Source organism: Aeromonas sp. ASNIH4 (assembly GCF_002934425.1).
Classification (GTDB): Bacteria; Pseudomonadota; Gammaproteobacteria; order Enterobacterales; family Aeromonadaceae; genus Aeromonas; species Aeromonas hydrophila.
On record NZ_CP026217.1, the window covers coordinates 2,491,672 to 2,721,584 of the forward strand.

The 229,913-nt window shown below is 60.8% G+C and carries 210 protein-coding genes, 5 tRNA genes, 1 other RNA gene, 1 pseudogene and 1 riboswitch (1 of these 218 running past the window's edge); of the genes and pseudogenes, 80 read left to right on the forward strand and 137 right to left on the reverse strand.

Features of this window, described 5'->3' with window-relative positions; genetic code table 11:
* From odhB to sdhC, 6 genes are all read right to left on the reverse strand, one after another.
* Positions 1-49: the start of a 2-oxoglutarate dehydrogenase complex dihydrolipoyllysine-residue succinyltransferase gene (gene odhB, locus C2U40_RS11395; RefSeq protein WP_011705800.1), read on the reverse strand. 1,139 nt of this gene lie to the left of the window's left edge; the window shows 49 of its 1,188 coding nt (coding positions 1-49); its start codon is at positions 47-49; the stop codon falls past the left edge of the window.
* 92 nt (positions 50-141) lie between these two features.
* Positions 142-2,952, reverse strand: coding sequence for a 2-oxoglutarate dehydrogenase E1 component (gene sucA / locus C2U40_RS11400; protein ID WP_181014687.1), 2,811 nt, complete (start codon positions 2,950-2,952; stop codon positions 142-144).
* A 122-nt stretch (positions 2,953-3,074) separates the two neighbouring features.
* Positions 3,075-3,791 (reverse strand): succinate dehydrogenase iron-sulfur subunit, encoded by a 717-nt coding sequence (locus C2U40_RS11405; RefSeq protein WP_011705798.1) that lies wholly within the window; start codon positions 3,789-3,791, stop codon positions 3,075-3,077.
* Positions 3,792-3,807: 16 nt separating this feature from the next.
* Positions 3,808-5,574: a succinate dehydrogenase flavoprotein subunit gene (gene sdhA, locus C2U40_RS11410; protein WP_011705797.1), complete on the reverse strand. Its 1,767-nt coding sequence runs from the start codon at positions 5,572-5,574 to the stop codon at positions 3,808-3,810.
* 1 nt (position 5,575) lies between these two features.
* Complete coding sequence (gene sdhD / locus C2U40_RS11415) at positions 5,576-5,920, reverse strand: succinate dehydrogenase, hydrophobic membrane anchor protein (RefSeq protein WP_011705796.1); 345 nt, start codon at positions 5,918-5,920, stop codon at positions 5,576-5,578.
* A complete protein-coding gene (sdhC, locus tag C2U40_RS11420) occupies positions 5,914-6,303 on the reverse strand; it encodes a succinate dehydrogenase cytochrome b556 subunit (RefSeq protein ID WP_011705795.1) in 390 nt (129 codons plus the stop codon). Before sdhC ends, sdhD begins: the two co-directional genes overlap by 7 nt.
* A gap of 424 nt (positions 6,304-6,727) precedes the next feature.
* Between sdhC and C2U40_RS11425 the strand changes: the two genes are divergently transcribed.
* From C2U40_RS11425 to C2U40_RS11435, 3 genes are all read left to right on the forward strand, one after another.
* Positions 6,728-8,014, forward strand: coding sequence for a citrate synthase (locus tag C2U40_RS11425; protein ID WP_005300205.1), 1,287 nt, complete (start codon positions 6,728-6,730; stop codon positions 8,012-8,014).
* Between the two features lie 94 nt (positions 8,015-8,108).
* Positions 8,109-8,435, forward strand: coding sequence for a DUF4377 domain-containing protein (locus C2U40_RS11430; RefSeq protein WP_103826762.1), 327 nt, complete (start codon positions 8,109-8,111; stop codon positions 8,433-8,435).
* A 112-nt stretch (positions 8,436-8,547) separates the two neighbouring features.
* A complete protein-coding gene (locus C2U40_RS11435) occupies positions 8,548-9,042 on the forward strand; it encodes a GNAT family N-acetyltransferase (RefSeq protein WP_103850974.1) in 495 nt (164 codons plus the stop codon).
* Positions 9,043-9,101: 59 nt separating this feature from the next.
* Here C2U40_RS11435 and fabB read toward each other — a convergent pair whose 3' ends face one another.
* Positions 9,102-10,313 carry a beta-ketoacyl-ACP synthase I gene (fabB, locus tag C2U40_RS11440; protein WP_016350500.1) on the reverse strand — a complete coding sequence of 404 codons (1,212 nt, stop codon included), beginning with the start codon at positions 10,311-10,313 and terminating at the stop codon, positions 9,102-9,104.
* A 90-nt stretch (positions 10,314-10,403) separates the two neighbouring features.
* Here fabB and mnmC point away from each other — a divergent pair, with 90 nt between their 5' ends.
* Positions 10,404-12,422, forward strand: a complete 2,019-nt coding sequence (mnmC, locus tag C2U40_RS11445; RefSeq protein ID WP_181014853.1) for a bifunctional tRNA (5-methylaminomethyl-2-thiouridine)(34)-methyltransferase MnmD/FAD-dependent 5-carboxymethylaminomethyl-2-thiouridine(34) oxidoreductase MnmC — start codon at positions 10,404-10,406, stop codon at positions 12,420-12,422.
* 82 nt (positions 12,423-12,504) lie between these two features.
* On the opposite strand, the gene C2U40_RS11450 is transcribed toward mnmC, so the two are convergent.
* Positions 12,505-13,104 carry a DUF922 domain-containing Zn-dependent protease gene (locus tag C2U40_RS11450; RefSeq protein ID WP_162275670.1) on the reverse strand — a complete coding sequence of 200 codons (600 nt, stop codon included), beginning with the start codon at positions 13,102-13,104 and terminating at the stop codon, positions 12,505-12,507.
* A 335-nt stretch (positions 13,105-13,439) separates the two neighbouring features.
* Here C2U40_RS11450 and dcuC point away from each other — a divergent pair, with 335 nt between their 5' ends.
* The 5 genes from dcuC to C2U40_RS11475 all read left to right on the forward strand — a co-directional run bounded on the left by dcuC (position 13,440) and on the right by C2U40_RS11475 (position 19,908).
* A complete protein-coding gene (gene dcuC, locus C2U40_RS11455) occupies positions 13,440-14,792 on the forward strand; it encodes an anaerobic C4-dicarboxylate transporter DcuC (protein ID WP_016350497.1) in 1,353 nt (450 codons plus the stop codon).
* Positions 14,793-14,922: 130 nt separating this feature from the next.
* Positions 14,923-16,581, forward strand: coding sequence for a bifunctional metallophosphatase/5'-nucleotidase (locus C2U40_RS11460; protein ID WP_103828247.1), 1,659 nt, complete (start codon positions 14,923-14,925; stop codon positions 16,579-16,581).
* Between the two features lie 195 nt (positions 16,582-16,776).
* On the forward strand, positions 16,777-18,420 hold the full coding sequence (locus C2U40_RS11465; RefSeq protein WP_181014854.1) for a hypothetical protein: 1,644 nt from the start codon (positions 16,777-16,779) through the stop codon (positions 18,418-18,420).
* Positions 18,421-18,558: 138 nt separating this feature from the next.
* Complete coding sequence (locus C2U40_RS11470) at positions 18,559-19,062, forward strand: M48 family metallopeptidase (protein WP_011705787.1); 504 nt, start codon at positions 18,559-18,561, stop codon at positions 19,060-19,062.
* 24 nt (positions 19,063-19,086) lie between these two features.
* The gene (locus C2U40_RS11475; RefSeq protein WP_103828249.1) at positions 19,087-19,908 is read left to right on the forward strand and encodes a DUF2927 domain-containing protein; all 822 of its coding nucleotides are present in this window, start codon (positions 19,087-19,089) and stop codon (positions 19,906-19,908) included.
* 135 nt (positions 19,909-20,043) lie between these two features.
* On the opposite strand, the gene C2U40_RS11480 is transcribed toward C2U40_RS11475, so the two are convergent.
* The gene (locus C2U40_RS11480; protein ID WP_011705785.1) at positions 20,044-20,292 is read right to left on the reverse strand and encodes a DinI family protein; all 249 of its coding nucleotides are present in this window, start codon (positions 20,290-20,292) and stop codon (positions 20,044-20,046) included.
* A gap of 256 nt (positions 20,293-20,548) precedes the next feature.
* On the opposite strand from C2U40_RS11480, the gene C2U40_RS11485 reads away from it, so the two are divergent.
* Positions 20,549-20,818: a type B 50S ribosomal protein L31 gene (locus C2U40_RS11485; RefSeq protein WP_010634187.1), complete on the forward strand. Its 270-nt coding sequence runs from the start codon at positions 20,549-20,551 to the stop codon at positions 20,816-20,818.
* Positions 20,815-20,940, forward strand: coding sequence for a type B 50S ribosomal protein L36 (gene ykgO / locus C2U40_RS11490; RefSeq protein WP_005300174.1), 126 nt, complete (start codon positions 20,815-20,817; stop codon positions 20,938-20,940). Before C2U40_RS11485 ends, ykgO begins: the two co-directional genes overlap by 4 nt.
* A gap of 50 nt (positions 20,941-20,990) precedes the next feature.
* Here the strand turns inward: ykgO and C2U40_RS11495 are convergent, their stop codons facing one another.
* Positions 20,991-21,857 (reverse strand): pirin family protein, encoded by an 867-nt coding sequence (locus C2U40_RS11495; RefSeq protein WP_103828250.1) that lies wholly within the window; start codon positions 21,855-21,857, stop codon positions 20,991-20,993.
* 123 nt (positions 21,858-21,980) lie between these two features.
* On the opposite strand from C2U40_RS11495, the gene C2U40_RS11500 reads away from it, so the two are divergent.
* Positions 21,981-22,886 (forward strand): LysR family transcriptional regulator, encoded by a 906-nt coding sequence (locus C2U40_RS11500; RefSeq protein ID WP_085735117.1) that lies wholly within the window; start codon positions 21,981-21,983, stop codon positions 22,884-22,886.
* A 94-nt stretch (positions 22,887-22,980) separates the two neighbouring features.
* Here C2U40_RS11500 and araC read toward each other — a convergent pair whose 3' ends face one another.
* From araC to C2U40_RS11520, 4 genes are all read right to left on the reverse strand, one after another.
* Positions 22,981-23,892, reverse strand: a complete 912-nt coding sequence (gene araC, locus C2U40_RS11505) for an arabinose operon transcriptional regulator AraC (RefSeq protein WP_045790020.1) — start codon at positions 23,890-23,892, stop codon at positions 22,981-22,983.
* Between the two features lie 144 nt (positions 23,893-24,036).
* Entirely contained in the window at positions 24,037-25,038 is a 1,002-nt protein-coding gene (araH, locus tag C2U40_RS11510; RefSeq protein ID WP_103828251.1) for an L-arabinose ABC transporter permease AraH, read from the reverse strand.
* Positions 25,039-25,086: 48 nt separating this feature from the next.
* Positions 25,087-26,586 (reverse strand): L-arabinose ABC transporter ATP-binding protein AraG, encoded by a 1,500-nt coding sequence (gene araG / locus C2U40_RS11515; RefSeq protein WP_103828252.1) that lies wholly within the window; start codon positions 26,584-26,586, stop codon positions 25,087-25,089.
* Between the two features lie 72 nt (positions 26,587-26,658).
* Entirely contained in the window at positions 26,659-27,642 is a 984-nt protein-coding gene (locus tag C2U40_RS11520; protein ID WP_029301096.1) for an arabinose ABC transporter substrate-binding protein, read from the reverse strand.
* 361 nt (positions 27,643-28,003) lie between these two features.
* Here C2U40_RS11520 and C2U40_RS11525 point away from each other — a divergent pair, with 361 nt between their 5' ends.
* From C2U40_RS11525 to C2U40_RS11545, 5 genes are all read left to right on the forward strand, one after another.
* On the forward strand, positions 28,004-29,695 hold the full coding sequence (locus tag C2U40_RS11525; RefSeq protein ID WP_103828253.1) for a ribulokinase: 1,692 nt from the start codon (positions 28,004-28,006) through the stop codon (positions 29,693-29,695).
* Entirely contained in the window at positions 29,692-30,390 is a 699-nt protein-coding gene (locus C2U40_RS11530) for an L-ribulose-5-phosphate 4-epimerase (protein ID WP_103828254.1), read from the forward strand. Before C2U40_RS11525 ends, C2U40_RS11530 begins: the two co-directional genes overlap by 4 nt.
* A gap of 15 nt (positions 30,391-30,405) precedes the next feature.
* Positions 30,406-31,905, forward strand: coding sequence for an L-arabinose isomerase (gene araA / locus C2U40_RS11535; protein ID WP_103828255.1), 1,500 nt, complete (start codon positions 30,406-30,408; stop codon positions 31,903-31,905).
* Between the two features lie 239 nt (positions 31,906-32,144).
* Entirely contained in the window at positions 32,145-33,572 is a 1,428-nt protein-coding gene (sbcB, locus tag C2U40_RS11540; RefSeq protein WP_181014855.1) for an exodeoxyribonuclease I, read from the forward strand.
* A gap of 154 nt (positions 33,573-33,726) precedes the next feature.
* Complete coding sequence (locus tag C2U40_RS11545) at positions 33,727-34,233, forward strand: hypothetical protein (RefSeq protein ID WP_039214596.1); 507 nt, start codon at positions 33,727-33,729, stop codon at positions 34,231-34,233.
* A gap of 72 nt (positions 34,234-34,305) precedes the next feature.
* Here C2U40_RS11545 and C2U40_RS11550 read toward each other — a convergent pair whose 3' ends face one another.
* Positions 34,306-36,015, reverse strand: coding sequence for a glycoside hydrolase family 36 protein (locus C2U40_RS11550; protein WP_103828257.1), 1,710 nt, complete (start codon positions 36,013-36,015; stop codon positions 34,306-34,308).
* 159 nt (positions 36,016-36,174) lie between these two features.
* Between C2U40_RS11550 and C2U40_RS11555 the strand changes: the two genes are divergently transcribed.
* The 3 genes from C2U40_RS11555 to cdd all read left to right on the forward strand — a co-directional run bounded on the left by C2U40_RS11555 (position 36,175) and on the right by cdd (position 38,283).
* Positions 36,175-36,531, forward strand: coding sequence for a CidA/LrgA family protein (locus tag C2U40_RS11555; protein WP_011705771.1), 357 nt, complete (start codon positions 36,175-36,177; stop codon positions 36,529-36,531).
* A complete protein-coding gene (locus C2U40_RS11560) occupies positions 36,528-37,214 on the forward strand; it encodes an LrgB family protein (protein ID WP_011705770.1) in 687 nt (228 codons plus the stop codon). The genes C2U40_RS11555 and C2U40_RS11560 overlap by 4 nt, the downstream gene beginning before the upstream one ends.
* A gap of 187 nt (positions 37,215-37,401) precedes the next feature.
* Positions 37,402-38,283, forward strand: coding sequence for a cytidine deaminase (gene cdd, locus C2U40_RS11565; protein ID WP_103828258.1), 882 nt, complete (start codon positions 37,402-37,404; stop codon positions 38,281-38,283).
* Positions 38,284-38,359: 76 nt separating this feature from the next.
* On the opposite strand, the gene C2U40_RS11570 is transcribed toward cdd, so the two are convergent.
* The 3 genes from C2U40_RS11570 to C2U40_RS11580 all read right to left on the reverse strand — a co-directional run bounded on the left by C2U40_RS11570 (position 38,360) and on the right by C2U40_RS11580 (position 41,626).
* On the reverse strand, positions 38,360-40,024 hold the full coding sequence (locus tag C2U40_RS11570) for an AMP-binding protein (RefSeq protein WP_103828259.1): 1,665 nt from the start codon (positions 40,022-40,024) through the stop codon (positions 38,360-38,362).
* A gap of 97 nt (positions 40,025-40,121) precedes the next feature.
* Positions 40,122-40,400, reverse strand: a complete 279-nt coding sequence (locus tag C2U40_RS11575) for a YfcL family protein (protein WP_011705767.1) — start codon at positions 40,398-40,400, stop codon at positions 40,122-40,124.
* A 110-nt stretch (positions 40,401-40,510) separates the two neighbouring features.
* Positions 40,511-41,626 (reverse strand): ATP-NAD kinase family protein, encoded by a 1,116-nt coding sequence (locus tag C2U40_RS11580; protein ID WP_041216318.1) that lies wholly within the window; start codon positions 41,624-41,626, stop codon positions 40,511-40,513.
* A 118-nt stretch (positions 41,627-41,744) separates the two neighbouring features.
* On the opposite strand from C2U40_RS11580, the gene C2U40_RS11585 reads away from it, so the two are divergent.
* On the forward strand, positions 41,745-42,479 hold the full coding sequence (locus tag C2U40_RS11585; RefSeq protein ID WP_016350476.1) for a TerC family protein: 735 nt from the start codon (positions 41,745-41,747) through the stop codon (positions 42,477-42,479).
* Between the two features lie 57 nt (positions 42,480-42,536).
* On the opposite strand, the gene C2U40_RS11590 is transcribed toward C2U40_RS11585, so the two are convergent.
* From C2U40_RS11590 to pspA, 12 genes are all read right to left on the reverse strand, one after another.
* Complete coding sequence (locus tag C2U40_RS11590) at positions 42,537-43,025, reverse strand: OmpA family protein (RefSeq protein WP_011705764.1); 489 nt, start codon at positions 43,023-43,025, stop codon at positions 42,537-42,539.
* Between the two features lie 2 nt (positions 43,026-43,027).
* Positions 43,028-44,296 (reverse strand): diguanylate cyclase domain-containing protein, encoded by a 1,269-nt coding sequence (locus tag C2U40_RS11595; RefSeq protein WP_017409648.1) that lies wholly within the window; start codon positions 44,294-44,296, stop codon positions 43,028-43,030.
* Positions 44,293-44,841: a YfiR family protein gene (locus C2U40_RS11600; protein WP_233768836.1), complete on the reverse strand. Its 549-nt coding sequence runs from the start codon at positions 44,839-44,841 to the stop codon at positions 44,293-44,295. Before C2U40_RS11600 ends, C2U40_RS11595 begins: the two co-directional genes overlap by 4 nt.
* Before the next feature lie 198 nt (positions 44,842-45,039).
* On the reverse strand, positions 45,040-46,587 hold the full coding sequence (tyrR, locus tag C2U40_RS11605; RefSeq protein WP_016350472.1) for a transcriptional regulator TyrR: 1,548 nt from the start codon (positions 46,585-46,587) through the stop codon (positions 45,040-45,042).
* A 134-nt stretch (positions 46,588-46,721) separates the two neighbouring features.
* Entirely contained in the window at positions 46,722-46,814 is a 93-nt protein-coding gene (locus C2U40_RS11610; RefSeq protein ID WP_373366258.1) for a 4a-hydroxytetrahydrobiopterin dehydratase, read from the reverse strand.
* A 28-nt stretch (positions 46,815-46,842) separates the two neighbouring features.
* Complete coding sequence (locus C2U40_RS11615) at positions 46,843-47,181, reverse strand: 4a-hydroxytetrahydrobiopterin dehydratase (RefSeq protein WP_005300093.1); 339 nt, start codon at positions 47,179-47,181, stop codon at positions 46,843-46,845.
* Between the two features lie 54 nt (positions 47,182-47,235).
* Positions 47,236-48,030 carry a phenylalanine 4-monooxygenase gene (gene phhA / locus C2U40_RS11620; RefSeq protein WP_016350470.1) on the reverse strand — a complete coding sequence of 265 codons (795 nt, stop codon included), beginning with the start codon at positions 48,028-48,030 and terminating at the stop codon, positions 47,236-47,238.
* 171 nt (positions 48,031-48,201) lie between these two features.
* On the reverse strand, positions 48,202-49,233 hold the full coding sequence (locus C2U40_RS11625; RefSeq protein ID WP_103828261.1) for a YcjF family protein: 1,032 nt from the start codon (positions 49,231-49,233) through the stop codon (positions 48,202-48,204).
* Positions 49,234-49,295: 62 nt separating this feature from the next.
* Positions 49,296-50,702 (reverse strand): YcjX family protein, encoded by a 1,407-nt coding sequence (locus C2U40_RS11630; RefSeq protein ID WP_181014856.1) that lies wholly within the window; start codon positions 50,700-50,702, stop codon positions 49,296-49,298.
* 131 nt (positions 50,703-50,833) lie between these two features.
* Positions 50,834-51,238, reverse strand: coding sequence for an envelope stress response membrane protein PspC (gene pspC, locus C2U40_RS11635; protein WP_017409654.1), 405 nt, complete (start codon positions 51,236-51,238; stop codon positions 50,834-50,836).
* Positions 51,235-51,471 (reverse strand): envelope stress response membrane protein PspB, encoded by a 237-nt coding sequence (gene pspB / locus C2U40_RS11640; protein WP_005300084.1) that lies wholly within the window; start codon positions 51,469-51,471, stop codon positions 51,235-51,237. Before pspB ends, pspC begins: the two co-directional genes overlap by 4 nt.
* A 3-nt stretch (positions 51,472-51,474) precedes the next feature.
* Complete coding sequence (pspA, locus tag C2U40_RS11645) at positions 51,475-52,155, reverse strand: phage shock protein PspA (protein WP_103828263.1); 681 nt, start codon at positions 52,153-52,155, stop codon at positions 51,475-51,477.
* 196 nt (positions 52,156-52,351) lie between these two features.
* Between pspA and pspF the strand changes: the two genes are divergently transcribed.
* From pspF to C2U40_RS11675, 6 genes are all read left to right on the forward strand, one after another.
* Positions 52,352-53,386, forward strand: coding sequence for a phage shock protein operon transcriptional activator (gene pspF / locus C2U40_RS11650; protein ID WP_103828264.1), 1,035 nt, complete (start codon positions 52,352-52,354; stop codon positions 53,384-53,386).
* A gap of 90 nt (positions 53,387-53,476) precedes the next feature.
* Positions 53,477-55,072 (forward strand): ABC transporter substrate-binding protein SapA, encoded by a 1,596-nt coding sequence (gene sapA / locus C2U40_RS11655; RefSeq protein ID WP_045524999.1) that lies wholly within the window; start codon positions 53,477-53,479, stop codon positions 55,070-55,072.
* A 2-nt stretch (positions 55,073-55,074) separates the two neighbouring features.
* A complete protein-coding gene (locus C2U40_RS11660; protein ID WP_011705751.1) occupies positions 55,075-56,034 on the forward strand; it encodes an ABC transporter permease in 960 nt (319 codons plus the stop codon).
* 35 nt (positions 56,035-56,069) lie between these two features.
* Positions 56,070-56,963 carry an ABC transporter permease subunit gene (locus C2U40_RS11665; protein ID WP_103828265.1) on the forward strand — a complete coding sequence of 298 codons (894 nt, stop codon included), beginning with the start codon at positions 56,070-56,072 and terminating at the stop codon, positions 56,961-56,963.
* A complete protein-coding gene (locus C2U40_RS11670; RefSeq protein ID WP_103828266.1) occupies positions 56,963-57,961 on the forward strand; it encodes a peptide ABC transporter ATP-binding protein in 999 nt (332 codons plus the stop codon). Before C2U40_RS11665 ends, C2U40_RS11670 begins: the two co-directional genes overlap by 1 nt.
* 55 nt (positions 57,962-58,016) lie before the next feature.
* Positions 58,017-58,802 (forward strand): peptide ABC transporter ATP-binding protein, encoded by a 786-nt coding sequence (locus C2U40_RS11675; RefSeq protein WP_103828267.1) that lies wholly within the window; start codon positions 58,017-58,019, stop codon positions 58,800-58,802.
* 143 nt (positions 58,803-58,945) lie between these two features.
* Here C2U40_RS11675 and miaE read toward each other — a convergent pair whose 3' ends face one another.
* The 8 genes from miaE to lrp all read right to left on the reverse strand — a co-directional run bounded on the left by miaE (position 58,946) and on the right by lrp (position 69,131).
* Positions 58,946-59,704 (reverse strand): tRNA isopentenyl-2-thiomethyl-A-37 hydroxylase MiaE, encoded by a 759-nt coding sequence (gene miaE / locus C2U40_RS11680; protein ID WP_103828268.1) that lies wholly within the window; start codon positions 59,702-59,704, stop codon positions 58,946-58,948.
* A 184-nt stretch (positions 59,705-59,888) separates the two neighbouring features.
* Positions 59,889-61,409: an amidophosphoribosyltransferase gene (purF, locus tag C2U40_RS11685; RefSeq protein WP_011705746.1), complete on the reverse strand. Its 1,521-nt coding sequence runs from the start codon at positions 61,407-61,409 to the stop codon at positions 59,889-59,891.
* Positions 61,410-61,430: 21 nt separating this feature from the next.
* The gene (locus tag C2U40_RS11690; RefSeq protein ID WP_103828269.1) at positions 61,431-61,919 is read right to left on the reverse strand and encodes a CvpA family protein; all 489 of its coding nucleotides are present in this window, start codon (positions 61,917-61,919) and stop codon (positions 61,431-61,433) included.
* 186 nt (positions 61,920-62,105) lie between these two features.
* The gene (gene serS / locus C2U40_RS11695) at positions 62,106-63,401 is read right to left on the reverse strand and encodes a serine--tRNA ligase (protein WP_039214580.1); all 1,296 of its coding nucleotides are present in this window, start codon (positions 63,399-63,401) and stop codon (positions 62,106-62,108) included.
* 339 nt (positions 63,402-63,740) lie between these two features.
* Entirely contained in the window at positions 63,741-65,078 is a 1,338-nt protein-coding gene (locus C2U40_RS11705) for a replication-associated recombination protein A (RefSeq protein WP_077095946.1), read from the reverse strand.
* Between the two features lie 151 nt (positions 65,079-65,229).
* A complete protein-coding gene (lolA, locus tag C2U40_RS11710; protein ID WP_011705742.1) occupies positions 65,230-65,838 on the reverse strand; it encodes an outer membrane lipoprotein chaperone LolA in 609 nt (202 codons plus the stop codon).
* Between the two features lie 77 nt (positions 65,839-65,915).
* Positions 65,916-68,438 (reverse strand): DNA translocase FtsK, encoded by a 2,523-nt coding sequence (locus C2U40_RS11715; protein WP_043163187.1) that lies wholly within the window; start codon positions 68,436-68,438, stop codon positions 65,916-65,918.
* 201 nt (positions 68,439-68,639) lie between these two features.
* The gene (gene lrp, locus C2U40_RS11720; protein ID WP_005300047.1) at positions 68,640-69,131 is read right to left on the reverse strand and encodes a leucine-responsive transcriptional regulator Lrp; all 492 of its coding nucleotides are present in this window, start codon (positions 69,129-69,131) and stop codon (positions 68,640-68,642) included.
* A gap of 149 nt (positions 69,132-69,280) precedes the next feature.
* Here lrp and C2U40_RS11725 point away from each other — a divergent pair, with 149 nt between their 5' ends.
* Together C2U40_RS11725 and trxB are read left to right on the forward strand one after the other, a co-directional pair.
* Complete coding sequence (locus C2U40_RS11725; RefSeq protein WP_103828270.1) at positions 69,281-69,511, forward strand: alanine dehydrogenase; 231 nt, start codon at positions 69,281-69,283, stop codon at positions 69,509-69,511.
* A 604-nt stretch (positions 69,512-70,115) separates the two neighbouring features.
* A complete protein-coding gene (gene trxB / locus C2U40_RS11730) occupies positions 70,116-71,066 on the forward strand; it encodes a thioredoxin-disulfide reductase (RefSeq protein ID WP_103828271.1) in 951 nt (316 codons plus the stop codon).
* A gap of 20 nt (positions 71,067-71,086) precedes the next feature.
* On the opposite strand, the gene C2U40_RS11735 is transcribed toward trxB, so the two are convergent.
* A complete protein-coding gene (locus C2U40_RS11735) occupies positions 71,087-72,289 on the reverse strand; it encodes an ISL3-like element ISAeme19 family transposase (protein WP_081000878.1) in 1,203 nt (400 codons plus the stop codon).
* A gap of 146 nt (positions 72,290-72,435) precedes the next feature.
* Between C2U40_RS11735 and C2U40_RS11740 the strand changes: the two genes are divergently transcribed.
* Positions 72,436-73,683 (forward strand): response regulator, encoded by a 1,248-nt coding sequence (locus tag C2U40_RS11740; protein ID WP_011705738.1) that lies wholly within the window; start codon positions 72,436-72,438, stop codon positions 73,681-73,683.
* Positions 73,684-73,793: 110 nt separating this feature from the next.
* Here the strand turns inward: C2U40_RS11740 and C2U40_RS11745 are convergent, their stop codons facing one another.
* Positions 73,794-74,264, reverse strand: coding sequence for a glycine zipper 2TM domain-containing protein (locus tag C2U40_RS11745; protein WP_016350454.1), 471 nt, complete (start codon positions 74,262-74,264; stop codon positions 73,794-73,796).
* Positions 74,265-74,283: 19 nt separating this feature from the next.
* Between C2U40_RS11745 and aat the strand changes: the two genes are divergently transcribed.
* The 3 genes from aat to infA all read left to right on the forward strand — a co-directional run bounded on the left by aat (position 74,284) and on the right by infA (position 75,992).
* Complete coding sequence (gene aat / locus C2U40_RS11750) at positions 74,284-74,991, forward strand: leucyl/phenylalanyl-tRNA--protein transferase (protein ID WP_029303253.1); 708 nt, start codon at positions 74,284-74,286, stop codon at positions 74,989-74,991.
* Positions 74,988-75,704 carry an arginyltransferase gene (locus C2U40_RS11755; RefSeq protein ID WP_065477845.1) on the forward strand — a complete coding sequence of 239 codons (717 nt, stop codon included), beginning with the start codon at positions 74,988-74,990 and terminating at the stop codon, positions 75,702-75,704. The genes aat and C2U40_RS11755 overlap by 4 nt, the downstream gene beginning before the upstream one ends.
* Positions 75,705-75,773: 69 nt before the next feature.
* A complete protein-coding gene (gene infA, locus C2U40_RS11760) occupies positions 75,774-75,992 on the forward strand; it encodes a translation initiation factor IF-1 (protein WP_005300033.1) in 219 nt (72 codons plus the stop codon).
* Positions 75,993-76,061: 69 nt separating this feature from the next.
* On the opposite strand, the gene clpA is transcribed toward infA, so the two are convergent.
* Both clpA and clpS read right to left on the reverse strand, forming a co-directional pair.
* The gene (clpA, locus tag C2U40_RS11765) at positions 76,062-78,314 is read right to left on the reverse strand and encodes an ATP-dependent Clp protease ATP-binding subunit ClpA (RefSeq protein WP_016350452.1); all 2,253 of its coding nucleotides are present in this window, start codon (positions 78,312-78,314) and stop codon (positions 76,062-76,064) included.
* A 59-nt stretch (positions 78,315-78,373) separates the two neighbouring features.
* A complete protein-coding gene (gene clpS, locus C2U40_RS11770; RefSeq protein WP_005300028.1) occupies positions 78,374-78,691 on the reverse strand; it encodes an ATP-dependent Clp protease adapter ClpS in 318 nt (105 codons plus the stop codon).
* 228 nt (positions 78,692-78,919) lie between these two features.
* On the opposite strand from clpS, the gene cspD reads away from it, so the two are divergent.
* The gene (cspD, locus tag C2U40_RS11775) at positions 78,920-79,138 is read left to right on the forward strand and encodes a cold shock-like protein CspD (protein ID WP_005300025.1); all 219 of its coding nucleotides are present in this window, start codon (positions 78,920-78,922) and stop codon (positions 79,136-79,138) included.
* Positions 79,139-79,245: 107 nt separating this feature from the next.
* Here cspD and folD read toward each other — a convergent pair whose 3' ends face one another.
* The gene (gene folD / locus C2U40_RS11780) at positions 79,246-80,109 is read right to left on the reverse strand and encodes a bifunctional methylenetetrahydrofolate dehydrogenase/methenyltetrahydrofolate cyclohydrolase FolD (protein ID WP_017411050.1); all 864 of its coding nucleotides are present in this window, start codon (positions 80,107-80,109) and stop codon (positions 79,246-79,248) included.
* A 203-nt stretch (positions 80,110-80,312) separates the two neighbouring features.
* Here folD and C2U40_RS11785 point away from each other — a divergent pair.
* From C2U40_RS11785 to C2U40_RS11795, 3 genes are all read left to right on the forward strand, one after another.
* Positions 80,313-80,389 (forward strand) — tRNA-Pro (locus tag C2U40_RS11785).
* A 36-nt stretch (positions 80,390-80,425) separates the two neighbouring features.
* A tRNA-Arg gene (locus C2U40_RS11790) sits at positions 80,426-80,502 on the forward strand.
* 49 nt (positions 80,503-80,551) lie between these two features.
* Positions 80,552-80,627, forward strand: a tRNA-His gene (locus C2U40_RS11795).
* A 433-nt stretch (positions 80,628-81,060) separates the two neighbouring features.
* On the opposite strand, the gene C2U40_RS26045 is transcribed toward C2U40_RS11795, so the two are convergent.
* The 30 genes from C2U40_RS26045 to C2U40_RS11935 all read right to left on the reverse strand — a co-directional run bounded on the left by C2U40_RS26045 (position 81,061) and on the right by C2U40_RS11935 (position 121,394).
* Positions 81,061-81,852 carry a hypothetical protein gene (locus C2U40_RS26045; RefSeq protein ID WP_158656438.1) on the reverse strand — a complete coding sequence of 264 codons (792 nt, stop codon included), beginning with the start codon at positions 81,850-81,852 and terminating at the stop codon, positions 81,061-81,063.
* A 417-nt stretch (positions 81,853-82,269) separates the two neighbouring features.
* Complete coding sequence (locus C2U40_RS26050) at positions 82,270-82,638, reverse strand: hypothetical protein (RefSeq protein WP_158656439.1); 369 nt, start codon at positions 82,636-82,638, stop codon at positions 82,270-82,272.
* A complete protein-coding gene (locus tag C2U40_RS11805; protein WP_103827142.1) occupies positions 82,635-85,223 on the reverse strand; it encodes a M23 family metallopeptidase in 2,589 nt (862 codons plus the stop codon). The genes C2U40_RS26050 and C2U40_RS11805 overlap by 4 nt, the downstream gene beginning before the upstream one ends.
* Before the next feature lie 13 nt (positions 85,224-85,236).
* On the reverse strand, positions 85,237-85,635 hold the full coding sequence (locus tag C2U40_RS26055; RefSeq protein WP_146054348.1) for a hypothetical protein: 399 nt from the start codon (positions 85,633-85,635) through the stop codon (positions 85,237-85,239).
* Between the two features lie 52 nt (positions 85,636-85,687).
* Positions 85,688-87,736: a type VI secretion system Vgr family protein gene (gene tssI / locus C2U40_RS11810; RefSeq protein WP_103827143.1), complete on the reverse strand. Its 2,049-nt coding sequence runs from the start codon at positions 87,734-87,736 to the stop codon at positions 85,688-85,690.
* A 10-nt stretch (positions 87,737-87,746) separates the two neighbouring features.
* Positions 87,747-88,034, reverse strand: coding sequence for a type VI secretion system PAAR protein (locus C2U40_RS11815; protein WP_017411057.1), 288 nt, complete (start codon positions 88,032-88,034; stop codon positions 87,747-87,749).
* Positions 88,035-88,291: 257 nt separating this feature from the next.
* A complete protein-coding gene (locus C2U40_RS11820; RefSeq protein WP_103827144.1) occupies positions 88,292-89,722 on the reverse strand; it encodes a VasL domain-containing protein in 1,431 nt (476 codons plus the stop codon).
* Between the two features lie 46 nt (positions 89,723-89,768).
* Positions 89,769-93,254: a type VI secretion system membrane subunit TssM gene (gene tssM / locus C2U40_RS11825; protein ID WP_103827145.1), complete on the reverse strand. Its 3,486-nt coding sequence runs from the start codon at positions 93,252-93,254 to the stop codon at positions 89,769-89,771.
* Between the two features lie 41 nt (positions 93,255-93,295).
* The gene (gene tssA / locus C2U40_RS11830; protein ID WP_103827146.1) at positions 93,296-94,741 is read right to left on the reverse strand and encodes a type VI secretion system protein TssA; all 1,446 of its coding nucleotides are present in this window, start codon (positions 94,739-94,741) and stop codon (positions 93,296-93,298) included.
* A gap of 8 nt (positions 94,742-94,749) precedes the next feature.
* Positions 94,750-95,355 (reverse strand): type VI secretion system-associated protein VasI, encoded by a 606-nt coding sequence (gene vasI, locus C2U40_RS11835; RefSeq protein WP_103827147.1) that lies wholly within the window; start codon positions 95,353-95,355, stop codon positions 94,750-94,752.
* Positions 95,355-96,893 (reverse strand): sigma-54-dependent transcriptional regulator VasH, encoded by a 1,539-nt coding sequence (gene vasH, locus C2U40_RS11840; protein ID WP_103827148.1) that lies wholly within the window; start codon positions 96,891-96,893, stop codon positions 95,355-95,357. Before vasH ends, vasI begins: the two co-directional genes overlap by 1 nt.
* A 2-nt stretch (positions 96,894-96,895) precedes the next feature.
* Entirely contained in the window at positions 96,896-99,538 is a 2,643-nt protein-coding gene (tssH, locus tag C2U40_RS11845; protein WP_103827149.1) for a type VI secretion system ATPase TssH, read from the reverse strand.
* Between the two features lie 20 nt (positions 99,539-99,558).
* Positions 99,559-100,338, reverse strand: coding sequence for a type IVB secretion system protein IcmH/DotU (gene icmH, locus C2U40_RS11850; RefSeq protein ID WP_010634228.1), 780 nt, complete (start codon positions 100,336-100,338; stop codon positions 99,559-99,561).
* A gap of 22 nt (positions 100,339-100,360) precedes the next feature.
* Complete coding sequence (tssK, locus tag C2U40_RS11855; RefSeq protein WP_103827150.1) at positions 100,361-101,695, reverse strand: type VI secretion system baseplate subunit TssK; 1,335 nt, start codon at positions 101,693-101,695, stop codon at positions 100,361-100,363.
* A gap of 2 nt (positions 101,696-101,697) precedes the next feature.
* Positions 101,698-102,213, reverse strand: a complete 516-nt coding sequence (gene tssJ / locus C2U40_RS11860; RefSeq protein ID WP_017411065.1) for a type VI secretion system lipoprotein TssJ — start codon at positions 102,211-102,213, stop codon at positions 101,698-101,700.
* Positions 102,213-103,463, reverse strand: a complete 1,251-nt coding sequence (tagH, locus tag C2U40_RS11865; RefSeq protein WP_103827151.1) for a type VI secretion system-associated FHA domain protein TagH — start codon at positions 103,461-103,463, stop codon at positions 102,213-102,215. Before tagH ends, tssJ begins: the two co-directional genes overlap by 1 nt.
* A gap of 56 nt (positions 103,464-103,519) precedes the next feature.
* Positions 103,520-104,518: a type VI secretion system baseplate subunit TssG gene (gene tssG / locus C2U40_RS11870; RefSeq protein ID WP_029301185.1), complete on the reverse strand. Its 999-nt coding sequence runs from the start codon at positions 104,516-104,518 to the stop codon at positions 103,520-103,522.
* Complete coding sequence (gene tssF / locus C2U40_RS11875; RefSeq protein WP_011705715.1) at positions 104,482-106,248, reverse strand: type VI secretion system baseplate subunit TssF; 1,767 nt, start codon at positions 106,246-106,248, stop codon at positions 104,482-104,484. Before tssF ends, tssG begins: the two co-directional genes overlap by 37 nt.
* A gap of 3 nt (positions 106,249-106,251) precedes the next feature.
* Positions 106,252-106,683 (reverse strand): type VI secretion system baseplate subunit TssE, encoded by a 432-nt coding sequence (tssE, locus tag C2U40_RS11880; RefSeq protein WP_005299981.1) that lies wholly within the window; start codon positions 106,681-106,683, stop codon positions 106,252-106,254.
* Positions 106,684-106,689: 6 nt separating this feature from the next.
* The gene (gene tssC, locus C2U40_RS11885; RefSeq protein ID WP_005299978.1) at positions 106,690-108,168 is read right to left on the reverse strand and encodes a type VI secretion system contractile sheath large subunit; all 1,479 of its coding nucleotides are present in this window, start codon (positions 108,166-108,168) and stop codon (positions 106,690-106,692) included.
* 38 nt (positions 108,169-108,206) lie between these two features.
* Positions 108,207-108,710 carry a type VI secretion system contractile sheath small subunit gene (gene tssB, locus C2U40_RS11890; RefSeq protein ID WP_005299975.1) on the reverse strand — a complete coding sequence of 168 codons (504 nt, stop codon included), beginning with the start codon at positions 108,708-108,710 and terminating at the stop codon, positions 108,207-108,209.
* 679 nt (positions 108,711-109,389) lie between these two features.
* Positions 109,390-110,772, reverse strand: coding sequence for a tetratricopeptide repeat protein (locus C2U40_RS11895; protein WP_103827152.1), 1,383 nt, complete (start codon positions 110,770-110,772; stop codon positions 109,390-109,392).
* Between the two features lie 340 nt (positions 110,773-111,112).
* Positions 111,113-111,577, reverse strand: coding sequence for a hypothetical protein (locus C2U40_RS11900; RefSeq protein WP_103827153.1), 465 nt, complete (start codon positions 111,575-111,577; stop codon positions 111,113-111,115).
* The gene (locus tag C2U40_RS11905; protein ID WP_103827154.1) at positions 111,574-116,211 is read right to left on the reverse strand and encodes an RHS repeat-associated core domain-containing protein; all 4,638 of its coding nucleotides are present in this window, start codon (positions 116,209-116,211) and stop codon (positions 111,574-111,576) included. Before C2U40_RS11905 ends, C2U40_RS11900 begins: the two co-directional genes overlap by 4 nt.
* Positions 116,208-116,936, reverse strand: a complete 729-nt coding sequence (locus C2U40_RS11910) for a DUF4123 domain-containing protein (RefSeq protein ID WP_103827155.1) — start codon at positions 116,934-116,936, stop codon at positions 116,208-116,210. Before C2U40_RS11910 ends, C2U40_RS11905 begins: the two co-directional genes overlap by 4 nt.
* The gene (locus C2U40_RS11915) at positions 116,926-118,971 is read right to left on the reverse strand and encodes a type VI secretion system Vgr family protein (protein WP_103827156.1); all 2,046 of its coding nucleotides are present in this window, start codon (positions 118,969-118,971) and stop codon (positions 116,926-116,928) included. Before C2U40_RS11915 ends, C2U40_RS11910 begins: the two co-directional genes overlap by 11 nt.
* Positions 118,972-119,248: 277 nt before the next feature.
* Entirely contained in the window at positions 119,249-119,767 is a 519-nt protein-coding gene (gene hcp1 / locus C2U40_RS11920) for a type VI secretion system effector Hcp1 (RefSeq protein WP_103827157.1), read from the reverse strand.
* A gap of 571 nt (positions 119,768-120,338) precedes the next feature.
* A non-coding RNA gene (locus tag C2U40_RS11925) (RtT sRNA) lies at positions 120,339-120,466 on the reverse strand.
* A 238-nt stretch (positions 120,467-120,704) separates the two neighbouring features.
* Positions 120,705-120,792, reverse strand: a tRNA-Ser gene (locus C2U40_RS11930).
* Positions 120,793-120,938: 146 nt separating this feature from the next.
* Positions 120,939-121,394 (reverse strand): YbjN domain-containing protein, encoded by a 456-nt coding sequence (locus C2U40_RS11935; protein ID WP_029301206.1) that lies wholly within the window; start codon positions 121,392-121,394, stop codon positions 120,939-120,941.
* A gap of 158 nt (positions 121,395-121,552) precedes the next feature.
* Between C2U40_RS11935 and C2U40_RS11940 the strand changes: the two genes are divergently transcribed.
* On the forward strand, positions 121,553-122,890 hold the full coding sequence (locus C2U40_RS11940; protein ID WP_103827158.1) for a flavohemoglobin expression-modulating QEGLA motif protein: 1,338 nt from the start codon (positions 121,553-121,555) through the stop codon (positions 122,888-122,890).
* Positions 122,891-122,958: 68 nt separating this feature from the next.
* Here C2U40_RS11940 and C2U40_RS11945 read toward each other — a convergent pair whose 3' ends face one another.
* Positions 122,959-123,540, reverse strand: coding sequence for a thymidine kinase (locus C2U40_RS11945; RefSeq protein WP_011705703.1), 582 nt, complete (start codon positions 123,538-123,540; stop codon positions 122,959-122,961).
* Between the two features lie 86 nt (positions 123,541-123,626).
* Positions 123,627-125,207: a Na+/H+ antiporter NhaC family protein gene (locus C2U40_RS11950; protein WP_011705702.1), complete on the reverse strand. Its 1,581-nt coding sequence runs from the start codon at positions 125,205-125,207 to the stop codon at positions 123,627-123,629.
* An 86-nt stretch (positions 125,208-125,293) separates the two neighbouring features.
* Positions 125,294-125,465: riboswitch (Lysine riboswitch) on the reverse strand.
* Between the two features lie 321 nt (positions 125,466-125,786).
* Between C2U40_RS11950 and C2U40_RS11955 the strand changes: the two genes are divergently transcribed.
* Positions 125,787-126,191 carry an H-NS family histone-like protein gene (locus C2U40_RS11955; protein WP_103827159.1) on the forward strand — a complete coding sequence of 135 codons (405 nt, stop codon included), beginning with the start codon at positions 125,787-125,789 and terminating at the stop codon, positions 126,189-126,191.
* Between the two features lie 66 nt (positions 126,192-126,257).
* On the opposite strand, the gene C2U40_RS11960 is transcribed toward C2U40_RS11955, so the two are convergent.
* The 5 genes from C2U40_RS11960 to C2U40_RS11980 form a co-directional block, all read right to left on the reverse strand.
* Positions 126,258-126,821, reverse strand: coding sequence for a cob(I)yrinic acid a,c-diamide adenosyltransferase (locus C2U40_RS11960; RefSeq protein WP_103827160.1), 564 nt, complete (start codon positions 126,819-126,821; stop codon positions 126,258-126,260).
* Entirely contained in the window at positions 126,818-127,048 is a 231-nt protein-coding gene (locus tag C2U40_RS11965; protein ID WP_103827161.1) for a DUF3820 family protein, read from the reverse strand. The genes C2U40_RS11960 and C2U40_RS11965 overlap by 4 nt, the downstream gene beginning before the upstream one ends.
* A gap of 1 nt (position 127,049) precedes the next feature.
* Complete coding sequence (gene queE / locus C2U40_RS11970) at positions 127,050-127,721, reverse strand: 7-carboxy-7-deazaguanine synthase QueE (RefSeq protein WP_181014728.1); 672 nt, start codon at positions 127,719-127,721, stop codon at positions 127,050-127,052.
* Between the two features lie 61 nt (positions 127,722-127,782).
* The gene (gene queC, locus C2U40_RS11975; RefSeq protein ID WP_011705697.1) at positions 127,783-128,490 is read right to left on the reverse strand and encodes a 7-cyano-7-deazaguanine synthase QueC; all 708 of its coding nucleotides are present in this window, start codon (positions 128,488-128,490) and stop codon (positions 127,783-127,785) included.
* A 22-nt stretch (positions 128,491-128,512) separates the two neighbouring features.
* Positions 128,513-129,199: a tRNA-uridine aminocarboxypropyltransferase gene (locus C2U40_RS11980; RefSeq protein WP_103827163.1), complete on the reverse strand. Its 687-nt coding sequence runs from the start codon at positions 129,197-129,199 to the stop codon at positions 128,513-128,515.
* Here C2U40_RS11980 and rrtA point away from each other — a divergent pair.
* Positions 129,129-129,707 (forward strand): rhombosortase, encoded by a 579-nt coding sequence (rrtA, locus tag C2U40_RS11985; protein ID WP_233768769.1) that lies wholly within the window; start codon positions 129,129-129,131, stop codon positions 129,705-129,707. The genes C2U40_RS11980 and rrtA overlap by 71 nt on opposite strands.
* Before the next feature lie 49 nt (positions 129,708-129,756).
* Here the strand turns inward: rrtA and pyrF are convergent, their stop codons facing one another.
* The 6 genes from pyrF to cmk form a co-directional block, all read right to left on the reverse strand.
* Positions 129,757-130,458 (reverse strand): orotidine-5'-phosphate decarboxylase, encoded by a 702-nt coding sequence (gene pyrF, locus C2U40_RS11990; protein WP_103827165.1) that lies wholly within the window; start codon positions 130,456-130,458, stop codon positions 129,757-129,759.
* Positions 130,459-130,559: 101 nt separating this feature from the next.
* Complete coding sequence (gene lapB / locus C2U40_RS11995; protein WP_016350438.1) at positions 130,560-131,726, reverse strand: lipopolysaccharide assembly protein LapB; 1,167 nt, start codon at positions 131,724-131,726, stop codon at positions 130,560-130,562.
* A 9-nt stretch (positions 131,727-131,735) separates the two neighbouring features.
* A complete protein-coding gene (locus C2U40_RS12000) occupies positions 131,736-132,020 on the reverse strand; it encodes a LapA family protein (protein WP_011705692.1) in 285 nt (94 codons plus the stop codon).
* Between the two features lie 156 nt (positions 132,021-132,176).
* Positions 132,177-132,461: an integration host factor subunit beta gene (gene ihfB, locus C2U40_RS12005; protein ID WP_011705691.1), complete on the reverse strand. Its 285-nt coding sequence runs from the start codon at positions 132,459-132,461 to the stop codon at positions 132,177-132,179.
* Between the two features lie 95 nt (positions 132,462-132,556).
* Positions 132,557-134,227: a 30S ribosomal protein S1 gene (gene rpsA / locus C2U40_RS12010; RefSeq protein ID WP_011705690.1), complete on the reverse strand. Its 1,671-nt coding sequence runs from the start codon at positions 134,225-134,227 to the stop codon at positions 132,557-132,559.
* 93 nt (positions 134,228-134,320) lie between these two features.
* Positions 134,321-135,013 (reverse strand): (d)CMP kinase, encoded by a 693-nt coding sequence (gene cmk, locus C2U40_RS12015; protein ID WP_103827166.1) that lies wholly within the window; start codon positions 135,011-135,013, stop codon positions 134,321-134,323.
* 249 nt (positions 135,014-135,262) lie between these two features.
* Here cmk and ribA point away from each other — a divergent pair, with 249 nt between their 5' ends.
* Complete coding sequence (ribA, locus tag C2U40_RS12020) at positions 135,263-135,856, forward strand: GTP cyclohydrolase II (RefSeq protein ID WP_060389106.1); 594 nt, start codon at positions 135,263-135,265, stop codon at positions 135,854-135,856.
* 78 nt (positions 135,857-135,934) lie between these two features.
* Here the strand turns inward: ribA and cysB are convergent, their stop codons facing one another.
* Together cysB and C2U40_RS12030 are read right to left on the reverse strand one after the other, a co-directional pair.
* Entirely contained in the window at positions 135,935-136,909 is a 975-nt protein-coding gene (cysB, locus tag C2U40_RS12025; RefSeq protein WP_010634254.1) for an HTH-type transcriptional regulator CysB, read from the reverse strand.
* Positions 136,910-136,982: 73 nt separating this feature from the next.
* Entirely contained in the window at positions 136,983-137,858 is an 876-nt protein-coding gene (locus tag C2U40_RS12030) for a LysR family transcriptional regulator (RefSeq protein WP_010634255.1), read from the reverse strand.
* A 93-nt stretch (positions 137,859-137,951) separates the two neighbouring features.
* Between C2U40_RS12030 and C2U40_RS12035 the strand changes: the two genes are divergently transcribed.
* A complete protein-coding gene (locus C2U40_RS12035) occupies positions 137,952-139,160 on the forward strand; it encodes an MFS transporter (RefSeq protein ID WP_103827167.1) in 1,209 nt (402 codons plus the stop codon).
* A gap of 46 nt (positions 139,161-139,206) precedes the next feature.
* On the opposite strand, the gene C2U40_RS12040 is transcribed toward C2U40_RS12035, so the two are convergent.
* The 4 genes from C2U40_RS12040 to C2U40_RS12055 form a co-directional block, all read right to left on the reverse strand.
* Positions 139,207-139,761 (reverse strand): VOC family protein, encoded by a 555-nt coding sequence (locus C2U40_RS12040; protein WP_181014729.1) that lies wholly within the window; start codon positions 139,759-139,761, stop codon positions 139,207-139,209.
* A complete protein-coding gene (locus C2U40_RS12045) occupies positions 139,755-140,519 on the reverse strand; it encodes a DNA repair ATPase (RefSeq protein ID WP_011705685.1) in 765 nt (254 codons plus the stop codon). The genes C2U40_RS12040 and C2U40_RS12045 overlap by 7 nt, the downstream gene beginning before the upstream one ends.
* Positions 140,520-140,707: 188 nt before the next feature.
* Positions 140,708-141,433, reverse strand: a complete 726-nt coding sequence (gene nfsA, locus C2U40_RS12050; RefSeq protein ID WP_043162912.1) for an oxygen-insensitive NADPH nitroreductase — start codon at positions 141,431-141,433, stop codon at positions 140,708-140,710.
* An 88-nt stretch (positions 141,434-141,521) separates the two neighbouring features.
* Complete coding sequence (locus C2U40_RS12055; protein ID WP_016350432.1) at positions 141,522-143,459, reverse strand: putative bifunctional diguanylate cyclase/phosphodiesterase; 1,938 nt, start codon at positions 143,457-143,459, stop codon at positions 141,522-141,524.
* 166 nt (positions 143,460-143,625) lie between these two features.
* Here C2U40_RS12055 and C2U40_RS12060 point away from each other — a divergent pair, with 166 nt between their 5' ends.
* From C2U40_RS12060 to C2U40_RS12075, 4 genes are all read left to right on the forward strand, one after another.
* Positions 143,626-144,327: a DUF2982 domain-containing protein gene (locus C2U40_RS12060; protein ID WP_103827169.1), complete on the forward strand. Its 702-nt coding sequence runs from the start codon at positions 143,626-143,628 to the stop codon at positions 144,325-144,327.
* 73 nt (positions 144,328-144,400) lie between these two features.
* The gene (locus C2U40_RS12065) at positions 144,401-145,339 is read left to right on the forward strand and encodes a LysR family transcriptional regulator (protein WP_011705681.1); all 939 of its coding nucleotides are present in this window, start codon (positions 144,401-144,403) and stop codon (positions 145,337-145,339) included.
* A 54-nt stretch (positions 145,340-145,393) separates the two neighbouring features.
* Positions 145,394-146,428, forward strand: a complete 1,035-nt coding sequence (locus tag C2U40_RS12070) for a response regulator (RefSeq protein ID WP_103827170.1) — start codon at positions 145,394-145,396, stop codon at positions 146,426-146,428.
* 8 nt (positions 146,429-146,436) lie between these two features.
* On the forward strand, positions 146,437-146,856 hold the full coding sequence (locus tag C2U40_RS12075; protein ID WP_181014730.1) for a PAS domain-containing protein: 420 nt from the start codon (positions 146,437-146,439) through the stop codon (positions 146,854-146,856).
* A gap of 73 nt (positions 146,857-146,929) precedes the next feature.
* On the opposite strand, the gene ltaE is transcribed toward C2U40_RS12075, so the two are convergent.
* The 3 genes from ltaE to C2U40_RS12090 all read right to left on the reverse strand — a co-directional run bounded on the left by ltaE (position 146,930) and on the right by C2U40_RS12090 (position 149,230).
* Complete coding sequence (ltaE, locus tag C2U40_RS12080) at positions 146,930-147,949, reverse strand: low-specificity L-threonine aldolase (protein ID WP_103827172.1); 1,020 nt, start codon at positions 147,947-147,949, stop codon at positions 146,930-146,932.
* A gap of 90 nt (positions 147,950-148,039) precedes the next feature.
* On the reverse strand, positions 148,040-148,741 hold the full coding sequence (locus C2U40_RS12085; RefSeq protein WP_103827173.1) for a short-chain dehydrogenase: 702 nt from the start codon (positions 148,739-148,741) through the stop codon (positions 148,040-148,042).
* A gap of 81 nt (positions 148,742-148,822) precedes the next feature.
* The gene (locus C2U40_RS12090; RefSeq protein WP_011705676.1) at positions 148,823-149,230 is read right to left on the reverse strand and encodes a helix-turn-helix domain-containing protein; all 408 of its coding nucleotides are present in this window, start codon (positions 149,228-149,230) and stop codon (positions 148,823-148,825) included.
* A 115-nt stretch (positions 149,231-149,345) separates the two neighbouring features.
* Here C2U40_RS12090 and C2U40_RS12095 point away from each other — a divergent pair, with 115 nt between their 5' ends.
* On the forward strand, positions 149,346-150,245 hold the full coding sequence (locus tag C2U40_RS12095) for an aldo/keto reductase (protein ID WP_103827174.1): 900 nt from the start codon (positions 149,346-149,348) through the stop codon (positions 150,243-150,245).
* Between the two features lie 71 nt (positions 150,246-150,316).
* On the opposite strand, the gene C2U40_RS12100 is transcribed toward C2U40_RS12095, so the two are convergent.
* Complete coding sequence (locus C2U40_RS12100; protein ID WP_016350425.1) at positions 150,317-150,562, reverse strand: RNA recognition motif domain-containing protein; 246 nt, start codon at positions 150,560-150,562, stop codon at positions 150,317-150,319.
* Positions 150,563-150,814: 252 nt separating this feature from the next.
* Positions 150,815-151,357: a hypothetical protein gene (locus tag C2U40_RS12105; RefSeq protein WP_024944064.1), complete on the reverse strand. Its 543-nt coding sequence runs from the start codon at positions 151,355-151,357 to the stop codon at positions 150,815-150,817.
* A gap of 175 nt (positions 151,358-151,532) precedes the next feature.
* On the opposite strand from C2U40_RS12105, the gene mepA reads away from it, so the two are divergent.
* From mepA to C2U40_RS12220, 23 genes are all read left to right on the forward strand, one after another.
* Positions 151,533-152,297, forward strand: coding sequence for a penicillin-insensitive murein endopeptidase (mepA, locus tag C2U40_RS12110; protein WP_181014731.1), 765 nt, complete (start codon positions 151,533-151,535; stop codon positions 152,295-152,297).
* Between the two features lie 42 nt (positions 152,298-152,339).
* Positions 152,340-152,945 carry a LemA family protein gene (locus C2U40_RS12115; RefSeq protein WP_016350422.1) on the forward strand — a complete coding sequence of 202 codons (606 nt, stop codon included), beginning with the start codon at positions 152,340-152,342 and terminating at the stop codon, positions 152,943-152,945.
* Positions 152,942-153,673, forward strand: a complete 732-nt coding sequence (locus C2U40_RS12120; RefSeq protein WP_103827176.1) for a TPM domain-containing protein — start codon at positions 152,942-152,944, stop codon at positions 153,671-153,673. Before C2U40_RS12115 ends, C2U40_RS12120 begins: the two co-directional genes overlap by 4 nt.
* 20 nt (positions 153,674-153,693) lie before the next feature.
* Positions 153,694-154,311 (forward strand): TPM domain-containing protein, encoded by a 618-nt coding sequence (locus C2U40_RS12125; protein WP_011705669.1) that lies wholly within the window; start codon positions 153,694-153,696, stop codon positions 154,309-154,311.
* A 145-nt stretch (positions 154,312-154,456) separates the two neighbouring features.
* Positions 154,457-154,544, forward strand: a tRNA-Ser gene (locus tag C2U40_RS12130).
* Positions 154,545-154,995: 451 nt separating this feature from the next.
* A complete protein-coding gene (locus C2U40_RS12135; RefSeq protein ID WP_011705668.1) occupies positions 154,996-155,754 on the forward strand; it encodes a flagellar motor protein in 759 nt (252 codons plus the stop codon).
* The gene (locus C2U40_RS12140; protein WP_011705667.1) at positions 155,732-156,607 is read left to right on the forward strand and encodes a flagellar motor protein MotB; all 876 of its coding nucleotides are present in this window, start codon (positions 155,732-155,734) and stop codon (positions 156,605-156,607) included. The genes C2U40_RS12135 and C2U40_RS12140 overlap by 23 nt, the downstream gene beginning before the upstream one ends.
* A gap of 258 nt (positions 156,608-156,865) precedes the next feature.
* Positions 156,866-157,270 (forward strand): NADH-quinone oxidoreductase subunit A, encoded by a 405-nt coding sequence (locus tag C2U40_RS12145; protein ID WP_016350419.1) that lies wholly within the window; start codon positions 156,866-156,868, stop codon positions 157,268-157,270.
* 29 nt (positions 157,271-157,299) lie between these two features.
* Entirely contained in the window at positions 157,300-157,974 is a 675-nt protein-coding gene (locus C2U40_RS12150; RefSeq protein WP_005299840.1) for a NuoB/complex I 20 kDa subunit family protein, read from the forward strand.
* A gap of 2 nt (positions 157,975-157,976) precedes the next feature.
* Positions 157,977-159,782 carry an NADH-quinone oxidoreductase subunit C/D gene (nuoC, locus tag C2U40_RS12155; protein ID WP_041218270.1) on the forward strand — a complete coding sequence of 602 codons (1,806 nt, stop codon included), beginning with the start codon at positions 157,977-157,979 and terminating at the stop codon, positions 159,780-159,782.
* Positions 159,783-159,843: 61 nt separating this feature from the next.
* Positions 159,844-160,386, forward strand: coding sequence for an NADH-quinone oxidoreductase subunit NuoE (nuoE, locus tag C2U40_RS12160; protein WP_016350417.1), 543 nt, complete (start codon positions 159,844-159,846; stop codon positions 160,384-160,386).
* Positions 160,383-161,750 carry an NADH-quinone oxidoreductase subunit NuoF gene (nuoF, locus tag C2U40_RS12165; RefSeq protein ID WP_011705663.1) on the forward strand — a complete coding sequence of 456 codons (1,368 nt, stop codon included), beginning with the start codon at positions 160,383-160,385 and terminating at the stop codon, positions 161,748-161,750. The genes nuoE and nuoF overlap by 4 nt, the downstream gene beginning before the upstream one ends.
* A gap of 79 nt (positions 161,751-161,829) precedes the next feature.
* On the forward strand, positions 161,830-164,559 hold the full coding sequence (nuoG, locus tag C2U40_RS12170) for an NADH-quinone oxidoreductase subunit NuoG (protein ID WP_103827177.1): 2,730 nt from the start codon (positions 161,830-161,832) through the stop codon (positions 164,557-164,559).
* A complete protein-coding gene (nuoH, locus tag C2U40_RS12175; protein WP_011705661.1) occupies positions 164,556-165,524 on the forward strand; it encodes an NADH-quinone oxidoreductase subunit NuoH in 969 nt (322 codons plus the stop codon). The genes nuoG and nuoH overlap by 4 nt, the downstream gene beginning before the upstream one ends.
* 128 nt (positions 165,525-165,652) lie before the next feature.
* The gene (nuoI, locus tag C2U40_RS12180) at positions 165,653-166,195 is read left to right on the forward strand and encodes an NADH-quinone oxidoreductase subunit NuoI (protein ID WP_011705660.1); all 543 of its coding nucleotides are present in this window, start codon (positions 165,653-165,655) and stop codon (positions 166,193-166,195) included.
* 10 nt (positions 166,196-166,205) lie between these two features.
* Positions 166,206-166,754, forward strand: coding sequence for an NADH-quinone oxidoreductase subunit J (gene nuoJ / locus C2U40_RS12185; RefSeq protein WP_011705659.1), 549 nt, complete (start codon positions 166,206-166,208; stop codon positions 166,752-166,754).
* Positions 166,754-167,062: an NADH-quinone oxidoreductase subunit NuoK gene (nuoK, locus tag C2U40_RS12190; RefSeq protein WP_005299823.1), complete on the forward strand. Its 309-nt coding sequence runs from the start codon at positions 166,754-166,756 to the stop codon at positions 167,060-167,062. Before nuoJ ends, nuoK begins: the two co-directional genes overlap by 1 nt.
* Positions 167,059-168,906 carry an NADH-quinone oxidoreductase subunit L gene (gene nuoL, locus C2U40_RS12195; protein ID WP_103827178.1) on the forward strand — a complete coding sequence of 616 codons (1,848 nt, stop codon included), beginning with the start codon at positions 167,059-167,061 and terminating at the stop codon, positions 168,904-168,906. Before nuoK ends, nuoL begins: the two co-directional genes overlap by 4 nt.
* Before the next feature lie 78 nt (positions 168,907-168,984).
* A complete protein-coding gene (gene nuoM, locus C2U40_RS12200) occupies positions 168,985-170,505 on the forward strand; it encodes an NADH-quinone oxidoreductase subunit M (protein ID WP_103827179.1) in 1,521 nt (506 codons plus the stop codon).
* Between the two features lie 61 nt (positions 170,506-170,566).
* On the forward strand, positions 170,567-172,030 hold the full coding sequence (nuoN, locus tag C2U40_RS12205; protein ID WP_017410206.1) for an NADH-quinone oxidoreductase subunit NuoN: 1,464 nt from the start codon (positions 170,567-170,569) through the stop codon (positions 172,028-172,030).
* A gap of 189 nt (positions 172,031-172,219) precedes the next feature.
* Complete coding sequence (locus C2U40_RS12210; protein ID WP_103827180.1) at positions 172,220-173,350, forward strand: FIST signal transduction protein; 1,131 nt, start codon at positions 172,220-172,222, stop codon at positions 173,348-173,350.
* The gene (locus C2U40_RS12215) at positions 173,347-174,780 is read left to right on the forward strand and encodes an HD domain-containing phosphohydrolase (protein ID WP_103827181.1); all 1,434 of its coding nucleotides are present in this window, start codon (positions 173,347-173,349) and stop codon (positions 174,778-174,780) included. The genes C2U40_RS12210 and C2U40_RS12215 overlap by 4 nt, the downstream gene beginning before the upstream one ends.
* 15 nt (positions 174,781-174,795) lie before the next feature.
* Entirely contained in the window at positions 174,796-176,322 is a 1,527-nt protein-coding gene (locus C2U40_RS12220) for an HD domain-containing phosphohydrolase (RefSeq protein ID WP_103827182.1), read from the forward strand.
* Between the two features lie 60 nt (positions 176,323-176,382).
* On the opposite strand, the gene purL is transcribed toward C2U40_RS12220, so the two are convergent.
* Positions 176,383-180,288, reverse strand: a complete 3,906-nt coding sequence (purL, locus tag C2U40_RS12225) for a phosphoribosylformylglycinamidine synthase (protein ID WP_181014732.1) — start codon at positions 180,286-180,288, stop codon at positions 176,383-176,385.
* A 149-nt stretch (positions 180,289-180,437) separates the two neighbouring features.
* Between purL and mltF the strand changes: the two genes are divergently transcribed.
* Complete coding sequence (gene mltF, locus C2U40_RS12230) at positions 180,438-181,928, forward strand: membrane-bound lytic murein transglycosylase MltF (protein ID WP_011705651.1); 1,491 nt, start codon at positions 180,438-180,440, stop codon at positions 181,926-181,928.
* A gap of 358 nt (positions 181,929-182,286) precedes the next feature.
* Here mltF and C2U40_RS12240 read toward each other — a convergent pair whose 3' ends face one another.
* Positions 182,287-182,520 carry a zinc ribbon domain-containing protein gene (locus C2U40_RS12240; RefSeq protein WP_016350409.1) on the reverse strand — a complete coding sequence of 78 codons (234 nt, stop codon included), beginning with the start codon at positions 182,518-182,520 and terminating at the stop codon, positions 182,287-182,289.
* 209 nt (positions 182,521-182,729) lie between these two features.
* Here C2U40_RS12240 and C2U40_RS12245 point away from each other — a divergent pair, with 209 nt between their 5' ends.
* Positions 182,730-183,932: an ISL3-like element ISAeme19 family transposase gene (locus C2U40_RS12245; RefSeq protein ID WP_081000878.1), complete on the forward strand. Its 1,203-nt coding sequence runs from the start codon at positions 182,730-182,732 to the stop codon at positions 183,930-183,932.
* A gap of 3 nt (positions 183,933-183,935) precedes the next feature.
* Here the strand turns inward: C2U40_RS12245 and der are convergent, their stop codons facing one another.
* The 19 genes and pseudogenes from der to trmJ form a co-directional block, all read right to left on the reverse strand.
* The gene (der, locus tag C2U40_RS12250) at positions 183,936-185,435 is read right to left on the reverse strand and encodes a ribosome biogenesis GTPase Der (protein WP_011705649.1); all 1,500 of its coding nucleotides are present in this window, start codon (positions 185,433-185,435) and stop codon (positions 183,936-183,938) included.
* 74 nt (positions 185,436-185,509) lie between these two features.
* Complete coding sequence (gene bamB, locus C2U40_RS12255; RefSeq protein WP_103827184.1) at positions 185,510-186,694, reverse strand: outer membrane protein assembly factor BamB; 1,185 nt, start codon at positions 186,692-186,694, stop codon at positions 185,510-185,512.
* Entirely contained in the window at positions 186,687-187,337 is a 651-nt protein-coding gene (locus C2U40_RS12260) for a YfgM family protein (RefSeq protein WP_029301239.1), read from the reverse strand. The genes bamB and C2U40_RS12260 overlap by 8 nt, the downstream gene beginning before the upstream one ends.
* Positions 187,338-187,340: 3 nt before the next feature.
* Positions 187,341-188,618, reverse strand: a complete 1,278-nt coding sequence (hisS, locus tag C2U40_RS12265; RefSeq protein ID WP_103827185.1) for a histidine--tRNA ligase — start codon at positions 188,616-188,618, stop codon at positions 187,341-187,343.
* Between the two features lie 138 nt (positions 188,619-188,756).
* Positions 188,757-189,872: a flavodoxin-dependent (E)-4-hydroxy-3-methylbut-2-enyl-diphosphate synthase gene (gene ispG, locus C2U40_RS12270; RefSeq protein WP_103827186.1), complete on the reverse strand. Its 1,116-nt coding sequence runs from the start codon at positions 189,870-189,872 to the stop codon at positions 188,757-188,759.
* A gap of 10 nt (positions 189,873-189,882) precedes the next feature.
* Complete coding sequence (locus C2U40_RS12275) at positions 189,883-190,821, reverse strand: RodZ domain-containing protein (protein WP_103827187.1); 939 nt, start codon at positions 190,819-190,821, stop codon at positions 189,883-189,885.
* Entirely contained in the window at positions 190,811-191,602 is a 792-nt protein-coding gene (tapF, locus tag C2U40_RS12280; RefSeq protein WP_011705643.1) for a PilW family type IVa pilus biogenesis/stability lipoprotein TapF, read from the reverse strand. Before tapF ends, C2U40_RS12275 begins: the two co-directional genes overlap by 11 nt.
* 12 nt (positions 191,603-191,614) lie before the next feature.
* Positions 191,615-192,718, reverse strand: a complete 1,104-nt coding sequence (locus tag C2U40_RS12285) for a bifunctional tRNA (adenosine(37)-C2)-methyltransferase TrmG/ribosomal RNA large subunit methyltransferase RlmN (protein ID WP_011705642.1) — start codon at positions 192,716-192,718, stop codon at positions 191,615-191,617.
* 168 nt (positions 192,719-192,886) lie between these two features.
* The gene (ndk, locus tag C2U40_RS12290; protein ID WP_011705641.1) at positions 192,887-193,315 is read right to left on the reverse strand and encodes a nucleoside-diphosphate kinase; all 429 of its coding nucleotides are present in this window, start codon (positions 193,313-193,315) and stop codon (positions 192,887-192,889) included.
* A 269-nt stretch (positions 193,316-193,584) separates the two neighbouring features.
* Positions 193,585-194,868 (reverse strand): annotated as a pseudogene (gene pepB / locus C2U40_RS12295) (aminopeptidase PepB).
* Positions 194,869-194,971: 103 nt separating this feature from the next.
* Complete coding sequence (gene pepB, locus C2U40_RS12300) at positions 194,972-196,273, reverse strand: aminopeptidase PepB (protein WP_103827188.1); 1,302 nt, start codon at positions 196,271-196,273, stop codon at positions 194,972-194,974.
* Between the two features lie 157 nt (positions 196,274-196,430).
* Positions 196,431-196,769 (reverse strand): ISC system 2Fe-2S type ferredoxin, encoded by a 339-nt coding sequence (gene fdx, locus C2U40_RS12305; RefSeq protein ID WP_005299781.1) that lies wholly within the window; start codon positions 196,767-196,769, stop codon positions 196,431-196,433.
* A 1-nt stretch (position 196,770) separates the two neighbouring features.
* Positions 196,771-198,618, reverse strand: a complete 1,848-nt coding sequence (gene hscA, locus C2U40_RS12310) for a Fe-S protein assembly chaperone HscA (protein WP_049049100.1) — start codon at positions 198,616-198,618, stop codon at positions 196,771-196,773.
* Between the two features lie 28 nt (positions 198,619-198,646).
* Complete coding sequence (gene hscB / locus C2U40_RS12315) at positions 198,647-199,165, reverse strand: co-chaperone HscB (RefSeq protein ID WP_016350399.1); 519 nt, start codon at positions 199,163-199,165, stop codon at positions 198,647-198,649.
* A 122-nt stretch (positions 199,166-199,287) separates the two neighbouring features.
* Entirely contained in the window at positions 199,288-199,611 is a 324-nt protein-coding gene (gene iscA, locus C2U40_RS12320) for an iron-sulfur cluster assembly protein IscA (protein ID WP_011705636.1), read from the reverse strand.
* 15 nt (positions 199,612-199,626) lie between these two features.
* Positions 199,627-200,010 carry a Fe-S cluster assembly scaffold IscU gene (gene iscU, locus C2U40_RS12325; RefSeq protein WP_005299770.1) on the reverse strand — a complete coding sequence of 128 codons (384 nt, stop codon included), beginning with the start codon at positions 200,008-200,010 and terminating at the stop codon, positions 199,627-199,629.
* A 41-nt stretch (positions 200,011-200,051) separates the two neighbouring features.
* Positions 200,052-201,266 (reverse strand): IscS subfamily cysteine desulfurase, encoded by a 1,215-nt coding sequence (locus C2U40_RS12330; RefSeq protein ID WP_005299763.1) that lies wholly within the window; start codon positions 201,264-201,266, stop codon positions 200,052-200,054.
* 57 nt (positions 201,267-201,323) lie between these two features.
* Complete coding sequence (gene iscR, locus C2U40_RS12335) at positions 201,324-201,827, reverse strand: Fe-S cluster assembly transcriptional regulator IscR (protein ID WP_011705634.1); 504 nt, start codon at positions 201,825-201,827, stop codon at positions 201,324-201,326.
* A 93-nt stretch (positions 201,828-201,920) separates the two neighbouring features.
* Positions 201,921-202,646, reverse strand: coding sequence for a tRNA (cytosine(32)/uridine(32)-2'-O)-methyltransferase TrmJ (trmJ, locus tag C2U40_RS12340; protein ID WP_103827189.1), 726 nt, complete (start codon positions 202,644-202,646; stop codon positions 201,921-201,923).
* 179 nt (positions 202,647-202,825) lie between these two features.
* Here trmJ and C2U40_RS12345 point away from each other — a divergent pair, with 179 nt between their 5' ends.
* Positions 202,826-203,242, forward strand: a complete 417-nt coding sequence (locus C2U40_RS12345) for a hypothetical protein (RefSeq protein ID WP_103827190.1) — start codon at positions 202,826-202,828, stop codon at positions 203,240-203,242.
* Here the strand turns inward: C2U40_RS12345 and ubiT are convergent.
* The gene (ubiT, locus tag C2U40_RS12350; RefSeq protein ID WP_103827222.1) at positions 203,189-203,728 is read right to left on the reverse strand and encodes a ubiquinone anaerobic biosynthesis accessory factor UbiT; all 540 of its coding nucleotides are present in this window, start codon (positions 203,726-203,728) and stop codon (positions 203,189-203,191) included. The two genes, C2U40_RS12345 and ubiT, sit on opposite strands and share 54 nt — an antisense overlap.
* A gap of 190 nt (positions 203,729-203,918) precedes the next feature.
* Here ubiT and ubiU point away from each other — a divergent pair, with 190 nt between their 5' ends.
* Positions 203,919-204,914 (forward strand): ubiquinone anaerobic biosynthesis protein UbiU, encoded by a 996-nt coding sequence (gene ubiU, locus C2U40_RS12355; protein WP_017410222.1) that lies wholly within the window; start codon positions 203,919-203,921, stop codon positions 204,912-204,914.
* A gap of 12 nt (positions 204,915-204,926) precedes the next feature.
* Entirely contained in the window at positions 204,927-205,799 is an 873-nt protein-coding gene (locus C2U40_RS12360) for a U32 family peptidase (protein WP_103827191.1), read from the forward strand.
* A 117-nt stretch (positions 205,800-205,916) separates the two neighbouring features.
* On the opposite strand, the gene nlpI is transcribed toward C2U40_RS12360, so the two are convergent.
* The 7 genes from nlpI to queA all read right to left on the reverse strand — a co-directional run bounded on the left by nlpI (position 205,917) and on the right by queA (position 212,912).
* Positions 205,917-206,864: a lipoprotein NlpI gene (nlpI, locus tag C2U40_RS12365; protein WP_280940144.1), complete on the reverse strand. Its 948-nt coding sequence runs from the start codon at positions 206,862-206,864 to the stop codon at positions 205,917-205,919.
* A gap of 90 nt (positions 206,865-206,954) precedes the next feature.
* Positions 206,955-207,323 (reverse strand): rhodanese-like domain-containing protein, encoded by a 369-nt coding sequence (locus C2U40_RS12370; protein WP_017410225.1) that lies wholly within the window; start codon positions 207,321-207,323, stop codon positions 206,955-206,957.
* Positions 207,324-207,422: 99 nt separating this feature from the next.
* The gene (secF, locus tag C2U40_RS12375; protein WP_016350392.1) at positions 207,423-208,370 is read right to left on the reverse strand and encodes a protein translocase subunit SecF; all 948 of its coding nucleotides are present in this window, start codon (positions 208,368-208,370) and stop codon (positions 207,423-207,425) included.
* 9 nt (positions 208,371-208,379) lie between these two features.
* On the reverse strand, positions 208,380-210,233 hold the full coding sequence (secD, locus tag C2U40_RS12380) for a protein translocase subunit SecD (protein ID WP_011705625.1): 1,854 nt from the start codon (positions 210,231-210,233) through the stop codon (positions 208,380-208,382).
* Between the two features lie 18 nt (positions 210,234-210,251).
* The gene (gene yajC, locus C2U40_RS12385) at positions 210,252-210,587 is read right to left on the reverse strand and encodes a preprotein translocase subunit YajC (protein ID WP_011705624.1); all 336 of its coding nucleotides are present in this window, start codon (positions 210,585-210,587) and stop codon (positions 210,252-210,254) included.
* A gap of 50 nt (positions 210,588-210,637) precedes the next feature.
* Complete coding sequence (gene tgt / locus C2U40_RS12390; protein ID WP_010634306.1) at positions 210,638-211,774, reverse strand: tRNA guanosine(34) transglycosylase Tgt; 1,137 nt, start codon at positions 211,772-211,774, stop codon at positions 210,638-210,640.
* A gap of 70 nt (positions 211,775-211,844) precedes the next feature.
* Positions 211,845-212,912, reverse strand: a complete 1,068-nt coding sequence (gene queA / locus C2U40_RS12395) for a tRNA preQ1(34) S-adenosylmethionine ribosyltransferase-isomerase QueA (protein WP_103827192.1) — start codon at positions 212,910-212,912, stop codon at positions 211,845-211,847.
* Between the two features lie 212 nt (positions 212,913-213,124).
* Here queA and C2U40_RS12400 point away from each other — a divergent pair, with 212 nt between their 5' ends.
* From C2U40_RS12400 to ahpF, 3 genes are all read left to right on the forward strand, one after another.
* Positions 213,125-213,571, forward strand: a complete 447-nt coding sequence (locus C2U40_RS12400) for a CBS domain-containing protein (protein ID WP_011705622.1) — start codon at positions 213,125-213,127, stop codon at positions 213,569-213,571.
* A 662-nt stretch (positions 213,572-214,233) separates the two neighbouring features.
* Positions 214,234-214,800 (forward strand): alkyl hydroperoxide reductase subunit C, encoded by a 567-nt coding sequence (gene ahpC, locus C2U40_RS12405; RefSeq protein ID WP_011705621.1) that lies wholly within the window; start codon positions 214,234-214,236, stop codon positions 214,798-214,800.
* Positions 214,801-214,893: 93 nt separating this feature from the next.
* Positions 214,894-216,474, forward strand: a complete 1,581-nt coding sequence (gene ahpF, locus C2U40_RS12410) for an alkyl hydroperoxide reductase subunit F (protein ID WP_103827193.1) — start codon at positions 214,894-214,896, stop codon at positions 216,472-216,474.
* 66 nt (positions 216,475-216,540) lie between these two features.
* On the opposite strand, the gene C2U40_RS12415 is transcribed toward ahpF, so the two are convergent.
* Positions 216,541-217,833, reverse strand: a complete 1,293-nt coding sequence (locus C2U40_RS12415; RefSeq protein ID WP_103827194.1) for an MFS transporter — start codon at positions 217,831-217,833, stop codon at positions 216,541-216,543.
* 165 nt (positions 217,834-217,998) lie between these two features.
* On the opposite strand from C2U40_RS12415, the gene C2U40_RS12420 reads away from it, so the two are divergent.
* Positions 217,999-218,244, forward strand: a complete 246-nt coding sequence (locus C2U40_RS12420) for a hypothetical protein (RefSeq protein WP_181014738.1) — start codon at positions 217,999-218,001, stop codon at positions 218,242-218,244.
* 110 nt (positions 218,245-218,354) lie between these two features.
* Here the strand turns inward: C2U40_RS12420 and C2U40_RS12425 are convergent, their stop codons facing one another.
* The 7 genes from C2U40_RS12425 to C2U40_RS12455 form a co-directional block, all read right to left on the reverse strand.
* Entirely contained in the window at positions 218,355-219,104 is a 750-nt protein-coding gene (locus tag C2U40_RS12425) for a class I SAM-dependent methyltransferase (RefSeq protein WP_103827196.1), read from the reverse strand.
* A 140-nt stretch (positions 219,105-219,244) separates the two neighbouring features.
* Positions 219,245-219,676 (reverse strand): glutaredoxin-dependent arsenate reductase, encoded by a 432-nt coding sequence (arsC, locus tag C2U40_RS12430; protein WP_103827197.1) that lies wholly within the window; start codon positions 219,674-219,676, stop codon positions 219,245-219,247.
* Entirely contained in the window at positions 219,673-220,749 is a 1,077-nt protein-coding gene (gene arsB, locus C2U40_RS12435; protein ID WP_181014733.1) for an ACR3 family arsenite efflux transporter, read from the reverse strand. The genes arsC and arsB overlap by 4 nt, the downstream gene beginning before the upstream one ends.
* 56 nt (positions 220,750-220,805) lie before the next feature.
* The gene (gene arsA / locus C2U40_RS12440) at positions 220,806-222,605 is read right to left on the reverse strand and encodes an arsenical pump-driving ATPase (RefSeq protein WP_103827198.1); all 1,800 of its coding nucleotides are present in this window, start codon (positions 222,603-222,605) and stop codon (positions 220,806-220,808) included.
* A 68-nt stretch (positions 222,606-222,673) separates the two neighbouring features.
* Positions 222,674-223,102: an arsenite efflux transporter metallochaperone ArsD gene (gene arsD, locus C2U40_RS12445; RefSeq protein WP_103827199.1), complete on the reverse strand. Its 429-nt coding sequence runs from the start codon at positions 223,100-223,102 to the stop codon at positions 222,674-222,676.
* Between the two features lie 3 nt (positions 223,103-223,105).
* Positions 223,106-223,474, reverse strand: a complete 369-nt coding sequence (locus C2U40_RS12450) for an ArsR/SmtB family transcription factor (protein WP_043165701.1) — start codon at positions 223,472-223,474, stop codon at positions 223,106-223,108.
* An 86-nt stretch (positions 223,475-223,560) separates the two neighbouring features.
* Positions 223,561-223,857, reverse strand: a complete 297-nt coding sequence (locus C2U40_RS12455) for an ArsR/SmtB family transcription factor (protein WP_011705611.1) — start codon at positions 223,855-223,857, stop codon at positions 223,561-223,563.
* A 106-nt stretch (positions 223,858-223,963) separates the two neighbouring features.
* Between C2U40_RS12455 and C2U40_RS12460 the strand changes: the two genes are divergently transcribed.
* On the forward strand, positions 223,964-225,037 hold the full coding sequence (locus C2U40_RS12460; RefSeq protein ID WP_103827224.1) for a permease: 1,074 nt from the start codon (positions 223,964-223,966) through the stop codon (positions 225,035-225,037).
* A 113-nt stretch (positions 225,038-225,150) separates the two neighbouring features.
* Here C2U40_RS12460 and gcvP read toward each other — a convergent pair whose 3' ends face one another.
* The 3 genes from gcvP to gcvT form a co-directional block, all read right to left on the reverse strand.
* Positions 225,151-228,027, reverse strand: coding sequence for an aminomethyl-transferring glycine dehydrogenase (gcvP, locus tag C2U40_RS12465; protein WP_103827200.1), 2,877 nt, complete (start codon positions 228,025-228,027; stop codon positions 225,151-225,153).
* Between the two features lie 252 nt (positions 228,028-228,279).
* Positions 228,280-228,669, reverse strand: a complete 390-nt coding sequence (gcvH, locus tag C2U40_RS12470; RefSeq protein ID WP_010634317.1) for a glycine cleavage system protein GcvH — start codon at positions 228,667-228,669, stop codon at positions 228,280-228,282.
* A 106-nt stretch (positions 228,670-228,775) separates the two neighbouring features.
* A complete protein-coding gene (gene gcvT, locus C2U40_RS12475) occupies positions 228,776-229,873 on the reverse strand; it encodes a glycine cleavage system aminomethyltransferase GcvT (protein ID WP_103827201.1) in 1,098 nt (365 codons plus the stop codon).
* Positions 229,874-229,913: the final 40 nt, after the last annotated feature.

Below are 229,913 nucleotides of genomic sequence, written 5' to 3' on the forward strand. Positions count from 1 at the left end.
CATCCGCCACTGATTCCGGCAGGTCCGGTACTTTGATCTCGATAGTCATCTAATCAGTTCCTTGTTACTTCTTGGCCAGCAGGCTTGTTCCAGAGTCGGAGAGGGTCGACGCAGCGGCGTGCCCTCTCCTTCGCAACGGGTTTATTCCAGGGTCAGCGCGTCTTCCACCAGGGCTTTTTGCTGCTTGGCGTGGACTGACATGTAACCGACGGCCGGTGAAGCCGACGCCGGGCGACCGGCATAACGCAGACGGGCATGGCTAGGCAGCACGCTGTCGTAATGATGACGGGTGCAGTACCAGGCGCCCTGGTTCTGCGGCTCTTCCTGACACCAGACGAAGTCGGTGACATGGCTGTAGTCGGCCAGGATGGCGCGCACTTCCTCTTCCGGGAAGGGGTAGAGCTGCTCAATTCGCACCAGCGCCACATCTTGCTGCTCGGCCTTGCGACGGGCATCGAGCAGGTCGTAGTAGACCTTGCCGGAGCAGAACACCACCCGCTTGACGCCCTTCGGATCCAGCGCATCGATCTCGCCGATGGCGTTCTGGAAGGTGCCTTCGGCCAGCTCTTCGAGCTTGCTCACCGCCAGCGGGTGGCGCAGCAGGGATTTGGGCGTCATCACGATGAGCGGACGGCGCATCGGGCGCACCACCTGGCGACGCAGCATGTGGAACACCTGCGCCGGGGTGGACGGGACGCACACCTGCATGTTGTGCTGGGCGCACATTTGCAGATAGCGCTCCAGACGGGCGGATGAGTGCTCCGGGCCCTGCCCCTCGTAACCGTGCGGCAGCAGCATGGTCAGGCCGCACATCCGGCCCCACTTCTGCTCGCCGGAGGAGAGGAACTGATCCACCACCACCTGGGCACAGTTGGCAAAGTCACCGAACTGGGCTTCCCAGATGGTGAGGCCGGCCGGCTCGGCGCTGGCGTAGCCATATTCGAAGGCCAGTACCGCGTTTTCGGTCAGCACGGAGTCGTACACCTCGAACGGGCCCTGCTCGTCGTGCAGGTTGCACAGCGGGGTGTAGGTGCTGGCATCGGTCTGGCTGTGCAGCACGGCGTGGCGGTGGAAGAAGGTGCCACGGCCGGAGTCTTCCCCGGTGAAACGGATGCGCGAGCCCTTGTCCACCAGGGTGGCGTAGGCCAGGGTTTCGGCAAAGCCCCAGTCCAGCAGCTTCTCGCCGGCGGCCATCAGGCGGCGGTCTTCGTAGATCTTCTCGACCTGGCGCTGCAGCACGTGAGTGGCCGGGTACTGGCTGATGCGCTCGCCGAGGGACTTCAGATGATCCATCGGCACTGTGCTGTCATAGGCCATGGCCCAGTCGTGGCCCAGATAAGGGGTCCAGTCGACGGAGTGCAGCTCCATCGGACGCCACTCCTTGCTCACCCGCTCACCGCGATCCAGGGTCTCGCGATATTCGTTGACCAAGGTAGTGGCCAGCTCCTGACTGATGCTGCCTTCCGCCACCAGCTGGTCGGCGTAGATCTTGCGCGGGGTCGGGTGCTGTTTGATCTTCTGGTACATCAGCGGCTGGGTCGCACTCGGCTCGTCGGCCTCGTTGTGACCGTGACGACGGTAGCAGACCAGCTCGATCACCACGTCGCGTTTGAAGGTGTTGCGGTAATCCAGTGCAATCTGGGTCACCAGCACCACGGCTTCCGGATCATCCCCGTTGACGTGCAGCACCGGCGCCTGTACCGCCTTGGCGATGTCGGTGCAATATTCGGTGGAGCGCAGATCACGATGGTAAGAGGTGGTGAAACCCACCTGGTTGTTGATGACGATGCGCACTGTCCCGCCCACGCCATAGGCACGGGTCTGGGACATGTTGAAGGTCTCGGCCACCACGCCCTGACCGGACATGGCCGAGTCACCGTGAATGGTGATGGGCAGTACGGTCGAGCCATCCTTGTCACCACGACGGTCCATGCGGGCACGGACCGAGCCGATGACCACCGGGTTGACGATCTCGAGGTGAGACGGGTTGAAGGCGAGCGCCAGGTGGACATTGCCGCCCGGGGTGGCGAAGTCGGACGAGAAGCCCATGTGGTACTTCACGTCACCCGTGCCCCAGGATTCGCCGTGTTTACCGGCAAATTCGTCGAACAGGTCCTGAGCGCGTTTGCCCAGCACGTTGATCAGCACGTTGAGACGGCCGCGGTGGGCCATGCCGATGACGGCCTCTTTGCAGCCCTGCTCACCGGCGCGACGGATAAGCTCTTTGAGCATGGGCACCATGGCATCGCCCCCTTCCAGGGAGAAACGCTTGGCTCCCGGGAACTTGGCGCCCAGGTATTTTTCCAGCCCTTCGGCGGCGGTCAGGCTCTCGAGGAAGCGGGTCTTCTCTTCCAGGGTGTAGCTGCCCGTCCCTTCGATGGATTCGAGACGCTGTTGCAGCCAGCGCTTCTCCTCGGTGGAGGTGAGGTGCATGTAGTCGGCGCCGATGCTGCCGCAGTAGGTTTTCTTCAGCGAGGCATACAGATCGGAGAGCACCATGGTCTCGCGACCGATGGCGTAGGAGCCCACGTTGAAGGTGGCCTCCATGTCTGCGCCCTGCAGGTTGTGAAACGCAGGATCCAGTTCGGCAACGGTTTCACGCGCCCAGAGGCCGAGCGGATCCAGATTGGCGTTTTGATGGCCACGGAAGCGGAAGGCGTTGATCAGCTGCAATACCCGCACCTGCTTGGCATCCACTTGCGGATCGGAGACGGGGGCACTGTAGCGGGAGGGATCCTTGGCCAGGCGACGGAAATAATCGCGGACTCGGGAGTGAGGTTGTTCTATCGCATGGCCATTGACCTGGGGCAGCGAGCTAAACAGGCTGCGCCACTCTTCGGCTACGGACTCGGGGTCTTCCAGAAAGGATTCGTACAAATCCTCAATATAGCTTGCATTCGCACCAGCCAGGTGAGATGACTCCAACCAGGCCTTCATCACGCCGTTATGCATTTCTATCCCTTGTACATCTTGTTCACTGCAGCGCAGCTTGTAGGGTTTAAATAGCCATCCAGCCATGGTGACGGATGGCTATCCAGAGGTCGGGCCTGGCGCGTGACGCCCTGGCCCTGATACTAAACAGCCCGATTGAGCAGCATCGACTTGATCTGACCGATGGCCTTGGTCGGGTTCAAGCCCTTGGGACAGACGTTCACGCAGTTCATGATGCCGTGGCAACGGAACACGCTGAAGGCGTCATCCAGATTACCCAGTCGATCGGTAGCCGCGGTATCGCGGCTGTCCGCCAGCCAGCGATAGGCGGCGAGCAGCCCGGCCGGGCCGATGAACTTGTCCGGGTTCCACCAGAAGGAGGGGCAAGAGGTGGAGCAGCAGGCACAGAGAATACACTCGTACAGGCCATCCAGCTTGGCGCGCTCTTCGGGGGATTGCAGGTGCTCACGCACGGGCGGCAATTTTTCGTCGTTGATGAGGAAGGGTTTGACCTTCTCCCACTGGGTGTAGAACTGGGTCATGTCGATCACCAGATCACGGATCACCGGCAGGCCTGGCAAGGGGCGGATAACGACGTTATTGCCCTTCTTCAGCAGATCGGAGAGCGGGGTGATGCAGGCAAGACCGTTCTTGCCATTCATGTTGAGACCATCAGATCCACAGACCCCTTCGCGGCAAGAGCGGCGGAAGGCGAGCGTGGGATCCAGCTCTTTGAGCTGGATCAGTGCGTCGAGCACCATCATGTCGGAACCTTCAGGAATATCAAGACGATATTCCTTCATATGGGGGACGTTATCAACATCCGGATTGTATCTGTAGACAGAGAATGTGACGTTCATAGGGCTAGCTCCGCAATCAGTAAGTCCGGACCTTGGGCGGGAACGCCTCACGGGTCTTGGGTGACATGTTGACAGCGCGACGGGTCATGGACTCGGTGTCCGGATGATAGAGGCTGTGGCACAGCCAGCTCTCATCGTCACGCTCCGGGAAATCGAAGCGACTGTGGGCGCCCCGGCTCTCGGTACGGAAGTTGGCAGCAACCGCGGTGGCATAGGCCGTCTCCATCAGGTTGTCCAGCTCCAGGCACTCGATGCGCTGGGTGTTGAACTCCTTGGAGGTGTCGTCCAGACGGGCGTTCTTGAGGCGCTCGCGGATGAGTTTCAGCTCGGCCAGCCCTTCAGCCATGGCATCGCCTTCCCGGAATACGGAGAAGTTGTTCTGCATGCAGCGCTGCAGGTCCTTGCGGATCTGCACCGGGTCTTCACCGTCACGGCAATTTTCCCAACGGTTGAAGCGGGACAGTGCGGCGTCGATATCGGCGTCGGAGGCGGCGCGGCCGTGCTCCATCTCGCTCAGGGTGTTGACCAGGTGCATGCCGGCGGCGCGGCCAAATACCACCAGATCCAGCAGCGAGTTGCCGCCCAGACGGTTGGCTCCGTGCACCGAGACGCAGGCGATTTCGCCCACCGCAAACAGACCGACCACCGGCACATCGTTGCCGTCCTTGTCCTGGGTCAGGCACTGGCCGTTCACGTTGGTCGGCACGCCGCCCATCATGTAGTGGCAGGTCGGAATGATGGGGATGGGCTCTTTGACCGGATCCACGTGGGCGAAGGTGCGAGAGAGCTCGCAGATGCCCGGCAGACGGGATTCCAGCACCTCTTTGCCGAGGTGATCCAGCTTGAGCTTGATGTGTGGGCCCCAGGGACCGTCGCAGCCACGACCTTCGCGGATCTCGATCATGATGGAACGGGCCACCACGTCGCGACCGGCCAGATCCTTGGCGTTCGGCGCATAACGCTCCATGAAGCGCTCGCCGTCTTTATTGAGCAGGTAGCCGCCTTCACCGCGGCACCCTTCGGTCACCAGCACCCCTGCCCCGGCGATGCCGGTCGGGTGGAACTGCCAGAACTCCATGTCCTGCACGCCGACCCCGGCGCGCAGCGCCATGCCGACGCCATCACCGGTGTTGATGTGGGCGTTGGTGGTGGACTGGTAGATGCGACCGGCGCCGCCGGTGGCCAGTACCGTGGCCTTGGCCTTGAAGTACACGACTTCCCCGCTCTCCATGTCGATGGCGGTACAGCCGACGATGTGGCCGTCCTGGTTCTTCACCAGATCCAGCGCATACCACTCGGAGAAGACGGTGGTCTTGTTCTTGACGTTCTGCTGATAGAGGGTGTGCAGCAGGGCGTGACCGGTACGGTCGGCTGCCGCCGCGGTACGGGCCGCCTGCTCGCCACCGAAATTCTTGGACTGGCCGCCAAACGGACGCTGATAGACGGTGCCGTTGTCGAAGCGGGAGAAGGGCAGGCCCATGTTCTCCAGTTCATAAACGGCCTCGGGGCCGGTCTTGCACATGTATTCAATGGCTTCCTGATCACCGATGTAATCGGAGCCCTTGACGGTGTCGTACATGTGCCACTGCCAGTTGTCGTCGTGGGCATTGCCCAGCGCAACCGTGATCCCGCCCTGGGCAGAAACCGTGTGAGAACGGGTCGGGAATACCTTGGATAACAGAGCGCAGCTCTTGCCGGATTGGGCAATCTGCAGCGCGGCGCGCATGCCGGCGCCACCGGCACCGATCACCACCGCATCAAATTCACGAGTTGGAATAGTCACCTTACACCCCCCACAGTACAACGAAGCCGGTCATCAGGTAGACGAACAGCACCACTACCAGGGCAAATTGCAGCGCACCGCGCAACCCCACCGGCTTGATATAGTCGGTCAGCACCTGCCACAGACCGATCCAGGCGTGGATCAGTACGCACAGCAGCGCCAACAGGGTGAACACCTTGGTGAAGGTTTTGGCGAAGAAGCCGGTCCACACCTCGTAGCTGATGTCGTTGAACGCGACAAAGCCCACCAGGTAGAGGACATAACAGGTCATGATGAGGGCGGTGGCGCGGATCAGGATGTAATCGTGAACGCCGCTGCGCCCGAAGGTTGCAGAATTGGTTACCATACCAGTACCCCCGCCAATACCGCCAAAACCGCGGTGATCACGAAGGCCACACGGGCACTCTGATTACCGGATTCCAGCTCTTCCCAATAGCCCATGTCCATGACCAGGTGACGCAGTCCGCCCACAATGTGGTAAGCCAGCGCAGTCAGGATCCCCCACAACACGAATTTGACCAGGAAGTTGTCCATGATGGACACCACGGTCTCAAATCCTTCGGGAGAGGCGAGTGAAGTACCAAGCATCCACAGCAAGATTGAGAGCGCCACAAAGGTGATGACCCCTGAGACACGATGCAAGATGGAAGCGATGGCGGTGACAGGAAAGCTGATCGTCTGTAGGTCGAGGTTTACAGGTCTCTGTTTATTTTTCACGGCTTTGCCCACTCAGCTCCATTGAGCACGTTAGTTATTGTTTTTACACGCTTATGAGGGCATGGAGTGGCATTTGTTAGGTTTTTGTTACCAAAACAACTCAGGAAAGCCAAAAATAACATTTTCAATATCACATCTAGCTTTGCGAAAGCGTTTCAAACACCGACAGCCATCACCCACGAGGCGCAGTATATCGGCGGGCTTAACCAATGACAATCAATTAGCTACAAAGAAAACCCAAAACCGTAAACCAGATCTCACAACTCATTTAACAAATCATTAATGATCATCCAGCAAAATTGACAACAGCCCTGAACTCTGTTTCAAATAAGGCGCTCCAGCCGCCCTGGTACGGGTCAGAACCTTTGCCAGCGTCATCAAACTCGTAATAAAGTAGAGCTGGAATCAAATTATAAAAGAGCAAAGGAGACGTGCTATGGCTGATAAGATAGCCACCCTACATCTACCCGGTAAAGACCCGGTAGAACTCCCGATCCTGTCAGGAACTGTCGGACCCGACGTGATCGATGTCAGAAAACTGGGCGCGCAAGGGTACTTCACCTTCGACCCCGGTTTTATGGCAACCGGTTCTTGCAAATCATCCATTACGTACATAGATGGCGATCAGGGTGTCTTGCTGCACCGTGGTTACCCCATCGCCCAGTTGGCCACCCAGGCCAGCTATCTGGAAGTCTGCTACATCCTGCTGTACGGCGAGGCGCCCACCAAGGCGCAGTACACGGAATTCGAACGTCTGGTCACCCGCCACACCATGGTGCACGAGCAGATTGCCTTCTTCTTCCGCGGCTTCCGTCGCGATGCCCACCCCATGGCCGTCATGTGCGGCGTGGTCAGTGCGCTCTCCGCCTTCTATCACGATGCCCTCGACATCAACAACGAAGAGCATCGCGAGATCTGCGCCTTCCGTCTGCTCTCCAAGATGCCGACCCTGGCCGCCATGTGCTACAAGTACTCCATCGGTCAGCCGTTCATGCAGCCGCGTAACGCCCTCTCCTATGCAGGCAACTTCCTGCACATGATGTTTGGCGTGCCGACCGAAGAGTACAAGGTCAACCCCATCGTCGAACGCGCCATGGACCGCATCTTCACCCTGCATGCGGACCACGAGCAGAACGCCTCCACCTCCACCGTGCGTCTGGCCGGCTCCTCCGGCGCCAACCCGTTTGCCTGTATCGCCGCGGGGATCGCCTCCCTGTGGGGACCGGCCCACGGCGGTGCCAACGAAGCCTGCCTCAAGATGCTCGAGGAGATCGGCTCGGTTGACCGCATTCCCGAGTACATCGCCAAGGCCAAGGACAAGAACGATCCGTTCCGTCTGATGGGATTCGGCCACCGGGTCTACAAGAACCACGACCCCCGTGCCACCGTGATGCGCGAAACCTGTCACGAGGTACTGACCGAGCTGCAGATCAAGGATCCGCTGCTGGACGTGGCCATGGAGCTGGAGCGCATCGCGCTCTCCGACCCCTACTTCATCGAGAAGAAGCTCTACCCGAACGTGGACTTCTACTCCGGCATCATCATGAAGGCCATCGGCATCCCCATGTCCATGTTCACCGTGATCTTCGCCATCTCCCGTACCATCGGCTGGATTGCCCACTGGAACGAAATGCACTCGGATCCGGATCAGAAGATCGGCCGTCCGCGTCAGCTCTATACCGGTCAGCCGCAACGCGAGTTCACCCCGCTCGACCAGCGTTGAGTCACGGGTCTCGGATTTTTTGTTACAAAGGCGGTCATTGACCGCCTTTTTATTTGCCGCTCTAATGCCCCCCTTTCCATCGAAGGAGTTCATCATGAGACCACTGTTCCTCAGCGCCAGTGCCGCCCTGCTGCTCAGCGCCTGTCAAAGCGCCCCCACGCCAACCGCAGGCGAGACCCTCTACGTCAACAGCCAGCTGGTACACTGCGTTGGCGTCGGCCCCATGCAGTGCATGCAGGTGCGCAGTGACGAGCAGCAGCCCTGGACCCTGTTCTATCAGCAGATTGAAGGCTTTCAGTTTGAACCCGGCTACCGCTATCAGCTGACCGTCAGCAAGCAGCAGCTCACCGATGTGCCGGCAGATGCCCCTTCCCTGCGCTACCAGCTCATCAAGGTCGTCAGCAAACAGGCGGCGCGCTGATCAAAAAAGGCATCGTTTGGAGATGATTGTTCAGTTCATGACCCGGTTCTGGTACGCTGGTTGACGAATCCATTGTTTAATCAGCGTTTTCGGGCAGCCATGCCCTACCACTATGATCAAGATCCGCACGACCCGGGCCAACGACTGGCCCGCCATCATGGCCATTCAGAACGAGTGTTATCACCAGCTGGATCCTGAACCCATCGAAGTCATGAGCAACAAGGCCGAACTGGCCCCCGCCTGCTGCTGGGTGGCCGAACATCAAGGCCAGGTGCTGGGCTATTTGCTCTGCCACCCCTGGCGTGCCCACCAGCCCCCGCCCCTCTCCGTCCCCATTCAGCGCCTGGCCGGCAACGACGAGTTCTATCTGCACGATCTCGCCGTCTCACGGCAGGCCCGCGGCAAGGGCATAGGGCAGCGGCTGCTCGCCACCGCCCTCGCGTTTGCCGCAGACGAAGGGTTTGAGCATGCCGGTCTGGTGGCGGTACAGGATGCGCCGGCCTTCTGGCGCAAGCAGGGCTTCCAGCCGGCCAGTACTCGCAAGTCCCTCACCGAATATGGCGAGGGCGCGACCTACATGCGGCTGCCACTCCCGCAACGGGGCTGACGATCACCCAATGAAAAAGGCGCCTTGCGGCGCCTTTTTTTCGACTCATGGTGGACTCATCAAGCCTTGAACTTGCTGAACACCAAGGAGGCGTTGGTCCCGCCAAAGCCGAAGCTGTTGGACATGACGGTATTGAGATCCGCCTCTTCGTACGCGCGCACGATGGGCAGGCCTTCGGCCTTCTCGTCCAGGGTTTCGATGTTGATGCTGGGGGCGATGAAGCCGTGTTCCATCATCAGCAGGGAGTAGACGGCCTCGTGCACGCCGGCAGCACCCAGGGCATGACCGGTCATGGCCTTGGTGGCGGAGAGCTTGGGCGCATTGCTGCCAAACAGGGTCTGGATGGCTTCCAGCTCCTTGGTATCACCGACCGGAGTGGAGGTACCGTGGGTGTTGATGTAATCCACCTTGCCGACACCCTGCATCGCCATCTTCATGCAACGCACCGCGCCTTCACCGCTCGGCGCGACCATGTCGTAGCCATCGGAGGTGGCACCGTAACCGGTGATCTCGGCATAGATGTGGGCACCACGGGCCAGGGCGTGTTCCAGCTCCTCGACCACCAGGATGCCGCCGCCACCGGAGATGACGAAACCGTCGCGATCCGCATCATAGGTACGGGAGGCTTTTTCCGGGGTGTCGTTGTACTTGGTGGACAGGGCGCCCATGGCATCGAACTGGATGGTGGAAGACCAGTCCAGCTCCTCGCCGCCGCCGGCGAAGACGATGTCCTGCTTGCCGAGCTGGATCAGTTCCAGAGCGTGACCGATGCAGTGGGCAGAGGTGGCGCAGGCGGAGCTGATGGTGTAGTTGACACCCTTGATCTTGAACGGGGTGGCCAGGCAGGCGGAGGTGGTGGAGGACATGGTGCGCGGCACCATGTAGGGGCCCACACGCTTGACGCCCTTCTCGCGGGCGATATCCGCAGACTCGGAGGTGTTCTTGCCGGAGGCGCCACCGGAGCCGGTCACGATACCGGAACGCTCGTTGGACACCATCTCTTCCGGCAAACCGGCGTCTTCGATGGCCTGTTGCATGGAGAGATAGGCATAAGCCGCTGCATCGCCCATGAAACGCATGACTTTACGGTCGATCAGTTCAGACGGGTCGAGTTTGATGTTACCCCAGACACGGCTGCGCAGGTTGTACTGTTCGAACTGCTCGGAATAGGTGATGCCAGATTTGCCTGCTTTCAGGGAGGCCAGCACTTCTTCCTTGTTGTTGCCGATACTGGAGATGACGCCGATACCGGTGATCACTGCTCTTCTCATTAATTCATCTCGTCTGGAAAAACTGGCGCCAAGTCTACCCGCTTTCGGCTGCCAAACTGGTCTGCTTTCACGTAGAATGCCCGCGATTTTGTGACGCGAGCAGAGGAAAACGTGAGTCAAACATCCTTACATCATGCCCGATTGGACTGGAATGAAGCGGGAACTCCAGTCTCCAGTGAGTTCGGGGATGTGTACTTTTCCAATGATAACGGTCTAAGTGAAACCCGCTACGTCTTTTTGCAGCAAAATCGGCTGCCAGCGCGATTTTCGCATCACGATAGTGACATTTTCGTGATAGGTGAGACAGGTTTCGGCACAGGTCTTAACTTTCTGGCGACAATGGCCGCCTTTCTGGAACAGGCGCCCCAATCCGGCAACGGTGCCCGCCTCCACTTCATCAGCTTCGAGAAATACCCGCTGACCCGAGAGGATCTGCGCAAGGCGCTGGCCGCCTGGCCAGAGCTCGCCACCTTCAGCCAGCCCCTCATCGAGCAGTGGCCGCTGCCCGTCGCAGGCTGTCATCGGCTGCTCTTTGCCGGCGGCCGCATCCGGCTCGACCTCTGGTTTGGCGACATCAAGGAGATGCTGCCCCAGGTGCCCCACCCGGCAGACGGGCTGGTGGACGCCTGGTATCTGGATGGCTTCTCCCCCGCCAAGAACCCGGAGATGTGGACGCAAGCGTTGTTCGACGGCCTGGCCCGCCTCGCGCGTCCCCACGCCACCATCGCCACCTTTACCTGTGCCGGCTTCGTGCGCCGCGGCCTGATTGCCGCCGGTTTTGCCATGCAGAAGGTGAAAGGACACGGCAGCAAGCGGGAGATGTTGGCCGGGGAGCGCGCAGAGAAACAACCACAGCAGACCATCGCCCCCTGGTATGCCAGACCTGCCAGCCGCGCGGGCGAGGTGCTGATCATCGGTGGCGGCATCGCCTCGGCCATGACGGCGCTCTCCTTGGTGGAGCGGGGCCGCAAGGTGACGCTCTTGTGCCAGGATGGCGAGCCCGCGACCGGCGCCTCCGGCAACCGGCAGGGAGCCCTCTACCCGCTGCTCAACGGCGAGCACGATGCGCTGTCGCGCTTCTATTCGCTGGCCTTCGGCTTTGCGCGCCAGCGGCTGCTGGCCCTGGCCGAGCGCCACCCCGTCGCCTTCTCGCTGTGCGGCGTCACCCAGCTCGGCTATGACGACAAGTCCGCCGCCAAGCTGGCCAAGATGGCGCAAGGCCCCTTCCCGCCCGAGCTGATGCAGGTACTTTCCGAGCCAGAGGTTGAGCAAGTGGTCGGCCTGCCCTGCGGTCACGGTGGTGTCAGCTATCCGCAGGGGGGCTGGCTCTGCCCGGCGGATCTCACCCGCGCCGCCATCAAGGAAGCACAAGCCAGCGGGCTACTTGAGGTGGTTTTCAATACCGAGGTGGTCGCCATGGCCGAACAGGCCGATGGCTGGCTGATCGAGAGCCGTGACGGGCGCCGCTGGCAAGCCCCCAATCTGGTGGTGGCCGCCGGCCATCAGTTGCCTGCGCTCATCCCCTTTGCCGAGCTGCCGCTCTATCCGGTGCGCGGCCAGGTGAGCCATGTGCCGACCTCGGTGAGCTTGAGCAAGCTCAACACCGTGCTCTGTTACGATGGCTACCTCACCCCGGCCCACCACGATCACCACTGCATCGGTGCCAGCTATGGCCGCAACCAGACCGACCTCGGGTTTCGCGCCGACGAGCAGGCCCAGAACCAGGCGCGGCTGCAAGCCTGCCTGCCGCAGCAGGCCTGGCCCGCCGAGGTGGATGTGAGCGGCAATCAGGCCCGGGTCGGCGTACGCAGTGCCAGCCGGGATCACCTGCCGGTGGCGGGGCCAGTCGCCAGCTTGGCCAACCTGGCGGATCACTACGCCGGACTGCAGGCCGATCAGCAGAACGCGGCGCCGTTGCCGCTGCATCCCGGCCTCTATGTGCTGGGGGCGCTCGGCTCGCGGGGGCTCTGCTCGGCCCCTCTTTGCGGCGAGCTGCTGGCCAGCGAGATCTGTGGCGATCCACTGCCGCTGGCAGCCGATCTGCTGGAGGCGCTCCACCCGGCCCGCTACTGGGTGCGCAAGCTGCTCAAGGGCAAGCCGCTCCAGTGAGCGCTAAGGTGTTCGGCCAGGCGCAACAACAAAAAGGGCTCCCCGACGGGAGCCCTTTTTGTTCGCTCAAATCCTGTCGGGCTCAGATGCCCTTTGGCCAGTTAAGCCCCAGCTTGCGACCGTGATCGGTCTGCTGCTGCAACTGGCTGAAACGTTGGCGCGAGCTGGCCAGCACCCCCTGCCCCCGCTGCCAGGCCTGATATTCCAGGGCGGCGCAGTCGCGCTCCACCGGCAGCTGTGCCAGCTGGATGCCGAGCTGGCTGACGCTCTCCAGCAAGATATCTTTGTGGCGGCTCTCGTAATCGAACATGGCGGCCACCAGCTTGTCCCACTTCTGGCGCTCGGCGGCGGAGGCCCTGGCCTTGTCCATCCAGTTCGGCACCATCACCTTGATCCGGGTGGTGACCCTGACCTGTTCCAGCTCGCAGCGCTGCGCCTCGGGACGGGTCTGCAACTGCCAGGAGAGTTGGTAACTGGCCATGCCGATGTGGCCGTTGGCCCGGGCTGTGCCCGCGCTGGTCATCTGGCGCGCCAGGCTCGCCACGTCCGGCCCGGAAACCCGATAAAACTGAAAGTCGACCTTGATGTCAGGCACCGCCTTGATACCGGTGTAATGGGAACTCTCGGCCCCGGCCGTGGCGGCGAACAACATCAATGCCACCATGAAAACTTTGCTGACCATTCCCATCTCTGCTGCCTTGACCTCGTTGCTGGCGGGGTTGTTATTTTAATTAATAATCAACGCATTAATACTCGAAGCAGGAGATTAACCGCGATCCCCGCGACTGTCACCTACTCCCGTCACAAAGCCTAAGTGTCAGGTTGACAAGTCGCAACCCCGCACCGCCATTGATTTGCAAGCAAGATCACAAGTGATGCGCAACATCATGGTGAGATACCCCTTATTGAATAATAATCGCCGAGTTTTATGTCGATACATTTCGGGATTGGCCAGATTAACCTCCAAGTTGACGCCAGGAATGCATCCACCTTCATTCGTACTCAGGAACTCACTCTATGATGGAACTCCTTATCGGCACCCTGGTCACCCTGGCTGTGGGCCGCTACATCTTCAAGGGCTACTCGGCCACCGGGGTGCTGCTCAGCGGCGGCTTGCTGCTGCTGGCGATCACAGCCCTGATGGGCAAGGCAGTGCTGCCCACCAGCGTCACCTCCACCGGCCACGTGGCCACCGACATCTTCGAATACGTGCGCTTCCTGCTGGTAGATCGGGGCGGTGGCCTCGGCATGCTGATCATGGTGCTGTGCGGCTTTGCCGGCTACATGAGCCACATCGGCGCCAACACCATTTTGGTGAAGCTCGCCAGCAAGCCGCTTGGCATCATCAAGTCCCCTTACATCCTGCTGGTTGCCGCCTATCTGGTGGCCTGTGCCATGTCGCTGGCGGTGAGCTCCGCCACCGGCCTTGGCGTGCTCTTGATGGCCACCCTGTTCCCGCTGATGGTCAACATGGGGATCTCCCGTGGCGCCGCGGCGGCGGTGTGCGCCTCGCCGGCCGCCATCATCCTGGCCCCCACTTCCGGGGACGTGGTGATGGCCGCCCAGGCCGCCAACATGGAGCTGCTCGATTTTGCCTTCAAGCTGACCCTGCCCATCTCGCTGGTGGCCATCGCCGCCATGGCGGTGACCCACTTCTTCTGGCAGCGCTATCTGGATCAGAAGGCCGGCGAGCACAACGAGGCGGTCGCCCCGAGCGATCTCATCACCGATGCCCCCGGCTTCTACGCCATCCTGCCGTTCACCCCCATCATCGGGGTGCTGCTGTTTGACGGCAAACTCGGGCCCAAGCTCGACATCGTTACCATCATCGTCATTTGCCTGGTGCTGGCCGCCCTGCTGGAGCTGGCCCGCAAACGCAATGGCAAAGAGCTGCTGGACGGGCTGCAGGTGTGCTGGCGCAGCATGGCCGACGCCTTCGCCGGCGTGGTGATGCTGCTGGTGGGAGCCGGGGTGTTTGCCCAGGGGCTGATGGGGCTCGGCTTCATCGCCAACCTCCTGGATCTGGCCCAGAGCTTTGGTACCGGCGGCATCGTCATCATGCTGGTGCTGGTGGTCATCACCACCCTGGCCGCCTTTACCACGGGGTCCGGCAACGCCCCCTTCTACGCCTTCGTGGAGCTTATTCCCCATCTGGCCACCAGCCTCGGCGTCAACCCCGCCTATCTGGTGATCCCCATGCTGCAGGCCTCCAACCTGGGCCGCACCATCTCGCCGGTCTCCGGGGTGGTGGTCGCCTGTGCGGGGATGGGCAACCTCTCTCCGTTCGAAGTGGTCAAGCGCACCTCGGTGCCGGTCGCGGTCGGCCTGCTGGTGGTGATCCTCGCCACCCAGATCATGGTGCCCGCCTAAATTGGCCGGGGCACCCTGAGCGGCTGCCCCGCCTCTATCTCGCGCTACCAGCCCGGCCTGCCGCCGGGCTGGTATCTCCCCCCGCCATTGGAGTAGACTCGGTGCTCTTTTTTCTCTAAGGAGGACCGAGATGAGTATTACGGTTCAACTTGCCCACTTCAGTGACTGCCACTCCCATTTCGATGGCGCCCCCATGCGCTTCGCCCCCGCAGGCAAGTCCGAGTGGCGCACCCAGTGTGGTGGCTACGCCCGCATCCTGACCCGGCTCAACGCCTTGCGCCGACAAGCCGATGCGGCGGGTCAGACCTGCCTGTTCCTGCACGGCGGTGACACCTTCCAGGGCTCGCTCTATTTCAACCGCTTCAAGGGACGCGCCAACGCTGACCTACTCAGCCTGCTGCAACCAGACGCCATGGTGATCGGCAATCACGAGTTCGATCTGGGCAACGGGCCGCTGGTGGAATTTTTGCGCCAGCTCGACTTTCCGGTGCTGGCCGCCAACCTCGACAGCAGCCAGGAGCCCGCCGACGCCCAGCTGCGGCTGCGCGGTCTGCCCCAGTTGTATGACGCCAGCCGTCCCTGGCACCAGCGCATCATCGACGGCGTGCCCTTCGCCCTGCTCGGCATCACGCTGCCGCAGATGGCCGCCATCGCTAGCCCCGATCCCCATACCCGCTTTCACGGCATCGAGCAGACCCTGAAGGCCGCGCTGGCAGAGATCAAGGCCGCCGGCATCCGCCACATCATCCTGCTGAGCCACCTGGGGCTGGAGCAGGACAAACAGCTGGCCGAGCATTTCCCCGAGCTCAGCCTCATCATCGGTGGCCACACCCACAGCCAGCTGGGGGATCTGGCGCCGCTCGGTCTGGCGAGCGAGGGCAACTATCCGCTGATGCGAAACGGCGTCGCCATCCTGCATGCCGCCCACAGCGCCCTCTGCCTCGGGGTGTGCGAACTGACGTTTGACCAGCACGGCCGGGTAGCGCGCAGCCGTGGCCAGCTGGAGTGGCTGCCCTGGCAGCCCTGGCCGTTTGCCTCGACACCGCCGGCCGGGCTGCACTTTTGCGAGCCGGCGCCCGCGCTCGAGCAACTGCTGGCCAAACGCTACCGGCCCGAGCTCGAGACCATGACCCAGCGCATCGTGACCCGCCTTGGTGGGCCGCTGCACCATCAGCGGCTGCCCGATGCCAGCCTGCCGGCCGGCAGCCAGGTGGCGCCCCTGGTGGCCAGCGCCATGCTGGCCGGGGCCCGCGAGCAGGTCGGTCAGGTGGACTTCGCCCTGCACAATGCCGGCGGGGTGCGCTGTTCCCTCGAGCCCGGGCCGCTCAGCGAAGCGGACATCGCCGGCCGTCTGCTGCCCTTCGCCATCCCGCTCATCCTCTATCGGGTGCACGGCCATGAGCTGGCCGAGGCGCTGGAGGGGGCCATCGACAATGCCACCAACAACGGCGTGACGGGCAATGGCAGCGGCAGCTTCCCCTATACCGCCGGAGTGCGCTTCTGTTATCAGGCGGACCAGCCCAAGGGGCGCCGGATCACCCGGCTGGAGTGGGAGCGCGCCCCCGGCCAGTGGCAGCCGGTCGAGGCCGATGCCATCTATCGGGGGGTTTCCAGCGCCTACACCGCCTCCGGCAAGGAGGGCTATACCGCGCTGGCCCGCACCCTGACCCAGCACAACCAGGAGCTCGGCATCACTCTGGCGGATGCCTTCATCCGCTGGGCCCGCTATCTGCCCGAGCTCGCCGCCACGCCGGCACTGGTGGAGTATCAGGGGCCGTCTACCCGATGATGACCTGGCGGACCACTTGGCGGTGGCCCGCCAGGTCGCTTTAGCCGGTTTTGTCAGAAAACGTGCCGCTTTCATGCCGTAAAGCGGCACTTTTACAAATTATTTCAAGCACATTCCCCTCGCCCATTGCATCGTGCTGTCAGGCTCGGCAAGATAGGCCCGCTTTCGAGACTTCCCAGCAGGAACAGGTCACCCATGAATCATGCCATCCGTTTTACCCCTCCTCGCGTCAATCCGGGCCTGCGGCCGCTGGTGATCCTGCTCACCGGCTTGCTGGCCTTGCTGTTCTGCCTGCGCAACCCGCTGTTCCACGGCATGGCGCCAGGCTTTGACGCCTCGCTGTTTGCGGTGATGGGCAAGATGTGGAGCGAAGGGGGCGTGCTGTACCAGGACATGATCGACATCAAGGGCCCCATGATCTTCGCCCTCGACGCCCTCGGCTACGGCCTCGGCGGCTTCTTCGGGATCTGGCTGCTGGAGTGGGCACTCTGCTGGCTGGGGCTGCTGGCCAGCTGGCAGGCGTTTGGTCAGCTCGGCCTCTCGCTGCGGGCCCGGCTCGGCAGCATGCTGGCGGTACTGGCGCTCTATGGCACCCGCTACTACTACGGCAACATGACCGAGGACTGGACGTTCCATCTGGCCCTCATCGCCCAGTGGGCCTTCATCACCATGCTGCTGGACAAGCGCTGCAGCTGGGGACCGGCGCTGGTGGCCGCGCTCACCTTTGCCATCGTGGCCTGGATGCGCACCAACAACGGCGCCTTCTGGGGTGCCTGGTATCTGGTGCTGTTCTGCCACTGGTGCCTGCGCGAACAGTGGCGCTGCGCCCTCTCCCTGCTCTGCTCCAGCCTGCTGGGGCTGGCGCTCGTCGGCGGCCCGCTGCTGGCCTACTTCCAGCATCACAACCTGCTGGCCGAATTCAAATACTACGCCTTCGACATCTTCTTCGAGGGGAGCTACGGCAACGGCTTCTCACCTGATGTGGGCAGCGTCGGCCTGCTGCGTACCGGCCTCATCATGCTGTTGCCCGCCTTCATCGTGCTGATGATGGGGCGCCGTCAGGAGTGGTATCTGCCGGCCCTGTGCGCCACCCTGTTTGGGGTCATCTTCACCCTCATCGCCAACTCGGTCTCCGGCCACGTGTTCGATCACTACGATGTGCTCTATCTGCCGCTGGCCCTGCTGCCGCTCGCCTGCCTGCTGGATCGCAGCGAACAGCAGGCCGATGGCCTCGGCCTGCTCTGCATCTCGCTGGTGGTGCTGACCGCCAGCTGGCTGCTGGCCCAGCAGCTGGGTTACGGCTGGAGCACCAAGGAGTGGTCGCTGGAGCGGGTGCGTGAAGTGCTCGGCAACAGCTTGTTGTGGGCCCTGCCGGTGCTCATCCTGGTGCCCCTGTGGCGCGCCTGGGATGTGCGCAGCGCCACCCCCTGGCTCGCTTCGCTCGCCATGCTGGCACTGCTGCTCAACAATGCCTGGGAAGGCACCCTGAAGGGCACGCCGTTCAACCCGCCGGCCCAGGTACGGGTCGATCGCATCAAGGCCGAAACCAGCCCCACCGACAAGATCTGGGTGGACGGCATCCAGCCGCAATATTACCTCTGGACCGATCGCCAGCCGGCCTCCGCCTACCTGTTCTTTGCCAACGTCAACCCGCCCTACGACGTGCGCGAGCGGGTACTGGCCGACCTCAAGCGCCAGAGTCCCAAGTTCATCATCGCCAAGCCGGATCGGGTGGCCGATGAGCTCAAGAAGCCCAGCTCCCCCTCCAGTCTCGCCTTCTATCAATATCTGGTGAGCCAGTATGAAGAGGTGGATCCGGGCCTCTATCGCAGGCGCTGAGCCCTCCTTGACCGAACAGAGCCGTCATCCCGCGATGACGGCCCTTTTCATTGCGCCAAAGGCAAGGCCTGAAACGGTAGGCAAGCGGCGACGCGCTGACTACAATGGCGCTCTTTTGATATGACGAGTAATGCAGACATGGCGGAACTGACCTACCTCGGTGGCTACCCGGAGCCCCTCAAGGCCCAGGTGCAACAGCTGATCGCGGCGGGCAAGCTGGGGGACGTGCTGGCCAAGCGTTATCCAGAGACCCACCTCATCCAGAGTGACAAGGCGCTGCTCGCCTACACCATGGAGCTGAAGAACCGCTACCTGAAAAGCTCGGCGCCGCTTTCCAAGGTGATCTTCGACGGCAAGATCAACGTGATCAAGGATGCCCTCGGCCTGCACACCTATGTGAGCCGGGTGCAGGGCAGCAAGCTCAAGGCCAAGAACGAGATCCGCATCGCCGCCCTGTTCAAGGAGGCCCACCCGGCCTTCCTGAAGATGATCGTGGTGCACGAGCTGGCCCACCTGAAGGAGAAGGATCACAACAAGGGCTTTTATCAGCTCTGTCAGCATATGGAGCCGGACTATCATCAACTGGAGTTTGATCTGCGGCTCTGGCTCACCTGGCGCGATCTCGAACGGGCCACGCGCTGATCCCGACTGTTTCAAGGAGGAGACATGACTTCATTGCGCCGTTACCTTGCCGTGCGCCACTCAGGCTGGCGCCGGCCGCTCGGCCGCTGGCTGGCGGCACTCCTGTTGCTGAGCCCCTGGCTGCAAGCCGCCGAGCGTTGGCAGAGCGATGCCTATCTCACCGAGAGTTTCTTCGAGGTCGCCATGAAGCGGGAGTACGGCCACGAACAGAACGTGCACTTCTCCCGCTGGGAACAGCCCATCCGGCTCAAGCTGGTCAACGAATTTGGCGACAAGGCGCTGCAAAGCGAGGTGGTCAGAATACAGAGCCAGCATCTGGCCGGCATCATAGGCCGCCCCATTGCCCTGGTCAGCGAGCGGCCCAACATCACCCTGATCATGACCGAACGCGCCAAGATGGCGAGCTGGGCCAAGCGCACCATGGGGCAGGATGCCTCCGTCAAGACCGCGCTCAAGGAAGGGCTCTGCATGGCCAACTTCACCACCAATACCCGCCGCGAGATGGCCCGTGCCACCATCATCATTCCGGTGGATTACAGCCGGGCCAAGGGGCGCTTTCTCGACTGCGTGGTGGAGGAGCTCACCCAGGTGATGGGACTGCCCAACGATTCGGACAAGGTGTTCCCCTCCATCTTCAACGACAACAGCATCGACAGCTTCCCGACCGGACTCGATTACGTGCTGCTCAAGCTTGCCTATCACCCGGCCCTGCAGGCCGGCATGACGGCCAGCGAAGTGCGGGCCGCCCTGCCCGTTGCCCTCAAGGCACTGCGCGCCAGCGGCGACATTGCCCAGGCCGATCAGCGGGTGCAGATCAACAGCCTCAAACGCTGGGCCGGGCTTTGACGGTTGAGGATTAAAGGCTGAGGGATGACGTACGAGCAGCTTGGGAGCTCATCCTACCAGCCACAAAAAACGCAGCCTTGGGCTGCGTTTTTTGTTCGGCAAGAGAGGCGCTAGATAAAATCCCGGCCACCGGGATCAGGAGGCAACACTCTCCGGCATCCAGCTGTCTGCATTCTCCCACACCTCCTGCACCATGGCTTCTGCCAGCTCCTTGTCCTCCTTGCTGGCGCGGCTGACCGTCAGTGCCATGGCGCTGCCGGGGGCGACTCGCACATGCAGGTCGGGGAACTTTTCGCCCAGTTGCTTGAGCAGCTCCTGACGCAGCGCCTCCATGGTCGAGGTGGGCACCTGATGTTTTTTGTCGATGATGATTTCCAGACGCATAGGATACTTCTCCATGATTTATAACTGTATTTTTATACAGTAAAAATCAAAAGTAAAGCCCGTCATCAACCTCTTGTTGCCAACCCTGCAGCGACATCACCAAACCCGGCCGGTTACCCCGCTTGCCGGGGAGGCAGAACCTCGCTCGGTGGTATTACCCCATCACCAAACAAGACAAAAAATTGTTGATATCTATTCTCAACAAAGGCATGATTTATTTGTTATGTTATAACAACCAAATCATGAGGCCAGCATCATGCGTCCCGACATTCACCCCGAGTACCGTCAGGTTCTGTTCCACGACCTGACCGCCAACACCTATTTTCTGGTGGGTTCCACCCTCAAGACCGATCGCACCAAGCTGTGGGAAGACGGCAACACCTACCCCTATGTGACGCTGGATGTCTCCAGTGCTTCACACCCCTTCTATACCGGCAAGCAGAAGCAGGTCAGCAAGGAAGGTCAGGTCGCCCGCTTCGGCCAGCGTTTCGGTCAGTTCTTCAACAAAGGAAAAGCGCAGTCATGAAAGTCCTCTCCTCCCTCAAATCAGCAAAGTCGCGCCACCCCGATTGCCAGATTGTCCGCCGCCGCGGCAAGCTGTTCGTGATCTGCAAGAGCAACCCCAGGTTCAAAGCCCGTCAGCGCTGATCCGCAGCCTCATAAAAACAAGGCCCTCATGGGAGGGCCTTGTCCATTTATCACTCCGGCATCACGCCGAATCTGCCGCTGTTGAAGTCATCGATGGCCTGCACTATCTCCTCATGGCTGTTCATCACGAAGGGCCCGTGACCCACGATGGGCTCCTCGATGGGATCACCGCTCAGCAGCAGCACAGAGGCGTCGCTGTATGCCTCGATCACCACCTGCCGACCTGCCCGGTCCAGCACCACCATCTGCGCTTCCCGGGCGATGGCACTGCCGTTGACCTGCACGGTCCCCTTGAGCACGATGAGCGCGCCGGTCCAGCCTTCGGGCAACTCGAGTGTGCTGACGCTGCCCTGCACCAGACGCAGATCCCAGACATGCAGCGGACTGAAGGTATGGGCCGGGCCACGGACCCCCTCAAACTCGCCGGCGATGACCCGCACCGACCCCGCGTCGCTGGCCAGTGCCACCGTCGGAATGTCGCCCGCCAGGATGGGTTGGTAACCGGGCGGCGTCATCTTGTGCCGGCTCGGCAGATTCACCCACAACTGCACCATCTCGAGCTCACCGCCCGACTCACTGAACGCCGGGGCGTGAAATTCCTCGTGCAGGATACCGGCGCCGGCGGTCATCCACTGCACGTCACCCGGGCCTATCACGCCGCCCCGACCGGTCGAATCCCGGTGCGCCACTTCGCCCTTGTAGACGATGGTCACCGTCTCGAAACCGCGATGGGGATGTTCACCCACCCCGCGCGGCTGGCTGGTCGGCGTAAAGTTGGCCGGGCCGGCATAGTCGAGCAGCAGGAAGGGGCTCAGCTGCTTGCCGTGGCTGCTGTAGGAGAAGAGAGAGCGGACGGGAAAGCCGTCGCCTACCCAGTGAGGACGGGGTGCGCTGTAAACGCCGAGGATCTTTTTCATCTGTCGCTCCTGACATATCCGGTGGAATTGAACACTGGAGACAGCATAGTTTCGAGACGAACGGGTGGGTAGACTGCTAAATTGGGCATCAGCGTCCTATTTTTGGAACGATGAGGACACCCTATGCAGGATCTGAATGATCTCTACTATTTCGTCCAGGTGGTGGATCACGGCGGCTTTGCCCCCGCTGGCCGCGCCATCGGCATGCCCAAATCCCGCCTCAGCCGCCGGATAGCGCAGCTCGAAGAGCGGCTCGGCGTGCGGCTGCTCCAGCGCTCGACCCGCCAGTTTGCGGTGACCGAGCTGGGCCGCACCTATTACGAGCACTGCAAGGCGATGCTGGTGGAGGCCGAGGCGGCGCAGGCCGCCATCGAGATGACCCGGGCCGAGCCCTGCGGGCTCATCCGCATGAGCTGCCCCATCGCCCTGCTGCACACCCATATCGGCCCCATGCTGGCGGATTTCATGGCCCGTCACCCGCAGATCAGGGTCGAGCTGGAAGGAACCAATCGGCGGGTCGACCCCATCGCCGAAGGGGTCGATGTGGCCATCCGGGTCAGGCCACCGCCGCTGCAGGATAGCGAGCTGGTGATCCGGATACTGGCGCAGCGTCGCCAGTGCCTGGTGGCCAGCCCGGCACTCGTCGCACAGCGGGGCTTGCCCGCCGCACCGGCGGATCTGCACGGCTGGCCCAGCATGGGGCTGGGGGCGCCGCGGCAGCACTACCTCTGGTCGCTGTTCGGGCCGCAGGGGGCGCATGCCGACCTCACCCACCAGCCCCGCTTCGTCACCACCGACATGGTGGCGCTGCGCAGTGCGGCGCTGGCCGGGGTCGGGGTGGTGCAACTGCCGCTGTTGATGGTGCAGGAGCAGCTGAGCGCCGCCACCCTAGTCAAGGTGGTGCCTGCCTGGGAGCCGAAGCCCGAGCTCATCCACGCCGTGTTCCCCTCCCGGCGCGGCCTGCTCCCCTCGGTGCGAGCACTGATCGACTATCTGGTGGAGCGCTTCGCCGCCATCGACGAGGAGTGATGACAAAAGCAGCGGCCCCCAGCCCCAGGCAGCCACCCCGTCATGGGGTGGACGCTGAAGGGACAAGATAGGCCGCCACCTCAGGCAAGTGGGGTCACAGCGGGGTGGCGCATTTGCGGTATTCGGTGGGGCTGACCCCCACCCGCTTTCGAAACACCCGCGAGAAGTAGAGCTGATCGTCATAGCCCACCTGCTGGCCGATAGTGGCCACCGACAGCGGCGTGGTCTGCAGCAGCAGCTTGGCCCGCATGATGCGCTGATCCTCGCGCCAGCGCACTATGCTCACCCCCACCTGCTCGCGAAACAGGTGGGCGAGGCGCGAGGGGGACAAGAACACCTGCTCCGCCAGCGCCTCCACCGAGATCTCGGCGCAGAGCGACTCGCTCAGGATCTGGCACGCCTGGTGAACCCGGTGGTCGATGGCGGGATAGGCATCCAGGGAGGATGCTTCGTAGCAGCGAATGAGCAGCCGCTCCAGCAGGTTCATGGCGAGCTGCTCAGACATGGGCCGCAGCTGCTGGTGGGTCTCTTCGATGTCGAGGAAGAGGGCATCGAACTCGGCGAGCAAGGCGGCGTCCGCCAGTTGCAATCGCCCCACCCGCTCCGTCACCTGCGGCCACTTGAGCCAGTCGGCCCAGTAGGCCCGCGGCCGAAAATAGACCCAGCGGTGGTACCACGCCTGGGCATCCGGCGCCCGGCCGTAATGGTGCACCGCCGCCGGCGGGAACAGCAGCAGATCGCCTGGCTCCACGGTAAAAGCCTGCTCCCCCTGAAAGATCTGCCCCTTGCCCCTGATGGTCAGATTGACGATGAAGCCCTTCATCCCCTGGGGCCGGTCGATGATGAAGTCGAGCGCACTCCCCTGCTCGATGGGGGTCATGCCGGAGACCAGGAAGACGTCGAAGGCGTAACCCGGCAGCAGGGGGTTGAGTTGTTTCGGCTTCTCTTTTTGCATCGAGGACATGGCAGAAAACAGCGCTTGGGTAAAAAAATCGGCTTGGGCCATTGTAAAGACTCACCTTGGGAACGCGCTATCCGGCGCGTGGCGCCGTGTGAAATTGGTGAACTGGCTCACAACGGGATGCATCGCGCGCCATAAAGTAACCCTCTGCAGGCCCGCAGCACGCGGGCCTGCATGGTTGGACAGGGATCAGATACGCGCCTTGCGTACCTGCTTGTAGCGGTCGAACAGCACGGCGGCGAGCAGGATGAGGCCACGCACCACGTACTGGGCAAACGGGGAGATGTTGAGCAGGTTCATGGCGTTCTCCATCAGCCCCAGGATCAGCACCCCGGCGATGATGTAGGAAATCTTGCCGATCCCCCCCTTCATGGAGACCCCTCCCAGCACACAAGCGGAGATCACCACCAGCTCGAAGCCGATGGAGGTCATCGGCTGGCCCGAGGTCATGCGCGAGGCGAGAATGATGCCGGCGATGGAGGCAATCAGCCCGGTCATGGTGAAGATGATGATCTTGGTGCGCACCACGTTGACGCCAGCCAGACGCGCCGCCTCCTCATTGCCCCCCATGGCCAGGGTATTGCGGCCGAAGGTGGTCTTGTTGAGCAGCAGGCCGAACAGCACGAAGCAGACGGCGGTCAGCCAGACCGGGGTCGGGATGCCGAGCAGGGCGGAGTTGCCGAGTTCGAAGAAACGCTCCTCCACGATGCCCACCGCCTTGCCGTCGGAGATGATGTAGCCCACCCCGCGCGCCATCTGCATGGTGGCCAGGGTGGTGATGAGGGCATTGATCTTGAATTTGGCCACGACTATGCCGTTGATGAGGCCAAACAGTACCCCCACCGACATGCCGGCCAGGATGCCCACCGTGATGCTCTCGGTGGCATTGATGCCCACCGCGCAGGCGACGCCGGAGCAGGCCACCACGGAGCCCACCGACATGTCGAACTCGCCGGAGGCGAGGCAGAACAGCATGCCGCAGGCCACCATGCCCGACATGGAGACGGCGAGCCCGAGCCCGCGCATGTTGATCAGGCTGGCGAAGTTGGGCACCAGCACGCAGGCCAGCAGGAACAGGATGGCGAAGATCACCAGCATGCCGTATTGATCCCAGACGCGGGCCAGTTGCAGACGGGAGCCGCTGGCCGTCGCGGCGCTGGCGACCTGGCCGACTGAGGTAGTAGTTGTCATGGTATTTCTCCTGAAAATTCCGGGTGCTATCTCGTTGCGGTCAGCAGATCAACGGGCCGGCATGGCCAGATTGAGCGCCTTGACCTCGTTGGCCTCGTCGTGGGAAAGCTCGCCGGCGATCTCCCCCTCCCGCATGACCATGATCCGATCCGCGATGCCCAGCACTTCCGGCAGCTCGCTGGATACCACCACCACGGCGATGCCCACCTTGGCCAGATCGTAAATCACGTTGTAAATCTCGTTCTTTGCCCCGACGTCGATGCCGCGGGTCGGCTCGTCGAGCAAGATGACCTTCATGTCCTCGGAGAGCCAGCGCCCCAGAATGGCCTTCTGCTGGTTGCCGCCGGAGAGGTTCATGATGGCCTGCTGGGGAGACGGAGTCTTGACCCGCATGTCGCGGATCCGCAGCCTCGCGTTCTCGTCTTCCCACTGCTGGTTGATCCAGAAGCCCCCCCACGCGTGGTGACGGCGGGCACTGATGTTGATGTTCTCCTGCACCGAGTGGATGGGGATGATGCCGAGCGCCTTCCTGTCTTCGGTGCAGAGCATGATGCCGCTGCGAATGGCGTCGATGGGGCTGCCGATGACCACCGGCTTGCCGAACACCGCTATCTCGCCGCTGTGCATCTTGTCGGCGCCGAAGATGAGCTTCATCAGCTCGCTGCGCCCGGCCCCCACCAGCCCGAAGATGCCGAGGATCTCCCCGCGTTTGACCTCGAACGATACCGGCGCCTTGAGCCCAGGCCCCATCAGGTTATCTACCTTGAGGCCCGCCTCGCCGAGCGGCCTTGGGCTGTAGCCATAGATGTCGGTCAGCTCGCGCCCCACCATGGTCTTGACCAGCAGATCCCGGTCCACCTCGGCCATGGAGGCGAAGGTGCGCACGAACTGGCCATCCTTGAAGACCGTGATGGCATCGCACAGGGCGAAGATCTCGTCCATCCGGTGGGAGACGTAGAGAATGACCTTGCCCTCGTCACGCAGCTGGCGGATGACCCGAAACAGCTGCTCGATCTCGCGGGACGACAGGCTGCTGGTCGGCTCGTCGAAGGCGATGACGCTGGCATCCCGGGTCAGCGCCTTGGCGATCTCCACCATCTGCCACTGCCCGAGCGACAGGTACTTGAGCGGCGTCTCGGGGGAGACATCCATGCCGAGGCGCGCCAGCTGCCTGGCCGCATCCTGATAGAGCTTCTCCCGATCGATGACGCCGCGCCGGGTCGGCAGCTGACCGAGGTAGATGTTCTCGGCCACCGTCATCTCGGGCACCAGGTGCAACTCCTGATAGATGATGGCGATCCCGCTCTCCAGCGCATCGACCGTGCTCTGAAAGACCCGCTCCTGGCCGGCCAGCTTCACCGCCCCGGTGGTGGGCGATTGAAAGCCACTCAGGATCTTGAGCAGGGTGGACTTGCCCGCGCCGTTTTCCCCCATCAGCGCGTGCACCGTGCCCTGCTGGCAGCAGAAGGAGACGTTCTTCAGCGCCTTGACGCCGGGAAACTCCTTGCTGATGCCGCAAAACTCCAGATAAGGAACTGACTGATTCATGTTTCACTCCAGCCGACCGGCATGGCGCACTGCGCCATGCCGGTCTCGGTGTCAGGGTTTAAATGGCGTCAATCACAGACCTTTCTTCTGCAGCTCGACCTTGAAGTTGTCGCGGGTGATGAGCACCACGTCGGTCACTTCGGTGAACTTGGCAGGTTCGGCGCCGTTGACCACCCAGTCATGAAGCATCTGGATGCTCTTGTAGCCGTGCACGTCCGGGCTTGGCAGCAGGGAGCCCAAGAAGCCGGTGGCGCTGGACTTGGAGAGCTCGTTCACCGCATCCACCCCGTTGATGCCGATGCCGATGACGTTCTCGGCCTTGAAGCCCTGTCCTTCGGTGGCGCGCACGCCGCCCAGCACCGTGTTGTCATTCATGCCGACGATGAGCCAGTTCTTCACCTCGGGATGCTGCACCAGCATGGAGTTGGCGGCATCCAGCGCCCCCGGAATGTCGTTGGCCTTGGTGGGTGAGCGGTAGATCTGGGCCTCGGGGAAACCGGCGGCCTTGAGCGCACTCAAGGAGCCTTCGACCCGGCGGCGGGCGGTGTCGAGCTCGTCGGCGGTGATGGCCAGCACCCCGGTCGCCTTCACGTCCCACTGACGCTTTTGCATCTCCTTGTAGAGCTCCTGGCCCTGGCGTTCACCAATCTTGGTGGCGGCCATCATCACCAGCGGCACCTGCTCCATGGGCTGGCCCTTGGCGTTGACGAACTGGTCATCCACCGTGATGACCTTCAGATCCATGCTGTTGGCCTTGGCCATGATGGCGGCCCCGAGCTTGGGATCCGGGGTGCAGATGACGAAGCCCTTGGCACCGTTGGCTGCCAGGCTGTCGATGGCATTGAGGGTCTTCTCGCCATCGGGGACGGCGATCTTGATCACCTCGAAGCCGAGATCCTTGCCCGCCTTGTCGGCGAAGTTCCATTCGGTCTGGAACCAGGGCTCCTCCGGCTGCTTGACCAGGTAGCCCAGCTTCAATGCCTCGGCCGAGAAAGCAGAATTTGCCATACCAAGGGCAAACCCCATTGCGATCATGCTGTTAACGATTTTGTTCATGCGAGTGTCTCCAGGTGTTCTATCAATCCATGTATCCACGCCGTGCTGCTCATTGAGTCAATCAAGTCGCAGCCATATAAAAACATGCTTAAACAGGACGTTATTGTTGTTGCTAGTTGAGCGAACCAAGTTGTAATCGTTTTCACATGGAAAAATGGAGAGCAGGATCACGCCATGAAATTGCAGCCGTTTTGTCTATGTTTTCAGCAAAATAATCACATAGCGGATCTTCGATGGCCGTCACCCTCTTGCTGGCATAGCGTTTAAATCCATATTTCCAGCAGCCAATGGCTAACCGCCCATCCGGTCCATCTCCTATGGTTCCTCACCAGTCACCCCTCATTGATGGTCAGGAGCACTTATGTCTGAGCACCCCAGGTCCGAGCAGATCACCATCGGACTCGATTTCGGCAGCGATTCGGTCAGGGCACTCGCCGTGCGCTGCCACGACGGCGCCGAGCTGGCAACCCAGGTCGTCTATTACCCGCGCTGGCAGGCCGGTCGTTACTGCCAGCCGGTCACCAACCAGTTTCGCCACCACCCCCTCGACTATCTGGAATCCATGGAGCAGGCGGTGGTGGCAGTGGTGAGCCAGCTCACCCCGAGTCAGCGCGCCGCCGTGCGCGGCATCGGGGTGGACAGCACAGGCTCCACACCGGCCCCCATCGACGAGGAGGGCCGTGTGCTGGCCCTGCGTCCGGAGTTTGCCGACAACCCCAACGCCATGTTCGTGCTGTGGAAGGATCACACCGCCATCGAGGAGGCCGAGGCCATCACCACCCTGTGCCACGGCGGCCAGTTCCCCGACTACAGCCGCTACATCGGCGGGGTCTACTCCTCCGAGTGGTTCTGGGCCAAGATCCTGCACGTCTCCCGCGCTGACGCAGCGGTGCGCGCTGCGGCCTGCAACTGGATCGAGCTGTGCGACTGGGTTCCCGCCATCCTGAGCGGCACCCAGGCCCCGGCCGACATCCGGCGCGGACGCTGCTCCGCCGGCCACAAGTCCCTCTGGCACCCGAGCTGGGGCGGCCTGCCCCCCGCCGAGTTTCTCAACGCACTGGATCCGCTGTTGACCGAGGATCTCGACTACCCCCTCTTTACCGACAGCTGGACCGCCGATCTGCCGGTCGGTACCCTGACCCCGGAGTGGGCGGAGCGGCTGCATCTCTCCTGTGAAGTGGTGATCGCCGGCGGCGCCTTTGACTGCCACATGGGGGCGGTGGGGGCCGGGGCCGGCAACAATGCGCTGGTCAAGGTGATAGGCACCTCCACCTGCGACATCCTGATCGCCGACGAAGCCACCATAGGTGATCGCGCCATTGCCGGGATCTGCGGCCAGGTGGACGGCAGCGTGGTGCCGGGCATGGTGGGGCTGGAGGCGGGACAATCGGCGTTTGGCGACATCTATGCCTGGTATCAGCGCCAGCTCGGCTGGCCGCTGGAGAGCCTCGCCGCCCAGTATCCGGAGCTGCGCACCGCCATCGAGGCCCACAAGCGGGAGCTGCTGCAAAGCCTCGCCGCCGCCTGGGAGCAGCAGCGCGATCTGGCCCACCTGCCGGTGGTGCTCGACTGGTTCAACGGTCGCCGCACCCCCTACGCCAACCAGCGCCTGCAGGGCACCGTCACCGGGCTCAACCTCGGCACCGATGCGCCCGATCTGTTCGGTGCCCTGGTGGCCTCCACCGCCTTTGGCGCCCGCAGCATCATGGAGTGCATGACCAGTCAGCAGGTGCCGGTGGAGCAGGTGATCGCCCTTGGCGGCATCGCCCGCAAATCGGCCATCGTGATGCAGACCTGCGCCGACGTGATGAACAGGCCCATTCAGGTGGTGGCCTCGGATCAGTGCTGCGCCCTGGGTGCGGCCATCTTTGCCGCCGTGGCGGCCGGGATCCACGCCGATGTGGCCATGGCCCAGCACCACATGGCGAGCGCCGTGGAGCGCACCCACCAGCCTGACCCTGAGCGGGTCGTCGAATACGAGCGCCTCTACCAGCGCTACCTCGCCTGGGGCGCCGCCGCCGAGTCGCTCTACAACCGGGGAGTACCGGCATGAACCTCAAGATGCTCAAGGAGCAGGTGCTCGTCGCCAACCTGGATCTGCCGCGCCACGAGCTGGTGACCTTCACCTGGGGCAACGTGAGCGGCATCGACCGAGAGCACAATCTGGTGGTGATAAAACCAAGCGGCGTCAGTTACGAGCGGATGCTGCTCGAAGACATGGTGGTGCTGGATCTGGCCGGCAAGCTGGTGGAAGGCGCCTTGCGTCCCTCCTCCGACACCGCCACCCACCTGGTGCTCTATCGCGCCTATCCGGAGCTGGGCGGCGTGGTACACACCCACTCCACCCACGCCACTGCCTGGGCCCAGGCGGGGCGCGCCATCCCCATTTTCGGCACCACCCAGGCCGACTACTTTCACGGCGAGATCCCCTGCTCGCGCCTGCTCACCCCGAGGGAAGTGGAGGAGGATTACGAGGGGCTGACCGGTCATCTCATCGTCGAGACCCTCAAACAGACCCCCATTCTCACCATGCCGGGGGTGCTGGTGGCCAACCACGGCCCCTTCAGCTGGGGCAAGAGCGCCGAGGACGCGGTACACAACGCCGTGGTGCTGGAAGAAGTGGCGCGCATGGCCTGGCTCACCGGCCAGATCAACCCCGCAGCCCACCCCCTGCCCGATTACCTGCTGGAGAAGCACTACCAGCGCAAACATGGCAAACACGCCTATTACGGCCAGACAAAAGCATAAACAGAGGACACCAAGATGGAATTGATGAAACAGCTGGAAGTGTGGTTCCTGGTCGGCAGCCAGCACCTGTATGGCGCCGCCACCCTGAAGCAGGTGGCCGATCACGCCCACACCATCACCAGCCAGCTTAACGAGCGCGCCGGCCTGCCGGTCAAGATAGTGCTCAAGCCCACCGGCACCACCCTCGACGAGATAAGCGCGGTGGCCCGCGATGCCAACCACGATGAGCGCTGCATCGGGCTCATGGTGTGGATGCACACCTTCTCTCCCGCCAAGATGTGGATTCCGGCCCTCAGCCAGCTGCAAAAACCCCTGCTGCAATTTCACACCCAGTTCAACCGGGATCTGCCGTGGAGCGAGATCGACATGGACTTCATGAACCTGAACCAGACCGCCCACGGCGGCCGTGAGTTCGGCTTCATGGGGGCTCGGCTGCGGCTGCCGCGCACCGTGGTGGTCGGTCACTGGCAGGATGAAGAGGCCCACCGCAAGCTGGGCAACTGGATGCGGGTCGCTGCCGCCATTCACGACAGCCGCCACCTGAAGATCGCCCGCTTTGGCGACAACATGCGCAACGTGGCGGTCACCGAGGGCGACAAGATTGAGGCCCAGATCCAGTTCGGCTATCAGGTGAACTACCACCCGGTCGGCGATCTGGTCAAAGTGATCGACGCCGTGCCCGCAAGCGATATCGAGGCACTGCTGGCCGAGTACGAAGCGACCTACACCCTGACCGAAGCGGTGCAGGCGGGCGGGCCGCTGCGCACCTCCCTCTATGAGGCGGCGCGCCAGGAGCTGGGGATGAAGAAATTCCTCACCGACGGCGGCTTTGGCGCCTTCACCACCACCTTTGAGGATCTTCATGGCCTGCACCAGCTGCCGGGGCTCGCCTGCCAGCGCCTGATGCAGCAAGGCTTCGGCTTTGGCGCGGAGGGGGACTGGAAGACTGCGGCCCTGCTGCGCACCCTCAAGGTGATGGGGGCCGGTCTTGCGGGCGGTACCTCCTTCATGGAGGACTACACCTACCACCTGGAGGCGGGCAACAACCTGGTGCTGGGAGCCCACATGCTGGAAGTCTGCCCCTCCATCGCCGCCGATAAACCCGTGCTGGATGCCCAGCACCTGGGCATAGGCAAGAAGGCCGATCCGGCCCGCCTGCTGTTCGCGGCCCCCGCCGGCAAGGCGGTCAATGCCAGCCTGATCGATCTGGGCAACCGCTTCCGGCTGGTGGTCAATCAGCTGGAGGTGGTGGACCTGCCAGAGGCCATGCCGAAACTGCCGGTGGCCAGCGCACTGTGGAACCCCATGCCGGATCTGCAGACCAGCGCCGAGGCCTGGATCCTGGCCGGGGCCGCCCACCACTCGGTGTTCACCCAGTCGGTGGATATCGAGCAACTGCGTACCTTCGCCGACCTCATGGGCATCGAGTTTGTGGTCATCGACCAGCACACCCGCATCCCCGAGCTCAAGCAGACCCTGCAGTGGAACGAGGTCTACTACAAGCTCTGCCACTGAGCCCGCCACCAGAAAACCTGTCCAGCAGACAACCCCGCATGCGGGGTTGTCTCTTTTTACTCTCTCACCTTCCCTCCTTTTCATCTTCCATTGATGCAGGCCTGCCCAATAAAGCGGCAGCCGGCCGGTCTGCCCTTCGTTCTGCCTGCGCTATGGTTTACCATGCAGGCAACCGAGGTGCATGGCACCCCCACCCTGGCGCCAGGCGCCACCGTCATCGGATATCCCTCTCGAGCAACATGAGCAAAACAGCACACGCCGGCAGCGAGCCGACCTTTTACTTCCACGACTACGAGACCTTCGGCATCAGTCCGGCCAAGGACAGACCGGCGCAGTTTGCCGGCATTCGTACCGACGGGGATTTCAACCTCATCGGCGAGCCGCTGGTCATCTATTGCAAGCCGCCCGCTGACTATCTGCCGGAGCCGGAGGCGTGCCTCATTACCGGCATCACGCCGCAAAAAGCGATGAAGGACGGGCTGTGCGAGGCGGATTTCATCCGTCAGATCCACGAGCAGTTCGCCACCCCGGGTACCTGCGTGCTGGGCTACAACAGCATCCGCTTCGATGATGAAGTGACCCGCTACACCCTCTATCGCAACTTCTATGACCCTTATGCCTACGCCTGGCAGAACGGCAACTCCCGCTGGGACATTCTCGACATGCTGCGGGCCTGCTACGCCCTGCGCCCGGAGGGGATCGAGTGGGCGTTTGACGAAGAGGGCAAGCCGAGCTTCAAGCTGGAGAAGCTCACAGTCGCCAACGGCGTGGCCCACGCCAACGCCCACGATGCGCTCTCCGATGTGCTGGCCACCATCGAGATGGCCAAGCTGGTGAAAAAGGCCCAGCCCAAGCTGTTCGGCTACCTGTTTGACCTTCGCAACAAGAACAAGGTGAAGGCCCTCATCGACGTGGTGACCATGAAACCGCTGGTGCACGTCTCTGGCATGTTCTCCCCCTGGCAGGGGTGTGCAAGCTGGGTGTCGCCGCTCGCCTGGCACCCCAGCAACCAGAACGCGGTGATCATGGTGGATTTGACCCGCGATCCCACCCCGCTCATCGAGCTCACTAGCGAGGAGATTCGCGAGCGCCTCTACACCAAAAAAGAGGAGCTGGGGGAGCTGGCCGGCATTCCGGTAAAGCTGGTGCACATCAACAAGTGCCCGGTACTGGCGCCGGCCGCCACCCTGACGGCGGAACGTGCCGACCAGCTTGGCATCGACCGGGAGCAGTGCCGCAAGAGCCTGGATCTGCTGCGCGCCCACCCCGAAGTGCGGGAAAAACTGGTGGAAGTGTTCAATCAGGAGTTTGCCGGCAGCAATGATGGCGATCCGGATACCCAGCTCTACGCCGGCTTCTTCGGTCACGGCGACAAGTCCACCATGGATCTGGTGCGTGCCACCCCGGCAGATCTGCTGGGTGAGCGGGAGTTTGCCTTCACCGACTCACGGCTGCCGGAGATGCTGTTTCGCTACCGCGCCCGCAACTGGCCGCACACCTTGAGCGAAACGGAGCAAAAGCGCTGGCGGCTGCACTGCAGCGACTACTTCAGCCGCCGTCTGCCCGACTATGTACCGCGCCTCGAGGCGCTGGCCGAGCAGAATCAGGGTAACGAACGGAACTTTGCCATCCTCAAAAGCCTCTATCACTACCTCGAAAATCTGTGAGATGTGACCCGCCTCACGGTTAAATGACTGTACGCTCCCCCGCCCCGCGACATAATGGGAAGGGGAGCAAAGACTCCTGATGTTTCAATTATTTGTGCGCTAACATTGCACTAACGGCCGGTTGGCCTATCGACCCTTGGGGATGCCGCATCCGATGCGTTCAGGATTATCCGGTTTTGGTTTGCTCATCTGCGCCCTGCTGCCATCGGCCAGCATGGCGGGTGTGCGTTTTGATGTCCCCGACTACCTGCTGCAGCTGCCGCAGCAGACTTACCAGCTGATCGAGAGCAACTTCAGCCGCCTCTATCAGCAGACCGACTTTACCCCCCAGATCACCAACAGCTATTTCAATCGCTCCGATCTCTACAACTTCGTCGGCGTGCCGCTGGCCATCACCCCCCAGGCCGGTTTCCAGCTGGAAGTGTTCGGCCAGCTCTATAACCGCGCCTCCCAGAGCTATGTGCACATGAGCCAGGACATGTCGCTCTATCGGATGATCCGGGCCGACATGATGGGCAACACCAACGACGAGGTAGCCCTCGGCATGGGGCTCGGCATTCCGCTCACTGCGCAGCTCACCTTCAAGGCCCTGCTCTCCAGCAACGAGATCCCGGGCTATGGCGCCGCCAATTACGCCATCGGCTTCGAGTGGCGTTACTGACTCCGGCATAGCAGCGCCTTTCGCAATACATTCAGGCTCCCGTGGGAGCCTGAATCATGATGGCCAGCCTGCTCAGCGGTAGCGGATCACCCGCCCCTCGCCCCCCTGCAGGGTGAGCGCGGTACCGACGGCCCCCTCATCCCAGAAATCTTCGCCCCCTGCCGGCAACAGGAACTCCTGAGGCTGCGCCTCCCAGTTGAAGAGGCAGAGCAGGGTGCCGCCCTCGGGCAGGCTCACCTCGCCGCAGGCAAAGTCCATCGACTCGAAACGGGCGCAAGGGGCGCGCGCCGCGCAAAGCTCGAGCAGCTTGCGCAGTTGCGCCGCCTGCACCTCGTCGAGATCCTGCAGCCTGTCCCCGGCCAGCATCATACCGCCGCTTGCCACCAGCGCCGCCAGATGGAAGCGGTACTCGGCAGGGCTCGCCTGCTGGCTTGGCAGATCCCGCAGGCAGATGCAGTCAGGATCCAGCGCCCACAGTCGGTCGTTCTGCCAGGCACGGCAGAACGCCTCGCGAGCGATCTGGCGATAGCGATGGCCACTGCGCTCCACGTCATCGCTCACCCGCATACCGTGCACCAGGCCGAGGCTTGGCCAGATGGGGGCGTTGCAGCCGAGCAGGAAGGCCCCCTCGCCCGCCCCGCGCAGGATGGCGGCCATGCCGCGCCGGTAGGCCTCCACCCGGGTGGCGGCTGGGTCGTGGAAGCGGCCGCCGTGGATGGCCCCCCAGAAGTTGGCGTCGAGCTTGAAGTAGTGGATGCCCCACTGCTCGCGCAGGGTACGGAACACCCGCTCGAGGTGAGCCTGCACCTCGGGATGGGTACCATCCAGCACATACCAGGGGGTACAGCGCCAGCCGCCGTAGGTAACCCGCTCGGAGGGCAGCGGCAACCCGTCATCCCCCTTCACGAACCAGTCGGGGTGATCCTGAAACACCTGGGAGCCAGGCTCGGCGATAAAGGGAGCCACCCAGAGCGCTGGCTCGCAGCCGGCACCTTTGATCTCGGCGGCCAGGGACGCCACCCCCTGCTCGAACTTGGCCGACGGGGTGAGCCAGTCGCCCATCTTGGCCTGATAACCGTCGTCAATCTGCACGTAGCGCAGCGCCGGGAAGCGCTCGGCACGCACCTGCAGGTTCTCGCGAATGTCGGCGGCGCTCACGTCCGCGTAGTAGTGATACCAGGAGCACCAGCCGCTGGGACGTTCGCCAACCTGGCCGATCAGCGAGCCATGCTCGGCCTCGATCCGCTGTGCCAACTCGGCCAGCAGCGCCTCCCGATCTTTCCCCTCAAGGCAGAGCAGCGCCTCGCTCTGCCAGAACTGGCCGGCAGGGAGTGCAAGCCCCTCACCGTTCATCAGGATCTGCAGCCGACCATCGGGGTGGAGCCGAAACTCCCCGCCAAAGCGCTGACAACTGGCAAAGGCGAGCAGCAGCCAGCCCTTGTCATGCTCCACCAGCAGCAGGTTGTGCACCGTGTGATAACCCTGATCATCGGTGATCCGATAGACACCGGCATCGGGGCAGCGGCCCACTGGCTGCGGCGTTTGCCAGCTGCCCATGGTCTGGGCCAGCATCTGGAAACCTTCGCCGTAGATGGCGCACGCGGGCGAGAGGCCGAGCTTGCCGTCAAACAGCGTCCAGTGCCCGACCCGGGCCTCGCTGCTGCCGGTATTGTCGAGCCGCACCCGGCACAGGGGGCCCTCCCACTGGCAGGTTTGCAGCAACGAAGGGGGCAGATGGTGGTCGTCCGCCAGCTGGCGCAGGCGGGACAAGAGAGATGTCATGGCGACTCCTTGTGGTTCGAAAAGGGTTCTATCTGAAAATCTTCAATTAAATCAGCCTCAAACGAACTGATTTCAGCTGTTATTGTTTTAATGCCGCGACCCGGCCTCTCTGGTAGACTGGCGTATTCCTTAGTTCACCGTTACCAAGATGGGGCTCCTGTGATCGCGCAACGTGCCTTGCTGTACCTTCGTGACTTTCTGGTCATCGTCGCCTGCCTGCTGGCGGGCAAAACCCTGGCAGCCATCCTGCCGTTCGCCTTCCCCGGCAGCATCATCGGCATGCTGCTGCTGTTCGTGCTGCTCTCCCTGCAACTGGTGAAACTGCACTGGGTTGAGCAGGGCGCCGGCCTGCTGCTGCGCCACATGGGGGTCTTGTTCGTGCCGGTAGCAGTTGGGCTGGTGGCCTGGCTGGAGCCACTGCGCCAATCCTTCGGCCTCATCATGCTCTGCATCGTGCTCGGGATCGTGCTGATCCTCGGCACCGTCGGCCGCCTCTACCAGAGGATGAACAAATGATCTTCTGGCTAGCCATTCCCTTGACCCTGGCGCTCTACTTCGCCACCCGGGCCCTCTATCGCAAGCTGCCCTGGCCCATCATCAACCCGGTGCTGGTGCCCACCGCCGTCATCATCGGCCTGCTGCTCTGGTTCGATCTGCCGCTGGAGCAGTACGAGAGCGGCACCCGCCCCATCACGGCGCTGCTGGAGCCGGCGGTGGTGGCGCTGGCACTGCCCCTTTATCAGCAGGCCCGCCAGATCCAGGCCAGGCTCAAGCCCATCCTAATCTGTACCCTGAGCTCGGTCTTGATCTCAGTCTGCACTACCTTGCTGATCGGTCATTTTATGGGCGCCGATCCGGCATTGCTGGCCTCGCTCGCCACCAAATCCATCACCACGCCGCTCGCCATGAGCGTCAGCCAGTCCCTGGGCGGCATTCCCGCCATCGCCGCCGCCGTGGTGGTGGTGGTCGGGATCGTCGGCGCCCTGATAGGCTTCCCCCTGCTCAAACTGATGCGGGTCACCGACCCCGAAGCCCAGGGGCTGGCCATGGGGGCCTGTGCCCACGCCATCGGCACCGCCACCTCCGCCGAGCAGGGCATCACCCAGGGGGCCTTTGCCTCGCTGGCCATGGTGGTGTGCGGCATCCTTACCGCCGCCGTGGCCCCCCTGCTGTTTGCCATTTACCACTGGTTGAGCTGAAGAACACCCTTTTCCGCGATGGCGGGCCTGCGGGCCCGCCGATGTGCGACCTGCCGCACAATTTGCACAAGACAAACGTTTCCATTACCATCCCCCTCCGTTTGCCCGTCAGGGCGTGAGCACGCTCACACATTTAGCCGAGCTTGCTCCCTACAATGGCCCCCCAATTGGCCTTTGAGGACACACTATGCATCCCCGTTTTGCCAAGCCACTCGATACCCTGTCCGCCCCGCTCAAGGCAGCGCTGCTGCCCATGCTGGGCGATGATTTCCAGGCTCGCTTCACCCCGGATCAGATCGCCACGCTGAAGGCCGCTACCGGTCTTGACGATCGCGCCCTGCGCCTGGCCCTGCTGCCGCTGGCCGCCGCCTGCTCGGTGGCCCCCATCTCCAAGTTCTTCGTCGGTGCCATCGCCTGCGGCCTGAGCGGCACCTGGTATTTCGGCGCCAACATGGAGTTTGCAGGTCAAGGTCTGTTCCACTCGGTCCATGCTGAGCAGTCCGCCATCTCCAACGCCTGGCTGGGTGGCGAGACCGGCATCTCAGAAATCACCGTCAACTACACCCCCTGCGGCCACTGCCGTCAGTTCATGAACGAGCTGAGCACCGCAAAGATCCTGAAAGTCTCTCTGCCGGATGATTTGAGCGCGCTGCAATCCTTCTTGCCCCACTCGTTCGGCCCGGCGGATCTGGACATCACGGACGCGCTGATGAGCCCGCAGGCCCACGACGAGCTCACGCTTGAGAGCGACGATCCGCTGTGGCAGGCCGCGCTGGCCGCTGCCCGCCAGAGCTACGCCCCCTACAGCCAGGGCTATGCCGCGGTGGCGCTGCAGTTCGCCGACGGTCGCATCTTCTGCGGTCGCTACGCCGAAAACGCCGCCTTCAACCCCAGCCTGCCACCGATGCAGATGGCCTGTGCCCACGCGGTGCTGAGTGGCGAAGATCTCGCCACCATCCGCCGCGCCGTGCTGCTGGAGAGCAAGGATGGTCAGATCAGCCAGCAGGACTCCGCCCGCGCCACCCTCAAGGCGCTCGGTTCGGTCGAGCTGGAGTATCAGGCGGTCTGACCTGCCGTTGCCTGAAACAACAAGGGGAGCCAGTGGCTCCCCTTGTTGTTTCGTGGTGGTCAGTTGCCGGGCCCCGTCAGGACTCCCAGATGATGCTCTGGGAAGAGGACCAGGCGTCGCCGAGGTCGGCATACTTCTGCTCCAGCAAGTGACGGCGGATCTTCATGGTCGGGGTGAGCACCCCGTTCTCGATGTTCCAGGGGCTCTTCACCACCAGGATGCCGCGAATTTTGGCGTGGGACTCCAGCTGCTCGTTGACCCGGTTGCGGGCCGCCTCCAGCTGGGCGTTGACCTGATTGCGATCCCCCTTCATGGCGCTCTCCGCCAGCTGCACCAGGGCCACCGGCTGCGGCATGCCGTAGCCAATCACGCACAGCTGCTCGATGATGGGCTCCTGGCCGAGCAGCCCCTCGATGGGCACCGGCGCCACATACTTGCCCTTGGCGGTCTTGAACACGTCCTTCATGCGGCCGGTGATGGTGAGATAACCCTCCCGATCCAGCTTGCCCATGTCGCCGGTGTGCAGCCAGCCCTCCTCGTCGATGGCTTCACGGCTGTGCTCGGGATCCTTGTAGTAACCCAGCATCATCCCCTCGCAGCGACAGAGGATCTCCCCTTCGTCGGAGATCTTGATGGTGACCCCCGGCCCCGCCTTGCCGACCGTGCCTATCTTGTCGGCCCGAAACGGGTAGTTGAGGGTGGAGAAGGCGTGGTTCTCGGTCATGCCCCAGGCCTCGGTGATCTCGATGCCGATGCTGTGGTACCACTCGAGCAGGGCCGGTGCCACCGGCGCCGAGCCACAGCCCAGCACCCGCGCCTGATCCAGCCCCAGCCCCTTTTGCAGCTTGCGCTTGATGAGGCCTGACACGAACGGGATCTTGAGCAGCAGCTCGAGTTTCTTCTGGGGCAGTTTCTCGTGGATCTTGATGCGGAACATGGCCCACAGCCGCGGCACCGAGATGAACACGGTGGGACGGCAGCGCTTGACGTCCTCAATGAAGGTGTCGAGGGACTCGGGGAAGGCGATCTCGGCGCGGCCATAGAGACTGCCGCCATAGACATAGACCCGCTCGGTGATGTGGGCCAACGGCAGGTAGGAGAAGCCGCGATCCTGCTCGCACAGCCCGACCGCCTCCACCAGCTTCTCGCACGACCAGGCGTAGCGCTCGACGCTCAGCATGGCCCCTTTCGGCTTGCCGGTACTGCCGGAGGTGTAGACCAGGCTCAGCAGGGAGTCCGGAGCCTGCACCGGGCTGTCCGGGATGGGTTCGTGTTGCTCCAGCAGATCGTCCCACTGATGGGCCGCCGGCATGGTGTCATAGGGAAAGGTGATGCGCAGCAATTCGGCGGGTACCCCCGCCTCCTGGCTCTTCCAGTCATCGAGCTTGCCGACGAAAATCGCCTTGGCCTCGCTGTGACGCAGCACGTATTCGATGGTATCGACGTTGGCGGTGGGGTAGATGGGCACACTCACATACTGCCCCATCTGCATGGCGAGATCGGCGATGAACCACTGGGCGCAGTTCTTGGAGAGCAGCGCCACCTTGTCACCGGCCACCAGCCCCAGCTGACGCAATGCCGTCACCATGCGGCGGGCCTCGTCAGCGACTTCACCCCAGGTGAAGTCCAGGTATTCGCGGTTGATGGTTTGACGCAGATAGACTCGGTCAGGACACTGCCGCTCCCATTGGTAGAGCATTTCGAGCGGCAGTTTATTGGCAATACGCGAGGAGGAAGCCATAGTTTAATCCCTGAAACAAAAGGCGAAACTTATTATTAACCTTTCACTAACCTCAGGGAAGAATAAACTCAAACTTCTGTTTGAACTGTGTAACCGATCAAGCTTCTGCTTGTTGTTGCAAACGAATCCACATTGCCTGCACCAGCTTCTCATCCTGCTCGGAGAGTTCACCCTGCAGGATGGCCTCGTTCAGGCTGCGCAGCACATAACTCTTTACATCCCGCACCAGGGTCTTGCCTTCCAGCTCGGCCCGCGCCACCGCCAGCGAGATGTGGCCGCGCAGATACCCCCCGGCAAACAGCTCATCGTCGGTCGCCGTGGCCACCATGCCGTCTATCAGTCCCAACAACTTGTGCTCAAAATCATGAATCGTCATTTAACGCAGCCTCATTTTCCGGGGTTGCCGGCAAAATAATTCGGGGGAGTGGAACCGCGATCCGGTTGATCACGGCTCTCTGGCGCCAGGCCAGCCGCATCCTTGATGTCCTATTCCGGGTTGGCCACCGGGTAGATGACCTGATCCTTGTATCCCGTGGTGATCCGCAGATAACCACTTAACGACCGGTTCAGCGCCGGGTCATCGGTATCCACCAGCAAGGGCCTGCCCGCAAGGGCCGCCAGCTTGGCTTTGGTGGCCAGGACCTGGATCTGGTCCCGCCCGACGGCCCGCAACACCTCTGGACTCAGTTGCTGATTTCCGCGCCCGAACAGATGTCCCTGACCGCCGATCAGGGTAATGATCAGCCGGCAGCGACGGCCACGGATCCGGGTCAGGATCTCGGCGGCGGACAGATCCTGCCCGATAAGCCGGCCATTTTCCACCAGATCCACACCGAGCAGGGTATTTTCGAGGCCGAGCTCCGTCATGCAGGCCGCCACCGTGCTGCCGGAGCCCATCAGATAGAGGGTATCGGGCTCCATCTGCTCGACCACACCGGCGGCGATGTCCGCCAGCACCAGCTCTTCAGACTCGCGCCCCCCCTGCTTGACCGCCTGCACATAGCGCAGATCGCCGGGCACCTGCAGCTGGCCGTAATGGCGGGCGCGCACCTTGCCGGCGCGAAACGCCTCCTCGTCGATGTCCATCACCTCGGCATCCACCAGACTCAGCAGCTCGCCGGCGATCATCCGGGCCGCCACTCGGCCGCTGGCAGCGGGCGTCACCCCATAGACCCCGGAGTGGATCTTGCAGCCGGCCGGAATGCCGAGCACGTGGCACGCCTCCCCCACCGCCGCACAGATGTCCCGCGCGGTGCCGTCACCGCCGGCAAACAGCAGCAGATCGACGCCCGCCTCGCGCATCCGTTCGGCGGCGATGCGGGTATCGGCCGCCGTGGTGGCTGCTGCCGCGGGCTGATAGACAATGCGGCAAGGCAGGCCGAGCTCGCCGGCAAGCTCGGCCCCCATCTCGCCCGCCACCGTCAACAGCTCGAAGCGGTCCGCCAGTTCACACAGTGGCAGCAGCGCCTGCCGGGTCCGCTCGCGGGCCTTGGGGACGGCGCCACGGGCCAGCGCCTCGGCCACCATGCCGTCACTGCCCTTGAGTCCGACCGCGCCGCCGATGCCGGCGACCGGATTGATGATGAGTCCTAAACGAAACATATGTCCCTCCCGTTGGATGGCCGCCATTTTTATCTTTTCCTGCCACTGGGACAAGCCATAACCCCCTGTTAGAATGCGCGGCTTCAACCCTCAATCAAAGTTCAACCAAGGTTCAATCATGCTGGAATGGATTGCAGACCCCTCCGCCTGGGTCGCGCTCGCCACCCTGACCCTGCTCGAGATCGTACTGGGCATCGACAACATCATCTTTATCTCCATCCTGGTCGGCCGCCTGCCGGAGGCACAGCGCCAGAAGGCGCGGATCCTGGGGCTGGGTCTCGCCATGGGTACCCGCATCCTGTTGCTGCTCTCTCTGGCCTGGGTGATGCGTCTCACCGAGCCTCTGTTCACCGTGCTGGGCGAAGCCATCTCTGGCCGCGATCTCATCCTGCTGCTGGGGGGTCTGTTCCTCATCGGCAAGAGTGCCCACGAAATCCACGCCACCCTGGAGGGCGCCGCCGAGCCTGAGAGCGTGAGCGCCGCTGCGTCAGGCTTCATCAGCACCCTGATCCAGATCGCCATTCTCGACATCGTCTTCAGCCTGGATTCCGTCATCACCGCCGTGGGCATGGCGGATCACGTGCCGGTCATGGTGCTGGCCATCATGATCGCCGTCTTCATCATGATGTTCGCCGCCAAGGCCATCGGTGATTTCGTCGACAACCACCCCACCATCAAGATGCTGGCCCTCTCCTTCCTCACCCTGGTCGGTTTCGCGCTGATGGCCGAGGGGATGGACTTGCACATTCCGAAGGGCTACATCTACTTCGCCATGGCCTTCTCGCTGACGGTGGAGATGATCAACATCCGCCTGCGCAGTCACCACGACCGCGAAAAGCTCAAGCAGGAATAACTGCGAGCCACAAAAAAGAGCGCCATCAGGCGCTCTTTTTTTATCTACACAACCATGTCATTCATTGCTGATGACAATCGCCACGCGGCGGTTCTCGGCCCGACCGGCAGCCGTCTTGTTGTCGGCGATCGGATCGCGTTCACCACGGCCCCGGATGTCCAGGTTGGCCTGTGGCATACCCACCGAGACCAGCACGTCGGCCACCGACTGCGCCCGCTTGTACGAGAGCTGATCGTTATAGTCCGCCGCCCCGTTGGAGTCGGTATGACCATCGATCCGCGCCCGGTTCAAGCCAACCTCCTGCAGGGTCTTCCCAAGTTTTTCCACCACTACGCGGGTCTTGGGGGTCAGGGCATCGGCGTTGTTGGCAAACAGCACACGGTTGGAGAAGTCCAGAGTCCAACCCTCATCGGTCAGGCGAAAGCCTTGCTCCTTGAGTACGGCGATCTGCTCTGCGGTCAGGCCGTGGGGGGCGCTTTGGCACCCCGCCAGCACGCTCAACAGCAGGCCGATCAAGCCGGTTTTCATCAGGACATGGATCTTCATTGTTATTTTTCCTCAGCAGAAACATCGAATTCCAGCTGGTCATGGAGTGCAAGCTCCCGACGCAGCCGTTTGGCTTGGTACATGGCATGGTCCGCCTGCTGCAGCAGATCGGCGGCAGTCAGCCCCTGATCCGGATACAGCGCGATCCCGATGCTGACGGCAGCCAGCAGCTGGCTGCCATCCCCCAGTACCACGGGGTCTGCCATGGCCTGCTGGATGCGGGTTACCACATCTTCCGCCTCGCCCACCTGGGACAAGGGGGTCAGCAGGATGGCAAACTCGTCGCCCCCCAGACGGCATACCAGATCCATCGGCCGCAACTGATGTTGTACCCGTCTGGCCAGGGCGATCAGCACGTCATCCCCGGCGGCATGGCCCAGGGTGTCGTTAATCTGCTTGAAGCGATCACAATCGAGGTAGAGCAGAGCAAAGCGCTCATCATGCAGCCGGCCGGTGGTCACTGCCTGATCCAGACGAGCCTCAAACAGCGCACGATTGGGCAAGCCGGTCAAGGCGTCATGGGTGGCCTGGTGCAGCAGGCTGGCATTCTCCCGCCGCTGGTGGGCCTGCCAGGCTTCCAGTTCGTCGAGCAGGGAGTTGAAATCCTGGCCGAGCGCGTGCAGCTCGGCGATGTTGGCCTCGGGCACCCGCATGGCAAGGATCCGCTGGCGGCTGACGCTGTGGGCCACCTGGGCCAGATCCTTGAGCGGCGCCGTGAGAGAGTTTTGCATCCGGCGCGCCACGTAGAGCGCCCCCAGGGTGCTGAGCACCAGGCAGAGCAGCATGGCCAGCAGGGTCTGCAACAGGAACAGCAGCAGGTATTGACCGTGCCCCACCAGATGAATGCGGGCGATCTCCACCCCGCCCCGCAGCATGGGCTGATCCACAGGCCCAGGCAGAATGAGCCGCGCCAGATACTGCTCAAGACCAGACCAGGGGGTGCTCATGGCCCGGCTCCAGCTGGCCAGCAGCTGGCCGCTCGGCAGATAGATGCTGGCCCGCGCCACATCCTCGTGGGTGGTGATGGCCTGCAGCGCCTCGCGGGCCGCCTCTTCGTCGTGGAACACCACGGCCGCTTCACTGGTGTAGCTGATGGCCCGCGCCACCAGTTCCAGGTTGTGATCCGCATAGAGCCGCAGCGCCAGCAGGGCGATGCCGGTCAGCAGCACACCGGCCATGCAGACCGCCGTCAGGGACGTCACCAGGTGGGTGCGTCCCAGACTCTGTCGCAAGGTGAGGCGCTGGTTGGGGGGGCGGAACAAACCGATCATGAGCCCCCCTCATCGGCCTTGGCCAGCTTGAGCACGGCGGGATGCACTCGCACCCCGCTCCTGGCCAGGGCATCCAGATTGACCCGAAAACGGATCCGCTCCTTGCCGATCTGCAGGCAGAAGACCGAGTCCGCCACGCACTCGGTGCTGTGTTCGCTGATGCTGAGAATGGGGTAGCCGCGCAGCCGCTCGAACAGCGGCAGCCGTCGCTCGGGGGACAACACCCCCAGATAGAGCACGTCACACTGGGGGCCGATCGCCTTGTCATCGACGTCGTAGCGATGGACGCTGACCGGCCGGCCGTTGGCCTGCTGCTTGATGGAGAAGAGCGCGGTGGCGTACTCCGTCGGTGCCGCCACGCACTGGCGCAGCTCGCTCGGTTCGGTCGGCCAGCGGGTGTAGCTGAGAATGTCGAGCACGGTCTGGCGCACCTGCTCGGCTCGCAACTCGGCCGAGGTCAGGGGGGGCGGCTCGGTAGAGAGGGCCAGCGTGCAAACCAGCGGCGCCAACCACGCCAGGATCCGGATCAGTGAAAAAGAGTGCATCGTGCCTGCGCTTAAGCCCACATCAGCACCCAGGAAGGGCGGTTGCCCGCGAGGGGTGAGCCGGATGGAAATAGTATTGAACTTGTCAGCAGCATGACAAGGCGCAGCCGACAGAGCAAGGGGCTGATCGGGCCGGCATCACAATAATGACGAGGGCCCACCCGTGCGTGAGCCCTGCAATAAAGTGCATTCATGGGGTTACTTCTTGTTGATCCCGTATTCCCGCAACTTGTTGGCGATGGCGGTGTGCGACACGCCCAACCGTTTGGCCAGTTGGCGGGTGGAGGGAAACGCCGGGTAGAGCCGCTCCAGCAGCCGGCTCTCGAAGCGTTTAACCGCCTCGTCCAGTCCCCCTTCGAACCACTCATCGATGAGCGGCATGGCGTCGGCCGCCACCGGCAGATCCACGTGCTCAGGGCCGATCTCGTCCCCTTCCAGCAGGGTCATGGCGCGGTAGAGGCAGTTGCGCAGCTGGCGCACGTTGCCCGGCCAGCGGTAGGCGGTCAGGTACTCGGCCATGTTGCGGGTAAAACGCGGGCGCGGGCGCTGCAGTTCACTGGCAAAGCGGGAGACGAACTGCTGGGCCAGCGCCATGATGTCCGCCTTGCGCTCGCGCAGCGGTGGCAACGCCAGGCTCAGCACGTTGAGGCGATAGTAGAGGTCTTCCCGGAACTTGCCCTCGTGCACCAGATCCAGCAACTGCTTCTGGGTGGTGCAGATGAAGCGCACGTTGACCTTCACCTCCTGCTCGTCACCGACCCGGCGGAACACCCCATCCTGCAGCACCCGCAGGAACTTGGTCTGCAGATGGGGGGACATGTCGCCGATCTCGTCCAGCATCAGGGTGCCGCCGCTCGCCAGCTCCAGTACCCCGCGCTTGCCCTCGGTGTTGTTGCCAAAGGCGCCGGGGGCATAACCGAAGAGCTCGCTCTCGGCCACGTTGTCCGGCATGGCCGCACAGTTCAGCGCCATGAAGGGGTGGCTGGAGCGCAGGCTGGCACCGTGGCAGGCGCGGGCCAGCAGCTCCTTGCCGGTGCCGGTCTCACCGACGATGAGCAGCGGCGCATCCTGCATCGCCAGCTTGCTCGCCTGGGCCAGCACCTGTTTCATCTTCTGGCTCTCGGCCTGCAGGTGTTCAAAGCCCCCCACTTCCACCGCGTGCAGCGCACTGAAGTGCATGCCGACCCGACGGGCGGATTTGAGCACCACCACGGCGCCGGCCAGGGCCTGTCTGCCCTTCTCCTCGGCCACGAACAGCGGCATCAGATCCGCCAGATACTCTTCGCCATTGATGCTGAGCTTGCAGGTCTGCGGCCGGATCTCGCTCGCTTCCAGCCAGCGGCTGAAGGAGAAGCCCTTGACCAGGGAGCCGAGCGCCGCGCCACGCACCTCCTCCACCGGCAGGGCCAGGGTGGTGAGGGCGGACTGGTTGGCCTGGGTCACCTTGCCCTTGGCATCGAGGGAGAAGACCAGATCCGGCAGCGCCTTGAGCAGCGCCTCAATCTCGTGGTGTTCGCGCTCGGAGGGCATGTAGGGGATGGTCTTGACGTCATAGACCCCGGGAATGCGGCGGATCTCCGGCATCAGGTGCTGGAAATCACGAAACTCCAGCTCGGGAAAGTTGAGATAGATGATGCCTGAGGTATCGATTTCGATGCCGCGCAGATCGATGTTGTGCTCCACCAGACGGTCGAGCAGTTCCCGGGTCAGGCCCAGGCGGTCTTCACAGCTGACTTCAAGACGCATTCGGGACACACTTCCTAGCTAACTCTATGAATGACCGGATAATACAGACTCGATCCCGCCAGTGCGAGCGCCAGCCCATAAAAATGCGGGCCCGCCCCGTTTTCACCGGGCAGGCCCGCGCCATCTACAGACGTTTATTTGAGCAGCTGGTCGGTGCGCGCCGCCATGATGAAGTCATTGCGATGCAAGCCGCCTATCTTGTGAGCCCACCAGCTGGCGGTCACCATCTCGCCCACTCGGTGAGTGAGGGCGTCTTCACTTCAGCAGCTCATCCGTGCGCGCCGCCATGATGAAGTCGTTGCGGTGTAATCCACCGATCTTGTGGGTCCACCAGCTGACGGTCACCTTCCCCCATTCGGTGAGAATGGCCGGATGATGAAACTCCGCCTCCGCCAGTTCACCCAACCGGTTGGTGAAGGCGAGCGCCTCCTTGAAGTTGCGAAAGGTGAATTCACGCCGCAGCTGCAGCTCACCTTTTACCACCAGCGGCTGCCAGTCGGGGATGAGGCGCATCAGTTCGCTCAGCTCCTGCTCGCTCACCTTGGGGGCATCGGCGCGGCACGCTTCACACTGCTGGCTGGCCAGTTCGGACATGGGACTCTCCTTGTGTATCGATGAAAAGGGGGTAATCAAACACCGGCGGACGGCTCAGCTCGCCTGCTTGCCGCCGGCCGGTGCAAAACGGGGGGGACGCAGCCCCAGACGGCGCGCCTCGGCCACCATGGCCATGATGTCCTGCTCCGCCAGACGATAGAGCTCGCCAAGCTCGGGCAGCACGAAATAGGTGGGTTGCATGATATCGATGCGATACGGGGTGCGCAGCACCTCGATGGGATCAAAGGGCTGCAGCACGGGTTGGCCGCCAAGGGCATAAGCGGTCTCGCCGATGGAGGAGAGAATGCCGCCGCCATAGATGCGCAGCCCCTCCGCCGTGGCCAGCAGGCCAAACTCCACCGTGAACCAGTAGAGCCGCGCCAGAAAGACCCGTTCCTCCTTGCCGGCCCGCAGGCCAAGCTGGCCGTAGACATGGGTGAAGTGGGCGAAGGCGGGGTTGGTCAGCATGGCGCAGTGGCCGAAGATCTCGTGAAAGATGTCAGGCTCCTGCAGGTAGTCGAGCTCGTCCCGACGGCGAATGAAGGTGGCCACCGGAAACTGGCGGTTGGCCAGCAGGGCAAAGAAGCGGTCAAAGGAGATGAGCGCCGGTACCGCCGCCACCGACCAGCCGGTGGCCGGTTGCAGCACGGCGTTGATCTGGGCCAGCTGGGGGATCCGATCCCGGGGCAGGTCGAGCCGCGCCAGCCCGGCCTGGTACTCGTCACAGGCCTTGCCCTCGAGCGCCGCCAGCTGGCGCGCGATCAGGATCTGCCAGGTGCCGTGCTCCTCGTCCGAGTAGTGGATCGTGCCCGCTTCATCCGGCTGGTGGGCGGTGTAGAGACTTGCCATGGGTGACTCCATCCTCTGGGTTGCGACCCGCCATCCGGGCGGTCAGGCGCCATTGCGCGATGGGATCACTGTAACGGTTTACCCCTCAAAAAAGCAGCCGACCCAAGGGTCGGCTGCGGCGGACAATTGTAAATAATTTGTGACAGCCACAATCGAGCCCTGGCCTGCCGTTCACCCCTTGTTGAGGTAGCCCGCCAGCTGGCCGATCAGCCGCTTGCGCAGCTCGCCGAGCCTGGGTTTCTCGTCCGCGCACCAGGGCAGCGGGCGACACGCCTCTATGGTGCGCAGGCCGAGGCGAGCGGTGAGCAGGCCGGCCCCTACCCCTTGCGCAGCGCGAGCAGAGAGCTTGGCGGTGAGCTCGGCCCCCAGCAAGTCCATCCCCACCTCGGTCACCAGCTCGGTGGCGCCGGCGTAGAGCATGTTGCGAAACACCTGACGAATGAGGCGAATGCGGCTCCAGTAGCCGAGCTCGATGGCGTAGACGTCGGCGATATCCTCGATCATCCGCAGGTTGCGCCACAGCATCAGCATCATGTCGACGGTGGCGAGCGGGCTCAAGGCCACCAGCACGGCGGCCTCCCCCGACCATTTGGCCACCCGCGCCTGGGCCAGCTTGTCGCGCTCGCCAAGTACCAGCTGACTGTAGAGGGTCAGTACTTCCCGATCGCTGTGGCTCTCGTCGAGCTGGGCCAGCCAGGTCTGATACCCTTCGCGCCCCTTGTCACCGCTACGCTCGGCCAGCCCCTCGCAGAACGCCTGGCCTTGACCAACGCCTTGATGTGCCAGCAGATCTTCGGCCCGCGAGCGCACATCCTGGCGCCGCTTGAGGGTGCGCAGCCGCAGCCACTCGCGCCCCACCACGCCGGCGGTGCCCGCCACCACCAGCGCCGAAGCCGCCAGCCAGGCGCCGCCCCAGAGCGGGGTGGTGAGAAATTGATCGTAAAGGAAGGCGCCATACTGGCCCAAGGAAAGCACACCGACCGCTCCCAGCCCCCAGGCCAGCAGCCGATGACGGCGACGCGGCTTGATGACAATGGCGCTCTCCACCTCGGTGAGCTCTTCCAGCTCATCGAGGCGCTCGAAGCTCGCCTCCTCCAGCCGCTGGGCCGGCGCCGGCGCCAGCTCCTTCTCGGCTGCCGTCAACGCGGGCTCCAGGATCACCTTGCCCTGCAGCGGTGGCCGCTCTTTTATCTGATCGTTCATCGCTTCTCCTGAAAATAGTCTCCCGGGTACGGCGCAGGCAACAAGCCCGTGCCGCACACCGGTTATTCGAGGTGATCCCCGAGCAGAAACTCCAGCGCCGCATCGAGCCGGATATGGGGCAGCGCCTGATGGGCGCTCATGGGCAGCGGACGAAACGCCTGAAAATCAAAGCCCTGATTGTTCCACCACTGGGCAGGGGGAATATGGGACGGCACCTCGCCCGGAAACAGCAGCAGCGGCTCACCGCTCAGGCTGGTACCACGGATGGCGGGAAACTCGCGGCCATCGGCCACCCCCTTGCCCACCTCGGTCGCTTTGATGGCGGCCAGCGCCAGACACTCGGTGGCAATCCCCTCAAAACGGGCCTGACCGCGGCCGCTGCGCACCAGATGCTGCAGCAGGGAAACCATGGGGCCGTGCTGCTCCGGGGTAACGTGATCGGCCTTGCTCGCCACGAACAGCAGCTTGTCGATGCGCGGCGAGAAGAGCCGCCGCCACCAGTTGCTCTTGCCGTAGGCAAAGCTCTCCATGATGCGGGCAATGGCCTGCTGCATGTCGCCAAAGCTGGCCGCCCCGGCGTTGAGGGGCTGCAGGCAATCCACCAGCACGATCTGGCGATCGAAACCGGCAAAGTGCTGCTCATAAAAACCCTGCACCAGATGCTGTTTGTACTGCTCGAAGCGCTGCTTGAGGGTGGCGTAGAGGGTGCCTTCGGCGGGCTCGCTAGCAGGCATCGCCCACACCCAGGGCACGAACTGCAGCATGGGGGCGCCGGCATACTCCCCCGGCAGCACGAAACGACCGGGCTGGATCAGGTGCAATCCCAACTCTTGTTTGCAGGCATGCAGGTAGTCGGTGTAGCGCTCGGCGAGCTGGGCCACCGGCCGCTCCTCGAAGCCCTGATCCGCCTGCCACTCGGGTGCCAGCCAGTCGGCGGCAAGGGTCTGCAGCTCGGGGCGGCGCAGCTGCTCGCGCACCTGCTCGCTCCACTGCTCGTAGCTCATCTCCAGCAGCGGCAGGTCGAGCAGCCACTCCCCGGGGTAATCCACCAGATCCACGTAGAGGGTGGAGATCTCCCCCAGGTGTTTGCGCAGCGGATGGCGGGTGCGATAGCGAATTTCGAGGCGCACCTCGGCCACGCCGCGGGTCGGCTCGGGCCAGGCCGGCGGATCGCCAAACAGGGCATCGAGGCCGCGTTCGTAGGCAAAGGTGGGAATGTGGGCATTTTGCTGGGGCACCCGGCGGGCACCGAGAATGCGTCCCTGGCGCTGGGCGTCCCAGAGTGGCAGACGGCCGTCGATGGCCGCGTGTTCCAGCTGGTTGACCAGCGCCGTGATGAAGGCTGTTTTGCCGCTGCGAGAGAGGCCGGTGACCGCCAGCCGGATGTGGCGATCCCGTACCCGGTTGACCACGTCGTTCGCCTTGTGCTGCAGGCGATTGAACTGCTGTTCCAGTTTATTGAGTATCAAGGCTTGTCCTGTTCTCCCGTTCATCCAGAGCGAAGGGGGATGGCCGCTGCCACCCCGCGCCATGGCCCCCTCGTGCGGTGCCCGCCATCAAAGGCCGGCCCGCGTCGGCGGGGCCATCGCGCCGCTCAGGGTTACAAGTTGCGAAACTCCCGCTGCAGGGTGAACTCCTTGGAGGTCACCAGCTTCTCGATGCGCTGCAATCTGGGCTCCAGCCCATCCAGCTCCTGGCCAATGCGGACAAGGGCCTGATGAGGCGTGATGCCCGCCTGCCAGCTGCGCGCCTTCATCCGCACCTCGGCAAAATCGGCATCCTCCTGGGCGTAGAGGGTGACGGGCTTCTTGTCGAGCAGAAACCAGGCGGCCACGTAGGCGGTGAAGGTGATGAAGCCGGCGAAGATAAGGCCGCTGATGGCAAGCAGCCGCACGATCCAGGTCTCCACCCCGAAGTACTCTGCCAGACCGGCACAGACCCCGGCTATCTTGCCGCGCTGGGGGTCACGATAGAGGTTGCGCCCTTCACGACTGATGCTGCTCATACCTTGTTCCTCCAACCCGGGACTTCCGCATCCAGAATCGACTCCAGGGCGCCCACCCGCTCCTGCATCTTCTCGGCACGCACCAGCAGCCCCTGCAGCTGTTCACGCTCGCCATCGGCAAGACCGGCGCCAATGCGTCCCTTGGCGCGGTAGTGCAGCACCAGCCAGATGGGGGCCACCACCACCATGAAGACCACCATGGGAACCATCAATACACCCAGCAGATCTTCCATCTGTTACTCTCCCTGTTTTGGCGTGGTATCGCCTTGGCCCAGCTTCTGGCGCATGGCCTCGAGCTCTTTGCTGATCTGATCGTCGGCTTCCAGTTCGGCAAACTGCTGGGCCAGCGCCTTGTCGGACTGCCCCAGATCGGCGCGGGCCTCCATCTCGTCGATGCGGCGCTCCATGCGCTCGAACTTGCTCACCACCGCCTGGCTGTCGCCACGGGCGACCTGGCTCTGCACGTTGAGACGGCTGCTGGCCGCTTCGCTGCGAATGGCCATCGCCTTCTGGCGGGCACGGGCATCTTCCAGCTTGGCTTCCAGCTGACGGATCTCCTCCCCCAGCTTGGCGATGCCGCTGTCCACCGCCTGCTGCTCACGCTCGAGGCCGTCGGCCAGCTCGGCCTGCTTCTTCTTCTCGATAAGCGCCGCGCGGGCCAAGTCTTCCCGCCCCTTGCTCAGGGCCAGCTCGGCCTTGCCCTGCCACTCGGCGACCTGCTCCTGATGGCGGCTGACCTGGCGGCCGATCTCTTTCTGGTTGGCGAGGAAGCGGGCCAGATTGGAGCGCTCCTTCACCAGCTCGTCTTCCATCTCCTGGATGATCAGGCGCACCATCTTCTGGGGATCTTCTGCCTTGTCGAGCAGGGCCGTCAGGTTGGAATTGATGATGTCGGCCAGGCGGGAAAAAATACTCATGATTGTACTCCTGTGGTTGGCATACGTTGTTTCTCCATTGACAATGGCAACTTGTGTGCCAATCTGGAACAGAATTTAACTTGTTGATTTATATGGGGCAGATAAGTCGAGTTTCAAGATGCACCACACAAGTAATGATTAGAATCACCAACTTTTGGTAAGATTGACCAGCTTCCAACGATTCACGGGGATGACTATGACCACGGCCACGGAAAGCCTGTTGGGGGAATCCAACGCATTTCTCGAGATCATTGAGCAGGCCTCCCGCCTGGCGCCGCTGCGCAAGCCCGTGCTGATCATCGGCGAACGGGGGACCGGCAAGGAGCTCATCGCCCACCGCCTACATTATCTCTCGGCGCACTGGGATCAAAGCTTTGTCACCGTCAACTGCGCCACCTTGAGCGAGAGTCTGCTGGAGACCGAGCTGTTCGGCCACGAGGCGGGCTCCTTCACCGGCGCCGCCAAGCGCCACCAGGGCCGCTTCGAGCGGGCCGATGGCGGCACCCTCTTCCTTGACGAACTGGCCACCACCAGCGCGCGGGTGCAGGAAAAACTGCTGCGGGTCATCGAGTACGGCGAGTTCGAGCGGGTGGGCGGCGCCAAGGCCCTCAAGGTGGATGTACGGCTGGTGTGCGCCACCAACGAAGATCTGCCAGCACTGGCCGACAAGGGGCAGTTTCGCCACGACCTGCTCGACCGGCTCGCCTTCGACGTCATCACCCTGCCCCCGCTGCGGGAGCGGCGCGAAGATATTCTGATGCTGGCGGAGCACTTCGCCCACGGCATGACCCGGGAGCTCGGCTATCCGCTGTTTGCCGGTTTCTCGCGCAAGGCGACCCAGTTGCTGCTGGATTACCCCTGGCCCGGCAACGTGCGGGAGCTGAAAAACGTGGTAGAGCGCAGCATCTACCGCCAGGGCAACCCCCAGTTGCCGCTGGCCGAGCTGGTGCTCAACCCGTTCGATTCCCCCTGGCGCCCCCGGGCCCCGGCGGCGGTTGCGACCACCGTCCCGCTGGAGCAGGCGCCAACGGTGACACCGGACTCCCCCGCCCTGCCGCTGGATCTTAAACAGGCGGTGGCGGGCTACGAGATTAATTTACTCAAGCAAGCACTGCAGCAATCCCAGTATAATCAGCGCAAAGCCGCCCAACTGCTGGCCCTGAGCTATCACCAGTTCCGCGGCATGCTGCGTAAATACCAGCTGCTGGACAGTGACAACGATGCGGATTAATCACCCGGGCAGCCTGCCCCAGAGCGGCACCCACCCCTTGCCGGCCCCGTCGCCGGCAACTTCGTATAAAAACATGGTTCGACAATGAGAATGCTCAAACCCTTGCTGCTTGGAATGCTGGTGCTGCTCACCGGTTGTCAGAAACAAGACGACGCGTCCAGGACGGGACTCATCTATTGTGCGGAAGGCTCGCCCCAGACCTTCAATCCCCAGGTCTCCAATTCCGGGGTGACCCTGGATGCCAGCTCGCGCCCGCTCTACGACCGCCTGCTGGAGGTGAATCCCAACACCCTGGCGCTGGAGGGAGGGCTCGCCACCCGCTGGAGCACCAGCGAAGACGGCCTCTTCTATACCCTGACCCTGCGCAAGGGAGTCACCTTTCACCACACGCCCTGGTTCAACCCCTCGCGTCCCCTCAACGCCGACGACGTGGTGTTCACCTGGCAGCGGCTGCTCGACAAGCAGCACCCCTATCACGACGTCTCCGGTGGCGAATACCCCTACTTCTACAGCCTGGGGCTGGATCAGCTGATCAAGCGGGTCTACAAGAAGGGCACCGATCAGGTGGTATTCGAGCTGAACCGGCCGGATGCCTCTTTCCTCGCCACCCTGGCCAGCGACTACGCCATCGTGCTCTCCGCCGAGTATGCCGGGCAGCTGCAAAAAGCCGGCACCCCGGGGCTCATCGACAGCCGTCCGGTGGGCACCGGGCCGTTCAGCTTCAAGGAGTATCGCCACAACGAATACGTGCGCTACCTGCGCCACCCCGGTTACTGGGGCGGCGAGGCCAAGATTGAGCAGCTCATCTATGACATCACCCCCAAATCGTCCAAGCGGCTGGCCAAGCTGCTGACCGGCGAGTGCGACGTGATGAGCACCCCCTCCGCCAGCCAGCTGTCGGTGATCGACCAGGATCCCGACCTCAGCCTGGCGGTGCAGTCCGGCATGAACGTCGCCTTCCTCGCCCTCAATACCCGCAAGGCGCCGTTCAACAAGGTGCAGGTACGCCAGGCCATCGCCAGCGCCATCAACATCGACAACCTGCTGCAGGCGGTCTATTTCGAGACGGGCCAGCCCGCCAACAGCCTGCTGCCGCCGCTCTCCTGGGGTTACAACCCCTCCCTGCCGATGCGCCAGCCGGATCTCAAGCGGGCGCGCCAGCTGCTCAAGGAGGCGGGACTGGAGCAAGGGTTCGAGATGCAGGTGCTGGTGCAGCCGGGCTCGCGCGCCTACAACCCGGATGCCCTCAAAACCGCCCAGCTGATGCGAAGCGATCTGGCCAAGGTCGGCATCAAGCTCAAAATCGTGCAGCAGGAGTGGCCGGTCATCGAGGCCCGCCTCGCCCAGGGCCAGTACGACAGCCTGCTCAGCGGCTGGATTGCCGACAACGCCGACCCGGACAACTTCTTTCGCCAACTGCTGAGCTGCGCCGCCGTCGAGCGTGGCAACAACTACAGCCGCTGGTGCAGCCCGGCGTTTGATCAGCTGCTGGACGATGCGGTGACCACGCCCCAGCTGGCATTCAGGCTGCGCAACTACTACTACGCCCAGACCCTGCTCAACGAGCAGATGCCGCTCATTCCGCTGGCCCATGCCCTGCGCACCCAGGTCAGCCGCAGCGACATCGAGGGGCTCTCCCTGATGCCCTTTGGCGGCACCGTCTTCAACCAGGCCTATCGGGAGTAAGCATGTTTCTCTATATCCTGCGTCGCATCAATCTGCTGCTCATCACCCTGCTGGCGCTGACCTTCGTCGCCTACCTGCTGGACGTGCGCCTCATCGGCCAGCAGGCCAGCTTCTGGAGCGGCTATCCCGACTTCCTGCGCCGCATTCTGGACGGGGATCTGGGGCTCTCCAGCGTCTCCGGCCTGCCGGTGCTGGACGAGATCCGTCACTACTTCCCCGCCACCCTGATCCTCTGCGTGGCGGCCTTCGCCATCTCGCTGCTGGTGGGCATTCCGCTCGGCACCCTGGCGGCCCTCTCTCAGGGCAAGCCGCTCGATCTCACCATCATGACCGCCGGCCTCATCGGCTACGCGGTGCCGGTGTTCTGGCTGGCGCTGCTGGTGGTGATGTTCTTCTCGCTGGATCTGGGCTGGCTGCCCGCCTCCGGCCAGATCAGCCTGCTCTATGACGTGCCCTCCATCACCGGCATCGCCCTCATCGACGTGCTGATGAGCCACGAACCCTGGCGCCAGGCCGCCCTGCACGACGCCCTGCGCCACCTGATCCTGCCCTCGCTGGTGCTGGCGGTGGTGCCCACCACCGAGGTGATCCGCCACGTGCGCAGCTCCCTCATCGACGTGATGAAGCAGAACTACATCAAGGCGGCGGCCAGCCGCGGCCTCTCCCGTCGCCAGATCGTCTGGCGTCACGGCCTCAAGAACGCCCTGCCGCCGGTGCTGCCGTTGCTGGGCCTGCAGCTGGGCAGCGTGCTCACCTCCGCCATGATCACCGAGGTGGTGTTCGAGTGGCACGGTATCGGCCGCTGGCTCATCAACAGCATCGCCTTGCAGGACTACGCCGCCATCCGCGGCGCCACCCTGGTGGTGGCCAGCTTCGTCATCTTCATCAGCGTCAGCACCGAGCTACTCACCACCATCATCTACCCGGCGCGGCGCAAAGAACTCTATGCAAAACAAGACTGAACGTGCTCATGGCATGACCCGGAGCCAGGAATCCTATGCAAGACAAGACTAGCCTCTACCCCGAGCTCAAGATCCTCTCGCCGCTGGAGCAGACCTGGGCCTCCTATCGCCGCAATCCGCTGGCGATGGCAGGGCTCTGGTGCTTCCTGATCCTGCTGCTCATCACTCTGTTCGGCCCGCTGGTGGTGCCCTACGGTATCGACGAGCAGCACAGCGCCCGCTTGCTGCTGGCCCCCTCCTGGGCCAACAGCGGCAACATCGACTACTTCCTCGGTACCGACGATCTGGGGCGCGACATCCTCTCCCGGCTGGTGGTGGGCGCCAGGTTCACCTTTGGCAACGCCCTGCTGGTGGTGGTGATCGCCATGGTGGCGGGTACCGCCATCGGCATCCTCGGCGGCATGAGCAAGGGGCTCAAGTCGAGCGTGCTGCACCACCTGCTCGATACCCTGCTCTCCATCCCCTCCCTGCTGCTGGCCATCATCATGGTGGCCATCCTGGGGCCGGGTCTGTTCAACACCCTGATCGCCATCACCCTGGCGCTGATCCCTCCCTTCATCCGGGCCACCTACAACGCGGTTCACACCGAGATGCAGAAGGAGTACATCATCGCCAGCCGGCTCGATGGCTCGCCCCCCTTGCGGATCATGCGGCTGGCCATTTTGCCGAACATCGTCGAAACCCTGGTGGCCCAGACCACCCGCACACTGTCGGCAGCCATCCTCGACATCTCGGCGGTGGGCTTTCTCGGCCTCGGCGCCCAGTCACCGCAACCGGAATGGGGCGCCATGCTGGCCGATTCGAGCGATCTCATCTATCTCGCCCCCTGGACCGTGACCCTGCCGGGCATGGCCATCCTGTTCAGCGTGCTGGTCACCAATCTAGTGGGTGAAGGTATTCGCGAAGCACTCAAAGAGGGGAACGACTAATGCCTCTGCTCGACATACGCAACCTCACCATCGAGATCGACACCCCGCAGGGCAAGGTCAAGGCGGTGGACAAGGTGAGCCTGACCCTGGCCGAGGGGGAGATCCGCGGTCTGGTGGGCGAATCCGGCTCCGGCAAGAGCCTGGTGGCCAAGGTGATCGTCGGCATCCAGAAGGACAACTGGACGGTGCGCGCCGACCGGATGCGCTTCAACGACATGGACTTGCTGACCATGGCGCCCCACGAGCGGCGCCGTATCATGGGCCGCGAGATCGCCATGATCTTCCAGGACCCCATCAGCTGTCTCGACCCCTCCGAGGAGATCGGCACCCAGCTGGAAGAGGCAATCCCGACCGACTCCTTCGAGGGGCAGTTCTGGCAGCGCTTCCAGTGGCGCAAGAAGAAGGCCATCGCCTTGCTGCACCGGGTCGGCGTCAAGGATCACCGCAAGGTGATGCGGGCCTACCCTCACGAGCTATCGGACGGCATGTGCCAGAAGGTGATGATCGCCATGGCGATCGCCAACCAGCCGCGCCTGCTGGTGGCGGACGAGCCCACCAGCGCCATGGAGTCCACCACCCATTCCCAGATCCTGCGGCTGCTGGACAAGATGAACAAGCTGGGCAACACCACCATCCTCATCATCAGCAACGACATCGCCGCCATCGCCAACCTGACCGACACCATCAACGTGATGTATTGCGGCCAGATGGTGGAGGTGGGTACCCGGGAGCAGATCCTGGAGACGCCGCACCACCCCTATACCGATGCGCTGCTCAAGTCGATCCCCGACTTTGACAAGCTGGTGCGCCACAAGTCGCGTCTAGAAACCCTGCCCGGCGTCATTCCGCCGCTACAGCACCTGCCCATCGGTTGTCGGCTCGGCCCCCGCTGCCCCTATGCCCAGAAGCAGTGCGTGCAGACCCCGCTGATGAGCAAGCTCAAGGGGCACCAGTTCAGCTGCCACTTTCCGTTGAACATGGAAGAGCCCAAAAAGTGAATTCAATCCCGTATCAGAGCGTGGCAGCATGCCTTCTCACCAAGGAGCCAGGACAGTGATCGAACCCTCCCTGTTGCAGGTCAGGGGCCTGTGCAAGACCTATCAGAACCGCACCGGCCTGTTTCGACGCCGGGCGGTGGAAGCCATCAAACCGCTCTCCTTTGATCTCGAGGTGGGCCAGACCCTGGCCATCGTCGGCGAGGCCGGCTCCGGCAAGAGCACCCTGGCCCGCATTCTGGCGGGCATGATAGAGCCGAGCGGTGGCGAGATCGCCATCGAGGGGCAGCCGATGATCCACGGCGACTATCAGACCCGCTGCAAGCTGCTGCGAATGATCTTCCAGGACCCCAACTCCTCCCTCAACCGCAAGATCCGGGTCGGCCAGATCCTGGAGACGCCGCTGCGCCTCAACACCGAGATGACCGAGGAGGAGCGCCACGACAAGGTGGTGCAGACCCTGCGCATGGTGGGCATGCTGGCCGACCACGCCCTCTTCTATCCGCAGATGCTCTCCGCCGGTCAGCAGCAGCGGGTGGCGCTGGCACGGGCGCTGATCCTCAACCCCAAGATCGTGGTGGCCGACGAGGCGCTCTCTACCCTGGATATCTCGGTGCGCTCGCAGATCATCAACCTGCTGCTGGAGATGCAGGAGACCATGGGGCTGAGCTATGTGCTGGTGGCCAACGATCTGGGGGTGGTGAGCCACATCAGCGACGAGGTGCTGGTGATGCACGAAGGGCGGGTGGTGGAGCGCGGCAAGACCCTCAAGGTGTTCGCCGATCCCCAGCACGAGGTGACCCGGCGCCTCATCCAGAACTACAACAACGAATACCGCCGCTGATCCGCGCCCGCCGGCTCTTGCCCGCCGCTTTCACGCCTGAAAAAGAGACAAAAAAATCCCGGCTCAGGGGCCGGGAATTGCGCTCAAAAATGAATGCGTCGCTCGTAGTAGGAACGCTGCAATGGTAGGCAGCGCCCTGCCCGTCAACAACTGTCAGATCTGACAGGAAGACCGCTATGGAACCGGAACTGCGGATCCGGCGAGCGGATCAGCTCCGCCTCCACCTGGCCGAAGAAGGCCACCCGTTCACTGATGTCCTCCCCCGCATATTGCTCGGCCAGCGCGAGGTAATCCTGATAGTGGCGCGCCTCGGAGCGCAGCAAGGAGACGTAGAAACGGCCCAGCTCCTCGTCCAGATAGGGTGCCAGCTTGGCAAACCGCTCACAGGAGCGCGCCTCGATATAGGCGCCGATGATCAGCTTGTCGACGATGGTGGCGGGCTCGTGGGTACGCACATGCTGCATCAGGTTGCGGGCATAGCGGGAGGCGGTCACCGGGCCATAGGGAATGTCGCGGGCCTGCATGATCTCCAGCACCTGCTCGAAGTGATGCAGCTCCTCCTGGATGAGCCGCACCATGGGAAACAGCAGCGGATTGCGATCCAGCTCGGCAAAGACCGAGCGTTCAGACTCCCCCATGCTGCGCTTGCCCAGGATCTCGGCCTTCTCCGGAATCGCGTCCAGTTCCCGATAGAACTCCAGCTTGGGCAACAGATGACGCTTGCCCTTGGGCAGACAGTAGCGGCGCACCAGGCTGTGAGCGGTGAGCGCGGCCTTGTTCTCGCAGTTGGCGTGATCGATGAGCAGGGTCGGCAGCCAGGCGGGATCCCGCGCCATCTCGATCCACGCATCCGGGGTCTCGCAGTGCAAAAACTGGCGCACGGGGGCTAGCAGGTCATCCATCTGAATTCTCGTCTGTTCGGGTTGATACGGCGGCGGCCCATGCTAGCGGATCCCGCCGCCACTGCCCATAGCTGCGGGTACAAACGCTGCTTTTTCAAGCAGATACGGGCCCTTTTCGGCGAGCGGAAACAACAATGGGGGCCAAGGCCCCCATCTCGTTGCAACACCCCAGCGTGGAAAACGTTTAACTGCCTTCGTTAAAAATTTCCAGGTTGCTGGTGCCTTCCTGCCACTCGCGCACCGCCTTGTTGTCATCGCTGCGCATGGCGTTGAGGTGGTCGAGGTAGGATTGATCCACGTCGGAGGTGACGTAGTGGCCGTTGAACACCGAGGTCTCGAAGTGGCGCAGTTCGGGGTTGATCTCCCGCACCGCCGCTTCCAGATCTTCCAGATCCTGGAAGATGAGGCCGTCGGCGCCAATCAGCTTGCACACCTCTTCCACTTCCCGGCCGTGGGCGATCAGCTCGTTGGCGGTGGGCATGTCGATGCCGTAGACGTTGGGGAAGCGAATTTCCGGCGCCGCCGAGGCGAAGTAGACCTTGGCTGCCCCCGCCTCACGGGCCATCTGGATGATCTGCTCGGAAGTGGTGCCGCGCACTATGCTGTCGTCCACCAGCAATACCTTCTTGCCCTTGAACTCGGAGCTGATGGCATTGAGCTTGCGGCGCACCGACTTCTTGCGCTGGGTCTGGCCCGGCATGATGAAGGTACGGCCGATGTAGCGGTTCTTCACAAAGCCCTGACGGTACGGCAAGTCCAGGGTGTGGGCGATCTCCAGCGCCACGTCGCAGGAGGTCTCGGGGATGGGGATGACCACGTCCACGTCGAGATCTTCCCACTCGCGGGCAATCTTCTGGCCCAGCTTGCGACCCATGTTGAGGCGGGCGGCATAAACCGACACCTTGTCGATGCACGAATCAGGGCGAGCGAAGTAGACATATTCGAAGATGCAGGAGCTCATCTGCGGGTTCTCCGCACACTGCTCGGAGAAGAGCTGGCCCTGCTCGGTGATGTAGATGGCCTCCCCCGGCGCGACGTCGCGCACTGTCTCGAAACCGATGGCATCGAGCGCCACGCTCTCGGAGGCGAGCATGTACTCCACCTGCCCCTGCTCGTCGACCCGGCGGCCCAGGATCAGCGGGCGAATGCCGTTGGGGTCGCGAAAACCGATGAGACCGTGGCCGATCACCAGGGAGACCACGGCATAGGCACCGCGGATCTGCTGGTGCACCTTGCGCACCGCCGAGAAGATGTCTTCCGGGCGCAGCGCCATCTTGTCACAGAGATCCAGCTCGTGCGCCAGCACGTTCAGCAGCACCTCGGAGTCCGAAGTGGTGTTGATGTGGCGACGGGCCACCTTGAACTGCTGCTCCTTGAGCTCCTTGGCGTTGGTGAGGTTGCCGTTGTGGGCCAGCACCATGCCGTAGGGGGAGTTCACGTAAAAAGGTTGGGCTTCAGCGGCACTGGAGCTGCCTGCGGTGGGATATCTGACATGCCCTATGCCGATATGCCCTTTCAAGCGCTGCATGTGACGCACTTCAAACACGTCCTTCACCAGGCCGTTGGCCTTGCGTTGCCGGAAGTTTCCACTGTCAATGGTCACGATCCCGGCGGCATCCTGTCCCCTGTGCTGCAACACCGTCAAGGCGTCGTAGAGGGCCTGATTGACGGGGGTGGTGCCAACTATACCGACAATACCACACATGTCTTTGCTACCTCGAAGTCACTATACCTGTTTAAGAAAACTCGATGAGTTCAGCATGAACCCGAAAAACCACTGGATGACCGGCTTGAACTCGGGCACCAGCTTGGACGCCACCCACCAGTCGCTCTGGGAGAGGTTGGTGAAGGTATCCATGAAAAAAAGCAGGGCACTGACGATCAGTACCCCGCGAATAGCGCCAAAACAGATGCCAAGCACCCGATCGGTGCCGGACAGCCCCGTCTTGTCCACCAGCAGTCCCACCACGTAGTTCACCACGCTGCCGAGGATCAGGGTCGCCACGAACAGGGCGGCGATGGCCAGGCCGTTGCGCACCAGCGGGTCGCTGAAGGAGGTGAAGTAGATGGCGAGATCCGAATAGAAATGGCTGGCGATGAAGAAGGCGACGAACCAGGTGACAAGGGACATGGCCTCCTTGACGAAGCCGCGCACCAGGCTGATGAGAGCAGAAAAACCGACGATGCCGATGATGGCGTAATCAATCCAGACCATAGAAAAAGATGTCCTGCGAAATTGCGGCGCAGTCTAACAAAAACGATTGCGCATTGCTTGATAAAAATGTGTTAACGGTTCAAACAGGCGGCGAACCAGCGCATTCACGGCCCATTGAAACGGTTGACCGACGCCAGAATGCACAACGCCATGGCATGCCATGGCGTTGTCGTCTGCAATGAGCGCTTACCCGATGTGGGTCAGGCCGCCCATGTAGGATTGCAGCGCCGCCGGGATGGCGATGCGGCCGTCTTCCTGCTGGTAGTTCTCGATCACCGCCACCAGGGTGCGACCCACTGCCAGACCGGAGCCATTCAGGGTGTGCAGCAGCTGCGGCTTGCCATCGATGCGCACGCGAGCCTGCATGCGGCGCGCCTGGAAGTCGGTACAGTTAGAGACGGAGGAGATTTCGCGGTAGGTGTTCTGGGCCGGCAACCACACTTCCAGATCGTAGGTCTTGGCGGCGCAGAAACCCATGTCACCAGTGGAGAGCGCCATCACGCGATACGGCAGCTCCAGCAGTTGCAGCACCTTCTCGGCGTGACCCGCCATCTCTTCCAGCGCTTCCCAGGAGCTCGAAGGGTGCACCAGCTGGACCATCTCGACCTTGTCGAACTGGTGCATGCGGATGAGGCCACGGGTATCACGACCGTAGGAGCCGGCTTCGGAACGGAAGCAGGGGCTGTGGGCGGTCATCTTGATGGGCAGTTCCTGCTCGTCGAAGATCTCGTCGCGGGCCATGTTGGTGAGCGGCACTTCGGAGGTCGGGATCAGGGAGAACTTGCGAACCTTGCCCTCTTCTTCCCCTTCGCCGTCGATGCCGGTATTGAACAGGTCCTGAGAGAACTTCGGCAGCTGGCCGGTACCGTACAGGCTGTCCGGGTTGACCAGATAGGGCACGTAGCACTCGGTGTAGCCGTGCTGCAGGGTGTGCAGATCCAGCATGAACTGGGCCAGGGCACGGTGCAGACGGGCAATCTGGCCCTTCATCACCACGAAGCGGGAGCCGGAGAGCTTGACGCCATTCTTGAAGTCAACGCCCTTGGCCGCTTCACCCAGATCGATGTGATCGCGTACCGGGAAGCTGAACTCGCGCGGGGTGCCCCAGCGGCGCACTTCCACGTTGTCGTTCTCGTCACGGCCAACCGGGGTGGTGTCGCTCGGCAGGTTGGGGATGGCGTCCGCGATGACCTTCAGCTCGGCCAGCAGGGCATCCAGCTCGACCTTGCTGGTCTCGAGCTCTTCGTTGATCTTGGTGACCTCGGCCTTGAGCGGGGCAACATCTTCGCCGCGACGGGCAGCCTCACCGATGGATTTGGAGCGGGCGTTGCGCTCGGCCTGCAGCTCCTGGGTACGGGACTGCAGATCCTTGCGTTTCTCTTCCAGAGCATTGACAGCCGCTACGTCCAGAACGTAGCCACGTGTCGCCAGACGAGCGGCAGCTTCGGCGATATCGCTGCGCAGATATTTGGGATCCAGCATGGTTTACCTACTTTTTTAAAATGGGATCTGGGCCTGAGTCATCATGACGGGCTGGAAAACAGATCCGGAAGTTAACATCGGTTGGCGCACCCCTGTCGTCTTTCAGAATCGGGCCTATGGTGAGCAGGCCTTCGAAATCAAGAAGATGGCACCAGGCCAAGACAAGCGGGGTCAGAGGGCCAGTGTATCAGACCGCCCCCCCGCCCGAACAGGGACTATTGCGCCCGTTTTGCCCTGTTTTCCGGGGGATGACGACCTGGATCAAATCGGCTGACCAATTAACGCGCAACCCGGCAAGGCAGACCCGGGAGAGGCTCGCTACCAGCCGCCATTGCATCACTATTTGTCCCGTTGCCGCGGGCTCTGCCGATCCAGCTCATGCAGATAGTCGAGCTTCTGGGCTATCTGCTTCTCCAGCCCACGCTCGGTGGGCTGATAGTACTGCTTGCCGGCCAGCTCGGGCGGGAAGTACTGCTCGCCGGCGGCATAGGCACCTGGCTCGTCGTGGGCGTAACGGTACTCGGCGCCATAGCCCAGCTCGCTCATCAGCTTGGTCGGTGCGTTGCGCAGGTGCGGCGGCACCTCGAAATCCGGCAGGTTCTTGGCATCGTGAAGCGCCGCCTTCCAGGCGGTGTAGACCGCATTGCTCTTGGGCGCGCAGGCGAGATAGACGATCGCCTGGGCGATGGCCCGCTCCCCTTCCGCCGGTCCGATGCGGTGGAAACAATCCCAGGCCGAGAGCGCCACCTGCATGGCACGGGGGTCAGCATTGCCCACATCCTCGGAGGCAATCGCCAGCAGCCGGCGCGCAATATAGAGCGGATCGCAACCGGCGCTCACCATGCGGGCATACCAGTAGAGCGCCGCATCCGGCGCCGAGCCGCGAATGGACTTGTGCACCGCCGAGATGAGGTCGTAGAAGTGATCGCCCCCCTTGTCGAAGCGCGCCACGTGCTCCCCCACCACGGCGGCCAGCAGGGTGCTGTCGATAAGCTTCTGGCCGCTGCCGTCGGGCTCGGCCATGTCGGCCAGCAGCTCCAGGTAGTTGAGGGACTTGCGCCCATCCCCATCCACCGCCTTGGCCAGCGCTTCCTTCACCCCGGGGGCGAAGGTCAGCGCCGGATCATTGAGCCCGCGAGCGTCCTGCATCGCCTGATCGATCAGGGTGAGGATGTCCTCCTCCTCCAGTCGCTTGAGCAGATAGACCCTGGCTCGGGAGAGCAGCGCGTTGTTGAGTTCGAACGAGGGGTTTTCGGTGGTGGCGCCGATGAAGGTGATGGTGCCGTCTTCGATGTGAGGCAGGAACACGTCCTGCTGGCTCTTGTTGAAACGGTGCACCTCGTCCACGAACAGGATGGTACGCACCCCGCGCCAGCTGTTCTCCTTGGCCTTGTCGATGGCGGCGCGGATCTCCTTGATACCGGAGGTGACCGCCGAGAGCCGCTCGACCTCGGCCTGGCAGTAGTGCGCCATCAGCTCGGCCAGCGTGGTCTTGCCGGTGCCGGGAGGCCCCCACAGGATCATGGAGTGGCAATGGCCGGCCAGGATCGCTTTGCGCAGGGGCTTGTCAGGCCCCAGGATATGTTGCTGACCGATGTATTGCTCGAGGGTTTGCGGCCGCATCCGGGCCGCCAGCGGACGAAAGTCCGACGAGAAATCCAGCGACAAGTTGCTCATCTGTATTGACCGTTCAGTATCACGCACACCGCCATGGAAAAACGGGCCGACGAGACATCCAACAAGAGGTTACTCATCAGTATTGACCCCAGCGTCATGCCCGTCGCCGTTGGCAGACGGACCGACCAGAAATCCAGCGACCGCCTACTCATCAGCGCTGATCGTCCAGCGCGACCCCCTTCGGGATCTTGAAGACAAATTCGTTGCCCTTGAGCACCGGCTTGCGGTTGAAGTTGCTCAGGGTGAACTCGCTCCACTGGCCCTGGGCCTCTTTCACGTCGAAGCGGCTGATGTTGTTCTGCCTGTCGAAGGTGATGCGGAAGGAGGCGATCAGCTCGTCCTGATTGCGACTGGTGACGGTGTAGACGTCCCCTTCCTGGGTCACGTCATAGTTCTTCCAGAGGCTGTTGTCGTTGCCGGCGATCAGCACGAAGGGGGTGTTGAGCACGGCATCCTTCATCTTGAGGGCGGTCACCTGCTCGACGAAGGGATCATAGACCCAGACATCCTTGCCATCGGCCACGATCAGGCTCTCGTCCGGCGAGGTGGTGTGCCAGTTGAAGCGATTGGGGCGCTGCACCAGCAGATCGCCGCCGGCACGCTGCAGCTCCTTGCCCTTGCTGTCATAGACGGTCTGGGCAAACTTGGCGGAGAAGAGGCTCACCCCCGCCAGCTTCTGCTTGAGATCGCTGGCCGCATCGGCCCACACCTGGCTGCTGGCAACCAGCAGCACAGTGCCCATCAACAGTTGTTTTTTCATCATGCTTTTCATAACGGCTATCTCGATAAAAGGCCACGCCCGCAGGGGGCATGGCCAGGATGATAGAGGGGTGAGGCTTAGTCCCGTACCGGTGGCGGGGCCAGCACGTCGCGCTGACCATTGCCGCCCGGGGCGCTGACGATGCCCTGGTTTTCCATCTGCTCGATGAGACGGGCCGCCCGGTTGTAACCGATCTTGAACTTGCGCTGCACGCTGGAGGTCGAGCCGCGGCGCGACTCCACCACGAAGGCCACCGCCTCGTCGAACAGGGGGTCGAGCTCTTCGTCGTCACCACCGCCATATTCGCCGCTGCCGCCCTCGCCGCCGGATTCACCGGAGAGGATCTCCTCGATGTAGTTCGGCTCGCCGCGCAGTTTCCAGTCCGCAACCACCTTGTGCACCTCGTGGTCATCGACAAAGGCACCGTGCACCCGGGTCGGGTTGGAGGTACCGGCCGGCATGTAGAGCATGTCGCCCATGCCGAGCAGGGATTCGGCGCCGCCCTGATCGATGATGGTACGGGAGTCGATCTTGCTCGACACCTGGAACGAGATACGGGTCGGGATGTTGGCCTTGATGAGACCGGTAATGACATCCACCGACGGACGCTGGGTCGCCAGGATCAGGTGGATACCGGCCGCCCGCGCCTTCTGGGCGATACGGGCGATCAGCTCCTCCACCTTCTTGCCGACGATCATCATCATGTCGGCAAACTCGTCCACCACCACGACTATATGGGGCAGCTTTTCCAGCTCAGGCGGCATCTGATCCATGGAGTCGCCTGGACGCCACAGCGGATCCAGCAGGGGTTCTCCCTCCTCGATGGCCGCCAGCACCTTGTCGTTGTAGCCCTTGAGGTTGCGCACCCCGACCGCCGACATCAGCTTGTAGCGACGCTCCATCTCGCCCACGCACCAGCGCAGGGCGTTGGCGGCGTCCTTCATGTCGGTCACCACCTCGGTCAGCAGATGGGGGATCCCCTCGTAGACCGACAGCTCCAGCATCTTGGGGTCGATCATGATGAAGCGCAGATCGTCCGGCGTCGACTTGTAGAGCATGGAGATGATCATGGTGTTCACCCCCACCGACTTACCGGAGCCGGTGGTACCGGCCACCAGCAGGTGGGGCATCTTGGCGAGGTTCACCACCACGGGTTCGCCGGCAATGTCCTGACCCAGCCCCATGGTGAGCGGGTTGCGGCTGCCCGAGAACGCCTCGCAGTCGAGGGTCTCGCGCAGGTAGACGGTCTGACGCACCCTGTTGGGCAGCTCGATCCCGACGAACGTCTTGCCCGGGATCACTTCCACCACCCGCACGCTGCTGGCCGACAGAGAGCGGGCCAGATCGCGGGAGAGGTTGGTGATCTTGCTCGCCTTCATGCCAGGCGCCAGATCCAGCTCGAAACGGGTGATGACGGGGCCTGGATAGACACCCACCACCTTGGCCTGCACGTTGTAGTCGGCCAGTTTCGCCTCCACCAGTCGGCCCATGCGCTCCAGCTCGTCCTTGCTCATCATCTGGGTCTTGGCGGGCGGACGGTCCAGCAGCTCGATGCTGGGCAAGGGTGGCAGCCCAGGTTGCAGGCGGCGCTTGGGCTTGCCGGGCGTGGGAGCCGCCGGTGCTGGCGCCTCCTCATCTCCTTCCGCCCAGGGCAGATCCAGATCATCGTCCTCGTCATCGGCCGTGACCAGGGCTGGCTGACGACGAGCGCCGTTGGTGGCTGCTCGCTTGGCCTTGGCCACGGGGGCCGGCTCGTCATCTTCATCGTCAAACTGCGGATCGAACTGGAAGGTATCCTCATCAAGCTCGGGCAGCCACTCATCGGACTTGGCCTTCTGGCTCTTGGTTGCGGCTTTTTCCTTGGGACGACGGGTCCAGCTGGAGTGCGGTTCATCTTCCTCGTCATCGAGTTCGATGGCCCCCACGCCCCCTTCCAGCAAGGGATCCGGCCCCTCAACGCGCGGCTGGCGCCAGCCACCGGTCAGCCAGCGGCCAAGGGTGGTGGGAAAATGGTAAACGGCGCTGACCGAACCGGTGCAGGCGGCCCCGATCCGCTCGACGATGGTCAGCCAGGACCAGCCGGTGAACAGGGTGATGCCGGTGGCCACGAAGCAGAGCAGCATCAGGTTGGCACCGACCCCGCCAAACAGCGGCACCACGGCGGAGGAGATCACGTCCCCCACCAGGCCGCCGGCGGAAAAATTCTGCAGATCATTGAAGTTCATGCTGGCAATGGCGGACATGCCGAGCACGGTCAGCACGAAGCCGACGATGCGCACCGACAGGGTGAGGTAATCCACATCAAGCAGCCGGCTTGGACGCCAGAACAGGCTCCAGCCCAGCAGGACGACCAGGGGGGGAACCAGATAGGAAAACGCCCCGAAGGTAAACATGGTGATGTCGGCGAGCCAGGCCCCCGCGCTGCCGGCGAGGTTTTTCACCTCCCCTTGCCAGGAGGTCTGGGACCAACCGGGATCGGCGGGGTGGTAGGACAACAGGGCAAGCAAGAGATAGGCAGCCATCAGGGTGATGGCGATCAAGACGGCTTCGAAGATCCGTTGTGTACCTGATAAAGGAGTAAACAGCTTTTTATCGGCCAAACTCCGGCTCCTTTCTGAAAACATGTAATGCAGGGGGATAAGGGGGCCTAGTATCCCTGAAAAGCCCACCGGTTGTCAGCCCGTGCCTGGCGTGGCGGCCATATTCACAACCGACTCGATAAGAAGAAACGAGCGGACCGGCCGCTCGTTTCTGAATGTCGTGACTTGTCGCAAGGCTGGCAAGCCACAGCATAACCCGACTCAACGGGTGCTGATCACCAGACGACTGCTCTGTTTGACCTCTTCCATCACCACATAGGTGCGAGTGTCGTTGACACCGGGCAGACGCAGCAGGGTTTCCCCCAGCAGACGGCGATAGGCCGACATGTCGCTGACTCGGGTCTTGAGCAGATAGTCGAAATCGCCGGAGACCAGATGGCACTCTTGGATCTCCTCGAGCACCTGAACAGCCTTGTTGAACTGTTCAAACACATCGGGGGCACCGCGATTGAGGGTAATTTCCACGAATACCAGCAGAGACGCGTCCAGATAATGAGGGTTCAGAATGGCGGCATACCCTTCGATATACCCTTGTCGCTCGAGGCGACGAACCCGTTCCAGACACGGTGTAGGACTCAGGCCAACTCGTTTGGACAACTCAACGTTCGAAATTCTGCCATCCTTTTGCAGCTCATTCAGAATGTTGCGGTCAATCCTGTCCAAATCCTTTAGCCGACTCTTAGCTTCCATCATTTATTCCATCCTTTGGCTATTTTTTGGTAAGAATCACCAGTCATTTTATAATTATGGTCACAAATCCTGTCAATACCTGAATATGCAAGGCGCAAATGTTGCCAAACTAGCTTGCAACATAAACCACCAATCGATAGTCGAGGGATAGCATGATTATCGGTGTACCTAAAGAAATAAAAAACCATGAATACCGCGTAGGCATGGCTGTGGCCAGTGTACGTGAACTGACAGCACGAAACCATACTGTTTTCGCCCAAAGCGGCGCAGGAAGCGGCATTGATTCAGGTGGTGCAGATTATCGCGCTGCCACTGCCGCTATTTTGTCCTGCATTGCAGCAATTTTCACCGCGGCCAGCGTATCCATCAGACTCAAAACATAACGGCTCCCCCTCCCTGCGTCTTCATCGCAACTGCCCGGCAATGATTTGGTATTCGCCCTGTACGATAACTGGGGTCGCCATCATGAATGTGCCCATCGGGGGAGCGGCCACCCCAGCGAGATCCCCCCTCATGTCAATGCGCAGCCTGATTAGCTGCCCCCCGCACTAATGAGGCAACCATGGCCTGAGGCGCTGTGCTGCAAAGCAGTCTGCAGCGAGGGCCACTGCGCCAAAACTTGTCAATCGCGCCTATATCGCCGCCACACCAGCGGACAGGATCAGCCGGGCGGGCAGCGCCCGCAGGCAAACGCGGCTGCCAACGCCCTTCCCCACCTTAGCAATAGGAATGCGCGCCACGTTCGGGAAGCGCCAGCGGATACCAAGCGCCACCTCTCACATCACCATGGCGAGAGAGCCATTGTGCTCCTTATCAAGGCGCGCCACGCCCGGTTGAAGAGCCTTCCGCGACAGGGCATGTTTTCAGATCTTTCTTACCCTCCTCCCACCCCGCCAGCCGATTGATGCAATCGACTCACTGGCCTTTGACCCCTTATCACGAATTACCTACAATCGCGCAAACTCATCACGTCTCGGAAATCACATCATGAGCCAAGTCACTCATAGCAAACTGCTGATCCTGGGGTCAGGCCCGGCGGGTTACACTGCCGCCGTCTATGCCGCCCGTGCCAACCTCAATCCGCTGCTCATCACTGGCATGCAGCAAGGCGGTCAGCTGACTACCACCACCGAAGTGGAGAACTGGCCCGGTGACCCCGAGGGTCTGACCGGTCCGGTCCTGATGGAGCGCATGAAAGAGCATGCGGAGAAGTTCGACACCCGCATCCTGTTCGATCACATCAATGAAGTGCAGCTGACCCAGCGTCCGTTCCGTCTCAAGGGCGACAACGGTGAATACACCTGTGACGCGCTGATCATCGCCACCGGTGCCTCCGCCAAGTATCTGGGCCTGCCTTCCGAAGAGGCCTTCAAGGGCCGCGGCGTCTCCGCCTGCGCCACCTGTGACGGCTTCTTCTATCGCAATCAGGAAGTCGCCGTGGTCGGCGGCGGCAACACCGCCGTGGAAGAGGCGCTCTATCTGGCCAACATCGCCAAGAAGGTGCACCTCATTCACCGTCGCGACGAGTTCCGCGCCGAGAAGATCCTGATCAAGCGTCTGCACGACAAGGTGGCCAGCGGCAATATCGTGCTGCACACCCACCAGACTCTGGACGAAGTGCTGGGCGACGACATGGGGGTGACCGGCGTGCGTCTGCGCAACACCCAGAACGACACCACCACCGACCTACCACTGATGGGCGTCTTCATCGCCATCGGTCACCAGCCCAATACCCAGATCTTCGCCGACCAGCTGGATATGCAGAACGGCTATCTGAAGGTGCGTGGCGGCCTCGACGGCTTCGCCACCCAGACCAGCATCGAAGGGGTATTTGCCGCCGGTGATGTGGCTGACCACACCTACCGCCAGGCCATCACCTCGGCCGGCACCGGCTGTATGGCCGCCCTCGATGCCGAGCGCTATCTGGACGCGCAATAAGCACAAGGGATATAAAAGGTTCATCGCGGCTTTCCGGGGAAGGCCGCCTTGATTTTCAGAAAAAAGTATTCTGAGTCCCTAAATCCATATGCCATACGCTTTATCACTTTGATCTTGTTGTTCACCCCTTCCAGCACACTCGTGTGCATCGGGTAGTTTGCACTCGCCAGGATCCCCCGCATATATTTCGATAAATTTCGACCAAATCGTTGCAGCGGCGCTAGCCCGCTTTCCTTCACCTGCCGCATCCAGCTCCGCCATCGTCGCCATCCTTCCCACACGCTCGGCGCATACCAGATGCCCTTCAACCCCTCTTTCAGCACGTACACCATCGCCAGCGGTTGATTCGCCGCCAACAGCTCCTGCAACTTCACATCCTGTTTTTCACTCAACTTCGCCCGATTACGTAGCAGCAACCAACGCGCACTTTTGACCACTTTTCGCGCCGGTTTATCGCTTTTCAGTGCATTCGCCTGCTCCACTCGCACCCGGTCCACCACCTCTCGGCCATAGCGAGCCACCACGTGGAACAGGTCGTAGACCACCTCCGCCTGCGGGCAGTGTTGCTTCACCTCCAGGTCGAACGCCGTGTTCATGTCCATCGCCACCGCTTCAATCTGCTGGCATCGCTCGCCGAGCTGCTCGAAGAAGGGACGGATAGCGGCCCGGCTGTTGCCGTGCCCCACCCACAGGACGCGGGTTCGCTCGGCATCCATGATCACGGTGGCATAGCGGTGTCCCTTGTGCAGGGCAAACTCATCCATCACCAGCCGCCGCACCTCCCCAAGTTCGATGGTGCCCACACTGGTCTGCAAACGGCGCTTGTCGATCTCCTTGATGGTGTGCCAACCGACCCCGGTGAGCTGGCTGACATGGCGGATGGGGAGGTACTGAACGAGCGCTTCAATCCAGCACTGCATGCGCCGGGTGAGGCGGGAGCCAGAGGGGAGCCAGTCGATATGTTCACTGACGCGACCACAGCGCAGACAGTCGACGCGGCGAACAGGCAGTTGTAACCAGACTTGTCGGTCAAATAGGTCTCGCTCACGCACCCGGCGGATACGTTGGTCGTGGATCAATGGCGTGGGTTGCAGGCATCGGCGACAACGGGGCAAGAAGTCGGCGCGAGGCTCAAGGGTAAACAGGGTGTGATGGTTGGCAGAAAGCGCTTGGGCGATGACGGTATAACCTGGCCAGAAGGAGGCAATATCAATATGATGCACGGCGACAGCAGGGTGATGGTGGTGGTGTGTTTGGAGACAGCCAGTTTACCAGCACCCTGTCTGTCAACTTCCACTTCCCCAAGATCCCGCGAAGAACCATATAAAAGGCATGCCGCGAGGCATGCCTTTTTACTTTAAGGAGCCGGATGAAACAGAAAATATTGATAGTCGAGGACAGTCTGACCATTCGACGGATGCTGATCCAGGCCATTGCCCAGCAAACCGGGCTGGAGATCGATGCATTCGATACCCTGGAGGGTGCCCGCCACTGTCGGGGAGAAGAGTACGTGGTGGCTCTGGTGGATCTGACCCTGCCGGATGCCCCCAGCGGGGAAGCGGTCAAGGTATTGCTGGAGCGAGGCTTGCCGGTGGTGATCCTCACTGCCGATATCAGCGAGGAGAAGCGCGCAGCCTGGCTGGAGGCTGGGGTGCTGGACTATGTGATGAAGGATTCACGCCACTCCCTGCAATACGCCGTCAGCCTGGTTCATCGCCTCTACCTCAACCAGCGCATTGAAGTGCTGGTGGTCGATGATTCACGCACCTCCCGCCACCGCACCATGGCCCAGTTGCGCAAGCAGCTGCTGCAGGTGCATGAGGCGAGCCACGCCCGCGAGGCCCTGGCCCAGCTCGAACAGAACCCGGCCATTCGGCTGGTACTGGTCGACTACTACATGCCAGAAATTGACGGGATCAGCCTGGTGCGCATGCTGCGCGAGCGTTACAGCAAGCAGCAGCTCGCCATCATCGGCATCTCGGTGTCGGACAAGCGCGGCCTCTCCGCCCGCTACCTCAAGCAGGGCGCCAACGACTTCCTCAACCAACCGTTCGAACCGGAAGAGCTGCAATGCCGGGTCAGCCACAACCTGGAAGCGCTGGAGCAGTTCAACAGCATCCAGGAGTCGGCCAATCGCGACTACCTGACCGGGCTCTACAACCGGCGCTACTGGTTCAATGAAGGACAGAAATGGTTCGAGGAACACCAGCGTCAGGAGACGCCGCTTGCGCTGTGCGTGCTCGATGTGGATCACTTCAAGCAGGTGAACGATCACTGGGGTCATGCCATCGGCGATCAGCTGCTCTGCCACCTCACCCGGCTGCTCACCCAGTTCTTCCCCGATGCCATGATCGCCCGTTTCGGTGGCGAGGAGTTTGCCCTGATGGTGCCCCACTGCACCGTGCCGGTGCTGCTCAAACGGCTGGAGGGGCTGCGCCAGCAGATGCGCCAGCAACCGCTGTCCAGGGAGACGCCGCTGTTTGTACGCGCCAGTTTCGGCGTGATCAAGGTCGGGCGCGGTTCCATGGACGAGGCACTGAGCGAGGCGGATCGCCTGCTCTATCAGGCAAAGAACACCGGCCGTGACAAGATAGTGTCGCAGGACTCATCGGCCTGACGTTACCTCGCCAGATGTTCTCCGTGTAGTACCCGCCCGACAGCTTGCCCAGCCGGCAGCGTGTCGGGTCACTTCTCCCCCCTTGATGACCGCCTGAGCCAGCGCCTGCTTCAATAGGTCTTGTCGACCCGCACGCCATCGTCGAAATAGAGGATGCGCACCTTGTCGCCGTTCATGAACACCATGGCCGGATCGTAATCCTGAATGACGTTCACCAGCCCGTTTTGCTCGTTGCGAATAAGCAGCTCTACCAGCTTGTTCTCCACCACGCTGCCGCCCGATTGATACTGCTGCGCCGCGGCCGCCCCCGCCAATGCGCCGACCGCAGTAGCGATTTCACGGCCATGACCGCCACCAAACTGGTTGCCAAGCAGACCGCCCAGGACGGCGCCCCCCAGGGTTTTCCAGCCGGAGTGTTCTGATTCCAGAATTTGGCGCTGGGTGATGTTGCGCACCGTCTCGACCTGGCCAAACACCACCTGATTCACGGGTCTTGCCGTATTGCGCTCGTAGACCTGCGCCCAGGCGGGCGCAGTGACAAAGCAAAACAAGCTGGATACTATCAGGATAATGGCCTTCATCTATGAACCTCGTTACCTTATGTCTCGCTATCTTACCCAATTGGATGATGAGCTGTGCTGGTTTCCCGACCCCGAGCATGCCCTGGAGGAACCCAACGGCCTGCTGGCGATCGGCGGGGATCTCTCCCCTGCCCGCTTGCTGGCAGCTTACCACAAGGGGATCTTCCCGTGGAATGAACCCCACCAGCCGCTGCTGTGGTGGTCACCTGATCCCAGAGGCGTCATCCGGCCTGAACAGCTGCACATCGGTCGCACCCTGCGCAAATTTATCCGTGGTACCTCATTCGATATTTCCATCGATCGCGCCTTTAATGAGGTTATAGCGGCCTGCGCCGCGCCCCGTCGCAGTGCCAGTGGAACCTGGATTAGCACACCCATGATCGACGCCTATCGACAATTGCACCGCCTTGGCCATGCCCACTCCATCGAGATCTGGCAGGAGGGCCAGTTGCAAGCCGGCCTCTATGGTCTCTCCCTCGGCCGGGTGTTCTGCGGCGAGTCCATGTTCAGTCGTATCGACAACGGCGCCAAACTGGCCATGGTGGCCCTCTGCCGGCACTTCGCCCGCCATGATGGCGCCTTGATCGATTGCCAGATGCAGAACGATTTTTTGGCCACCCTGGGAATAGAAGAGTGGCCGAGACGCCAATTTTTGACGACGCTGGCACAACTGAGCCGACAACCGCTGGCGGCCAATTGCTGGCAAACGGGGAGCATTCTGTTATGACCGAAGAAGTGATCCTCAAGGTAGGACTGACCCCGAAGCACCAATGCAGCTATCTGGGTCATGAGCAGGAGCAATTGCTGGTGTTGATGGATCACAGCCTGCTCAATGCCAGCGGCTACGAACGGCTGCTGACGGCCGGCTTTCGGCGCAGCGGCAACGACATTTATCGTCCCCACTGCCCGGCCTGCAATGCCTGCCAGTCCCTGCGCATCCACAGCGAGCACTTCGTGCCAAGCCGCAGCCAGAAGCGGATCCGCCAGCTCAATCAGGATATCGAACTGGTACTCAGCTACGACGACAAGCCAGAGTACTACCAGCTCTATGAGCGCTACATTCGCGAACGCCATCATGACGGCAGCATGTATCCCCCCAGCCGCACCCAGTACAAGGGCTTCCTGCACTGTGACTGGATGCCGCCCCTCTATCTGGAAATGCGCAAGGATAACCGGCTGATCGGGGTCGCTACCACGGATCTGCTGCCCCATTCCCTCAGCGCCATGTACACCTTTTTCGACCCGGCCCATGCCGATCGTTCCCTCGGTACCTTCGCCATTCTGAGTCAACTGGAACTGGCCAGAAGAACCGGCCGCAGCTGGCTATATCTGGGCTATCTGGTGGAGGAGTGCCGCAAGATGAATTACAAGCGCCAGTATCTGCCCCATGAACGGTTGATACAGGGGGAATGGAAAAATATCGACAGCAAGCCCGAGTAAACTTTACACATAGCCTTAAATCCGGCATGATCCAGCAGATTTTTTGTTGTGGCTTATCAAGAGGATTCAATGGCTAAAGAAGACAGTATTGAGATGCAGGGCACTATTCTCGAAACCCTGCCCAATACCATGTTCCGTGTGGAACTGGAGAATGGTCACGTGGTTATCGCTCATATTTCCGGCAAGATGCGCAAAAACTACATCCGTATCCTGACTGGGGACAAAGTAACGGTAGCTCTGACTCCGTACGATCTCTCCAAGGGACGTATTGTTTTCCGCTCTCGCTAAGCCAGGAATTCAGCAAAAAACCCCAACCTTCCGGTTGGGGTTTTTTGTGGTTTTCCAACAGCGCCAGGCTTAGTGGGAAACAGCTTCAACATTGACCTGATAGTCAAAGCTGAGGCTGTCATTTATCAACTCAACCTTCACTACCCCCCCATCGACCAAAGATCCGAACAGGATCTCATTGGCAAGGGGTTTCTTGAGGTGTTCCTGGATGACCCGCCCCATGGGTCTTGCTCCCATGGCCCTGTCATATCCCTTCTCGGCCAACCAGTGGCGGACACCCTCGGACACTTCAAGAGACACACCCTTGGCATCCAGTTGTACCTGCAACTCGACGATGAACTTGTCGACCACCTGATGTATCACCTGCATATCCAGATGGTTGAACCAGATGGTGTGATCGAGCCGGTTGCGAAACTCCGGGCTGAACGTCTTGTTGATCACCGCCATGGCATCGTGGCTCATATCCTGTTGCTGGAAGCCGATGGATTTGCGCTGGGTCTCCTGCACGCCGGCGTTGGTGGTCATCACCAGGATCACGTTGCGAAAATCCGCCTTGCGCCCGTTGTTGTCGGTCAGGGTGCCGTTGTCCATCACCTGCAGCAGCAAGTTGAACACATCCGGGTGCGCTTTTTCGATCTCGTCCAGCAGCACCACTGAGTGCGGATGCTTGAGTACCGAGTCGGTCAGGAGTCCACCCTGCTCAAAGCCCACATAGCCGGGAGGTGCCCCGATCAGGCGAGAGACGGTGTGGCGTTCCATGTACTCCGACATGTCAAAACGCAGCACCTCGACGCCGAGCGCCTTGCCCAACTGCTGAGTGACCTCGGTCTTGCCCACCCCAGTCGGGCCGGCAAACAGGAAGCAACCCACCGGGCGACGCTCATTGCCCAAGCCCGAACGTGACAAACGAATGGAATCGGTCAGCACCTCGATGGCTTTGTCCTGACCAAATACCACCATCTTGAGATTGCGCTCCAGATTCTTCAGCACTTCCTTGTCGGAAGAGGAGACTGATTTCTCCGGGATGCGGGCAATCTTGGCAACAATGGCTTCGATCTCCTGCACATTGATCACTTTCTTGCGCTTGCTCGCCGGCAGCAGCCGTTGCCCGGCGCCGGCCTCGTCAATCACGTCGATCGCCTTGTCAGGCAGATGGCGATCATTGATGTACTTGGCAGAGAGCTCCACCGCGGCGCGGATGGCCTTGACGGTATAACGTACCCCGTGGTGAGCCTCATAGCGGCTCTTGAGTCCCATCAGGATGCGGGTGGTATCATCCACGCTGGGCTCGACGATATCGATCTTCTGGAAACGACGCGCCAGAGCACGGTCCTTCTCAAAGATCTGGGAATATTCCTGATAGGTGGTGGAGCCGACACAACGCAGCAAACCATTGGAGAGCAGCGGCTTGATGAGGTTGGCCGCATCCAGCTGACCACCGGAGGCCGCCCCTGCCCCTATGATGGTGTGGATCTCGTCGATGAACAGGATCGCCCCTTCCTGGCGCTCGATCTGCTTGAGCAGCACCTTGAGGCGCTTCTCGAAATCGCCGCGATACTTGGTTCCCGCCAGCAGCGAGCCCATGTCCAGGGAATAAATGGTGCTGCCCGCAATCACCTCGGGCACATCGCCCTTGACGATACGATAGGCCAGCCCTTCGGCGATGGCCGTCTTGCCTACCCCGGCTTCACCAACCAGCAAGGGGTTGTTCTTGCGACGGCGGCAGAGCACCTGGATGGTACGGTTAAGTTCCTGATCCCGCCCGATGAGCGGATCGATACGCCCTTCCAGCACCAGCTGATTGAGGTTGGTGGCAAAGCTTTCTATCTGGGCGGCAGACACATCGTCGTCGGACTCGGCATTGTTGTTGCTGTTGTCCGGCTTACTGTCTTTGCGCACGCCATGGGAGAGGAAGTTGACCACGTCCAGCCGGCTGATCTCGGCTTTTTTCAGGAAGTAAGCGGCCTGGGACTCCTGCTCGCTGAAAATGGCAACCAGCACGTTGGCACCACTGACTTCCGTGTTGCCCGATGATTGGACATGAAACACGGCGCGTTGCAGCACCCGCTGGAAGCCCAGTGTGGGCTGGGTTTCACGATCTTCATCGTCACGGGGAATTAGTGGGGTTGTTTGACTGATGAATGCGCTGATCTCTTTGCGCATCAGCTCCACGTCAGCACCACAAGAACTCAGCGCCTCATGGGCTGAGCTGTTATCCAGCAGGGCTAACAACAGGTGCTCGACAGTCATGAATTCGTGGCGCTCGTCACGGGCCAGTTTGAAAGCCTCGTTCAGCGTCTTTTCTAGATCTTTATTCAACATAGGCACCTCCCCTAGTACAGCAACAATGTGGTGTCGTCATCGCCATCAAGTCATCAGATTCAAGCCTTTTCCATGGTACACAGCAGTGGATGTTCGTTGTTACGTGCATAGGTGTTGACCTGGACCACTTTGGTTTCGGCAATCTCGGCGGTGAACGTGCCACAGACTCCCTTACCACTATAATGCACGCTCAGCATCACCTGAGTGGCCTTGTCCAAATCCATACCAAAGAACTTTTGCAGCACCTCCACCACGAACTCCATCGGTGTGTAGTCGTCGTTGTTCAAGACGACCTTGTACATGGGTGGCGGTTGCAGCTTGGTTTTCTCTGCTTCTGCAATCTCTTCATTAGCAAAGAGTTCTTTCTGCTTGCTCATAATCGCGCTTTGGTACCTCTAGATTACTACCGCCTAACACAAGATTGTCAATAGACTTGTTAACCAGATCACATCAGTTGTTAACAACTCCTTGACTCGCTCAAAAGTTAGACTAGATTGGTTACTTGCTAATCGGCGCCCGTCTGCTATGGGCTATGTTACTAGTTATAAAGGGCTGGCGCAGGTTACTCAACGACTTCAAGGTAATCAATAAAAGGATGTAGATGTATGGCAACCGGAACAGTCAAGTGGTTTAACAACGCAAAAGGATTTGGGTTTATCTGTCCGGAAGGAGGCGGTGAAGATATCTTCGCCCACTACTCCACGATACAAATGGAAGGCTACAAGACGTTGAAAGCAGGTCAAGCAGTCAACTTTGAACTGCAACAGGGGCCGAAAGGCAATCACGCCTCTGTCATTGTGCCAAACGAAGCACAGAACATGTAAGAGTCGAACTGGATAAATAAAAAAACCGGCAAGCCGCAAGGTTGCCGGTTTTTTTATTGCTGCGATTTACAGGAGAAGTTCGTTCCCCCGAGCAGACTACAAGGAGATCATTGCGCGTTGTCGTGATAGTCCTGACAGGCGCTCAGGGTATTTTCCATCAGGCTGGCAACCGTCATGGGGCCAACCCCACCCGGTACAGGCGTGATGAAGGAGGCATGATTGCGAGCGGTCTCAAACTCAACGTCACCGACCAAAGAGCCGTCTGCCAATCGATTGATGCCCACGTCGATCACCAGCGCCCCCGGTTTGACCCACTCACCCGGAATGAAGTTGGGTTTGCCAACCGCCACCACCAGCAGGTCGGCACGGCGAACCTGATCTTCCAGATCCTGGGTGAAACGGTGACAGGTGGTGGTAGTACAACCTGCCAGCAGCAGCTCCAGCGTCATTGGCCGGCCGACGATGTTGGATGCCCCGACTACTACCGCATGCAAACCGTGCGTTTTAACACCAGTCGCTTCAATCAGCGTCATGATGCCTTTGGGCGTACAGGGGCGCAGTGCCGGAATACGCTGTGCCAGCCGACCCACGTTGTAAGGATGGAAACCATCCACGTCCTTGTCGGGGCGAATACGCTCCAATACCTGGGTCGTATCGCAGTGAGCTGGCAAAGGGAGCTGCACCAGAATACCGTCAACGTCTGCGTCTTCATTCAGCTTATCGATCAGTGCCAGCAACTCTTCCTGGCTCGCCGTCGCATCCAGATCGTAAGAGCGGGAGATAAAGCCCACCTCTTCACAGGCGCGCCGTTTGCTGCCGACATAGACCTGCGAGGCAGGATCCACCCCGACCAAGATCACCGCCAAGCCCGGCGCCCGTTTTCCTTGTGCCAACCGCTGTTGGACTTGCGCTGCGACCTGATTGCGAATCGTTTGCGCAACCTGTTTTCCATCAATGATTTTGGCAGACATCGTTCTTCACTCACCATGTGTTCAACTGCCGCGCATTGTCGCATTTTTTTGCCACGGGTGTTAGCGGCTCTCGCATGGAGGGCAATAAGTAGGCATTTGAATTCATTGGTGGAAAAATTCGTTGACGCTGGCTTTCCCGCTTGGGTATGATGCCGGCCCGTTGCCCAGTACAGCCGCTGTCGCTATGCTGGAAACGAGATTTTCGGTGATTAGCGCAGCCCGGTAGCGCATCTGGTTTGGGACCAGAGGGTCAAAGGTTCGAATCCTTTATCACCGACCAGGTTTTTCGACATGCCGCCAGGCTTGTCGAGGCAATGCGCCCTTAGCTCAGTTGGATAGAGCAACGGCCTTCTAAGCCGTGGGTCGCAGGTTCGAATCCTGCAGGGCGCGCCATTGATGACATGCATTTCTCCGATGCACGCATTAATGGATATTTTCAGTGGTGGCTGTAGCTCAGTTGGTAGAGTCCCGGATTGTGATTCCGGTTGTCGTGGGTTCGAGCCCCATCAGCCACCCCATTATCTCCTTTCAGAAAACATCCAATCTTATCTATTTCAATCCAGTAGACATAAACAGTCTCCCAATGTTATGACCGTTACTGAAAAAAGCCCGCAACTGGTCGCACAAGTGACACTCTAAAAGGCATCAACATTGATGATGACGGTTGCCAGTAACCCGTACCAGACCTTGTGGGTATCAAAGGGAGAACAACTTGGCATGAATCGATGGGGATTGATATAGTAAGACTTGGAGCGTTATTCGGAATGCTACTCAAGCAGCGGCCACATCTGAGCAGAATAATAGAAAAACACCCCCTCCTACCACATATTCAAGAAAATTCTGAATTTGATACCGAAAGAAGAGCACACTAAAGCCGCATAAAAAGATACCGGTTTGAGATCCGCGTCTGGTAGTAAGTAGAGCTGTAAAGAAATACTAACTAAAGGTTTCTTACATTGGATTGATAGATATCTCTATTTCATTGACTACCTCAGAACCAGAGAATTTCATCAGGTAGTTATCACTTATATATGCAAAAGCACCATCTTTCTTGGACACAGGCACACCATATACTTTTATGACATCAAGCATCTTGCTTCCTACATAGATTCCTCTACTACTAAACCCAACATCTTTCTTAAGAATGACTTTAGTTATTCTATAATCATCAAAGTCTCTTTTTAGTTTATTATAGTCAAGATTTGATGACTCTATATATATGAAGCCAAAGTCATGAGGATAAAATTTATAATCTACGCCATCAATATTTTTAAATTCATCGACAAAACTATTTTCACTATCCATTTCAGTGAGCCCATTAAAGGCCTCGATAATTTCACTGTAATCACCACCAACTTTTATGTCATAACCATTGAAGTGGATGGAAAAGTCACTTCTTTGTACATTTAAATGTTCAAGTAGTCTTTCTTTTTTGGTGATACGAGCTGAATCAACCCACCCTGTATGAGCTTCACCTTTTCGATCTAAATAACTAACATATTGAAATCCATTGTATGATGCATATGAAATTGCCTTGTCCCCATTAATAATGAATTTTTTAGACTTACACTTATCAAGAGGAAGGTCATTAAAAAAAGTACGACCTTTCGCTCTGATGACAATATTTGACACATCATAAAAAACTTCCTCATTCTTCTGTGCTTCATTAAATCTTATGTTTTCACATGCTGTTATCTCACTAAATGGATAAAGAAAAAAGACGGCACAGAGAATACTTTTCATTAATTATTCCTAACATAAAGAAGATATTTATGGTCGACGTTATAAAACTGATGTAAATTAAAGAGATATTCAATTGTATTAGTATTTCTTTTGCCTTGAAATTTTCATAAAAATAACCACACACTGATAAAATACAGAATGCAAGTGGATAGCATTTATTAATAAATCACTTTTCAAATATCACATTGCTAAAAAAGCATTTTAGCCACCATATAACTGATGGCTATCTTTCCTCCACTTTTACAAGAATGCCTTTGAGTTTATATTCTGGGGAATGCTTGTAAACGCTGAGGAAAAATGAAAAGACACCAGCCTGAGGCCGGTGCCAGGTGACGCACAGTCTACTAAAGGAAAAAACCACTTTAGGAAAAAACCATGTCACACATCTATTTTACGTTATTTATAAAAGCCACCATATTAATTATCACTTTTTCTTTGTAAATGATCATGTTGTTCAAAACATTTTCGCAACTTACTCTTTATTAACTCATTATATTTCAGCTTTATCTTATCCTCAAGGTAAGCAGATGTATTCCATAATGAGGCATCAGAATAAATATATGAAGCCCATCCAATACTACCACTGCCATCAGTATCATAATTTAACTGCATACTGACTTCTTTACCATTATCAGAGTCTATAACAACATTTACATCTTTAGCCGCAACATATATAAAGTCATAATTACTACTACGTACTGCATCTGCCAAATAATCATAACATTGCGAGTTATCACTAGCAATTGCGGCATTAGAAAAAATAATAATTAAATATAATATTCTCATTTTTCACCCTTTAGTGAGTTACTTATTTTTGGATTTATTTTTGATATATAATCCCTATATGTCTTCTGAATATTAGCATCAGACGCATTGTGCCAACGAGCCCAATTTCCATTATGTTTCTTAATATAAAAGACCTTATATTCCATGGCGGCAACAACAGAAGGAAACTTAATAAATGTTTTTTTTCTGTCTGTCACTTGAATATTCCCACCAGAACCACTCTTGCCTTTGTTTTCAAACGCGCTCCAAGTTCCAATAGGCATATACGACGGATTTTTTTCAAAGAAAGTCTTATCCCAACCATAGTAGGGCTGGTTTCCAAATGCTTCCATTCCACCTGTACCACAATTTTTATATTGAAGTGATTTAAAATGTCCTGTTTCATCACGATACATTCGTTCAATAACTACAGCCATATCATAACCATATTTATTAAATATAATCCGCAATGCATCCTCTGCATCAGCATAGGTAAATAAATTACCACTTCTTTGACTCAAAACTGAGATTTCAAATAAAGAAAAAGGATGCAAATGCCATACTTTAGGACCTTCTACCCTATGATTCATTAATCTATGCATCCACCCAGTACTTTCAACACGGTCAACTTCATGGCTAATAAGTGCCGGTAGTTCGGTAACCTCACTAAATATGCTTTTAAATCGCTCCATCATAACTGTTGAAGTTGGTGCCCACCACTCGCTGCTATGCTTCACCACCATCCCTTTAACTCGATCATAGTTCTCTATGCTATCGACAGCATTCTCCAACTTTTTAACCGTAAGATCATTATCTTTCAACTCTTTATCATCTGAAGCATGACGATACAGGTTCAGGAAAAATGGGGGGATTTTAGCAGGATCCAAGGCACCATCACTATCAGAGCCATCAATCAGCGTGAAGCCTTTATCCTTCCACTCTTTGCTACTAACTACTGCCTCTGCTCGTGGATCATCACTAAACAGCTCAATGTGGACCATGTGCTTGCTCGACATTCCCCCTTCGGTAGAAGTTGGCGCTTCGTACATTCCTAGATAGCCAATAGTCTCGCCAGCACGAATTGGTACTGGTGTTGGCAATTCATACAGCTTACCCAAGTGAGTAGGCTCTTGGCGCTTAATCTCAATATTCTCTTCTTCTACACATAACCAAACAGGGCGACCAAGAGGCTGTACGACACAACGAGCCATTCGCCGCGCTCTACCGCGAACTTCCTGCCACTCGCACCTGTGTGCATCAAAGCTGATCAGACTTCCGGCTGGTACACTAAAAACACTTTCACCAGCTACATAATGTCCTGTTTTCCCTTTTTGAGCTTGGGGGTCGGCACGACCAACCATATCTTCTTTCACACGAGCTTCTATTTTGTCATATACCCACATAGGTCTAACAATGTTGCCAACTTTCTCTATCGCGCTTGGGTCTTGTGCCATCCAAAGGCTATCCATTCCTTTTGTGGCCAAGACCTCTTTGCTACTAGCACCATTACTCAGTACCTTTATACGAGCAAATTCGAACTCCCCTTGACCTGTTACATAACCACGTTGTGCAGTAACACCTTCGACAAGTTCGAATTCCTCTCCCGCTTTCAAGGTTAGTGCGGGAGGTTGGTAATCATGATTCGGTATACTATGACGCACCCGCCATCCCTTTTTTAACCGATAGCGGCTGTTTTTCGGCCATTTATCCCAAGGACATAAATGCATATATAGTGTGTAATAGGTAAACCCATTATCTTCTGTACTCCCCCCCTTTTCAGAACTGCTCTCCTTCTGCGTAGAACCTTTATTTCCCTCTGCTGACTTGGGTTGTTTGAAATGATGACGAACCAAGCAAAAAGAGTTGGAATAGCGATATTCCTGCCCTTTAAAACTGCTGGCAAGATAGTCAGGCATCATTCGAAAAGCTACAACCTCACCATCAGCCATACAGCGAACAGGATAAATATCTTTGACCCAAGGAGCTTTTTTATCACTAATATGGATGCCACCATGCCAAGTGTTTAGGCCCAATAGATAATTAGCTTCACTTCCTAAAATTGAAGCTAACGATTTGGCATCCTTAAACTCCTTTCCATCAGCTTGGGTAATAGGTAAACAAGGGGAAGCGATGGGTTTAACATCTATAGGATTGCTATTGCTAGTCGCATCTTTATTAGCCCACCACTCTTGAGGATTAACAATTTTCCCAGAAGAATCTTTTATCTGATAATGAATATGCATTGCATATTGATCTATCTTTTGTGGCCCTCTCCCCCCCATCTTGCCAATCTGGGTAACCCCAGCTTTGACCGACTCACCCTCTTTTACATTTTGTGAGAAAAGGTGAAGAATTTCATGACTAAAACCTTTTTTGTCCAGGATTTTTACTGTACCAAAAGAACCGCCAGAAAATATCACTTTCCCGTCAACAGGAGAAAATGCAGCGGGATGTTCCATATTAATTCCGGACTGACCGCCTATATAATTAAAATCCACTCCTTTATGCGGCCCTGACACCCTTTTTTCACCGAAGGGAGCAGTAATATGTGCTTTCTTCCCACCACAAGGAGGCAAAATAAAATTCATGGCAATGTCAAAAGACATATATCATCCCCACCTACATAGAATAGTCAGTTATTTTTACAAGATACCAACACCGATTTTTTGGAGAAAAAGACAAAGATATTTGATAGCCAGAATCATTCCCTTTCACAACCACTTCTAATTTTTTTTTGTCGACATAAATCTCTCTCTCCCCTTCATAGCCTTTACTATTTACAATAGGGAAATCTGAAAATTTTAAAAGTCGAGATTCTTTTACCTCTTTGACGTCATCATCTTGCTCTTGATAGAAAACAGTCTCAACGGGGCTTACTGTATATTCAAATTGGACTTTGACATCATTTATAAACACCCGAGAAAAACCATCAAAACTATCTGCGGGGCAAGATGCCGCAACACATCGTGAGGAAATGAAAAAAAAGGTAAAGAGCTTAAATATTAGCGAAGTTTTCATACAGACCCTGAACCTCAAAATTAAAATGCTAAATCATTAAAAAATTGTAACTTTATCGCCCTGAAAAACTGACTTTGGCCATGTTTTTCTCTTCTTTCAAGAGCGCCTCCATCGCCTTCTCGGTGGGGATAGCCTTGATCAGCTCGACCAGCTCTGGAGCCTTGACTACTTCTACCCCCTTGGGCACCACGGGTGCCTTGCCACCCCAGCCAGAGCCTGAACCTGCGCTGCCGCCAGCATTGAGTTTGATGGCGGGGCCGACCAGCTTGATGCCGCTCGGGTCCACTTTGACAAAGCTGCCGCCTCCCTTGAGGGTGATCTCGGAACCCGCCTCCAGCACCAGCTTGTCGCCCACCTTGATATGCACTTCCTGACCGGCTTCCACCAGCAGGGACTGCCCCAGCTTTTGATGCAGACTGGCATCCACCGTCAGCGAGTAGTCGGCTTTTATCTGGTCACGCTTCTCGCCCTCCACCGTCAGGTGATCGTTGGCCTTGATGCGGGTCACCCGCTCATTGTCGATATCGGTGTGCTGGTCGTGCTTGATGTGCCAGGCGGCATCATTTTCGATAAGCACGTTCAGGTCTTTCTGACCGTGGATGTAAATCTCTTCCTGCCCCGCCTGGTCTTCAAAGCGCAGCTCGTTGAAGCCCTCACCCTGGTGGGTTTCGGTGCGCAGCACAGTGCGGGTCTTGTTGGCCGGCAGCTCGTACGGCGGCCGGTTGGTGGCATGATAGGTGCGGCCGGTGACGATGGGCTGGTCGGGGTCCCCCTCCAGAAAGCTCACGATGACCTCGTGGCCGATGCGCGGGATGGCCATCATGCCGTACTGGCCGCCGGCCCAGCCTTGCGAGACTCGCACCCAGCAGGAGCTCTGGTCGTTGCTCGAGCCGTAGCGGTCCCACGGGAATTGCAGCTTCACCCGGCCGTGCTCGTCGCAGTAAATCTCCTCCCCTTCGGGGCCCACCACCATGGCGATTTGTGGGCCATCCACCATCGGCTTGTGAGGGGCCTCCGGGCTGCCGATGCGTGCCCGCCAGGTGGTGCTCGCTTTCACCACCCCAAATTCGTTGTGATAGACGGTGGGGCCGCCGCCCCCCTCCTCTTCCAGCGCCTGCGGCTGCAAGCCGGTGTGCTGAATGCGCACAATTTGCCAGTCGGTGTTGAGGCTACCATTCGGGTGTTCGGTGAGTGAAAACGTCTGGCCCGGCAGCAAGGCGGCGCAGTTGGACTTAGCCTGGCCCGCCGCTGCGTCATTGCGAAGCGCATCCAGCCGGTGCTGGGCAAACGCCTTGCCGCTCGGGTCCTCTTTGTAGCGGCCCGGGAAATCGAAGTGCTGGTAGGTGTCGCGCTGGTGCTCCAGCTCAGCGCCCTGCTTTTTGTGGGAGAGGCCGTAAGCCGGGGTCTTGAAGCTGTAGTCCTTGAGCTCCACATCCGAGGGGCGCACCGCCTCACGGTAGTGGAACTGGCGCACATAGGGGCCTTGCTCGAGCGAGTGGTTGCCGAGATTGAAAAAGAGCTCGGGGCCGGCGGTCAGGGCCGCCGCGTCATCGGCAAACACGATGCGATGCTTGCCCGCTTCAAACTCGTGGAAGTAGAACATCCCCTCTTCCGCGGCGAGGCGGTTCACGAAATCGAGGTCGGTCTCGCGATACTGGACGCAGTACTCCCGCTTGGCGTGCTCGTTTTTCAGGGCAAACGCATAGTCGGTGATGCCGTGTTCTTGCAGCAGGATGGAGAGGATTTCATCGGGCTTTTGTGCCTGGAAGATGCGGGAGTTCTGGCGCAAAGAGAGCCGCCACAGCGCCGGCTGCACCAACAGCTGATAGCGGGTACGGCGAAAACCGCTGTCCCCTTGCGCGAAGTCACTGACCACTCCGCACACCCGACGCTGCAGCTCGCCGTTGTACCACACCAGCAGCTCGCACGGCTGGTCCAGCACGGCGCCAAAGTCGATGTCGGGCTGGGCACTTGCCAGCTCCAGGCGCAGGTTGAACGGCCGGTTGAGCGCCTCATCCAGTGCAAACTCGGCCAGCACGAAAGTGCTCTCGGGCAACGCCCCCACCTTGACGGTAAATTGTAATCCTGTGCTGTCTGCCATGAAGCGCTCCTTAACCTGCCTGTCCGCTGCCTGAGCCAATCACCACGCCGCCACAGCCGACGGCGGTACCGGTCACGGCGATGGGCTTGCCGTTGACCAGCACAGAGCCGACCCCGCCCGAGATGCTGCGCGGATGCGGTGGATTGTTGGGTTTGTCGTGGGGGGCCAGCGGATCACCCTGGCGGGCCACCGGTTTGCCATCGAGGAACACATCCGGGCTGGCGGCAATCACGGGTGATGGGTGGAAACCATCGTGGTCGGTACCGATGTCACCGAGCAATGCAATAGAAGGACACATCTGGATTCTCCGTGGGGCAACCATGGTGCAAGCGCAGCCTGGTGCAGAGACAGTTGGAACGGCGACCCAGCAGCCTCCATGCCATGGCAAAGTCGCCAACAATCACATTAAAAATCAGTCAATTACGATTCAATCTCGTTGAACCTGACAAATCTGCTGCAATCCATTGCGCAAGACAGGGCAAGTTTCCCGGCAAACCTTGCCTTGCCAGTCAAACTCACCACATCTTGCGCAATTTTTTGCTCAGGGCGGTATTTTCAGCTACCAGAAGCGCCCTGTTGCAGCTGATAGAGGCGGATGCTGAGCGCTTTCAGATCATTTTCCAGGCTTTTGAGCTCGACAGCCGTGATGGGCTCCTGGGAGGCTTTTCTCGCCTCCAGTTCACCGAGGCGCAGACTGAACGGGATGTTCTGCATCAGGTTCTTTTGCACTTCATAGAGCTGGGATTTGAGGTAGGAGATGGTCACCGTCTTGCGCTGGCGCTCCAGCTCCAGCAGCTGATCGAGCAGGGCATCCACCCCGGCGCGGGCATCCAGGTAGGTGGGCACGCTGATTACATCCCCCTGCTGGCCGCCAAGCTGTGCCTGCCACTGCTTGTCCAGCGCCTTGACCGCCAGCGAGTCGGGATAGAGCATCAAGAGCGAGTTGCGCAGCCCTTCGCCGTAGCGATACCAGTAGAGCGGCGACGTCTGCTCGAGCCGGGTCAACTGGTTCTGGTAGCGGGCCACCAGATCGCTCTCCATGTTCTGCAGGGTCTGCTCCCCCAGCACGATGCGCGCCTGGCGAATGTCGTCATAGCTGAGGGCTCGAGGCAGCTCGGCGGCCGGCTGCACCAGACGCTGGGCCGCCACGGTTTTCTCCTGCTGATGCTGCTGCCAACCCAGCCAGCCCATCACCGGCAGGGCGCAGCTGAGTAGGCCGCAACCAAACCAGAACCAGGCCGGACGCTGCCGGCGGTGCTGCTCTATCTTGAGCACGGTGGGCTTGACCTGCCCCTTCTCGCGCCCCACCAAAATGCTGCCCTGGGGCAGGTGCGGGGTCGATGCCGAGACCGTGCTGCCGTGATCACTTTCCATGTCTGACTTGAAGAACACCATGGGCGGGATCTGCAGATCCTCCTTGAGGCCCGGCTCGTCGGAGACGATGACGATTTCGGTCTCGTCAAAGAGGTGGGTATATCCCTCGATGAAGTGCACCAGATTCTCGACCCGGGGAATGCGGCTCAGATCCGCGTTGTGCAGCTTCTCGCTGATGAGTTGCAGCGCCCGCTCGCAGCGATAGATCAGCCGCTTGTCCTCGTGGCTGATCTGGTACTGGCGAATGACGTCGCTGATACGGGCGATGAACCAGTCGAGCATCTCGATGCGGGCCCGCTCCTGATGGACCGGCGGCCAGAAGCTCTCCCACTGGGTGACGATGAGGTTGGCGAGAAACTCGCACCCTTCGGTAAAACCGCTGAGCCCCTGCAGGCGCGAACGCGCCAGGGTGAAGTAGATGGCGGTCTGCAGATCCACCCCGTGTTTTTCGAAGATAAGGCTGGCAAGCTGATGGATCCGCTGCCAGTCCACTTCGGGGCGCGAAGCGTGGCTGAGCTTGTTGATCTCGGCCCGCAGCGCCTCGTACTCCGGCAACATCCTGGGGTCTCGCCCCACTTTCAGGGCCTGCTGACCTTGTTGATTCTGTGACATATGAACTTCCAACGCAGGAAGGGGGCACTGCGTGCCCCCGACGCGATCAAGAGAGGGATTCGGGCAGTCTGAACTGGCTGAACAGGCCGCCGGTGAAGGGGTTTTGCGCGCTGTCGGTATAGACGCGATAGGTCATGGCCCCCTGATCCACCGGGAAGCGCACATCGAAGGTGGCGTCATTGACCTGGGTCAGCTCCCCCTTGTCCATCAGGCGGAACATGGCCCAGGGGCCGACGAAGCCTTCACTGCGCGGTGAACGCTCGCGGGCGGCCGGCACCAGGGTGATCTTGCTCTCGGCCCCGTCGCGCATGGTGTTGGGCCACACCAGCGGGATCTTGGTACGACGGCCATGGGCGTATTCCAGCAGCTGGCCATCCAGGTTCAGCACGCTGCGCCGCTTGTTGGCGGTGAGCTCGATGGGCTCGAGGGCAAACTGCACCTCCAGGTTGCCCTGCTGACTGAAGAAGATCTGACGGATGCGGGCCGCACGGTCCAGCTGCTTGACCAGCTCGGCCTGGATGGGCGAGCTGAACTCCCCTTCCATCAGGCCGCTCTCCACCATGGGTTTGAGGTTGACCTGATAGAAGCTGTCCAGCGTCCCGTTAGGCGCGAAGAAGCGCTCCATCTCGGAGAGGGGCACGTCCTTGTTCGAGCTCGGATCAAACGGATAACGACCGGCCAGCTGGCTGTTGAAGGGGGCCAGCACCTTGTCCTGCCACTCCTGGTTGAGGGAGGACATGGCCAGGTCGATCACCAGCCGCGAGCTCTGCTCGGAGAGCTGACCCACCCAGCGATCGAGCGGGGCCGGCAGACTGCGGGCATATTGCTGCAGGGCGAACACCGGATCGGCGTACTTGTTGGTCATGCGCAGCTGCACCGCTTTCAAGGCGGACTGGCCCGGCTCGGTGGCGTTGACGATGAGCTCCAGGTAGTGCTGCAGCTCCACCAGCTTCTGGTTGACCTCCTGAATGAGCGGTCCCTGCTCACCACGTCCAGCCAATACTCCATTAGTGGCCATAAAGGGACGACCGATGCGGGCACTGATGGCCTGGGCCGGGTCCCCTTCCACATCGGAGATCTTGCGAATGCGGGTGTTGTCATCCAGCGAGGCCAGTACCCGCTGGAACGGCTGATCGTTGCCGGTGATGGCGGCGAGCACGTCCAGCGCCTGCTCCGGGCTCTCCAGGGTCTGCACGTCCAGATTGGTCAGCAGTTTTTGCCACTGGTTGACGTAATCGGTGACGTAACGATCGTTGACCTGACGGGTGATCTCCTTGCGATCCGCCTCGCTCAGCTGGCTCAGCTTGCGCTGGCCCAGCACCCAGGCATCCATCGCGGTGAGATCGATGAGCGCCTTGTCTTGCTTGAGGAAGAAGTCGTTGAAACCGGGCCAGGTGAGCAGCCGCGGCACCTGGCCGGCGTTGTCGCTGCGTAGGGCAAACACGGTGTCGAAGGTGGGGCCCACCTCGTCACGCACGTTGAGATCCGGCGGCAATACATCACCCGCCTTCACCACCAGATTCTGGTAGACCCGCTGATACATGGGCAGCTTGCCGAGCTCGCGCTGGGCACCGTAAACCGGCTCCTTGAACGGCACGAAGGCGGTGATGGCGGCCTGATCCCGCTCGGCCCTGGCGCCATACCAATTGGTGTGGTCGAGGGCATAGTCCAGGTGCCCCATCAGTTGTTCCTGCACCGCACCCTGCCCCGGGAAGGCCTTCTGCCAGCGGCTCGCCATGTACTGCGCCACCAGCTCCTTGTTGCGACCGGACGCATCGTCCAGCATCCGCATCACCCGCAGGATGGCGAGCTTCTCCTCGCTGCCGGCAGGCGCCTGGTTGAGATCCGCCAGCAATCCCTGCATCTGGGCTGGTAAAAAGCGCAGGCTCAGCAGTTGCAGGTAGGAGCCCTCCACATAAGGACCGATCTCGTCCCCCTGATAGAGGCCGAGGTCGGCCACCAGCGGCATCCGCTCACGGTAGTTGCCAAAGGAGAGGGTCGCCTCGCGAATGAGGTTCAGCCTAGGCAGCTGGCTCACCCCGAAGGCGTGGGCATCGGCCACCTCGTTGGTCTCCATGAAAGCCTGGGCCTTGGTCAATACGTTGCGGCCCGCCTCCTCGTTGACCCGGTAGAAGTAGTGCCAGCCACCGATGAGGGCGGCCGAGAAGAGTGACAGACAGCTGAGGCCGATAGCCATGCGGCGCCGGCGATAGAGGGTGTGCAGCCGGTTTTCGCCGGCCAGATGGGCCTCCGGGAAGATGATGGAGGAGAACAGCTGGCGCACGAAATAGGTGTTGGACTCCCCGCGCAGGGCCGAGTGGATGGGCTCTGGCAGGTTGTAGCGGCGGGAGGCCGCCTGGGCAAACGCATCGAACGGCACCCCTTGCTGATAGACGGAGCTGACATAGACCCCGCGTACCAGCAGCGGCTTGCTCTCCTCGATGGCCAGGGTCTCGGCCAGCAGGCTGGTCACGTAATCCTTGAGGCCCGCCAGCTGGCGCACGAACGAGAACAGCGCGTTGCGCTGGGCGGCATCGAGCCGGCTCAGCATCAGCTCGGGCAGATTCTGGTTGAGGTTGTCCACCCACTGATCCCAGAACAGGGCCAGATCCTGCTGCCAGTCGGCACCCGGCTTGAAGGTCACCCCCAGCACGGCCTCGCGGGCCTCCTTGTCGAGCTGCTGGTAGATCACCTCAAAGCCGCGCAGCAGATCGAGCTTGGTGAAGGTGACATAGAGCGGCAACCGGGTATTCATGGTGGCTGACACCTCCTGCAGGCGTGAGCGCATCAGCTGGGCATAGGCCTTGCGTTCGGCCACGCTGGCGTGGGAGAGCCAGGCCAGATCCACGGTCAGCACCAGGCCGTTGAGGGGCTGGCGACGACGATGTTCATTGAGCCAGCCAAGCAGGTGCAGCCAGAGCCGCTCATGCTTGCGCGCTTGCGGATCCAGTTCGGCTTCGCTCTGGGAGAGCAGCACCCCGGCGGGATCCAGCATCACTGCCTGTTCCCCCAACCAGCAATCCACCAGCTGATCCTGCGCCACGTCGCGCAGCTCGGTATCGAGTCTCGGGTTGAGCTTGTTGGCCGGGTTGGCGCGGTGAATGAGACTGCTCTTGCCGCTGCCGGGCAGGCCCAGCACCAGATACCAGGGCATGGCGTAGAGCGCCCCCTTGCCCAGATGGGTATTCAACGCCTGCAGCCAGCGATCGAGGAACAGCGCTTGCCTGTCGATGAGCCCCTTGACCGGGTCCTGCTCCAGCACCACCTCGTGCTGACGCTCGGCCTTGAGCTGTTGCATCTTGCGCCACACCCGCCAGGAGACCACTCCCAGCAGCAACCAGAGCCAGAGCAGGGTGAACACCACCCGCCCCCACAGCGGCTCGAACGGCTTGGCGCCGCGCACCTCGAGACGAGGCCCCAGCCACCACAATAGGATGAGAGCCAGCACCCAGAGCACAGCACCGAGCAGGGGCCAGGAGGGTTTCAATTTCGGCAGCTGTTGCCGCAGAAAAGTAAAAATGGTTTTGAACATAAAATGTGATCCAACTCCGACTCAATGACTCATTTCGGCATTCATTTCGACAACGGCGCCGCCAGGCTCTCCAGGCGGTTGACCAGCCCGGGCTCCCAGTGCGACAACCCGAGGCGACTGGCCTCTTGCCACAAGTGTTGATAGTGCTGGCGCGCAAGCGCCTCCATGCCTTCCTGCGCCAACAGCTCCGCCTGCACCAGCAAGGCGTGGAAGCGATCTCTTGGCTCTTTCAACTGCGCAATCCGCTCATCGAGCAGGGCGAGCGCCGCCGCGACCCCCTGCTCGCCGTGGCGCTGGGCGACCTCCTCGGCCAGCCCAGCTTCGCCACTGCCCGCACCGCCACCCTTGGCCGGTTGCAGCCAGCGGCTGCACTCGGGGGAGAGAAACGGCGAGCCATCGCTGAAGGCGAGTTCCCGCAGGGCCGGCAGGCGCTGCAGAAAAGTGCCGAGCTCCTCGGCGATCGCCTGGGCCACAGCCCCAAAGCCGAGCTTCTGGGCCACCTCGGCCGAGAGCCTGTGCCCTTCGAACCAGTAAGGTGCCAGGGTCAGGCTCTGTTCGATGCGCTGCCAGAGCCCCTGATCAGGGCTGTTCATGGCTGCGCGGTACTCATCCACCATGTCCGCCGACATGGGCGCCAGCGGGGTTTTATTGCCCGCCCCACTCATGGGGACCGCCGTGATCCCGGCCCAGACAGCGTGACGGCGCAGTCGATAGCCCACCGCCGCCTCGGGCTGACGCTCGATCAGGAGCTCAGCCACCTTGAGCTGGGTCTGGCGCCAGGCGCGATCGTTGGAACTGTCGACGTCGACGGCGGCACTGCCGCCACCGCCGCTGAGCACCATGGCGCCGGCACTGCTGGCAGTAGAGGCCACCGAGGCCGGGGAGCCCGCTGCCGCCGCGCCGCTGCTCTGGGGCTGCCCTGCCGCATTGGCCTCGGCCTGTGCCACCTGCTGGCGCTGGGCCCGTTTCAGCCCCATCACCAACGGGTCGAGCAGTTCCCCCTTGTCGGGACACTGCGCCAGCCAGACCCGCTCCAGCTGCTCGGCCTGGACCAGCAACTGGGCCAGCTCGGCTGCCGAGGCGCTCTCGCAAATGCGCGGCAGGGCCCCTTCGAAGCGCTTGACGATCTGCACCATCAGCCGCTGTTTCTGGCTGGCATTGCCGGGCCAGGCCAGCAGCCAGTAAGCCTGGATCCAGGCCTCCAGCAGGCTGATCGCCGCCCCCAGCGGGGTCGCCTTGGCCGGGTGCTGCAGGCAGCGCAACAGCTGGGCCAGCACCCGCATGTCCTTGGTGCGGCTCTCCAGCAAGCCGAGGCAAGCCTCGGCCACCGCATTGAGATCGACCTGGCTGTGAGCGAGGGATCCCAGCTTGACCAGCTCGGTCTCCACGTAGTCCCAGCGCGGCTCGTCGGCCAGCACGGCGCCTTTTATCTGATCATCCGGCAGGCTGGTGAGCAGGCGTGCACACCAGGGGTGTTGATAGCTCATCGCCCCTCCTACCAGCGGCACTGCTGACGCAGCGGTGCCAGCGCCTCTTTCAGGCCGCTCAGGTCGACCCGCAAGAGGGCGCCGTTGTCGGCCCGCACCTGCAGCTCGCGATGGCCCTGCCAGCGCTTGAGCTCCTCAATGGCGGGCAGACCGCGGCCATATTCCAGCAGCAGACCCTGATCCCGGATAAACCAGCTCTGGGATCCGGCACTCGGCTGACCATCCAGCTCGACCTGCACTTTCTCGCCGATCCAGGGAGAGTCCAGCCGCAGCCGGATATGGGTGATGCTGTCGACGCAACCGATGGCCAGGGTCGCCCCACGCAGTGCCGGGCGGGTCAGGGTTTCACTGCCACTGCCGGCGTCACTTTGCAGCAGGAAGGGCGCACTCTCTGGCGTGCGGGCCTGCTCCTGGGCCCAGATGGCCTGCCAGGCCGCCGACTTGGGGGCGGCCCCTTCGGCGGCACTGGCCGCGCCATTGCCGATGGCGTCGTAGCAGGCGAGCCGCACCAGCGGCGAGGGTTCCTGCCGGCAGGCCTGCCAGCGCGCCATGTCCAGCGGGACCTCGGCCGCACTGGTGGCCAGCAGCAGCGGTAACAAGCCGAGGATGCTCATCAGTTCACCTCCAGTTTCTGGCACTTGTGATCCAGGGTGCGCTTGGGAATGTTGAGGCTCTCGGCCACCAGCATCCGATTGCCCTGGAAGTGGCGCAGCCGCGCCTCGATGACGGAAGCCTCATACTGCTGCATGGCCCGGCGCAGATCGCGGATGTGGTTGTAGTCGTCCATGGTGCCGGGCAACTCGACGCAGACCCGCTCGCGCAGCTCCGGCGGCAGCGCCTCCAGCCCCACCTCCTCCCCGTGACGGGTATGGGCACAGGCCACCTCCAACAGGTTGCGCAGCTCGCGCACGTTGCCGGGGAAGTCATAGGTCTGCAGCTGTTTCAAGAACTTGCGCTGCAAGCCGGCAAGCGTCTTGCCATCCTGGGCGGCAAACTGGGCCATGAAGTGCTGGCAGAGCAGCGGCACGTCATCCATGTGCTCGCGCAAGGGGGCGATCAGCAGCAGGCACTGACAGAGACGGTGGTAGAGGTCGGCCCGAAACTGCCCCTCCTCCACATGGCGGGTGAGCGGCTGATGGGTGGCGGCGATGAGGCGAAAATCGGAGTGATACTCCTGCTCGGCCCCGAGCGGCCGGTAACTGCGGGTTTCCAGCACCCGCAGCAGCTTGGCCTGCATGGCGGCGGGCATGTCCCCCACCTCGTCCAGAAACAGGGTGCCGCCGTTGGCCTGGGCCACCAGCCCGGTCTTGTTGGCAAGGGCGCCGGAGAAGGCCCCCTTCTGATAACCAAACAGCTCGCTCTCGATGAGGTTCTCCGGGATGGCGGCGCAGTTGATGGCAACAAAGGGCTTGTTGGCGCGATCGGAGCACTGGTGCACCAGCCGTGCCACTACCTCCTTGCCGCTGCCGGTCTCCCCTTGGATCAGCACGGTCAGCTTGTGCTGGCCGGCCTGATTGATCTGCTCGCGCAGCCCGCGGATCACCGCCGACTGGCCGACCAGCTGATCGCCGAGCAGCTTCTCATGCTGGCGCAGCCGCTCCCCCTCCCCCTTCATCTGGCGCAGGGAGTCACGCAGTACCCCCTGATCCCGCCGACTGCGACCAAGATCGCGAATGAGGGTGAGCTGGTTGCAAAAGACCTGGGAGAGCTGGGCCAGCTCGGGGCCGTCGGCCCAGGCCCGCAACACCTCCCCTTCATCCATCAGGGCCAGCACGGCAAACGGCTTGCCGTTGCCATCCAGCAGCGGATACGCGTGCAGCCCGCACTGCTGGCCAAGGTTGGCCAGCAGTGCGCGAAAACCGGCGTGCTCGATGCGGGCACCGCCGTAGAGGGAGTCCCAGGTGCGGGACTGGGCCTTGTGCAGCACATAGGCAAGCGGGTGGGAAAAATCGTCCACCACCAGTCCCAGCGCCACTTCCTTCCCCCTTACCCAGCCTTGGCACTCCAGCTGACGGCCGCTCACATCCAGCATGCCGAGCAGCAGCCCCCTGGGCTGGAAACTGGCATGGACGGTCGAGCTCCACCAGTGGCACAGGTGCGGCTCATCGCGCTGGGCGGTGAGGGCCAGGGCAAATACGAGGGCTTGCTCCATACTCAAGCCCCCACCTCGGCCACAAACTGGTGATCGGCCACGGAAAAGTGGACGCGCTTGATGGGTTCACCGGCCGAGAGGCGCTGCAGCAGTTGCAGGGAGACCGGCGGCAGCAGGGCACCGTCGATGACGGATTCGAGCATGCGGGCACCGTTCTCGCTGCGATTGGCCCGCAGCAGGATCTCCTCGGCCACCTCGTCGTCCAGCACCACCTCGGCGCCGAAGCGCTCCTTGAGCAGCTTGACCAGCCGGTTGAGCTTGCCGCCCACGATCTGCACTAGCGTGTCGTGACCCAGCGGCAGATAGGGGATCACCTCCATGCGCGCCAGCAGCGCCGGCTTGAAGAAGGCGGCGAGCTCCGGATAGAGGGCATCCAGCAGCACGTCGGGCTGCTCGGCGTGATCGACGATGGTCTGGAACCCGAGGTTGGAAGTGAGGAAGAAGACCACGTTCTTGCAGTCGATGATGCGCCCTTCCCCGTCCGCCAGCTCGCCCTTGTCGAACGCCTGATAGAAGAGGTTCAGCACATCCGGGTGGGCCTTCTCCACCTCGTCCAGCAGCACCACGGAGTAGGGCTTCTGACGGATCGCCTCGGTCAGCACGCCCCCCTCACCGAAACCGACGTAGCCGGGCGGCGAGCCGATCAGACGGGAGACGGTGTGCTTCTCCTGATACTCGGACATGTTGATGGTGGTCAGATACTGGCGGCCACCGAACATCAGCTCGGCGATCTGCAGCACGGTTTCGGTCTTGCCGACCCCGCTCGGCCCCACCAGCAGGAAGGCCCCGAGCGGGCGGCCGGGACGACGCAGGTCGGCGCGGGCGGTGAGCAGGTGCTTGTGCAGATGAGCCACCGCCACATCCTGCCCCTTGATGAGCTCGCCGAGGTACTCCGGCAGGCGGGTCACCACGTCCAGCTCCCCCTGGGAGATGCGATTTAGGGGTACCCCGGTCCACTCGGCGATGACGGCGGCAATCTGGGTCTTGTCGACGTGGGCGGAGACCAGCACTTCTCCCTGCTGCAACTCGGCCAGCTCGCGCTCGAGGGTAGCCAGCTGCTCGGCAGCGGCTTGCGGATCGAGCGGCGCATCGGCCAGATCCAGCGCCTCTCTGGCCAACATCTCATCCTGCTGATCGGCCAGCAGGGCTGCGCGCAGCTCGACAATCTGATGCACCAGCCCCTGCTGTTGCTGCCACCGGGCCTCCTGCTCGGCCAGCTCTTCACGGCAAGCCTGCTGGGCCGTCTGCAACTCGGCCAGGCGCTCTGCGTTGTCACCAAGACCGATCAGGCTCTGGCGCTCCAGCTGGCGGATCTCCAGCTCGCGCTGGCGCAGCGCGTTTTGCAGGTGGCTGACCGCGCGCGGCGGGGTGGTGAGGTTGATGGCCACCCGGGCACAGGCGGTATCGAGCACGTCAATAGCCTTGTCCGGCAACTGACGACCTGAGATGTAACGGGCGGAGAGCTGGGCGGCGGCCTGCAGCGCCTCCTCGTCGATCAGCACTCCGTGGGCCTTCTCGTAGATGCTGCGCAGGCCGCGCAGGATCACGGTGGCCTCGTCGGCATCGGGTTCACCGACTTTCACCAGCTGGAAGCGGCGCGACAGGGCCGCGTCTTTTTCCACGTATTTCTTGTACTCGCCCCAGGTGGTGGCGGCGATGGTGCGCAGCTCGCCCCGGGCCAGCGCCGGCTTGATGAGGTTGGAAACATCCAGCCCGCCGGCCTGGTTGCCGGCCCCGATCAGGGTGTGCGCCTCATCGATGAACAGGATGACAGGCTGCACGGCGTCCTTGACCTCCTGCATCACCCCCTTGAAGCGCTTCTCGAACTCCCCCTTGACCGAGGCGCCGGCCTGCATGGCACCGAGATCCAGGGTCATCAGCTCGACCCCGCGCAGCTTCTCGGGCACCTGACCCGCTACCATGCGCAGGGCCAGCCCCTCGATGAGGGCGCTCTTGCCGACCCCGGCCTCCCCCACCACGATGGGGTTGTTCTTGCGACGACGGGAGAGGATGTCGATCATCAGGTCGATTTCGTGATCCCGGCAGAGCACGGGATCCAGGCTGCCCTGGCGGGCCTGTTCGGTCACGTTGACGGTAAAGCGGGCCAGCAGGCTGGCATCGGCCGGCAGGGCGGCCTGTGCCGTCTTGCCGCCGGGGGCTATGGTCACTTGCGTCTCGGCAGACTCCTTGACCCACTCGTCGAACTGCTGGCGCAGCAGCTCGCGATTGACCTTGGCGAGCAAACGAGTCACCGAACCCGGCAGGTAGCGCTGGGGGGTCATCAGCAGCACCAGCAGCATGACGCCGCTGCGCAGCTGGGCATGTTGCAGCTCGGCGGAGGCGAGCAGCCAGCTGTCTTGCAGCCACTCCACCAGCATGGGCGAGAAGGAGGGGTAACCCTGGCCATAGCCGTTGTCGGCAGCGGACGGTTGCAGCAGGGTCTTGAGCTCTTCCACCTCCACTTCGGCCACCTTCAGGATCTGGCGCACGTCGCTCAGCGGGGTCTCCAGCATCTTGAGCAGCAAATGCTCGATGCGGATCTCGGCTCCCTGGTGATTGACGCAGAGGGCCGCAGCCTCTTCCAGCATGTGACGGCAGATGGGGTTGAGTCTTTCCACCAGTACCGGTAGCTCTATACGAATCAAGGCGTGCTCTCCTTAAGTATTTATTTTAATAATTCGCCCAGTTGACGCAGCACGTCCTGGGTCTGGTTATTGAGTTGGTGGTGATAGAGGCCAAAGATCAGCGCCAGGATCAGCGCGCCACCCATGAACAGGCTGCGCAGAGATACCTGCTTGCGCAGCTGATAGCGGGAGGCCTGCTGCCCCAGATCGAGGTGAAACACGCTGGGCGCCTCGCCGCCGGCCTCGGGGGCCAACTGCTTGTGCAGCTGGCGCACGATGCGCTCGAACTCCCCTTGTCCCTTGCTCATCACCTTGTAACGCCCCTCGAAACCGAGGCACAGACAGAGGTAGATGAACTCCAGAATGTCGCGATAACGCACCGGGTCTTCCTGCAGGCGGGCCAGCAGCACGAACACCTTCTCGCCGCCCCAGGTCTCGTTGTGAAAGCGGGTCAGCAGGGAGTGCTCGGACCATTCGCTCTGACTGCCCCAGTCGCGGCCCATCACGGCCTCGTCGATGAAGGTGCAGAGGATGTAGCGAAACGACAGCACCACCCCGTTCTCGTAGCCCTGGGCCATCAGCTCCTGTTCGATGGCCTGGATCTCGGTCACCACCCGCTGGTAGAGCTCGGGCACCCGGTCGTAGCGCGACAGCAGGCGTACCCGCTGCACCAACCCCAGCAAGGGGGTCACCGCATCGATCATCGGGTTGATGCTCTGGCCGCGCAGGCGGAACCAGTAATCCGAATCCATGTCCAGCTGCTCGGCATGATCGAACAGCAGGTCGCTGAGTTGCTCGTTCTTGATAATGTCCGTGGTCATCTCTGCTTATTCCTTGGTGCGATCACTGGCTGCGAATGGCCCAGAGCTGCATGTCGAGCTCGGGGAAGTCGCCGGCGATGTGGAAGGCAAGGGTGTTGCCCACCGCCAGCATCTGCCAGGCCGGGCTCTGCCGGTCGAGCTGGAAGTAGCTGTAACCGGCGTGATAGGGCAGCTGGCGCGGCGCCACCGGCAGCGGCAGCAGCGGAATGCCGGGCAGCTGCAGGCTGATGAGCTCGCGGATCTTGTCGCTGGAAGCCACCTTGGTCTGCTGCAGCAACTGCTTGCGCAGCTGCTCCTGCGGCATGCGGGCTCGCACCGCCAGCACGAAGTCGGCGCTGGTCATCAGCTCGCTCTCGTTCACCATGGCCACCATGATGCCGTACTGGTGCTTGCGCAGCTGGATGGAGACGGCTCGCGGCGACAGCACGGTGCTGAGCGCCTGGCGCAGGGCCAGCATCACCGGCTCGAAGCTCACCTGCTGATCGTCGTGGCGATAGGCGGGGAACTCGGGTGGCAGGCGAGACTCGTCGGTAAAGGTCATCAGCTCGCCGCACAGCTGCACCAGCGCCTCGTGCAGCCGCTCGGGGTGCAGGGTGCCAAGGCGCGCCAGATGGGAGAGCTGGGGCTGGGCCCGGTTGAGCAACTGCAGCATCATGAACTCGGCCACGTCGGCCACCCCCTGCTGACCCGGCGCGGCGATGCGCTGGGAGAGGCTGCGGGCCCGCTCGGCCACGAGGCCGGCCGACTCGCCGAGGAAACGCTTGAGGGTCGGGATGGCGGAGACGCTGATGCTGCAGGGCATGAAGTTGGGATCCAGCACCAGGCCGCCGTCCGGACGCTTGTCCAGAATGCGGGCGATGGCGAGTGACGCGTAGGCGCTGCGATCCTCGCGCTCCAGCATCAGGCGCAGGCTGACCCGCCCCACTTCGAGGGAGACCACGTCCCCCCCTTCGCTGTGCAAGTCGCGCACGTCGTGGCGATGGGCCTGCAACCGGGTGGCCACCTGGCCGCCCTGATTGACCTCGTTGACACCGCTCACCGAGAGCGGCAGCGCCAGAAAGACCTTCTGGTTCGCCACCGAGGCGTCGGTGACTTCCAGCGGGGTCGGCAGCACGTCGTCATTGGGGATGTTGAACACGGTCCCGTCCGGCAGGATGCCGGTGGCCCCCACCAGGGCGATGCGACCAAAGCCCAAGTAGTCCTCGTTGATGGCGAGCGACTGCAAGCCATAGAAATAGTCTGACAGCGCGCTCAGGCGAGCGTGCAGCGCGTAATCCGAATGTCTTTGTTGTTGCTGGAAGTGCTGGGGCTTGATGAACAGCCCCTCACGCCAGATAACCCGATTTCGACTCGACATGGTTATTCTTCTTCTTTTTGCAGTTCCACTTCATCCAGGCGCAGGTGCACCAGGATTTGATAAGCCGTTCCCTTGCTCTTGATCTTGATGACCTTGCGCCACTCGGCGCTGTCGGGGTCGGCATAGCGTGCGATCACCCCGATGTAGCGGGTCTTCTCGTCGAGCTTGATGGGGGGCAGATATTTGAACTGGCCCGGCAGCAGGGTGTAGTCCTGATGGTCCAGATAGTTCTTGCCAAGGGCCTTCTCCACGTCCGCAGTCACCTGGTCGTAGTCGGTGGCGAGCAGTTTGGAATCCTCCGCCAGCAGCACCACTTGAAACTCGATGGGCGCCGCCTCCCCGCTCTCGTTGGGGTTGACGTCAGGCTCCGCCAGCAGGCTCAGCCCCAGGGTCGTCGGTTGACTGTCATTGCTGCCCACCTGGATATCCGGGTTCATGGCCACGTCGGCCATCTTGCCCATGGTGGTACAACCTGCCAGGGCCAGCAGTGTGGCGCCCAGCATCAGCGCACGTATCATCAAATCAGTCCCTGTTGCTGACGCACGGCCTGGTCATAGGCCTGGGCATACACCTGGTGGAACAGCTTGTCGAACCCCTGCTGACGGGCGGAGGTGAGCTCGCGGTAGTAGTGCTGGTACATGTCCCAGGCCCAGCCTTCGTCGGCCGTGCCCGGCGCGCCGCTGCGGCGGTATTGCTCGAACCGCCCCAGCAGCGCCTGCGGCGAAAATGCCTGCAGGATGCTATCGAGGGCTGCACCGATGGCCTGCTGGTTCGCCACGTGGTGGATACGCACGTTGTGCAGGCTCTCGGCCACCGCCGCCGGTGCACTCAGGTGGACCGGGCTCTTCTGCTCGGCAAACAGCACCGCCAGGGTCTCGTCATAATCGAGGCCCAGACGCAGCGGGTTGTCCTCGATGGGGCGCAGGTGCTTGTCCGCCAGCGCCGCCTGCTCGTTTTGCAGTTGCAGCAACCCCTCCACCATGGCCCGCACCGTCTTGCCCATCTCTTCGAGCATGTCGTGGGCCTGCTGGGTGTCCTGCAGTTGCAAGGGTTGACCCAGGCCCCGCATCAGCGGGGTCAGGGCCACGTGATCGACGCCGTCCAGCGACAGCTGATAATCGGGGTGGTTCTCGATGGCGGGCATATCCAGAAATTCTTGGTTCATGGTGTTCTCGACAGCAGAAAAAGGGGCAAGAGGGGGGACGTCCACATCCGGTTGTGAACGCAGTGAAGCCTGCAGGCGACCGTCCGCCAGCGGGCCATCCATCAACGGATTGGGCGCCCTGCGCTCCTGCTGCAATGCCAGCAAGGGATCGGCCGCCAGGGTGCGCGGATCGTCTGTGGGCACAGCGGGTTCATCGCTGGTCAGCCACTCGTCGAGCTGCTCGGTGGGGCGATTGCCCAGCACCTGTTGCAGGCTCTGCTCGGGGGTGATGGCCCCCAGATAGGCGCGCAGCCGGAACGGACCGACCACGAGCTCGTCCCCCTGCTCCAGATGCACCTTGCGGGCCCGCCCGATGGGCGAAGTGGCACCGTTGATATAGGTCTGGCCGCTCAGATCGCACAGGCAGAAGCGACCGTCATTGAGCTCGATGCGGGCGTGGGCGGGCATGACGGCCCCCAGCCTGTCGCGCAGTTGCCAGTCATCCTGTTCGGAGGCCCCCAGGGTCCCCCCCATCTCGTCGAAGCGGTACTGCACCTGCTGGCTGCCGTCGAGCTGTTCGCTGTTGAGCACCACCAGGGAAAGTTGCTGGTTAAAATCGTCCACAGTTACTCCTGCACTGATTCCTGTAGTTAAATTTTCTGCGCTGCTGATGTCTGCCCTTATTCCTGCACGCAGATGGTCACGAACGGATCACTCGGCGGCTGGCCGAGAAAGGTACTCCACCCCAGGCGGGCACTCTGCTCTTCCCCCAACCTCAGACCCCTCGCCTGCTCCTGGCCGAACCCCAGGCGCAGATCCCAGGCCAGCTGATCGCGCAGGATGAAGGAGACGAAGGTCACCAGGGCATGGAAGTGCTCCCCGTTCGGCAGAAAGCCGAGAAACTGGCCAAAGCTCAGGTTGTTGATCTTCAACAAGAACTTGCCGGCACAGTCATTCACCTTGTCGCCGATGACAAAATCGCTCCCCAACGTGGCGCAGGCGCCGCCGAGACGGTTTTGCTGATCCTGATGAATAGGCACCTTGCGCCACTGCCAGGCGCTCACCTGCACATCGGCCAGATCAAAACAGTGGGCCACCAGACCGGCCACCACCTCGGGAGAGCGGCTGGGGCTGGCCAGCATGCCCGCATAGGAGAGCATCTTGGCCCGGTTGACCGGCAGGCTCTGGCAGACCGCCTCGTTGCCGAGCCCCACCAGGGCGAACATCAGGCGGGAGAAGCCATCCTCGCCGTTGTCCTGAAACCGCACATGGTAGCGATACTTGCGCCAGATCCGGTGCAGCAGGGTCAGCAGACGGTGGTGGAAGAAGTCCAGAAACAGGCCGAGCTTCTGCTCCCCCTGGGCGTACTCCCACGCCAGGGAATCGAGGTAATAACCGGGCATCGGCGACTGGCTGCCGTGCAGGCCGAGGAAGGCCACCTCCAGCTCGTGACGCCCCTGCCCGTCCCGACCAATCTGCAGCACGTCGCTGGTGGGGAACCCCAAGGAAGCGGTCGCCTTGAAGCGGATGTTCTCGTCACCGGGCAGGTAGTCGAGCCCCCGCTCCTGATCGGCGCCATCGAGCCGGTTGAGCAGTTCAACCAGCTGGAAGAAGTTGAAGCGGGGCGCCTCCCGGGCGGCACTCACATCAGGGAGTGCTGACCGATCTGGACTGGCCATTGGTAGCGCTCCTTGTTGTCGAGATTGACCACCTCAAGCAGGTGGAAAGCGTTGACGCTGGCATAGAGCGAGAAGAAGTGGGCCAGCACGGTACTGAAGAGATAAAGCTCTCCTTCGCTGCCAAAGGCAGACTGGCGGATGGAGAGCACCGACTTGAGCCCTCGTACCGGCATGCCGCGCACCAGCCGATCCACCGGCTTGGTCTCGATCTCCTCGATCCCCGCCAACCGCTTGCGCGAGGCCTGCTCGGCCTGCTTGTCGTGCAGCGCCGGAAAGTCGTAGGTGCGCAGCACCTGTACCAGGGCATCACGGCGCAGCAGGGAGACATAGTTGAGCGACAAGTTGGAAATCAGCGTCCAGTGCAGACTGCCGTCCAGCGCCGGGCGCAGCGGCCGGGTCGGCCGGATCAGGTTGCGGAAGGTGGCAAACGAGGGCGAGCTGCCGGTCGGCACGCAGACACTGCCCACCTTGAGACGGGCGGCGCGAGAGCGGTTGGTGCAGGTGAGCGTCACCGAGATGGATTCATCCAGTTCGACCGTGGTGGTTTCATCCCCGCGCACGAACGAGAGGCTGTGCTCGAAACCATCCCCGCTCACTGCCTCCTTGACCCGCACCCGATAGTAGAGCGCCAGCCGCTGTTTGGCTCGCTCAATCTGGTGCTGGAAGCTCTCGAATGGCTGATAGATGCGCGGCGTGCCGCGGGAGCGGCCGAGGTTTCCCTCGACCCAGCCCTCCACCTGATCCACCGAGAAGATCTCGAAGCTGTCGGCATGGCGATAGCTCGCCTTGAGGGGATACTCCGCCTGACGGCCATTGAGGTTGACCGGCTCGCTATCGTGCTGGAACAGGTTGATGGCCGGCACACAGTTGAGCATGAAGGAGTCGGGACGGATCTTGAGCTCCGCCGGCAGCGGCCGGTCGAAGCAGAAGTGCACCTTGAATTCACTCACCGGCAGCGGCTGTTTGGGCCACTCGCCACCGGAGAGCTCGAAGAAGAGGAAGCTTTCCGGGAAGCAGAAGTACTCCTGCAGGATCCGGTAGCCGGAATAGACGTTGTTCGGATAGGGCAAGAGCGCGTCATCGCGCTCGAAGCCGACCGACTTGAGGGCCTTGGCCTCCTGGCGAAAGCGCTTGCCGTCTATCTCAAGCTCGATATGGGAGAGCTGGTTGGAGAGCCAGAAGTAGAGCTCATAGGCGGTGTAGCTGTCGCCACCGAGGAAAAAGCGCAGCTTGTCCAGCTGCAGCTCGCTGAGCGGCAGAGGGGCATGCAGGGCGATATCCAGCGAAATGGTGGAGAGATCGTTGCCGCTCTGGGCAGCGATATGACGGATATCGGCCGGATAGACCCAAGTATCGTGACAGGTCTGGAAATGACAGGTCACCTCGTCCAGGGGCAGACTGTCGAGCTGACAGCCTTGCCTGACCAGCGCCGGCTGGGCGATGGCGCCCGGAATGACCGAAAACTGCATGATGGTCATGCTGGGCACGGGACGCAGGTAGTTGGGCCAGAGCATGTTGAGCAGACCGTGGGTCAGCTCGGGAAACTCATCCTCAATCTTGGCGCGCAGGTTGCCCGTGAGGAAGGCGAAGCCTTCAAGCAGGCGCTCCACGTCCGGATCGGTGTTCTGCTCCGACAGAAAGCGGGTGAGCTCGGGATAGGCGTCGGCAAATTCGCGCCCTTGCAGGCGCAAAAAAGCCAGTTCATCCCTGAAGTAATGTTCCAGCGACATTGATCAGACCATGCGGTAGTGACGGTGACTGTCCATATGGACGTTGAACGAGGTAACTTGCTCGATATGCTCCAGCCGCACATGGGCCGTCACCTGAAACGACATCTCAAGCGGACTCGCCTGATAGTCGGGTGAACGAACATCCACATGGATGATCCGTGGTTCATAACGACGGATGCATTGCCGGATCGCCTCCCGGATCCGCCCCTTGATATCCGCACTGCCCTGAGTGGCATCATTGAGATCAATGACCCCCAGATCGGGTGCACTGCGGCAATTGCCGGGACGGGTGTTGAGGATCTGGTCGAGCTGCCGTTTGACAGAGTCGACCAGTTCATCAACTTCCGAACGAGGGGAGGAGCCAAGCCCCTCCCCCCGGATGCGATCAAACAGGCTGGCCGCATTTCCTCTATCCCAGGAAGAGAGATGCGGCATCGGGCCTTATTCCTTGTCCAGTCGACCTACCAGAGAGAGCTCGAAGCTCGCCCCCATGTACTTGAAGTGCGGGCGCACGGCCATGGCAACCTGGTACCAGCCCGGCTCCCCTTCCACATCCAGCACCTTGATCTGCGCGGCGCGCAGCGGACGACGGCTACGTACGTCTGCCGGCGGGTTCTCCTGATCGGCAACGTACTGCTTGATCCAGCCATTCAGCTCGCGTTCCAGATCCTGACGCTCCTTCCAGGAACCGATCTGCTCGCGCTGCAGCACTTTGATGTAGTGCGCCAGGCGGTTGATGATGAACATGTAGGGCAGCTGGGTACCCAGCTTGTAGTTGGTTTCCGCTTCTTTGCCTTCCTTGGTGTTCGGGAACACCTTGGGTTTTTGCACCGAGTTGGCGGAGAAGAAGGCGGCGTTGTCGCTGTCCTTGCGCATGGTCAGGGTGATGAAGCCCTCTTCCGACAGCTCGTATTCGCGACGGTCGGTGATCAGCACCTCGGTCGGGATCTTCGCCTGCAGCTGACCCATGGCCTCGTAGACGTGCACCGGCAGGTCGTGGATGGCACCACCGCTCTGCGGGCCTATGATGTTCGGGCACCAACGATACTTGGCGAAACTGTCGGTCAGGGAAGTACCCATCAGGTAGGCGGTGTTGCCCCACAGATAGTGGTCGTGATCCGAGCTGATATCTTCCTGATAGTTGAAACCCTTGATGGGGTTTTCGGTCGGGTCGTAGGGCAGACGCGCCAGGAAGCGCGGTGCGGTCAGTCCCAGATAACGGGCATCTTCCGATTCACGCAGGGAACGCCACTTGGTGTAGGCCGGCCCTTCGAATACCGATTTCAGATCCTTGATGGAAGGCAGATCGGTAAAGCTGTCGACGCCGAAGAAGGCTGGTGCGACGGAAGAAATGAACGGCGCATGGGCCATGGCACCCACCGCACTGACGTATTGCATCAGCTTGATGTCCGGTGAGCTGTGGGTAAAGGCGTAATCACCGATCACAGCGCCGACGGGCTGGCCACCGAACTGACCGTAGCCAGTCGAGTAGACATGCTTGTAGAGACCGGACTGGGTGATTTCGGGTGAGAACTCAAAATCTTCCAGCAGCTCTTCCTTGGTGGCATGCAGCACCTGGATCTTGATGTTCTCGCGAAAATCGGTGCGATCCACCAAGAGCTTCAGGGAGCGCCAGGAGGACTCCATCTCCTGCAGCTCTTTGGCGTGCAGGATGACGTCCATCTGCTTGCTGAGCTTCTTGTCGAGCTCGACAATCATGCTGTCCACCAGCGCCTTGTTGACTGGCTCACTGGTGGTACCGCTGTCCAGAATGTTGGCGATCAGGGCTGCAACCCCCTGCTTGGCGACGCTGTAACCTTCATCCACCGGGGTAATACGAGCCTGCGCCATGATTTCGTCCAGCAAGGACGAGGAGGCTGCACTCGCCCCCGCTTGAACCTGTTCTTCGACCAAAGACATGTTTGTTCCTTTCTCGTTCAGTCAATCCAACCCGGCGATCACTCGGCAGGCTTAATCAAATCCAGCTCTTTGAGCAGCTGCTCACGAGCGTCATCACTGGACAGCAGATCCTGCAAACGATTGCGGAAAGCGGGGATATTGCCCAATGGCCCCTTCAGGGCAACCAAGGCCTCGCGAAGTTCCAGCAGCTTGCGCAGCTCGGGCACTTGTTGTGCCACGCTGTCAGGGGTGAAGTCTTCCAGAGACTGGATCTTGATCGAAACCGGCAGCTCATCTTGGCTGTTTTCTTCCAGACGATTGGGAACGGAAAACTTCAGTTCCAGCGCGGATTCTTTCATGACAGACGAGAAATTATTCTTGTCGATGGAGACTGTCTGACGCTCCTCGATCGGAGTGTCTTCAGTACGGCCCTTCATATTGCCGACCACCATCATGGTCAACGGAAGCTCTATTTCCGCTTGCTGACCACCGGTTGCCGGTACATATTTGATGTTGATACGTTCTTTGGGCGCAACAGTGCCTCCGTCAATTCCTTTTCCCATGCTCTAAATACCAAGTTAAGGGTCAACCAAGACCCTAAAGCTTATAGCCAACGCCCTTGCCAACAACTGTCAAAAATGACAGTTGACTGAACCACCGATGGATTCAGTGAGAAGTTCATCAGCTGACGATGCGTCTCCGATATACCAAAGCAAAAGCTCTAATAACCAAAAACGCAGTATGCATCTTGTTATCTATACAATCCGATTTTGCCTCTACTCTTTGTTAGAGGTCATATTGGCCTAAGAGCCATTTGCGCCGCATGGTATATGCGTGTAACACAGATAGTCAATTGATTATTTATCAACGAAGAGGCATTTAAATGAAAAAAAACAAACAAAAACAAATAGTTACAATCAAATTGAGACAGTTGCATGTGATTATTGAAAATAGACCTCACTCTCAGAAAAATAGATTCCAGAGTCAATAAATTTGAATGTTAGTGATTCATGCATCTCACCATGATGCAGTGCGACAAAGATGGTCGCAACCAGACAAAAATATGTAACAAAAAATGACAATTCAAGAATAAAAAATCCCTTCACCATGCAAAACAATGAAGGGACTGAAGGACATAATATGTACGATGATGTCACCAAGGTGAGCCTGCTTATATCAATCACTCTGAGTCATCGACAGTTCAGGTTGATTGTGAGTTCATCATTGTTGACAAAAAAACGACTAACTGTTCAATTTCTTTCCTTGGGAAAGCGCTACAAACCAATGCTGAGCAAGTTTTTGCCCTGCGCTCTTCTCTTTTTCAGTCATACCTTTTTCAAGCTCGTCACGTGCTTCAGAAGCCTCACTATTTCCATCCGTGGCAGCAAGCAGATACCACGCATAAGCATGCAGTCTATTGCGTGGAGCTCCCAACCCCTGCTCTCGCATCATGCCCATGCGATATTGGGCTGATCGGTGCAGGGCATTGGCGGCCAGTCGATACTGTTTAAGCGCCTGTGGGTAGTCTTCCTTGCCGCCCAATCCCAGCCGTAGCATCTCGCCATAGGCATAATGAGCATCGACGTTGCTCTGTGCTGCTGCCAAAGCAAAATACTGGCGCGCTGTGACGAGATCCCCTTGCTCTTGCTGCCATTGCGCCAATGCCAGCTGAGCTTCGCTGAATCCCCCTTCTGCGGCACGTGTCAACCAATGTTCTCGCGCGGCGCTATCGCTCTGTTGCAGGCTCAATTGATATTCGGCCTCGTGGGAACCACTGCCTGCTGCCAGCTCCAGCCAATAACGACCAAGCGCAAGATCCTGGGCAACCAGATCACCGACCAGATAGGCTTGTCCCAACCACAACTGGGCCGATACAGCCCCTGCATTGGCAGCTCGCTGATAGAGGCCGAATGCCTCTTCAGATGGCGCCTTGCGCGCCAGCACCAACAAGGCATCCGGCTGTTGCTGAGCAGCGGCTTTCTCATACCAGCGCAGGGCAAGATCGGGGCGTTTACCCACCCCTTTCCCTTGTTCATAGCGAGTGCCAAGCTGGAATTGGGCATCCCGATTCCCTTGTTCGGCGGCTTTCTCCAGCCATTTGACGGCATCTTCATCAGCCCCCGCCTGACCTGCATACCACTGCCCCAGAGCCAACTGGGCATTCGCATGATCCCGCTTGGCTGCCTGTTCGAACCAGTCAAGGCACTCACTGGCCAGCTTGCCCTTGTGCCGTTGCCGGCAGTCCTGACCCAGTTGATAACTGGCTTCCGCATTGCCCAACCTGGCGGAGCGCTGCCACCACTGCTTGGCCAGTACAGGATTTTTAGGTTCTCCCAACCCCGCCTGATACCAACTTCCCACCTGTAGTGCCGCCTTGCCCCTAATATCAGCATCTGCAGCCAGCGGACCGACTTGCTCGGCAGCCTGTTTCATCCAGCGCATCGCCTCGGGATAATCCGGCTTAGCCGCCAGACGATTCGCCAGCTCATATTGCACCTTACCCTGCCCCTGCTGGGCTGCTTGCAACAACTGCTGCTCATTCTGAGTTGACATGTTTACCGAGCATCCTGAAATGGTCCAGGACAATAACAGAATGCCAGTCACTGACATTAATTTTAAAAACATATTCCTGTCACTACCTTGTAATAAAAATCAAAATTGCTCAGTGCACTTATTCACTATTTCATCACAATCTTTTTTTTACGAAATTGATAACACACTGACTGTTTTTTCAGTAAATGATAAAACATCATTCCTCTTGTCATTACCAAACCGGCATAGATATATACCCAATACCTCTTCACTATATCATAGACATCAAAATTATCGATAAAGCCAGACACTGACGCCTTAAACCAAACTTTAAAATCTTGGCAGCACACCTTCATTACATCTTCACATCTTCTTGTGTTTTTATATAAAAGCCGAACTTTCACCAAAGAAAACAACTCCAGTGTGGAATGTTTCAACATACAAGCGATGAGTAAATGTCCATATAAAAGGATGACTTATCCTCACCAACAGAATAACTGTATTCATCTTTAGAAATAAAGATAGCGTTTCCATATTTGTTTATCATAACAAAGTCATCAAGAAATCCATTTGATGTTACAGACTGTTTTATAATTCTCTCTAAAACTCCCCCGTCAGAGCTTAGCTCAACCTCAACATCTATATTCACATCTTTAGAGTTAAAGATAAGCAACCATGCGCCTCCCTCCCCTTTAGAAATATGAATGAAGTGGCGAATCAAGGCAGTTATTGCAGCATCAGAATCATGATACTCATTGATGACATTAGCTCGAGAAAAAACCTTCTTATAAAACTCTGACGCAGGGGATTGTTCAATAAAGCGGTGTTTACAGTTAAGCCCCTCAAAAAACATCGAGGTATTTTTCTGCTTCATATAGAGCTTAAGTCTAGAATTCATTTCTTTACCTTCCCTTTTCTGAAACCAAATTTTATTTCAGGAAAATGCCCTGGGTACTGTTTGTACTTGCCGGGAAGCATGGGAGAACCTTTACTATCATCAGCGCCATGAAAGTGAGGGCCTCGACCAAATTTGTCATCATCATGAAGCACGATATATTTTTTGCTTCCATGAACATCAAACTCATAGACAGTTCGATTCTCATATTCTTTATCATAAACATATTTATGTGTTTTATATTGAGCTGAACGTGGGATGCCTGCTGCTTCTTTTGCAGCGCGAAAGCTCTCACGCCTTGAAGGCGACGCAGCGGGACACTGTCCCGGCACATTACTTAACCCCAGTGGGTCCACCCAACCAGTCGGGTTAGGAGCATACTGGTAGTTGTTGAGCCCGCCGGCCAAGCCTATCGGGTCGGGGGTGATAAATCTACCCGTACCGGGCTGGTAGTAGCGGTGGCGGTTATAGTGAAGCCCCGTCTCGACGTCAAAATACTGCCCCTGGAAACGCAAGGGCGTTGCCACCTCGGCAATTTCTTCGCGCCAGACATTACCATAAGCTCGATAGCGCACCTGCCAGGCGGTAGCCCCGCTTGTGCGGGTCAGTGCCAATGGTGTACCAAGGTGGTCAAGCTGGTAATGGAATATCTCTGCCTTCAGCCCTTCCCCTTCCAGTTGTGCCAACGGTTTGAAACTGCCGGGTTCATAGATAAAGCTGCGGTACTGCTCGTCAGTACGGCGCTGATCATCACCGAGCTGATAACTACTCTCGGCAATCAGGTTGTTGGCCTGCCACAAGAATTCGGTGACCTGCCCGCCTTTTGCTCCGCTCACCGTCTTGCGAATACGGCGACCAAAGGCATCGTAGTCATAACAGGCATTGCTGCCATCGGGCAGCTCGGCCCGCACCAGCTGATGCTGACAGTCGTAGTGATAACGGGTCACCAGTTGCTGGCCCTTGCCGCGCAGCTCTACTGCCAATCGGCCAAATTCGTCGTACTCGAAGTGACGATCCCCACTCAACAGCAGCCGGTTTCCCTGGGTGCGGGAGCCATCGAACTGACCCCCCGAGCTTTCACCCAAGAGGTTGCCGGCGGGGTCATGCAGGAAGCGCTCGGTCAGCTCGCCCCGCACTTCCAGCAAGCGGTCCAGCGGATCGTAGCGGTAGTGCACCTCCCCCTGCACGCTATCATCAATACGTAGCAGGTTGCCCGTTGCGTCATAACCATAACGCCGCTCGCGGGAGACCTGTTTGCCCCGCTGCAGACGCAGTGCCGTCAGGCGCCCCTGCTCGTCATATTCGTACTGCTGGGTAAGCGCCCCTTGCTGCCTGCGCAGCTCAAGCCCACCCACCACCTGGTGGCGCGTGAGCTCGGCACCGTTGAGATCAATTCCGCCAAGCGCCCCATGCTGGTAGTGATAGCCAAGCCGGTTGCCGTCGGGCAGTTGCCAATGTGACAGCCGCCCTATGGCATCGTATTGGAAGTGGCTTGAGGCCCACCCCTGATGCTCCGCCAGCAGATGACCGGCGCTATCGTAGTCAAATGCTAGGGGCCAGGCACCGTCGTCGACCCGGATGAGCTGGCCGTGAGCGTCGTACTCAAAAGCAATCTCGCGGCCATCTGGCAGGGATTTTGTCAACAAGCGCCCCATAGGGTCGCGCTCGTAGCGAGTGACCAGTTCGGTCTCCTGCTTGCCGAACTCCACTTTTTCGCTCAGACGTCCGTTGAGGTCATAACGGTAGGCTGTGGTGCGCCCATCAAAACCGGTTTCCCGTGCCACCAGCCCGTTGGGATGGTAGTGGATACGATGCTGTTCACCATGCTCGTTCTCAATCTCGCTGAGGAAGAGCTTGGCGTTGTCATAGCGGTATTTGAGCTCGCTGCCATCTGGGTTGATGCGCCGACTCACCAGATGCAGGCCGGGGTGATATTCAAAACGTGTCTCACGTCCCTGCTCGTCCCACTGCGCCGTTACCTTGCCATAGGCGTTGTACTCATAGCGGCGAATGCCGCCTCCGGGCAAATGAACAGCACTCAGACGATCAGCCGCATCCCATTCATAGCGTGTGATTGCGCCACGCGGGTCTTGCCGCACGATCTGGCGGCCCCGCTCGTCATAGCGCCAGCGGCTTATCCCGCCATCGGCCCCTTTCTCTTCGATCAACTGGCCTAGGCGGTTCCACACCAGCTCGGTGCGGCTCCCATCTGGGTGAACCACAGCGCAGAGCTTGCCCTGGAGGGTATAGTCATAACGGGTTTCGCTCCCCAGAGGATCCCGCCTGGCAATCAGATCGCCTTGCAGGTTGTGCTCGAAACGCCATTCGCGCTCCCCTTGCACTATCTTGCGAACCCGGCCATCCCAGTATTGATAGGAAGTTTGAGTTCCATCGGGAGCAACTTCGAGGACCAACAGCCCCTCTTCGTCATAGTGATAATGGGTCTCCCCCCCCAGCGGATCACGGGCCAGTACTTTCTGACCTTTGGCGTTGTAGGCCGACTCGGTAATCGCACCATCCGGATCCTGCTGGCGGACAAGACGCGCCTGGCTGTCGTGCTGATATACCTCCTGACTGCCATCAGCATTGATGACCGTCACCTCACCCTTGTCATCATCCCAGTCATAGGTGACATCAAAACCCGCCACATCGCTCCAGTGGCGGATAGCGCGAACAGCCTTGCCTTCCCCTTCCCATTCCCAGAAGAAGGCGGCACCGCCAGCCAGACGGCGCTCCACAATGACCCCATCATCACGATAGCGATAACGCTCGCACTCCCCGGCCCCATTCTCGGCCGCCACCAAGTGACCATGGCCATCGTAGTGGTAGCGTTGCAGCGTGGCCTGGGGCTGCCAGGCAATGCCATCAAAGCGCTGCAACTCGAGCGCCATGATGTGGTCGCCCTCATAGGCGAGACGAAGGGCCAGCCCCCCTTCATTTTCCACCCAGGCGGGGCGCCCTTGACGGTCAGAGCGTACCGTCAGCCGATTGCCATAGGGATCGGAAAAACCGGTCAGCCGCCCGCTGTCGCCATGCCAAGTGAAATGCAGGAATGGCGAACCAGCCTTGGCCACGATGACCTCATCAGTCTCGTCACCGAGGTAGACTGCCGCCTCCGAAAGCAGGTTGGTCACCATGGGTTTGGCTATCGATGGCAACGGCAGTTCAGTTGCCAGGGACTCCTCATCCCACCAGGTCAGGGTATCGCCGTGACGTTCAAGCCGGTGCGCAAGGGCATGAGTCCAGCCGATCCCCATGCCGCAGGATTGCGAGACGGCGGACGTGCGATAGAGGCGCCCGAAGACAAAGGACAGCAAACCGGGCAGTTCGCCATCTTGCAGGGCTAGCAGTTCTTCCCCGGTCACCATGGAGACCGGGCAGTTGTTTTTGCAGGTTTTGGTTTCAGGTTGATGGGGACGATTGGCCGGGGTAACTGCCTGTTTGGAGGCATCCGGAGTCTTGTTCACCTGCTTGATCTCGGTGTGCCCCTGGAACCGGCGTTTGGCCGCTGTTCCTTTTTCCACCAACGTTTTGGCATTGCCATCGACCAACTTGAGATCCGCTTTTTTGGCCGGGCTCAACGGTGCAGCCCCCGCGACCAGCACCTTCTTCGCCTTCTGAGCGTGCTGGGCCAAATTGTGCTTTTTGGAGAGATTGACCAAGGAGGTGACTAGTCGCATGACCCGGTCACTGTTCTTGGCCATGGAGGCAGCCTTGGCACCATAGCGCGCCGCGAGGCCAGCTCCTCCGGTCAGCACCACACCGATGATCACATCAATCAGCACCGACGAAATCACCTGAGCACCAAACTCGGTTTGCTGATCAGGGGGCAACATCTTGACCCAGCACACCAAGGCATAGGCATAAAGATAAAGCAGCGCTTCATCTTGCAGTACCAACATGGCAGCTTCCATCTGGGAGGCCCCAGCCTTGGCCATGGCCGCTGCGTCTACTCCGAAGGCGGCCAGCTTTTTGGCGTTGCCTACCGGATCGGCCAGCAGGTTGTAGATGGTTTTAAGATCGTCCCACACCCCGACCAGTGCCTTGCCGATACCGCTTGCTGCCGCAAGAGCATGGCTGCCAAATCCACCGCCAGTACCGCTGTAACGAGCCCAGGCAGCCTTGTGCTCACTGTTCCACTCCTTGGTAAGCCACGCCTCCAGGTCTTTTTGAACAGGCACATAAGAGGTGAACAAGGTATCCAGATCGCTCTTTTTCACATTGGGGTAGAAGGTCACCCGATAGGACTTGCCCGGGGTTAGCTTACCGACCTCGGCAATGCCCTTGCCATCCAGGGTTCCCTCCTTGGCTACCGCCTCGCTGACAAATCGTCCGCGCACAAGTTTCCCCGCTTCCACCTTGTACGGGGTATTGCCGATGGGAATAAAACGTACGGATTCAAACAGATGAACCAGACGCAAGGTGCCGCTTAGCGGGCATTGCGTCACCACGGACTGCGCCTTCTTGCTGCTGGACGATGCCGTGATGGTCTTGTCGCCCACCTTGATGGTCTGCTCCATGTCCATGCTGAGCATGTCGCCCAGAAAGAAACTCTCGGCATCCTTGCGATAGGCATTCAGAACGTTGCGATAATCGGCTATCACTTCGTTGAAGACGGCCTGGCCGGCATTGCTCATGCTTGAACCTCATTGATCAGCGCCGCTTCCAGCGCCGGAAATAGATCGATATCAGGGGATGAATGACGGGAGACAAAGCGAACAACCTTGCAGCGCAGGTTCGCCTCTGGAAATGACCAGTAGAGCTGACCGTTTTGATCCGCCAACTGCTGCATCAGGTTGTTGACGAGGGGACCGGTATCCTGCCTCGCCAATGTCGCGGCAATGACAGGGGGCAGCTCCCACCAGGGAAAAGGGCGCGCAGCACGCGGCTCCGTAAGACCCCATGAGAATACACGCCCAAGACACCACAAGCTCCGCATCTCAGGCAGCAGTGCAGTCACACCGTCACCAAGTTGATTAACAATGCTTGAGAGGTACTTCCCGTCCCAATAACGAAAGAAGACCGCTTCCCCCTGATGCCAGACCTGGGTCAGTCCCTGCAGATGAGCATAAAGGGAATCGATAGACTGATCGCTTGCAACGAGCCAACCCCAGTCATGCGCATCCGTCGTCTCCGCCCAATCGATGAATGGGCTGTCTTTGTCGAGCATCACCAGGTAGGGCATCACAGACAACCAGTCATGGTAAGGTGTGCCCAGATATAGCCCCCGTGGTGTGTCTCGACCATCCAGCTGGTAATAATGCTGCAAAGGCGCTGCGTCACTCGCCGCCCCCAGTAAGGCGTAAAGGGGAGCAGATTGCATCTGCACCCATTCCTTCAGCGCTGTGGTCTCAAATTTCACAACCACTCTCCTTGCATTTTTCGCACTTTTCACAGAAAGGGGCGGCACTCTTCATGGTGGCCAGTTGGGCAGGGCTAAGCGGTACCTTGGGTATAGGGGGTACACTGACTCCCAAGGGCCCTAGTGGCGATTTTCCAGCCCACCCAGTTCCCGAGCCGGCACTGCCACCCGAGTTCATCTTGATGGTGGGGCCGACCAGGGTGACACCGCCGCCATCGACCTTGATAAAGCAGCCACCGACCTTGACGGTAATTTCAGAACCCGCTTCCAGCACCACCTTGGCACCGGCTTTTACGTGCATTTCCTGCCCCGCCTGGGTGAGCCAGCTCTGACCGAGTTTTTGATGCATGGAGGTATCGACAGTCAGCGAGTAGTCGGCCTTTATCTGGTCGCGCTTCTCGCCCTCCACTGTCAGGTGGTCATTGGCCTTGATGCGGGTCACCCGCTCATTGTCGATGTCTCTGTGTTCGTCGTGCTTGATGTGCCAGGCGGCATCATTTTCGATAAGCACATTCAGGTCTTTCTGACCGTGGATGTAAATCCCTTCCTGCCCCGCCTGGTCTTCAAAGCGCAGCTCGTTGAAGCCCTCACCCTGGTGGGTCTCGGTGCGCAGCACGGTGCGGGTCTTGTTGGCCGGCAGCTCGTAGGGCGGCCGGTTGGTGGCGTGGTAGGTTCGCCCCGTTATGATGGGCTGGTCGGGGTCCCCCTCCAGGAACGAGACGATGACCTCGTGGCCGATGCGCGGGATGGCCATCATGCCGTACTGGCCGCCGGCCCAGCCTTGCGAGACCCGCACCCAGCAGGAGCTCTGGTCGTTGGAGCTGCCATATCTATCCCACGGGAATTGCAGCTTGACCCGGCCGTGCTCGTCGCAGTAAATCTCCTCCCCTTCGGGGCCCACCACCATGGCGATTTGCGGGCCATCAACCATCGGCTTGTGAGGGGCTTCCGGGCTGCCGATGCGTACCCGCCAGGTGGTGCTCGCTTTCACCACACCGAATTCGTTGTGGTAGACGGTGGGGCCGCTGCCCCCCTCCTCTTCCAGCGCCTGTGGCTGCAAGCCGGTGTGCTGGATACGCACGATTTGCCAGTCGGTGTTGAGGCTGCCGTTGGGGTGTTCGGTCAGCGAGAAGCTTTGCCCTGGCAGCAAGGCGGCGCTGTTCGACTTGCCACTGCCCGCCACCGCGTCATTGCGCAGGGCATCGAGCCGGTGCTGGGCAAAGGCCTTGCCGCTGCCATCCTGCTTGTAGCGACCCGGAAAATCGAAGTGCTGGTAGGTATCCCGTTGATGCTCGAGTTCTGCGCCCTGCTTTTTGTGGGAGAGGCCGTAAGCCGGGGTCTTGAAGCTGTAGTCCTTGAGCTCCACATCCGAGGAGCGCACCGCCTCCCGGTAGTGGAATTGGCGGACATAGGGGCCTTGCTCAAGGGAACGGTTGCCGAGGTTGAAGAAGAGCTCCGGGCCTTGAGTCAATGCCGCCGCGTCGTCGGCAAAGACGATGCGGTGCTTGCCCGCTTCAAACTCGTGGAAGTAGAACATCCCCTCTTCGGCGGCGAGCCGGTTCACGAAGTCGAGGTCGGTCTCGCGATACTGGACGCAGTACTCCCGCTTGGCGTGCTCGTTTTTCAGGGCAAAGGCGTAGTCGGTGATGCCGTGCTCTTGCAACAGGATGGAGAGGATTTCATCGGGCTTTTGTGCCTGGAAGATGCGGGAGTTGTGGCGAAGCGACAGACGCCACAGGGCCGGCTGCACCAGCAGCTGATAGCGGGTGCGGCGAAAACCGCTGTCACCCTGCGCGAAGTCACTGACCACCCCGCAGACCCGGCGCTGCAGCTCGCCGTTGTACCACACCAGCAGCTCGCACGGCTGGTCCAGCACGGCGCCAAAGTCGATGTCGGGCTGGGCACTTGCCAGCTCCAGGCGCAGGTTGAATGGCCGGTTGAGCGCTTCATCCAGCGCAAACTCGGCCACCACGAAGGTGCTCTCGGGCAGGGCCCCCACTTTGACGGTAAATTGTAATCCTGTGCTGTCTGCCATCGCTGAGCGCCTCTGAGATGTCGTGTAGCCCCATCAGGCGGGGCACTGCAAGCCGGGTGAGAGATCCGCCATCGCCCCGGTTTTTCTGACACCATGGCTACCGCACGCCCTTGACGGCGTGCGGCAAGACGTAAACCCGGATTTTTTCTTGTACCCGCTCACACCAGGCAAACGGACATAAGAAAAATGAGGGGGAAACTAGCTGACTCGGTTGAAAGCAACAGCTAAGCGTTAAGAAAACAAGGGGCACCGCACGCGGTGCCCCCTGATGGGCAAGTTACGCCTCGATCGGCGCACGCCAGTCGTCCGCACCGGAAGTGCCGGCAACGGTGTGTTCCCAATCGATTTTGCGGTAGGCCAGAGAGACCTGGATCAGCTGGGTGAAGTCAGACTTCGCCGGATCCTGGCAGTGGGGCATCTGGCAGTCGATGTCAACGATGGTGGCATCGGTCAGCACAGTAGAGAAGAAGTGCTCCTGCTTGCCCTCGACGGAGGTGCGGTACCACTTCAGGGTCACTTTCGGCAGCATTTCGCCGGAGGCCAAGGAGTTGTACATCAGCGGCACAGCTTTGTTCAGCGCAACGGTGAACTTGAACGGCTTGTGGACACGCTGACCAGCAGGCTGACCGGATTGCGGATCTGTCGGCACGGTGACAACGTGCTGGAACTCTTGTACCAGCATCTCGTCTTCGTGGCCCTGCACGAAGATGTTGCCGACGGAATCGGAGGTGAAGTCACCAGCGGTGATGTTGCCCTGAGTTTTACCTTCGATGCTGATATAACATGGAGTTGGCATGGGTATGCTCCTGATTGGTTGAACGGTAATGACACTCGACCGAATCCGTTAGCAGTGACCATGCCAAACAGTTTTTTCGTTAAAAAACAAATAATTAAAATAAACTCTCACTTGCACAGCCGCCATGCGGCGCAACAAGTTGCGTAGGTGGCACATAAAACTACACGACTTTGCACAACTAGCATCAATCACTAAAAAAATGGCAACCTATTGCGCAAGGCAGAGTTTGTATCTGTCTTCTTCACCTATTACCCGACGATCACTTACTGAAGATAAGCACTTGGCCAATCAAAGCCTGAGCGACCAAAGACTCTCACCATTGGCAGAGAGAAACAGAAAGAAGCGCGCCAATATGTCTTCGAAAAACAGACCTCTTGGCGCCAGCGTAATAAGGAAGAAGGGAGGCAACGTGGTGAGCGCGCTGCTCAATGAGATGGACAGCTTGGCAAGCTTCCTTGCATAACGCCCAGGCGGGCTACCCTGCCCACAGGTCGAGCCTGGGCCAGAACCGGGCTGTCTTCAACCCATAAAGTAAAAGGGCCTGTCTTGCGATAGGCCCTTTTACTTTGTTTGGTTATGAGGGAAGGATCATTCGCCACTACGTGGCTCACCCCTTCGGGGGGCCTGCGGCCGTTCATCACTGCAAGCTGCTCTGCTCGAACCCGGTGAGGGTTCTCACCCTCCTTCTTCGACATGAGCGGATAATTCTTCCCCAAAGCAAAAAACCAACCATCAGGTCGGTTTTTCAATCTGCACGCTGGGTCGGGATTGACTCGCGCCATCCATGGCGAGCGGCCTCTGGCCGTCCAGGCGGACTATCCTGCCCGCCTGTCGAACCCGAGCCCGCCTGTCGAACCCGAGCCCGAGCCCGAACCGCGCCGCCCGTCGCCAAATAAAACAAAAGGGCCTGTCACAAGACAGGCCCTTTTGTTTTATTTGGCGGTGAGGGAGGGATTCGAACCCTCGATACGTTGCCGTATACACACTTTCCAGGCGTGCTCCTTCAGCCACTCGGACACCTCACCAAATTTTGGTCTGTTGTTTAACGTGCTCAGACAGCACGGTGTTCGCTGCGCCGTTGCGCTGGAACGGGGCGTAATTTAGGGGAAAGCCCCCCCGGCGTCAACGGCTTTTTGCATCAGGCGAACCGTTCGCACATTTAACGCACAAATCAGTGCACAGACTCCGGCGCAACCTGGATTTCCGGCAGATTCAGGAAGCCCAACCGCTCGCATTCGGAGACCACTTCATGCGTGGTGGCGATGGTGCTTTCAACGAACAGCAGGAACTGCTCGACCGACAGACCGGCCTTGGTGAAGACGGTGTGGCCCACCACCAGACGCGGCAGGTTGTCATCGATGATGTCGAGGAACACCTTGAGCGACGGGTACTGCATGTTGAGACGACCCAGTTCGGCCACCAGCGGCAGCAAGGCGGAGGGACGCACCTCCAGCTCGGATGAAAACAGCAGCCCTTCCTCTTCGACGAAGATCCGGCTCTCCTGAATGCCTTCGACGGACTGCAGAGAGACAATGTGGATACCGTGGCACTGATCACAGACGTAGTGCTCGATACGAGCCTGCTGCAACCAACGCATTATCATTTCGGAGCTGGGGATATTCATCATTTCCACGACACAATTGGGATCAAGGGGCGCAGTCTAAACCAATTTTCCGGCAACCAAAAGCGCACTGGCCGGATAAGCACACGCCTCGCTTCTTTTTGGCAAGCCGCCTGCATATACTCAGCCCATTCCAGCGCCACACTCGCCCCACAGGGGGCTAAATGACCATCCAAGAAAAGTACCGCCTGCATCTGAAATCCCTCTCGGATGAACTCTTGATCCTGCAAAAGCCCATCCGCATTCTGGATGCCATCAAGTGGCCCCGTCACCTGCAGGCCGACTTTCTGGCCAGTGGAGGACGCACGCTGCCAGCCGTCGACAAAGCCTTCTATGATGGCCTCCCCCTCGGTTTTGATCCCCGCAACAAGTATCTGGAGCTCAAGGAGCTGCGGGACCGGATCCGCCGCCGGCTCGGCCCTCAGGACGAGCTTGGCCACATCCTGCAGGAGACGGTGGATCAATACATGGTGGTCATCGAAATGCTGCGCCAGCGCGGCCAACAGGATTTTCTGCGCTACAGCCAGCTGCTGTACGGCTCAGCTGGCGATCACCTGCGCGGCGATCGCAAGACCCTCAAGGAGCTGGGGGCGAGGCTGTGCGACATCTTCTCCCTGCCCGGCGCCCGCCACCTGGTCCGCCCCTACCCCAAAGAGTTCGAGGGGGAAGCGGCGGTGGCCAAATTGCAGGGCAAGCTGTCGAGCTATTTCAGTGACGGCACCGTGCAGGTCAAGCTGAGCGATGGCATCGTCTCGGACGCGGCGGCCGGCGGTGATTACATCAAGCTCAACTCCCACGCCCGCTTCTCCGAGCTGGATCTGCAGGTGCTGGAGGTCCACGAGGGCTGGGTGCACGTGGGCACCACCCTCAACGGCCGCCAGCAACCCTATGCCACCTGGCTCAGTGCCGGCTCGCCGCGCATCACCGCCTGTCAGGAGGGGTTGGCGGTGCTGATAGAGACCCTCACCTTCAGCTCCTTCCCGGACCGGGCCAAGCGCATCTCGGATCGGGTGATGGCCATCGACATGGCGGAGCGCGGCGCCGACTTCATCGAGGTGTTCCAGCACTTCGTCGGCCAGGGCACCAGCGAACACGACGCCTACAAGATCACCCAGCGAGTGTTTCGCGGCGGCATGGTCGAGGGCGGCGCCTGCTTCACCAAGGATCTCTCCTATGTGAAGGGCTATGTGGAGACGGTCAACTTCATCCGCAGCGCCGTGCTGGAGGGGGTGCCCGAGATCCTGCCCATGCTGTTTGTCGGCAAGGTGACCCTGGATGACATCCCGGTGCTCTATCAGCACTATCTGGAGGGGCTGATCAGTGCGCCCCGTTATCTGCCTCCCATGTTTCGCGATCTCACCGGCCTCTACGTCTGGTTCGGCTTCGCCTGCGGCATGTCGCTGGTGGATATCGGCCGGGTCCAGCAGCACTTTCGTCAGCTGTTCCACCGCCTGCCGGTGGCCGATCCCATCATAGCCCCCGTCGACATCGAAATTGACTGAACCGCCAGCAACAAAAAAGGCGCCAAATTGGCGCCTTTTTCTATCCACTCATCGCGATGAAGAGGGGATTATTTGAAGGCCCGCCCTTCCAGATAGTGTTTGCGACACAGAGAGACATAACGATCATTGCCGCCGATCTCCACCTGCTCGCCATCGCGCATCACCTGGCCGGCTTCATTGACCCGGGAGTTCATGTGCGCCTTGTTGCCGCACCAGCAGATGCTTTTCAGCTCCTCGAACTTGTCAGCCAGGCAGAGCAGGTGGTAGGAGCCGGGAAACAGCTCGCCACGAAAATCGGTCTTGAGGCCGTAGGCGATCACCGGAATGTCCTGCTCGTCGACGATGCGGGCCAGCTGATAGACCTGCTCCTTGGTCAGGAACTGGGCTTCATCGACGATGAACACGTCGATGTGCCGCTCGGCATGGCGGGCTTTTACCATCTCGAACAGATCGCAGCTATCGCTGAACACCTCGACTCTCAGCTCCAACCCCACCCGGGCACTGATCACCCCGACCCCGAAGCGGTCGTCGATGGCGGGTGTCATGGCCAAGGGATGCATGCCCCGCTCCAGATAATTGAAGTGCGCCTGAATGAGCTGGGTCGATTTGCCTGAATTCATGGTGGCAAACTTGTAGTGCAGTGAAGCCATGGTACTGTTCCGAAACTGAATTTATGGGGCGCATGCTAACCAAAGCCCCCAACAAAACCAAGGGGCCTGGCGGCCCCTTGTTCTTTTTATGCGATGGCCAGGTCCGCTTGGGACCTTGCCTTGCGCAAATGGTAGCTGGAGAAGATGACGAACCAGAGCGCACTGACGCTGAAGCCTGCCAGCACCGAGTGCATCAGCCCCATCACCAGATAACCGAGGGCGGCGCCGAAGGCGATGGCCAGGGCATAGGGCAGCTGGGTCATCACGTGGTCGATGTGGTGGCAGCCGGCACCGGTGGCCGACAGGATACTGGTGCTGGAGATGGGCGAGCTGTGATCACCGAACACGGAACCGGCCAGGACGGCGGCCAGCATCGGCAACATCAGCGTGATGTCACTGGCCGCCGCCATGTCACCGGCCAATGGCAGCATGATGCCGAAGGTGCCCCAGCTGGTACCGGTGGCAAACGCCATGGCACAGGAGAGGATAAAGACCACGGCAGGCAGCACCTCGATGGGCAGGTTGCCGTTGGCAAGCGATGCCAGGTACTTGCCGGTCTCGACGTCACGCACCACGGCGCCGATGGTCCAGGCAAACAGCAGGATGTTGATGGCCGGCAACATGGCCATGACCCCTTGCGGCGCAGCCTTGATCCAGTTCTTGGCGCCGAGCTTGAGACGCATGGCCAGACCGATGGAGACCACCAGGCTGCACAGGGCGCCATACACCAGGGACGAGCCGACATTGGTATTCTCGAACGAGCCGAGCACGCTGAACGGCTCGCCATTGGCGGCCAGCACGGCGGCACCGGAGTCAATCATGAAATAGACGGTGGCCGCGGTCAGGGTCAGGATCGGCAGCACCATGTCGATCATGCCGCCGTTGCTCTCCTCCGGGCTCTCCATGTCCAGGCCGATGGGGCGGCCCTTGGACTCATCCCACAGCTTGCCTTCCAGCGCCCACTGCTCGTGCTGACGCATCGGGCCGATGTCGAGCTGGAACGCGATCACCACCAACACCATGATCAGGGTGAACACCGCATAGAGGTTCATCGGGATCATCTCGACAAAGGCGGAGATGGGGCTCTGCCCGGTGATACCGTGAGCCGCCATGATGCCGCCGACCAGGGCGATGATATAAGCACCCCAGGAGGAGATGGGCATCAGCACGCAGACCGGGGCGGCGGTGGAGTCCAGCAAGTAGGCCAGCTTGGCGCGTGAGATCTGGAAGCGGTCGGTCACCGGACGGCAGATGGCCCCTACCGACAGGCTGTGGAAGAAGTCATCGATGAAGAAGGCAAAGACCATCATGCCGGTCAGCGTCTTGGCCCCCTTGCGGGTCTTGGCGCGCTTGGCGGCCCACTCGGCGAAGGCACGGGTCGCACCGGAAACGCTCATCAGGCTGATGAGACCGCCCAGCAGCAGCATGAACAGCAACATGTTGATGTTGTCACGGTTGAGTGCCCCGTCGACCCAGAAGATCTTGAGCACAGTGTTCAACATGTAATGCAGGGAATCGAGGGGAGAAAACTGGTTCAGCAGCAGACTGCCAGTGACTATGCCCACCCCCAGCGACAGCAGGACGCGGCGGGTCAGGATTGCCAGGGCGACGGCCAGCAGGGGTGGAATGATTGACCAACCGGAGTCGGCGTAGTGAATGATGTCCATGATCTCTTTGCACCTAAAGACAGCAGGTGGAGATCTACCGAGAGGATAAAGAAACAAAACCCATGGGGAGGTAATACTCCTCAGCCCCTTCAGGTAGCGCTCCATAGTGGATGACTATGGCAGTCCTGCACCTATTAGATGCAGAACCAGCAGCCCGGTATGATGGCCTGGCCACTTCGGCGCTGACTCCTTTCCTCGTGCATCACAGGCATCACCCTCCGCACAAGTAGTCATAGGCAGCGCGCCTCTACTTAAAGGTATTCGAGGCACATTTTATCGTGCCGGCACGTTATAGCAAGTTTTTTGATTAAATCACCAAATGGCGTGGCTTAAAATGGCATAGTGGTAGTCAAATGGTGCAAACATTATGATTTTGTCGCTATTTTCATCTATCAAGAACTCAGTCGAGTATGTACGTTGCCAATATTGCTGAATCGGGCCTGAATCCAAAATAGATCACTTAATTTCCACTATGAATTTATTAATTCAGCTGACTTGACTTGATCATAAATGGCCGTATAAATTAGCCAAAATTACTATATCTATTTAATTCACTCTTTTGCTCGCGTGGTGAACACTATGAACGAATTTTTGAAAGTCCTGCTGAATGTCCGTAGCCTGCGTGCCGCTTGCCGTGAGCTGACACTGGAACAATTGGAAGAAGGTCTGGAAAAGCTTTCCACTATTGTCAGCGAGCGCCAGCAGGATGAAGCCGCCGAGCGTCAGGCTCGTGAAGAACATCTGCGTAAAATTAACGAATATGCCGAAATGCTGAAAGCTGCCGGCATCGATCCGGCCGAATTGGTTGGCACCGTGGCCGTGGAACCCGCCAAGGCCAGCAAGGGCAAACGTGCTCCCCGCCCGGCCAAATACCGTTATATGGACAACGGCGTGGAAAAAACCTGGACCGGCCAAGGCCGTATGCCTTCCGTGATTGCCAAGGCCGTTGCCGAAGGTAAATCCGTCGAAGAATTTGCCATCTGATAAAGCCGTATCGGCGCAATAAAAAACCTCGCATCGCGAGGTTTTTTATTGTCTGTAGCCTGACTATCAGCCCCGCTCTGCGGCCTTGATCCAGAGCACTTCTGGGGTCGCCGTACAGGCCAGCAAGTAGCGGGCAATGGTGAAGAACCAGTCACTCAGCCGGTTCATGTAGGGCAGAATGGCCGGATTGAGCTGCTCGCTGCGGCTCAGGGTCAGCAGCAGACGCTCGCAGCGCCGGGTGAGGGTTCGCACCACATGGGCTTGTGCCGCCGCACGGGAACCACTGGGCAAAATAAAATTGCGCAGCACAGGTAAATTGGCGCTGTAGGTATCAATTTGTTGCTCCAGCCGCAAGGTCCACTCATTATTCACCTGCCAGATGGTCGCTTCCTGAGCTGCGCTGGAAAATGCCAGCTCCCCGCCCAGATCGAACAATTCCTGTTGCAATAATAACAAGTCAGCCAATAATCCGGTTTCGGCCGCAGGCACCTCGGCAATAAGAAGACCTATATGAGAATTTAATTCATCAATATAACCATAGGTTTCTACCCGTATATCGTCTTTGGCCAGTTGCAGCCCATCGGCCAGGCGAGTCATGCCCTTGTCACCCTGCCTCGTATATATCCTCATACCGACATCCTGTTAATAATGGGAACAATCATGGATTCCAGCCCGTTGAGCTTGATTTCATAGGCCAGCGCCAGCGTTTTACCCAGTGAACCGGCGGGAAAACCGGTGCGGGCCAGCCACACCAGATAAGGCTCCGGAATATCGATGATGCGACGTCCCCGATATTTGCCGTAAGGCATCTTGTTGGCCAAGGACAACAATACCCGCTCGTCGGACAACCACTCCATCTCAATCAATATCCAGATATTTATGGGTCTGGATGGAGAGCCGCCAATTGCGGGCAATGCAGGTTGCCATCGCCAATTGAGTGGCCCTGGGTTTCTGGCTGATGGGTTGCAGCGCGATCACCACGTTTTCACGCAAGCAAGCGGTGGCCAGCAGCGTATCCAGCTCCTCCACATGGCGCTCGGTGGCCACCGGATGCTTGATCTCGTTGGCTCGCTCGAGGGCAGAGACCAGCACCGGCAGCCCTCCCTTCATATTGATCTTGGGGGATACGGTGACCCAGGTCTGTTCATGGGTCTGGATCTCGCTGGTACCGCTGGTTTCGATCTGCACCTGATAACCCGCCTCAATCAGGGCGGCAGAGAGATCCTGCAGATCATAGAGGCAGGGTTCCCCACCCGTGATCACCACGTGGCGCGCTTGATAACCAAGCTGCTGGAAGCTGGCCAGGATCTGCTCCGTGCTCATCTTGCTCCAGCCATCGGATTCGTTGGAACAGTCGAGTACCGCCTGCACCCCCACTTCACGAGCAGGATCGACCACCCAGGTATGACGGGTATCGCACCAGGGGCACCCCACCGGGCAGCCATGCAGGCGAACGAAGATGGCGGGCAGGCCGGTGAAGACCCCCTCCCCCTGGATGGTCTGGAATATCTCGTTGATTGGGTAATGCATCTTGGTCACGGCTGGTTGCAAAAGTCGCGGATTATACCCCAAGCAAGGCCGAGACGCAGGTTCAGCATCCGCTTTTCTCGCCCAGCCCGGTTTTTTGGTGCAAGCGTGCCGCCACGCCCGCCTTGTCGGCCAGGTACTGCTGCAGGCCGCGGCTGCGCAGATCGCAGGCAGGACAGGCACCGCAACCGTCGCCGGCAATGCCGTTGTAGCAGGTGAGCGTCTGCTGGCGCACGGTGTCGAGGTGGCCGTAGTGATCCGCCAGTGCCCAGGTTTCGGCCTTGTCGAGCCACATCAGCGGGGTCTCGAAGCGAATAGCACGATCCAGCCCCAGCGAGACTGCCTGATTGAGCGCCTTGACGAACTCGTCACGGCAATCGGGATAACCGGAGAAATCGGTCTCGCACACCCCGGTGATCACCGCCTCGGCGCCCACCTGATAGGCGTAGATGGCAGCCAGGGTGAGGAACAGGATGTTGCGGCCCGGTACGAAGGTATTGGGCAGGCCGTTGTCCTGCAACTCGAAGCTCACCGGGATCTCGTCCCGGGTCAGGGCCGAGATGGCCAGCTCGCCCAGCATGGTCACGTCCATCACCTTGTGGGCAGCGATGCCGAGCTGGCTTGCCAGACGGCGCGCCGTCTCGATCTCTTCCCGATGGCGCTGGCCATAGTCGAAGGTAATGGCGTGCACCTCGTCATAACGGGACAAGGCCTGGACCAGGCAGGTGGTGCTGTCTTGACCACCACTGAATACCACGACGGCTTTTTTCACGAATAACTCTCCTCTGGGCAGTTCAACTGCGCCGGCCCTGGGCAAAATCGTGCCACTGCCGGTTCAAATGGGTAAAAAGGGTCATCAGCGGAGCGAAGCGATCGGGCGCCCTCTCCCACTGGGACAACAGATGGTAGCCCGCTTCCAGGGTCGACAGCGCCTCTGCAAACGGCTTCTTGCGAATGGAATATTGCCCCGCGACGGCGTCCAGCTTTATCCGCGGCAGTTGCTGCAACTCAGGGTTGCTGTGCAGCATCCGGTAGGCCTTGCGCCAGGTGCCATCAAGCAGCAAAAAACAGACCCGACGAGCCGGCTCGGCCGCCGCCCTCTCCCGTATCCTGGCAAGCGAGATGGCCTCCTCATCCGGCCACAGCAGATAACACTGCAGCGCGGGATCGGCCAGCAAGGCCGCCAGCTCGGGGACGTCGGCCACCTGTTCGCCCACATGCAGACGGGCCTGCGCCAGCGAGGCGGCCAGCAGGATGGCGGTACCCTTGGGATGCCCGACTTCGCTCGGATGCTGCAAAATATGGAGAGGGGCGAGATGCGGCACCTGCCGAATATAATCACACAGACAGGCTTTGAGGGCTCTGGTGCAACGTGTACAGTAGCGGCTCTTGTTGTCGTCGGACTGTTTCATGTTGTCAGAAAAATCAGGATTGCTCTGGGTCATCACGCTTTCACTCGCCAGTTTGCTGCTCTTTTTCATCGTGCCGAATCACCAGATCTCCTTCGATCGCACCCTGATAGCCCAGGGTGAAGGGTGGCGCATCATAACAGGCAATGTGGCCCACACCAATCTGTGGCACCTGCTGCTCAATCTGAGCGGGTTGTGGGTACTTTACAGCTTGTTTCGCGAATACCTGACCGGTTGTCGGCTGCCGCTGCTGCTGTTGCTGCTCGGCTCCGCCGTCGGGCTCGGTATCTGGTGGTGGTGTCCGCAGACCCAGTGGTACATGGGATTGTCGGGCGCGCTGCACGGCCTGTTCGTCTGGGGCGCGCTGCAGGATATCCGCTATCGCCGCTACTCCGGCTGGCTGATGCTGGCAGGGGTGGCGATCAAGCTCGGAGTGGACTTCTACAGTGCGGGGGAAAGCCCGGTGTCCGCCCTCATCGGCGCCAGGGTACACATTGAATCACATCTGATTGGCTCGGGCGCCGGCCTGTTGCTCGGCCTACTCCCGATCACCCTGCGCGAGCCCGCTCCCAAGGAGTAAGCCGTACATGATGCAATGCCGGCCCCACATCGGGCCGGCATTCTGTCCATTATCGATTTGCCAGCTCGGCGTTGATGCCTGCCAGCATGGCGGCAGGATCGGCCGACTGGGTGATGGGGCGGCCAATCACCAGATAGTCGGCCCCTGCCTCCACCGCCGCCAGCAGTGTCATGACCCGGCGTTGATCCCCAGCAGCTGAACCAGCGGGACGGATCCCCGGCGTCACCAGCTTGAAGTCGGCACCGAGCAGCGCCTTCAATTCACGCGCCTCTTCGGCGGAACAGACCACCCCATCGAGCCCCGCCTCCTTGGTCAATTTGGCCAGCCGGATCACCTGCTCGGCCGGGCCGACAGTGAGCCCCAGCGGCGCCATGTCGGTCTGCTCCATGCTGGTCAGCACGGTCACCCCGATAAGCAGCGGCGCCTTGTCACCATAAGGCAGCAACGCCTCCTTGGCGGCCCGCATCATCCGCTCGCCACCACTGGCGTGCACATTCACCATCCAGACGCCGAGCTCGGCACTGGCGGCTACCGCCTTGGCAACAGTGTTGGGAATGTCGTGAAACTTCAGATCCAGAAAGACATCAAATCCCTTGGCAACCAGCTGACGCACGAACTGGGGGCCAAACAGGGTAAACATCTCCTTGCCTACCTTGAGACGGCACTGGGCCGGGGAGATACGTTCAATGAAGGCGAAGGCATCGGCCTCGTGCTGATAATCCAGCGCAACCAGTACTTTGGGATCTAGCATCTCACTTCCTATCGATGGTTATTCGCCGCCCGGAGCTTGGCCCCGGTTCGACCTGAAAACACCAGGCCGCAGCGGCCTGGCTCATGATCTTGTGCTGGCTCTTACTCCCCGTCCAAGCCGCGGATCGGCTTGATGGACCCCCACTGGCGGCAGGAGGGACACTGCCAGAACAGGGAGTGGGTGGCAAAACCACACTGCCGGCACTTGTGGGTGGATTTGATCTTGATCTGCTCGCCAACCAGCTGCTGCAAGAGCTCAAGGCTCTCCTTGGCAGGGCCCTCCTCAGCGCTTGCCAGCTGGAAGCCCACCAGCTGATAGAAGCCCTTCATGGAGGGATGACGGCGCAATTGGCGCAGCACCAGCGCACGGGCCTGACTCAGACCATCGCGCTCTTCTACCAGCTTGGCCAGTGCCAGCGTCACGCTGACACCGGCATGATCCTCCACCGCCTGCTCCAGCAGAGGAATGAGATCGTGGGCACGGCCCAGCCGCTGATAGCACTCATTGAGGGAGGGAATGGCTTCGGAGGCAAAGTCGATATCCTGCTCGAACACCCGCAAGAGATCCTTGCTGGCCTGCTCGTACTCCCCTGCCGCCATGGCCAGTTCCGCCAGACGCAGGCTGGCACGGGCACAGGCGGGGTTGACGCTGAGCGCCCGCTTGAGCTTGGCAAGCCCGGCGGGTTTGTCCCCTTCACGCAAGGCGCTCTCTGCCTGCTCGCAGTAAAAATGGGAAATGGGCTCGGCCAGCTTCTTGCCCTGAAACTTCTGCAGCCGCACCGCCACGTCGATGGCCTTGTCCCAATCCCGCAGTTGCTGATGAATGATCAACAGTTGGGCCAGCGCCGTCTCTTCATAGTCGCTGTCATCGCACAGCTCGTTCCAGAGCGCCTCGGCCCTGTCCAGCAGACCGGCAGCAAGAAAGTCGCGCGCCAGCTCCTGCAACGCCAGCTGGCGCTGTTCCCGGGTCAGCTGGCGGGTCACCAGGTTCTGGTGGATCTTGATGGCGCGATCCACCTCGCCACGCTGGCGAAACAGGTTGCCGAGGGAGAGGTGGGTTTCGATGGTTTCGCTGTCCACTTCCAGCAGCTGGATAAAGAGATCCACCGCCTTGTCTGATTCATCGGACAACAAATAATTGAGGCCCGCCACGTACTGGCGGGAAAACTGGTTACTCTGTTTCTGGGTGTCCTGGCGAACACTCCTGCGCCCCATGTACCAGCCGTAACCGGCAGCAATGGGCAACAGCAGGAAAAGCAGTTCAAGCATCGAGGGACATTATTCCTTGGCAGCCGACCGAGCCAGCTCCAACTCGCGGGATTGACGGCGCATGGTGCGATTGAGGGTGCGATTCTGCATCTTCAGACGCAGGAACAAGAGACCGAATACCAGCCAACCCAGCAGGAAGCCACCACCAAAAAAGAATCCCAGCAACATGGAGAGTGAAAACTCGCCTTGGGCAATCAGATAGTTGAACTGCACCAGCTGGCCATTTTGCGAACCGACGGCCAGGGTCAGAATAAACACCAGCACCAGTGGAATGAGGGCCAAGATACGCTTCATAGGAGCTCCCTGTCAGTATCTAATGAAAGGCTGATTATCCTTAAAATCACCGGCAGACTCTAGAGCGAATGGGAAAAGACTTGGAGAAACCGGACAATTGCCACAAGGCAAACCATAAAAACAAAAAAGGCATACCCAAGTATGCCATTTTCTGCATTATTCAGCGATGTTCACTCGCTCGCGTAACTCTTTGCCAGGTTTGAAATGGGGAACATATTTCCCGGTCAATTCAACCTTGTCCCCGGTTTTGGGGTTGCGGCCCACGCGGGGGGCGCGATAGTGCAGTGAAAAACTTCCAAATCCGCGGATTTCAATCCGGTCGCCGTTTTGCAAAGTCGATGCCATCTGCTCAAGGATCTCCTTGATGGCAGCTTCGACATCCTTGGCCGGCATATGCATGCGGCTGGCAGCCAATTGTTCGATGAGATCTGATTTGGTCATAACGTTAAATCTCCTTCCCCGATCACATGCAATATTCATTACGCCAATGATAAAAAAGGGCGGCGTGACACGCCGCCCTTTTCTTGCATCAAGGATTACTCACCCTTGGCGGCTTTGAACGCTTCAGCCATGGCATTGCTGAACACAACTTCTTCTTGTTGGTTCAGGCTGTCGATAGCAACACGCTCATCAGCCTCGTCCTTAGCGCGGACAGACAGGCTTACAGTGCGGTTCTTGCGATCAACGCCCATGAACTTGGCTTCAACTTCGTCACCAACAGACAGCACCAGAGTGGCGTCTTCTACGCGGTCACGAGCAGCGTCGGAGGCACGCAGGTAGCCTTCTACGCCGTCAGCCAGTTCGATCACGGCACCCTTGGCATCAACCTCGGTAACCTTACCCTTCACAATAGCACCTTTCTTGTTGTCAGACAGGTACTTATTGAACGGGTCTTCTTCGATCTGCTTGACGCCCAGGGAGATGCGCTCGCGCTCCGGGTCCACTTGCAGAACAACGGCTTCGATCTCGTCGCCCTTCTTGAATTCACGCACGGCTTCTTCGCCCTGGTTGTTCCAGGAGATGTCAGACAGGTGAACCAGGCCGTCGATGCCGCCATCCAGACCGATGAAGATACCGAAGTCAGTGATGGACTTGATCTTGCCGGAAACACGGTCGCCCTTGGCGTGAGTTTCGGCAAACAGCTGCCACGGGTTGGATTTGCACTGCTTCAGACCCAGGGAGATACGACGACGCTCCTCGTCGATGTCCAGAACCATCACGTCAACCACGTCGCCAACGTTAACAACCTTGGACGGGTGGATGTTCTTGTTGGTCCAATCCATCTCGGATACGTGTACCAGGCCTTCCACGCCTTCTTCGATTTCAACGAAGCAGCCGTAGTCGGTCAGGTTGGTCACGCGGCCAGACAGACGGGTGGTCTCCGGGTAACGCTTGGCGATAGCAACCCAGGGATCTTCGCCCAGCTGCTTCAGACCCAGGGATACACGGGTACGCTCGCGGTCGAACTTCAGAACCTTGACTGCGATCTCGTCGCCAACGTTGACGATTTCGGAAGGATGCTTAACGCGCTTCCACGCCATGTCGGTGATGTGCAGCAGGCCGTCAACACCGCCCAGATCTACGAATGCACCGTAGTCGGTCAGGTTCTTGACGATACCCTTAACTTCTTGACCTTCTTGCAGGTTAGCCAGCAGGCTTTCGCGCTCGGAGGTGTTCTCGGTCTCGATCACGGCACGACGGGAAACAACAACGTTGTTGCGCTTCTGGTCCAGCTTGATGACTTTGAACTCGAGTTCTTTGTTTTCCAGGTGAGCGGTGTCACGGATCGGACGCACGTCAACCAGAGAACCCGGCAGGAAGGCACGGATGCCGTTCAGTTCAACGGTGAAACCACCCTTGACCTTGCCGTTGATGATACCGATAACGGTAGCTTGCTCTTCGTAAGCTTTTTCAAGCTGCAGCCAGGCTTCGTGGCGCTTGGCTTTTTCGCGGGACAGCTTGGTTTCGCCGAAACCATCTTCGATAGAGTCCAGAGCCACGTCAACGGAGTCGCCTACGTTGATTTCCAGCTCGCCCATGGCGTTCTTGAATTCTTCAGCCGGGATAGCGGACTCGGATTTCAGACCGGCGTCAACCAGTACGAAACCATTTTCGATAGCAACGACAGTACCCTTGACGATGGAACCTTGACGGGTTTCAACGGCGTTCAGGGACTCTTCAAAGAGTTGAGCAAAAGATTCGATCATTGTTTATGTCACAAATGAAACATCCACTTGCAATCCGGCACAAGCGGGGTTGTTTTAAATTATCTGCGCCATCCATGGTGCAGACGACTGACATCAGTTTGTACTGACATCACCAAGTTGTTGCTCTGCATAGGCAAGCACCGTTACCAGCACTTCATCTATGGACATGGCGGTTGAATCCACCACGAGAGCATCTTCTGCCGGTTTAAGGGGGGCAACGGCGCGATTTCTGTCGCGATCATCACGTTCCCGAATCTCGGTTAAAAGACGCTCAAAGTTAACATCAAAGCCCTTATCTTGCAACTGCTTATAGCGGCGGGCAGCCCGTTCTTCGGCGCTGGCGTCGAGGAAAATCTTCACCTCGGCCTCCGGGAAAACCACGGTACCCATGTCACGACCGTCGGCGATGAGGCCGGGGGCTTGGCGAAATGCTCGCTGACGACGCAGCAGGGCTTCGCGCACCCGCGGGAAGGCGGCGATTTTACTGGCGGCATTGCCCACATCCTCGGTACGGATGGTACGGGAGACATCCTCCCCTTCCAGCACGACTTTCACCTGCTCGGCATCGACCTGGAACTGCACGTCCAGATTGGCGGCCAGGGGAACCAGCGCAGCTTCGGCATCGAGCTCTACATCGTGATGCAGGGCGGCCAGGGCCAGCACCCGATAGATGGCGCCGGAATCGAGCAGGTGCCAACCCAGTTTTTCAGCCAGCAACTGACACAGGGTGCCCTTGCCTGCACCACTCGGGCCATCAATTGTCATCACGGGGGCCATCTGCGGCATAACGTCTCTCCTGCACACTTGTTGCACACATCCCGGGAGGGATGGGGTAATGGGCGCCGATTATACCCAAATGTGCCGAGCCTGGCAGTCGTCGTGGCACACATTTGCGCAAAACCAGTCGCAACTGTCCTCTTTGTGTACCGCCAGGCAAACCATTAAGTTGTGCAAGGTTTTGTTCTTATGGTTGTTCCGCACAAGGCGCGCTAAACTGGCCGCCCTTTTTTAAGCAGCTGTAGTAAGGAGCAACCTATGAGCAGCGTTACCCTCGTGGCCAAATCCAAGTTGCCGACCCCCTGGGGCACTTTCACGCTGGTAGGCTTTCAGGAAACCGGCACCGGCAAGGATCATGCCGCACTGGTGATGGGCGATATCACGGGTGATGAGCCGGTGCTGGGCCGCATTCACTCAGAGTGCCTGACCGGGGATGCCCTGTTCAGTCTGCGTTGCGACTGCGGCTTCCAGCTGCAGGCTGCATTGGAAAACATCGCCAAGGCCGGCCGTGGCGTCTTGTTGTATGTCCGCCAAGAAGGCCGTGGCATCGGCCTGCTCAACAAGATCCGGGCCTATCATCTGCAGGATCAGGGCGCCGACACCGTCGAGGCCAACGTGGCACTCGGCTTTGCCGCCGACATGCGCGACTACACCATCTGCGCCGACATGCTCAAGCAGCTGGAGGTGAAATCCCTCAAGTTGATGACCAACAACCCGCGCAAGATGAAGGCGATGGAATCCTTCGGCATTCCGGTAGCGGAGCGGGTGCCCTTGCAGGAAGGGCGCAATCCCCACAACGAGTTCTACCTCTCGACCAAGGCCAACAAGCTGGATCACATGCTCAAGAAGTGAACCCGCCTCGCCGCTAGCCGCCATGAAAAACGCCTCCCATCGGGAGGCGTTTTTTGTTGCTCTCATATCGCCGCGGCGCTAGCGGATGGGCAGCTCGATATCGGCAAACATGGCATCCACGTCGTCGCTGGAGCGCAGCGCGATGGCCCGCTCCACCACATCCCGGGTCAGATGCGGGGCAAAACGGGTCATGAAATCATACATGTAGGTACGCAGGAAAGAGCCCTTGCGAAAGCCGATCTTGGTGGTGCTGTGGGCAAACAGGTGGCTGGCATCCAGCGCCACCAGATCGGTGTCGACCTGGGGATCCAGCGCCATGGTCGCCATTACGCCGATCCCTACCCCCAGCCGGACATAGGTCTTGATCACGTCCGCATCGGTGGCGGTGAAGACGATATTGGGCTCAAAACCGGCCCGGTTGAAGGCGGTGTCGAGTTCGGAGCGGCCGGTAAAGCCGAACACATAGGTCACCAGCGGGAAGCGGGCGATGTCGGCGATGGAGAGCTTGCCAACCTGGGTCAGCGGGTGGCCCTTGGGCACGATCACGCTGCGGTTCCAGTGGTAGCAGGGCAGCATGATGAGATCTTCGTAGAGGTGCAGCGCCTCGGTGGCGATGGCAAAATCGGCCTGGCCCTTGACCACGGCTTCGCTGATCTGGGTCGGCGTGCCCTGGTGCATGTGCAGGGAGACTTTGGGAAAGCGCTTGATGAAGCCCTTGATCACGTCGGGCAACGCATAACGGGCCTGGGTGTGGGTGGTCGCAATGTGGAGCGTACCCTGCTCGGGGTGAGTGTGCTGACTCGCCACCGACTTGATGCTCTCCACCTTGCCCAGGATCTCGTTGGCAATCTTGATCACGTCCCGGCCAGCCGGGGTGATCTGGGTCAGATGTTTGCCGCTGCGCTCGAAAATCTGGATCCCCAGCTCATCTTCCAGCATGCGCACCTGTTTGCTGATCCCTGGCTGAGAGGTGTAAAGGCTCTCTGCCGTTGCCGACACGTTCAGTCTGTGGTTGGCAACCTCAACGATATAACGCAATTGTTGGAGTTTCATGATGTTAGGCTCTAAAGGCGACTTGAACTAATACTAACAAACTTTTGCCTGATAGCCCTTCCTTCTTGGCTATTTATGGCTGTGCCTGCGCCAGCAAAAAATCCCGCAAGGCGCGGTTGGCCATGGAGAGCGGATCCCCTCGCCGCCACGCCACGCAGAGATCGAGAAAGATCGGGGGGGCAAACGGGATCCCGGTCAGGGCTGGCTCTTCGTCCAGAGCCATCCGCAAGAAGGTGGTCACCGCAAAGCCCTGCTTCACCACCGCCTTGAGCAGCGGGATGAGGTTGCTCTCAAAGGCGATGTCGGGCTCGCAGCCCAGTCCCTGGGCCAGCGCTTCCATGTGCTCGCGGTGATAGAAGCCACGGCGAAACATCGCCAGCTCCTGGCTGAAAAACTCGCTCAGCGACACACTCCGGGCCTGGCGCAGCGGATGCTCCTCCCCCACCACCATCAACATCTCTTCACGCAGCAGCTGGGCGCCCTCCAGCGCCGGCGGCAGATCACTGGTGATGAGGATGGCAAGATCCAGCGAGCCGTCCACCATGCGGCTCAATAGTTCGCGAGTGCCCGCCTCCTCCACCCGGATCTTGAGGCCGGGGTAGCGATGCTTGAATGCCATCAGGATCGGCGGAAAGTAATAGGAGCCCATCATGTAGGGAATTCCGATGCGCACCTCTCCGCGCTCCAGCCCCTTGAGCTCGGCCATCTCGGCCTCGGCCTGATGCATCTGGCGCAGCAGGCGCTCGGCATGGCGGCAGAGTACCTCCCCTTCCGGGGTGAGCCGCACGTTGCGATCCTGACGGTCGAACAAGCGCAGCTCGAGCTGCTGCTCCAGCTTGGCGATGGCCATGCTGATGGCGGGCTGCGCCACGTGCAACCCGTTGGCCGCCTTGGTAAAGGAGCCGGCATCCCGTACCGCCAGCAGATAGGTGAGCTGTTTCAGGTCCATATCAATTTGGTTTATCAGATGGATAACTTAAATATATTATATTTATGTTCTGGCGCGCACTAACCTGCAACAAAGCTGTCAGGACAATTGCATATGATCGAAGTCGGTAGTCGTGAATGGATCCGCGCCACCCTGGCCCTCAGCCTGGGCTCCTTCCTGGTGTTTCTCAATCTCTATCAAACCCACCCGCTGCTGCCGCTGCTGGCCGAGGTGTTCTCCGTCAGCTCGCTGTCGGCCGGCTGGACCCTGGCCGGCTGCACCGCTGGGCTCGCCGTCTCGCTGCTCGTCTGCGCCCGGCTGGCGGATCGCTTCGGCCGGCGCCGGATCATGCTGTGGAGTCTGGCCGGTGCCATCCTGCTCTCCCTGCTCATCAGCCTGGTCAGTCAGTTTGAACAGCTACTGTTGCTGCGGATCCTGCAGGGTGTCCTGCTGGCGGGGCTGCCCGCCACTGCCATCGCCTACATGGGGGAAGAGTTCAGCAAGCGGGCCCTGCTCTCCGCCGTCGGGGTCTACATCGCTGCCAACTCACTGGGGGGCATCGCCGGCCGGGTGGTTGGCGGTCTGCTGGCCGGCTGGTTTGGCGACTGGCAGCACACTTTTCTCGGCATCGGCCTCATCAGCCTGGCGCTGCTGCCTCTCGTCATCTGGCTGCTGCCGGCCCAGACCCGTTTCGTGCCCGTCATCGCCAAGCCGGGCCAGTTTCGCCAGGCCATCGCCAGCCACCTCGGCAATCCGCTGCTGGCGGGGGCCTACCTCATCGGCGGCCTCAACTTCATGGTGTTTCTGAACCAATACAGCTACCTCACCTTCCTGCTGGCCAGCCCCCCCTTCTCCTTGCCGACCCAGTGGCTCGGCATGCTGTTTCTGACCTATCTGTCGGGGACGGTGGCCTCCTCCCTCAGCGGTCGCTGTGCCCATCGCTGGGGGGCGCAGCGCCTGCTGCTGGTCGGCATAGCCCTGATGGCGCTCGGCAGCGCCCTGCTGCTGGGCGGCTCGCTCAGCGCCATCCTCTCAGGCCTGCTCATCTCGAGTTTCGGCTTTTTCCTTGCCCACGCCTGCGCCAGCGCCTGGGTCGGCCAGCACGTGGAGCACAACCGGGCGCTCGCCTCGTCGCTCTATCTGGTGGGTTACTATCTGGGGGCCAGTCTGGGGGGGCTCTATCTGCACCCCTTCTGGGAACAGGGAGGGCTCGGGGGATTGGTGCTCGGCATCGAGCTGGTACTGGTCATCACGGCGGGGTTGAGCCTCTGGCTCGGCCACTTGAAGGGGCGCCCCGCCCGCCCCCGCATCTGCCATCCCTGACGCTATCTCTGATATAAGACGAGGCCGGTCAAGCGGCCCCGTCTCATCAAGCATGGTCGTAGTAGCCGGCAGGCACCGGCACCACGGCGCCGCTCACCAGCTCTTCTTCAATCACCTCGGCCAAGGTGCGCAGATGAAATTTGATCTGCCCAGAGGCCAGCATCACCGCCACGTCAGGATTGCGCTCATCGCGCAGGTTGCCGGTTTTGAAGGACACCTCCGGATGGGCCGCCAGCAAGGCGTCCAGCGAAGGCACCACCAGTTCGATATGTTCCAGTCCCGCCTGGTGGCTGCGACCCGATTTGGGCGCGGCCAGCTCAATGCAGGGCACGATGCCGTGGGCGTGGGGTACCGGTTGATGCAGGCGGTAGGTGGCGATGGGCCGTCCGCCGATCATCCCCTCCACCAGCAGGTCACCATGGCTTGCCAGTTGTGCCTTCAGGGCCTGGTACTCCGACAGGGTGGCGGCCCGGTAGCAGAGGTGGTCGACCTCGATGGTGGCAGGATGGATGGCGAGGGCCTCCAGCTCGGTCAACAGCTGGCAAACAAATGGGGCCATCGGCCCCAGTGTGGTATCGAGTGAGTGCGACATAATCACCATTTCTTCTTGGGTTGGAACAGGACGTCCAGCTCGTCCGCCTCTTTGTCCTTGATGCTTTGCAGCTCTTTCTCGCTGTGCTCCTGCAGGTGGGCATCGAGTCCGGCCAGGCCCTGCCGCATGTCCTCTTCACGGGCCATCAGGTAGGGATCCTTGTCGGTGACGCTGGCCAGGGCTGAAAGCCCCTTGGTGTAGAGCTGCCGGCAAGTGCCGAACTGCCCCTGGATCTGGGCATCCATGGCCCGCTTCACCAGGTTGGCGATGTTGATCTTGAGCTGCATCAGCTCGAGGCGGCGATCCTCCTGGGCAAAACCCTGCGGATCTATCTTCCCCTTGTTGTGTTCGACCCGCAGCACGGCCCGCATCTTCTTGACCAGCTGCAGCATCTGGATGGCCTGGCGATCAGACTCCGGGGTCTTGAAGTGCCCCTCATCCTGGCTGCTGTAGTTCTCCTGCACGTTCTTGATCTGGGTCTGCACGTCGGCAATGCGCTGCTTGAGCTGGCCGCTCGGCATCACCAGGGCGATGGCGCGATAGGCATCAAGGATCCGGTGCTGCAACAGCAACACTATGTTCTTGGAGAAGGGCACCAGGTTGACGTTGAGCAGCATCTCTTCGGTTTCATCCACCACCGACTTGTGGCGGGCGATGGCGTGACGCTTGTCGGCCTCTGCCTTCTGCTTATATTGCTGCACCACGTTATAGGCGATGACCAGAAACAGGAGTGCGCCAATAGACAGCAATACCAAGGTTAAAATCATAGGAAGTCCAAACTCCTGTCCCAATCCAATTGCGTGATCCTACAACAGCTTACCTAGTTAAGGTAGTCCGCAGCGCGGAGCTTGCCCCCGATTTGTTGTGCCCAGACGAGCAGGAGCACAAGGGAAAGCCAGGATCACGCGGCGCTGGCGACACCGCCATTACCCCTTAGTATCGCCCATCGGGCCCATTACTTGAGGTTGAACCCCCTGGATCGCAGGAAATCCTGCATGAAGGGACGCGCCTCCTTGCCCAGGATGCCCCGGATCTGGCCGCTCCAGCTCTGCTGCTTGTTGTTGCTGCTGCGGGACTGGTAGTAAGCCTCGATCTGCTGGTCGTAGCCGGCAAGCAGTTCGCGATCCAGTTCGGTCTGATAGCGGTTTTCATGCACCACCAGAGCGCGGGGCAGGCGGGGTTTCTGTTCGGGTGCCTGGGCGGGGTGGCCGAGGCAGAGGCCAAACAGCGGGATCACCTGATGCGGCAGCCCCACCGCCTCGCTCACGGCGGCCGGATTGTTGCGGATCCCGCCGATATAGACGCCGCCAAGTCCCATGGATTGGGCTGCCAGCAGGGCATTCTGGGCCATCAGGGCGCCGTCGATGGCACCGATCAGCAGCTGCTCGACAAAGCCGGTCTGGGCATCCGGCACCACTTCACAGTGGCGATGATAGTCGGCGCAAAACAGCAGGAACTCGGCGGCCTGGGCCACGTAGGCCTGGTGCCCCGCCAGTTCGGCCAGGCGGCTGCGCAGCGCCTTGTCGGTCACCCGAATGATGCTGTTGGCCTGCAGGAAGCTGGAGCTGGAAGCGGCCTGGGCCGCGCTCAGGATCTGGTCGAGCTGAATGTCGGTGATGGGCTCGGCGGTGAATTGACGAATGGAGCGATGGGCGAGAATAAGGTCGAGAGTCGGGTTCATGTTGCCTCCAGAGACGAAGCCCACACTCTACCCAAAAACAGCGAGGGGCCCAAGGCCCCTCGCATTAGCAGCGCCGCAGAGTAATCCGCTAGCCTGCCAGCGGATAGCGGCCGGCCTTGCAGCTGACCATGAAACGGCTCTCTTCCACCTGCGCCACCGTCATCGGCTTGCTGAACAGGAAACCCTGAAACACGTGGCAACCCTGGGTGCGCAGGGCGGCGAGCTCGTGCTCGTCCTCCACCCCTTCGGCCATGATGCCAAGACCCAGGCTGGTGGCCATGGCGACGGTGGCGCGGATCACCGGCAGGTTGAGGCCCACCACGAAGGAGCGATCTAGCTTGATGGTGTCGATGGGCAGCCGGTTGAGATAGGCCAGCGACGAGTAGCCGGTACCGAAATCATCGATGGCAATCTTGATCCCCTGCGCGCTCAGGGCGTCGAGGATCTCGATGCACCCCTTCATGTCCAGCATCAATACCGTCTCGGTCAGCTCCAGCGTCAGCAGGCTGGCCGCCACCCCGAACTCCTTGAGCTGCTGGGCCACCAGTTCAGGCAGGGCGGAAGAGAGCTGGAAGCCGGAGAGATTGACCGACACCGGCACGTTCACACGCCACTCCCGTTGCCAGTGGGCCATCTGGGCCAGCGCCGTCGACAGCACCCAGCTGCCTATCTCGCGGATCAGCCCCATCTCTTCCGCCAGCGGGATGAACTCCACCGGCGAGACGTGGCCCAGCACGGGATTGTGCCAGCGCAGCAGCGCCTCGTAGCCGAGCAGCTTGCCCTGTGCCACATCCACCTGAGGCTGGTAACAAAGGCTCAGCTCCCCCCGCCCGATGGCCTTGGCCAGAAACTGCTTCAGGGTCAGCTTGCGATGCAGAGTCTGCTGCATGCTGGGGGTGAAGCGCTGCCAGCGCAGCCGGCCCATCTGCTTGGCCTGGTACATGGCCATGTCGGCGCGGGTGATGAGGTTGTCGCCGTCATCCGCATCGTCCGGATAGATGGCGATGCCGATGCTGCCGCCGATGGTCACCTCGGGCACCCCGCTCAGCTGCAGCGGCTTGGTCATCTGGGAGAGCATGAGGTCGGCTACCTCCTGCGCCCGATCGCTCGAGTGGCTGAGCGGCACCAGGGCCGTGAATTCGTCGCCACCGAGCCGGGCCAGCTCCACATCGCGCGGGCAGATCTGCTTGAGCCGGCCGGCAACCCGCTCCAGCAGGCGATCACCGGCCTTGTGGCCGTAGTTGTCGTTGACCAGCTTGAAGTTGTCCAAGTCCATGAACACCAGCGCAAAACGCCCGCCCAGCCCGCAATAGGCCTCCAGCGATTTCATCAAGCCATAGCGGTTGAGCAGGCCGGTCAGCGAATCGTGCCAGGCCAGGTGGCGGTGTTCCAGCTCTTCCAGTTTACGGTCGGTGATGTCGCGCATGGTGAGCAGGATCTGGGCCCCCTGCTGAATGTGGCGAAACTGGTACTGAAACCAGCGCATCCCCTTGAGGGTGCGGCACTCCCCCTCGGCCACCACTTCATCGAGGCGGGAGAGCTTCTGGTAGAAGGCCTCGTCATTGCCGGAGAAGAGCTGGGAGAGGTAGCGGATCTGGTTGCCGAAACACATGTCGAAATGGTGGTTGCCGCTCTCCAGCTGGCCCTGATTGTCAAACAGACAGGCCAGGGTATCGCCGGTGGCGAGCGAGGACTCCTGATAGAGGGTATCGGCGTCGATCACCGCTTCGGTCATCATCATCAACCGCCCCGCCAGCTGGATGCCGGAGAGGCGCAGGTAGATCTGCTTTTTCACGCCCTTGGGGGAAAGAGTCCACCACTCGCTGTAGCTGCGCCCCTGCTGGAAATCCCCGAGGTAACGCTGCAGCAGCAGATCGATGGCCTGTGCCATGTCGGCCGAGAAGTCGCGCGATTGCAGCTCGCCCAGCGAGCTCGCTTCCCACACGCTCAAGGCGGCGCGATTGGCCCAATAGATGTGGTGATGCCGGATGTCATAAACCCAGATTGGGGTATGCAGCACATCCATCCCGTTCAATAACCGTTCGTCTAGCGTATTCATCTAATATGGTGATTCATGATGTGTGATCACAGGGAAACCCAGCGACGGAGGGCCCTCCCGGGCACCCGGTGCTGGTACAAAATCGGATCCAGCCCATAATGTGAAACAAGCATGCGCAAAGGGCTGGCTTCATATGAAAACGCTACATGTGAAACCCATGGTCAGAAAAAACGGACTCACGTTGGTATTGTTGGGCATCATAGTAACCATTGCTATGATTTTTATACTTTTTTTATTCGGTGAACAACCACTAATCCCCCTCGTCTCCGGCCTGCTGGCGGGTCTGATGATGATATTTATCGGCTCATTGAAGCTGATTGAGCCTCACTTCAGTCTCTCGCTCTGTCACGATTGTCTGCAATATCACCATAAATACGGCGGTTGGATCCTGAAATGGAGAAATATTCAGCGAATAGACCAGCCGCGCATTCATCTGGGCTGGGATCTGGTCCCCCTGCCCTATATCGGTTTGAAAATAAAAGATTACGACGATTTTTTGACATTGATCACACCCAGATTGGCAGTACGCCTGCTGACCGAGCAACGCAGCGTCTTGTTGCAGGCACTGCGCAGCGAACAACCTGCCTGCAGCGGCGGGGGTTGTGCCTGTGCCTTTCAGGGCGAGGGATTGCTGGAGGAGAGCCATTTTCGCTCTCCCTCCGGCCAGCGCTATGAGGGGGTGATCGCCATGCTGGCCAACCGCATGACCCGGCTGCGCGAGCTGCTCGGCTACGATCTGCTGGTGCCGGACAACAGCCTTGACCGGGATCCGGTCGAATTTGTCCGGCTGTTGCACCAGTACCAGCGGGAGTCGAATCTAATCCAGATCAATTAAACGCCGGATTGAGCTTGCCAAGGCGGTCGCCTCTTCTTAAGGTCACTGGCTTGTTACACCCAGAACACCGCTTATGAAGTACATCGAAGAGTTCTATCTGTTCGTCAAGGTGGTGCAAGAGGGAGGCTTCTCCCACGCGGCAGCCGCACTGGGCATGCCAACCGGCACCATCAGTCGACGTATTTCTCAGCTGGAAGAGCAGCTCGGCTGCTCCTTGCTACACAGATCCACCCGCAAACTCCGCCTCACCGACGAAGGGCTGCGCTACTACGAGCGCCTGTGCACCCCGTTGGCCGCGATCGAGCAGGCCACCGGCGAGATCCAGGGCAAAGAGGCCGACATCAACGGGGTGATCCGTCTGGCGGCCCCCATCGCCCTCTCCAACACCATCCTGGTCGACATGCTGGCGGACTTTGGCCTGCACTACCCAGAAGTGCAGTTCGACATTACCCAGACCAACGACCACCAGCATCTGTTCGACAACGATCGGGATCTGGTGTTCTTCAACGGCGAGCTGCCGCAATCCTTGCCCAATGCACTCTGCCTTGGCCACATCGAATACGGCCTGTTTGCCTCCCCGCTCTATCTGGAGAAGATGGGCACACCGGCGCATCCCGCCCAGCTGGAAGAGCACGCGCTGATCTACTGCTGGCCACACCAGCACTGGCAGTTGACCGACCGGGACGAGCAGACGGTACAGATCAAGCGCACCGCCAAACTGACCGTCAACCAGACCCAGGCTGCCGTCCGGGCAGCCAGGCGCCACCTGGGGATCGTCAATGCCCCGCTCCACTACGTGCATCCCTTCCTGCAGGATGAGCAGCTGGTCCCAGTACTGCCCGACTGGAAAACCGGCAACCGGCCCTTCTATATGTTGCGCTGCCAGCCTCAGTTTGCCCCGCTGCGTGTTAAGATGTTCGCTGAATTTGTTGAAAAATATTCAGCGCGCTACCGGAATCGCCAATGGGACAATCAATTTTCACCGGCGACCAGCCTGTCCCATTGCATCTGACCGTTGGCAGGCCACACTTATAGCAATCCTCGTTGACCAGGCCAGCCTAACACTATGAATGTATTGATATGTGATGACTCAGGATTCGCCCGTAAACAGCTGGCCCGCGCCCTTCCCGCCGACTGGGACGTGACGCTGCATTACGCCGCCAACGGGCTGGAAGGGATAGAGCAGGTGCTGATGGGTCATGGGGATCTGATCTTTCTCGACCTGACCATGCCGGAAATGGATGGCTACGGCGTGCTGGAGACCCTGCAGCGGGAGGGGCTGCGCAACAAGGTCTTCGTGGTCTCCGGCGATATCCAGCCGGAAGCCTATCAGCGGGTGATGGGGCTGGGAGCGCTGGATTTCATCAAGAAACCCGCCGCACCGGAAACCCTCAGTGCCCTGCTGAAGCAGCATGAGCTGTGGCAGGCCAAAGGTGCTGCCACTGCACATGACATCCGGACCGCCGGCCAGAGTGTCAGTGATGTAGGCAGTCTGGATACCGGCATCAAGATCAGTCCCGAGGTACGCGACGTCTATCAGGAGCTCGCCAACGTCTCCATGGGCCAGGCCGCCGACCTGCTGGCCCGCCTGCTCAACGCCTTTGTGGTGCTGCCCATCCCCAACGTCAACGTGCTGGAAGTGTCCGAGCTGCACATGGCCCTCTCCGCCGCCGCCGATTCGGATACCCTCTCCGCCGTCTGCCAGGGCTTCATCGGCGCCGGTATCGCCGGCGAGGCGCTGATCCTGTTCCACGACTCCAGCTTCAAGGATCTGGCCCGGCTGATGAACCATCAGGGCGTGCTCGATCGCAACGCCGAGCTGGAACTCCTGATGGATACTGCCAACGTGCTGATCGGCGCCTTTTTGCGCGGTTATGCCAGCCAGCTCGATACCCCCTTCAGTCAGGGCCACCCAGTGGTACTCGGCCAGCACAGACCCATCAACGAGCTCATCAACACCAACAAGAGTCGCTGGCGCCGCACCCTGGCCATCGAGATCAACTACCGGGTCCAGGATTACGCGGTGCAGTGCGATCTGCTGCTGCTGTTTACCGAAGATTCCATCGCCACCATGAACAACAAAATCATGCACATGCTCTAGGAGTGACCATGGAAATCCGTGAATTTCATTGGCTGATGAACATAGTCCAGAACCTGGATGTGGGGCTGGTGGTGCTCGACAAGGAGTACAAGGTGCAGGTGTGGAACGGCTTCATGGAGAGCCACAGCGGCCGGTTGGCCGGCGAGGTGCGCGATGGCGTGCTGTTCGAACTCTTCCCCGATGTGGATCGGGCCTGGTTCGAGCGCAAGGCCAACATGGTGTTCAAGCTCAACAACCGCGCCTTCAGCACCTGGGAGCAGAAACCCTATCTGCTGCGTTTTTCTAACTACCGCCCGATCACCGGCTCAGCCCCCCACATGTTCCAGAACCTGACGCTGGTGCCGCTGGCCGATTTTGGCGGTCAGGTGACTCACATTGCGGTAATGATCTACGACGCCACCGACGAGGCCATGCTGATGAGTGGCTAGCGCCAGGCGTGACCCTCTTTCTTCTCAAAAAATAAAACAGGGCGCCTTGGCGCCCTGTTTTATTGAGTGAACCTTAACGTGCGGCAAGGTACTCGGTGAAGGCATCGATCACCTCGTCGATGTCGTCATCGGTGATCTGCAGGTGGGTCACCAGCCGCATCTCGCCGTAACCGGAGAAGAGGATCCCCCGCTCCTTCATGAACGCGAGCAGCGCCTCGGCCTCCCCTTTCACCAGCCGCAGAAATACCATGTTGGTCTGCACCAGCGCGAGATCCAGCTCGATCCCGGGCAATGCGGCCAACCCTTCGGCCAGCCGTCTGGCACGGCGGTGATCGTCCGCCAACCGGGCCACATGCTGATCAAGGGCAAACAGACCGGCCTGAGCCAGGATCCCCGCCTGGCGCATACCACCACCCAACATCTTGCGCAGCCGTCTGGCGCGGTCGATGAAGGGGCGAGAGCCCACCAGCAGCGACCCTACCGGTGCTCCTAGCCCCTTGGAGAGGCAGATGGAGATACTGTCAAAGGGGGCGGCCAGCTCGTCTACCCCATGACCGCTCGCCACGGCGGCGTTGAACAAACGGGCTCCATCCAGATGCAGTTGCAACCCGCGTTCGTCGACGAATTTGCGCATCGCCTGCAGGTAGTCAAGAGGCAGCACCTTTCCGTTATGGGTGTTTTCAAGGCAGACCAGCCGGGTCTGCACAAAATGGGCATCATCAGGGGCGATCGCCGCGGCGACATCGGCCACTGCCAGCGAACCGTCGGCCTGCATGGGCACCGCCTGCAGCGCGACCGAGCCCAGCACGGCGCTCCCCTGCGCCTCATAGCGATAGATGTGGGCCGCCTGACCGACGATGGCGCCCTCCCCCCGCTGACAGTGGCTCATCACCGCCAGTAGATTGGACATGGTGCCCGAGGGGACAAACAGCGCGGCCTCCTTGCCAAGCAGCTCGGCCCCGCGGGCCTCCAGTGCATTGACGCCTGGATCTTCCCCGTAGACATCATCCCCCACCTCGGCATGCAACATGCTCTGACGCATGGCATCCGTGGGCTGGGTGACCGTATCACTTCGTAAATCGATATAGCGCATGACATCCCTCCTGAAGCAGGAGGATGACGTTAGCCAGCAGGAGCTGGCTTGGCAAGCGGGCCGTTTCCGGAATGTGAAGCCGGTGACGGCTTACCAGGGCAACGGCTGGCCCTGCAGGTCGAGGAAGCCGCCGGACTGAGCCAGCGACAATTGGTTGATGAGATCAAGCAGACGCGGCGCCACCAGCGCCGGATCCTGCAAGGTCTCGGCCGCCAGTTCATCGAGGAAAGGTTGATTCATGGGGGTGGCCATCAACCCCGGGTGCACGGTGACAACTCCGGCGGCGGGGAAGCGCTCCCGCCACTCGTGGGCCAGCGTTCTTGCCCCCATGTTGAGTGCTGCCTTGCTCATCCGGTAGCTGTAACGACTGCCCGTCTCGTTGGCGCCAAGACTGCCGGCCAGATCGGAAAGAGAGCAAAGCCAGAGGCGGGTATCCACCGTCATTCGGCGGCTCAGGCAGGCGGCCAGAGCCAGCTGCGGCCAGGCGTTGGCCAGCAGGCTGTCGCACAGCCATCTGGGATTGACCTCCTCCACCCGCCGCTCCGGCATGAAGTTGATGTCGTGCAACAGACCTATGGTATTGATCACCACGCTCGGCAACGGCGCCGTGTCATAGAGGGTGAACAGGGCATCGAAGGAGAGCACATCCACCTCCTGCAACGGGAAATAGCAGGCGGGATCCACCCCCTTGGGCAGCTGCCTGCCGGCCAGCACCAGCTCCTCGCCACGGGCGGATAGCTCATGTGCCAGCGCCGTGCCCAATCCGCCGCTGCCCAAGATCAGATAGCCCATCTCCCTCTCCCCGCTGTCCTCATCTGCTTTAGAGGGTATCAGAATAATCCCCGGCCGTTGCCCGGCCATCCCTATCCAGGCTCACGCCTCATGCAGGTGTTTGCCAAATTCGCGCGCCCGCGCCAGATCCAGAAATCCATCAGCCTGCTTGTGACTGCGCAAGAACTGGTAGTAAGCGAGCAGGGTAACCAGCTCGTCTTCTGCGGGCAGACGCTGCTGCGGCAACTGTTCCTGCAATAAGGTGCCGGCGGCGCTCAGCGCTTCTCTGTCCACCACTTCCGCCTGCCGATAAAGGTAGCCGCAGCCGGTGGCAAGCCACTCCAGCGAGCAGTTGGCGGCCATGGCAATCTGGTTGGCCTTGCCAAGGCCGGGTTCGGCTCCTTTCAGATATTTACGGATCAGGGCCTCACTCAACCCCACCTTGCGGGCAAAGGCACTGATGCTGCCCGTCCCGATCAGGCTCTGCAAGCGCTCGGCAAAACCGTCCATTTCCTTCCCCTTCAGAACCAAAGTTCGAATTAACAAAATCCGCATTATTGCCTTGCCAGCCAGAAGAGACCAAGATGCTGGCAGCATTTTTTCCCTTATCCGCCAAGGAGCCACCATGTCCGTATCCCGCCTCTCCCTGCATCCACAGGGCCCGACCTTCTCTCGCCTCATCATGGGTTACTGGCGTCTGATGGAGTGGCAACTCTCCCCGAACGCCCTGCTGGATCTGATGAAGTACCACCTGGATCTGGGGGTCACCACCATCGATCACGCCGATATCTATGGTGGCTACCAGTGCGAAGAGGCCTTCGGCAACGCCCTGCGCCTTGAACCCTCTCTGCGCAGCCAGATGGAGATCGTCAGCAAGTGTGGCATCGCCCTCACCGCCAAACCGGAACACGCGCTGAATCACTACAACACCGGCAAGGCGCACATCATCGCCAGTGCCGAGGCCTCCTTGCAAAAGCTGGCCACCGACCATCTGGATCTACTGCTGATCCACCGCCCGGATCCCCTGATGGATGCCGACGAAGTGGCCGATGCCTTCATTACCCTCAAGCAGGCAGGCAAGATCAAGCATGCCGGGGTCTCCAACTTCACCCCTCGCCAGTTCGAGCTGCTGCAGTCGCGCCTGCCCTTCCCGCTGGTGACCAATCAGCTGGAGATCTCGCCACTCAACCAGAGCACTACCCTGGACGGCACCCTGGACCAATGCCAGCAACTGCGCATCAAGCCGATGGCCTGGTCCTGTCTCGGTGGCGGGCGCCTGTTCCAGGCCCCCGAATATGCCCCGCTGCGCGCCGAGCTCGAGCAGATCCGCCAGGAAGTGGGTGCCGAGCAGATCGAACAGGTGGTCTACGCCTGGGTCATGATGCTGCCAAGCCAGCCGCTGCCGCTGATAGGCTCCGGCAAGCGGGAGCGGATCGCCGCCGCCGTGGCCGCTGAATCCATCGTCCTCAATCGCCAGCAGTGGTTCCGCATCCGCAAGGCGGCGCTCGGCTACGACGTCCCCTGATTCATCCGGCAAACGCCAGAAACAAAAACGGCATGGGGGAAACCCATGCCGTTTTGCGTTATCGAGGCAGCTCAGCGATGACGCTGGGGGCGACCACGTGGTGCATCTGTCTTCGGCTTGGCCTGGTTGACTGTGATGGTACGGCCACCGATTTCGGTGCCATGCAAACCGGCGATGGCCTTTTCAGCCTCGCCATTGACAGGCATTTCAATGAAGCCAAACCCCTTGGACTGACCGGTATCGCGATCGATGATGATATCGACCTTGTCTACCTGCCCAAATTGGCTGAACACGGTTGTCAGTTCGTCGGCCGTCATCCGGTACGACAGATTACCTACGTAAATCTTCATGCCATCCACTCTCGATTCAAGGTGCCTTCTCTATCCAATCACCAACACAAAGGTAAGGGCACAACCCCCATGCCGGACCTGCCAGGGCATCATGCCTGGGCACTCCCCCGTACAGTTCACTCAAGTCATTGATCTCTTGGGTGAACAGAACGAGCAAGATCAATTCGAGTCACTGGCAGTATCTGAGCTTTAGGGAAGATTGTCGAGAAAATAGTCAGCTCATATGGGGAGCAGGGCATCCAACAGCACCTGTAGCGTGCGTCGACCATGCCAGGCGCGCTTAAAGCCAAAGCGATAGATGCCGGGCGCCACGACATGGGCGCCTTCCCGACTCAACCCCATCAGCGTGGTGGCGGTCGCCAGCTGCTCATCGTTCAGCGCCAGATCCAGGCTGAAGGCCAGCCACTGACCATCGTGGCCCACCTTGCGATCCCGCTCGACCCCGACCAGTACCGATCTTGGCAGGGCCTGTGCCCGATCACTGCTGCCATTGAGCAGGTAAAGGTGCGTCTCGTCCCAGGCCAGCTCCGCCAGCCGCCAGCGCTGCCAGCTGCGAGGCAGTATCATCATCAGCAGCACTATGCCGCCAAACACCAGCCCCACCCAGGGCAGCAAACCCATGTGCGGATAACCCAGACCGACGGCAGCCAGCACGGTGAAAAGGCTCGCCAGCAACAGCACAACCATCACCGGATAGAAACGGCGAGCAGGGGGCATCAGCCAGACCAGTCCCTCTTTGTTCACCAGCTCACTGACCTTCATTCTCTTCTCCTCTTGCCTGTGCGTTTACACGCCCTGGATGCGCCAATTTTGTCGCGCATTGTGCGCGAGCCCGACACCGGGATGCAACCGGGCTCGCTCATCGGGTGACGGCCTCACCGGACTCTTGGTATCATTCTCTTCATCTGAGCCCATTCGCATGCTTGTCGGGAGTCTCATGCTTGCCACCACCCTGCTCTTCATGGCCAGTACCTTTCTTGCCGAACCTCATCTCCACCAGGCCGAAGCGATTGGCGGCTACTCCGCCGGCTGCCTCAAGAACGGGGTAGCGCTGCCGCTGACCGGCCCCGGCTATCAGGTGATCCGCACCAAGCGACTGCGCTACTACGGCCACCCCGAGCTCATCGCCTACCTGACCACCCTGGCCAACCAGACCCGCATGGCCGGCATGCCGGACCTCTATATCGCCGATCTCGCCATGGCCCACGGTGGCCCCTTCACCTCCGGGCACCGCAGCCACCAGACCGGCCTCGACGCCGACATCTGGTTTCGCATGGCCAACCAGCCCATCTCAACATGGGAGCAGGATGCCCCCAAGGAGTGGGCGCTGATCGATGAGCCCAGCTACCGGGTGCTGCCCGGGCGCTTCGGCCCCCAGCAGCTAAACCTGCTGCGCCTGGCGGCCAGCAAGCCCGAGGTCGCCCGCATCTTCATCAACCCGGTGCTCAAGGCCGAGGTGTGCAAACGGGCGCCCGATGAACTCTGGGTCGCCAAGTTGCGCCCCTGGGTCGGCCACTTCAGCCACTTTCATGTGCGTCTGCGCTGTCCGGTCGGCAGCCCGGATTGCCAGCCTCAGGCGCCGATCCCGCCCGGCAACGGCTGCGGCGCCGAGCTGGCCTCCTGGCTCAAAGACAAGCCGCAACTACCCAAGGTTTCGATGGCTTACCACAAACCCAGGCTGCCCGCCCGTTGTGGCGGTTGACCACAAGCTGGTATGGTGAGCCGTTATCTGTAAAAAATGTCAATGGAGAACAACAAGATGGCCACTTCACTCTGGCAGAGGGCAACCCAGTCCCTGTTGGTTATGACCCTGCTGCTGGGCCTGACCGGTTGCGGCATGAACAATATTCCGACCCTGGATGAGCAGGTCAAGGCGAGCTGGGGCCAGGTCGAGAACCAGTATCAGCGCCGCGCCGATCTGGTCCCCAATCTGGTGGCCACCGTCAAGGGCTACGCCAGCCACGAGCAGGAGACCCTCAAGGCGGTGACCGATGCCAGAGCCCGGGTGGGCAGCCTGCAGGTCAGCGATCCCGCCCAGCTCAAGGAGTTTGAAGCGGCCCAGAACCAGCTCTCCGGCGCCCTCTCCCGGCTGATGGTGGTGGTCGAACGCTACCCGGAACTCAAAGCGGATCAGCAGTTCCTCACCCTGCAGGCTCAGCTGGAAGGCACCGAAAACCGTATCTCGGTGGCCCGGCGCGACTACATAGAAGCGGTACGCCAGTTCAATACCGAGATCCGCACCTTCCCCGGCGTCATCTGGTCCAAGCTGCTCTACTCGGATCTGGAGGCCAAACCCACATTCAGCGCCAAGCCCGGCGCCGATGAGGCGCCCAAGGTCAGCTTCCAATGAAGCGCGTGATCCGTGCCCTGTTGTCCTGCCTGTTGTTGTGGACAACGGTGGTATCCGCCGCCCCCACTTTCCCCGCCTTGAGCGGGCGAGTGGTGGACGAGGCCAACCTGATGTCCCGCAAGCAGGCCCACCAGCTCACCCAGCAGCTGGCGGCATTCGAGAAGCGCAGCGGCATCCAGCTGGTGGTGGTTTCCATCGACACGCTGGCGGGCGACACCATCGAGGAGTACGGCTATCAGCTCGGCCGTCACTGGGGCATAGGCCAGAAGGGCAAGGACAACGGGGTGCTGCTGCTGATCGCCCAGGATGAACGCAAGGTGCGCATCGAAGTGGGTTACGGGCTGGAAGGCGCCCTGCCCGATGCCATCGCCGCCAACATCATCCAGACCCGGATCCTGCCCGCGTTCAAACGCGGCGACATGGTGGCCGGGGTGGTCGCCGGCAGCCAGGCGATCATGCAGGCCTTGGCGGGCGAGTACAAACCGGTAGACAACACCAGCAAGGATAAGCTAGGCGGGCCCTGGCTGTTCATCCTGATGGTGATAGTGATGATCGTGCTGCACAACCTGCGTGGTGGTGGTGGCGGCGGCAGAGGTGGCCGGCGCCGCGCCGCTTACCTCGCCGGTGGCTTCGGTGCCGGTCGCTCCGGTGGCGGTTTTGGTGGTGGCGGCGGTTTCAGCGGAGGGGGCGGCAGTTTCGGCGGCGGCGGTGCCTCCGGTGGTTGGTAACAGGGATTAAGAGACGACACATGATTTCGAAACAGTTCTTTCACACGCTGCAGGCCAGGGTCAAGCAGGCGGAGCAGGCAACCGATGCCGAGCTGGTGACCGTTCTGGCCCCCGCCAGCGACGGCTATCGCTACATCCCCACCCTGTGGGCAGCGCTGCTGGCCATGCTCACCCCGCTGCTGGTATTCGAGCTCGGTTTCTGGCTCGGCTGGTACGAGATCCTGCTGGTGCAGTGGTCAGTCTGGCTGGTGCTGAGCATCCTGTTCCACTGGACCCCCATCAAGATGTACCTGATCCCCAAACAGGTTCGCCAGCACAGGGCCGCCCTGATGGCACGCCTGCAGTTCGTCGAGCAGGGCTTGCATCGTACCCAGGATCGGCTGGGGGTGCTGATCTTCGTCTCGGTGGCCGAGCACTACGTGGAGATCCTGGTGGATGACGGCATCGCCCAGCACATCGACAACGGCCAGTGGCAGGAGATCATCGATGACTTCACCCGCCGGGTCCGCAACAAAGAGGTGGAGCAGGGTTTCCTCGAATGCATTGAGCGGACCAGCGCCATTCTGACCGACGCCTTCCCCGCCACCCGCGACCAGAACGAGCTGCCGGACAGCCTGATCATCCTCCCCAAGCCCTGAGCGGGTTTAAAAAACCGGCATTCTGTTCAAGGGATAGGCGTTCGATAAAGATTATGAAAAATAAGGGGAAAAGTGGTTGACCCAGGCAGCCCTTTCCCCTAAATTACGCCCCGTTCCAGCGCAACGGCGCTGTGAGCGAAAATTTGGTGAGGTGTCCGAGTGGCTGAAGGAGCACGCCTGGAAAGTGTGTATACGGCAACGTATCGAGGGTTCGAATCCCTCCCTCACCGCCAAATTTAAAAAACCGACCTGATGGTCGGTTTTTTGCTTTTGGGGTTTTCAGATGCGATACTTCCGTGAAAGAAAGCAACACCCTCGTTGGGTACGAGCAACGTTGCTTGTGGTAATGGAGGGCTGCCCGCCGCCCCCAAGGAAAAACCACACGGACTGAAGCATCCCATCCCCACAATCCAATCTAAGAAAACCGGCTCAATGGCCGGTTTTTTGCCTTCCAACATTTGCAATCTGATCTGCCCAAGCCCCCTTCCCGTCAAAGTCCCGCGACGGCCCCTTCTCTTCTCGGTAAAACACCCTGCATGGCCCGGCTGCTTGCCACCCGGGAAAGAAATCTGTCCATCGAGGTCAAGGCACTCACTTTATTGCTCATCGATTGGATATCATTTTGAAAAACTGATACTTAAATAGCTACACTAGCCATTATCAATATTCAGGGATGTATAAAAAATGAGCTTAATCGGCCTGGTCCTGGCATTGATCGCCATCCTGGGCGGCAACATGATCGAGGGTGGACATCCCAGCGCCCTGCTCGATCTGCCCGCCTTCCTCATCGTGATCGGAGGTACCATAGGTGCCGCCTTGACCCAGTTCCCCTTCTCCGTTGTTGGCAGCACTCTCAAGCGTTTCAAGTGGCTGCTGGCCCCTCTCAAACTCGACATGCAGCAGCAGGCCGAATTGCTGGAAAACCTGGCCGGCAATGCCAGGCGCAGCGGCATGCTGGCCCTCGAAGGCATGATCGACGAGATCAAGGATCCCTTCCTGCAAAAAGGGGTGCAGATGATGGTCGACGGCTACGAGAAGACCAAGATCCACGAGGTGCTGGAGAACGAGATCGAGTTCGAGCAAGAAGATCTCGAGCAGACCGTCAAATTCTATGAAGCCATGGGTGGCTACTGCCCGACCATGGGGATCGTGGGGGCGGTGTTTGGCCTGATCCACGCCATGGGCCTGCTGGATGCCCCTGACAAGCTGGGGGGCGCCATTGCGGTGGCCTTTATCGCCACCATCTACGGGGTATCGGCCGCCAACCTGATCTTCCTGCCCTTTGGCAACCGCTACAAAGGGTTTGCCCATCAGATCCGCCACTACAAGGAGATGACCCTGACCGGTATCCTCTGCATCGTGGATGGCGAATCCCAGCAACGCCTGCAAGTCACCCTCGAACCCTACCTCGGAGGCCACGGTGGCAAAAAAGAAAAAGGCTGAAGCGCCGGAGAACCACGAACGCTGGCTGGTCTCCTATGCCGACTTCATGACATTGCTGTTCGCCCTGTTCGTGGTGCTCTACTCCTTTGCCATGGCCAAGCAGTCTGAAACCCGGGTGCTGATCCAGGGCTTCATCGAATCGCTGGGCAAAATTGGCCTCATCTCCCCTGCCGCGGGCTCCCCCGTGATGCAGGGCGGTACCGGGATCCTGGAACCCGAGTCCAAAACCACTCCCAGCAGCCCGAAGAAAGAGACGGTATTGGAGAAGGATGCCCCCATGGCCGCCTCGGACCCCTTCAACGAGACCATCGGTGCCTCGGAAAAGCCGAGCGCAACGGAATCATGGCCTCACAAGACCAAGGAGCAGGAGTGGGTGCAGGTCACCAAGAAGAAGCTCGAACAGCAGCTCAAGGCACAGATTGAATCCAAGGATCTGGAGGTGGAACAACTGGGCAGCCAGCTGGTGATCCGCATCGGCGAGAAGGCGCTGTTCCCGGCCGACTCCGCCTTCCTGCAGCCCCAGTTCATCCCGCTGGTCAACAAGATCTCCGGCATTCTGGCTGACATTCCCGGCAAGGTGGTGGTCACCGGCCACACCGACAACTCCCAGGCCCCGGTAGAGCTCTATCGCAGCAACTGGGAGCTGTCGGTCTTGCGCTCCGCCTCCATCGTGCACACATTGCTGACCAACCCCAAACTCGATGCCACCCGGGTCATCGCCCAAGGGGTCGCGGATGCCCAGCCACGCTATCCCAATGACACACCCGAGCATCGTCAGGCCAACCGTAGGGTCGAGATCACCCTCTCCCAGGGCAAGGCAGCCGAAGAGGCGCTACCCATCCTCAAACCCTGATCGAGCAGACCCCGCCTGGCGGGGTCTCTCCTTTCACGATTAGTTTATTTTTCAAACGATCCCGCCATTTCCGCCACACCCTAAAAGCGATTGAAAATGATTCTCAAATAGGAACATTGACTCCGCTAGCAAAATACGATTTTCCTCCCGATGATTAATAATTAATCCTTTGAAATGACATGTAAATCAGTACGAAAGTGGCATAATACGTAACATCCTTGTTAAGTCGCGTGATTAATTCGGTTAGGGAAAACTCCTATGTTTGCTGATATTGCTGTCCAGCATTGGGCTTTTGCTGTCTATGTAGTTGGGGCCATCTGCATCTGCCTGACCATGATCGGCCTTGCCGCCCTGCTGGGTGGTCGAGCCTATGGTCGTGCCAAGAACAAACCCTTCGAATCTGGCGTCGATTCGGTGGGCAATGCCCGTCTACGCTTCTCCGCCAAGTTCTACCTGGTTGCCATGTTCTTCGTCATCTTCGACGTCGAGGCACTCTACCTCTTCGCCTGGTCCGTCTCCGTTCGGGAAAGCGGCTGGGTCGGTTTCATCGAAGCCACCATCTTTATCTCCCTGCTGCTGGTAGGACTCGTCTACCTGTGGCGCATTGGCGCCCTCGACTGGGCACCGAAAAAGCGCGTTCTGACCGACAAGAAGCCAGACTGAATTACTGATTATCCCTTTGAGGTTGCACCATGAAGTACACCCTGACCCGGATCGACCCAGATGCGCCCGTTGAGCGCTATCCCCAGGAACAGCGCCAGACCGTCGAGGATCCCCTGGCTCAAGAGGCCTCACGCGGCATCATGATCGGGCGCCTCGAAGAGGTGCTGCAAGACACTGTCAACTGGGGCCGCAAGAACTCCCTCTGGCCTTACAACTTCGGTATCTCCTGCTGCTACGTAGAGATGTGTACCGCCTTCACCTCCCCCCATGATGTGGCCCGCTTTGGCGCCGAAGTTATTCGAGCCTCACCGCGCCAAGCCGATTTCATGGTGATCGCCGGCACCCCCTTCATCAAGATGGCCCCCGTCATCCAGCGTCTGTATGAACAGCTGCTCGAACCCAAGTGGGTCATCTCCATGGGTGCCTGCGCCAACTCCGGCGGCATGTACGACATCTACTCGGTCGTTCAGGGCGTCGACAAGTTCCTGCCGGTCGACGTCTATATTCCGGGTTGTCCACCCCGTCCCGAGGCATTCCTGCAGGCGCTGATGCTGCTGCAGGACTCCATCGGCAAGGAGCGCCGTCCGCTCTCCTGGGTGGTTGGCGATCAGGGCATCTATCGCCCCCAAATGCCTGCCGAGAAGGACCGCAAGCGTGGCGAGCGGATCAACGTCACCAACCTGCGCACGCCGGATGAGATCTGACCATGAAACTGACTCGAGAATTTCCCAGCAACTACGCCATGGCCCAGTGGCAACCGAGTGATCACAAAGACGCTCAGGTGATCGGCGAGCTATTCGCCCATTTCGGTGCCGAACGTTTCACCATCCAGAATACCCGCACCGGCGTGCCGGTAGTCTGGCTCTCCCGCGAGCTGCTGCTGGATGTCATGGGCTTCCTGCGCAAGCTCCCCTCCCCGTTCGTGATGCTGTTCGATCTCAGCGCCACCGACGAGCGGATGCGCAGCCATCGCCACGATCTGCCCGACAGCGACTTCACCGTCTTCTATCACCTCATTTCCATCGATCGCAACGCCGATCTGATGCTGAAGGTGCCGCTCAAGGAGGGTGATCTGACGCTGCCCACCGTCAGCCGCCACTTCCCCAACGCCAACTGGTATGAACGGGAAGTGTGGGACCTGATGGGCATCAATTTCGACGGTCACCCCCACCTGACCCGCATCATGATGCCCAAGAGCTGGCAGGGTCACCCGCTGCGCAAGGATTATCCGGCGCGCGCCACCGAATTCGATCCCTTCATGCTCGATGCGGTCAAACAGGATCAAGAGCAGGACAACCTGCTGTTCAAACCGGAAGAGTGGGGCATGAGTCGCGGCAACGAGAATGAGGACTACATGTTCTTAAACCTCGGCCCCAACCACCCCTCCGCACACGGTGCCTTCCGCTTGGTGCTGCAGCTCGATGGCGAGGAGATCCGCGACTGCGTGCCCGACATCGGCTATCACCACCGCGGTGCCGAGAAGATGGGCGAGCGCCAGTCCTGGCACAGCTACATCCCCTACACCGACCGGGTCGAGTACTTAGGGGGCGTCATGAACAACCTGCCCTACGTGCTGGCAGTCGAGAAGCTGGCCGGCATCAAGGTGCCACAGCGGGTCGACATGATCCGGGTGATGCTGGCTGAGCTGTTCCGCATCCAGAGTCACCTGCTGTTCATCGGTACCTATATTCAGGACGTGGGTGCCATGACCCCGGTCTTCTTCACCTTCACCGACCGGCAGCGGATTTACACCATCATCGAGGCCATCACCGGCGCCCGTATGCATCCGGCCTGGTTCCGCATCGGCGGCGTGGCCCATGATCTGCCCGTCGGCTGGCAGCGGCTGGTGCAAGACAACCTGCTGAGCTGGCTGCCCAAGCGACTGATGGACTATGAGAAGGCCGCCATGCGCAACAGCATACTGCGTGGCCGCACCATCGGCGTCGCCGCCTACAACACAGAGCAAGCACTGGCCTGGGGCACCACGGGCGGCGGTCTGCGCGCCACCGGCCTCAACTTCGACGTGCGCAAGTGGCGCCCCTACTCCGGCTACGATCAGTTCGAGTTCGAAGTGCCGGTCGGCGCCAACGGCGATGCCTACGATCGCGCCCTGGTGCGCATCGAGGAGGTGCGCCAGAGCATGCGCATCATCGAACAGTGCATGAAGAACATGCCGGAAGGGCCGTTCAAGGCGGATCACCCGCTCACCACGCCGCCGCCCAAAGAGCGCACCCTGCAGGACATCGAGACCCTGATCACCCACTTCCTGCAAGTGTCGTGGGGCCCGGTCATGCCGGCCGCCGAGTCCTTCCAGATGATCGAGGCGACCAAGGGGATCAACAGTTATTACCTGACCAGCGATGGCTCCACCATGAGCTACCGGACCCGGATCCGTACCCCGAGCTTTGCTCACCTGCAACAGATCCCCTCGGTGATCCGTGGCCAGATGGTGTCGGACCTCATCGTCTATCTGGGCAGTATCGATTTCGTTATGTCGGATGTGGACCGTTGAGTAACGGCTGTTACCAAGACCCGTTACACGACAAAAAGGACAAGCCACAAAAGGTTAAGCCATGAGCCAGCAATGTCAGTGCCAACACAATCAGTCCCCGCAGGGACAGAGTTCATGCCAGGGCAAGGGGAACGATTTCGTCCTGAGCCAGGCAGAACGCGATGCCATCGAGCATGAGAAACACCACTACGAAGATCCCCGTGCTGCCAGCATTGAAGCGCTCAAGATAGTGCAGCAGGCCCGCGGCTGGGTACCTGACGGTGCCATCCACGCCATCGCCACCGAGCTCGGCATCCCCGCCAGCGACGTGGAGGGGGTCGCTACCTTCTACAGCCAGATCTTCCGCCAGCCGGTCGGTCGCCACATCATCCGCGTCTGCGACAGCATGGTCTGCTACATCAACGGCCACGAACAACTGCTGGCCGGCCTGAAAGAGGTGATGGACCTGGCCCCCGGCCAGACCTCCGCCGACGGCCGCTTCACTCTGCTGCCGGTCTGCTGCCTCGGCAACTGCGACAAGGGGCCGGCGCTGATGATCGACGATGACACCTACGGTGGGCTCGACGCCGTCAGCCTGCTCAAGACCCTGGAGGCTTACCCATGAGTCTGGCATCCCTTGGTACCGCCAATCGCATCGCCCGCGCGGCCGAGACTCATCCCCTCACCTGGCGGCTGCGCGACGACGGCCAGCCGGTCTGGCTGGATGAATACCAGAGCAAGCAGGGTTACGATGCGGCCCGCAAGGCACTGGGCCAGATGAGCCCGGACGAGATCGTCGGCACCGTCAAGGATGCCGGTCTCAAGGGTCGCGGCGGCGCCGGTTTCTCCACCGGCGTGAAGTGGGGCCTGATGCCCAAAGACGAGAGCATGAACATCCGTTACCTGCTCTGCAACGCCGACGAGATGGAGCCGAACACCTACAAGGATCGGCTGTTGATGGAGCAGCTGCCCCACCTACTGATCGAGGGGATGATCATCTCGGCCAAGGCCCTCAAGGCCTACCGTGGCTACATCTTTTTGCGCGGCGAGTACGTCGATGCCGCGGCCAACCTGCGCCGTGCGGTCGAAGAGGCCAAGGCTGCCGGTCTGCTCGGCAAGAACATCCTGGGCTCGGGCTTTGACTTCGAGCTGTTCGTCCACACCGGCGCGGGTCGCTACATCTGCGGCGAAGAGACGGCGCTCATCAACTCCCTGGAGGGTCGCCGCGCCAACCCACGCGCCAAGCCCCCCTTCCCCGCCGTTTCCGGCGTCTGGGGCAAGCCGACCTGCGTCAACAACGTCGAGACCCTGTGCAACGTGCCCGCCATCATCGGCAACGGTGTGGCCTGGTATCAGGGGCTGGCGCTGCCGGGTTCGGAAGATCACGGCACCAAGCTGATGGGCTTCTCCGGCAAGGTCAACAACCCCGGCCTGTGGGAGCTGCCGTTTGGCATCACCGCCCGCGAGCTGTTCGAGAACTATGCTGGCGGCATGAAGCCCGGCTATCGCCTGAAAGCCTGGCAACCCGGCGGCGCCGGCACCGGCTTCCTGCTGCCCGAGCACCTGGATGCCCAGATGTACGCCGGCGGCATCGGCAAGGTCGGCACCCGGATGGGCACGGGCCTTGCCATGGCGGTGGATGACAGCATCAACATGGTCTCCCTGCTGCGCAACATGGAAGAGTTCTTCGCCCGCGAGTCCTGCGGCTGGTGCACTCCCTGCCGCGACGGCCTGCCCTGGAGCGTCAAACTGCTGCGCGCGCTGGAGCGGGGCGAGGGTCAGCCAGGAGATCTCGCCACCCTGGAGCAGCTGGTCAGCTTCCTCGGCCCAGGCAAGACCTTCTGCGCCCATGCCCCTGGCGCCATCGAGCCGCTGGGCAGTGCGATGAAGTATTTCCGGTCCGAATTCGAGGCTGGCGTCAAGGCGCCGCAGGATAATCGCAAGCAGCTCAAGGGTATCCAGCCCAACCTGCTGGGCGAGCGCTGGTAAGGCACGCAGGGCGCTCGCCGCGGGCCCGCTGAACCGGCGCAAGCCAAAGAATTTATCTCATTGAAGTCAGGGAAGTTGTATGGCCACCATTCATGTAGACGGTAAAGAGTACGAGGTAGACGGGGCAGATAACCTGCTGCAAGCCTGTCTGTCCCTTGGTCTGGACGTCCCCTATTTTTGCTGGCACCCGGCGCTCGGTAGCGTCGGCGCCTGCCGCCAGTGTGCGGTGAAACAGTATCAGAATGCCGACGACAAGCGCGGCCGCCTGGTCATGTCCTGCATGACCCCCTCCACCGATGGCACCTATATCTCCATCGAGGATGAAGAGGCGAAGGAGTTCCGCAAGACGGTGGTGGAGTGGCAGATGACCAACCACCCCCACGACTGCCCGGTGTGCGAAGAGGGTGGCTCCTGCCACCTGCAGGACATGACGGTGATGACCGGCCACAATAGCCGTCGCTACCGTTTCACCAAGCGCACCCACCAGAATCAGGATCTGGGCCCCTTCATCAATCACGAGATGAACCGCTGCATCGCCTGCTATCGCTGCGTCCGTTACTACAAGGACTACGCTGGCGGCGAGGATCTCGGGGTCTACGGCGCCCACGACAACGTCTACTTCGGCCGGGTCGAGGATGGCACCCTGGAGAGCGAGTTCTCCGGCAACCTGGTGGAGGTCTGCCCCACCGGCGTGTTCACCGACAAGACCCACTCCGAGCGCTACAACCGCAAATGGGACATGCAGTTTGCCCCCAGCATCTGCCAAGGCTGCTCGATTGGCTGCAACATCAGCCCGGGTGAACGTTATGGCGAGCTGCGCCGCATCGAGAACCGTTATCACGGCGCACTGAACCACTACTTCCTGTGCGACCGCGGCCGTTTCGGCTACGGCCACGTCAATCTGACTGACCGCCCGCGCCAGCCCCTGCTGCAGGATGGCAATGACAAGCTGGCCATCACGGTGGACGGTGCCCTGAACCGTGCTGCCGATGCCCTGCGCACCGCTGCCGGCGTCATCGGCATCGGCTCGCCCCGCGCCTCGCTGGAGAGCAACTACGCCCTGCGCGAACTGGTGGGAGCCGCCAACTTCTACAGCGGCGTCGAGCAAAGCGAATGGGAATGCCTGCAGAAGATGCTGCAGATCCTGCAGCACGGTGGCGTGCGCACCCCCAGCCTGCGTGACATGGAAGAAGCCGACGCCGTGCTGGTGCTCGGCGAGGATGTCACCCAGACCGCTGCCCGCATTGCCCTGGCCCTGCGTCAGGCAGTCAAGGGCAAGGGCCGCGAAATCGCCCGCAAGCTGAAGGTGGATCTGTGGCAGGTCGCCGCGGTGCAGACCCTGGCCCAGAACGAGCGCTACCCGCTGCTGATCACCAGCCTGGACAGCACCCGACTGGACGACGTGGCGAGCGGCACCCTGCACGCCCCCCACGCGGATCAGGCGCGCCTCGGCTTCGCCATCGCCCATCTGCTCGATGGCAGCGCCCCTGCTCTGACCGATCTTGCCCCCGAGCAACAGGCCCTGGCCGCCAGCTGGGCAGCGCTGCTCGGCAACGCCAAGAAGCCGCTCATCATCGCCGGCACCGGTGCCCGCAGCCAGGCGCTGCTTGAGGCGGCCAGCAACATCGCCCGCGCCCTCAAGGGCCGTGGCCAGGCCGTGGAGCTCGCTCTGGTAGCCCAGGAGACCAACAGCCTGGGGCTGGCCATGCTGGCCGGCAATGCCGCCCCGCTGGAAGCCGCCCTCGAGCGTATCGAAAGAGAAGAGAAGCTCGCGCTGGTGATGCTCGAAAACGATCTCTACCGCCGCGCGCCGCGCAGCCGTGTCGATGCCGCCATCGACCGTCTGCAGCACCTGCTGGTGGTCGACCATCAGGACACCGGCACCGCTCAGAAGGCGAACCTGGTGCTGCCTGCCGCCAGCTTCGCCGAGGCCGACGGTACCCTCATCAACATGGAAGGCCGCGCCCAGCGCTTCTTCCAGGTCTATGCCCCCGCCTTCTACGACGCCGACATCCAGGTGCGTGAGAGCTGGCGCTGGCTGGCCGCCCTGCAAGGCGTGCTGGATCGCAAACCGCTGCGCTGGAACACCTTCGACGAGGTGAGCAGTGCCTGCGCAGCCAGCGCCCCGCTGCTGACCAGCATGCGCGAGGCCGCTCCCAACGCGGGTCTGCGCATCCGCGGCATGAAGCTCGCCCGCGAACCGCACCGCTACAGCGGCCGCACCTCCATGCTGGCGGATCAGAACGTGAGCGAGCCCAGAGTCGCCCAGGATCCCGACTCGCCCTTCAACTTCTCCATGGAAGGCTACGCCGGTGCCCGCCAGCCCCTGCAACAGGTGCCGTTCGCCTGGGCGCCGGGCTGGAACTCCCCGTCCGCCTGGAACAAGTTCCAGGATGAAGTGGGTGGCAACCTGCGCGCCGGGGATCCCGGTCGCCGTCTGCTGGAAGCGGGCGAGGACAGCCTCGGCTGGTTCGACACCGTCCCCGCCCCGTTCAGCGCCAAAGAAGCGCTGCAGGTGGTGAGCTATGACCAGCTGTTTGGCGGCGAAGAGCTGTCTGCCAGAAGCCCGGTCATCCAGGCCCGCATGAGCGAGCCCGTGCTGGTGCTGAACCCGGCCGACGCCAGTCGTCTCGCCCTCAGTGCCGGCAGCCAGGTCGCCTTCTCCTGGGGTGGCCACCACTGGCGGCTGACCCTGCGTTTGAGCGAGCATCTGACCGCCGGTCTGGTGGGTCTGCCGCTCTGTGTCAACGGTCTGCCGACCGCCCTGCACCAGCAATATCTCGCTAACCTGCAGGAGGCCATCGCATGAGCGACTCTCTGATCGATCTGTTGCTGGAAATCGGCAAGGCATTGATCGTGCTGGTGGGGATCGTGGGGGCCGGTGCCTTCATGAGCTTCATCGAGCGCCGTCTGCTGGCGCTGTGGCAGGATCGTTACGGCCCCAACCGGGTAGGCCCCTTCGGCCTGCTGCAGCTGGCGGCTGACATGATCAAAATGTTCTTCAAAGAGGACTGGATCCCGCCGTTCGCCGATCGCCGGATCTTCGTGCTGGCCCCCATCATCGCCTTTACCGCCTTCATTCTGGCGTTTGCGGTGGTGCCGATCACCCCCACCTGGGGTGTGGCGGACCTCAACGTGGGGCTGCTCTACATCCTGGCCATCGCGGGACTGGCGGTCTACGCCGTGCTGTTCGCCGGCTGGTCGAGCAACAACAAGTACTCATTGCTCGGCAGCCTGCGCGCCTCGGCTCAGACCCTCTCCTACGAGGTGTTTCTCGGCCTCTCCTTGATGGGCATCGTCATCCAGACCGGCAGCTTCAACCTGCGGGATATCGTAGAAGCCCAAGCAGGACTGTGGAACGTGATCCCCCAGATCCTGGGTTTCATCACCTTCCTGTTTGCCGGCGTCGCCGTCACCCACCGCCATCCGTTTGACCAGCCGGAAGCCGAGCAGGAGCTCGCCGACGGTTATCACATCGAGTATGCGGGCATGAAATGGGGTCTGTTCTTCGTGGGCGAGTACATCGGCATCGTGCTGATCTCTTCGCTCATCGTGACCCTGTTCTTCGGTGGCTGGCACGGCCCCTGGCTGCCGCCCTTCATCTGGTTTGCCTTGAAGACCGCCTGTTTCATGGTGTTCTTCATCCTGCTGCGGGCCTCCCTGCCCCGCCCGCGCTTTGACCAGGTGATGTCGTTTGGCTGGAAAGTCTGCCTGCCGCTGACCCTGCTCAACATGCTGGTCACCGGCGCCGTGGTGCTGATGAATGCGCAGTGAGGCCGCAATGGACAGAAAAATTGTGATGCCGTTTGGCTGGAACGTCTGCTTGCCCGCCGCCCTGCATCCCGCTCGGGATGCAGCAGGTACGGGCTGTGGTGCTGATGAATGTGCAGTGAGGCACGACTATGAAAATTATTAACATCATCAAGGGTGTCGGCACCCAATTGCGCAGCCTGGGGATGGTGTTCTCCCATGCCTGGAGCCCCCGCGAGACCCTCAACTATCCGGAACAGGCCGTCTATGCGGCGCCCCGCTATCGCGGCCGCATCGTGCTGACTCGTGATCCGGATGGCGACGAACGCTGCGTGGCCTGCAACCTGTGTGCGGTGGCCTGCCCGGTCGGCTGCATCTCGCTGCAGAAATCCGAGCGGGAAGATGGTCGCTGGTACCCTGAGTTCTTTCGCATCAACTTCTCCCGCTGCATCTTCTGCGGCCTGTGCGAAGAGGCCTGCCCCACCACCGCCATCCAGCTGACGCCGGATTTCGAGATGGGCGAGTACCGCCGCCAGGATCTGGTGTACGAGAAGGAAGACCTGCTGATCAGCGGACCCGGCAAGTATCCGGATTACAACTTCTACCGCATGAGCGGGATGGCCATCGACGGCAAGCCGAAAGGGGATGCCGAGAACGAAGCCAAGCCCATCGATGTCAAGAGCCTGCTGCCCTGAGGAGTCAATCATGGAACTGGCATTCTATGCCGCGGCCCTGGTCGCCATTTACAGCACGCTGCGGGTGATCAGCACCAGCAATCCGATGCACGCGCTGCTCAATCTCATTATCTCCCTCATCGCCGTGGCCATGATCTTCTTCTGCCTGGGCGCCTCCTTCGCGGGCGCCCTGCAAGTGATCGTCTATGCGGGCGCCATCATGGTGCTGTTCGTGTTCGTGGTGATGATGCTGAACCTGGGCTCGGCCCAGGATCAGGAAAAGAACTGGCTCACCCCCACCACCTGGGTGGGCCCCGGTCTGCTTTCGCTCATTCTGCTGGGTTTTCTGGCCTACGGCATTCTCGGGGTCACCGGTGGTGAACTCGGTCTGACCGACGTCAGTGCCAAAGCGGTCGGCATCGCCCTGTTCGGTCCTTACGTGCTGGCGGTGGAGCTTGCCTCCATCCTGCTGCTGGCGGGCCTGGTCACCGCCTATCACCTGGGCCGTGAAGACAAGAGCGGGGAAGTGCTCTCCGTGCCAAAAGCCTCGGCACATCCGTCTCAAGAAGGAGGTCAATGATGAACGGAATCCCGATGGAACACGGCCTGCTGCTGGCTGCCGTGCTGTTCTGTATCGGCCTGTGCGGCCTGCTGATACGTCGCAACTTGCTGTTTATCCTCATGAGTATCGAGATCATGATGAACGCGTCGGCACTGGCATTCGTGGTGGCTGGCAGCCGCTGGGCCCAGGCTGATGGCCAGATCATGTACATACTGGTGATTTCTCTGGCGGCAGCGGAGGCCAGTATCGGCCTCGCCCTGTTACTGCTGCTCTATCGTCGTTACCACACCCTCAACGTGGACACTGTGAGCGAGATGCGCGGATGAGCCTCCTATACCTGACTTTTCTGTTTCCGCTGCTGGGATGGCTGGTGCTGGCCTTCTCCATCGGTCGTTTCGGCGAGCGCACTGCTGCGCTCATCGGCGTCGGCAGCATAGGGCTGTCGGCCCTCACTACCCTGTGGGTCGGCATCGATTTCCTCAATACCATGCCAACGGGCGGCGTCTATACCCAGACCCTGTGGCAGTGGATCTCGGTGGGTGAATTCACCCCCACCTTCCGCCTGGCGCTGGACGGCCTGTCGCTGACCATGCTCGGCGTGGTCACCGGGGTGGGTTTCTTCATCCACCTGTTCGCCTCTTGGTACATGCGCGGGGAAGAGGGCTATTCACGCTTCTTCACCTACACCAACCTGTTCATCGCCAGCATGGTGTTCCTGGTGCTGGCCGATGACCTGCTGTTCGTCTACCTCGGCTGGGAAGGCGTGGGGCTGTGCAGCTACCTGCTGATCGGCTTCTACTACCGCAATCCGGCCAACGGCGCCGCCGCCCTCAAGGCGTTCGTGGTGACCCGGGTCGGTGACGTGTTCCTCGCCATCGGTCTGTTCGTCCTCTACCGGGAGCTGGGTACCCTCAACATCCACGAGTTGCTGGTACGCGCACCGCTGATGTTTGCCGAGGGCTCCCCTGCCCTGTCGTTTGCCTGTCTGATGCTGCTTGGCGGCGCCGTCGGCAAATCGGCCCAGCTGCCGCTGCAAACCTGGCTGGCGGACGCGATGGCGGGCCCGACCCCGGTCTCGGCGCTGATCCACGCGGCCACCATGGTGACTGCCGGTGTCTATCTCATCGCCCGTACCCACGGTCTGTTCCTGCTGGCCCCCGAGATCCTGCATCTGGTGGCGTTGGTCGGTGCCATCACCCTGGTGCTGGCAGGCTTTGCGGCCCTGGTGCAAACCGACATCAAGCGGATCCTGGCTTACTCCACCATGAGCCAGATCGGCTACATGTTCCTGGCCCTCGGTGTTGGCGCCTGGGAAGGGGCCATCTTCCACCTGATGACCCACGCCTTCTTCAAGGCGCTGCTGTTCCTCTCCGCCGGTGCCGTGATCGTCGCGACCCACCACGAGCAGAACATCTTCAAGATGGGGGGCCTGCGCAAGAGCCTGCCACTGGTCTATGCCTGCTTCCTGGTGGGGGGCTCGGCCCTGGCCGCGCTGCCGCTGGTAACCGCCGGTTTCTACAGTAAAGACGCCATCCTGTGGCAGGTGCAGGCCAGCGGCCAGAGCGCCCTGCTGTGGGCCGGTCTGGGCGGTGCTTTCCTCACCTCCCTCTACACCTTCCGCCTGATCTTCATCGCCTTCCACGGCAAGGAGCAGACCCAGGCTCACGCCGGTCACGGGCTGGCCCATCAGCTGCCGTTGCTGGTCCTGCTGGTGCTCTCCACCGGTATCGGCGCCCTGATCGTGCCGCCGCTGGCGGGAGTACTGCCGGCCGGTCCGGGGGATCACATCGAAGAGGGACGCCATGGGCTGGAGGTCACCTCCGCCATCATCGCCATCGCCGGCATTGCCCTGGCCGCCTTCCTGTTCCTGGGCGAGCGCCGCCTGGCCAGCAGCGTGGCCAACAGCGCGCCGGGCAAGTTGCTCAGCACTCTCTGGTTCAATGCCTGGGGCTTTGACTGGCTTTACGATCAGCTGTGGGTCAAGCCGTATCTGCTGGCGACCCGGCTGCTCGGCAAGGATCCGCTGGACTGGATGATGAACCTGCCGGCCTGGCTGGCACAGAGTGGCCACCAGCTGTTGGCCTGGACCGTTTCCGGCAAGTTGCGCTGGTATGCAGCCTCCATGGGGATGGGCGCCGCCCTGATCCTGGCCCTGCTGCTGCTCGGCTGATCCCGTGATGCAGCCCCTGAACTCGCAGCAAGCCCACGGGCCTGCACAGTGACTAGAACATAGACGAGAGCTGATATCGTGACCTTACTCTGGATCTTGTTAATACCCTTCATCGGCGGTCTGCTCTGTTGGCAGACCGAGCGATTCGGCGAGTACTTCGTACGCTGGGTCGCCCTGCTGTCGATGAGCGCCTGTCTGCTGCTCTCCTGCGCCATCTGGTGGAGCGGTGACTTCACCCTGGCAGCCCAGGGCGGCGTGCCCGTCTGGGCAGCCGAACTGCAACTGCCCTGGATCCCCCGCTTCGGCATCTCATTGCACCTGGCGGTGGATGGCTTGTCGCTGTTGATGGTGATCCTCACCTGCTTCATCGGCGTGCTGGCCATCCTCTGTTCCTGGAAGGAAATCGTGCAGCGCATCGGCTTCTTCCACCTAAACCTGCTGTGGATCCTGGGTGGCGTACTCGGCGTCTTCATGGCGCTGGACCTGTTCCTCTTCTTCTTCTTCTGGGAGATGATGCTGGTACCGATGTACTTCCTGATTGCGCTGTGGGGCCACTCGGTCACCGACGGCAAATCCCGGATCAACGCCGCCACCAAGTTCTTCATCTACACCCAGGTCAGCGGCCTCATCATGCTGGTCGCCATCCTGGGCCTGGTGCTGACTCACCATGCCGCCACCGGCGTGTTCACCTTTGACTATCAGGACTTGCTGAACACCCCGATGAGCAAGGGCGTGCAGTGGCTGCTGATGCTGGGCTTCTTCATCGCCTTCGCGGTCAAGATGCCGCTGGTACCGCTGCACGGCTGGCTGCCGGATGCCCACAGCCAGGCACCGACCGCGGGTTCTGTGGACTTGGCGGGGATCCTGCTGAAGACCGCCGCCTACGGCCTGCTGCGCTTCGCCCTGCCGCTGTTCCCCGAGGCGTCCGCCGAATTTGCCCCCTACGCCATGGTGCTGGGTCTTATCGGCATCGTCTACGGCGCCATCGTGGCGTTCGCCCAGACCGACATCAAGCGACTGGTGGCCTACACCAGCATCTCCCACATGGGCTTCGTGATGATCGCCATCTACTCCGGCAGCGAACTGGCCCTGCAGGGCGCCGTGGTACAGATGATCGCCCACGGCCTCTCCGCCGCCGGCCTCTTCATCCTGTGCGGTCAGCTCTACGAGCGTCTGCACACCCGGGACCTGCGCCTGATGGGCGGGCTGTGGGGCCGTCTGCGCTACCTGCCCGGCGTGATGCTGTTCTTCTCGGTCGCCTCTCTGGGGATGCCGGGCACCGGCAACTTCGTCGGCGAGTTCCTGATCCTCATCGGCAGCTTCCAGGTTGCCCCCGTGCTCACCATCATCGCCACCTTCGGCCTGGTGCTGGCTTCGGTCTACTCCCTCATCATGCTGCAGCGCGCCTGCTTCGGTACCCCCAAGGACGAGAGCGTCCTCAAGTGGCTCGACAGCCGCGAGCTGGTGATGATGATGACCATTGCCGGTCTCTTGGTGCTGCTCGGTGTCTATCCCCAACCTGTGCTCGACACCGCGGGCAACAGCCTGCTGAGCGTGCTGCACTGGTACGCCCTGCCCTTCGCAGGAGCATTGCAATGAGAGTGACCGCTGTTAAACCGCTGGCCCTGTTGCCTTCCTTGTCCATTACAGGAGCACTGCAATGACCTTCACCGCTTCGCAACTGCTGGCCCTGCTGCCCCTGTTGCTGACAACCGGGGCCATGGTGGCCCTGATGCTGGCCATCGCCTGGAAACGGTGCGATGACACCGCCTTCGTGGTCACCATCGCCGGCCTCAACCTGGCGCTATTCTCCCTGCCCATCGTGATGGCGCAAGGCGATCAGGGGGTCACCCCGCTGCTGCAGATAGACGGCTACGCCGTCTTCTACATGGGCTTGGTGCTCATCGGTGCCCTGGCGACCTGTACCTTCGGCCGCTCCTGGCTCAAGGGCTATCCGGACAATCGGGAAGAGTTCTACCTGCTGCTGCTGATCGCCACCGCCGGTGGCTTGGTGCTGGCCGGCTCCCGTCACCTCGCCTCCCTGTTCATCGGGATCGAGATGCTGACCCTGCCGATGTTCGGTCTGGTGGGCTACGCCTATCGCGAGCGCCACTCACTGGAGGCCAGCATCAAGTACATGGTGCTCTCCGCCGCAGCTACCGCCTTCCTGCTGTTCGGCATGGCGCTGCTCTATGCCCAGGCCGGCAGCCTGAGCTTCAGCGATTTGGGGCTGACCCTGGCCACCACCCCGGCTCACCACCCGCTGCTGATGGGCGGTCTGGGTCTGATGCTGGTCGGCTTTGCCTTCAAGCTCTCCCTGGCGCCGTTCCACCTCTGGACCCCGGACGTGTACGAAGGGGCGCCGGCACCGGTGGCCACCTTCCTCGCCACCGTCAGCAAGATCGCGGTGTTCTGCGTGCTGCTGCGCTTCTACCTGGCGGTGCCCGCCGCCGCGGATCCCATGATCCACTGGCTGCTGGCCGCCATGGCGGTGGTCTCCATCGTCATCGGCAACCTGCTGGCTCTGCTGCAGACCAACATCAAGCGGATGATGGGTTACTCCTCCATCTCCCACTTCGGCTACCTGCTGGCGGTGATCGTAGCGAGCCGTCTCGGCCAGATGCCGGTGGAAGCGGCCGGCGTCTATCTGCTGATGTATCTGTTCACCAGCCTGGGGGCCTTCGGCGTCATCAGCATGATGTCCAGCCCCTATCGCGGCAAGGATGCGGACTCCCTGCACAGCTATCGCGGCCTGTTCTGGCGTCGTCCCTATCTGACCGCCGTGCTGACCGTGATGATGCTCTCGCTGGCCGGTATCCCCATGACGCTCGGCTTCATCGGCAAGTTCTACCTGATCGGGGTGACCGTCGATGCGAAGCTGTGGTGGCTCTCCGGCGCCATCGTGCTCGGCAGTGCGCTGGGTCTCTACTACTACCTGCGGGTCATGGTCACCCTCTACCTGCGCGAGCCCGGCATGCAGCTGCGCGACGCCAAGGGGGACTGGGCCATCACCTCCGGTGGTCTGGTGGTGCTGCTCTCCGCCGCGCTGGTGGTGGCGCTGGGTCTCTATCCCCAGCCGGTCATCAGCCTGGTGCAGGGCTTCCAGAACGTGGTGCTGCACTGATTTCACTCCATCTCAAAAACCGGCCCAAGTGGCCGGTTTTTTTATCTGCCCAAAGCGGGATGCCTGACCAGCCGTCTCAAATTTATCTGCCTTTATAACGGCTTATGGCCGCCAGCCGGACACGACCGGGTATCCACCGCGTCCCCCTTGCTGATATATTGATGATTGGCAGGAAAGGAGTTCCGAACGATGATGCAGCCCGCGTTTCATTCATTCGATGCGCAGCCACTGGCCGAGGCACTGCGCCCCTATCGTGGCCAGCGGCTCGACGTCTTGCTGGCCGAGCAGGATGCAGAGCACGTAGCCGATCTGCAGCAGCAATGTAGCCACCTCGACATTCAACTCAGCGGCGCCCTCTTTCCCCGCCTCCTCAGCCGTCACGGTTTTCATGAACGCGGCGCTTGGCTGCTGCCGCGCCCGGCCTCCCACGTCCCGCTGCTCATCCCGCTCGATCCCGTCGCCAGTGCCGATGAGCAGGCCCGTCTGCTCTGCGACGCGCTGGCCCCTCGTCTTGCACAGTGGCCACCAGCCGAAGGTATACCGACCCTCTTTCTGACCTTCGATGCCATGATCCCCAACATCGCCTCCCTCCTCGAGGGGATCTATCTGCATCTCGCGGACAGGGTCCACTATGCCGGCGTCAATGCCGGCAGCGGCCAGTTTCGCCCCATGCCTTGCCTGTTCGACAACCACAGGCTGCTGGCACAGGCGGTCTGCTGCACCCTGCTGCCCCATCGCAGCTACCCTCTGCTCGAGCACGGCTATCAGCTCACCGCCCAGCCCATGCTGGCCACCAGCAGCGAGGGCAACAAGATCTCCTTCATCGACTGGCAGCCCGCCTTCAGCCGCTACCAGTCTCTGGTCCAGCAACAGTTCCAGCAGCGCCTGACTCCGGAGCAGTTCTACCAGTACGGCGTCCACCTGCCGCTTGGGCTGCTGCGGGCCAACGGCGACGTCATCGTGCGCATCCCGGTCGCCGTCACCGACGAGGGGGCGCTGCTCTGCGTCGGGGAGGTGCCGGATCACAGCATCCTCACCCTGCTCAAGGCGCCGCACAGCCCGACCGCCCACGCCATCGAGCTGGCCGAAAAACTGAGCCGGCACGGGGCACCGGAGCGCCTCGAGATCTACTACTGCGCCGGCCGTCAGCAGCACTTCGGCGAGCAGAGTGCGCTTGAGCTGGAGACCCTCTTCAGCCACAGCGGCGCCCACCAGCTGGTCGGCGCCCTCTCCCTTGGCGAGATTGGCAACCTGCGGCCGGGGGACTATCCGCTGTTTCACAACGGCGCCATTCTCTGCAACGGGGAGGGATTGCGATGAACAACGACCACGCCATGGCCATCGTCTGCGATCTCGCCCTCTGCATCGGCCGCGAGGTCACGCTGGATGCCCTGCTGACCAAGGTGCTGCAGCGCTTTCTGTTTCACTGCGCCTGCCCGGTCGGGCTGGTGCTGCAGCAGTTGCCGCAGGGGGAGTACAAGATCATCAAGGCGATCGGCGACGAGCAACTGCTTCGCCATCAGGGAGAGCCGCTCGCACTGCCCCACTGGGTCAGCGACGGCGAGCAGTGCATCCTGCGGGCAGCGTTGCCGTTGCCAGGCTCGCGCCCCTACCCGTTTGCCTATCGGCTACGGATCGAGGGGGGCTATCTGATGCTGCTGCTCTCCCCCAATGCGGAGCAGCAGGGGGAGCAGCTCTGCCACCTGTTCAGCCCCATCCTCGGCAACCTGGCCCGTGCCATCCAGCTGTGCCGGGACAGCGAGCAGTTGGCCCTGCGCCAGCAGGCGGAGCTGGTCGACATGCAGCGCTTCAACGAGTCCCTGCTCAAGGCAATCCCCATCCCGGTGTTCTACAAGGATGTCGAGGGGCGTTTCATCAGCTGCAACCCGACCTTCACCCAGATCACCGGCATCAGCAAGGCCGAGCTGCTGGGCAAGCGGGTGGACGAGATCCTGCCCCCCGAGATGGCCGACGAATACACCCAGCGCGACCTGGAGGTGCTGCGCAGCAGGCAGCCGCAATATTTCGAGCACACCCTGTTCGATCGCAGCGGCCACCGCTATCAGGTGCTCAACTTCAAGGATCTCTTCTACGACCATCAGGGCGAGGTGGCCGGCATCATCGGCGCCCTGGTCGACATCACCCATATCAAGGAGAGCGAGCAGCAACAACGCACCCTGCTGTTCCAGACCATAGCGGCACTCTCCTCCGCCATCGCCCACAAGGATCCCGGCACCGCGGGCCACGAGCGGCGTGTGCACGATCTCGCACTGGCCATCGGCCAGCATCTGCAACTTTCCCAAGAACGCCTCGACGGGCTGGGCCTCGCCGCCATGGTGCACAACATCGGCCTGTTGCAGATCCCGGCGGAGATCCTCACCCGCCCCCGCGCATTGAGGGAGGTGGAGTTCGAGCTCATCAAGCAGCACCCGCAGGCGGGCTGTGAAATCCTGCAGCAGATAGACTTCCCCTGGCCCATCACCGCCATCGTGCAGCAGCACCATGAGAATCTGGACGGCAGCGGCTATCCACAGGGGCTGCAGGGGGATGCCATCTCGCTGGAGGCGCGCATCATCCGGGTGGCCGATTCGCTGGCCGCCATGACGGCCCACCGCCCGTTCCGGCGAGCCATGTCCCTCACCGATGCCTTTGCCGAACTGACCCGCTATGCCGGTGTCCACTACGACGAGCAGGTGGTCAGCGCCTGCTTCGCCGTGTGGCAGGCGGGCTATCGCTTTGCCCCCCTTTGACCGAGGCTGGATGACATGAGTTCAAGACCCGCACCGCCCTTTCCCCCGCTGCCCACGGCCGCCCTGCTTGGCCAGGTGATGGATCAGCTGCCCTATCGGGTGCTGCTCAAAGACACCCGCTCCGTCTTCATCGCCTGCAACCGGCTGCTGGCAGACGATCTCGCCCTCACCCCGGCCGAACTGGTCGGCAAGTGCGATGCCGACTTCTTCCCGGCCGAACTGGCCAAGCGCTACCGGGATGACGATCTGAAGGTCATTGCCAGCGGCACCACCCAGCGCCATGAAGAGCCCTATCTGAAGGGGGGCGAGGCCCGCTGGCTCAGCACCACCAAGTTTCCTCTGCACGACGAGCTGGGCCAGGTGGTCGGGGTCGGCGTCTTCTTCGACGACATCACCGAGAAGAAACAGCAACAGGAGCGGTTGCAGCAGTACACCTGGACCCTGGAGGCCATCGGCCGCGCCCACCACGCCATGCTCAAGCAGGATGATGAGCAGACCCTGCTGCAGGAGATCTGCGATGCCATCACCTTCGACGGCCGCTTCCCCCTCGTCACCGAGCTGCAGGAAAACAGTGACCAGCACACCCTGCAGGTGCTGGCGCAGGCGGGCAACGCGGTCTGGTTTGCCAGCGACGACTGGCTCACCCGGGATCCCGCCCTGCATCAGGCCATCGGCACCGGGGCGCCGTGCAACGAAGCCCTGGCCAGCGCGCTGGTGCACCACTCGGCCACCCTGCGCGCCCGTCTGCTGCTGCCGCTGCAGTGGCATGCCGGCGGGCATGGCGGCCTGCTCATTCACAGTGAACAGGCCCGCCCCTTCACCGACGAAGAGGTGCACCTCTTCAGCCAGCTGGCAGACTACCTTGCCTACGGCCTGCAGGCGCGCGCGACCCAGCAGGCCTATCTCACCGCCCAGCGCGACAGGGTGCTGCACGCCCGCCAGCTGGAGCTGGCGCTGGAAGATGCCCTCGGCGCCATTGCCGCCGTGCTGGAGCAGCGTGATCCCTACACCGCCGGCCACCAGAAGCACGTCGCCACCCTGGCGCTGGCCATCGGTCGCGAGCTGAAACTGGACGACAAGCGGCTGCGGGGGCTCTATCTGGGGGCCATGGTGCACGACATCGGCAAGATCCAGGTGCCGCTCGACATCCTCACCAAACCGGGCCGGCTGACCCCGCAGGAGTTCAACCTGGTCAAGGAGCACCCGGGCGCCGGCTATCAGGTACTCAAGGACATCGCCCTGCCCTGGCCCGTCGCCCAGATGATCCACCAACACCACGAGTTCATCGACGGCTCCGGCTACCCGGCGGGGCTCAAGGGCGAGCAGATCCTGCTGGAGGCCCGCATCCTCACGGTGGCCGACATCGTGGAATCCATGTCCTCCGATCGTCCCTACCGCGCCGCCCTCGGCATTCCCCAGGCCAGGGCTCACATCATCGAACTGCGCGGCAGCAAGCTGGATGCAGCGGTGGTGGATGCCTGCCTGCGCATCCTTGATCGCGGGGATTTCACCCCCCATGAGCTGGGCCACGGCCAGTTCTAGTGGGCAAGCCGCCATAAAAAAACCGGCCACAGGGGCCGGTTTTTTGTTTGCGATGCGAACTTAACCCAGACGTACCCGGGCGTTGCGGAACATCCGCATCCAGGCGCCGTCCTCGCCCCAGTTGTCCGGGTGCCAGGAGTTGGCCACGGTGCGGAACACCCGCTCCGGGTGCGGCATCATGATGGTGGCGCGACCGTCGGTGGTGGTCACCGCGGTGATACCCGCCGGTGCGCCGTTCGGGTTGGCCGGGTACTGCTCGGTCACCTGACCGCGGTTGTCGACGAAACGCAGCCCCACCAGCCCACTCTGTTGCAGCGCAGCCAGGTGAGCGGCATCGCGCACCTCCACTCGCCCTTCCCCGTGGGAGACGGCAATCGGCATCACCGAGCCTGCCATGCCGGCGAAGAAGGCCGACGGGGAGTCCTGCACTTCCACCAGGCTGAAGCGGGCCTCGAAGCGCTCGGAGCGGTTGCGCACGAAGCGCGGCCACAGATCGGCACCCGGGATCAGCTCGCGCAGGTTGGACATCATCTGGCAACCGTTGCACACACCCAGGGAGAGGGTGTCGCCGCGCTCGAAGAAGCGCTGGAACTGCTCGCGGGCACCGTCGTTGAACAGGATGGATTTGGCCCAGCCTTCGCCCGCCCCCAGCACGTCGCCGTAGGAGAAGCCGCCACAGGCCACCAGGCTCTGGAACGCATCCAGCTTGATGCGCCCCTCGAGGATGTCGCTCATGTGCACGTCCACCGCCGCAAAGCCGGCGCGGTCAAACGCCGCCGCCATCTCCACGTGGGAGTTGACCCCCTGCTCGCGCAGCACCGCCAGACGGGGGGAGACCCCGCGGGCAATGTAGGGTGCTGCCACGTCCTCGGCCGGGTTGTAGCTGAGCTTGGCCTGCAGGCCAGGATCGGCTGCGTCCTGACGGGCGGCATGCTCCTGATCCGCGCACTCCGGGTTGTCGCGCAGGCGCTGCATCTGCCAGCTGGTCTCGCCCCAGATGGTACGCAGAGCGGTACGGCTGGCGCGGTAAACCTCCTGACCGGCCCGCTGCAGGGTGATGAGATCCCCCTCGCGCACCGTGCCAAGCACGTGGGAGCAAGCCGCCAGGCCGTGACCGGCCAGCAGGGTCATCACCGCCTCCTTGTCTTCACGACGCACCTGGATGACGGCGCCCAGCTCTTCGTTGAACAGGGCCGGCAGCAGTTCGCCGCCGATGCGATCCAGCTGCAGGTCGAGACCGCAGTGACCGGCGAAGGCCATCTCCACCAGGGTGACAAACAGGCCGCCGTCGGAGCGGTCGTGGTAGGCGACGAGTTTGCGATCGCTCACCAGCGCCTGGATGGCGTTGAAGAAGCCCTTGAGCTGGACCGGGTTGTCCAGATCCGGTGCCTTGTCACCCAGCTGGCGATAGACCTGAGCCAGGGCCGAGGCGCCGAGACGCTGCTTGCCGTTGCCAAGGTCGATGAGGATAAGGTCGGTCTCACCGAGATCGGTACGCAGTTGCGGCGTGACGGTGTTGCGCACGTCCTCGACCCTGGCAAAGGCGGAGATGAGCAGGGAGAGCGGCGAGGTGACGCTGTGCTCCTTGCCATCCTGCTGCCAGCGGGTCTTCATGGACATGGAGTCCTTGCCCACCGGGATGGTGATGCCAAGGGCCGGGCAGAGCTCCTCGCCCACCGCTTTGACCGCTTCGTAGAGGCCGGCATCTTCGCCCGGGTGACCGGCAGCGGCCATCCAGTTGGCGGAGAGCTTGACCCGCTTGAGCGAGCCGATGTGGGCCGGCGCCAGGTTGGTGAGCGCTTCCGCCACCGCCATGCGAGCGGAAGCCGCGTGGGAGAGCAGCGCCACCGGGGTGCGCTCACCCATCGACATGGCTTCACCGTGGTAGCTGTCGTAGGTGGCGGCGGTGACGGCGCAGTCAGCCACCGGGATCTGCCAGGGGCCGACCATCTGGTCGCGGTTGACCAGGCCGGTCACGCTGCGATCGCCGATGGTGATGAGGAAGGACTTCTCCGCCACGGTGGGCAGACGCAGCACCCGCTCGGCAGCCTCACCCAGGGTGATGCCATCGAGCGCCAGTGGCTTGCCCTGCGCCGGCAGGCTTGCAACCTCGCGGTGCATCTTGGGGGTCTTGCCCAGCAGCACGTCCAGCGGCAGGTCGATGGGGTGATTGTCAAAGTGCTCATCCGAGAGAGTGAGATGCTTCTCTTCGGTGGCGCTGCCGATGACGGCATAGGGGGCGCGCTCGCGCTCGCACAGCGCCTTGAACAGCGGCAGCTTCTCCTTGGCCACCGCCAGTACGTAGCGCTCCTGGGATTCGTTGCACCAGATCTCGAGCGGGCTCATGCCCGGCTCGTCGTTCGGAATGGCGCGCAAGGAGAAACGACCACCGCGATCGCCGTCGCTCACCAGCTCCGGCATGGCGTTGGAGAGGCCGCCGGCCCCCACGTCGTGGATGAAGACGATGGGGTTGTCGTCCCCCAGCTGCCAGCAGCGGTCGATCACCTCCTGGCAACGGCGCTCCATCTCGGGGTTGTCGCGCTGCACCGAGGCAAAGTCGAGATCTTCGGCCGACTGGCCGGAGGCCATGCTTGATGCGGCGCCGCCGCCCAGACCGATGTTCATGGCCGGGCCACCCAGCACGATGAGGGCAGCCCCCACCGGGATCTCCCCTTTCTGGACGTGCTCGCTGCGGATGTTGCCGATACCGCCCGCCAGCATGATGGGCTTGTGGTAGCCGCGCACCTCGACGCCGTTGTGGCTCGGCACCTGCTCTTCGAAGGTACGGAAGTAACCGAGAATGGCCGGACGGCCGAACTCGTTGTTGAAGGCGGCGCCGCCGAGCGGCCCCTCCTGCATGATGTCAAACGCGCTGACGATGCGGCTCGGCTTGCCGAAATCCTGCTCCCAGGGCTGCTCGAAGCCGGGGATGCGCAGGTTGGAAACGGAGAAGCCCACCAGACCCGCCTTGGGCTTGGCACCGCGACCGGTGGCACCCTCATCGCGGATCTCGCCGCCGGAGCCGGTGGCTGCGCCCGGGAACGGGGAGATGGCGGTCGGGTGGTTGTGGGTCTCCACCTTCATCAGGATGTCGACGCGCTCCTGATGATAGTGATACTCGCCGCTGGCGGGGCTCGGGAAGAAGCGGCCACCTTGGCTCCCTTCCATCACCGCAGCGTTGTCTTTATAGGCAGACAGGACATGATCCGGCGTCTGCTCGAAGGTGTTCTTGATCATTTTGAACAGCGACTTGGGCTGCTGCTCACCGTCGATGGTCCAGTCGGCGTTGAAGATCTTGTGGCGGCAGTGCTCGGAGTTTGCCTGGGCAAACATGTAGAGCTCGATGTCGTTGGGGTTGCGACCCAGCCTGGTGAAATTCTCCACCAGATAGTCAATTTCGTCGTCGGCCAGCGCCAGACCGAGCGCCACGTTGGCCTCGGCCAACGCGACGCGACCACCGCCCAGCACATCCACCTGGGTGAAGGGGCGCGGCTCGTGATGGGCAAACAGGGCGGCGGCCTCGTTCATCTCGCCAAACACCGTCTCCATCATGCGGTCATGCAGCACGGCGGCCACGGCGGCGCGCTGGGCGGCGCTCAGCTCACCCTTGGCCTGCACGTAATAGGCGATGCCGCGTTCGAGCCGCTTGACCTGATCCAGGCCGCAGTTGTGCGCGATGTCGGTTGCTTTGGAAGACCAGGGGGAGATAGTGCCGGGGCGGGGGGTAACGAGAAACAGCTGACCGCTGGGGGTGTGTTCGGGGATGGTCGGGCCGTAGCGCAGGAGCTGGCCCAAGGTCGCTCGCTCCGGGGGCGACAGCGGGCTCGAGAGCTCGGCAAAGTGCACGTATTCGGCATAGACATCCTCTATCTCTACTCCTCTCTCCTGTTTCATCTGCGCGAAGCGTTGCAGCAGTTTTTGGACACGAAACTCAGACAGTGCGGGGGCACCACGCAAGATATCCATATGACCTTTCTCACCAAGTGTTGAAGTGGGGGGGAATTGAGACGCGCGTATTATAGGGATCAGGCCCATGCCGGACAAACGTTTTTCTTGTTTTGCCCAGTGTGACTCGGTGCACACTCTCTGGTATAAAGGTGCCTCTTTTTTGACAAATGCCGATTTTTTCAACAAGGGTACTCACCTACTTGCGCTGCATTTTTCGACTGTTTATCGGGCTGACGTTGCTGCTGACCCTGGTCGGTTGCGACTTCTACACCCCCTCCAGCCAGCTGGAGCAGATCCGCCAGCGAGGCGAGATCCGGGTTGGCACCATCTACGGCCCCACCTCTTATTACCAGCGTGACGACACCGCCCAGGGGTTCGATTACGAGCTGGCGCAGAGTTATGCCGACTGGCTGGGGGTCAAGCTGACCATAGTGCCGGTCTACTCCACCGCCGAACTGGTGGAACTGCTGAGAAAAGGCAAGCTGGATCTGGCTGCTGCCGCCATCGTGGTCACCCCGGAGCGGCGCCAGCTGTTTCGCTTCGGCCCCGGCTTCTACCAGGTCTCTCCCAAGCTGGTCTATCGCAACGGCTCTCCCAAGCCCAAGGACATCGGCGATCTCAAGGGCAACATAGTGGTGCCGGCCGGTTCCACCGGCGAAGACCTGCTCAAGGAGCTCGCCAAGCAGTACCCCAACCTGAAGTGGAGCACCAATCGGGATGCCGACGTGGAGGAGCTGCTCAAGCAGGTGGCCGACGGCAAGATTGACTACACGGTGGTGCAGGATACCGTGCTGGCCCGCACCCAGCGCTACTACCCCGAGCTCACCGAAGGGATGACCCTGGCCAAGAACCAGACCGTGGCCTGGGCCATGACCAAGCTGCCGGACGACAGCCTCTACGCCAGCATCATCGACTTCTTCGGCCAGCGCTTCATGGACGGCGCTATCGCCAAGCTCGACGAGAAGTACTTCGGCCACGTGCAGAATTTCGACTTCGTCGACACCCGCACCTTCCTGCAGCGGGCCAAGAGCCTGCTGCCCAAGTATCAGGATCTGTTCAAGACCCACGCCAACGTGGTGGACTGGCGCCTGCTGGCCGCCATCAGCTATCAGGAATCCCACTGGGATCCGGAGGCGCGCTCCTACACCGGGGTGCGCGGCATGATGATGCTGACCGAGCCCACCGCCAAGGCGATGGGGGTCAACAACCGGCTGCACCCGGAGGAGAGTATCAAGGGCGGCGCCCGTTATCTGGAGCAGATGATGGAGAAGGTGCCCGCCTCGGTGCCCGATGACGAGAAGGTGTGGTTTGCCCTCACCGCCTACAACATCGGTTACGGCCACATGATGGATGCCCGCCGCCTGACCAAGGAGCTCGGTAAAAATCCCGATGCCTGGAGCGACGTGAAAGAGGTGCTGCCGCTGCTGCAACAGTCGCGCTGGCATCGCAAGGTACGCTACGGCTATGCCCGTGGCGGCGAGGCGCGCAACTACGTCAACAACGTACGTCAGTACTACCAGAGCCTGCTCTGGCTCGACAACGAGCAGCAGAAAGCCCACCGCCGTGAAGAGCTGGACGATGACGACAGCAGCGAGCCGCCCAGTGCCGAGCGCCCCACCGTCATCGCCGAAGTGGTCAAGCAGATCACCCTGCGCTGATCCCTTGTTGACAGGTTTGTTTTTCGGGTGGTTTCTCTGTTACCATCCGACCATACCGGAGCCTATCCGAAATTGTTTTTATCGCGCTATTTCATCCACTTGCACTCGGGATGACAGCACTTTCAGATAGGCTCCCATCATCACCCAAGGCCGGGATGGCCACCCAATGGGAGGAGACCAAGATGCGAGCTCGCAGAAGAACGACACTGGTCAGAAAAGCAAAGTGCGGCTGGAGCCCCAGACGCAAACTCAAGCTCAATGACATCAAACGCAAGATATGGCGCCGAAACCGCTCCTTCACCTTGCTGATAGCAGAACACGCAGCATAAACCCGGCAATCGCCGGGTTTTTTATCGCCTCAATTCCCCGCCAGCGGGCTCACCTCAAACACCACTGCCCGCTTCGATACCAGGCTGTTGCAGTGATTGCAGAAGTAATCCACCGCGCCGCAGGCCTTGAGCCGCTCCAGCTCCTGCCGGCAGGTCGGGCAGAGGGCCCGGATCTGGAAACGGGCCTGGCACTGGCTGCAGGCGGTCTCGCGGCTGCGACTGTCCAGTTCGCCCTGACAGGCAGGGCAGTGAAGGTGGCTCATGGTTGGCTCCTCGCAAAGTGAATGTGCGGTGGGCCCACCCACTGCAGATTCCCCTCCCCTGGCCCCAGAAAAAACGGCTGCCGGTGAGGGCAGCCGCTGGGCCTTATTTCTGGTTCTTCGCGGGATCTTGGGGAAGTGGAAGTTGACAGACAGGGTGCTGGTAAACTGGCTGTCTCCAAACACACCACCACCATCACCCTGCTGTCGCCGTGCATCATATTGATATTGCCTCCTTCTGGCCAGGTTATACCGTCATCGCCCAAGCGCTTTCTGCCAACCATCACACCCTGTTTACCCTTGAGCCTCGCGCCGACTTCTTGCCCCGTTGTCGCCGATGCCTGCAACCCACGCCATTGATCCACGACCAACGTATCCGCCGGGTGCGTGAGCGAGACCTATTTGACCGACAAGTCTGGTTACAACTGCCTGTTCGCCGCGTCGACTGTCTGCGCTGTGGTCGCGTCAGTGAACATATCGACTGGCTCCCCTCTGGCTCCCGCCTCACCCGGCGCATGCAGTGCTGGATTGAAGCGCTCGTTCAGTACCTCCCCATCCGCCATGTCAGCCAGCTCACCGGGGTCGGTTGGCACACCATCAAGGAGATCGACAAGCGCCGTTTGCAGACCAGTGTGGGCACCATCGAACTTGGGGAGGTGCGGCGGCTGGTGATGGATGAGTTTGCCCTGCACAAGGGACACCGCTATGCCACCGTGATCATGGATGCCGAGCGAACCCGCGTCCTGTGGGTGGGGCACGGCAACAGCCGGGCCGCTATCCGTCCCTTCTTCGAGCAGCTCGGCGAGCGATGCCAGCAGATTGAAGCGGTGGCGATGGACATGAACACGGCGTTCGACCTGGAGGTGAAGCAACACTGCCCGCAGGCGGAGGTGGTCTACGACCTGTTCCACGTGGTGGCTCGCTATGGCCGAGAGGTGGTGGACCGGGTGCGAGTGGAGCAGGCGAATGCACTGAAAAGCGATAAACCGGCGCGAAAAGTGGTCAAAAGTGCGCGTTGGTTGCTGCTACGTAATCGGGCGAAGTTGAGTGAAAAACAGGATGTGAAGTTGCAGGAGCTGTTGGCGGCGAATCAACCGCTGGCGATGGTGTACGTGCTGAAAGAGGGGTTGAAGGGCATCTGGTATGCGCCGAGCGTGTGGGAAGGATGGCGACGATGGCGGAGCTGGATGCGGCAGGTGAAGGAAAGCGGGCTAGCGCCGCTGCAACGATTTGGTCGAAATTTATCGAAATATATGCGGGGGATCCTGGCGAGTGCAAACTACCCGATGCACACGAGTGTGCTGGAAGGGGTGAACAACAAGATCAAAGTGATAAAGCGTATGGCATATGGATTTAGGGACTCAGAATACTTTTTTCTGAAAATCAAGGCGGCCTTCCCCGGAAAGCCGCGATGAACCTTATTTCTTGGCTTTGGCCTTGAGCAGGCGCTTGCGTTGACGCTCCTGGCTCAGGGTCAGGGTATTTTTCTTGCCCTCGAACGGGTTGGCCGACTCCTGGAACTCGACCCGGACCGGCGTCCCCATGATCTTCAGCGACTTGCGGAAGTAGTTGATGAGGTAGCGCTTGTAGGAATCCGGCAAATCGTTGAGCTGGTTGCCGTGGATCACGATGCGCGGCGGGTTGTAGCCACCGGCGTGGGCATATTTGAGCTTGACCCGGCGACCGTTCACCATCGGCGGCTGGTGGTCTTCCTGCGCCATCTGCATGATGCGGGTCAGCATGGCGGTGCTGGTACGGCGGGTGGCGGACTGGTAGGCCTCCTGAATGGATTCGAACAGGTGGCCAACTCCGCTGCCGTGCAGGGCGGAGATGAAGTGTACGCGGGCGAAGTCGATGAAGCCCAGACGACGATCCAGCTCGTTCTTGACGTCCTCTTTCACCTTCTGATCCAGACCATCCCACTTGTTCACCACCAGCACCACGGAGCGGCCGGTGTTGAGCACGAAGCCAAGGATGCTCAAGTCCTGATCGGTGATGGTCTCCTGGGCGTCGATCACCAGCAGGCAGACGTTGGCATCTTCAATCGCCTTGAGGGTCTTGATGACGGAAAACTTTTCCACCGTCTCGTGCACCTTGCCGCGGCGACGCACGCCGGCGGTGTCGATGATGACGTACTTCTGCTCGTCACGCTCCATCGGGATGTAGACGGAGTCGCGGGTAGTGCCCGGCATGTCATAGACGATGACCCGATCTTCACCCAGCATGCGGTTGGTCAGAGTGGATTTGCCGACGTTGGGGCGACCGACGATGGCAAACTTGATGGGCAGATCGGCGAACGGCGTCTCCTTGGTGTCTTCCTTGGTGTCGAGTTCACCGGCAGCCACCATGCGCAGAAGGGCTTCTTCGTCGAAGTCCTCTTCTTCCTCATCCTGCGCGGTTTCTTGTGTGGCGGCGTCGACCAGGGTCTCCAGATGGGGGGCCAGCGCCAGCTCCAGCAGGCTCAGTACGCCACGACCGTGAGCGGCAGCCATCTGGTAGACCTCGCCCAGAGCCAGACCGTAGAACTCGGACACTGCGGAGTCACCGTCGATGCCGTCGGTCTTGTTGGCCACCAGAAACACCTTCTTGTGGGTCTTGCGCAGGTGCTCGGCAATGGCCTGATCCGCCGCGGTCAAACCGGCACGGGCATCCACCATGAACAGCACCACGTCAGCCTCTTCGATGGCCAGCAGGGACTGTTCGGCCATCTTCAGCTCGATCCCCTCTTCGGTGCCATCGATACCGCCGGTATCCACCACGATAAATTCCAGCTCGCCCAACTTCGCCTGGCCGTACTTGCGGTCCCGGGTCAGACCGGGGAAGTCAGCCACCAGGGCATCCCGGGTACGGGTCAGGCGGTTAAACAGGGTGGATTTCCCCACGTTGGGGCGGCCCACCAGGGCTACTACAGGAGTCATAAAAGCCTCATTCTCAAGACGACAAAGGCTCCGGGTCCGAAGACCAGGAGCCGGATATTCAGATTGACGGGCGATCAGGGACGCTTGATAGCGTACAACTTGCCGCCACGGCTCTGCACATACAGGGTGTCACCGTCCACCAGAGGGGCGGCGTACAGACCACTGCTGTCGAGCTGCTGCATGGCCTTGATGGTACCGTCGGTACGATCCAGCCAATACAGGTAACCTTCCACATCGCCGACCACCACATAGTCACCCAGGATGACGGGGGCGGTCACGGTGCGGTTTTCCAGCTGGGTATTGGACCACAGCTCGAGACCATTGCGACGGTCGACCGCAAACAGGTGGCTGCGGCTGTCGGTCAGCACGATGGCATTGCCGGTCACCGCCATGTCGCGGTAGCCGGAATACTTGCGCTTCCATACCTCGTCACCGGTCATCAGCTTGCGCGCCATCAGCTGGCCATTATAGGCGATGGCATAGAGCTCATCGCCGGCGATCAGCGGGGTGGCGTCCACGTCGACCATCCGATCCAGTTCGGTGGCACCGCGCGGGTCGGCCACCTTGGACTGGCGCACCGGCTGACCGTTGCTGAGCAGGGCGATGCCCACCTTGCCATCGGCGCGGCCGTACAGCACGGCGCCGTTGGTGATGATGGGGGCACCGGCGCTGCGCAGGGTCAACGGCGGCTGTTCTTCCGCCAGGGTCCACTGCAGCTTGCCTTCATCGGTATCGAGCGCCACCAGACGGCCCGAGGTGGTCAGCACCACTACCCGGCCATCTTCGACGGCAGGGCTTGCCACCACTTCACCCGGCACCGAAGTCTGCCACAGCACTTCGCCATTCTCCTGGTTCAGGGCGTAGACCACCCCGTTCTCGGAACCCAGGAACAGCTTGCCGTAACGGGATACCAGGCCACCGGAGAGGCGGGCGCTGCGCTTGTCGGCGTTGATCGGCAGGTCAGCCAGATCCACGCTCCACAGCTCCTTGCCGCTTTCGCGGTCAAAGGCGGTCACGTCGCCATCGCGCGCAGCGGCATAGATGCGCTCCTCTTCCACCACCGGCTTGAGCTGGGAGTAGAAGTCGCCAATGCCGTCACCCACCGAGGAGGACCAGCTGGTATCGGCCGTGAAGGCGGACTCGACCTTGGGCAGCGGCGCCATCGGGTTGAGATCCTCTTCCGAACTGAACAGGGAGCACCCCTGCAGGGCGAAGGAGACCGCAGTCCCCAACACCACCATCTTGAACAGATTACGCATCCGGAGCCTCACCCGTGGTCACCGCTGGCAACGCCAGATCGTCCATTTTCAGCTTGAGCTCGGCGCTGCCCTGCAGGCCGCCGGCATCGGCCGCCGCCTGATAGGCATCGCGCGCCTCTTCGGCCTTGCCCTGCTTGAGCAGCACGTCGCCGCGCACTTCCGCGACCTGGGCCTTGAAGGCCTCGTTGTTGATCTTGCCAAGCTGGGCCAGCGCCTCGTCAGCCTTGCCCTGATCGTTCAGAACCCGAGCCAGACGCAGGGCGGCGATGGGACGGATGCTCTCGTCACCGCTGGTGGCCACCTGGGTCAGCTGTTCGGCAGCCAGATCCAGCTTGCCGGCCTTGACGGCGGCGGCGGCCAGCTGCAGGGCAGCCAGTTCGGCATAGGAGTCACCCTTGTGGGCGCTGATGAAGCTTTGCGCCTGCTCGAAGCCGGCGGCATCACCCTTGGCCAGCTGGGCAGCCATCTCGTTGTAAGCCTGGGAGGCGGTCTCCTGGCTGGTCTGCTGATGCTCGTTGTAGTAGCGCCAGCCAAAGAGTCCAACCAGACCGATAACAGTTCCTGCGATCACCGAGGTTCCGTTCTCTTTCCACCAGCTCTTGATGACCTCAACCTGTTGTTCTTCGGTGGTATAAACTTCCACAGCTTACTCTCCTTTGGCTGCCAGCAGGGCAATGGCGGCGTCGACCGTGACGGTCTGTTGCTCGGCCTGGCCACGCAGATATTTGATGGTGATCTCCCCGTTTTGCACCTCGGTCTCGCCAAGGATCAGGGCAATGGCCGCGCCGCTCTTGTCGGCACGCTTGAGTTGTTTCTTGAAGTTGCCGCCGCCGCAGTGGCTCATCAGGCGCAAGTCAGGCAGGGCATCGCGCAGCCGTTCGGCCAGCTGGAAACCGGCCTGTTCAGTGCCCTCGCCCACCATGGCCAGGTAGACATCCACCGCCGGCCGGATATCGCCGTTGAGTTCGAGGGTCTCCAGCATCAGCACCAGTCGCTCCATGCCCATGGCAAAGCCCACCGCCGGCGTCGGCTGACCACCGAGCTGCTCCACCAGACCGTCGTAGCGACCACCGGCACAGACGGTGCCCTGAGCACCCAGACTGTTGGTGACCCACTCGAACACGGTGAGGTTGTAGTAGTCAAGGCCGCGCACAAGCCGCTCGTTCACTTCATACTGGATGCCGGCGGATTCGAGCAGGCGCTTGAGCCCCTCGAAGTGGGCCAGGCTCTCTTCGCCCAGGTGATCGAACAGACACGGGGCGCCCACCAGAATGGCTTGTACCTTCTCGTCCTTGGAGTCGAGCACCCGCAGCGGGTTGCTGTACATGCGGCGCTGGCTCTCTTCGTCCAGCTGATCCTTGTACTGCTCCAGATAGGCCACCAACGCATCGCGGTAGGCGGCGCGCTCGCTGCTCTGACCGAGGGTGTTGAGCTGCAGGGTCACGTGTTCGCTGATGCCGAACAGACGCCACAGGCGGTGGGTCAGCATGATGAGTTCGGCATCGATGTCCGGCCCGTTGATGCCGAACAGCTCGACCCCGAACTGGTGGAACTGGCGATAGCGGCCCTTCTGGGGACGCTCGTGACGGAACATGGGGCCCATGTACCACATCCGGCGTTCCTGGTTGTAAAGCAGACCGTGCTCTATGCCGGCACGCACGCAGCTGGCGGTGCCTTCCGGGCGCAGGCTCAGGCTGTCGCCATTGCGGTCTTCAAAGGTGTACATCTCTTTTTCGACCACGTCGGTCACTTCACCGATGGCGCGCTTGAACAGATGGGTCTGCTCGACAATCGGCATGCGCACTTCGCTGTAGCCATAGCTGGCCACGACCTGGCGCAGGATCTGTTCTACTTTCTGCCATACCGGGCTCTGCTCCGGCAGGCAATCATTCATACCGCGAATAGCTTGGATCTGTTTTGCCACGTTGATACTCGAGAAAAAGAGGTAAAATTTGGCCGCATTATAGGGATTTTCGACCCCGAGGTAAAATCAGGGTATTCCAATGCGGGATGTAAAATCAGCAACCTAAAGACAGGGCCACCCTGAGTGGCCCTTGGTTGCTCAACCCTCGTCCACCTGGATCTGGTTGGCCGGATCCAGCATGGCGGCCCGGGCGCGAATGCGGCGCTCCAGGGTCGGAATGAGATCCTTGTTGTCGAGCCGGTCCACCCGCTGACCACCCTCGTAGAAGGCGCTCTTGTTGGCCGCCCCCGCCAGACCCAGATCCGAGACCAGCGCCTCGCCCGGACCGTTCACCACGCAGCCGATGATGGAGACATCCATCGGGGTGATGATGTCTTCCAGCCGCTCTTCCAGGGCGTTGACCGTGCCGATGACGTCGAACTCCTGGCGGGAGCAGGAGGGACAGGCGATGAAATTGATGCCGCGAGAACGAATGCGCAGGGATTTCAGAATGTCGAAACCCACCTTGATCTCTTCCACCGGATCGGCGGCCAGCGAGATGCGCAGGGTGTCGCCGATGCCTTCGCTCAGCAGCATGCCAAGACCGATGGCGGACTTCACCGCGCCGGCGCGAAAACCGCCCGCTTCGGTGATACCAAGGTGCAGCGGCTGTTCAATCTGCTTGGCCAGCAGGCGATAGGCGCCGACCGCCAGGAAGACGTCGGACGCCTTGACGCTCACCTTGAAGTTGTCGAAGTTCAGGCGATCCAGATAGTCCACATGGCGCATGGCTGACTCGAGCAGCGCCTCCGGGGTCGGCTCGCCGTACTTCTCCTGAATGTCTTTCTCCAGCGAACCGCCGTTGACGCCGATGCGGATCGGGATGTTGTAGTGACGGGCACAGTCGACCACGGCGCGGACCCGCTCCTCGTTGCCGATGTTGCCCGGATTGATGCGCAGGCAATCGGCACCGTATTCGGCCACTTTCAGGGCGATACGGTAGTCGAAGTGGATATCGGCGACGATGGGAATGCGGGTCTGCTGCTTGATGAGCTTGAAGGCTTCCGCCGCTTCCATGGTGGGAACCGAGACCCGCACGATGTCGGCGCCAACCCGCTCGATCCGCTGGATCTGCTCGACGGTGGCGGCCACGTCCGTGGTCTTGGTGTTGGTCATGGTCTGCACCGTGATGGGGGCATCGCCCCCAACCGGTACATTACCGACCATGACCTGCCTGGATTTACGACGAATGATGGGAGATTCGTGAGCGGACATGGCGGACAGATTACTCCTGCGGCAGTGAGAGGCGAGCAGTCCGGCCGTTGTTGTAACGGCTCATGTCGATGGACTTGCCCTGATATTCGATATTGACGGCCATGGGCGCACCAATGATGAATTTGAGCGGCTCGGGTCCTTCCAGTACCAGTTCGTCATTGGCCTTCTTGAGGCCGCTGAACAGGGTCTTGCCCTTGGCATCCTTGACATCCAGCCAGCAGTCGGCGGTGAAGCTCATCTTCAGCTGGGGCACCTTGGCCGGCTCGCTCGTGGCGGTGTCGGCAGCCGGTTGCGTGGCAGTGGCGGCAGAGGTCGCAACAGCCGTGGTCGCCACGGCGCTGCTGGCATCGACCGGCAGGGTGGTCGCGGCGGCGCTCACCACGGGGTCAGCCGAGGTCGCGGCCGCAGCGGAAGTTGCCGGAGCAACCACAGGGTCAGCCACGTCCACCGCCGGCGGCACGGTGGCGCTCGGGGTGTTGCTGGTTGCGCCCATTTCAGTCGCGGCCAGGGCCTCGTCACCGGCGGAGCGACGCGCCGTGCTCTGCCACCACCAGGCGACGGAGAGCGCGATCAGCACCAGGATCACCAGCCAGGTAACGACCTTGAGGCGGCTGTCGTTGGCCTGCTGACGGGAGCGACGAGAGAAGCTCTGCATGTCGATGTTGTCGGGGGGAGTCAGCCCCAGCTTGTCATAAGCCGCGAGGATGGTCTCTTCCGGGATACCGACCAGCTTGGCATAAGTACGCAGATAGCCACGAATGAAGGTATGGGACGTATGCTTGTCATACGTATCCGATTCGATCGCGGCAATCAGGGTCAGACGAAGGTGAATGCGAGACGCAACCTGTTCTCGTGTCCAGCCGAGCTGTTCACGGGCGTTGCGCAGCAGCTGGCCTGGGCCAACTGCCTGGGAGTCGTCTTGAAAATCGTGTGGCTGTTCAGTAGTCATTGGCTAAGTAACGCTTGGCTTGTTGCGAAGTGGGATATTGCCTTACCAGCTCAGTCCCGAATTGGTGAAGTAGTGCCGGTTTGTCCATGGCCTGCGCCAGCCGCAATCTCAACCAGAGACTGTTCTCGTTCTCGTCTGACACATCGGCAAAACGGGCGAGATAGGCCTGCACATCAGGCAGCTTGCCATCTTTCATGGAAAGCTCCGCCATGTCCAGCAATAACCTTGGATTGCGGGGATTATACCCCAAGGCCAAGCGATAATACTCGCTTGCTTTATCATTTCTGCGATTTTGCGCGGCGCAAAGTGCCGCGTTTTCATAGGTATCGGCAATCTTGATGTAGTTGGGCTGGCTGACGGCCTGCAGGAAGGCCTTTTCCGCCTCGTCGAAGCGACCACGATTGCAAAGGAAGGCGCCATAGTTGTTCATCGCGTCAGCATTGGACGGATCCATGGCAAGGGCTTTCTTGTAGCTCTCTTCGGCCGCCTTGAAATCTTCCACCTGCTGGTAGAAGTAGGCAAAACCGACGTAAACCTGAGGGTTGGCAGGGTCATACTGCAGCGCGCGGTCAAGGTTGAACTTGGCCTGCTCGGCGTTGCCCTGTTGCAGATATTGAATACCCAAATCCAGACGGGTCTGGGCTGCCGCCTTGAGATCGGGACCCACTTCACGCTGGGTGGAATTTTGGCCAGCGTAAGTGGTCTCGGTAACACAGCCTGGCAGCGCGCAGAGCGCTGCCACTACGATCAATGTACGTGTATCCATTCCCTGACTATACAATGGCTTAGCAAGTTAAACCATTTTGACGGAAATCCCATCCTGTTGCATCCGATTTTTCATGGTGCGCTTGGTGCGATCGATCACCTCCCCCACCAGCTGGCCGCAGGCCGCATCGATGTCATCGCCACGGGTCTTGCGCACAATAACGGTGAAGCCGTACTCCATCAATACCTTGGAAAAACGGTCGATACGGCTGTTGCTCGGCTTGCCGTAGGGGTTGCCCGGGAAGGGGTTGAACGGGATCAGGTTGATCTTGCTCGGGGTATCCTTGAGCACCTTGGCCAGCTCGTGGGCATGCTGCATGTCGTCATTGATATGATCGAGCAGCACATATTCCACGGTCACCCGGCCGCCATTGGCATTGGACTTGCCGAGGTAGCGACGGACACCGGCGAGGAACTCCTCGATGTTGTACTTGTCGTTGATCGGCATGATCTCGGAGCGCAGCTTGTCGTTGGGTGCGTGCAGGGAGATGGCGAGGGCCACGTCAATCTGGTCGCCCAGCATGTCCAGTGCCGGTACCACGCCGGAGGTGGAGATGGTCACCCGGCGCTTGGAGATGCCGTAGCCGAAGTCGTCCATCATCAGGCGCATGGCCGGCACCACGTTGGCGAGGTTGAGCAGCGGCTCGCCCATCCCCATCATCACCACGTTGGTGATGGGACGCTTGCCGCCGACGATCTTGGCGGCGCGCCATACCTGGCCGATGATCTCGGAGACTTTCAGGTTGCGGTTGAAGCCTTGCTGGGCGGTAGAGCAGAACTTGCACTCCAGGGCACAGCCTACCTGGGAGGAGACGCACAGAGTCGCCCGATCCTCTTCCGGAATGTAGACGGTCTCCACTTCCTGGCCGCCGACCTGCAGCGCCCACTTGATGGTGCCGTCGGAGGAGCGCTGTTCGCGGCTCACTTCCGGCGCCCGGATCTCGGCGATCGCCTTGAGGCGCTCGCGCAGCACCTTGTTGACGTTGTTCATCTGATCGAAATCATCACAACCAAAGTGATAGATCCACTTCATCACCTGATCTGCCCGAAACGGCTTCTCGCCCAGTTCGACGAAGAAGGCGCGCATGGCATCCCGATCAAGATCCAGCAGGTTGGTTTTTGTTTCGCTCATCAAGGGCCTCAGCTCACACACTTCATAAATTATCGGCTGACCTACGTCAGGGGGCGGCATTGTACAAATTATGGGTCCGGCTTTCCACCTGGAGAATAAGTGGATATTGACCGAATGACCAAAAAACAAAAGGGAGCCGAGGCTCCCTTGGGGTTCTTTCGACAGAAATCAGCCGCGCGGGCAGATCTCGGCGTCGGAGAAGAAGTAGGCGATTTCACGGGCAGCGGAGGCCGGTGCATCGGAGCCGTGCACGGCGTTGCGGTCAATGCTCTCGGCGAAGCAGGCGCGCAGGGTGCCGGCCAGGGCCTCTTTCGGGTTGGTGGCGCCCATGATTTCACGGTGGCGACGGATGGCCTCTTCGCCTTCCAGCACCTGGATCATGACGGGGCCGGAGGTCATGAAGCTGACCAGGCCGTCATAGAAAGGCTTGCCCTGGTGCTCGGCATAGAAACCGGCGGCTTGCTCGCTGCTCATGTGCAGCATCTTGGCGGCGATGACTTTCAGGCCAGCGCTCTCGAAACGGTTGTAGATGGCACCGATCAGGTTCTTGCTGACGGCATCCGGCTTGATGATGGAGAAGGTACGTTCGATGGCCATTGAGATCTTTCCTTAACTACAGAGATTTATTGTTAGAATCCATGTTCGGCGGCGATTATACGTAAACAAAAAGCGAAATAACACACAGAAAAGCAACTTTTTATTAAACAAATCCTTCCCTAAAACAACATCACCACTCATCTTGGCCCAGGCTGGCAGGAAAAAATGTGCGCTTGTGCACGATAGTCATGTTAACCCCCTGAAACCCAGGCTATTGCTCAGCCTCCCCCTGTCGAAAGGGCACCCGCAGGTGCCCTTGTCGTTGCCTGTCAGCGGACCTCCGCCAGCAGGGTGTGAGCGATGGTGCGCATCCCCAGGGTGTTGGCCCCCGGCGCCCACAGGTTGTCGCCGTTCTCGCTGAAACAGGCGGCGAGATCGACGTGCAGCCAGCCCTGCCCCTCATTGGCGACGAAGCGGGAGAGGAAGCCCGCCGCGTTGGAGGCACCACCCGGACCGCCGCCCGGCACGGGCCGGCTGTTGGCGGTGTCGGCATAGTGGGACGGGCACTGCTGGCGATGCCAGGGTTCCAGCGGCAGCGGCCAGGTGGGTTCCTGTTCGGCATCCGCATAACCCATGGCGCGACTCACCAGCCCCTTGTCCAGTCCGAACAGGGCATTGTAACGCCCCCCCAGCGCCATCACCGCCGCCCCGGTGAGGGTCGCGGCGTCGATGACCAGCGGCGCACCGGAATCCCCGGCCAGCTGCAGGCCGTCGGCCAGCACCAGCCGCCCCTCGGCGTCGGTGTTGACGATCTCCACCGTGGTGCCGTTCTTGTAGGTGAGGATGTCGCCCAGCTTGTAGGCATGACCCGAGACCAGGTTCTCGGCGCAGCAGAGGATGAGCTTCACCCGCTTGTCGAGGCCGCGCAGAATGGCCAGCGCCAGGGCGCCGGTGACGATGGCGGCACCGCCCATGTCGTGCTTCATGGTCAGCATGCCCTGGGAGGTCTTCATGGAGTAGCCGCCGGAGTCGAAGGTGATGCCCTTGCCCACCAGGGCCGCGGCCACCGGGGCCTTGGGATCCCGACCTGGATTGAAGTCCAGCTCCAGCAGCACGGGCTCGCGCTCGCTGCCACGGCCGACCTGATAGAGACCGACCCAGCCCGCCTGCTGCAAGGCTTCCCCCTTGAGGATGCGATGACTGATCCGGTCCGGCGCCAGCTCGGTGATGAAGGCGGCAGCTTCAACCGCCAGCTCCAGCGGCCCCAGCTGTTCCGGCGTGGCATTGGTCATCTCCCGCACCCAGCGCCCGCACAGCCAGCGCGCCTCCAGCTCTTCCCGATCCTCCTCGGACGAGGTAGCCCACTGCAGCTCGACCTCCACCTAGGGGGTCTGCAGCCCTTGGGCGAAAGCCCACTGCTGCTCACGCTCCCAGTGACCGGCCAACACCACCTGCTGGATCCCCTGACTGCACAGACGCCGTGCCGCCTGCTGGATATCCAGCAAGGGGCTGGCGGTCACCAGATGGATCACCATGCCGTCGGCGCGGTGGGAGAGCAGCGCCCCCTCGCCCCACTCGGGAGCGGCAAATTCTCGGCTCAACCAGATGTTCATGCACTCACCTCCTGCAGCCAGCGGGTGTCAGATAATACGCAGGCCGTGGCGCTTTTCGCCGATTGTCCAAAGCCTTCACCAAATGCTTGATTCAGCCAGACTCTCATTCACTCACCTCCTGCAACCAGCGAGCGATGGTGCGCAGACCGTGGCCCTTGGCACCGGTCGCCCACAGGTCATTGCCCGATTTTTGATAGGAGGCTGCCAGATCCAGGTGCACCCAGCCCTTGCCTTCGTCACGCACGAAGCGCGACAGGAAAGCTGCCGCCGTAGTCGCACCTGCGGTGCCTTCGGCGGACGCCACGTTGCCCAGCTCGGCAAAGGCGGAGGTGAGCTGGCCCGCATGCCAGGGCTCCAGCGGCAGCGCCCAGGCCTGCTCGTTTTCGGCTTTGGCGGCTGCCAGCGCACGTGCCTGCTCGGCCTCATCGAGGGCAAACACGGCGTTGTAGTCGCGACCCAGCGCGGTCTTGGCGGCGCCGGTCAGGGTAGCGGCGTCGAGGATATAGGCAGCCCCGCTTTCGCTCGCGGCCAGCAGGCCGTCAGCCAGCACCAGGCGGCCTTCCGCATCGGTGTTCTGGATCTCGACCGAGATGCCGTTGCGATAGGTAAGGATGTCACCGAGCTTGAAGGCATGGCCGGAGACCAGGTTCTCGGCGCAGCAGAGGATGAGTTTGACCCGCTTGTTCAGGCCGCGGCTGATGGCCAGCGCCAGCGCGCCGGTCACCATGGCGGCGCCGCCCATGTCGGACTTCATCGGCAGCATGTTGTCGGAGGACTTCATGGAGTAGCCGCCAGAATCGAAGGTGATCCCCTTGCCCACCAGCGCCGCCAGCACGGGGGCATTGGCATCCCCGGTCGGGTTGTAGTCGAGCTCCAGCAGCACCGGCTCGCGCTCGCTGCCGCGGCCCACCGACCAGATCCCGATATGACCGGCCTCCTGCAGCGCCTCCCCGGCGGTAATACGGGCGGTCACCTTGTCACCGGCGAGACTGCGGATGAGCAGCAGGGCGGATTCCGCCAGGCTCATGGGGTAGATCTCCTGCGGGCAGCCGTTGGTCACTTCACGCACCCAGCGGGTCGCTTTGAGCAAAGCCGCCAGCTCGACGGCCTCCTGGTCGCTCTGCTCGCCGAAATCAAGCTCGCGAACCCCCTTGGCGGCATAGAAGCCCTGGGCAAAGGCGTAGCGACGCTCCCCATTCCAGCCCTCACCCACCAGCTTGATGCGCTTCATACCGCTCGACTCGAGGCGTCTGGCAGCGCGCTGGATGGCGCGCAGCGCCTCCTTCTCCTGGCCGCTGCCCAGATGGAGATGGGCTTCGTCGCCGTTGAAACTGAGCAGGGCACCCTCGCCCCAGTGGGCGGCGGCAGCCTGGGAAGACAACCGTACGTTCATCATGTCAGCCATGTTCTCTTGCTTCCTTTTTATTGGCACTTTCATCAACGAATAGGGAAATCACGGGCACAAAAAAGGCCGCTCCCTCAAGGGTCACGGCCTTCACCATATCATTACTGCACCACGAGATGCTGCACGCGCAATTCACTCATGTGTAATTAAGGGGTCATCAGTGGCGCTCAGACGCCAGATTCAGGGTGTACTTGGGCAGTTCCACCACCAGATCCTCGTCCGCCAGTCTGGCCTGGCAGCTGAGACGGGATTCCGGCTCCAGCCCCCACGCCTTGTCCAGCATGTCGTCTTCCAGCTCGTCGCTCGGCTCGAGGGAGTCGAAGCCTTCCCGCACCACGCAGTGGCAGGTGGTGCAGGCGCAGGACTTCTCGCAGGCGTGCTCGATCTCGATGCCGTTGCGCAGCGCGATGTCCAGAATGGTTTCACCGGTCGCGCCTTCGAGGGCCGCGCCGTCCGGACAGAGCTCGGGATGGGGCAGAATAATCAGTTTTGGCATATTACACCTTGTTGACGTTTTGTCCGGTCAGCACCTTGCGGATGGAGGCATCCATCCGGCGGGCTGCAAACTCGCCACTGGCAGCGTCCGCCGCCTCGATGGCCTCTTTGATCTGGTTGGTGGTGCCCGTGCTGCGCATGGTCAGCAGATGGGCGATGGCGGCATCCAGCTCGGCCCGCTCGGCGGGGCTCAATAAAGCCTCGCCATCGGCGGCCAGCGCGGCGTTGAGGCTCTCGACTACACGGTCGGCCTCGACCTGCTGCTCGGCCAGCATGCGGGCGTCCATGTCCTGCTGGGCGTTGGCAATGGAGGCGCTCAGCATGTTGAGGATGTCATCCTCACCCAGTCCATAGGAGGGCTTGACCTGGATCTCGGCCTGCACGCCGGAGGATTTCTCCATGGCGCTGACCGACAGCAGACCGTCCGCATCCACCTGGAAGGTGACGCGGATGTGGGCCGCCCCCGCCGCCATGGGCGGTATACCGGTCAGGGTGAAGCGGGCCAAGGATCGGCAATCGGCCACCAGCTCGCGCTCGCCCTGCACCACGTGGATCGCCATCGCGGTCTGGCCATCCTTGAAGGTGGTGAACTCCTGGGCGCGGGCCACCGGAATGGTGGTATTGCGCGGGATCACCTTCTCGGCGAGGCCGCCCATGGTCTCAAGACCCAGGGAGAGCGGAATGACGTCCAGCAGCAGCATCTCGGCGTCAGGCTTGTTGCCCACCAGGATGTCGGCCTGGATGGCGGCTCCGATGGCCACCACCTTGTCGGGATCGATGCTGGTCAAGGGCGGACGCTGGAAGAACTCGCCCACCAGCTCGCGCACCAGCGGCACTCGGGTCGAACCACCGACCATCACCACTTCCAGCACCTCCTCCTGCTCGAGCCCCGCATCGCGCAGGGCGCGGCGGCAGGCCAGCAGGGTGCGCTTGACCAGCGGCTGGATCAGCTGGTCAAACTGGCTGCGGGTGACAGAGCCCTGCCAGCCGGCAAAGGTGCAGGGAACGGCGTCGGCGTCGGTCAGACCGTGTTTGACCGCGGCGGCCACATCCAGCAGCTCGCGCTGCAGACGGGCATCCAGCTCGCCAGTCAAACCGGCTTGTTCTTTCAACCAGTCTGCCAGCAGGTGATCGAAATCATCGCCGCCCAGGGCCGAATCGCCACCGGTGGCCATCACTTCAAACACCCCGCGATGCAGGCGCAGGATGGAGATATCGAAGGTACCGCCACCCAGATCGTAGACGGCGATCACCCCTTCCTGACCGGAGTCGAGGCCATAGGCGATGGCGGCGGCGGTCGGTTCGTTGAGCAGGCGCAGCACGTGCAGGCCGGCCAGGCGGGCCGCATCCTTGGTGCCCTGGCGCTGGGCGTCATCGAAATAGGCGGGCACTGTGATGACCACGCCGTCGAGATCGCCACCCAGGGCGGCAGCGCCCCGCTCGGCCAGTTTCTTGAGGATCTCGGCCGAGACCTGAACCGGGTTGACCAGCCCTTGACGGGTCTGCAGTTGCGGCATGCCGTTGTCGGCCGCCACGAATTGATAGGGTTGCTGGCGGGTATCGATGTCGGCCAGCGCCTTGCCCATCATCCGCTTGGCGGAAACGATGGTGTTGTGGGGGTCGAGGGCGGCCTCGCGCTTGGCATCGACGCCGACCCGGATGGTGTCAGCCTGGTAATGCACGACGGAGGGCAGCAGATCACGCCCCTGCTCGTCGCAGAGGGTATCGGCCTGACCGCTGCGCACGGCGGCGACCAGCGAGTTGGTGGTGCCAAGATCGATGCCAACGGCACGTTTGTGCTGATGAGGTGCGGCGCTCTGGCCGGGCTCGGCGATTTGCAGTAATGCCATGGGTAATCAAACTTCCAGCGTTAAAGGATCAAGACTCGAACAGCGAGTCTTCGAATCGTTCCAGCTCCTCGAGGAGCTTGTCGACAAACTTGAGTTTGCGAACACAATCAGCCGCTCGCGGATCCTCGCCGGTGGCGAGGGCCTGGGTCAGCTGCTGCATCAACAACTGGTGATCATGCCTGATCTCCTGGCGAAAATCCTTGATGGCACGCTCAGGGTCAGTCTCCCCTTTCAGGTCGGCCAGCCGCTCGCGCCACTCCAGTTGCTGCATCAGAAACGCGGTATCTTGCAACGTCTGTTGCTCGCCACGAAGTTCGGTGCCACGCAGGGAGAGCAGGTACTCGGCTCGGCGCAGGGGCGCCTTGAGGGTAGTGAAGGCATCGTTGATCTGGGCGGCACGTTGCACCGCAGCCAGCTGCTCCCGCTCGGGGGCGGTGGCAAAACGATCGGGATGAAACTGGGTTTGCAACTGGCGGTAGGTCTCTGCCAGCTGACGGGTATCGAGCTCGAAGCCTTCAACCAGCCCAAACAGCTCGAAATAATTCATGCAGACCTCTTAGACACTGATGCTGCCCCCATGCCGCTCGCGCTCAGGTGGGCGAAGCGGCATGGTTGAACCGGCCGTGGCCGGCCAGTTCAACGGACAAGCGATCATGTGTTGCACACATCTCAGACACTGAAGCTTTCGCCGCAACCACACTCGCCCTTGGCGTTGGGGTTGTTGAACTGGAAGCCCTCGTTGAGGCCCTCCTTGACGAAATCCAGTTCGGTGCCATCCAGGTGGATCAGACTCTTGGCATCGACGATGATCTTGACCCCATCCTGCTCGAATACCTGATCTTCATCTGCCAGCTCATCGACGAACTCGAGCACATAGGCAAGACCCGAGCAGCCGGTGGTCTTGACGCCGAGGCGCAGGCCGATGCCCTTGCCCCGGTTGGTCAGAAACGAGGAAACCCGTGCCGCTGCGGCATCTGTCATGGTAATGGCCATACTGCGCTCCTGACCTTAGAGACCTTTCTTCTGCTTGTAATCGGCGATGGCGGCCTTGATGGCATCCTCGGCCAGAATGGAGCAGTGGATCTTCACCGGCGGCAGCGCCAGCTCTTCGGCGATGTCGGTGTTCTTGATACCGGCAGCTTCATCCAGGGTCTTGCCCTTGACCCACTCGGTCACCAGGGAGCTGGAGGCGATGGCGGAACCACAACCGTAGGTCTTGAACTTGGCATCTTCGATGATGCCGTCGTCGCTGATCTTCAGCTGCAGCTTCATCACGTCACCACAGGCCGGTGCACCGACCATGCCAGTAGCGATGCTGGGATCGTTCTTGTCGAAGCCGCCTACGTTACGGGGGTTCTCGTAGTGGTCGATTACTTTTTCACTGTAAGCCATATCTAACTCCTGCTAATTCCGTTGAACACCGATCCCGCAGATCAGTGATGAGCCCATTCGACCGTGTTCAGATCGACGCCGTCCTTGTACATCTCCCACAGGGGAGACATCTCGCGCAGACGACCGATGGAGTCACGGATAAGCTTGATTGCGTAATCAATCTCTTCCTCGGTGGTGAAGCGACCCATGCTGAAACGGATGGAGCTGTGCGCCAGCTCGTCGTTCAGGCCCAGTGCGCGCAGCACGTAGGAGGGCTCCAGGCTGGCCGAGGTACAGGCAGAGCCAGAAGAGACCGCCAGATCCTTCAGCGCCATGATGAGGGATTCCCCTTCCACATAAGCGAAGCTGACGTTGAGGTTGCCCGGTACCCGCTGTTCCAGGTCACCGTTGATGTAGACCTCTTCGATATCCTTTATGCCGTCCCACAGACGCTGACGCAGGGCCATGATGCGCTGACCTTCGCTCACCATCTCTTCTTTGGCGATGCGGAAGGCTTCGCCCATGCCGACGATCTGGTGAGTCGGCAGGGTGCCGGAACGCATGCCGCGCTCATGGCCACCACCGTGCATCTGGGCTTCCAGGCGCACACGCGGCTTGCGGCGCACGTAGAGGGCACCAATGCCTTTCGGGCCGTATACCTTGTGGGCGGACATGGAGAGCAGGTCAACCTTGAGCGCTTCCACGTCGACCGGGATTTTGCCCACGCTCTGTACTGCATCCACGTGCAGCAGGATTTTGCGGGAACGGCACAGCTCGCCGATGGCGGCGATGTTCTGCACCACGCCGATCTCGTTGTTGACATGCATGATGCTGACCAGGATGGTGTCATCACGCAGGGCGCCTTCGATCTGTTCCAGGGTGAACAGGCCATTGGGCATCGGCTCGAGGTAGGTTACCTCATAGCCTTCACGCTCCAGCTGGCGACAGGTATCCAGTACCGCCTTGTGTTCGGTCTTGGAGGTAACGATGTGCTTGCCCTTGCCGGCGTAGAAATGGGCAACGCCCTTGATGGCGAGGTTGTTGGATTCAGTCGCACCGGAGGTGAAGACGATCTCGCGCGGGTCGGCACCGATCAGCTCTGCCACTTGATTACGGGCCAGATCGACCGCCTCTTCGGCTTGCCAGCCAAAGCGGTGGGAACGGGAAGCTGGATTGCCAAACAGGCCATCCATGGTGAGACACTGCATCATTTTTTCTGCGACACGCGGGTCCACCGGACAGGTTGCCGAATAATCAAGGTAAATAGGCAGTTTCATGTTTTTCTCCGTTACAGCCAGGGTCATACATCGACCAGCTGTGGAAAGCACGTTTGTTTATAGTTGGACTTTCAAGCTCACATCGCCGCGTTCCGCCCGGTCTACCAGGGACAACACGGTTTTCATTTGTTCATCTTGCTTGCCGGCAATCCGGCGCACATCGGCCTGATCAACCAGCTCGGCCAGGGTGATGTCCCCCAGGAAGCTGGAGATCCGCTCGCTCAGGTCACGCCACAGGGAGTGAGTGAGGCACTGGGTGCCGCCGTGGCAGCCGCCCTTGCCGAGGCACTTGGTGGCATCCACCGATTCGTCGACCGCGGTGATCACCTGACCGACCGAGATGGCATTCGGCGCCAGACCGAGGCGATAACCGCCGCCCGGGCCACGCACGCTGCTCACCAGGCCATGCTTGCGCAGGCGGGCAAACAGCTGCTCCAGATAGGACAAGGAGATGCCCTGGCGCTCCGAAATATCAGCCAGGGGCACGGGCCCCTGCTCTGCATGCAACGCCACGTCGAGCATGGCAGTCACAGCGTAACGTCCTTTTGAGGTCAGTCTCATATGCCTTACCGTTTTGCGAACCAATCAATATGAGCATATGGTCACATACCCGACTAAATCAGTCAAGTATTTGGTTGAGTAATCCAGTCGGGTTTAATCCTGCGGTCTCGGTTTTTGCACCGAGGTCAGAATGCCGCGCAAGATATTGAGTTCCACCGCCTCCGGACGAGCCCGGTTGAACAGGCGGCGCAACTTGCTCATCACCTGCCCCGGATGATCATCGGCGATGAAGCCGGTCTTGAGCAGCGTCTGCTCCAGGTGCTGATAGAAGCCTTCCAGCTGCTCGGCGCTGGGATAATCCACCGCCATGTCGGTCTCGCCGATCTGTTCCTGCTGCAGCCAGTGCATTCGCACCTCATAGCAGAGGGTCTGCACCGCCATGGCCAGGTTGAGAGAGCTGTACTCCGGGTTGGCCGGAATGGCCACGTGGTAGTGGCACTTTTGCAGCTCGTCGTTGGTCAGGCCGGTGCGTTCACGGCCAAATACCAGCGCCACCGGATGCTGCATCCCCTCGGTTACCAGCTTCTCGCCCGCTTCGCGAGGGTCGAGCATGGGCCAGCTCAGGGTACGGGAGCGGGCACTGGTACCGATGACCAGACCACAATCCGCAATGGCTTCATCCAGGGTCGACACGATACGGGCATTGGCCAGCAGATCGCTGGCACCGGCGGCCAGCGCATAGGCGTTGTCATCGGGCTGTGCTTGCGGATCAACCAGTACCATCTGGCTCAAGCCCATGGTCTTCATGGCGCGCGCCGCAGAGCCCATGTTGCCGGTGTGAGAAGTGTTTACCAACACGATACGAATCTGATCCAACATGCCCAGTCAATCTTCAGTCAAAAATGGCGCGCAATTGTAACATAGCCAATCGCTATTTTGGCACCGTAAATGGCGCGCCAATTCACAACAATGACGCCGTTTTGCAGAACAAAGCGGTATGAGGCGGGTGCGCTGACTGGCTAGACTTGAAGGATGGGAAGGTGAAAAGTGGAGGCAACATGTGCCCACGCTGGCTTTATGAGAGGTTGCCGGTCTGCTATCTGCTGATGGCGGTCGGCATCATCCTGCTCAGCCACTCCCCGCTGCTCTGGCTGGCGGGTACCTTGCTGTTTGTCGCAGGCGCCACCGTCTGGATGATGCGGTCCAGCTATCGGCGTACCGATCTGGTCATCTTCCCGACCAAACGCTGGTTCCAGCCGGAGTGGCTCTACGAAGCCCAGCCGTTCATCTGGCTGGCGCTGGGTCTGCTGCTATCGCGCCTTCCCAGCGCCGGCGCCCTGCTGGCTCTGCTGCCCTGCCTGTGGGCCTGTCGCTGCCTGTGGGCCCGCAATCACTACCGCCACCATGCCGATGGGCTGGTCTCACAGCTGAGGCGCAACCCCACCCGCCGGCGCAGAGTGCGCCTCTTGCGCTGATCCCGTCTTCGCCCGCTCGATGAAGGTGGCGAGATCCAGCAAGGGATAACGCACCAGGCTTGGCAAACCGTCCAGATCCAGGCTGTCCATCAGGTTTTTCACCTCCAGACCCAGCTCGGTGTTCCCTTCAATCTTCAGTTTGCGCTGGAAAAAGAGAGAGTCGGGATCTTCCTTGCGCCCGGCAATCAGAATGAGATCGTTGGTGGTGCCGCTGAAACAGACATCGGCCTGTTCGCAATGGCGAGCCACCACCAGCTTGCCATCCTGCTCGCTGATGAACCAGCACAGCTCCAGATCCGAGACTTCCACCTTGAGCCACTTGCCCGCCAGAAATTCAAAGTCGCCATCTGCGATGGCCTCTTTGAACACGCTGGCCAGCAGGCGCTCCATCAGGCTCTGCTGCAAGGAAAATGGCACCAGCTTGAGAGGATGGCGCAGAATGCGGGGAGCCTGTTCGACCAGGCGACGTTGCAGTTGTTGAAACACGATAAACTCCCAGTTTTTTGCGCATTCAAGCACAGGGCCGCAGCCATGATCCTGTTGGAAATCAAACTTGTGCCCACTTACCTCAAGAAGGGTAAAGCCACACAAAGCTGCCTCAGGTCAAAAAGTGGAAGGACGCCGGTGAATACAATCGGGCCACTTTTGCATTTTTTGCCCTCTCGGAGCGTACCCGATGGAATTACTCTGTCCGGCAGGCAGTTTGCCGGCACTGAAAACAGCCGTGGATAACGGGGCCGATGCGGTCTATATCGGCTTCAAGGATGACACCAATGCCCGCCATTTCGCCGGGCTCAACTTCACCGACAGCAAGCTGGAGAAAGCGGTCGACTATGTGCACCAGCATGGCCGCAAACTGCACATCGCCATCAACACCTTCGCCCACCCGGGCTCCGATGCCCGCTGGCAGCAAGCGGTGGACAAGGGCGCCGCACTGGGGGCCGATGCCCTGATCATCGCCGACCTCGCCGTGCTCGACTATGCCAGCCGCCGTTACCCGGATTTGGAGCTGCACGTCTCGGTGCAGGCCAGTGCCACCAACGCCGCCGCCATCCGCTTCTACCAGCAGCACTTCAACGTCGGTCGGGTGGTGTTGCCCCGCGTCCTCTCCATGCATCAGGTGAGGCAGCTGGCCCGCGAGACCGACGTCGGCCTCGAGGTGTTCGCCTTCGGCAGCCTCTGCATCATGGCGGAGGGGCGCTGCTACCTCTCCTCCTACATGACCGGCGAGAGCCCCAATACCGTCGGTGCCTGCTCACCGGCCAAGTTCGTGCGCTGGGAAGAAACCCCGAGCGGCCTCGAGTCTCGCCTCAACGAGGTGCTGATCGACCGCTACGGCCCGGGGGAAAACGCCGGCTACCCGACCCTGTGCAAGGGCCGCTTCGAGGTGGATGGCCAGACCTACCACGCGCTGGAGGAGCCCACCAGCCTCAACACCCTTGGCCTCTTGCCCGAGCTGTTCCAGACCGGTATCCAGTCGGTCAAGATAGAGGGACGCCAACGCAGCCCCGCCTACGTGGAGCAAGTCACCCGGGTCTGGCGCGCCGCCATCGACGCCTATCAGGCCAATCCGGAGGCCTATCAGGTCAAGGCCGAGTGGGATGCCCAGCTCGCCCGCGTCTCCGAGGGGAGCCAGACCACCCTCGGTGCCTACCATCGCCAGTGGCAATAAGGAGCCCTGTTCATGAAATTCTCTCTCGGCCCCCTGCTCTTCTACTGGCCCAAGGCCGACACCCAGGGCTTCTATCAGGCGGCGGCCGCCAGCCAGGCCGACATCGTCTATCTGGGGGAAACCGTCTGCAGCAAGCGCCGTGAACTGAAAGTGGACGACTGGATTGCCCTCGCCCGTCAGGTGGCCGGCTCGGGCAAGCAGGCGGTGCTCTCCACGCTGGCGCTCATCTCCGCCCCCTCCGAGCTCAAGGAGGTCAAGCGACTGGTCGACAACGGCGAACTGATGATCGAGGCCAATGATCTGGGGGCTGTCCAGCTCGCCAGCGAAGCCGGGCTGCCGTTCGTCTGCGGCCCCGCCATCAACGCCTACAATGCCGACGTGCTGCGCATGCTGCTCACACAGGGGATGCAGCGCTGGGTGATGCCGGTGGAGCTCTCCCGCGACTGGCTGGTGCAGCTCAATCAGGATCTGGGCAGTGCCCGCCAGCAGTTCGAGGTGGAGGTGTTCGCCTACGGCCACCTGCCGCTCGCCTACTCGGCGCGCTGCTTCACCGCCCGCTCCCTCGACCGGCCCAAGGACAACTGCGAACTGGCCTGCATCGACTACCCCACCGGCCGGCTTGCCAGCAGCCGCGAGGGGCAGAAGGTGTTCAACCTCAACGGCATCCAGACCCAGTCCGGTTACTGCTACAACCTGGGCAACGATCTGGCCGGGATGGAGGGGCTGGTCGATGTGGTGCGCCTCTCCCCCGAGGGGCTGGACACCCTGACGATGCTGGACCGCTTCAAGGCCAACCAGCAGGGCCAGGCTCCCCTGCCCCTGCAGCAGGAGCGCGACTGCAACGGCTACTGGCGCCAGATCCCCGGCATGATGCTGGCGCAGTGAGCCGGCGGCATACCATCTGCCGAGGGTGACTCACACCGTCGCGTCTGACACCCGGACAGCAAAAAGGCCTCGCAATGAGGCCTTTTCTACATCATTCCAACCGGCAACAGGACAAGCTCAAGATGCCTGCTTGCTGCTCTTGCCCTGGGCACTCTGGGCACCGGGCGGCAGGGGTTTGCGCGCCATCAGCTCCAGTTCGAGCAGGGCATATCTGTGCTCGATGAAGTCATACACGTTGTTGGCGAGCGCCAGCTTGAAGTAGCTGATGGCTTCCTTACGGTTGCCCTTGGCCAGTTCAAACTTGCCGAGGTAGAAGTAGGTTTCGCACAGGCGCTCGGCGAGCTCCCGGTTGTCCTTCACCCCTTTCACCACATTGCCCATCAACTGGGTTGCATTGAGTTCGCCGGTATAGAGGCGCACCAGATCCCAGTTCCAGGCATCGTCATCATACTTGTTGAGCCGCTCGCGCATCCGGCTCATGGCGGCCGGTGCATTGAGCTTCTGTTCGGCCAGATAGAGCCAGATCACCCGATAGGGATCTTCCGGCTGCGCCTCGTAGAAGCGCTTCATATCGGCCGCGGCCAGCTCGGGACGATTGCCGTAATAGAGCGCAATGCCACGGTTCAGGTAGGCATAGTCATAATCGGGAGCCAGCTCGAGGGCGGAATCAAATGCCTCGTAGGCCTCGTCATAATTCTGCTGCTGCACCAGATAGACACCGATGAAGTTGTAGGCTTCGGCAAAATCCGGCTTCTCCCGCAAGGCGCGGTTGAAATCCAGCCGCGCCAGGGAGCGCAAGCCTACCCGGTCAAACACGACAGCACGCTCATAAAACAGTTCAGCCCGTTGCTCCGTGGTCAATTCCATCTCACTGAGCATCTGCCCGAGTCGCGCCAACGCCAACTCGCTCTGGTAAGAGACCTGCAGGGGGGTCGCCAATACCAGTGAAGCGGGTTGCGGCTTGGGAACTTGAGGCGCTTCAACCTGACTGCTACTGCTGCAACCCCACATGGGGAGCAGCAACAGGATACCAAGGAGGTATCCAATCCCTTTCCTGACGTTCAATGAACACTCCGACGCTTACGCTTGACCCGGCATATGGTAAAGGTCAGCCGACACTTTGTCATGTGGCTGAGCCTCTCTCCCTCAAATAAATCAGGATTCGACAGGGTATCCGGCATCACACCAGCCCCGAAAGCCACCATCGACGCTGACCACCCGGCCGTAGCCCATCTTCTGCAAGTTCTCCGCCACCAGAATGGAGCGAAATCCGCCACCACAATAGAGGTAGAGCTCGGTGTCGGGATCCGGGTAACGGGTCTCGATGTCCCGCTCGATCACGCCACGACCGAGGTAGGTCGCCCCCGGCAGATGGCCCCTGGCCCACTCGCTCTCTTCCCGCACGTCGACCAGGTGAAAGGTACGCCCCTCATCCTGCCAGCGTTTGATCTGGTGCACGTCGGTCTCCTGTACATGGGGACGAATGGCCTCTACCAGTGCCAGAAAACGGGGATTGTGTTGCATGGCTTGCTCCTTGCCTGTTGGCCAACAGCCGTGGGTGAAACCGTCATAATGACTCACCCGGACGATAAGAGAAAGGGCGCCTCGCGGCGCCCTTGTCATTTACGGCAGGATCTCTTGCTGATCCGCGCCCTCTTTTTCCACCTGGGTCGGCAGCATGTGCTCCCGCTTGACCCCGAAGAACATGGCGAACGAGCTCGCCACATAGATGGAGGAGTAGGTACCGAAGGCGACACCGATCACCATGGCCACCGAGAAACCGTGGATCAGCGGACCGCCCTTGAGCAGCAGCGCCAGTACCACCACGAAGGTCAACCCCGAGGTGATGATGGTCCGGCTCAGGGTCTCGGTCATGGAGAGATCCAGGATGTACTCGGTATCCCCCTTGCGCACCTTGCGAAAGTTCTCCCGCAACCGGTCGAACACCACGATGGTGTCGTTCAGGGAGTAACCCACCAGGGTCATCAATGCCGCCAGCACGGTCAGGTCGAACTCGTACTGGAAGTAGGCAAAGACGCCGAGGGTGATCACCACGTCGTGCACCAGGGAGAGAATACCCCCCATGGCCAGACGCCATTCGAAGCGCACCGCCACGTAGATCAGGATACAGATGATGGAGGCCAGCATGGCCAGCGCACCGTCGGTCGCCAGCTCGTCGCCCACGGAGGGGCCGACGAACTCGACGCGCTTGAGCACGGCCGCAGGATCGATCAGCTTGGCCGCCGCCAGCACCTCGTTGCCCTGCTGCTCCACCTTGACCCCCTCTTTCGGGGTCAGGCGGAACAGTACGTCACGGCTGGAGCCGAAGTGTTGCAGGGTCGCCCCTTCAATCTTCTGCTCATCCAGCACCTGATGCACCTTGTCCAGGCTCACCGACTGCTGGAAACCCACCTCGATGGTGGTACCACCGGTGAAGTCCAGACCCCAGTTCAGGCCCCGATCGAACAGGAAGAACAGGGAGATCACCATCAGCAGGGTAGAGAAGACCACACCCGGCCTGGCATAGCGCATGAAGGGAATGGGCTTTTCAAAATGTAGAATCTGAAACATGTCTCTTCCTTAGATCGGCAGCTTGTCGAGGCGCCGTCCACCCCAGGCCAGGTTGATGATGGCGCGGGAGACCGTGATGGCGGTAAACATGGAAGCACTCAGACCAATCCCCAGCGTCAGGGCGAAGCCCTTGATGGCGCCGGTACCGATACCGAACAGGATCACACAGGTGATGAGCGAGGTGACGTTGGAGTCGGCGATGGTCGAGAACGCCCGATCAAAGCCCAGATGGATGGCCTGCTGCACCCCACGACCGTTGCGGATCTCTTCACGAATACGCTCGTAGATCAGCACGTTGGCATCCACCGCCATACCCAGCGTCAAGACGATACCGGCAATGCCCGGCAGGGTCATGGTGGCCCCCGGGATCATCGACATGATACCGACGATCAGCACCAGGTTCATGGTGAGGGCGATGTTGGCCACCCAGCCGAACGCACGGTAGTAGATCCCCATGAACAGCACGATCACCAGCATGGCCCAGCCGATGGCTTCCATACCGCTGTCGATGTTCTGCTGACCCAGGCTCGGGCCTATGGTGCGCTCTTCCACGATCTGGATCGGGGCGATCAGCGCACCGGCACGCAGCAGCAGCGCCAGGTTGTGGGCTTCGTTGGCGTTGTCGATGCCGGTGATGCGGAACTGGCTGCCAAGGCGCGACTGGATGGTGGCGACGTTGATCACCTCCTCCTGCTTGCGGAACTTGCGCTTGCCATCCGGACCCGGCTGACCGACCGGCTTGTATTCGATGAACACGGTCGCCATGCCCTTACCAACGTTGTCCTTGGTAAAGTTGGCCATCTTGTTGCCACCCTGGCCATCAAGCTTGATGTTGACCTGGGGACGGCTGTATTCGTCGAAACCGGACTGGGCACCCACGATGTGGTCACCGGTCAGGATGATGCGCTTTTGCAGCACCACCGGACGCCCGTTGCGATCGTTGTAGACCTTGGAGCTTGGCGGCACCCGGCCATCGGCCGCGGCCTGGATGTCGGCGGTCTCATCGACCATGTGGAACTCCAGGGTCGCGGTCGCGCCCAGGATCTCCTTGGCACGGGCGGTGTCCTGGATACCGGGCAGCTCCACCACGATGCGCTCGGCACCCTGCTGTTGTACCAGCGGCTCGGCCACGCCCAGCTCGTTCACCCGGTTGCGGATGATGGTGATGTTCTGCTCGAGGGCGTACTTCTTCACTTCCTTGATCTTGGCTTCACTCAGGCCGGCCAGCAGGACGAACTCGTCCCCTTTCTGCTCGGTGGTGAAGGTGAGATCCGGGTTCTGACGACGCAGGTGAGAGATGGCCTTGGCCTGATCGGCCTCGTCACGGAACAGCACCTGTACCTGATCACCGGCCCGGCGCACGCCGGAATAACGGATCTTCTGGGTACGCAGCTCGGAGCGGAAATCCTGCACCATCTGCTCTTGCTGCTTGGTCAGCGCCTCGGCCATGTCCACTTCCATCAGGAAGTGCACACCGCCACGCAGGTCCAGACCCAGCTTGAGCGGGTTGGCGCCGATGGCTTCGAGCCAGGCAGGCGTGGAAGGGGCCAGGTTGAGAGCGGTAATGAAGTTGTCGCCCAGCTTGTTGGCGACGATGTCGCGCGCCTTGAGCTGCTCTTCGGTATTTTTGAAACGAACCAGGATGAAGCCATGCTCGAACGCCGCATGCTTGACCGGGATCTGAGCCGCATCGAGCGTCTCCTTCACCAGGTCAAGGGTGTCCAGCTTGACTTCGGCCCCCCGGCTGGCAGAGATCTGCAAGGCCGGGTCTTCGCCGTAAAGATTGGGGGCTGCATATAGAAAACCGATGGCGATCACCACGACCACCATCAGGTATTTCCACAGCGGATAGCGATTTAACACGCTGTGCTCCTCGGGAGATTAGAGGGACTGGATAGAACCCTTGGGCAGAACGGCAGAGACGAAGTCACGTTTGATGGTGACCTGGGTCTGATCGTTCAGGGCCAGCACCAGGTATTCGCTGTCGGCGGATACTTTGGCGATCTTGCCGACCAGGCCACCGGAAGTGAGTACTTCGTCACCCTTGGAGAGGGAGCTCATCAGGTTGCGGTGATCTTTGGCGCGCTTGGCCTGGGGGCGATAGATCATGAAGTAGAAGATGAGGCCGAATACGGCCAGCATGATGATCATTTCCATGCCACCACCCTGTGCACCCGGAACTGCGCCTTCTGCATACGCCTTGGAGATAATGCTCATTTAACAACCTCTTATTGATGTAGATTTGAAAACTAGCTTATATATCGTTGTTATTTCACGTCATTTTCAGCTAACGGAGGCACGGGCTTCCCTTGCCGACGGTAAAACTCAGTTACAAAGTCGTCTAATTTACCCTGCTCGATCGCGTCCCGCAAACCCTGCATCACACGTTGGTAATAACGCAGGTTGTGAATGGTGTTCAGACGGGCACCGAGGATCTCGTTGCACTTGTCCAGATGGTACAAATAACTGCGGGTGTAGTTCTTGCAGGTGTAGCAATCGCAGTCGGCATCCAGGGTGCTGGTGTCCTCGCGATACTTGGCATTGCGGATCTTGACTACCCCGTCGGTGGTGAACAGGTGGCCGTTGCGGGCGTTGCGGGTCGGCATCACGCAGTCGAACATGTCGATACCGCGGCGCACCCCTTCCACCAGATCTTCCGGCTTACCCACGCCCATCAGGTAACGCGGTTTGTCGGCCGGGATTTTCGGGCAGACGTGCTCGAGGATGCGATGCATGTCCTCTTTCGGTTCACCCACCGCCAGACCACCGACCGCGTAGCCGTCGAAGCCGATCTCCAAGAGACCGTCCAGCGACACATCCCGCAGATCTTCGTACACGGAACCCTGGATGATGCCGAACAGGGCGTTCTTGTTGCCGAGCGCATCGAACTTGTCGCGCGAACGCTTGCCCCAGCGCAGGGACATCTCCATGGACTTGCGCGCCTCTTCGTAAGTGGCCGGGTACGGCGTGCACTCATCGAAGATCATCACGATGTCGGAGCCCAGATCGTACTGGATCTCCATGGATTTCTCGGGGTCGAGGAAGATCTTCTCGCCGTTGATGGGGTGACGGAAGTGCACCCCCGCCTCGGTGATCTTGCGGATGTGCCCCAGGCTGAACACCTGGAAACCACCCGAGTCGGTCAGGATCGGGCCCTGCCAGTTCATGAAGTCATGCAGATCGCCGTGGGCGCGCATCACTTCCTGCCCCGGCCGCAGCCAGAGGTGGAAGGTGTTGCCAAGCAGGATCTGGGCGCCGGTCTCACGCACCTCTTCCGGGGTCATCCCCTTGACGGTGCCGTAGGTGCCGACCGGCATAAAGGCCGGGGTCTGCACGGTGCCACGCTCGAATACCAGCTGGCCGCGACGGGCACGACCGTCAGTGGTTTTCAGTTCAAATTTCATTGCTACCTCGTTGCGTCAGAGAAACAGTCTGACAGTAGGGGGCCCGAGGGCCCGGTATAAAGGGCGTGGCTTATGCCTGCGCCCGGCGACGGGTGACGAACATGGCGTCCCCGTAGCTGAAGAAACGGTACTGCTCGGCCACAGCCGCCTGGTAGGCCGCCATCACGTTGTCGTAGCCGGCAAAGGCGCTGACCAGCATGATCAGGGTCGACTCCGGCAGATGGAAGTTGGTGACCATGGCATCGACCACCTGGAACTGGTAACCGGGGAAGATGAAGATGTCGGTGTCGCTGAAGAACGGCGCCAGCGGCTTGCCCTGAGCCAGGGTCACCTTGGCCGCGCTCTCCAGCGATCGCACCGAGGTGGTTCCCACCGCAATCACCCGGCCACCACGGGCGCGCGTCGCGGCGATGGCGTCCACCACCTCCTGCGGCACCTCGGCATACTCCGAGTGCATGTGGTGATCTTCAATCTTGTCCACCCGCACCGGCTGGAAGGTGCCCGCCCCGACGTGCAGGGTGACGAACGCCGTTTCCACCCCCTTGGCACGAATTTTCTCGAGCAGCGGCTCGTCAAAGTGCAGGCCGGCAGTCGGCGCCGCCACGGCACCCGGCTTCTGGTTATAGACGGTCTGGTAGCGCTCCTTGTCGGCATCCTCATCGGGACGGTCGATGTAAGGGGGCAGCGGCATGTGGCCGATGGCTTCCAAGATCTCCAGCACAGGGCGGGGGTCGAGGAAGTGGATCTCGAACAGGGCATCGTGACGGGCACGCATCTCGGCTTCGACTTTCTCGCCGTCGGCCCCGCCATCCAGAATGAGCCGGGTACCGGGCTTGGGCGATTTGGAAGAGCGCACATGAGCCAGCACGCTGTGCTCGCCCAGCATCCGCTCCACCAGCACCTCCAGCTTGCCGCCGCTGGCCTTCTGGCCAAACATGCGCGCCGGAATGACACGGGTGTTGTTGAACACCAGCAGATCGCCGGGGTTGAGCTGGTCCAGCACATCCACAAATTGACCGTGGCGCAGTGCGCCAGTTTGACCATCGAGCTGCAACAGACGACTGGCGGTACGTTCCGTCATGGGATAGCGGGCAATCAGCTCGTCTGGCAGATCAAAATGAAAATCGGATACTTGCATCTTTCACCTCGGGGGGAATCGGCGGCTAGTCTAGTTATCCCCTTCTTCCAAGGCAACCCAAAAGACCAAAAACCCAAGGGAGACAAGGGATAGCGAGCAATTATGTGAAGCAGGGCCAGTTAAAAAACCTTTAAGGTTTTGTATTGACCCTGATCATGTTTTGCTGAGGGGGGCTGGGCTAGGGTGAAAGCAGATACACAAGGAGGCCCACCATGATGACCCTATCCGAGATCATGACTGAACACCCCTTCACCCTGGGTCCGGAAAACAGCGTCAAACAGGCGATGGATCTGATGCAGCAGGAGCGGATCCGCCACATCCCCATCGTTGACGAACAGCATCATCTGCTGGGCCTGGTCACCCTCTCCGACATCCTGGCCACCCGCGAGTCCAAACTGCTGCTGATCAATCCGGAGCGGGAGGCGGAGTTCACCGACAGCGTGCAGCTCGACGAGATCATGACCCGTCAGGTGGCGAGCGTGGATCCCCACGCCGGCATCAAGGAGGCGGCGCTCTACCTGCAACGACACAGATACGGCTGCCTGCCGGTACTCAAAGGGCGCAAGTTGATCGGCATCGTCACCGAGTCGGACTTCATTGCCGTCGCCATCAACCTGCTGGAACTGATGGAGGAGCAGGAGCCGCCTGGCGACTTTTGATCTCAATTTCATGTAATAAAATTACAATAAAAGCGTTTTCAGCGTACTTGATCGGCAATAAAGCTGAAACCCTTTCATTTTGATTGAAAAATTACACCATAACCTTGCTTTGTGATCTGCATCACACTATCATGACCGTCATGCAATAGTTGCCGAGCGGAAGACGAGGGATTGTGCACCCGTCCTCTTCCTCTCATATGTCTGCAAGTTTGCACACCCCGTAGTTAGTCTTTGCTGTAAAGCTTTTGTTTATATAGCCATTCCTTGTTTGATGACCCGGCCTTGTCCTTGCGACGACGCCGGGATTTTTTTATCTGCGCGTTTCCCCCTCCCCTCGCCCCGTGCGTGCTGGCGCCTGCATATTGCAAGGTGGCAGAAGCACCGCCTCTCTGCGGTTGGCAGACTGCCACCCGCCCCCTTGAAAAGCCGAAGCCGCGCACAGATGTTGAATCTCGACAAGGAGTTATCCCGGCATGCCGGCGATATTCATGTTAGGTACAGCAGCCATGGTTTATCTAATAAGTAGATTTAAGTGATTCAAAATTGCGGCTTTGATCGATTAGGAAAAGTCCCTATGATGAATCCATCGAAAGTTAAACGCCTCGTCCGGCACGACTCTTCAAACCCAGACGGGCATATGTACATCACCAAGGAGCAAATACATGTCTACCTACATCAACACTGAAATCAAGCCGTTCAACGCCACCGCCTACCACAATGGCAAATTCGTTCAGGTGTCTGACGCTGACCTGAAAGGCAAGTGGTCCGTGGTGTTCTTCTACCCGGCTGACTTCACCTTCGTCTGCCCGACCGAGCTGGGCGACCTGGCCGACAACTACGCCGAATTCCAGAAGCTGGGCGTCGAGATCTACTCCGTCTCCACCGACACCCACTTCACCCACAAGGCCTGGCACGACACTTCTGACACCATCCAGAAGATCCAGTACCCGATGATCGGCGACCCGACCGGCACCATCACCCGCAACTTCGGCGTGATGATCGAAGAAGCTGGTCTGGCTGACCGCGGTACCTTCGTCATCGACCCGCAAGGCATCATCCAGATCGTTGAAATCAACGCCGGCGGCATCGGCCGTGACGCCCTGGAACTGCTGCGCAAAGTCAAGGCTGCCCAGTACGTTGCCGCTCACCCGGGTGAAGTGTGCCCGGCCAAGTGGAAAGAAGGCGACGCCACCCTGGCCCCGTCCCTGGATCTGGTAGGCAAAATCTAAGCCTCCCCGCTCTGAAGACCGGCCCACTCAAGGGCCGGTCTGCTTTCTGGCCTGACACAACGCCGACCCGCAATCAAAAGAAGGAATTCGAAGATGTTGGATACCAACCTCAAACAACAACTCAACGGTTACTTGCAGTACATCGTCAATCCCATCGAGATCAGCGTGTCCGGCAATGACAGCGACAAATCCGCCGAACTGCTGGCATTGGCCGGCGAGATCGCCGAGATGTCCCCCAAGATTACCCAGACCTCTGGCACCAATGCCCGCAAGCCTTCCATGAGCGTCGCGCCGAAGGGCCAGGCCCCGCGCGTTCATTTTGCCGGCATCCCCATGGGTCATGAATTTACTTCCCTGGTCCTTGCCCTGCTGCAAAGCGGCGGTCACCCCTCCAAGGCCGATGCGGCCGTGCAGGAGCAGATCCGCAACCTCAAGGGCGAGTTCCACTTCGAGACTTACATTTCGCTCTCCTGCCACAACTGCCCGGACGTGGTGCAGGCGCTGAACCTGATGGCGACCCTGAACCCCGGCATCACCCACACCATGATCGACGGTGCCCTGTTCCAGGACGAGGTCAACGAGCGTCAGATCATGGCGGTACCGAACGTCTACCTGAACGGTCAGCCGTTCAGCCAGGGCCGCATTTCGCTCGAAGAGATCGTCGCCAAGCTCGACACTGGCGCCGCCGAACGCAAAGCTGAAGAGCTGAGCGCAAAAGCCCCTTACGACGTACTGGTCGTCGGTGGTGGCCCGGCTGGCGCCGCCGCCGCCATCTATGCCGCTCGCAAAGGCATTCGCACCGCCATCGTCGCCGAGCGTTTCGGTGGCCAGGTGATGGACACCGTCGGCATCGAGAACTTCATCTCCGTGCCCTACACCGAAGGCCCCAAGCTGGCCGCGAGCCTGGAGCAGCACGTCAAGCAGTACGGCGTGGAAGTGATCACCGAGCAGCGCGCCGCCGCCATCAGCAAGGATGGCTACGTCAACGTGGATCTCGCCTCTGGCGCCACCTTGAAGAGCCGCGCCGTGATCCTGGCGACCGGTGCCCGCTGGCGCGATCTGAACGTGCCGGGCGAGCTCAAGTACCGCACCAAGGGCGTGGCCTACTGCCCGCACTGTGACGGCCCCTTCTTCAAGGGCAAGCGGGTCGCGGTGATCGGGGGCGGTAACTCCGGCATCGAGGCAGCCATCGACTTGGCTGGCATCGTCGAACACGTCACAGTAGTGGAGTTCGCCGACACCCTGCGTGCCGACGAGGTATTGCAGAAGAAGGCCCGCTCCATGGGCAACATCGACATCATCATGAGCGCCCGCACCACCGAAGTGATCGGTGATGGCAGCAAGGTGGTGGGCATGGATTACGAAGATCGCACCACCGGCGAGATCAAGCATCTGGCGGTGGCGGGTATCTTCGTCCAGATCGGTCTGGTGCCGAACACCGAGTTCCTGAAAGGGAGCGAAGTGGCCCTGACCCGCTTTGGCGAGATCGAGATCGACACCAAGGGCGCCACCTCCCTGCCCGGCGTCTACGCCGCAGGGGATGCCACCACGGTGCCGTTCAAGCAGATCATCATCTCCATGGGCGCCGGGGCGACCGCCGCACTGGGAGCGTTTGATTACCTCATTCGCAATCCGGCGCCGGAAGCGACCAAAGCTGACGCCGTCACCGCCTGATAGCGACCAGATGAACAAAAAGCCGACTCACTGAGTCGGCTTTTTTTGTTGCTACGCACCCGTGACTCAGCCGGCCTTTGACTGCTGGCCCTCATCCGATCCGGGTGTGGCATAGCTGGCGGGCACCGCCTCCCCTGCCAGATCCGTTCTCGGCTCCAGCTCCGCCGTCATGGGGGTATTGGGCGGCACCGGGATGAACACCTGGTGATCGGCCAGCGGAATGGGCGCTCGTTGCCGCTTGCGCCAGCCGAGATACCCTGTCAGCAGCAGGCCACAGAGGGCGAAGTAGACGAACAGCCCCTCTGGCCCGAACTGCGTCATGACAAAAGGCGCCAGCAGTGGCCCGGTCATGGCGCCCAGGCTGTAGGCGAGCAGCAACCCCTGATTGGCCCCCAGCACCTGATCCGGGCGCAGCTCGTCGCAGGCGTGGCTGAGGCTCAAGGGGTAGATGGAGAACGCCATGCCGCCCAGCAGGAACACCAGGCCCCCCATCAGCGGCTCGCGCCAGTCGGCGGGCAGCAGCACCATCAACAGGGCCAGCAGCGCCAGCACGGCGCCGAGCAGCAGGATCACCAGCCGCCTGTCGTAGCGATCGGAGAGACGACCGATGGGGTACTGCAGGCACATGCCCCCCAGGATCACCAGCGCCATCATGTCCGCCACCTTGGAGAGCGACGAACCGCTGTCGGTAAAATAGAGCGGCAACAGGCCGTAGATGGCCCCGAGGATGAGGCCGGAGGTAAAACTGCTGCCCATCCCCGCCGGGGTGAGCCGAACCAGCTCCAGCACGCCGACCGGTTGGGGCGCCACCATGGCCGGGGTCGCTACCCGGGAAATCGCCAGCGGGATCACCGACAGGGTCGCCGCCATGGCGCACAGGGCGAACGGGGTCAGCACCATGGGGTCCACCCACTTGAGCAGCAGTTGCCCCATGGCCAGAGAGCCGTAGAGCAGGATCATGTAGAGGGACATCAGCCGGCCCCGGTTGGCCGGCGTGCTGGAGACCAGCATCCAGGACTCCAGCACCACGAACAGACCGCCGGTGGCAAAGCCCCCCACCAGCCGCAGCGCCGCCCAGCTCAGCGGCTCCACCACCATGCCGTGCAGCAGAAACAGAAAGCAGAGCAGGGAAGCGTAGGCCGCATAGGCCCGGATGTGACCCACCCGGATGATGAGGCGGGCGTTGACGAAGGCCCCCAGCACCAGACCGCCGAAGTAGGCGGCCGATACCAGGCCGATGGCCTGGGCCGATACCTGTTCGGCAGACAGGCGCACCGTCAGCAGGGTGTTGAACATGCCGTGGCCCAGAATGAAGATCACCAGACTGGTCAGGGGTGAGAGGAACCTTGCGAGTGTCATGGGGTCTCCCTGATTGGCTCAATCGTGAGCAAAACCACCATGGTACCGTCTGCTTCCCGCCCACTTCAACCCGAGCCGCCGCCAGGGTGTGGACCGCGGGCTATGCTTGCTGGGTATCCCATGATGGAGCGTCCCATCATGGCCATCACAGTGGAGACAGCCGACATGAAACCAGCCCTGCTTTTGGCCAGCCTGCTCTTTACCGGCAGCGCCCTCGCCTTTCACTGCCCCACCGACATGAAGAAGATCGATGATGCCCTCGCCGCCAAACCCGCCCTCAGCGCCGACAAACTGGCCGAGGTGAAGAAGCTGCGCGCCGAGGGGGAGGTCCTGCACAAGGCGGGCAAGCATCAGGAGTCCGTCGATACTCTGGCCAAGGCGATGGCCATGCTGGGGTTGAACAAGAGTTAGCGCAGGCACCACAGCCCACCGCTGCGAACAGGATCAGCCATGCCCTTGCGGGCCCTCGCCACCGGTGGCAAGGGCCCGCTGTTTATCTGGGCCCCTGCTACCCCCGACTGCTACACCCGGCCGCTGTAGAGCAGGGTGTCGTAGTTGAAGGCAATCACGCCATCGACCGCATGGCGGGCAAATTCCCGGGCGATCAGCGCCGTCAGCGCAGCATGGGCTTGCGAGCCGGCCACCGGGGCATAGGAAGAGGAGTTGAGCCGCCCCAGCACCCCGTCGAGATCGAACAGCTGGCGGTTGGCGAAACGATCGAGCCGGTACTCCCCCTCGAAGAAGGCCTGAAAATCCCCTTCGCCCAGATTGCGATGATTGACCTCCTCGTAATCCCCCGAATAGGTGTGCAGCCCCGCCTCATAAGCCTTGAGAAATGGGGTGTCGGTCAGCCGGTCGTTCCAGATGAGGGCGACCCGGCCACCGGGTCTGAGCAGCCGCCGGCACTCCTGCTTGAAGGCGGCGCGATCAAACCAGTGAAACGCCTGCGCCACCGTCACCAGATCCACCGACCCGTCTGCCAGACCGGTGGCTTCGGCACTGCCATCCTGCCACTCGACATTGGCCACTGCCTGCAGCTGGTGCCGGGCCGCCCCGCGCATCTCCGCATTTGGCTCGACCGCCCAGACCCGCTCCACCCGGGGGGCCAACAGCGCGGTCAGGATGCCGGTACCGGCCCCGATATCGGCCACCCGGGCAGTCGGCCCCATGGCCAACTCGCTGGTCAGAAAATCGAGCATGGCGGCAGGATAACTTGGCCGATATTTCACATAGGCCTCGACCCGGGTCGAGAATCGCTGGGTACTGTCCATTGCCACTCCTTGTGCTGAATCAGTGCGGGATCAGGGCCGAGTCAATCGCCCCGCCCCTCATCCTGCCCCGAACGCAACTGGCAAGGCAATCGCCCTGTCATGGAGATCCAACATCATCGCCACGCACCTGAGTGCCGGAGTCAGCCGATGCGCCTGCCTTGTGCATCCACCACAAGCTCCCCATCTTCCTTGCTGAAGGTTCCTTGCTGGGAGCTCGGCAGAATATCCAGTACCACTTCTGACGGGCGGCAAAGCTTGGTGCCAAGCGGGGTCACCACGATGGGACGGTTGATCAGGATGGGGTGCGCCAGCATGGCATCGACCAGTTCATCATCGCTGAACTTGTTCTCGGCCAGTCCCAGCGCCTCATAGGGAGGCACGTTCTGGCGCAGCAGGTCGCGAACCGGCATACCCATGGCGGCAATCAAGGCCAACAGGGTGTCGCGACTGGGCGGTGTCTCCAGATAGTGGATGACGGTCGGCTCAACGCCTGAGTTGCGGATAAGCGCCAGCGTATTGCGGGAAGTGCCGCAGGCCGGGTTGTGGTAGATGGTGATCTGGGCGTCATTCATAATGGGTTCTCTGGGTTGATATAAGAGCGCTTCATGCGCAGGGCGACATTGACCAGGGCGATCAGTACGGGCACCTCCACCAGCGGGCCGATCACCCCGGCAAAGGCCTGATCCGAGCTCAGCCCGAACACCGCGATGGCGACGGCAATGGCCAGCTCGAAGTTGTTGCCAGTGGCGGTAAAGGCGATGGAGGCATTCTTGTCATAGGGGATGCCCAGTTTCTTGCCAACCAGGAAGCTGGTGAAGAACATCAGCACGAAGTAGACCACCAAGGGTACAGCGACCCGCAGCACATCCATCGGCAGTTCGATGATCATCTCCCCCTTGAGGCTGAACATCAGCACGATAGTGAGCAGCAGCGCGATAAGCGTGATGGGGGAAATTGCCGGAATAAAACGCTCGGTGTACCACTTCTCCCCTTTAGCCTTGACCAGATAGTGACGGCTCAGGAAGCCTGCGAGGAAGGGAATGCCAAGATAGATCAGCACGCTTTGCGCGATATCCAGCATGGTGATATCCACCGCAAAGCCCTGCAGGCCAAACAGCGGCGGCAGCACGGTAATAAACAACCAGGCCATGAAGCTGTAGGTGAGGATCTGGAACGCGCTGTTGAGCGCCACCAGGCCGGCGCCGTACTCCTTGCTGCCGCCGCCGAGATCGTTCCACACCAGCACCATGGCGATGCAGCGTGCCAACCCGATCAGGATGAGCCCCACCATATAGCCCGGCTGATCGTGCAAAAACACCAGCGCGATGACGAACATCAAGATGGGGCCGACCAGCCAGTTCATCACCAGCGAAAGGGTGATGGCGCGGCGATCCCGGGTCATGGCCCCCATGGTGGCGTAATTCACCTTGGCCAGCGGTGGGTACATCATCAGGATCAGGCCAATGGCCAGCGGGATATTGGTAGTCCCGACCAACATCGCCTCGTTCCACTGGGCAACTTGAGGGAACAGATAGCCAATCCCGACCCCGATGCCCATGGCGACGAAGATCCAGAGGGTCAGATTGCGGTCTAGAAAACGCATTTTTTTGCTGACGGGCAGATCGCAGCAAATACTGGTATTCATCAAAAGACTCCGTATATGAGGTAAATCAGAATTAAGGCTAGAGGGGCCTGATGCACTTACCCCGACTTGTGGATGGGGTGACATAAATCTTGCAGCGCTTTCACCCCCACCGGCTCGACAGCCTGCAGGGGCACCACGGCATAACGCTTCGCATGTTCCTGCTTGACCGCGTCGATATGGGGCTGCTGGCGATACGCTCGCTGGGCCAATAGTGGCGAGGTGACACTGGTCGGGGCCAACATGTGATTGACCACCCAAGCCCAGGGCTCGATACCGGCGCGGCGCAAGTCGGCTTGCAAGTTGGTCGCCTCCTGTACCGGGGTGGGCTCGGGCAGGGTGACGATCATCACCTTGGTCTGTTTCGGGTCTTGCAACTGCATCATGGGGGTGGTGAAGTGCAGCCCCTTGCCCCCCATCTGACGGGCAATTTCCCGGTGATAGGCACCGGTCGCATCGAGCAGCAGCAGGGTGTGGCCAGTGGGGGCGGTATCCATCACCACGAATCGCTTGCCAGCCTCGCGAATGATCCGCGAGAAGGCCTGAAACACGGCGATCTCTTCGGTGCAGGGGGAGCGCAAATCTTCTTCCAGCAGGGCGCGGCCCTGGGCATCCAGACTCGCCCCCTTGGTGGCCAGCACCTGGGCACGATAACGCTCGGTCTCGGCGTGAGGATCGATACGGCTGACCTCCAGGCTAGGCAAGGCTCCAGCCAGGGTCTCTCCCAGATGGGCTGCGGGATCTGAGGTAGTCAGGTGAACCGGCAGATCCCGGCTGGCGAGCTCAACGGCCACTGCTGCTGCCAGGGTCGTTTTACCCACCCCACCCTTGCCCATCAGCATGATGAGCCCGTGACTATCAGTAGCAAGCTCATCGACCAGTTGCTTCAATCCGGGGTGTTGCTGGTTGCATGACTCGGCGGCAGTGCATTCGCTCTCATTAACCCCACTGACGGGGCTTGCACCGAGTAACTGGCGCAGGCTGTCCACGCCCACCAGGTTGGTCGCCAACAGCGGCACTCTGTCTTGTGGCAAACTTGCCAGCAGCGCTGGCATATCAGCCATCGCCTGCTGTTCACGTTGCCATACGGCAGTCGCCAAGGGATCATCCGCCAGCTCGCTCTGCGGGAAGATTCCATTGATGACCAGCTGCTGATTGGCAAGACCGATGGCGGCCAGTTCGTCATGGGTACGCGCCACTTCCCGCAAGGTCGAGGCTTGCGCCCGGGCAACCAGAATAAGCCGGGTTTTTCCGGCATCGGCAAGGGCCGCAACAGCCTCTGCGTATTGGCTGCGCTGTTTTTCCAGCCCGGCCAACGGCCCCAGACAGGAAGCATCGCCCTTGCCCTGCGCCAGAAATTCGCTCCATGCTCCCGGCAGTTGCAACAGACGGATGGTGTGGCCGGTCGGCGCCGTGTCGAACACGATATGATCGTATTCCCCCACCAGGCAGCTGTCGGTCAAGAGCGCGGTGAATTCGTCAAAGGCGGCGATCTCCGTGGTGCAGGCACCGGAAAGCTGTTCTTCAATGCTGCGTACCACGCTCTCGGGCAGCTTGCCGCGCACCGGGCCAACGATACGTTCGCGATAGGCTTGCGCGGCAGCTTGCGGGTCAATTTCCAGTGCTGATAACCCACTGACTGCCACGATGACGGTAATGCTGTTGCCTATTTGGGTGTCGAACACTTGTCCTACGTTTGAAGCCGGATCCGTGCTGACCAGCAGTACCCGTTTGCCACTGTCACACAAGGCAACCGCACTGGCACATGCCAGCGATGTTTTACCCACCCCACCCTTGCCGGTGAAAAAGAGAAAGGGGGGCGCATCATTGAGAAACGAGTAGTTCAGCAACGGGGACATGAGAGACTCCTATCAGGAAGAACGAGGCAATTGACCGAACAGAGAACTTGCCAACCTGGCGATGGCGCCTAGCAGCAACCACTGCTGCCGGAGCAGCATCCACTCTTGACGATCCCTTTGATGGCACCGGCTTTGTTGGGCTCGGCTGCTGGCTGTTCAACTTCGGCACCATCACTTTCTGGTGCTTTCGGCAACCCCAGCCCTGCATAGCGGAGCAGTTCAGCGCGGCTGGGATAGCGACCGGTGAGTACCACCTGACCATCCACCAGCGTCACCGGCAATCCTTCTTCACCGGACAGTTCCAGGAAAGAAGCCACCGCCGGGGTTTCAGCAAAGACCAGGGGTTGTTGCGCCAAATTGAAGCGATATAGAGATCCCCCCTGCTGCTTGAGCCACTCGGCATCGCCAGCGAAGATCACCAGATTTTGGTCAATGTCTGTGCCACAGACGCCGCTGGAGCAGCACAGGGCCGGGTCAAAAACTTGTATCAATCTCATGGTCTACTCCTTATTGCAGCATGGCTGCGCAGGCAATACATGGGGTGAGCAGCCAGACTCAGCCCTCATCACCCCGCAGGCTTCCGGGTGACCGGCACAGCACTCTTCGGTGAGATAACCGATCAACTCGAGCATCAGGGGAATGTTGGCGCGATAGCGTAAAAAGCGCCCCTCCTGCTCCACCGAGAGCAAGCCCGCATGCAGCATGGCTTTCAGATGAAATGAAAGCGTGTTAGGAGCAATGTCGAGCTCGCTGGCCAACTGGCCGGCAACTTGCCCTTCCAGCCCGGCCTTGACCAACAGGCGCCATACATCGAGGCGGATGCCGGACGACAGAGACTCGAAGACTTTAGTAGCAATATCTTTATTCATTTGAACCTCTATCAATCATCCCATCATTACAACTATACAAGAATAGTTGAAGTGATCAAGGCGGCTTGGTACTGCTGTGAATCTGTTCAGGTTGAGCGGCCATTTACGCAACACTCTTCACGGAAAAACGCGATGATCTCTTCCAGCACGTCGTATTGAGAGACGCACAACAGGGTACGACTCTCCCGATTCTGTTTGACCAGACCAACCGAGACCAGCGCGGCAATGTGGTGGCTTAGGGTCGATGCGGGAATCGCGAGCTGCTTTTGCAAGTCTCCAACAGGCAAGCCTTGCTCCCCCGCTTTGACCAAATGCTTGAAAATGAACAAACGAGTCGGATGACCCAGCTCTTTCAATGCCTTGGCAACCTCTTCCAATTGCATAGCTCACTCCTCTCGATGACACATATTTCGATAATACCAGAAATATCTTGACCACCCCAATGATTCGATTATTTTGGAAATATAGTAAATCAAACAGGACATGAAGATGAATGACTGGTTAACCATGCTGACAGATGCATCTCAGATGTTTTTGTTCCTGGCCTTCGAGCTTTCTGTGCTGTTCCTGGTGATCAGTGCCGGGGTCAGCTTGATCCGCCAGAAGATACCTGACACCAAGATCCAGGCCATGCTGGGGGCACGAAAAGGCAGAGGCTATTTTATTTCAGCAGCACTTGGCGCCTTGACCCCTTTTTGCAGTTGCTCAACCATCCCTATGCTGCGCGGACTCTTGTCTGCCAAAGCCGGTTTTGGGCCAACCCTGACCTTCCTGTTTGTCTCACCGCTGCTCAACCCCATCATCGTTGGCCTGATGTGGGCCACCTTCGGCTGGAAAGTGACAGTCTCGTATGCCGTGATTGCTGCAGGCGTTTCTGTGCTGGCGAGTATGCTGCTGGACATGCTGGGGTTTGAGCGTCATGTCATTGACCCCAAAGAGGCCAAGCAAAGTAGCTGCGGCATAGGTTGTAACACCACGACACAAGAACCTGCCAGTGTGAGCGCAACAGCTTGCTGCTCAAGCAATGCAATCAAGTCCATCAAACCGCTAAAGGCTCAGACATCCTGCTGTACCGTACAACCCGATGAGGCCGCATCAACTCTCTCTTGCTGCGCAGATGACACTGCGGCACTGACTCAGGCCCCAGTCATTTCCACTGCCTTCGCCAAAGCGCGTCTCGATGCCTGGCAGCAATTCAAAGACGTGCTTCCTTACTTGTTGCTGGGGGTGCTAATAGGGTCATTTATCTACGGCTTCATCCCCGCCGAATGGATAGCGGCCCACGCCGGGGCAGACAACCCGCTGGCGATCCCGTTCAGCGCAGTTGTGGGTATTCCGCTCTATATCCGGGCAGAAGCCGTTATCCCGTTGGCATCGGTATTGCAGGGCAAAGGAATGGGCATGGGGGCCGTGATGGCGCTGATTATCGGTAGTGCGGGGGCCAGCCTGACCGAGGTGATCCTGCTCAAATCGATGTTCAGAACCCCGATGGTTGCGGCGTTCCTGACCGTCATACTGGGGATGGCCGTCATGATGGGTTACCTGACACAGTGGCTTCTCTAAACCGCCCCAGCACTCAATCGCTCACAACCGCTATCCGCGACACAAAAGAAAATGCCCTGCAATTGCAGGGCATTGTTGGTTTCCAACTTGAATGGCCGTGATCAGTGAGCCACTTACTTGGCGTAATCCTCGGTCGGGATGCAGGAGCAGAACAGGTTGCGATCGCCGTAGACGTCGTCGATACGGTTGACCGATGGCCACAGCTTGGCGGCGCGCACGGCGTCCGACGGGAACACCGCTTCGGCGCGGCTGTAACCACGGGACCACTCAGCGTCCATCACGTCATCCTGGGTGTGCGGCGCATGGACCAGCGGGTTGTCGGTGAGACTCCACTGCCCGTCCTGCACCTTGGCAATCTCGGCGCGAATGGCGGTCATCGCCTCGACGAAGCGGTCCAGCTCGCGCTTGGATTCCGACTCGGTCGGCTCGACCATCAGGGTACCCGCTACCGGGAAGCTCATGGTCGGCGCGTGGAAGCCGTAGTCCATCAACCGCTTGGCCACGTCCATCTCGCTGATGCCAGAGGCTTCTTTGAGCGGGCGGATATCCAGGATGCACTCGTGAGCCACCCGACCGTTGCGGCCGGAATAGAGCACGGGGAAGGATTCACCCAGCTTCTTGGCCAGGTAGTTGGCGTTGAGGATGGCCACCTGGGTGGATTTCTTCAGCCCCTCGTCCCCCAGCATGGCGATGTACATCCAGCTGATGGGCAGGATGCTGGCCGAGCCGAACGGTGCCGCCGACACGGCGCCGTTGTTGCGGCTCTCCTTGTCGGTCTTGACCACGGCGTGACCGGCCACGAACGGCGCCAGGTGTTTCTTCACGCCGATGGGGCCCATGCCCGGGCCGCCACCGCCGTGAGGAATGGCGAAGGTCTTGTGCAGGTTGAGGTGGGATACGTCCGCCCCGATAAAGCCCGGAGCAGTGAGGCCCACCTGGGCGTTCATGTTGGCGCCGTCCAGATAGACCTGACCACCGTGCTGGTGAACGATGTCGCACACCTCCTTGATGGTCTCCTCGTACACCCCGTGGGTGGAGGGGTAGGTCACCATCAGACAGCTAAGCTTCTCCCCCGCCTCGGCGGCCTTGGCGCGCAGATCGTCCAGATCCACGTTGCCCGACTTGTCACAGGCGGTGACGATGACCCGCAGGCCCGCCATCTGGGCGGAAGCCGGGTTGGTACCGTGCGCGGACGCCGGAATGAGGCAGATATCGCGATGCCCCTCGCCACGGGACTCGTGGTACTTCTTGATGGCCAGCAGACCGGCGTATTCGCCCTGGGCACCGGAGTTGGGCTGCATGCAGACCGCATCGTAACCGGTCACCTTCACCAGCCAGTTTTCAAGATCGGCCAGCAGCAGCTGATAACCCTTGGCCTGGGCCAGCGGGGCGAACGGGTGCAGCTTGCCGAACTCGGGCCAGGTCACCGGGATCATCTCGGCGGTGGCGTTGAGCTTCATGGTGCAGGAGCCCAGGGAGATCATGGCGTAGTTGAGGGCCAGATCCTTGGCTTCGAGACGGTGGATGTAGCGCAGCATCTCGGTCTCGGAGTGGTACTTGTTGAACACCTCGTGGGTCAGCACGGCGTCGGTGCGCAGCAGATCCTGCGGGATGGCGTGATGGGCCTGGGCCGCCTGGTCGAGAGCCTCGATGTCCAGGCCGTGGCCTGCCCCCAGGAACAGTTCGAACAACTCGGCCACATCGCCACGGGTGGTGGTTTCGGAGAGCGACACACCCACCGCACCGTCCAGATCCGCGCGCAGGTTGATGCCGAGCCCCTCGGCCTTGGCGATCAGCTCTGATTTGCCCGTGGTCAGCACGGTCAGGGTATCGAACCAGCTGGTGTGCTTGAGGGCCACGCCCTTGGCCTTGAGGCCGAGCGCCAGAATGGTGGTCAGACGGTGCACGCGGGAGGCGATGGTTTTCAGTCCCACCGGGCCGTGGTAGACGGCGTAGAAGCTCGCCATGTTGGCCAGCAGCACCTGAGCAGTACAGATGTTGGAGTTGGCTTTCTCGCGGCGGATGTGCTGCTCGCGGGTCTGCATCGCCATGCGCAGCGCGGCCTTGCCACGGGCATCCTTGGAGACGCCTATGATGCGGCCCGGCATGGAGCGCTTGTAGGCATCGCGGGTGGCGAAGAAGGCGGCGTGCGGGCCACCGTAGCCCATGGGCACGCCGAAGCGCTGGGCCGAACCCAACACCACGTCGGCACCCAGCTCGCCAGGGGATTTGAGCAGCAGCAGGGAGAGCTGGTCGGCGCTGACGCAGGCCAGCCCTTTCTGGGCTTGTACGGCAGCGATAAGCTCCCGCAGATCTTTCACTTCACCCGTGGTGGTGGGGTACTGGAACAGGGCACCGAACACCTCTTCGGCGCAGGCCTGTGCGGCCGGGCCGACGGCCACGTCAAAACCGAAGTGGACCGCCCGCTCCTTGACCACGTCGATCACCTGCGGGTGCACGTCCTCGGCCACGAAGAAGAGGTTGGACTTGGACTTGGCCATCCGCTTGGCCAGTGCCATCGCCTCGGCGGCGGCGGTCGCCTCATCCAGCAGGGAGGCACTGGCCAGATCCATGCCGGTCAAGTCCAGGGTCAGCTGCTGGAAGTTGAGCAGGGCTTCGAGACGGCCCTGCGCCAGCTCGGGCTGGTACGGGGTGTAGGCGGTATACCAGCCCGGATTTTCCAGCACGTTGCGCAAGATGACGTGGGGCACATGGGTATCGTGATAACCCATGCCGATGTAGCTCTTGGCGACCTTGTTCTGGGCCGCATAGCCCTTGAGCTTGGCCAGCGCTTCCACCTCGGTCATGGAGGCGCCGATGCCGAGCGGACCCGGTCGGCGAATGGCGGCGGGGACGGTCTGCTCAATCAGATCATCCAGGCTCTCGGCGCCCACCACGGCCAGCAGGGCGCGCAGATCTTCCTCACCCGGCCCGATGTGGCGGCGGATGAAATCGGTTTTTTGCTCGAGTTCAAACAGTGACTGGGTCATTTCCCTATTCCTGATAAAAAGTCCTGATAACTAAGTGCCTGACAGCCAGCCTCGGCCGGCTTCACTCATGTTCGGCTGGCAGGGTGGCCCCTGCCGGCACCGGATGTCGCTCATAGCGACAGGGGGTCGTCTTGCGGCTGACCGGTTGGCCGCAGGCAAACCGGTGCGGACGACTTCACCCTCGCCGGTCGGCCTCCAGGCCGACGGGCACCTATACAAGCGGGCCCTGCGCATTGGCAGGGCCCGGGGGCATTACTCTTCGTCCACCACGTTCTGGTAGCCTTCGGCATCCAGCAGGTTGGCGAGCTCGCCCGCGTCGTCCAGCTTGATGCGGAACAGCCAGCCGGCACCGTAGGGGTCGGAGTTGACCAGCTCGGGGCTGCCTTCCAGCTCTTCGTTGACGGCCAGGATCTCGCCGCTCACCGGGCTGTAGATGTCAGAGGCGGCCTTGACCGACTCGGCCACGGCGCAGTCATCACCGGCACCGACCTGTTTGCCCACTTCCGGCAGATCGACAAACACCATGTCACCCAGCAGCTCCTGGGCGTGCTCGGTGATGCCGACCACGGCCTCGCCGTTGGCTTCGACACGGATCCACTCGTGGGAGGTGGCATATTTCAGTTCGCTCGGGATATGGCTCATTTGTGCTTCCTTTATTCACTTGGATCACTTGTCCCGGCGCGTTCGACAGACGTTGCCGGGGCAAGGGGGTCTGGCGAAGGGCAGCCCCTTCGCCGCAATGGGGTCGTTACACCAGCTTCTGGCCGTTGCGCACGAAAGCCGGCTTGGTCACTTTCACTGTGACCAGCTTCTTGCGGATCTCCACCGAGGCCTGTTCGCCGATATCACGGGGCACCCGCGCCAGGGCAATACTGTACCCCAGAGTGGGCGAGAAAGAGCCGGAGGTGATCACACCTTCCCGCTCTTCTCCAGCGGCGGTGGTAAAGGTGACCAACATGCCGCTGCGCAGCACACCCTTCTCTTCCATCACCAGACCCACCAGCTTGGGCTGGCTGGCGGCGGCTTTCTGGGCTTCCAGCGCGGCGCGGCCGATGAACTGGCGATCGCTCGGTTCCCAGGCGATGGTCCAGGCCATGTTGGCGGCAAGGGGAGAGATGGTTTCGTCCATGTCCTGGCCGTAGAGGTTCATGCCGGCCTCGAGGCGCAGGGTGTCACGGGCGCCCAGACCGCAGGGGGCCACGCCGTTGTCCAGCAGTGCCTGCCACAGATCGCACGCCTGCGCTTGCGGCACCACGATCTCGTAGCCGTCTTCACCTGTGTAGCCGGTGGTGGCGATGAAGAGCTCGCCGGCCTGCACGCCGAAGAAGGGCTTCATGCCTTTCACTGCGGCATTTTGCTCGGCGCTGAACACCTTGGCCGCCTTGGCCTTGGCGTTGGGGCCCTGCACCGCGATCATGGCGAGCTCGGGACGCTCGGTCACGGTCACCCCGAAGTCCTGGGCGTGGTGGCGGATCCAGGCCAGATCCTTCTCGCGGGTGGCGGAGTTGACCACCAGGCGGTAGAAGGTCTCACCAAGGTAATAGGTGATGAGGTCATCGATGACACCGCCTTCCGGGGTCAGCATGCCGCTGTAGAGGGCCTTGCCGAAGACGGTGAGCTTGGCCACGTCGTTGGCCAGCAGGTGTTGCAGGAAGGCTTTGACCCGCTCGCCGGTCAAATCGACGATGGTCATGTGGGAGACGTCGAACATGCCGGCATCGGTGCGCACCTGATGGTGCTCTTCCAGCTGTGAGCCGTAATTGATGGGCATTTCCCAACCGTGGAAGTCCACCATCTTGGCGCCGGCTTCCAGGTGCTTGGGATGCAGTACTGTAGTCTGGATCATCGCTGTGTTTCCTTAAGCGTTCGCGACAACACTCACGCAT

Excerpts from the sequence above, each read along its gene's own strand:
- pspF (WP_103828264.1), top strand. The coding sequence starts at position 52,352 with ATGACCACGGCCACGGAAAGCCTGTTGGGGGAATCCAACGCATTTCTC.
- C2U40_RS11495 (WP_103828250.1), bottom strand. The coding sequence starts at position 21,857 with ATGAAAAAGATCCTCGGCGTTTACAGCGCACCCCGTCCTCACTGGGTA.
- C2U40_RS12460 (WP_103827224.1), top strand. The coding sequence starts at position 223,964 with ATGAATGACTGGTTAACCATGCTGACAGATGCATCTCAGATGTTTTTG.
- C2U40_RS12120 (WP_103827176.1), top strand. The coding sequence starts at position 152,942 with ATGAAGCGCGTGATCCGTGCCCTGTTGTCCTGCCTGTTGTTGTGGACA.
- C2U40_RS11725 (WP_103828270.1), top strand. The coding sequence starts at position 69,281 with ATGATTATCGGTGTACCTAAAGAAATAAAAAACCATGAATACCGCGTA.
- C2U40_RS12150 (WP_005299840.1), top strand. The coding sequence starts at position 157,300 with ATGAAGTACACCCTGACCCGGATCGACCCAGATGCGCCCGTTGAGCGC.
- ykgO (WP_005300174.1), top strand. The coding sequence starts at position 20,815 with ATGAAAGTCCTCTCCTCCCTCAAATCAGCAAAGTCGCGCCACCCCGAT.
- clpS (WP_005300028.1), bottom strand. The coding sequence starts at position 78,691 with ATGAGCAAGCAGAAAGAACTCTTTGCTAATGAAGAGATTGCAGAAGCA.
- C2U40_RS11935 (WP_029301206.1), bottom strand. The coding sequence starts at position 121,394 with ATGATGAATATCCCCAGCTCCGAAATGATAATGCGTTGGTTGCAGCAG.
- C2U40_RS12035 (WP_103827167.1), top strand. The coding sequence starts at position 137,952 with ATGATCGAAGTCGGTAGTCGTGAATGGATCCGCGCCACCCTGGCCCTC.
- tssC (WP_005299978.1), bottom strand. The coding sequence starts at position 108,168 with ATGTCTTTGGTCGAAGAACAGGTTCAAGCGGGGGCGAGTGCAGCCTCC.
- C2U40_RS11740 (WP_011705738.1), top strand. The coding sequence starts at position 72,436 with ATGAAACAGAAAATATTGATAGTCGAGGACAGTCTGACCATTCGACGG.
- sdhD (WP_011705796.1), bottom strand. The coding sequence starts at position 5,920 with ATGGTAACCAATTCTGCAACCTTCGGGCGCAGCGGCGTTCACGATTAC.
- iscU (WP_005299770.1), bottom strand. The coding sequence starts at position 200,010 with ATGGCTTACAGTGAAAAAGTAATCGACCACTACGAGAACCCCCGTAAC.
- C2U40_RS11660 (WP_011705751.1), top strand. The coding sequence starts at position 55,075 with ATGTTTCTCTATATCCTGCGTCGCATCAATCTGCTGCTCATCACCCTG.
- gcvH (WP_010634317.1), bottom strand. The coding sequence starts at position 228,669 with ATGAGCCATATCCCGAGCGAACTGAAATATGCCACCTCCCACGAGTGG.
- C2U40_RS12065 (WP_011705681.1), top strand. The coding sequence starts at position 144,401 with ATGAAGTACATCGAAGAGTTCTATCTGTTCGTCAAGGTGGTGCAAGAG.
- ubiU (WP_017410222.1), top strand. The coding sequence starts at position 203,919 with ATGGAATTACTCTGTCCGGCAGGCAGTTTGCCGGCACTGAAAACAGCC.
- C2U40_RS11425 (WP_005300205.1), top strand. The coding sequence starts at position 6,728 with ATGGCTGATAAGATAGCCACCCTACATCTACCCGGTAAAGACCCGGTA.
- C2U40_RS11430 (WP_103826762.1), top strand. The coding sequence starts at position 8,109 with ATGAGACCACTGTTCCTCAGCGCCAGTGCCGCCCTGCTGCTCAGCGCC.
- araA (WP_103828255.1), top strand. The coding sequence starts at position 30,406 with ATGGAATTGATGAAACAGCTGGAAGTGTGGTTCCTGGTCGGCAGCCAG.
- C2U40_RS12345 (WP_103827190.1), top strand. The coding sequence starts at position 202,826 with ATGTGCCCACGCTGGCTTTATGAGAGGTTGCCGGTCTGCTATCTGCTG.
- C2U40_RS12400 (WP_011705622.1), top strand. The coding sequence starts at position 213,125 with ATGATGACCCTATCCGAGATCATGACTGAACACCCCTTCACCCTGGGT.
- C2U40_RS11755 (WP_065477845.1), top strand. The coding sequence starts at position 74,988 with ATGACCGAAGAAGTGATCCTCAAGGTAGGACTGACCCCGAAGCACCAA.
- phhA (WP_016350470.1), bottom strand. The coding sequence starts at position 48,030 with ATGGCAAGTCTCTACACCGCCCACCAGCCGGATGAAGCGGGCACGATC.
- vasH (WP_103827148.1), bottom strand. The coding sequence starts at position 96,893 with ATGGAGCAAGCCCTCGTATTTGCCCTGGCCCTCACCGCCCAGCGCGAT.
- C2U40_RS12030 (WP_010634255.1), bottom strand. The coding sequence starts at position 137,858 with ATGGACCTGAAACAGCTCACCTATCTGCTGGCGGTACGGGATGCCGGC.
- fabB (WP_016350500.1), bottom strand. The coding sequence starts at position 10,313 with ATGAGAAGAGCAGTGATCACCGGTATCGGCGTCATCTCCAGTATCGGC.
- tssJ (WP_017411065.1), bottom strand. The coding sequence starts at position 102,213 with ATGATACGTGCGCTGATGCTGGGCGCCACACTGCTGGCCCTGGCAGGT.
- C2U40_RS12420 (WP_181014738.1), top strand. The coding sequence starts at position 217,999 with ATGAAACCAGCCCTGCTTTTGGCCAGCCTGCTCTTTACCGGCAGCGCC.
- C2U40_RS11590 (WP_011705764.1), bottom strand. The coding sequence starts at position 43,025 with ATGAAGATCCATGTCCTGATGAAAACCGGCTTGATCGGCCTGCTGTTG.
- C2U40_RS11980 (WP_103827163.1), bottom strand. The coding sequence starts at position 129,199 with ATGAAAAAGAGCAGCAAACTGGCGAGTGAAAGCGTGATGACCCAGAGC.
- nuoJ (WP_011705659.1), top strand. The coding sequence starts at position 166,206 with ATGGAACTGGCATTCTATGCCGCGGCCCTGGTCGCCATTTACAGCACG.
- yajC (WP_011705624.1), bottom strand. The coding sequence starts at position 210,587 with ATGAGCATTATCTCCAAGGCGTATGCAGAAGGCGCAGTTCCGGGTGCA.
- C2U40_RS11665 (WP_103828265.1), top strand. The coding sequence starts at position 56,070 with ATGCAAGACAAGACTAGCCTCTACCCCGAGCTCAAGATCCTCTCGCCG.
- lapB (WP_016350438.1), bottom strand. The coding sequence starts at position 131,726 with ATGCTTGAACTGCTTTTCCTGCTGTTGCCCATTGCTGCCGGTTACGGC.
- C2U40_RS11965 (WP_103827161.1), bottom strand. The coding sequence starts at position 127,048 with ATGGAGTGGTTGTCCGACGAGCGGGTATTGTTGTCCTTGGCCAACAAG.
- C2U40_RS12090 (WP_011705676.1), bottom strand. The coding sequence starts at position 149,230 with ATGGACGGTTTTGCCGAGCGCTTGCAGAGCCTGATCGGGACGGGCAGC.
- C2U40_RS11915 (WP_103827156.1), bottom strand. The coding sequence starts at position 118,971 with ATGGCAGACAGCACAGGATTACAATTTACCGTCAAAGTGGGGGCCCTG.
- pspA (WP_103828263.1), bottom strand. The coding sequence starts at position 52,155 with ATGAGTATTTTTTCCCGCCTGGCCGACATCATCAATTCCAACCTGACG.
- C2U40_RS26055 (WP_146054348.1), bottom strand. The coding sequence starts at position 85,635 with ATGAAAACTTCGCTAATATTTAAGCTCTTTACCTTTTTTTTCATTTCC.
- serS (WP_039214580.1), bottom strand. The coding sequence starts at position 63,401 with ATGCTGGATCCCAAATATCTGCGCAGCGATATCGCCGAAGCTGCCGCT.
- arsB (WP_181014733.1), bottom strand. The coding sequence starts at position 220,749 with ATGAATACCAGTATTTGCTGCGATCTGCCCGTCAGCAAAAAAATGCGT.
- ahpC (WP_011705621.1), top strand. The coding sequence starts at position 214,234 with ATGTCTACCTACATCAACACTGAAATCAAGCCGTTCAACGCCACCGCC.
- dcuC (WP_016350497.1), top strand. The coding sequence starts at position 13,440 with ATGATGGAACTCCTTATCGGCACCCTGGTCACCCTGGCTGTGGGCCGC.
- C2U40_RS11460 (WP_103828247.1), top strand. The coding sequence starts at position 14,923 with ATGAGTATTACGGTTCAACTTGCCCACTTCAGTGACTGCCACTCCCAT.
- C2U40_RS12125 (WP_011705669.1), top strand. The coding sequence starts at position 153,694 with ATGATTTCGAAACAGTTCTTTCACACGCTGCAGGCCAGGGTCAAGCAG.
- C2U40_RS11815 (WP_017411057.1), bottom strand. The coding sequence starts at position 88,034 with ATGTGTCCTTCTATTGCATTGCTCGGTGACATCGGTACCGACCACGAT.
- C2U40_RS12045 (WP_011705685.1), bottom strand. The coding sequence starts at position 140,519 with ATGATTTTAACCTTGGTATTGCTGTCTATTGGCGCACTCCTGTTTCTG.
- sucA (WP_181014687.1), bottom strand. The coding sequence starts at position 2,952 with ATGCATAACGGCGTGATGAAGGCCTGGTTGGAGTCATCTCACCTGGCT.
- C2U40_RS11550 (WP_103828257.1), bottom strand. The coding sequence starts at position 36,015 with ATGACATCTCTCTTGTCCCGCCTGCGCCAGCTGGCGGACGACCACCAT.
- araH (WP_103828251.1), bottom strand. The coding sequence starts at position 25,038 with ATGACAACTACTACCTCAGTCGGCCAGGTCGCCAGCGCCGCGACGGCC.
- tssI (WP_103827143.1), bottom strand. The coding sequence starts at position 87,736 with ATGGCAGACAGCACAGGATTACAATTTACCGTCAAGGTGGGGGCGTTG.
- tssA (WP_103827146.1), bottom strand. The coding sequence starts at position 94,741 with ATGAGCTATCAACACCCCTGGTGTGCACGCCTGCTCACCAGCCTGCCG.
- C2U40_RS11705 (WP_077095946.1), bottom strand. The coding sequence starts at position 65,078 with ATGAGCAACTTGTCGCTGGATTTCTCGTCGGACTTTCGTCCGCTGGCG.
- C2U40_RS12275 (WP_103827187.1), bottom strand. The coding sequence starts at position 190,821 with ATGACTACTGAACAGCCACACGATTTTCAAGACGACTCCCAGGCAGTT.
- C2U40_RS12105 (WP_024944064.1), bottom strand. The coding sequence starts at position 151,357 with ATGAAGGTCAGTGAGCTGGTGAACAAAGAGGGACTGGTCTGGCTGATG.
- cmk (WP_103827166.1), bottom strand. The coding sequence starts at position 135,013 with ATGCCGCAGATGGCCCCCGTGATGACAATTGATGGCCCGAGTGGTGCA.
- pspB (WP_005300084.1), bottom strand. The coding sequence starts at position 51,471 with ATGGAAGATCTGCTGGGTGTATTGATGGTTCCCATGGTGGTCTTCATG.
- mepA (WP_181014731.1), top strand. The coding sequence starts at position 151,533 with ATGCTTGCCACCACCCTGCTCTTCATGGCCAGTACCTTTCTTGCCGAA.
- C2U40_RS12220 (WP_103827182.1), top strand. The coding sequence starts at position 174,796 with ATGAGTTCAAGACCCGCACCGCCCTTTCCCCCGCTGCCCACGGCCGCC.
- C2U40_RS11940 (WP_103827158.1), top strand. The coding sequence starts at position 121,553 with ATGACCATCCAAGAAAAGTACCGCCTGCATCTGAAATCCCTCTCGGAT.
- araC (WP_045790020.1), bottom strand. The coding sequence starts at position 23,892 with ATGGCCCAAGCCGATTTTTTTACCCAAGCGCTGTTTTCTGCCATGTCC.
- nuoI (WP_011705660.1), top strand. The coding sequence starts at position 165,653 with ATGAAAATTATTAACATCATCAAGGGTGTCGGCACCCAATTGCGCAGC.
- C2U40_RS11900 (WP_103827153.1), bottom strand. The coding sequence starts at position 111,577 with ATGAATTCTAGACTTAAGCTCTATATGAAGCAGAAAAATACCTCGATG.
- tssB (WP_005299975.1), bottom strand. The coding sequence starts at position 108,710 with ATGGGAAAAGGAATTGACGGAGGCACTGTTGCGCCCAAAGAACGTATC.
- C2U40_RS11570 (WP_103828259.1), bottom strand. The coding sequence starts at position 40,024 with ATGGCTTCCTCCTCGCGTATTGCCAATAAACTGCCGCTCGAAATGCTC.
- nuoL (WP_103827178.1), top strand. The coding sequence starts at position 167,059 with ATGAGCCTCCTATACCTGACTTTTCTGTTTCCGCTGCTGGGATGGCTG.
- sbcB (WP_181014855.1), top strand. The coding sequence starts at position 32,145 with ATGAGCAAAACAGCACACGCCGGCAGCGAGCCGACCTTTTACTTCCAC.
- nuoE (WP_016350417.1), top strand. The coding sequence starts at position 159,844 with ATGAGCCAGCAATGTCAGTGCCAACACAATCAGTCCCCGCAGGGACAG.
- tssE (WP_005299981.1), bottom strand. The coding sequence starts at position 106,683 with ATGCCGCATCTCTCTTCCTGGGATAGAGGAAATGCGGCCAGCCTGTTT.
- rrtA (WP_233768769.1), top strand. The coding sequence starts at position 129,129 with ATGTTGTCAGAAAAATCAGGATTGCTCTGGGTCATCACGCTTTCACTC.
- C2U40_RS12070 (WP_103827170.1), top strand. The coding sequence starts at position 145,394 with ATGAATGTATTGATATGTGATGACTCAGGATTCGCCCGTAAACAGCTG.
- queE (WP_181014728.1), bottom strand. The coding sequence starts at position 127,721 with ATGCATTACCCAATCAACGAGATATTCCAGACCATCCAGGGGGAGGGG.
- C2U40_RS12330 (WP_005299763.1), bottom strand. The coding sequence starts at position 201,266 with ATGAAACTGCCTATTTACCTTGATTATTCGGCAACCTGTCCGGTGGAC.
- hcp1 (WP_103827157.1), bottom strand. The coding sequence starts at position 119,767 with ATGCCAACTCCATGTTATATCAGCATCGAAGGTAAAACTCAGGGCAAC.
- C2U40_RS11820 (WP_103827144.1), bottom strand. The coding sequence starts at position 89,722 with ATGTCACAGAATCAACAAGGTCAGCAGGCCCTGAAAGTGGGGCGAGAC.
- ndk (WP_011705641.1), bottom strand. The coding sequence starts at position 193,315 with ATGGCCATCGAACGTACCTTCTCCATCATCAAGCCGGATGCCGTCAGC.
- C2U40_RS12060 (WP_103827169.1), top strand. The coding sequence starts at position 143,626 with ATGAAAACGCTACATGTGAAACCCATGGTCAGAAAAAACGGACTCACG.
- nuoH (WP_011705661.1), top strand. The coding sequence starts at position 164,556 with ATGAGCGACTCTCTGATCGATCTGTTGCTGGAAATCGGCAAGGCATTG.
- tssF (WP_011705715.1), bottom strand. The coding sequence starts at position 106,248 with ATGTCGCTGGAACATTACTTCAGGGATGAACTGGCTTTTTTGCGCCTG.
- nuoG (WP_103827177.1), top strand. The coding sequence starts at position 161,830 with ATGGCCACCATTCATGTAGACGGTAAAGAGTACGAGGTAGACGGGGCA.
- ispG (WP_103827186.1), bottom strand. The coding sequence starts at position 189,872 with ATGTCCGCTCACGAATCTCCCATCATTCGTCGTAAATCCAGGCAGGTC.
- arsA (WP_103827198.1), bottom strand. The coding sequence starts at position 222,605 with ATGTCCCCGTTGCTGAACTACTCGTTTCTCAATGATGCGCCCCCCTTT.
- C2U40_RS12095 (WP_103827174.1), top strand. The coding sequence starts at position 149,346 with ATGTCCGTATCCCGCCTCTCCCTGCATCCACAGGGCCCGACCTTCTCT.
- C2U40_RS11580 (WP_041216318.1), bottom strand. The coding sequence starts at position 41,626 with ATGTTTCGTTTAGGACTCATCATCAATCCGGTCGCCGGCATCGGCGGC.
- hscB (WP_016350399.1), bottom strand. The coding sequence starts at position 199,165 with ATGAATTATTTCGAGCTGTTTGGGCTGGTTGAAGGCTTCGAGCTCGAT.
- C2U40_RS11670 (WP_103828266.1), top strand. The coding sequence starts at position 56,963 with ATGCCTCTGCTCGACATACGCAACCTCACCATCGAGATCGACACCCCG.
- gcvP (WP_103827200.1), bottom strand. The coding sequence starts at position 228,027 with ATGACCCAGTCACTGTTTGAACTCGAGCAAAAAACCGATTTCATCCGC.
- C2U40_RS11690 (WP_103828269.1), bottom strand. The coding sequence starts at position 61,919 with ATGGTCTGGATTGATTACGCCATCATCGGCATCGTCGGTTTTTCTGCT.
- C2U40_RS11465 (WP_181014854.1), top strand. The coding sequence starts at position 16,777 with ATGAATCATGCCATCCGTTTTACCCCTCCTCGCGTCAATCCGGGCCTG.
- lolA (WP_011705742.1), bottom strand. The coding sequence starts at position 65,838 with ATGAAAAAACAACTGTTGATGGGCACTGTGCTGCTGGTTGCCAGCAGC.
- pyrF (WP_103827165.1), bottom strand. The coding sequence starts at position 130,458 with ATGCTAGATCCCAAAGTACTGGTTGCGCTGGATTATCAGCACGAGGCC.
- tssM (WP_103827145.1), bottom strand. The coding sequence starts at position 93,254 with ATGTTCAAAACCATTTTTACTTTTCTGCGGCAACAGCTGCCGAAATTG.
- nfsA (WP_043162912.1), bottom strand. The coding sequence starts at position 141,433 with ATGAACCCGACTCTCGACCTTATTCTCGCCCATCGCTCCATTCGTCAA.
- C2U40_RS12000 (WP_011705692.1), bottom strand. The coding sequence starts at position 132,020 with ATGAAGCGTATCTTGGCCCTCATTCCACTGGTGCTGGTGTTTATTCTG.
- C2U40_RS12055 (WP_016350432.1), bottom strand. The coding sequence starts at position 143,459 with ATGGATGTGCTGCATACCCCAATCTGGGTTTATGACATCCGGCATCAC.
- C2U40_RS11610 (WP_373366258.1), bottom strand. The coding sequence starts at position 46,814 with ATGGTGACCGCCAGCTGGTGGGCTCACAAGATAGGCGGCTTGCATCGC.
- cdd (WP_103828258.1), top strand. The coding sequence starts at position 37,402 with ATGCATCCCCGTTTTGCCAAGCCACTCGATACCCTGTCCGCCCCGCTC.
- nuoC (WP_041218270.1), top strand. The coding sequence starts at position 157,977 with ATGAAACTGACTCGAGAATTTCCCAGCAACTACGCCATGGCCCAGTGG.
- queA (WP_103827192.1), bottom strand. The coding sequence starts at position 212,912 with ATGCAAGTATCCGATTTTCATTTTGATCTGCCAGACGAGCTGATTGCC.
- C2U40_RS11480 (WP_011705785.1), bottom strand. The coding sequence starts at position 20,292 with ATGCGTCTGGAAATCATCATCGACAAAAAACATCAGGTGCCCACCTCG.
- C2U40_RS11475 (WP_103828249.1), top strand. The coding sequence starts at position 19,087 with ATGACTTCATTGCGCCGTTACCTTGCCGTGCGCCACTCAGGCTGGCGC.
- C2U40_RS11745 (WP_016350454.1), bottom strand. The coding sequence starts at position 74,264 with ATGAAGGCCATTATCCTGATAGTATCCAGCTTGTTTTGCTTTGTCACT.
- secF (WP_016350392.1), bottom strand. The coding sequence starts at position 208,370 with ATGTTTCAGATTCTACATTTTGAAAAGCCCATTCCCTTCATGCGCTAT.
- tssK (WP_103827150.1), bottom strand. The coding sequence starts at position 101,695 with ATGTCGAGTCGAAATCGGGTTATCTGGCGTGAGGGGCTGTTCATCAAG.
- C2U40_RS12100 (WP_016350425.1), bottom strand. The coding sequence starts at position 150,562 with ATGACGGCCGACGAACTGACAACCGTGTTCAGCCAATTTGGGCAGGTA.
- C2U40_RS12210 (WP_103827180.1), top strand. The coding sequence starts at position 172,220 with ATGATGCAGCCCGCGTTTCATTCATTCGATGCGCAGCCACTGGCCGAG.
- iscA (WP_011705636.1), bottom strand. The coding sequence starts at position 199,611 with ATGGCCATTACCATGACAGATGCCGCAGCGGCACGGGTTTCCTCGTTT.
- nuoK (WP_005299823.1), top strand. The coding sequence starts at position 166,754 with ATGAACGGAATCCCGATGGAACACGGCCTGCTGCTGGCTGCCGTGCTG.
- C2U40_RS26050 (WP_158656439.1), bottom strand. The coding sequence starts at position 82,638 with ATGAGAATATTATATTTAATTATTATTTTTTCTAATGCCGCAATTGCT.
- arsC (WP_103827197.1), bottom strand. The coding sequence starts at position 219,676 with ATGAATGACGCCCAGATCACCATCTACCACAACCCGGCCTGCGGCACT.
- C2U40_RS11405 (WP_011705798.1), bottom strand. The coding sequence starts at position 3,791 with ATGAACGTCACATTCTCTGTCTACAGATACAATCCGGATGTTGATAAC.
- C2U40_RS12285 (WP_011705642.1), bottom strand. The coding sequence starts at position 192,718 with ATGAGCGAAACAAAAACCAACCTGCTGGATCTTGATCGGGATGCCATG.
- lrp (WP_005300047.1), bottom strand. The coding sequence starts at position 69,131 with ATGATGGAAGCTAAGAGTCGGCTAAAGGATTTGGACAGGATTGACCGC.
- icmH (WP_010634228.1), bottom strand. The coding sequence starts at position 100,338 with ATGACCACGGACATTATCAAGAACGAGCAACTCAGCGACCTGCTGTTC.
- C2U40_RS12415 (WP_103827194.1), bottom strand. The coding sequence starts at position 217,833 with ATGACACTCGCAAGGTTCCTCTCACCCCTGACCAGTCTGGTGATCTTC.
- C2U40_RS12145 (WP_016350419.1), top strand. The coding sequence starts at position 156,866 with ATGTTTGCTGATATTGCTGTCCAGCATTGGGCTTTTGCTGTCTATGTA.
- cysB (WP_010634254.1), bottom strand. The coding sequence starts at position 136,909 with ATGAAACTCCAACAATTGCGTTATATCGTTGAGGTTGCCAACCACAGA.
- C2U40_RS12075 (WP_181014730.1), top strand. The coding sequence starts at position 146,437 with ATGGAAATCCGTGAATTTCATTGGCTGATGAACATAGTCCAGAACCTG.
- pepB (WP_103827188.1), bottom strand. The coding sequence starts at position 196,273 with ATGGCTGACATGATGAACGTACGGTTGTCTTCCCAGGCTGCCGCCGCC.
- nuoF (WP_011705663.1), top strand. The coding sequence starts at position 160,383 with ATGAGTCTGGCATCCCTTGGTACCGCCAATCGCATCGCCCGCGCGGCC.
- C2U40_RS12215 (WP_103827181.1), top strand. The coding sequence starts at position 173,347 with ATGAACAACGACCACGCCATGGCCATCGTCTGCGATCTCGCCCTCTGC.
- C2U40_RS12450 (WP_043165701.1), bottom strand. The coding sequence starts at position 223,474 with ATGAATAAAGATATTGCTACTAAAGTCTTCGAGTCTCTGTCGTCCGGC.
- ahpF (WP_103827193.1), top strand. The coding sequence starts at position 214,894 with ATGTTGGATACCAACCTCAAACAACAACTCAACGGTTACTTGCAGTAC.
- tgt (WP_010634306.1), bottom strand. The coding sequence starts at position 211,774 with ATGAAATTTGAACTGAAAACCACTGACGGTCGTGCCCGTCGCGGCCAG.
- C2U40_RS11805 (WP_103827142.1), bottom strand. The coding sequence starts at position 85,223 with ATGTCTTTTGACATTGCCATGAATTTTATTTTGCCTCCTTGTGGTGGG.
- rpsA (WP_011705690.1), bottom strand. The coding sequence starts at position 134,227 with ATGATCGAATCTTTTGCTCAACTCTTTGAAGAGTCCCTGAACGCCGTT.
- C2U40_RS11950 (WP_011705702.1), bottom strand. The coding sequence starts at position 125,207 with ATGGACATCATTCACTACGCCGACTCCGGTTGGTCAATCATTCCACCC.
- C2U40_RS12115 (WP_016350422.1), top strand. The coding sequence starts at position 152,340 with ATGGAGAACAACAAGATGGCCACTTCACTCTGGCAGAGGGCAACCCAG.
- C2U40_RS11500 (WP_085735117.1), top strand. The coding sequence starts at position 21,981 with ATGCAGGATCTGAATGATCTCTACTATTTCGTCCAGGTGGTGGATCAC.
- C2U40_RS12135 (WP_011705668.1), top strand. The coding sequence starts at position 154,996 with ATGAGCTTAATCGGCCTGGTCCTGGCATTGATCGCCATCCTGGGCGGC.
- cspD (WP_005300025.1), top strand. The coding sequence starts at position 78,920 with ATGGCAACCGGAACAGTCAAGTGGTTTAACAACGCAAAAGGATTTGGG.
- C2U40_RS11615 (WP_005300093.1), bottom strand. The coding sequence starts at position 47,181 with ATGTCCGAACTGGCCAGCCAGCAGTGTGAAGCGTGCCGCGCCGATGCC.
- C2U40_RS11435 (WP_103850974.1), top strand. The coding sequence starts at position 8,548 with ATGATCAAGATCCGCACGACCCGGGCCAACGACTGGCCCGCCATCATG.
- C2U40_RS11895 (WP_103827152.1), bottom strand. The coding sequence starts at position 110,772 with ATGTTTTTAAAATTAATGTCAGTGACTGGCATTCTGTTATTGTCCTGG.
- C2U40_RS11960 (WP_103827160.1), bottom strand. The coding sequence starts at position 126,821 with ATGAGGATATATACGAGGCAGGGTGACAAGGGCATGACTCGCCTGGCC.
- C2U40_RS26045 (WP_158656438.1), bottom strand. The coding sequence starts at position 81,852 with ATGAAAAGTATTCTCTGTGCCGTCTTTTTTCTTTATCCATTTAGTGAG.
- C2U40_RS11905 (WP_103827154.1), bottom strand. The coding sequence starts at position 116,211 with ATGAGCAATGCCGGCCAGGCCGTCTTCAACGAAGTGATAGCCGATTAT.
- C2U40_RS11585 (WP_016350476.1), top strand. The coding sequence starts at position 41,745 with ATGCTGGAATGGATTGCAGACCCCTCCGCCTGGGTCGCGCTCGCCACC.
- vasI (WP_103827147.1), bottom strand. The coding sequence starts at position 95,355 with ATGAGCATCCTCGGCTTGTTACCGCTGCTGCTGGCCACCAGTGCGGCC.
- C2U40_RS11530 (WP_103828254.1), top strand. The coding sequence starts at position 29,692 with ATGAACCTCAAGATGCTCAAGGAGCAGGTGCTCGTCGCCAACCTGGAT.
- iscR (WP_011705634.1), bottom strand. The coding sequence starts at position 201,827 with ATGAGACTGACCTCAAAAGGACGTTACGCTGTGACTGCCATGCTCGAC.
- sapA (WP_045524999.1), top strand. The coding sequence starts at position 53,477 with ATGCTCAAACCCTTGCTGCTTGGAATGCTGGTGCTGCTCACCGGTTGT.
- ltaE (WP_103827172.1), bottom strand. The coding sequence starts at position 147,949 with ATGCGCTATATCGATTTACGAAGTGATACGGTCACCCAGCCCACGGAT.
- C2U40_RS11485 (WP_010634187.1), top strand. The coding sequence starts at position 20,549 with ATGCGTCCCGACATTCACCCCGAGTACCGTCAGGTTCTGTTCCACGAC.
- gcvT (WP_103827201.1), bottom strand. The coding sequence starts at position 229,873 with ATGATCCAGACTACAGTACTGCATCCCAAGCACCTGGAAGCCGGCGCC.
- clpA (WP_016350452.1), bottom strand. The coding sequence starts at position 78,314 with ATGTTGAATAAAGATCTAGAAAAGACGCTGAACGAGGCTTTCAAACTG.
- nuoN (WP_017410206.1), top strand. The coding sequence starts at position 170,567 with ATGACCTTCACCGCTTCGCAACTGCTGGCCCTGCTGCCCCTGTTGCTG.
- ribA (WP_060389106.1), top strand. The coding sequence starts at position 135,263 with ATGAGCAGCGTTACCCTCGTGGCCAAATCCAAGTTGCCGACCCCCTGG.
- fdx (WP_005299781.1), bottom strand. The coding sequence starts at position 196,769 with ATGCCAAAACTGATTATTCTGCCCCATCCCGAGCTCTGTCCGGACGGC.
- trmJ (WP_103827189.1), bottom strand. The coding sequence starts at position 202,646 with ATGTTGGATCAGATTCGTATCGTGTTGGTAAACACTTCTCACACCGGC.
- bamB (WP_103827184.1), bottom strand. The coding sequence starts at position 186,694 with ATGCGTAATCTGTTCAAGATGGTGGTGTTGGGGACTGCGGTCTCCTTC.
- C2U40_RS11470 (WP_011705787.1), top strand. The coding sequence starts at position 18,559 with ATGGCGGAACTGACCTACCTCGGTGGCTACCCGGAGCCCCTCAAGGCC.
- C2U40_RS12360 (WP_103827191.1), top strand. The coding sequence starts at position 204,927 with ATGAAATTCTCTCTCGGCCCCCTGCTCTTCTACTGGCCCAAGGCCGAC.
- C2U40_RS11945 (WP_011705703.1), bottom strand. The coding sequence starts at position 123,540 with ATGGCTTCACTGCACTACAAGTTTGCCACCATGAATTCAGGCAAATCG.
- mltF (WP_011705651.1), top strand. The coding sequence starts at position 180,438 with ATGCCGATTTTTTCAACAAGGGTACTCACCTACTTGCGCTGCATTTTT.
- C2U40_RS12370 (WP_017410225.1), bottom strand. The coding sequence starts at position 207,323 with ATGCAACACAATCCCCGTTTTCTGGCACTGGTAGAGGCCATTCGTCCC.
- C2U40_RS12085 (WP_103827173.1), bottom strand. The coding sequence starts at position 148,741 with ATGGGCTATCTGATCTTGGGCAGCGGCGGATTGGGCACGGCGCTGGCA.
- C2U40_RS11450 (WP_162275670.1), bottom strand. The coding sequence starts at position 13,104 with ATGGTCAGCAAAGTTTTCATGGTGGCATTGATGTTGTTCGCCGCCACG.
- folD (WP_017411050.1), bottom strand. The coding sequence starts at position 80,109 with ATGTCTGCCAAAATCATTGATGGAAAACAGGTTGCGCAAACGATTCGC.
- C2U40_RS11600 (WP_233768836.1), bottom strand. The coding sequence starts at position 44,841 with ATGCACTCTTTTTCACTGATCCGGATCCTGGCGTGGTTGGCGCCGCTG.
- C2U40_RS11525 (WP_103828253.1), top strand. The coding sequence starts at position 28,004 with ATGTCTGAGCACCCCAGGTCCGAGCAGATCACCATCGGACTCGATTTC.
- C2U40_RS11595 (WP_017409648.1), bottom strand. The coding sequence starts at position 44,296 with ATGATCGGTTTGTTCCGCCCCCCCAACCAGCGCCTCACCTTGCGACAG.
- hscA (WP_049049100.1), bottom strand. The coding sequence starts at position 198,618 with ATGGCATTACTGCAAATCGCCGAGCCCGGCCAGAGCGCCGCACCTCAT.
- aat (WP_029303253.1), top strand. The coding sequence starts at position 74,284 with ATGTCTCGCTATCTTACCCAATTGGATGATGAGCTGTGCTGGTTTCCC.
- der (WP_011705649.1), bottom strand. The coding sequence starts at position 185,435 with ATGACTCCTGTAGTAGCCCTGGTGGGCCGCCCCAACGTGGGGAAATCC.
- C2U40_RS12040 (WP_181014729.1), bottom strand. The coding sequence starts at position 139,761 with ATGGTGATTATGTCGCACTCACTCGATACCACACTGGGGCCGATGGCC.
- araG (WP_103828252.1), bottom strand. The coding sequence starts at position 26,586 with ATGAATCAGTCAGTTCCTTATCTGGAGTTTTGCGGCATCAGCAAGGAG.
- trxB (WP_103828271.1), top strand. The coding sequence starts at position 70,116 with ATGAGCCAAGTCACTCATAGCAAACTGCTGATCCTGGGGTCAGGCCCG.
- C2U40_RS11520 (WP_029301096.1), bottom strand. The coding sequence starts at position 27,642 with ATGAACAAAATCGTTAACAGCATGATCGCAATGGGGTTTGCCCTTGGT.
- C2U40_RS12455 (WP_011705611.1), bottom strand. The coding sequence starts at position 223,857 with ATGCAATTGGAAGAGGTTGCCAAGGCATTGAAAGAGCTGGGTCATCCG.
- C2U40_RS12240 (WP_016350409.1), bottom strand. The coding sequence starts at position 182,520 with ATGAGCCACCTTCACTGCCCTGCCTGTCAGGGCGAACTGGACAGTCGC.
- purL (WP_181014732.1), bottom strand. The coding sequence starts at position 180,288 with ATGGATATCTTGCGTGGTGCCCCCGCACTGTCTGAGTTTCGTGTCCAA.
- pspC (WP_017409654.1), bottom strand. The coding sequence starts at position 51,238 with ATGAGCAGCATCAGTCGTGAAGGGCGCAACCTCTATCGTGACCCCCAG.
- C2U40_RS11545 (WP_039214596.1), top strand. The coding sequence starts at position 33,727 with ATGCGTTCAGGATTATCCGGTTTTGGTTTGCTCATCTGCGCCCTGCTG.
- miaE (WP_103828268.1), bottom strand. The coding sequence starts at position 59,704 with ATGGATGACCTGCTAGCCCCCGTGCGCCAGTTTTTGCACTGCGAGACC.
- C2U40_RS11625 (WP_103828261.1), bottom strand. The coding sequence starts at position 49,233 with ATGAACGATCAGATAAAAGAGCGGCCACCGCTGCAGGGCAAGGTGATC.
- infA (WP_005300033.1), top strand. The coding sequence starts at position 75,774 with ATGGCTAAAGAAGACAGTATTGAGATGCAGGGCACTATTCTCGAAACC.
- arsD (WP_103827199.1), bottom strand. The coding sequence starts at position 223,102 with ATGAGATTGATACAAGTTTTTGACCCGGCCCTGTGCTGCTCCAGCGGC.
- ihfB (WP_011705691.1), bottom strand. The coding sequence starts at position 132,461 with ATGACCAAATCAGATCTCATCGAACAATTGGCTGCCAGCCGCATGCAT.
- C2U40_RS11560 (WP_011705770.1), top strand. The coding sequence starts at position 36,528 with ATGATCTTCTGGCTAGCCATTCCCTTGACCCTGGCGCTCTACTTCGCC.
- C2U40_RS12425 (WP_103827196.1), bottom strand. The coding sequence starts at position 219,104 with ATGGACAGTACCCAGCGATTCTCGACCCGGGTCGAGGCCTATGTGAAA.
- C2U40_RS11575 (WP_011705767.1), bottom strand. The coding sequence starts at position 40,400 with ATGACGATTCATGATTTTGAGCACAAGTTGTTGGGACTGATAGACGGC.
- purF (WP_011705746.1), bottom strand. The coding sequence starts at position 61,409 with ATGTGTGGTATTGTCGGTATAGTTGGCACCACCCCCGTCAATCAGGCC.
- tyrR (WP_016350472.1), bottom strand. The coding sequence starts at position 46,587 with ATGCGTCTTGAAGTCAGCTGTGAAGACCGCCTGGGCCTGACCCGGGAA.
- tssG (WP_029301185.1), bottom strand. The coding sequence starts at position 104,518 with ATGGCCAGTCCAGATCGGTCAGCACTCCCTGATGTGAGTGCCGCCCGG.
- C2U40_RS11955 (WP_103827159.1), top strand. The coding sequence starts at position 125,787 with ATGAACGAATTTTTGAAAGTCCTGCTGAATGTCCGTAGCCTGCGTGCC.